Here is a 229,881-nt window from a genome sequence, read left to right as displayed (position 1 = left end):
GACCGAGACCGCCCAGGACGCCCTGGCGCTGTCCCAGCACAGCCGCAACCTGCTGCTGGTCGAGCGCAAGATCAACGATGACGCCCTGATTCGTCAGCGCGCGCGCATCCGTCCGATCGCCAGCCCGGAAGGTGCCTGCTGCGTCGAACGCCTGATGGAGCCCTACCCATCGATGCTGGAACGGCAACTGGCGCGGATGCACGAGACCCGCGCCAAGCTGTAAGCCAGCCGCCCAACAAAAAGCCCGCAGCAATGCGGGCTTTTTTGTGGCTGCGGCACAGTCGTCGCGAGCAAGCCAGTCGCCCCTCTGTAGGAGCGAGCTTGCTCGCGATACTCCATCAAGGGCGCACCATTACCTCAGGCTCAACCTGCCCCCCCAGAAACGACAAAGCCCGCTGATCAGCGGGCTTTGTCCTGGAACCGCAACACTCAGAAGCGGAACACTTCCATATCCGTGCGGATAGGCGTGGCCATTGGAATCTTCGGCTGCTTCTCCTGCTCGGCCGGCTTTGCCGCCGGCGCAGGCGCCGCCTTGCGGGGTACCTCGGCTACCGTAGGCTGGTTGGCCAGCGGCTTGAGGGCACCCGAGAGCTGCTCGGCCAGGCGTTGCAGCAATACGCCCTGGGCCTGGACCTGGGACGCGGTGGTACCGGCATGCTGCTCCTGCAGATGAACGATACGGTTGTCGCGAACCTGCCCACGGCGATCGATCAGGCGCCATTGCGCATCGAGAACCGCCGGTTGCGAGGCGCCCGAATCCAGGCGAGTGATCGACAGCAGCACCTGCACATCCGGAGTGAAACCGGTGCTCGCCGGCGCCAGCACTACACGCTGGCTGTCCAGCTGGCCGGCGACCTGACGCAACAGCAACTGATCGATATCGGAAGACAGGCTGCCGGCCCAGCGACCGTCGGTCGAAGCCTGCAGGCTGCCGTCGTTCTGACGTTGCAGCAAGGTTTCACGTTGCAGGTAGTCGGCAACCAGTACCGGCCCCAGCAATACGGCCATGCCGGCGCTTTGTGCCGGTTGAGCTGGACTTCCGCTGTCCAGCTGATACAGCGACACCGGCTGGTGTACGCTGCAACCCGCTAGGCCAAGAACGCCAGCGAGCAAGAAAACAAGAGGAAGGCGCAGAGCAGTCATCATCCCATCCAGGTGGCGGCCACAAGGCTAGCCACAGTGTAAATACTCAAAATAACCCTGAATAACGCTCAGCCACGCCGGCGCTTGAAAGCGCATATCATCCGTGAATATGCGCCATGACTCCAGTGTTGTAGCGCCGATCTACCGGTTAAATCGCAGATCGGACGCTCTAACCCGCATCAATTGAGAGTTTCTACCAACAACGCATCCACTCGCTGGAAGCCCCGTGGCAGTTTGTTCCCCCGGCGACCGCGCTCGCCCTTGTAATGTTCGAGGTCATCGGCCTTGAGCGACAGGGTACGTTTTCCGGCCTGCAGCACCAGTGTCGCGCCTTCCGGCAGTACCGCGATATCGGTCACGTACTCCTCGCGGCTGGCCACTCGCTCACCCGGAATCCCGATGATCTTGTTGCCCTTGCCTTTGCCCAGCTGCGGCAGGTCGCTGATCTTGAACACCAGCAAACGCCCCTCGGTGGTCACCGAAGCCAGCCAGTTCTGTTCACGATCGCTCACCGGCCGCGGCAACAGCACCTTGGCGTTGTTCGGCAGGCTCAACAACGCCTTGCCGGCCTTGTTCTTGGCTTGCAGATCCTCGCCCTTGACCACGAAGCCGTAACCCGCGTCGGAGGCGATCACATACAGCGCCTCGTCGTCCGGCAGCAGTACGCATTCGAAACTGGCCCCAGGCGGCGGCGTCAGGCGCCCGGTCAGCGGCTCGCCCTGGCCACGGGCCGATGGCAGCGTATGCGCCGCCACCGAATAACTGCGCCCGGTGGAGTCGATAAACACCGCGAACTGGTTGGAGCGCCCGATGGCCGAGGTCTTGAAGCCGTCGCCGGCCTTGTAGGACAGCCCCGTGGCGTCGATATCATGCCCTTTGGCGCAGCGTACCCAACCTTTTTCCGACAGAACGATGGTGACCGGCTCGGTCGGCATCAGCTCGTTTTCCGACAGGGCCTTGGCCTCGGCGCGCTCGACGATCGGCGAACGACGGTCGTCGCCGTAGGTTTCGGCGTCCTGCAGCAATTCGGTGCGCACCAGCTTCTTCAGCTTGGCTTCGCTGTTGAGCAAGGCTTGCAGCTTGGCCTGCTCCTTGAGCAGCTCGTCCTGCTCGGCGCGCAGCTTCATCTCTTCCAGCCGCGCCAACTGACGCAGGCGGGTATCGAGGATGTAGTCGGCCTGCACTTCGCTCAGGGCGAAACGCTCGATCAACTTGGCTCGCGGCTGGTCCTCGGTACGAATGATGTGGATCACTTCATCCAGGTTGAGGTAGGCGATCAGCAAGCCGTCCAACAGGTGCAGGCGGCGCTCGACCTTGTCCAGGCGGAACTGCAGGCGGCGGCGCACCGTCAGTACGCGGAACTCCAGCCACTCCACCAGCAGGGCCCGCAGGTTCTTCAACTGCGGCTTGCCGTCCAGGCCGATGATGTTGACGTTGACCCGGTAGCTGGATTCCAGCTCGGTGGTGGCGAACAGATGCTGCATCAGCTCGTCGGGATCGACCCGGTTGGAGCGCGGAATGATCACGATCCGGCATGGGTGCTCGTGGTCCGACTCGTCGCGCAGGTCGGCAACCATCGGCAGCTTCTTGGCCTGCATCTGCGCGGCGATCTGTTCCAGCACCTTGGCGCCGGACACCTGGTGCGGCAGCGCGGTGACGATGATGTCGCCATCCTCGATGCGATAGACGGCACGCATGCGCACCGAACCGCGACCGGTTTCGTAGATTTTCAGCAGGTCGGCGCGCGGCGTGATGATTTCCGCTTCGGTCGGATAGTCCGGGCCCTGAATGTGCTCGCAAAGCTGTTCGACCGTGGCCTTGGGCTCATCCAGCAGGCGCACGCAGGCCGTGGCGACTTCGCGCAGGTTGTGCGGCGGCACGTCAGTGGCCATGCCCACGGCGATACCGGTGGTGCCATTGAGCAGGATGTTCGGCAAACGTGCCGGCAAAACCAGGGGTTCCTGCAGGGTACCGTCGAAGTTCGGCCCCCAGTCCGCAGTGCCCTGGCCCAGCTCGCTGAGCAGCACTTCGGAGTAACGCGACAGGCGCGCTTCGGTGTAACGCATGGCGGCGAAGGACTTGGGATCGTCCGGCGCACCCCAGTTACCCTGGCCGTCCACCAGCGTGTAGCGATAGCTGAAAGGCTGCGCCATCAGCACCATGGCTTCGTAGCAGGCCGAGTCGCCGTGGGGGTGGAACTTACCCAGCACGTCACCGACCGTACGGGCGGACTTCTTGTGCTTGGAATCGGCATCCAGCCCCAGCTCACTCATGGCGTAGACGATACGCCGCTGTACCGGTTTCAGGCCGTCGCCGATATGCGGCAAAGCACGGTCCATGATCACGTACATGGAGTAGTTGAGGTAGGCATTTTCGGTGAAGTCAGCCAGCGATCGGCGTTCTACGCCATCCAGGCTGAGATCCAGGGAGTCGCTCATGCGGGCCTCATCAGTTCGTTGTCTGGCGCAGCAGCAAAGTGCCGCCGCGCTGGGTAAATTCAAGTTTTTTCAAAGCGCTCATGCCCAGCAACACCTGCTCGCCACCCAGGCCCGGCGCCACCAGCGCACGGACATCGCGCAGGACGATATCGCCCAGTTGCAGGCGGTCGAGGCGGGTTCGATAACCCTCGCTACGACCGTTGGCGGTACTCAGGGTCACCGGTGCGCCCTTCTCCAGGCCAAGACGCTCGGCCAGCCCGGACGGGATCGACACATCGGTCGCTCCGGTATCGAGCATGAAATTCACCGGCTGGCCGTTGATCTGGCCGCTGGCGACGAAATGCCCCTGGCCGTTGCCGACCAGTTTCACTTCGATGTAACCCTCATGTTGTTGCGAAGTGACGACAGCATTGGGGTTCTCCTGACGCTGTTCCCACTCGCCAAAAAACCGTGTCGCCAGGAACAGCCCGGCGCCCCAGGCCAGCACCAGCAGCACGCGCCCGGCACGTTTGCCCGGAGGCTGCCGGCTCACGGCTTGGCACTCCAACCGCCCTCGGGCGCGGCGAAGCGCCAGACGATCGGGCGTTTTTCACCGTCGGCACGGGCTCCGGTGTTGTTATCCACACCGATCCAGGCGCCGTCGGCATCCACCACCAGGGCCTCGGTCAGGCCATAGGCCTGTGGATAACGCCGGTTTTCCTGCAACGCCTCGGCGGCAAACGACCAGCAACGCTCGAGCTTGGCCGTCGACGCATCACGACGACAGACCTGGAACGCATTGCGCTCGAGGGTGAACAACTTGCCCTCGAACAGCGACAGGTCGGCGAAATCCCGGGACACCGCCTTGGCCTTGGGCATCTGCGGCGGCTGCATTTCCAGCCCGGCCTCGCTGAGCAGCACACAGCCACCGTCGCAGTCCCAGACACTCTGCTGGCGCTTGATCAACAACAGCCCGCGGCGCTCGCGCTCGGCGGCCAGCCAGATCCGGTCGCCGGCCGGGTTGACCGCCAGGCCTTCGAACAAGGCATTGAAGTGCAGCAACATACCGCTGGCCCGCGCCTCGCGCACCATGATCGGCGAAATCTTCAGCCAGGCGGCGGACCCCGTCGACGGCAGCTGCAACACTGCCGCATGGGACTCGCTGACCACATACTTGTTGCCGGCGCTGTCGCAGGTAATGCCCTCGAAGTCCAGTTCGCCGCCGCGCACGAACGACGCGACCCAGGTGCGCGAGCTCAAGCCCCAGGGCAAACCGCTGTCCGGCACCGGCGGCACGTCGATGCGCACGGTTTCGGCCTGCCAGACGCGGTCGCTGGTATCGAGCCGATAGATCTGGTCATCGTCGCGGTCGGAGACCGTCCACAGCTCCTTGCCGCACAATGCCAGCCCCGACAGGTTGCCGCCACGCATGCCGTCCACCGGATGCTCGGCCAGCAGCCTCAACTCGGGCAAGGGGTCGGCCATCGCCGAGGTTGCCAATAGCAGTAATGCCAGGGCAAAGCCTCTGCGCATCAGGCCAGAACCTCGGCCAGGTTACCCTTGGACTCCAGCCAGCTTTTGCGATCGCCGGCGCGTTTCTTCGCCAGCAGCATGTCCATCATTTCCGAGGTCGCGGCGAAGTCTTCACCCAGGGTCAACTGCACCAGGCGCCGGGTGTTCGGGTCCATGGTGGTTTCGCGCAGTTGCGGCGGGTTCATTTCACCCAGGCCCTTGAATCGGGTGACCTGCGGCTTGCCACGCTTCTTCTCGGCCACCAGGCGATCGAGGATGCCATCGCGCTCGGCTTCGTCGAGGGCGTAATAGATCTCCTTGCCCAGGTCGATGCGGTACAGCGGCGGCATCGCCACGTAGACGTGACCGGCATCCACCAGCGGGCGGAAATGCTGGACGAACAGCGCGCAGAGCAGCGTCGCGATGTGCAAGCCGTCGGAGTCGGCGTCGGCGAGGATGCAGATCTTGCCGTAGCGCAGTTGGCTCATGTCCTCGGCGCCCGGGTCGACCCCGATGGCCACGGCGATGTTGTGCACTTCCTGGCTGGCCAGGACTTCGCTGCCGTCGACTTCCCAGGTGTTGAGGATCTTGCCGCGCAGCGGCAGGATCGCCTGGAATTCCTTGTCCCGCGCCTGTTTGGCCGAACCACCGGCAGAATCACCTTCCACCAGGAACAGCTCGGAACGCATCGGGTCCTGGCCGGCGCAATCCGCCAGCTTGCCTGGCAATGCCGGGCCCTGGGTGATGCGCTTGCGCTCGACCTTCTTGCTGGCCTTGAGGCGACGGCCGGCGTTGCTGATGGCCAGCTCCGCCAGTTGCATGCCCAGCTCAGGGTTGGCGTTGAGCCACAGGCTGAACGCGTCCTTGACCACGCCCGAAACGAAGGCGGCCGCCTCGCGGGACGACAGGCGTTCCTTGGTCTGGCCGGAGAACTGCGCGTCCTGCATCTTCATCGACAGAACGAAGGCGATGCGCTCCCAGACATCTTCCGGGGCCAGCTTCAGGCCACGCGGCAGCAGGTTGCGGAATTCGCAGAACTCGCGCATGGCGTCCAGCAGGCCCTGGCGCAAACCGTTGACGTGAGTACCGCCCTGGGCGGTCGGGATCAGGTTGACGTAGCTTTCCTGCACACTGTCGCCGCCTTCCGGCAACCACAGCAGGGCCCAGTCCACCGCTTCCTTGTTACCGGCCAGGCTGCCGCAGAAAGGTTCGGCCGGCAGGCGTTCGAATTCGCTGACCGCGTCCACCAGATAGGAGCGCAGGCCGTCTTCGTAATGCCACTCGACCTTCTCGCCGGTGCCTTTGTCTTCGAAGCTGACCAGCAGCCCCGGGCACAATACGGCCTTGGCCTTGAGCACATGCTTGAGGCGGCTGACGGAGAATTTCGGCGAATCGAAGTATTTCGGATCCGGGGCGAAATACACGCTGGTCCCGGTATTGCGCTTGCCGACGCTGCCGACCACTTCCAGTTCGGTGGCCTTGAAGCCGTCGGCGAAGGTCATCTGGTATTCGTTGCCATCACGCTTGACCCGCACCCGCACCTGGGTCGACAAGGCGTTGACCACGGAAATACCCACTCCGTGCAGACCGCCGGAGAACTGGTAGTTCTTGTTGGAGAACTTGCCGCCCGCATGGAGCTTGGTGAGGATCAGTTCGACGCCGGACACGCCCTCTTCGGGGTGAATGTCCACTGGCATGCCGCGACCGTCATCGGACACTTCCAGGGAATGGTCGGCATGCAGGATGACCTGGATCGACTTCGCGTGCCCCGCCAGGGCTTCGTCGACACTGTTGTCGATGACTTCCTGGGCGAGGTGGTTCGGCCGGGTGGTATCGGTGTACATGCCCGGGCGTTTGCGCACCGGGTCGAGGCCCGAGAGGACTTCGATGGCGTCTGCGTTATAAGAGCTAGCGCTGGGAGTGGCCATGGGGTCTCGTCGTTAGTCGTTCAATGAAATAGAAGCGAGGGTTCACAGCGAGGTGAAATCGATCGCCTGGTACTGATCTGGGCCGATGCCGGCAAAATTCAACAACGCCGGCAATTGTCCGGCAAAACCCTGGAAACTATGGTCGCCGCCGGCCTGGATGCGCAAGGCACAGGCTCGGTAATACAGCTGGGCGCTGCGATAGTCCAGCGTCTCGTCACCTGTCTGCAGCCAGACCTGGAACCGCTGCGGGTCCTGGGGCGCCGGCACTTCCAGCTCGGCCAGGGCCGTCACGTGGTCGTGGGTCAATTCCCAGGTTTCCCCGGTATAGAGGTTGGTCTGCGTGCCCAGAAAGCCGTCGAACATCCGGTGCGGACTGACCGCGGGGTTGATCAGCAGGGCTTTCAGGCCGTGACGCTCGGCAAGGTGAGTCGCATAGTAGCCGCCGAGAGAGCTGCCGACCAGCAGCGGCCGTCCGAGTTCGGCAATCGCCTGCTCCAACTGGCCAATGGCCTCGCGTGGATGATGATGCAAGGCCGGCACCCGCAGCTGTTCACCGCGGCCGATCGCCTCCATGACAGCGATCAGCTGGCTGGCTTTCTTCGACGCCGGCGCGCTGTTGAAGCCGTGGATATACAGGATCGAACCGGACATGCGCACTCCCTTTGCATCGTGCAAAAAGGCGCAGTTTACAGGGTGTATCGCCGCTTGACTTGTGTTCAGGTGTATCCCTTTGTCCTGCCGCCGCCAACTGCGGTTCCGGGCCGGAATCAGTAGCCGTCGCTGCCGTAATCGACCTCAAAATCGAAGCCGGTGACCCGCTCGACACCGGTTTCCAGGCGCCCGTCGGGCAGCAGGCGCAGCCAGCGATAACCCGGCGCGGTCTCGCCGACCTTGAAATCCTCGCTGCCCGGTTCGAACTGGATGCAGGTCGAGGGCGACGCCAGCAGGCGCAAAGGCCCCTGCTGACGGTCGATTTCCTGATGCACATGGCCCCAGAGCACCGCGCGCGCCTGCGGAAAACGCTCCAGCACGGCGAACAACGCGTGCGGATTGCGCAGCCCGATGGGCTCCATCCAGGCGCACCCGATGGAGACCGGATGATGGTGCAGGCATATCAGGTGATGGCGTTCGGGGGCTTCGCTCAGGGCACTGGCGAGCAGTTGCAATTGATCGTCCTGCAAATAGCCCGGCACCGAACCGGGTACGGCCGAGTCGAGCAGGGTGATCCGCCAGTTGCCGATGTCCACCACCGGCGCCAGCAACGAACTCTGGGCCGCCTGCGCCATGATGTGCGGCTCGTCGTGGTTGCCGGGAATCCAGCGCGCCGGCGCCGGAATCCGCCGGGTCATGTCACGAAACAGCTGATAGGACTGCAGCGTACCGTCCTGGGACAAGTCGCCCGTCGCCAGCATCAGGTCGATCCGCGGTTGCTGTTCCAGCACCAGGTCGATCACCCGCTGCAGGCTGTCGCGGGTATTCATGCCCAACAGCGTACCGTCCGCTTCGGCGAACAGATGGCTGTCGGACAACTGCACCAGCAACACGGAATCGTCGGTGGTCAGAGTGGATACGCTCGGCAAGGCGGCCTCCCAGGGCGTGTCACGGGAAGTGAAGAATGGGGGCAATTATGCTGGGGGAAGTTCAAAAGAGGAAACCGGCGAACCGGACGCAGTTCACATCTACCGCACGGCCTCGAACTCATGACCGCAAGCCAGGCAGTGGCTCAGCCATTCACCGAGAAATACATTGAGCTGGGCCTTCTCGTCCGGCTGGTGCATGAAGGCATTCGGATACGGATAAATGCCACGAAAGCGCCGAGCGTGCTCGGCACTGATGACCTCGGCCATGCGCGCGTCGTGGTAGACCTGGACCTCCAGCTGCGGCACCGGCAGCCAGGGCAGGCTGTGCTCCTGACGCACCTGCAGGGTGGTGGTGTAGGGACAAGCCAGCAGCACTTCCAGCGCCAGCACGCCCAGCATCTGGTCGCCCTGGGTCACCGCGATCCGCCGCGCCACCGGCTGGTTGCGCATGTCGGGCAGCAGGCGCATCAGCCGGGCATAGTTCGCCTCGCAGGACGCTTGCAGCCCCACGAGATCGACCCGATAGCGATCGCGCACTTTGTTTACGACCATAACCCCCTCACTTCAACGCGGTTCAAAGCCAGCCATTGCAAGGCAATAATGCTCGCCGCGTTGGAAATCCGCCCATCCCTTACCGCCTGCAGTGCGTCTTCGAAAGCCCAGACCGACACACGGATATCCTCCGCCTCTTCCTCCAATCCGTGCAGGCCACCGGCACCGCTGCTGTCGCAGCGCCCCAGGTACAGATGCACGAACTCGGTGCTGCCCCCCGGCGACGGGAAATACTGGATCATCGGCCACAGCGCGGAGAATGTCAGTCCAGCTTCCTCCTGCGCCTCGCGGTGAGCAACTTCTTCCGGCTGCTCGTCCTTGTCGATCAGACCGGCGACCAGCTCGATCAACCAGGGAGTCGCGGTTTTTCCCATGGCGCCGACGCGAAACTGCTCGATCAACACCACTTCATCGCGTTGCGGATCGTACGGCAGCACGCAGACAGCATCATGACGGACAAAGATTTCACGACTGATCTCGCGCCCCATGCCACCGGCAAACAGTTCGTGGCGCAGGTGCACACGGTCGAGCTGATAAAAACCCTGGAAGCATTTCTCGCGCCGAACGATATCGACAGTGGTCGGCGTGGTGTTGGCAAAGTCCGTCATAGCAATCCTCGTATCCTGCTGTCCGATTCGAAGCTCCCCCTCGATATCGCGCCATCCTAACGCGCTGCTGACCGATGATGCAGCCCCTTTGCCATCAGCGGGATAGACGGCAAGGGGGCAAACCTAATCTAATTGCCTCTATTGAGCTTAGTGGCGAACTGATTGCCCCGCAGGCAGTCGAAGCCGGTAACTTTTGCCTACCTCTGGTTTATCAAGGACGCACATGTCGCTTCTTAAAATCGTCTCCGTGGCTTGCCTGGCCCTGACCCTGGGCGCCTGCCAAAGCCTGTTCCAACCCAGCTATCAAAAGCCCCTGCAAAGCACCAGCGACAAGTCGGAACAGATCAAGCCCGGCTGCAGCAATCAGGATTGCCCGCTGGTGAACATCGACACCGTGCACTTCGCCGACGAGCCGCAGCTGGATGCGCTGATTGAAAAGCGCCTGCTGCAGATGACCCGCACCACCGCGGACCAGGCCGTGCCAGCGACGCTGAGTGCCTATCGGGAGAAGTTCCTGCGCGAGGCCGACAGCCGCAACAGCATGTACCTGCAAGCCAAGGTACGCGAACAGCATGACGGCCTGGTGATCATCGAACTGGCCAGCTACCTGGACACCGGCGGCGCCCACGGCACGCCCGGTCGCGGCTTCATCAACTACTCCCGCGAGCTGCACAAGGAGCTGACCCTGTCCGACATGCTGCGCCCGGGCCAGGAAGCTGCGTTCTGGAAAGCTGCCCAGGTGGCCCATAACAGCTGGCTGATCAGCACCAAGCTGGACCAGGAGCCGGAGTTCATCAAGAGCTGGCCGTTCCAGAAAACCCCGAACGTGGCACTGACCTACGGCGGCGTGATCCTCAAGTACAACGTGTCGGTGATCGCGCCTTACGCGCTGGGCCACATCGAACTGAAGATCCCTTACAACCGCCTGAACGGCATTCTCAAACCCGAGCTGTTTCCTGGCCGTAACTGAAGGCTCGTCCCAGCAGCCCTTGCAGCAGCCCTGCCAACACCAGTGACGGCAGGGTTGCGCCAACGTCCGGATAGAAGTTGGCCAGCAGGTGATAGGTGCTGACCCCGCCCAGCCAGGCCAGCAACGCCGGCCAGCGCAAGCCCACGGACGGCACCTGGGCACTGCGCTTGCGCAGGATGAAGTGATCCACCAGCACCACGCCGAACAGCGGCGCGAACACCGAGCCGATCAGCAGCAGGAAGTTCTGATACTGAGCCAATGGCGCCAGGCAGGCGATCAGGGTACAGAGCACACCAATGGCCAAAGCCAGGTGCTCGACTTTCAGACGCAGCAGAATGCCGCTGGAAACCGCGGCCGAATGGATATCGGCAAAGGCGTTTTCCGACTCGTCCAGAAAGATCAGCAACAGCGGAATCCCCAGGCCCGCGCCAGCCAGGGCCAACAACAGAGCATTGACTTCACCATTCGGCGCAAAGGCCAGGGTGTAGGCCACGCCCAGGCTCATCAACCACAAATTGCCGATAAAGAAGCCCAGAGCCGTACCGCCAAAGACATTGCGCGCACGCTTGCCGAACCTTGAGTAGTCGGCGATCAGCGGCAGCCACGACAGCGGCATGGCGATCGCGATATCGAAGCCCACGCCGAGCGGCATGGAGCCGTCGCCGGCCTGGGCCCAGAGCGCGGCAAGATCGGCCTTGGCGAACAGGTTCCAGGTCAGCCACAGGCAGGCCGCCAACAGCAGCCAGATGCCCCACCTGCGCAGGATCTTGCGCACGAAGGTCAGCGGCCCGCTGACCGCGAGCAAAGTCGCCAGCGCGCCGAAAAACAGGGTCCAGAGCAAAGAGCTGGCCAGCAGGCTGCCCTCGCTGAACGCACGAGTACCCAATAGGCTGGCGGCATCGCGCATCACGATGATCTCGAACGAGCCCCAGCCCACCAGTTGCAACAGGTTGAGCAACGCCGGCAGGCTCGCGCCGTACGTACCGAGGCTGAGCTTGAGCGCCGCCATGGACGACAGGCCAGTATCGCTGCCGATCACCCCGACCGCCGCAAGCAGCAAGACACCGACCGCCGTACCGAGAAAGATCGCCAGCAAGGCACCGGACAGGCCCAGGCCTGGCGCCAGCAGCGCGCCGGTCTGCAACACCATCAGGCCGATGCCGAGGGAAAACCACAGGGAAAACAGATCGCGCGCGCCGAATACGCGCCTGTCGGCGGGGACCGCGGTGTCTGGTGAATAAGTGTTCAAGACGGTTATCTCGGGATGGGAAAAGGGCGCGTTAGCTGCAAGCCTCAAGCTGCAAGAAAAAGCAGGACCACTTTTGCCTTTAACTTGCAACTTGCTACTTGTCGCTTAAACCTTCTTGTACAGCTGGCTGCCTTCCTGCTTGAAGCGCTCGGCCTGCTCCGCCAGTCCCTTGGCGACATCCATGTCCACCGCTTCGATGCGCTGGTTGGCCGCGTACTCACGGACCTCCTGGGTGATTTTCATCGAGCAGAACTTCGGCCCGCACATGGAGCAGAAGTGCGCGACCTTGGCCGAATCCTTGGGCAGGGTCTCGTCGTGGTAGGCGCGCGCGGTGTCCGGGTCGAGGCCGAGGTTGAACTGGTCTTCCCAACGGAATTCGAAACGCGCCTTGGACAGCGCGTTGTCACGGATCTGCGCGCCCGGGTGGCCTTTTGCGAGATCCGCAGCATGGGCGGCGATCTTGTAGGTGATGATCCCGGTCTTCACGTCATCCTTGTTCGGCAGGCCCAGGTGTTCCTTCGGCGTCACGTAGCAGAGCATGGCGCAGCCGAACCAGCCGATCATCGCCGCGCCGATACCGGAGGTGATGTGGTCGTAGCCCGGGGCGATGTCGGTGGTCAGCGGACCGAGGGTGTAGAACGGCGCCTCGTCGCAGCACTCCAGCTGCTTGTCCATGTTCTCTTTGATCAGTTGCATCGGCACGTGGCCGGGGCCTTCGATCATGCACTGCACGTCATGCTTCCAGGCGATCTTGGTCAGTTCGCCGAGGGTTTCCAGCTCGCCGAACTGCGCTTCGTCGTTGGCGTCGGCGATCGAACCCGGACGCAGGCCGTCGCCCAGCGAGAAGCTGACGTCGTAGGCCTTCATGATTTCGCAGATTTCGTCGAAATGGGTGTAGAGGAAGTTTTCCTTGTGATGTGCCAGGCACCACTTGGCCATGATCGAACCGCCACGGGAGACGATGCCGGTCACGCGCTTGGCGGTCAGCGGCACATAGCGCAACAGCACACCGGCGTGGATGGTGAAGTAGTCGACGCCCTGCTCCGCCTGCTCGATCAGGGTGTCGCGGAACAGCTCCCAGGTCAGGTCTTCGGCCACGCCGTTGACCTTCTCCAGCGCCTGGTAGATCGGCACGGTACCGATCGGCACTGGCGAGTTACGGATGATCCACTCGCGGGTTTCATGGATGTGCTTGCCAGTGGACAGGTCCATGACGGTGTCCGAACCCCAGCGGATGCCCCAGGTCAGTTTCGCCACTTCTTCTTCGATGGACGAACCCAGGGCGCTGTTGCCGATGTTGCCGTTGATCTTCACCAGGAAGTTGCGGCCGATGATCATCGGTTCCAGTTCGACGTGGTTGATGTTGGCCGGAATGATCGCGCGACCGCGAGCGATTTCCTCACGGACGAACTCGGGGGTGATTTCTTTCGGGATGCTGGCGCCGAAGCTGTGGCCGACGTGCTGCTGATCGAGCAGGCCCGCGGCGCGAGCCTCTTGCAGCTTCATGTTTTCGCGGATGGCGACGTATTCCATCTCGGCGGTGATGATGCCCTTGCGCGCGTAGTGCATCTGGCTGACGTTGGCCCCGGCCTTGGCCCGGCGCGGGTTATTGACGTGAGCGAAGCGCAGCTTGGTCAGCTCGGGATCGGCGAGGCGCTCCTGGCCGAAGTTGGAGCTCAGGCCCGGCAGGCGCTCGGTGTCGCCACGGTCGTCGATCCAGGCCGAGCGCACATCGCCCAGGCCTTTGCGCACGTCGATCACCACGTTGGGGTCGGTGTACGGGCCGGAAGTGTCATAGACGGTGACTGGCGCGTTGATCTCGCCACCGAAGTCGGTCGGGGTCACGTCGAGGCTGATTTCGCGCATCGGCACGCGAATGTCCGGGCGCGAACCCTGGACATAGATTTTTTGCGAGCGGGTAAAGGGCTGAACCGACTGCTCATCGACCTTGGCCGATTCGCTAAGGTGGGTAGCGTTTTTTAATTTTGTAGTCATCACGGGCTCTCCAGACAGCATCCAGGCAGTGGATTTTTGTCGGAGCGAACCTGTAACGGACGGACGCAACCATGGCTGGAGCCAGAGGCGAAAACCAGCTGGTGCAGTGCTTGGTGCTCGAGGGGTGTTCGATTGTCGAACAACATCCCGGACGAAGCACAAGAGGACTCGCCGGGTGACGAGAAATCTTGTTCCCTACGCAGGCGCTAACCTGATCAGGTTCAACGGGATCCGGATTATCCGATCTCAGCCTCATAGCAAGGCACCCCGACAAGAACCCGGCCAGTCTAGACAAAGCCGGTGCAGAACGCCAACCCCACGGCAAACAGCATGATGAATGGCGTAAATGCAGGATTGTTGCCCTTCGCAGGCGCATCTACACTCGCTCAGGTTGCGTCGAACCTTGACGCTGCACAGGCCGAGACTTAGCCTTGGCGCCAGAATTATCCTCGTAATATCAACTCTAGGGATCGCCGAATGCTGCGCAAACTCTCACTGGCCATCGCCGTGTCTTGTGCGTCCAATGGAATGGCCTGGGCAGCAGAAGCGCCCCTGACCACCAAAACCGACCTGGTCAGCGTCTACCAGGAGGCGGTGGATAACAACGCCGACCTCGCCGCCGCCCGCGCCGATTACGACGCACGCAAGGAAGTGGTGCCACAGGCGCGCGCCGGTTTGCTGCCCAACCTCTCGGCCGGTGCCGACCTGAACAACACCCGGACCAAGTTCGACGAACCGTCGATGACCGCCACCCGCAGCGGCACCGTGTACCAGGCGACCCTGGCCCAGCCGATTTTCCGCGCCGACCGCTGGTTCCAGCTGCAAGCGGCCAAGGACGTCAACGAACAAGCCGCGCTGGAACTCTCGGCCACCGAGCAGAACCTGATCCTGCAAAGCGCCGAGAGCTACTTCTCGGTCCTGCGCGCCCAGGACAACCTGGCCTCGACCAAGGCCGAAGAGGCCGCCTTCAAGCGTCAGCTCGACCAGTCCAACGAACGCTTCGACGTCGGCCTGTCGGACAAGACCGACGTCCTGCAATCCCAGGCCAGCTACGACACCGCGCGGGCCAACCGGATCCTCGCCCAGCGCCAGGTGGATGACGCCTTCGAAGCCCTGATCACCCTGACCAACCGTCAGTACAACGCGATCCAGGGCATCGTCCACAGCCTGCCGGTGCTGGCGCCGGCCCCGAATGACGCCAAGGCCTGGGTCGATACCGCGGCCAAGCAGAACCTCAACCTGCTGGCCAGCAACTACGCAGTCAGCGCCGCCGAGGAAACCCTCAAGCAGCGCAAGGCCGGCCACGCCCCGACCCTCGACGCGGTGGCGCAATACAAGAAAGGCGACAACGACGCCCTTGGCTTCAGCAACCCGGCCCCACTGGGCCAGCGTTACGGCAGTGACGTCGAACAACGCAGCATCGGCCTGCAACTGAGCATTCCGATCTACAGCGGCGGCCTGACCAGTTCCCAGGTCCGCGAGTCCTACTCGCGCCTGACCCAGAGCGAGCAGCGCCGTGAAGCCCTGCGGCGCCAGGTGGTGGAAAACACCCGCAACCTGCACCGCGCGGTGAACACCGATGTCGAGCAGGTCCAGGCCCGGCGCCAGTCGATCATCTCCAACCAGAGCGCCGTGGAAGCCACGGAAATCGGCTACCAGGTCGGCACGCGCAATATCGTCGACGTGCTCGACGCCCAGCGCCAGCTGTACACCTCGGTGCGCAACTACAATAACAGCCGCTACGACTACATCCTCGACAACCTGCGCCTCAAGCAAGCCGCCGGCACCCTCAACCCGGGCGATCTGCAGGACCTGTCGCGCTACCTGAAAGCCGACTACAACCCGGACCGCGACTTCCTCCCGCCGGACCTGGCCAAGGCCGCGGCGGAACAGCTCAAGGCCCGGCCGGGGCAGTAACCTGTAGCCGCTGCCGCAGGCTGCGATCGACCGGAACGGTCGTAAAAAAGGCCACCGCCATTCAACGGAATCGCGGTGGCCTTTTTGCCTGTCCTTCGGACAGGATCGCAGCCTGCGGCAGCGGCTACAGCAAGCGATCCAACCCGTCGAGCAGGCGCTGCAGGGCGCCCTGATTGCTGCGCATCACCCGCAGTCCGGCATCGGCCATCTTCTGCGCATCCCGAGGCAACTCGAACAGGCGCTGCACCGCCACCGCCAGGCCATGGGCATCGTCCACTTCCTGCAGGGCGCCCGCCTCGCGCAGCATTGTCGCGATCTCCAGGAAGTTGAACAGGTGTGGCCCGCTCAGCACCGGCTTGGCCAGGGCCGCCGGTTCCAGCAGGTTGTGCCCGCCATTGGGCACCAGGCTGCCACCGACAAAAGCGCTGTCCGCCAGGGCATAGAGAAACAGCAGCTCGCCCATGGTGTCGCCCAGCAGCACCGAGGTGCTGGCGGTGACCGGCTCGGCGCTCGAGCGGCGAATGGTCTCAAAGCCCTGCTGCCGGCACAGCTCGAACACCGGATTGAAGCGCTCCGGATGACGCGGCACCAGGATCAGCAAGGCATCCGGGTGGCTGGCCAGCAGTTGGCGATGGGCATCCAGCACCACGGCGTCTTCGCCTTCATGGGTACTGGCGGCGATCCACACCGGACGCTCGCCGGCTTGCCATTGCTCGCGCAGCTCGCTGGCGCGCACCAGCAGTTGTGGGTCGATGCTCAGGTCGAACTTGATCGAGCCCGTCACCTCGACTGTTTCCGGGCGCGCGCCCAACTGGCGAAAACGCTCGGCCTCGGCCTCGGTCTGCACCGCGAACAGGCTCATTTCAGCGAGCATCGGTGCGGTCAGCCTGGCAAAGCGCCCATAACCCCGGGCCGAGCGCTCCGACAACCGCCCATTGGCCAGCGCCACCGGAATCCCGCGCTTGGCGCACTGGTGAATGTGGTTGGGCCACAGCTCGGTTTCCATGATCACCGCCAGCTTCGGCCGGACCCGATCGAGAAAACGCGCGGCGGCGCAAGGCAAGTCGTAAGGCAGGTAGCAGTGCTGGATGCGCGGCTCGTTGGCGAACAGCGCCTGGATGCGTTCCGAGCCGGTGGGGGTCATGCAGGTGACCGTGATCGGCAGCTGTGGATAACGCGCCAGCAAGGCACGGATCATCGGCGCGGCGGCGATGCTCTCGCCCACCGACACCGCGTGCACCCAGATCCCGCCGGGCTGCATCGCCGGCAGTCCCCAGGAAAAACGTTCGCCAATCCGCCTGGCATAGGCCGGCGCCTTGCGCGCCCGCAGCCACAGACGAATCGCCACCAATGGCAGCCCCAGGTAAAACAGCGCGGTGTAGAGAGTTCTATTCATGGCGGCGGAGTTTATCGGCTTTTTCAGCCAATCGCCCGCAAGTGCACGGCAAAACGCTCCGCCAGCCAATGCGCCGCCGGCCCCAGGGGTTCATCGCGGCGCCAGACCAGTTCCACCACCAGCGCCGGCGGGGTCCACTCGCTGGCCAACTCGACCATCTGGTTCTGATAGGCCGGGTACTGCACCACATGCCGCGGCAGCCAGGCCCAGCCCAGGCCGCGCATCAGCAGCTCGGCCATCGCGTAGAAGCTGTCGGCGCGCCAGACTTGCGGGCTGACCTGCTCGCCACTGGGGTAAGTGCTCAACTGCGGAGAAATCAACAACTGTCGATGCCGCCCCAGTTGCTGGCGATCCACCTGTTTCTCACCGGCCAACGGGTGCCCGACCGCGCACACCGTGACCATCTCGACGCTGCCCAGGGCCCGTCGCTCAAGGGCCTCGGACATCTGTTCATGGTGAAACAGCAAACCGAGGTCGGCCCGACGCTCCAGCAGCTTGCGCGCCACATCACCCTGGGCGCTGCTGGCCAGTTGGACCTCAAGACTGGGGAAACGCTCGGACAACGCTTCAAGGCTATCGAGCACCGGCTGGAAAGGCATCGCCTCGTCCAGGGCCAGCCGCAAGCGCGCCTCCTCACCCCGCATCAACGCCAGCGCCCGCCCGTTCAAGCGCTCGCATTGGCGCAGCACTTCCCGCGCCTCTGCAAGCAAGGCACCACCCGCCTCGGTGAGTTTCGGTTGGCGACCGCTGCTGCGCTCGAACAAGAGCACGCCGAGATCGGCCTCGAGCAGCGCAATCGCGCTGCTGACCGCCGATTGCGCCTTGTGCTGGTCACGGGCCACCGCGGAAAACGAACGTTGCTCGGCGACGCTGACGAACAGCCGCATCTGCTCCAGATTCCACTGCACATTCATAGAGCAACCCATCTTCAAAACAGATAGGTAATGACTTTACCCCATCTGCACAATCTCTAGAATGCCGACCTCATCAAGCAAGCCCAAACACGAGGACTCTCCCATGAACGCTTACACCTACCTGGTCATCGCCATCTGCGCCGAAGTGATCGCCACTGTTTCGATGAAAGCGGTCAAAGGCCTGAGCACTCCACTGCCGCTGCTGTTGATCATCGTCGGTTACGGCGTGGCCTTCTGGATGCTGACCCTGGTGGTGCGCACCGTGCCGGTGGGCGTGGCTTACGCGGTCTGGGCCGGCATGGGCATTGTCATGGTCAGCGTGGCCGCGCTGTTCCTCTACGGGCAGAAGCTGGATATCCCGGCAATGCTCGGCATGGCCCTGATCGTCCTGGGCGTGGTGGTGATCCAGCTGTTTTCCAAGACCGCCGGGCACTGATCCATGACCGCTGCCGCAGGCCCTTCAAGAGCGCGAGCGCTTCGCGCTCGATCGCAGCCTTCGGCAGCGGCTACACAAAGCGCTTCGCCAAGCGCGCCCCCGCCAGTTTGATCGCCAACAAAGCCTGAGCGGCTCGAGCCTGTATACTGCGCGCCTAGTCTTGAACACCGAGGTCGCTGCATGCCATCCGTTATTTCCACCGACGTGCTGATTGTCGGCGCCGGAGTCGCCGGTCTCTGGCTAAACGCCCGCCTGCGTCGCCAGGGCTTTTCCACCGTGCTGGTGGAGAGCGCCAGTCTCGGCGGCGGACAAAGCGTCAAGTCTCAGGGAATCATTCACGGCGGCGCCAAATATGCCCTGCACGGCGCCCTGACCGGCGCCTCGGAAGCCATCGCCGACATGCCGCGCCGCTGGCGCGAGGCCCTGGCCGGCAACGGCGAGCTGGACCTGTCCGGTGTGCGCCTGCTGTCCGAGGCCCATTACCTGTGGTCCCCCGGCACCCTGGCCGGCAACCTCACCAGCTTTTTCGCCAGCAAGGCTGTGCGGGGCCGTGTCGATCAGGTCAAGGGCGACCAGTTACCGCCGGCCCTGCAGGACCGTCGCTTCAAGGGCAAGGTGTATCGCCTGGCCGAGCTGGTGGTGGACGTGCCGAGCCTGATCGGGCGCCTGGCCGAACTGGGCGGCGATAGCCTGCTGGCCGGGCAGAAGATCGAACCCCTGCTGGAAAACGGACAATTGCTGGGCCTGCGGGTCGATGAGCGGGAAATCCGCGCGCAACGCATCGTGCTCAGCGCCGGCGCCGGCAATGCCGAGTTGCTGAGCAGCCTCGGCCTGAGCCAGCCGGCCATGCAACGCCGGCCGTTGCACATGGTGATCGTCAAGGGCCCGAGCCTGAAACCGCTGTACGCCCACTGCCTGGGCGGCGGGCCAAAACCGCGGATCACCGTGACCACCCACCCGGCAGCCGACGGCCAATGGGTCTGGTACCTCGGCGGCGACATCGCCGAAGCCGAAGGCGTGGCGCGCGAGCCGGCGGCGCAGATCGCGGCCGCCCAGAAAGAACTCGGCAACCTGTTGCCATGGGTCGATCTCAGCCAGGCGCAATGGGCCACCCTGCGGGTGGACCGCGCCGAGCCCGCGCAGTCGGGCCTGACCCGTCCGGACAATGCCTTTCTCGCCGAACAGGACCGCCTGCTGGTCGGCTGGCCGACCAAGCTGGCCCTGGCCCCGGACTTCGCCGACCGGGTGTTCGCCGCCCTCGAGCGCGATGGTATCAAGCCGGGCCCCGCGACTCCGTTGCCGACGCTGCCGAAACCCGCCATCGCCCAACCGGCCTGGGAGCAACTGCTGCCATGAGCCAAGCGACCCTGCACGACCTGCATCGCCCCTTCGGCACCACCGGGCTGCTGGTCTCCCCACTGGGCCTGGGCACCGTGAAGCTCGGGCGCGACCAAGGGGTGAAGTACCCCAACGGCTTCCAGATTCCGGATGACGCCGAAGCCCGCATGCTGCTCAAGCTGACCCGCGACCTGGGTATCAACCTGATCGACACCGCGCCGGCCTATGGCCGCAGCGAGGAGCGCCTGGGCCCGCTGCTGCGCGGGCAACGCCAGGACTGGGTGATTGTCAGCAAGGTGGGCGAAGAGTTCGAGAACGGCCTGTCGCGCCATGATTTCAGCGCCGCGCATACCCGCTTGTCGGTGGAACGCAGCCTGCAGCGCCTGGAAACCGACTTCATCGACCTGGTGCTGGTGCATTCCGACGGCAATGACCTGCACATCCTCGAGCAGTGCGAGGTCTACCAGACGCTGGCCGAGCTCAAGCAGGAAGGCAAGATCCGTGGCTTCGGCTTCTCCGGGAAAACCGTCGAGGGTGGCCTCAAGGCCCTGGAACAAGGCGACTGTGCCATGGTCACCTACAATCTGAACGAACAGAACGAGCGAGCCGTCATCGATTACGCCGCAGCCCACGGCAAGGGCATTCTGGTGAAAAAAGCCCTGGCCAGCGGCCATGTGTGCCTGAGCCCCGGTGTCGACCCGGTACGCGCCAGCTTCGAACTGCTGTTCGATCAACCGGGCGTCGCCAGTGCTATTGTCGGGACCATCAATCCGTTGCACCTGGCCCATAATGTCGCCACTGTCGCGCAGGTGTTGCGCAAGAACTGATGCCGCCCACGCGGCCGACCCCGACGCAAGAAGGAGCCGACATGCCGCGTACGCTCATAAGAAAGAACCCCAGCAACTTCAAGACCCTGCCGCTGTTCGTCGAAGCGACGCCCGAGGGCCTCAGCTACCAGAGCGTCGGCATGCCGCTGAACTTTGCCCAGACCCTGCAGCGCCGACGCCCGGTCGCGGTGGCCGACGCCGAGCGCTTCGCCCTGGAGCTGGCCAACCTCGGCGTCTCGGTACGCCTGACCCTGCATTGGCAGAACCGCGACTATTGGGTGCTGGTGCGCCAGCGCCGGCAGGATCGCGGCGACGTGGTGCTCAAGCTGATTTCCGGCTACGTCCCGGCCCATGAGCTGAACCTGCCGCTGCATACCGCCATCCAGGAAATCGCCGAAGAATGCCTGCTGGAAACCCCGGAAGGCTGGCTCGGCGGGCGCTTCAACGACACCTGGCTGCCCGCCCCCTACTCGACCGCCCTGCATTATCGCGAGGCCCTGCCCTTTCGCCTGACGCCGCTATCAGGCGCGGCACGCCCGGTACGCTGCGCCAACCTGCAGTTGCTGGAGCGGCCGCGGGCCTATGTGCACCTGCCCACCGCTTCACTGCAGCTGATCTATGACCTGCGCCTGGACGTGCCGAAAGAGGCCAAGTCCCTGAGCCTGTTCCATGTCGACGAACGCCTGGAAGGCGACCAACTGGTGGCGCGCCTGGATCGCAAGCGCCCGGACCTGTACCTGATGCCACTCAAGGACGGTCAGCCCTGCGCCGAGCTCTATACGTTGAAGAAGGATCAGTTGCACCCGGCGAGCACCCGCGGCCTGTATCTGGCCGAAAGCTTCGCCCGGCAGCAAGGCTGGCTGGTGCGTGACGAGCGGATTCGCTGGAAGGACTGGCTGAAGCAGCAGGGATTGAACGCGCCGGAGAAGGACTCCAAACTCCAGCATCTTACCGGCAAGGCGCGGCAGATATTGCGCAAGATGGTACCGACCAAGACCAGCCGGCAACGTTGAGCGCCTCACCGCCCACTCCAGCTTTCGCGGGAGCGGGCGGGTTGGCGGCAAGCCTTACTCGGTCTTGCGGATCTTCTCGACTATGGCCGTGGTGGAACTGTTCTCCACCAGGCCCAGCACCTTCACCGTACCGCCATAAGCCTTGACGATATCGGCGCCGACCACCTGGTCGACCGAGTAATCCCCGCCTTTGACCAACACGTCCGGCTTGACCTGGGCCAGCAGGTTTTCCGGCGTACCCTCGGGGAAACTGATGACCCAATCCACCGCGCCCAGGCCGGCCAGTACCGCCATGCGCCGGTCGACACTGTTGATCGGACGGCCCGGCCCTTTCAGGCGGCTGACCGAGGCATCGTCGTTGATCGCCACGATCAGGCGATCGCCTTGCGCCCGCGCCTGCTCGAGGTAGGTCACATGGCCGGCGTGGAGGATGTCGAAACAGCCGTTGGTGAAGACGATCTTCTCTTTGTGCGCACGCGCATCGTCGATCGCCAGCAGCAGCTGGTCGAGGCTCAGCACACCGCGCTCGGAACCTTCTTCACGCTGGATCGCGCGACGCAACTCCGGTGCGCTGATGGCCGCGGTACCCAGCTTGCCGACCACGATGCCGGCGGCCAGGTTGGCCAGGGCCACCGCGTGCGGCAGCTCTTCACCCGCCGCGATTGCCGCCGCCAGGGTGGAAATCACCGTATCGCCGGCACCGGTGACGTCGAACACTTCACGGGCCCGGGCCGGCAAGTGCAGCGCCGGGTGATCGGGACGCAGCAGGGTCATGCCGTGCTCGCCACGGGTCACCAGCAAGGCACCCAGCTCCAGGTCGTGCATCAGCTTCGCGCCTTTGCTGACCAGGTCATGCTCGTCGACGCAACCGCCGACTATGGTTTCGAACTCGCTGAGGTTCGGGGTGATCAGGCTGGCGCCGCGGTAAATCGAAAAGTCCTTGCCTTTCGGGTCCGCCAGCACCGGGATGCCACGGGCACGCGCGGCCTGGATCAGCGCCTGATGATTCCTCAGGGCTCCCTTGCCGTAATCGGACAACACCAACACCTTGATGCCGTCCAGCAACCGGTCGACTTCAGCGCCCAACGCCAGGGCGTCAGTGGCGAAAGGTTCTTCGAAATCGATACGCAGCAGTTGCTGGTGCCGACTCATGACCCGCAGCTTGACGATGGTCGGCTGGTGGGCAATGCGTTGGAACAAGGCGCGTACGCCCGCCCCCTCAAGACTGTTGGAGAGACTGTCGGCAGCCTCGTCGTCGCCGGTGACGCCAACCAGCGAGGCCGGTGCGCCGAGCGCGGCAATGTTCAAGGCAACGTTCGCGGCACCGCCCGGGCGGTCCTCGATTTGCTCGACCTTGACTACCGGTACCGGCGCCTCAGGGGAAATCCGTGAGGTACCACCATGCCAGTAACGGTCGAGCATGACATCGCCGACCACCAAGACAGGGGCTTGATCGAATCGCGGCATGGACAACTTCATGGAGCAACCCACATACAAAATGAACAGGGGCGCGATATTAACACAGGGTGAACGCTGCCTAGTTCTACCGCTGCACGAGTATTCGCGATCGACCCAAACTGTTCATTTATTGAGCAAAAGCGCCATGAGCCGGTCTGTCGCGCAGGCCAATCCAACCGTTTCGGTATCGATCTCGCAGCCAGGATCCAATGGCGCTTCATAGGGGCTGTCGAGCCCGGTGAAGTCCCGGATACGCCCTTCGCTCGCCGCCTGATAGAGACCTCGATTCAGTCGACGATTGAGGCTGGAACCATAACAAGCACGAGATGCTAAATTACTTAGGCTTGGTCAAGACGGTAAGGGGCGGGATACAAAGACCGCCGGCGCATTGCACGCCGGGGCCGTTCCAGGGTGGGCAGTGCCCACCCTGGCGTTGGCTCAGGCAATGCCTTCGGAAGCAGGCTCGTCCAGGCCCATGGCATGCAGCCGCGAGTAGTAGCCGTTCTGCGCCAGCAGGTCGACATGAGTACCGCGCTCGACGATCCGCCCCTGATCCATGACCAGAATCAGGTCGGCCTTCTCGATGGTCGACAGGCGGTGTGCGATCACCAGGGTGGTACGCCCCTTCATCACCTTGTCCAGGGCCGCCTGGATATGCCGCTCGGACTCGGTATCCAGGGCCGAGGTGGCTTCGTCGAGAATCAGCAACGGCGCATTCTTCAACAGGGCCCGGGCAATCGCCAGACGCTGGCGCTGACCGCCGGAGAGCAGCACGCCGTTCTCGCCGACCTGGGTGTCCAGGCCTTCGGGCAACTGCGAAATGAAGTCCATGGCATAGGCATCCGTCGCCGCCTTCTCGATGTCTTCCCGCGGCGCCCCGGCCAGGTCGCCATAGGCAATGTTGGCGGCCACGCTGTCGTTGAACAGGGTCACATGCTGGGTCACCTGGGCCACATGCCGGCGCAGGTTGCGCAGGCGGTAATCCTCGATCTCCACGTCATCGAGGAGAATCTGCCCCGTTTCGTGGTGATAGAAGCGCGGAATCAGGCTGGCCAGGGTCGACTTGCCGCTGCCGGAACGGCCGACCAGCGCGATCATCTGCCCGGGAGCCGCGCAGAAGCTGATGTCCTTCAGCACTTCCCGGTCGGTGCCCGGATAGGTGAAGCTCAGGTTGCGCACGTCCAGGCGACCCTCGATGCGCTCACGCTCGATCTGCCCCCGATCGACTTCAGGCTCGACGTCCAGCTGTTCGAAGATGCTTTCCGCGCCCGCCACGCCTTTCTGGATGGTCGAACTGACTTCCGAGAGCTGGCGAATCGGCTTGGGCAGCAGGCCCGCCGCGGTGATGTAGGCCACCAGGTCGCCCGCGGTGGCATCGCCACGCAGGAACAGAACCAGGAACATCAGCACGGCCATGGCGGAGTAGATCACCAACTGCAGCATCGGCGTGTAGACCGCGCCGGTCTTGGTCATGCGCAGCTGTTTGTCGGTGTTGCTCTGGCTGGCGTCGACGAAACGCTGCTGCTCGTAGCTTTCGCCACCGAAGCTGCGAACCACGCGATAGCCTTGAATGGTCTCGGAGGCCACATGGGTCACATCGCCCATCGCCACCTGGATCTTCTTGCTCTGCTTGCGGAATTTCTTGCTGGTGCTGCCAACCATGATCGCAATCAACGGCAGGATCGCCAGCATCACCAGGGTCAGCTTCCAGTTCATCCACAACAGGTAGACGAACAGGAACACTACCGTCAGGCCTTCGCGAATCACCACCTTGATGGCGTCGGTGGCGGCACCGGTGACCATGGTGACGTTGAAGGTGATGCGGGAAATCAGATGCCCGGAGTTATGGGTATCGAAATAGCGGTTCGGCAGGACCAGCAGCTTGTTGAACAGCTCGACCCGCAGGTCATGCACCAGCCCCAGGGAAACCTTCGCCAGGTAGTAGTTGCCGAGGAAAGAGCCGAGCCCCTGCCACGCCGCGATCAGGATGATCAGCAGCGGTACCGCCATCAATAGCTGCAAGTCGCGCAGATAGGGAACGTTGGGGAAGAGCACCGCTTCGGGATTGCTCAAGCCGTCGACGAAATATTTGAGAATGCCCGCCAGCATCGGCTGGGTGGATGCAAATATCACGAAGCCCACGATACTCAGCAGGAAAATGCCTATGTAGGGTTTTACATACCCCAACAGCCGAAAATAGATTTTCAGGCTGGAATCCTGTTCCGCTTTGAGCGGTGCATCACTCATCGTCGAGCTCACTGTTTAGGAGGAACGCGGGATTTTATCACAGCCTGTGTGACCGCCCCGTGCCCAGACCAAAACAGTGGCCAGACCGATTGGCAGCCAACTGATGAACCATTCGGCGCGAGGGGTTCCGGTCAGGCTCGCAGCATCGAACTGCATGGCCAGGAAAGAGAACAGCCAGATCCCGATGACGCCCCGGCCATAAAGCGTTTCACGGGCGCGCCAGGCTTCGCGCAGGACGGCAAACCAGGCCACGACCCAGAGCAATAGCCCGGGGATACCCAGTTCAATGGCAATGTGGGTGAACAGGTTGTGGGCATGGTCGAATGTCAAACCGTCGACCAGCACGTCATAACTCGAGCCCAGGCCGAGGCCTGTCCATGGATGTTCGGCGATCATCTGCAGACTGGCCATCAGAATCTGCGGGCGGAAGGAAACGCCACGTGCCATGACCAAAGGTTCGAGAAACCAGAACGCCAGCATCGCCAGCAACAATGCCGCGGCCGCGAACATACGGCTGAGTCGGTCGCGGCACCAGATCGGCATCGCCAACACGGTCAGGAACAGAGCCAGGGCAGCACCGCGGCTCTGGCATAACACGACGAACGCGCCGAGCAGCGCCAACGCTACCAGCCATACCGTTTGAAGAGAACGAGTGCGCGGCATCCAATGCAGCAACCAGATAGCAGTGAGGCCAATGACATAACCGCCCAGGATCGGATGGCCCAACTCACCCAGCCCTTCCAGGCGTCCCCACCAGACATTTCCATGAATCCAGTAGAACTGGATAATGGACAGTAAAGCCGTCACCGCGAGCCCTATGCCGCCCCACTGCATGACAGTAATCACCCGCTCCGGGCGGGCATTGGCGAAAATCGGGAAGAACAGCAGGAACACCGCGATGTACAGCAAGCGCTTGGCCTCGCGTGACGGGTCCGCCGCTTGCGTCCATGTCAGGCTGATCAGCCCCCATATCGCCAGCCCCAGCAATGCCAGGCCAAGCCAGCGCTGGGCACGCCACCACTCGATCAGGCGCTCACGCGCGGACCAGGCCAGAATCATTGCCGGCAACCACAGGAAGGCCACCAGCCCCTGTTGGTAGAGCTTGTTGGTGGGCGCCAGTGCGATGGCCAGCAAAAACCATAGCAACCCGATTGTCATCCATACTTGCGCCCAACGTGTGGCCTGCATCTATTCGCTCCTAAATGGTTCACCAGCCAAACCGGCATGGTTAAAACAACAACTTTTCGGCATCATTGCCCGCCACTGTGCCCGCCACTTCGACAAGGCTTCCTACGATGCAATGCTCCCGGCTTCCCCAAGCCACTTTGAATCAGATGATTGAAGGCGCCAGGATTCTGGAGGCCGACAGTTACGGCCCGAAAGTCTACCTGTTGCAGGATGGGAATATTCTGAAACTGTTCCGGCGCAAGCGTCTTTTTTCATCCGCCCTGTTTCGGCCCTATTCGAAGCGTTTCATCGACAACGCCGCACGTCTGGAACAACTCGGCGTTCCCACGCTACAGGTTCTGGACTTCTACCGCCTGGAACAACCCGGCATGACCGCGGTGCTTTACCAACCGCTGCCAGGCGAAACCCTGCGCCAGGTCGCCAGCAAGGAAGGCTTCGACTGGCAGCAGACCTTGCCGGCCCTGGTCGAGTTGATTCGTAGCCTGCACACCTCGGGGATCTACTTTCGCTCGCTGCACCTGGGCAACATCGTCATCACCCCGGATAACCGCTTCGGCCTGATCGACGTGGCCGACATGCGCTTCTTCCGCGGGCCATTGCCGCGCCATTTGATCAAACGCAACCTGCAACACTTCGCCCGCTATATTGCCCGGGAGAAGCTGAATGGGAGCTTTCCGCTGCAAGCATTGGAACAGGCGCTACTTTCGGCATGACAGCAGGGTAGTGGCCGCCTGGCTGAAGCGCTGCCAGGCCAGATCGGGGGCCAGAGCAGCGTACTGATCCGCCGCGATGCCCCGGGTGGGCAGGCCGAGGGCCTGAAGAATGGCGTCTTGCCAGGCGTCGATGTCATTCACCGGCGCATAACGCCCGGTTTCAGCCAACTGCTCACGAAAGACGGGCAAATCGCTGGTCAGCACCGGTACACCGGACATCACCGCTTCCTGCAGGATCAACCCCAGGCCCTCGTCCAGCGACGGGATGGCCACCCAGTCGAATGCCTTGTAAAGCATCGCCGCATGCTTCAGATGCCCAGGCAGCGAAACCTTGTCTTGCAGGCCCAGCCGGTTGATACGGGCCTCGAGCGCTGCGCGATTCGAACCCTCGCCGATAATCACCAGACGCATCTCCGGCCGGCTCGCCAGGGCTTTGGCGAAGGCCTCCAGCAGGCAAGCAAAACCCTTATCGTCCACCAGACGCCCGACCGCGCCGAATACCGGAGCATCGTCCGCGGGCAGGCCGAGGGTTGCCCGGGCCTCGGCACGCGGTAGCAGCCTTGCGTTGAAGTCATGCGGATTGAACGCGCTGCGCAAGGCCGTCACCGGCATCTGCAAATCGTCTTCGAGGGATGAAGCCAGGGTCTGCGAAACAGCCGCGAGAGTCAGCTGCGAGGCGGGGAACTGGCGGAACAGCTGTTGATCCTTGCGGTGCAAGCGCGTGGTGCCGTGGATCACCACCACCGCACGCATGTGCGGCAATGACTTGAGGACCGGCAACAAGGTACGCGCCACTCCCAGGCCATCGAGCAACAGCACCTGGGCATCGCTTTCCCGCAACGCCTTGCGAAAACTGGCCCGCAACCAGGGTTTGAGCAAGCGCCAGAAATGCTTGCCCTTCAGTCGCGACGACGACAGATTCCACTCCCGACACTCGCCCACGTCGGCAACACATCCGGTGGACGACCCTTGCAACAACCAGGTCTTGACCACAGTGCCTGGCTCGGACTGAGAGAGGATCTGCTGATGAACCTTGTGGACGGAGGCAAATGCACTGCCGCCTGCCCACATGACGTTGAGAATGCTCATTGGGCACACAGCCCTTTCGCGGTATTCGGGAAAGTGAAACCGGTACAACTAATTGATAAACCAGCCAATACCGACTCCAAGCAATAGGACTAAAACAAGCTTGATTTGCTCGCGACGACTGCGCCGAGCCTTACGCTGCCGCTCGGCGGCAGTCTCCACATGCAGACCGAAACCTGTATGCAACACCGCATCGCCTTCCAGGCTGACAGCCGTCAGGTTCAGCTCAGCATAGCGCTTGGACAGCGCTTTCTCGCCGCCGTGCCCGGCGAAAGGCGCGCACAGCCGATATTGCGCCATCCGGCGCAGGCCCGGGTTCAGGGAAAAGCTCTGCCACTCGGGTTTGTCGGAGATCAGCGGATAACAGGGCACACCGCCGATCAACTCGCGAGCCCCCAAGTGGATGTAAGGGCTATGGACTCGCAGGTCGTGGGCATAACTGCGCAACCAGACCTGCAGAATGTCCTGGCGTTGCTCGAGAATCACTTTCGAATCCTCGACAAAACCCGGGCGGTAGAACTCCCAGTCGTCTTCGCAATGGAAGATGTAGGGGGTCTTGACCTGCTCGTAGGCCAGGTCGATCGACGCCAACTGCCCGAGCTTCGGCCGGTTGACGAAGAAGGTACAGTGATCTTTCCAATGGGCGGGCACAGCTGTGCGCACCCGTTCGTCGCCAGCATCTTCGGTGATGAAGACTTCGCGGATCGGCGCACTGTTGAAGCGATCGAAACTCTCCAGCGTGAGCTTGAGCAGGTCCAGGCGACCGCAACTGGTGACCACCAACGTGACGTCACTCTCTTGACTAAACTGCACTTGATTCTCACCTACGACAAAGTGCGATCACTATTAAGGGCTCGGTGACCGCTGTCAAACACCCAGTTTCGAGCGTACGCGCTCGATAAAGCTCAAGGGTGCACGAGGCCGCAATGCGGGCTGGAGTTCCTCGACGATACGCTGACCGATACGGGCGAAGCTGAACCGAGAGACCGCCAGATCGCGTCCGTTGCGCGCGATGCTCTGCGCCAGGGCCGGGTCGGCGCGCAACATGGCGAGCTTTTCCTGCAATTGCGGGATGCTCCGATAAAAGACCACGTTGTGCAGGTCCTGCAAACCCAGCGCGCGGTTTTCCGCCTCACCCTGGTCGAATGCCAGCAACACACAGCCGCAGGCCATGGCCTCGAAATTCTTGATCATGTATTCGCCCATGCCGACGTCGGCACTGACGAAAAAGCGGATACGGTTGAGCGTGTCGCAATACTCTTCGCCCGATTTGGTCCGCGTCACCACCAAGGGTTCGACCTGGCCGAGCTCATCGAGCAGCGCCTTGCGCCCGCTGTAGGCCACGCTGTTGGTGCTGCCGACGAATGCCAGTTCGATATCCCGCTCGCGCCCCTGATCCTGCAGCAGGGTCTGGTCGTAGCCTTTGGGCACGAATACCGCGTCGAAACCTTCCTCGCGCAGGCGCTCGCTGACCATGAACCCCGAACTGATCACCCGTGCCCACGGCAGGCGGCGGTAGTGCGCGCTGAACTTGCCGGTGTACTTGCAGGGGATGTAGTTCTGGTAGGCGTCGTGCTCGAGGATCACCAGGTTGGGAATGCTGCGGATGAAGCTCGCCTGGCGGATTTCCTGCTTGAAACGCAGGAAGAACACGATACGGTCGTAGCGCGATACATCCACCTCACGGCGGAAATAGCCACGCAGGTTGCGCTGCTCGTCGCTGCTCAACCACCGCAGGTCGCATTCGCAATGGGCGGCAACGCCTTCGTACAGGCGGTCCAGAATGGCCCGCTGTTCTTTCTGCACCAGAAATAGAACCTTCATCATCTTCCTTGCAGCCGTGAGCAACCCGACAAAAGAGCGAAACTACCCTGGCCGACAGGCAAAAGGGTGTCATGCAATATCAATTTACAAACGCCAGAACAGCTCATGCCGGCGTACCGCCTTGCGGAAAAACTCGTTCTCGCCATAAAGCGAACCGGCGCGACCGGCCAATACACGCTGCAAGGCCCGACGCAGACGGCGCTTGAACGGCGCTCGCGGCTGCAGGTCGTGCATCATGCCCAGGGCCATCGCCTTGTCCCGTTGCTGCTCGATCGATAGCTGCAAGCTGCAGGGCCTGAGCACCTGGGCCGGGTCGAACACCGGCGGCAGGGCAATGCCCGCCCCTGAATCGCCCATCGGCCAGCGGTCGTTGTCATGCAAATGGTTGGCATAACCGAGCAAGGTGGTCGGCTGCCACTCCAGCCCCTGCAACGCTTCCAGTACCGCCTGCTGGGCGCAGATGTGGTCCGGGTGCGGATCGAGGGTCGGATGCGGCAGCACGATCACCTCGGGGCGGGCCTTGAGCAGCAGCGCCCGCAGGTCGGCCAAGAGATTGTTCCAGGTCGGCGCGCCATCGGCATCCGCCGGCAGCGGGAACGGGTTGAACTGGCGGAACAGGCGGATATCCGACAGTTCGGCCTCGCGGGACGCCACAGGCCGGTTCGGCGCCGCCTGCATGGCCGGCAGTTGCAGGCAGAAATACCCCAGCTGCACACAACGTTCCTCGGCGACCCCGGCCCAACGCGGCACCGCAATGCTGTCCCAGGCCCGCAGACGCCCCTTGACCCGCGCCGCATCCGCAGCGTTCATGCCCATCTGCCGGTAATGCTCGGCTTCGATCTCGCCCGCGGTCAACGTGACGATCCAGGCTTCGTCAGCCTGGCTGTACAGGCCGAAGGCAGCCAGTTCGGCATCGTCGGCGTGGGGGGCGATGACCATCACCCGCTGGTGGCGATAGTCCGGCTCGCGGAACACCGACAACAGCGGTTCGTCATGCACCCGACAGAAACGTCCGCGCAATTGCAGCTCGCCGCTGGCCAGAGGTCGTGCCAGCCCACTGAGATTGAGATAACGCAGGCCGTTCACGCCACGCTCGAACGTCTGCCGATCCTGCCCCGCCAAGGAAACGCAAGGATCGAAAAAGCGCCCCAGCCAACTGCTGCTGACCTTTACCGCGAGGATCAGGGTTTCGTCCCCCGCCAGGTCGATCGCCTGGTCCAGCACCAAGCGCTGCTTGTCCAGGTGGACCTTGGGCTGCTCGGTGCCGAACGGAAAGCTGTACTGATAATCGTCCCGGGGCGAATAAAACAGATGATCGGCGAACCAGGCCTCATGGGCCACCCAGGCCAGCACCGCGAGCAGCAGCGGCAGCCACCAGGCCACCAGCACACCGATAGCCACCAGTACCAGCAGGCCGATCAGCAGGCCCAGGCGCTTCTGCCGGCGATGGCGTTTGAGCAACTGTTGCTTGCGACTCGGCGGCTGATTCATACCGTGAACACCGGAACCGGATTGCACCAACGATCCTTGTACTCGCGATCGGCGCGACCGAAGGAGAAACGCAGCGGCTTGTCGATGGCCCGCGCCTGTTCCCAGGCACTTTGCGTGTTGAGGAAACTCAACACGCTGCCAGGGCTGAACTCGCGGGTTTCAGGATCGACGCCACCGTTGATGTATTCGACGCTGATCCACTCCGGCGCTTCAACTCGATACACCAGCTGAATGGCGATTGGCGCATCGTTGAGGAAAATCACCGAACCGATCAGCAACTCGCGCAGCAACTCGATGACGTCGGCCATGCGCTCGGCACCGGTGGCCGGGAACCCCCAGCGCCGCTGGAACAGATCGCAGTAGATGGCCGCCAGCTCCTGGCTGGAGAACTCGCTGACCGGGCGCACCACGCCGCCCGCCTCTTCCAGCAGGCGCAGTTCGCGGCGCTGGTTGTAGCGAAACTTCTTCGACAGCTCTTCAGGCGTGCGAGCCATGGCCAATTGCTCGGCCTGGGGCTTGAGGGTGCTGAACCGGCCCTGGTTCAAGGCCGACAGATAACGACCGCGATGACGCAGCGGGGCCTGGGTCTCAGGCGCCGCCGGCAGGATCAGCTCGGCGTTGCCCAGGTCGAACAGGCCTTTCTTGCCACGGCGCTTGAGCACGTCCTTGGACAGCGCCAGGTCGCGCCCCCAGGTCGGGATCGCCGCTCGCAGTTCGCCGGCCTGTTCCCAGGCCAGGTAGCGGACCGGGATGCCCGCCAGGTTCGCCAGGCGCTCCACCACCAGCGGATGGGTGGCGACGCTGCCGCCAAAACGCTGCCAGGCGGCGGCATAAGTCGAGGCGTCGACGACCGACCAGCCACGCTCGCGCCAGCCTTGGAATCGATTGAGCATCAGGGCCTCGCGGTCAGATCGGTAACTTGCGGCAGACGCCAGAAGGCGTCGCGTACAGCACGGTCGGAGAAGCGCTCGCGCAGGCGCTCGAACATCAGCTCGGCGCACAGCAAGCGCTGGTTCTCATCCATCCCGGCCAGGTGTTGCAGGCCTTGGGCCATATGCTCGGCATCGCCCAGCGGGAACAGGATGCCGACGCCTTCGACCACTTCCTTGGCACCGCCACAGGCCGTCGCCAGCAAAGGCACGCCAGCGGCCATGGCCTCCAGCAGCACCATGCCGAATGGCTCGTGGTCTGAACTCAGGGCAAAGGCATCGAAAGCACGGAAATAACGCCGGGCTTCCGGGACCTGGCCGAGGAACAGCACGCGGTCGGCAATGCCCAGCTCGCGGGAAAGGTCCTTGAGGCTCTGCTCCAGGCGCCCGCTGCCGAGAATCGCCAGCTGGCTTTCCCGAGGCAGCCCCGGCAATGCCGTGGCAAACCCGCGCAGCAGGGTGGCCTGGTCCTTGTCCGGGTGCAGACGCCCAACATTGCCGACGATCCAGGCCGAAGACGACAGCCCCAGCTCCTGGCGCGCTTCGGCCTTGGACAACTGGGTAGCCTGCAAGGCTTCGACGTCGATCCGGTTGTACAGCGTCTGGATCCGCGCCGCCGGCCATTGTGGCAGGCAACTGCGCATGTCATCGCGCACCGCGTCGGACACGCCGAGCAAGCTCAGGCGCTTGCGGAACAGGTTGGCGAACAGGCGGCGACTGCCGCGCTGGTAATCGCCAAACGCGTGATGCACGCCGATCACCGGCAACGCGGTGCCCAGCAACGCGATGTAGATCGGCTTGAAACGGTGGGCGATGCAGAAGCTGAAGTTGCGCGACGCGGCGATCTTGCGCAGGTCGCGTATCGCCCCCAGCTTCAGGCCACGAATGGCCTTGGAGCTGTATTCCATGAACAGCACTTCGTCGCTGGCACAGGCATCGGCCACCTCGGCATCGGCAACCCCGGTGAGGAACACCGTGGTCACGCGATAGCCGCTGCCCGCGAACAGGCTGGCGTATTGCCGGGCACAGTCCAGAAACGGCCCGTCATAGCCGTGGCAGAACTGCAGGACGTGGCGCTCAGCCGAGCGTGTCATAAGGATCCACGCCGTCTTTGACTACCAGGATGTCTTCCATGATCAGGTACTGCAGATCGGAGCCGAAGAACATGTTCAGGGCGTCGGTCGGCGAGCAGATCATCGGCTCGCCACGGCGGTTGAGCGAGGTGTTCAGCGACACGCCGTTGCCGGTCAGGACTTCCAGGGCCTTCATCATGTCGTAGTAGCGCGGGTTGTATTCGCGCTTGAGCACCTGGGCCCGGGAAGTGCCGTCTTCATGGACTACTTCCGGCACACGGGTCTTCCACTCCTCCGCCACTTCGAAGGTGAAGGTCATGAATGGCGCCGGGTGATCAACCTTGATCATCTGCGGACCGACGGTGTCGAGCATCGACGGGCAGAAAGGCCTCCAGCGCTCGCGGAACTTGATCTGCTCGTTGATGCGGTCGGCCACGCCGGTAGCGCTCGGGCAACCGATGATCGAACGACCGCCCAGGGCGCGCGGACCGAACTCCATGCGGCCCTGGAACCAGGCCACCGGGTTGCCGTCGACCATGATCTTGGCGATACGCTCGGGGGTGTTGTCGATCTGGCGCCAGGCCGGCTTGTTCGGGTGGCGGGCACAGGCGGCGATCACGTCTTCGTTGCTGTAGGACGGGCCGAGATAGACGTGTTCCATCTTCTCCACCGGCACGCCGCGAGCGTGGGAAACATAGGCCGCGGCACCGACCGCGGTACCGGCATCGCCGGACGCCGGCTGCACGAACAACTCTTTGACTTCCGGACGGGCGATGATCTTCTGGTTCAGCTTGACGTTCAGCGCACAGCCGCCGGCGAAGGCCAGCTTGCCGGTTTCCTTGAGGATGTCGCCCAGGTAATGGTCGATCATCTGCAGCGCCAGCTTCTCGAACAGCGCCTGCATGCTGGCCGCGTAGTGGATGTACGGCTCGTCGGCGATGTCGCCTTCGCGCTTCGGACCCAGCCACTCGATCAGTTTCGGCGAGAAGTAGAAACCCTTGCCCTTCTCTTTATAACGGCGCAGACCGATGACGTTGGCGTAATCGGTGTTGATCACCAGTTCGCCGTTTTCAAAGCTGGCCAGGCGGGAGAAGTCGTACTTGCTGGCATCGCCGTACGGCGCCATGCCCATGACCTTGAACTCGCCGTCGAGCATTTCGAAGCCGAGGAACTCGGTGATCGCGCCATACAGGCCGCCCAGGGAGTCCGGGTCGTAGAATTCCTTGATCTTGTGGATCTTGCCGTTTTCGCCATAGCCGAAGAAAGTCGTGGCGTACTCGCCCTTGCCGTCGATCCCGAGGATCGCGGTTTTCTCCTTGAAGCCGGAGCAGTGGTAGGCGCTGGAAGCGTGGGCCAGGTGGTGCTCGACCGGCTCGATCTTGATCTTCTTCGGATCGAAGCCCAGTTGCTCGAGGCACCAGACGATCTTGTTGCGATAACGCTTGTAGCGACGGTTGCCCATCAGGATCGCGTCGAGGGCGCGGTCCGGGGCGTACCAGTAACGCTTGGCGTAGTGCCAGCGAGCCTTGCCGAACAGGCTGATCGGGGCGAACGGAATCGCCACCACGTCAACGTCGGAAGGCTTGATGCCGGCCTGTTCCAGACAGAACTTCGCCGATTCGTAGGGCATGCGGTTCTTTGCATGTTTATCGCGTACGAAGCGCTCTTCTTCAGCCGCCGCCACCAGCTTGCCGTCGATGTACAGCGCTGCGGAAGGATCATGGCTAAGGGCGCCGGACAGGCCAAGAATCGTCAATGCCACAGGGGTCTAGCCTCGTTTAGTCTGCATGCGGGCGCGATGCGCCTTGAAAATGATGTGTGCTCGCAAGGGGCGAGAAACAACGAAAGGGCGGGATTATAACGTAAAAGAAGGGGCAAGCCTCTAGCGACAAGCGCCAAGGCTGAAGCGCCTCACTCCCTGTAGCCGCTGCCGCAGGCTGCGATAAGGCCCGCAGGGCCTTCCGAGGACCTCAAAAGCAGCGCCTCCTGCGGAGTCGATCGCAGCCTGTGGCAGCGGCTACAAGTCGCAGGTCAGCCCATGGACGATTCGGCGGTTTTAGGCAGGCGCTGGTCGATGACCTGATACAGCGCGCTGCTTTCTGGCCAGTTACGCATGAAGCGCGCACGGTCGCGGGCGTAGGCCGGGGCGAAGCTGCCGAGGCTGTGGTGCTGGCACATCGAGTCCAGGTCGATCAGCGCCCAGCGGTCCTCTTGCCAGAACAGGTTGTGCCCCTTGAAGTCGCCATGGCTGATGCGTTCGCGGATCAACTCGGCAAACAGCCGGTCCAGCGCCTGCAACTCCGCTTCCGGAGCCGCGCCGCTGTCGATATAGGGCGCGAAGCGTTCGATGATGTCCGGCCCCGCCAGGTATTCGGTCACCAGATAGGCCCGGCTGCGCAGCCAGAGAAAACGCTTCTCCAGCAAAGCCAGCGGCTTGGGCGTGGCAATGCCGAGGAACGCCAGGCGATTGCCCTCCTGCCATGAATGCCAAGCCCGGCTGGGACGCCAGAAGCGCTTGAGCCAATGGGCAAAACCCTTGATGTTGTAGCGCTTGACCACCAGGGTGCGGCCCGCCACTTCGACCCGGCCGACGCTGGCGGCGCCACCGGTCTTGTACAGGTGCCCCCGGTCCAGCAGCGCGTCGGCCTGTTCCAGCACCGGCTGCATCGCCGCTTCTTCCTCGCGCCGAATTGCCCGCAAGGCGAAGGGCCCGCGCAGCACGCTGAACAGGGTGCACTCGCGACCGACCTTGTTGAGGAAATCCTTCAAGCGCCAGCTGCGCACCTTGTCCACCTGCTTCTGCAAGGCTTCCAGCGGCAAGGCATGCTCGGCATTGTTCAGCAGGTAATGCACCAGCAGCTCTTCGGTGAAGGGCTCCAGGCTCTTGGGCAACTGGGCGAAAAACACCCCGAGGTTTTCCAGGACTTTCTGCCGGGACAGCGGTTTGCCCGCCTGCTCCACGCAGATCCCGGCGCCGTCGATCAGGTACAGCTTGCCCTGATGACGCAGCAGGTTGTCCAGATGCAGGTCTTCCTGCCACAGGCCCTTGCCATGCAGTTCGGCAATGGCGGCCAGGGCCTCGGCGAGTACCGCCTGCTGCTCATCGGCCAACGCCGGCAACGATTCCACCTGTTTCCAGGCATCGCCCAGGCTCTCGGAGCCTTCCAGGAACTCGAACAGCAGCCAGCCGCCCTCGCCTTCCTTCAGGCCGTCTGCCAGCAGCAACGGCGTGGTCATGCCCTGCTCTTCAAGCAAGCGCACGCCTTGCAGTTCGCGCTGGAAATGCCGCGCCGCCTTGGCCCCCACCAGTAACTTGGCCAGCACCGGACGCCCGCGCCATACACCGGCGCCGACGTAACGCTGCCCCGTTAGCACCCGCAGCAGGCTGAGCAACTGCAGCGTGGCCGGTCCGGCAGCGTCGGCCAGTTCCAGGCTCAACGGCAGGCTTGGCGCGCGGCCGGCCCGTTCAAGTTCGGACAGACGCATCAACGAGTCTCCTTGTGGCTGCGGCGCGCACTCAGGCGATTCAGCCAGGCATCGACCAGCGAGCTGTCCCGCGGCTGATCCAGATAGGTCGCGAGCAAGGCGCGCACATCGCCCTCACTCCAGACCGGGGCACGACGCAACAGCGGCTCCAGGTCCTTGACCCGGTCACGCTGGCCGAACAACAGCGGACGGGTCTTTTCCAGGTCGATCAATTGCGCCTGGTAACCGTCGCCGGTGGCCCGCAGGAAAATATGCTTGGGATAAAAGCAGCCGTGCACCTGGCGCACCGCGTGCAACTGACGCGCCAGCAGGCCACAGGCCCGCAGGATCGCCGCGTGCTGGTCCGGGCTGAGCTGCGCCCACTGCTGCAGCAGCGAGTCCAGGTCGTTCCAGCCATCCAGCGCCCGGGTCAGCAGGATCGCCCTGGTTTCGCCAGCCACCTTGCGCTCGCCAAAGAAGGCCGCCTGCAGCGCTGGAATGCCCAACTGCTGGTAGCGGCTGATATTGCGAAACTCGCGGGCGAAACTCGGCTCGCCGAACGGCCGGTGCAGGGTCCGCGTCAGGTAGTTGCTCTGGCGCTTGAGGTAGTAGCCGTGGCCTTCCAGGTCGAGGCGATACACGCTGCTCCAGCCCCCGCCATCGGTGTTGGGTTCGTCCACCGCTTCAAGTTGCTTGGCCCACAACGCGTCGAAGCTGTCGAGGCCGTGGCGCTCCAGCAACGCACGGTCCTGAGCCGCCAGGAAATCGGTCATTCGCGTCCCTCGAAAAATCTCAGCACGTGCCGGATACGGCACTTGTCCGCGGCATTCAGCCGGGTGCGCTGGCGGTACTGCAAATAGAAGCGCAGGCGCTGGGTGGCGGATAAATGATACTTGGCCACCTTGTCCAGGCACGCCAGGTCCTTGGTGATCCGGTACTTGAGCCAGAAACCGCGCCAGAAATCGCCATTGGGACAATCGATCAGATACAGCCGGACCTCATCGTCGATCAGCAGGTTGCGCCACTTCAAGTCGTTATGGGTAAAGCGATGCTCATGCATGATCCGCGTGTAGCGCGCCAGCTGCTGGCTGACCCGGTCCACCCAGGCCCGATCGGCCAGCAGCGGGTCGTTGCGCTCGGCCAGGACCGACAGGTCTTCGGTGCGTGGCAGCTCGCGGGTGATCATCGCCCCACGGTCGTACGCCAGGCCACGGCGCTCCAGGCCCCAGGCCACCACCTCGGCAGTGGGAATGCCCCATTTGGCGAAACGCTTGAGGTTCTGCCACTCGGACTTGACCCGCGGCTTGCCCAGATAGCGCCGCAGGTTCTTGCCGGCACCGGTGTAGCGCTTGACGTAATAGTTGATGCCGTTGCGTTCGACCCGGATGACCTCCGACAGCGGGTCGCGGGTCAGGTGTTCGCCCTCGAGGGCAAATACCGCATCCAGACTGCCGAAGTCCTGCGCCAGCTCCCGATACCCAGGTTCAAGGTTCCAACCCGCCATCAGAGCGCATCTCCGTATCGCTGCTTGCGTGCGTAGAGCTTGCTGGCCTTGCCCTCCAGCCAGGCCAGCAGAGGCGCTTCGTCGCTCAGGATCTGGCGCAACGGCTGCTGGAAATAGCCCTTGAGGAAGCGCAGCTTGTCGCGCCGGGTCAGGCCGATATCCAGTGCCGAGAAATACAGCGCCGCCAGGTCCTTGTCGCGCCAGCGCCGGGTGATGGCCGGACGGGTCTGGGCGCGGTGCAGGTCGATCACCGAGAGCTTGAAATCATCGGGTGTCACCGGCTTGTCGGTGTGCAGCAGGAAGTGGCAGATGTAGCAGTCGCGATGGTTGACCCCGGCGCGGTGCATCATGCCGGTCATGCGCGCCACTTCGGCGATCAGCGCGCGCTTGAGCCTGGGCTGCGGCGGCTGCTTGACCCAGTCGATGCTGAAGTCTTCGAGGCTGATGGTCGGCGCCAGCTCCTCGGTGACGATGAACGAATGCTGGTTGGCCGGGTTGCTGCCGCGCTCGCCATAGGCGACGGCGGTCATGGTCGGCACGCCGGCTTCCTGCAGGCGCTGGATGGCCTGCCATTCCTGGCCCGCGCCGAGCACCGGCAGCTTGGCGGTGAGCAGGTTCTTGAAGATCTCGCCCCAACCGATACCGCGGTGAATCTTTACGAAGAACCCTTCGCCAGCCACCTCGGTACGCAAGGTACGGCGGGCTTCCAGTTCACGGTAGACCTGGCCGTCCAGACGCTCGACTTCGGCGAACGCATCGCGTCCGGCCCAAAGGGTCTTGAACGGTTCGGCAAGAATCAACTTCATCAGTGTTGCTCCGCCAGAATCACATCCGCAGCGTGCTGCGGCATGCTATAGAGGTCGGCCGTCTCGGCGAACGCCAGGCCGTTACGGCTCCAGGTCGCGCGTGCAGCGTCGTCGGTCAACATGGTGTTCAGGTATTGATTGAGCTGTCCCTGCTCCAGTGGCTCATCCAGTACCAGGCCGCTGTCGGCCTCGGCGATGTAATGGGCATAACCGCAGACCGCGCTGACCAGCACCGGCAAGCCGGCCACCAGCGCTTCCAGCAACACGGTGCCGGTGTTTTCGTTGTACGCCGGGTGGATCAACAGGTCGGCGCCCAACAGGAAACGCGGGATATCACTGCGCCCCTTGAGGAACTGCACATGCTCGCCCAGGCCCAATGCCGCGCTCTGCAATTGGAATACTTTGGGGTCGTCCTGACCAATTACAAATAGCCGGGTGCGTTTCTTCAGCTCCGGCGGCAAGGCGGCCACGGCCTTGAGGCTGCGATCCACGCCCTTGGTCTTGAACCCGGAGCCGATCTGCACCAGCAGCAAATCATCGTCTTTCAGGGCGAACTCGCGACGGAATTCGGCGCGGATCTCGGCCGCGTTGGCCGGCGCGCGACGGTCCTGGGCGATGCCTGGCGGCAGCAGGTGGAAACGCTCCACCGGGGTGTCGTAATGCTTGATGAACAGCGGCTGCTGGACCTCGGAAATCATCAGCACTTCGGTCTTGGCGTCCCGGGCGAACACCGCCCGCTCGTATTCGGCGAAGTGCCGGTAGCGACCCCAACGGCGGTACAGCGAATGGCGCAGGTTCTGCGCCTTGTCTTCGAAGCAGCCGTCGGCGGCGTAGTACACGTCCAGGCCGGGCATCTTGTTGAAGCCGATCAGGCGGTCCACCGGACGCTTGGCCAGGTCGGCCTCCATCCAGGCGCTGAGCTTCTCGTTACGACGATGGTTGAAGAACGCCTTGACCGGCGCCACCAGCACCTCGAAACCCGGCGGCACATCGCCTTCCCAGATCAGCGTATAGACGCGAATCTGGTGCCCGCGTTTCTGGCACTCCAGGGCGATGCGCATGAAGTCCCGTTGCAGGCCGCCGAACGGGAAGTATTTATAAAGGACAAAAGCCAATTGCATCAGCGCAGCTCCTCAGCCAGTAACAACCTGCTCAGCCGGCTGGCGACACGCTCAGGATTCAGACGCGTGAAGCACAGCGGCCACTCGCGTTTCAGGTCGAACCGCCACTGATCTTCAGCCGTCGGTTGATAGGTGCATTTTTTCTGCAGGCACGGCGCGCAAGGGAAGTCGCTGGCCATATGGATCTGCGCCTTGCCATAGGCACCGGTCAGGCCCGGGTTGGTCGGGCCAAACAGGGAAATGGTCGGCACATCCAGCGCCGCCGCGAGATGGCCAAGCCCGGTATCCACCGCGACGCAGGCCTGGGCTTGCGCCAGCACCTTGGCGACGCCCGCTAGGTTCAGCTTCGGCAGCACCGTGGCGTTGCTCAGGCCCTTGGCAATACGCTCGGCCCGGGCCTTCTCCGCCGGGTTGCCCCACGGCAGCCTGACCTCGACGCCCAGCTGGCCCATACGTTCGGCCAGCTCGCGCCAGTAGGCTTCCGGCCAGTGCTTGGTGTCCCAGGTGGTGCCGTGCAGGAACACCACGAACGGCTTGGGCCGCGGCAACTCCACCAATTTCTCGACGTTCAGGCCGTAATCGCCCAGGCCCTGGGGCAAGTCATACCCCAGCGCCACGGCGAACAGCTGGCGCACACGCTCCACGGCATGCTGGCCACGGGCGACGGCCAGGCGTCGCGAGTAGAAACGCGCCGCCAAGGGCTCGCGTGCCGACTGCTTGTCCAGGCCGGCCACCGGCGCCTTGACGTAGCGCGTCAGCCAGGCGCTTTTCAGCAAGCCCTGGGCGTCGATCACCAGATCGTACTTGGTGGCACGCACGCTTTGCTTGAAGCGCCGCCACTCACCACTCTTGATGGTCTGCCAGATGTTCTTGCGCCAGCGGCGAATCGCCACCGGGATCACTTTATCCACAGCCGGGTGCCAGGTCGGGATTTCCGCGAACCCCTCTTCCACCACCCAGTCGAACTTGATCCCCGGGATCGCCCGCGCCGCATCGGTCAGCGCCGGCAGCGCATGAATCACGTCGCCCAGGGAAGAGGTCTTGATCAACAGTACCCGCACTTACCGAACCTCGACCGCGGTGCCTTGCAACCGCTGCAAGGCCTGGTCCACCGAGTCGGGCAACAGCTGGCGCAGGCAGTTGTAATGGCCAAAGCGACAGGTGCGATCGAAGCATGGGCTGCACTCGATGCCCAGGCGCACGACTTCGACCTGGTCGGCCAAGGGCGGGGTGAAACCCGGAGACGTCGAGCCGTACACCGCCACCAGCGGGCGATTCAGCGCCGCCGCCACGTGCATCAACCCGGAGTCGTTGGACACCACGGAATCGGCGCAGGACAACAGGTCGATGGCCTCGGCCAGGGAGGTGCCGCCGCAGAGGTTGACCGACTCTTCGCGCAGCCCAGGAATCAGTCGGGCGCGAATGTCTTCGCCGACCACGTGATCGTTCTTCGAACCGAACAGCCAGACCTGCCAGCCCTCGCGGATCTTCAGCTCGGCGACTTTGGCGTAATGCTCGGACGGCCAGCGCTTGGCTTCGCCGAACTCAGCTCCCGGACACAGCGCCAGCACCGGACGATCCAGGGTCAGGCCGAACTTGGCCAGCGCCGCTTCGCGGCTGGCCGGATCAATCTGCAGGTCGGGACGCGGATACGGCTTGGGCAGTTCGGCGCCCGGCTCGTAAGCCAGGGCCATGAAGCGCTCGATCATCAGCGGATAACGTTCTTTGTCCAGCGTGCGCACGTCGTTGAGCAGGCCGTAGCGGAACTCGCCACGCCAGCCGGTGCGTTGCGCGATGCCGGCAAAAAACGGCACCAGCGCCGACTTCAACGAGTTGGGCAGCAGGATGGCCTGGTCGTACTGGCCGACCAGGGATTTGCCGATGCGCCGGCGAGTCGCCAGTTCCAGCACGCCGTGGCCGAGCGGGAAGCTCAAGGCCCGCCGCACTTGCGGCATGCGCTCCAGGATCGGCCGGCTCCACTCGGGGGCCAGCACGTCGATCTCGCACTGAGGATGGCGTTGTTTCAGGCACTGGAAGAGTGTCTGCGCCATCACCATGTCACCGACCCAACTGGGCCCAACGATCAGAATATTCATGTGGTTTCCAAAAACGAACCGGGGAGGCTTACGCCTCCCCGCCTCGAGAATCCAGCCCTGCGGCATTCACCGCCGGCTCATTGTGGACGAGCCGCAACCTGGCTCGCCGGATACATTTGTGGCAACGCAGCGCACGCTGCCTAGCTTAGCCCCAGCTCGCGCCAAATCCGCAATACCTCCCGTCGCTCGCTGGCGAACTGGTCGCCGGCGATGACCCCGGCCTCGTTCTGCAAGGCCTGGCGGTGAGCCGCGGAGCGGTAGGCCTTATAGACCTCGCGCAACAGACTGGCGTCGGTCGCGGGCATCAGCCCGACTTCCTCCAGACCTTCCAGAATGCGGATATTGTCGGTGTAGCGCAGCAATGACGGGTGCTCTTGCGACCACGCCAGGGCCGCGTATTGCACCATAAATTCGATGTCGACGATACCTCCGGCGTCCTGCTTGAGGTCGAACGGCGCCGTGGCCTCGAAGGCATTTGCCGCGGTTCCGGCGGCCGTCGCCCTGGTCCCCAGGTTGTCGCGCATCTTGGCCCGCATCTCACTGACCTCTTGCTGCAACTTGGGCAGGTCACGGGCGCGACCCAGCACCGCCGCCCGCACTTTCTCGAAGGCCTGGCCGACATCCTGGCTACCTACCAATACCCGGGCGCGCACCAGTGCCTGATGCTCCCAGGTCCAGGCTTCGTTCTCCTGATAACGGGCGAAAGCCCCCAGCGAACTCACCAGCAAGCCCGACGCCCCGGATGGCCGCAGGCGCATGTCCACTTCGTACAGCTGGCCGGAGTTGGTCTGGGTGGTCAGCAGGTGAATGATCCGCTGGCCCAGGCGGGTGAAGAACTGCGCGCCGTCGATCGGTTTCGGGCCATCGGTTTCCGCCTGCGGATCGCCGTCATGGATGAACACCAGGTCCAGGTCGGAACCATGCCCGAGTTCCAGGCCGCCGACTTTCCCATAACCGACAATAATGAAGCCGGGATCGCACAAGGTGCCATCGGTGCGCTGCGGAGCGCCGTATTTGGCCACCGTCTGGCGCCAGGCCAGGGCCAGCACCTGTTCGAGGATCGCCTCGGCCAGCCAGGTCAGGTAATCGCTGACCTTCATCAACGGCAGGCTGCCGGCGATTTCCGAGGCTGCCACCCGCAGGCGGTGGGCCAGCTTGAAGTGACGCAGCGCCTCCATCTGCTGTTCCAGATCGTCCTCGGGGATGCGCGTCAGGCGCTCGCGCAACTCGGCGGCCAGCTCCGGCGCCAATGGTGGCTTGAACAGCCGGCCTTCGTTGAGCAATTCATCGAGCAGCAGCGGGAAGCGGGTGATCTGTTCGGCGATCCACGGGCTGGCGGCACACAGGGTCAGCAGGCGGCGCAAGGCCCCGGGGTTCTCGGTGAGCAGCACCAGGTAGGCCGAACGCCGCGCCACCGCCTCGACCAGCGGCAACACCCGCTCCAGCACCAGGTCCGGATCGGCATGCTCCACCGCCTGGGCCAGCAGGCGGGGAATAAAGGCGTCGAGACGCTCGCGCCCCAAACGCTGCATGGCTCGCAATTGCGGGCTGCCACGCAGGCCGGCCAGCGCCCTGAGCGCCTTGGGCGCGTCATTGAAACCGCCTTCCTGCAACTGCCGGCAGGCAGCTTCCTCGTCCTGGGCTTCTTCCCACAGCGGCAGCCATTCACCGCCGACCACCACTTCGCATTCGCTGCCTTCGTCTTCATCCGGGTCGGCGATCACCTGACGGAAGTGCCATTCCACCCGACCGCGCCAGTACATCAGGCGCTCATGGAACGCCGCCCAGTCGGCAAAACCCAGCATGAAGGCAATACGCGCCTGGTCCCGTGGATTGTCCGGCAGCATCTGCGTCTGTCGGTCGGCGATCGCCTGGATCGCGTGCTCGGTGTAACGCAGGAATTCGTAACCTTCACGTAGCTCGGCGATCACCGCGGGCGGCAGGTAACCCTGCCCCTCCAGGGTGGTCAGCACCTTTAATAGAGGACGCTGCTGCAGGCTCAGGTCGCGCCCGCCGTGGATCAGCTGGAAAGCCTGGGCGATGAACTCGACTTCACGAATCCCGCCGGAGCCCAGCTTGATATTGTCGGCCATGCCCTTGCGCCGCACTTCCTGCTGGATCAGCTGCTTCATGGTGCGCAGCGCTTCGATCGCCGAGAAGTCCAGGTAACGCCGATAGACAAAAGGCCGCAGCATGTCGAGCAACTGCGCGCCGGCGACCTGGTCACCCGCCACCACCCGCGCCTTGATCATCGCGTAGCGCTCCCAGTCGCGGCCCTGATCCTGGTAGTACTGCTCCAGCGCATTGAAGCTCAGCACCAGGGCGCCCGCCGAACCGTAGGGCCGCAGGCGCATGTCGACGCGGAACACGAAACCGTCGACGGTCATCGGGTCCAGCGCCTTGATCAGGCGCTGCCCCAGGCGGATGAAAAACTCCTGGTTATCCAGCGCACGCTTCACGCCCACGGTCTCCCCGCCTTCGGGGTAGGCGAAGATCAGGTCGATGTCGGACGACAGGTTCAGTTCGACGGCGCCCAGCTTGCCCATGCCAAGGATGACCATCTGCTGCGGCTCGCCGCTGCGCCGGCCGGTAGGAGTACCGAACTGCTCGCAGTGGCGCTGGTACAACCATTGATAGGCCTGGTCGATGCAGGCGTCGGCCATGTCCGACAGGTCGCGACAGGTCTGCACCAGATCCGCCTGGCGTGTCAGGTCGCGCCAGATGATCCGCACCTGATGACGATTGCGCTGACGCCGCAGCACCCGCCCCAGTTCGTCTTCGCTGGTGGCCTGCTGCACCGCTGCGGCGATCTGCGCGCACAGCTCGCCCGGGCTGAAGCTGCGGTCGAGCTCGCCGCCGCGCACCAGCTCCAGCAACATCAAAGGGTCACGAAGGCTCTGTTCAATGAAAAAGTCGCTGGCGGCGCTCACCCGGGCGAACTCGGCCCAGCGCTCGGGGGGCCAGGCGGCGAGCCCGTGATCGTCGTCCAGGGTCGCCACGGCACTACGGAACGACTGCTCCGCACGGCTGACAAAAGGCAGGAGAGTCGCTGGGAGTTCGGCAAGCGCGGGCAGGCTCATGGGCTATCCTTGATCGGCGTAGAAAGGGGCGGTCGGGGCAAATTCTGCGGGCGCGGCCCTTGAAGGACTGTCGAACAAAAGTTAGAAATAGCTGAATTTTTTATTATTTTGGCAGCCAGCATCAAATTCTTACCCATTGGTGTTGGAAATCGACCAACAGTAACGATTATTCTCACAACGCAGCAGGAGGCCACAAGCCAATCTTCTGTAGTTTTACTACTCGTCTATACATTCGAAAGGCTGAAATGGCCGACGATTTGTAGTAAAACTACACGCCGCCGTATCAACCTCCGGCAATCCAAGAATTTTATCGTCTGCCCACAAGGCCAGTCGCAAACTCAGGCAACCGATTCTGGAAGCCTTTCCGCCCTGGAGCAAGCCATGCAAGACCTCGATCCCGTCGAAACCCAGGAATGGCTGGACGCCCTGGAATCGGTTCTCGACAAAGAAGGCGAAGACCGTGCTCACTACCTGATGACCCGTATGGGCGAACTCGCGACCCGCAGCGGCTCGCAACTGCCCTACGCCATCACCACGCCGTACCGCAACACGATTCCCGTCACCCACGAAGCACGCATGCCTGGCGACCTGTTCATGGAACGCCGCATTCGCTCGCTGGTACGTTGGAACGCGTTGGCCATGGTCATGCGTACGAACCTGAAAGATTCTGACCTGGGCGGTCACATCTCCAGCTTCGCCTCCAGTGCGACGCTGTATGACATCGGCTTCAACTACTTCTTCCAGGCACCAACCGAAGAACATGGCGGCGACCTGATCTACTTCCAGGGCCACGCCTCCCCTGGCGTCTACGCTCGCGCTTTCATGGAAGGCCGCATCAGCGAAGACCAGATGAACAACTTCCGTCAGGAAGTGGACGGCAACGGGCTGTCCTCCTACCCGCACCCATGGCTGATGCCTGACTTCTGGCAGTTCCCGACCGTCTCCATGGGTCTGGGTCCGATCCAGGCGATCTACCAGGCGCGCTTCATGAAGTACCTGGAAGCCCGCGGCTTCATCCAGCCAGGCAAGCAGAAAGTCTGGTGCTTCATGGGCGACGGCGAGTGCGACGAACCGGAATCCCTGGGCGCGATCTCCCTGGCCGGCCGCGAGAAGCTGGACAACCTGATCTTCGTCATCAACTGCAACCTGCAGCGCCTCGACGGCCCGGTTCGCGGCAACGGCAAGATCATCCAGGAACTCGAAGGCGTGTTCCGTGGCGCCCAGTGGAATGTGAACAAGGTCATCTGGGGCCGTTTCTGGGACCCACTGCTGGCCAAGGACACCGACGGCATCCTGCAACGCCGCATGGACGAAGTCATCGACGGCGAGTACCAGAACTACAAGGCCAAAGACGGCGCCTTCGTGCGTGAGCACTTCTTCAACACGCCAGAACTCAAGGCGATGGTCGAAGACCTGTCCGACGACGAAATCTGGAAACTCAACCGTGGCGGCCACGACCCGTACAAGGTCTATGCGGCCTACCACCAGGCGGTCAACCACAAAGAGCAACCGACCGTCATCCTGGCCAAGACCATCAAGGGCTATGGCACCGGCGCCGGCGAAGCGAAGAACACCGCGCACAACACCAAGAAAGTCGATGTCGATAGCCTGAAGTTGTTCCGCGACCGCTTCGACATTCCGGTCAAGGACGAAGAGATCGAAAACCTGCCGTTCTTCAAGCCGGAAGAAGGCAGTGCCGAAGCCCGCTACCTGAGCGAGCGTCGTGCCGCGCTGGGCGGTTTCGTGCCTCAGCGTCGCGCCAAGAGCTTCAACATCCCGACCCCGCCACTGGATACCCTCAAGGCCATCCTCGACGGTTCGGGCGACCGCGAAATCTCCACCACCATGGCCTTCGTGCGGATCCTCGCGCAGCTGGTCAAGGACAAGGAAATCGGCCAGCGCATCGTGCCGATCATCCCCGACGAAGCCCGTACCTTCGGTATGGAAGGCATGTTCCGTCAGTTGGGCATCTACTCGTCCGTCGGCCAGCTCTACGAGCCAGTCGATAAAGACCAGGTGATGTTCTACCGCGAAGACAAGAAGGGCCAGATCCTCGAGGAAGGCATCAACGAAGCGGGCGCCATGAGCTCCTTCATCGCAGCCGGTACCTCGTACTCCAGCCACAACCAGCCGATGCTGCCGTTCTACATCTTCTATTCGATGTTCGGCTTCCAGCGTATCGGCGACCTGGCCTGGGCCGCTGGCGACAGCCGTACCCGTGGCTTCCTGATCGGCGGTACCGCCGGCCGTACCACCCTCAACGGTGAAGGCCTGCAGCACGAAGACGGTCACAGCCACATGCTGGCGGGCACCATCCCGAACTGCCGCACCTTCGATCCGACCTATGGCTACGAGCTGGCGGTGATCATCCAGGACGGCATGAAGAAGATGACCGAAGAGCAACAGGACGTCTTCTACTACATCACCGTGATGAACGAGTCCTACCAGCAGCCCGCCATGCCGGCCGGTGTAGAGGAAGGCATCATCAAGGGCATGTACCTGCTCGAGGAAGACACCCGCGAAGCGGCGCACCACGTACAGCTGATGGGCTCCGGCACCATCCTGCGCGAAGTCCGTGAAGCGGCGAAGATCCTGCGTGAAGAATTCAACGTGGGCGCGGACGTCTGGAGCGTGACCAGCTTCAACGAACTGCGTCGCGATGGCCTGGCAGTCGAGCGCAGCAACCGTCTGCATCCGGGCCAGAAGCCTAAGCTGAGCTATGTCGAAGAGTGCCTGAGCGGCCGCAAGGGCCCGGTCATCGCCTCTACCGACTACATGAAGCTGTTCGCCGAACAGATTCGTCAGTGGGTCCCGTCCAAGGAATTCAAAGTCCTGGGCACCGACGGTTTCGGCCGCAGTGACAGCCGCAAGAAGCTGCGTCACTTCTTCGAAGTCGACCGTCATTTCGTGGTGTTGGCAGCCCTGGAAGCCTTGGCTGACCGTGGTGACATCGAACCTAAGGTCGTGGCCGAGGCCATCACCAAGTTCGGCATCAACCCGGAAAAACGCAACCCACTGGACTGCTGAGGAGATTTTTTGTGAGCGAACTCATTCGCGTACCTGACATCGGCAGCGGTGAAGGTGAAGTAATCGAACTGTTTGTGAAGGTCGGCGACCGTATCGAAGCCGACCAGAGCATCCTGACGCTGGAATCGGACAAGGCGAGCATGGAAGTGCCGGCGCCCAAAGCCGGCGTCATCAAGAGCCTGAAAGTGAAGCTGGGCGATCGCCTGAAAGAAGGCGACGAGCTGCTGGAACTGGAAGTCGAGGGTGCCGCGCAAGCGGCTCCTGCGCCTGCCGCTGCACCGGCTGCCAAAGCCGAGGCCAAACCGGCTGCCGCTCCTGCTGCCGCGCCAGCTGCTCCTGCTGCCGCTTCGGTTCAGCAAGTGCACGTGCCGGACATCGGTTCGTCGGGCAAGGCCCAGATCATCGAGATCCAGGTCAAGGTCGGCGACAAGGTCGAGGCTGATCAATCGTTGATCACCCTGGAATCCGACAAGGCGAGCATGGAGATCCCATCGCCTGCCGCTGGCGTGGTCAAGGCCATCAGCGTCAAGCTCAACGACGAAGTCGGCACCGGCGACCTGATCCTGGATCTGGAAGTGGCAGGTGCTGCGGCCCCTGTTGCGGCCGCTCCGGCCCAGGCGGCTGCTCCGGCACCTGCCGCTGCGCCTGCTCCTGCGGCGGCTCCGGCTGCCCCAGTGGCCGACAGCGTCCAGGACATCCACGTCCCTGACATCGGTTCGGCCGGCAAGGCCAAGATCATCGAAGTGCTGGTCAAGGCTGGCGACAGCGTTGAAGCCGACCAGTCGCTGATCACCCTCGAGTCCGACAAGGCCAGCATGGAAATCCCATCGCCAGCCGCCGGCATCGTGGAAAGCGTTGCGATCAAGCTGGACGACGAAGTCGGTACCGGCGACCTGATCCTCAAGCTGAAAGTCAAAGGCGCGGCACCTGCTGCCGCGGCTGCGCCAAGCGCTCCGGCACCTGCCGCTGCTGCTCCGGCTGCCGCTGCACCTGCTGCCGCCCCGGCCGCTGCACCTGCCAAACCTGGCGCTAAAGTTCACGCAGGTCCTGCGGTGCGCCAACTGGCCCGTGAGTTCGGCGTCGAGCTGAGCGCTGTTGGCGCCAGCGGTCCGCACGGTCGCATCCTCAAGGAAGACGTGCAGGTTTACGTCAAAGCGATGATGCAAAAGGCCAAGGAAGCGCCGGCTGCTGGCGGCGCAACCGGTGGCGCGGGCATCCCGCCGATTCCGGTGGTGGACTTCAGCCGCTTCGGCGAGATCGAAGAAGTGCCGATGACCCGCCTGATGCAGGCTGGCGCATCGAACCTGCATCGCAGCTGGCTGAACGTGCCCCACGTCACCCAGTTCGACTCGGCCGATATCACCGAGCTGGAAGCCTTCCGGATCGCCCAGAAAGCCGTTGCAGAGAAGGCCGGCGTCAAGCTGACCATCCTGCCGCTGCTGCTGAAATCCTGCGCGCACCTGCTCAAGGAACTGCCGGACTTCAACAGTTCGCTGGCGCCTAGCGGCAAAGCGATCATCCGCAAGAAGTACGTGAACATCGGCTTCGCGGTCGACACCCCGGATGGCCTGCTGGTACCGGTGATCAAGAACGTCGATCAGAAGAGCCTGCTGCAACTGGCTGCCGAAGCCGCTTCCCTGGCTGAAAAGGCCCGGACCAAGAAGCTCTCGGCGGACGACATGCAGGGTGCCTGCTTCACCATCTCCAGCCTCGGTCACATTGGCGGCACCGGCTTCACGCCAATCGTCAACGCACCGGAAGTGGCGATCCTCGGCGTTTCCAAGGCAACCATCCAGCCAGTCTGGGACGGCAAAGCCTTCCAGCCGAAGCTGATGCTGCCGCTGTCGCTGTCCTACGATCACCGCGTGATCAACGGCGCCGCTGCTGCACGCTTCACCAAGCGTCTGAGCGATCTGCTGGCGGATATCCGCACCATCCTGCTGTAAGACTCGGCCGGCTTCCCTGTCATGGGGAAGCCGGCCGTTGCACCCTTTTCGAGCGCCACGCTCGCACCTCAACCCCGTCGATTTGGCGGGGCTTTTTTTGCCGAAAAATCGCCGTAACCAGCCGCCAAAGCCCGCTAAAACACCAGGAAAGATTAGCGTTCAGAAATCTTCCGTTCTGCCGATAGATTCTTATAGCACTTAGCCTTCATCTCACTTGTCAGTCAGTGCCGCATGATGCAACCTTGCCGCAGGCAACAGTAAAGAGGGCGCGAGCCCGGCGCGATCAGCATTTACCAAGCGAGTTTCCCCATGAAAAGCCAACCCGATGCCGCCAGCCGTATGGTGGCCGAGGTAGTGACGCAGTTGCCCGTGCCCTCGCGGCTCGGCATGCTGCGTTTCGAACGGCTGAATGAAGCGAGCTGGGCCCTGCTGTTTCTCGATCCAAACTGTGAACGCCAATTCGGCCTGCCCGCCGTCGAGCTTTGCGCCCTGGTCGGCTCGCCCTATGCCAGCCTGATGGAGCCGGAAGCCCGCTATCAGTTGCACGATGCGATCCAGCAGCAACTGACCCACAGCCCGCATTACCTGATTCGCTACACCCTGCACACCGCCAAGGGCTCACTCAGCCTGCTGGAACTCGGCGAAGCCTACAAACAGCACAATCGACACCTGCTGCGTGGCTATTTCCTGGTGGTCGACGGCCTGCTCGACAACGATCAGCCGCTCTCCGCGCCCGACCTGGAAACCCAGAACAGTCGCCTGCAAATCGCCCTGGAACTCAACCAGCGGGCCCAGCTGGAACAACTCCAGCACCTCGAACGGGTGCGCGCCCAGCAGGACCTGATCCTGCTCCTGGCCCGCCAGCGCTACAGCGCCAACAACTCCCTGCTGGAAGCCGCCGAGCTGATTACCCGCAGCGCCTGCGACATCTACGAAATCGACTGTGCCAGCATCTGGAACCTGGAAGGCCAGTTGCTGGTGCCCATCTGCGCCTATCACCGCGACCTGCAGGAATACATCCTGCCGGAGGCGATCGACGTCAGCGACTTCCCCGACTACCTCGAAGCCCTGCACACCAGCCGGGCCATCGATGCGCACAATGCCATGCGCGACCCGCGCACCCGGGAAATGGCCGAAAGCCTGCGCCCGCGCAACATCAACGCCATGCTCGACGCCAGCATCCGCATCGACGGCCAGGTGGTCGGCGTGCTGTGCCTGGAACAAGTGGGCAACACCCGCGCCTGGCAATCCGATGAAATCGCCTTTGCCGGCGAACTGGCCGACCAGTTCGCCCAGGTCATCAATAACCACAACCGCCGTACCGCCACCAGCGCCCTGCACCTGTTCCAGCGCGCGGTCGAGCAAAGCGCCAATGCCTTTCTGCTGGTCAACTGCGACGGCGTGGTGGAGTACGTCAACCCGAGCTTCACGGCGATCACCCAGTACAGCACCGAGGAAGTCCACGGCCATCGGCTAGCGGAACTGCCGGCGCTGGAGAACCTCAGCGAACTGCTGTTCGACGCGCCCTCCAGCCTGGCCAAGAGCAACAGCTGGCAGGGCGAGTTCAAGAGCCGGCGCAAGAACCTGGAGCCGTACTGGGGCCAGCTGTCGATCTCCAAGGTCTATGGCGACAACCGCGAACTGACCCACTACATCGGCATCTACGAAGACATCACCCAGACCAAGCTCGCCCAGCAACGCATCGAGCGCCTGGCTTACACCGACAACCTGACCAACCTGGGCAACCGCCCCGCGTTCATCCGCAACCTCGACGAACGCTTCGCCCGCGACAGCGACAGCCCCATCAGCCTGCTGCTGGTGGACATCGACAACTTCAAGCGGATCAACGACAGCCTCGGCCACCAGACCGGCGACAAGCTGCTGATCAGCCTGGCCCGGCGCCTGCGCAACAGCCTGAGCCCGAGCGGCAGCCTGGCGCGTTTCGCCAGTAACGAGTTCGCCGTGCTGCTGGACGACACCGACCTGGAGGCAGGCCAACAGATCGCCAGCCAGTTGCTGATGACCCTCGACAAGCCGATGTTCGTCGACAACCAACTCATCAGCGTCACCGGCTCCGTGGGCCTGGCCTGCGCACCGCTGCACGGCCGCGACCCGCAGACCCTGATGCGCAACGCCGGCCTGGCGCTGCACAAGGCCAAGGCCAACGGCAAACATCAGGTGCAGGTGTTTACCGAAGCCCTGAACGCCGAAGCCAGCTACAAGCTGTTCGTGGAAAACAACCTGCGCCGCGCCCTGACCCAGAACGAGCTGGACGTGTTCTACCAGCCCAAGCTGTGCCTGCGCAGCGGACGCCTGCTGGGCCTGGAGGCGCTGCTGCGCTGGAACCATCCGGAAAAGGGCATGATCCGCCCGGACCAGTTCATCAGCGTCGCCGAAGAGACCGGCCTGATCATCCCGATCGGCAAATGGATCGCGCGCCAGGCCTGTCGCATGAGCAAGCAGCTCACCGCCGCCGGCCTGGGCAATCTGCAGGTGGCGATCAACCTGTCGCCCAAGCAGTTTTCCGACCCGGACCTGGTGGCCTCCATCGCCAGCATCCTCAAGGAAGAACAACTGCCCGCCTCGCTGCTGGAGCTTGAGCTGACGGAGGGCCTGCTGCTGGAAGCCACCGAAGACACCCACCAGCAACTCGACCAGCTGAAAAAGCTCGGCCTGACCCTGGCCATGGACGACTTCGGCACCGGCTATTCGTCGCTGAGCTACTTGAAGAAATTCCCGATCGACATCATCAAGATCGATCGCAGCTTCATCCATGAAATCCCCGCCAACCAGGACGACATGGAAATCACCTCGGCGGTGATCGCCATGGCCCACAACCTGAAAATCCAGGTGGTGGCCGAGGGCATCGAAACCGCGGAGCAGCTGTCCTTCCTGCGTCGCCACCGCTGCGATGTCGGCCAGGGCTACCTGTTCGACCGGCCGATCCCCGGCTCGGAGCTGATCGACAAGCTCAAACGTTATCCGCGCGGCCCAATCGCCTGACAGCGCTGTAACACTCGGGCAAACTGCGTGTCTGGTTAATTACTCAATCCCACCCTGACTGAGAGGACTGATCATGGTTCTGCGCTCGGAAATTCTGGTGAACAAAAACGTGCTACCTACCAAAGAACAAGCCCTGCCTGGCCGCGAAACCCCGATGACCGTGCCAGCCGAACACTTCGTCAACGGCAACCCGCTGCTGGGCCCGTTCCCGGGCAACGTGGAATTCGCCATCTTCGGCCTGGGTTGCTTCTGGGGCGCGGAACGCAAGTTCTGGCAGCGCGAGGGCGTGTTCAGCACGTCGGTGGGCTACGCCGGCGGCTTTACCCCGAACCCGACCTACGAAGAAGTCTGCTCGGGCCTGACCGGCCATAGCGAAGTGGTGCTGGTGGTCTACGAGCCGGAGAAAGTCAGCTACCAGGAACTGCTGGCGATGTTCTGGGAACTGCACAACCCGACCCAGGGCATGCGTCAGGGCAACGACATCGGCACCCAGTACCGCTCGGTGATCTATGCCACCAACCCGACCCAGCTGGAGCAGGCCAAGGCCAGCGAAAAAGTGTTCCAGGCCGAGCTGACCAAGGCCGGGCTGGGCGCCATCACCACGGAAATCGAAGAAGCCCCGACCTTCTACTACGCCGAGGCCTACCACCAGCAGTACCTGGCGAAGAATCCGGAAGGCTACTGCGGGATCGGCGGCACTGGCGTGACCTGCCCGATCTGACCCGTAGCCGCTGCCGAGGCACGAGGCTGCGATGCGGTCCGCAGGAGCGCCCTCTGGGGCCGCTTCGCTGCCCATCGCAGCCTCGTGCCTCGGCAGCGGCTACACCTCACATTATTCGGCGATCAGCCAATCCATCTGCCAGCCGCCCTGGGTCTGGCCCAGTTTCTGCGCCAGCCACGGCAGCAGCTCGCGCAACTCCTCTTCCAGCCCCCACGGTGGGTTGGCAATCGCCAGGCCCGAGCCGTTCAGGCTGTTGGGCGTATCCAGGGGATGCACCAGCAGTTCCACACGCAGCAGCTTCGGCGCGCCGGTACCGGCCAGGTCCTGGTAGAAGCGGCGCAGCGCCCGCTGATCCTTGACCGGGTACCAGATGGCCGCCACGGTCTGGCGCATCCGGCCGATGGCTTCTTTCAGCGACGCGGCGCAACGCTGCATCTCGTCGAGCTGCTCGAACGGCGGGTCGATCAGCATCACCGCGCGCTTCTCGGCCACCGGCAGCAGCGCTCGCGCCACATGCCAGCCCTCGCCCAGGTGGACCGCCACCCGGCGATCGCCCTTCATGTTTTCCTTGAGCAGCAACCCGTCTTCCGGATGCTTCTCGTTGAGCAGCACCCGGTCCTGGGAACGGGTCAGGCGCCGCGCCAGCTCGGGCGAGCCCGGGTAATAACGCAGTTCGCCATCGGGGTTCATCTTGTGCAGCACCGCCATGTAGTCGGCGGTCAGCGCTGGCAGGTCCTGCTCGCCCCACAGGCGCGCGATGCCTTCCAGGTACTCGCCGGTGCGGTTGGCCTGATCGCCCTGGAGGTCGTACAGGCCGATGCCGGCATGACTGTCGAGGTAGGCGAACGGCTGCTCCTTGCGCGACATCAGGGCGATGAGGCGGGTCAGGGTCAGGTGTTTGAAGACGTCGGCGTGGTTGCCGGCGTGGAAGGCGTGACGATAGTTCATGGTTGCTCCTGCGCAGGGGGCGAAGTTTACCCTGTGCCACGGCCGGCGTCAGGTCGTGTCGGGAGCTTCCACGGCGCAGTCACGCCCATAAAAAAGCCCGCATCCCAGGGAATGCGGGCTTTTCGAATCACTGCTGGGTTAGCGCCTCAACGGCTCCCGATCAGTGGTTGAGCTTGTAGTCTTTCTCGGCCGCCTCGAAACGCTGGACCATGCCGGCGCTCGGCGCGCTCATCTTGCTCACCAGCAGGATGGCCAGGCTGGCGAAGATGAAGCCCGGGATGATTTCGTACAGGCCCAGCACATTGAAGTGCTTCCACAGGATCACGGTCACGGCGCCGACGATGATGCCGGCCAGCGCGCCGTCGCGAGTCATGCCTTTCCACAGTACCGAGATCAGCACCACAGGACCGAAGGCCGCGCCGAAACCGGCCCAGGCGTAGCTGACCAGGCCCAATACGCGGTTTTCCGGGTTGGCGGCCATGGCGATGGCGACCAGGGCAACCAGCAGCACCATGGCGCGACCGACCCACACCAGCTCCAGCTGGGAAGCATGTTTACGCAGGAAGGCTTTGTAGAAGTCTTCGGTCAGGGCACTGGAGCACACCAGCAACTGGCAGCTCAGGGTGCTCATCACCGCCGCCAGGATGGCCGACAGCAGCACACCGGCGATCCATGGGTTGAACAGCAGCTTGGCCAGCTCGATGAACACACGCTCGTGGTTCTCGGTCACGGGACCGGCCACTTCCGGGTGCGCCGAGAAGTAGGCGATACCGAAGAAACCCACGGCCACGGTGCCGCCCAGGCACAGGATCATCCAGGTCATGGAGATGCGACGGGCGTTGGCGATCGACTTGACCGAATCCGCGGCCATGAAGCGTGCCAGGATGTGCGGCTGGCCGAAGTAGCCCAGGCCCCAGCCCATCAGCGAGATAATGCCGATGAAGGTGGTGTTTTTCAGCATGTCGAAGTTGCTTGGGTCCTGGGCTTCGATCGCCAGGAAGGTGGTGTCGACGCCACCGGTGGCCAGCAGCACGATGATCGGCGTCAGCAGCAGGGCGAAGATCATCAGGGTGGCTTGTACGGTGTCGGTCCAGCTCACTGCCAGGAAACCACCAACAAAGGTGTAGGCGATGGTCGCCGCGGCACCGGCCCACAGGGCGGTCTCGTAAGGCATGCCGAAGGTGCTTTCGAACAGACGGGCACCGGCGACGATGCCGGAAGCGCAGTAAATGGTGAAGAACACCAGGATCACGATCGCGGAGATGATCCGCAGCAGCCCGCTCTTGTCCTCGAAGCGGCTGGAGAAATAGTCCGGCAGCGTCAATGCATCGCCGTTGTGTTCGGTTTGTACTCGCAGACGACCGGCGACGAACAGCCAGTTCAGGTAGGCACCGACGATCAGGCCGATGGCGATCCAGCTCTCGGACAGGCCGGACATGTAGATGGCGCCCGGCAGGCCCATCAGCAACCAGCCGCTCATGTCGGAAGCACCGGCGGAAAGCGCGGTCACCACGCTACCCAGGCTGCGGCCACCGAGGATGTAGTCAGAAAGGTTGTTGGTAGAGCGATAGGCCATGAAGCCGATCAGCACCATAGCTGCGATGTAGATCACGAACGTGATCAAGGTTGGATTGCTTGCACTCATTGAGTTACGCCCTGGCTTTGTTTTTATGTAGCGGCGGTCAGCACCACCGCTCTCAAACGACTACGTTTGAGAGACGACTGGGTACTCCGCGCATTTATGACTGATGTTTCCCCAGGAAAGCCATCAGCCGATGAACCGGTCGCGAGGGCCGGTTGCACCTTGGGCGCGAATGCTATTCAACAACTCAAAGAAGGTGCAACCTGTTTCGCGAGAATAAGTTGCACCCAAGCGATTTTTCCGGCGAACGCCGCGTTTTTGCTCCTTTTTGGAGCAAAAACCCATCGCGACAGAATTAAAAGCACCAAGCAGAAGCGCCGCCCAGGGACCGGAAATTAATTCCTGATGAGCTGCCAATTATTCTGATAAAAAACAGGTTGCACCCGGTTGCACCTCTCTCGGCTCACGGCTAATCTTGCCGCCAGCTGATGCCACGCAACCGTGGTAAACATGAGGATAAAAATATGGCTACCACCACCCTTGGGGTCAAACTCGACGACCCGACCCGCGAACGCCTGAAGGCTGCCGCGACCTCGATCGATCGCACGCCGCACTGGCTGATCAAGCAGGCAATTTTCAATTACCTGGAAAAACTCGAGGGTGGTGCAACCCTGACCGAGCTGAGCGGTTCGACCCGCACCGACGGCGATGACGCTGGCGAAGTGCAGACCGACCACGCCCACCAGTGTTTCCTCGAATTCGCCGAAAGCATCCTGCCGCAATCGGTGCTGCGCGCTTCGATCACCGCTGCTTATCGCCGTCCGGAACCGGAAGTGGTGCCGATGCTGCTGGAGCAGGCGCGCCTGCCGGCCACCATGGCCGAAGCCACCAACAAGCTGGCCGCGACCATCGCCGAAAAACTGCGCAACCAGAAGAGCGCCGGCGGCCGTGCCGGTATCGTCCAGGGCCTGCTGCAGGAATTCTCCCTGTCGTCCCAGGAAGGCGTGGCCCTGATGTGCCTGGCCGAAGCCCTGCTGCGCATCCCCGACAAAGGCACCCGTGACGCGCTGATCCGCGACAAGATCAGCACCGGCAACTGGCAGCCGCACCTGGGCAACAGCCCGTCGCTGTTCGTCAACGCCGCCACCTGGGGCCTGCTGCTGACCGGCAAACTGGTCGCCACCCATAACGAAGCCGGCCTGACCTCGTCCCTGAGCCGCATCATCGGCAAGAGCGGCGAGCCGATGATCCGCAAGGGCGTCGACATGGCCATGCGCCTGATGGGCGAGCAGTTCGTCACCGGCGAAACCATCGCCGAGGCCCTGGCCAACGCGAGCAAGTTCGAAGCCAAGGGCTTCCGTTACTCCTACGACATGCTCGGCGAAGCGGCACTGACCGAGCACGACGCGCAGAAATACCTGGCGTCCTACGAGCAAGCCATCCATTCGATCGGCAAGGCGTCCCACGGTCGTGGCATCTATGAAGGCCCGGGCATCTCGATCAAGCTCTCGGCCCTGCACCCGCGCTACAGCCGCGCCCAGTACGAGCGCGTGATGGACGAGCTGTACCCGCGCCTGCTGTCGCTGACCCTGCTGGCCAAGCAATACGACATCGGCCTGAACATCGACGCCGAAGAAGCCGACCGCCTGGAGCTGTCGCTGGATCTGCTCGAGCGCCTGTGCTTCGAACCGCAGCTGACCGGCTGGAACGGCATCGGCTTCGTGATCCAGGCCTACCAGAAGCGCTGCCCGTATGTGATCGACTACGTGATTGACCTGGCGCGCCGCAGCCGTCACCGCCTGATGATCCGCCTGGTGAAAGGCGCCTATTGGGACAGCGAGATCAAGCGCGCCCAGGTCGAAGGCCTGGAAGGCTATCCGGTCTACACCCGCAAGGTGTACACCGACGTGTCCTATATCGCCTGCGCCCGCAAGCTGCTGTCGGTACCGGAAGTCATCTACCCGCAGTTCGCCACCCACAACGCCCACACCCTGTCGGCCATCTACCACATCGCCGGTCAGAACTATTACCCGGGCCAGTACGAGTTCCAGTGCCTGCACGGCATGGGCGAACCGCTGTACGAACAGGTGGTAGGCAAGGTTGCCGATGGCAAGCTGAACCGTCCGTGCCGCGTGTACGCCCCGGTCGGCACCCATGAAACCCTGCTGGCCTACCTGGTCCGCCGCCTGCTGGAAAACGGCGCCAACACCTCGTTCGTCAACCGCATCGCCGACCAGTCGATCTCCATCCAGGAGCTGGTGGCCGACCCGGTCAGCCAGATCGAGCAGATGGCGACCCTGGAAGGCGGTTTCGGCCTGCCGCATCCGCGCATTCCATTGCCGCGCGACCTGTACGGCAGCGAGCGCGCCAACTCCGCCGGCATCGACATGGCCAACGAACACCGCCTGGCGTCGTTGTCCTGCGCCCTGCTGGCCACCGCCCACAACCACTGGAAAGCCGCGCCGATGCTCGGTTACGCCTCCAGCAACGAAACCCCGGCGCCGGTCTTGAACCCGTCCGATCACCGCGATGTGGTCGGCCACGTACAGGAAGCCACGGTCGAAGACGTCGACAACGCCATCCAGTGCGCGCTGAACGCCGCGCCGATCTGGCAGGCCACGCCGCCGGCCGAGCGCGCCGCGATCCTTGAACGCGCCGCCGACCTGATGGAAGGCGAGATCCAGCCGCTGATGGGCCTGCTGGCCCGCGAAGCCGGCAAGACCTTCGCCAACGCCATCGCCGAAGTGCGCGAAGCCGTGGACTTCCTGCGCTACTACGCGGTGCAGGCGCGCAACGATTTCAGCAACGACGCGCACCGCCCACTGGGCCCGGTGGTCTGCATCAGCCCGTGGAACTTCCCGCTGGCGATCTTCAGCGGCCAGGTCGCCGCCGCCCTGGCCGCCGGCAACCCGGTACTGGCCAAGCCTGCTGAGCAAACCCCGTTGGTTGCCGCGCAAGCCGTGCGCATCCTGTTGGAAGCCGGCATTCCGGAAGGCGTGCTGCAACTGCTGCCGGGCCGTGGCGAAACCGTCGGTGCCCGCCTGGTCGGCGACGATCGGGTCAAGGGCGTGATGTTTACCGGTTCCACCGAAGTCGCGCGCCTGCTGCAACGCAACGTCGCCGGCCGCCTGGACGCCCAGGGCCGGCCGATCCCGCTGATCGCCGAAACCGGTGGCCAGAACGCGATGATCGTCGACTCCTCGGCCCTGACCGAACAAGTGGTGATCGACGTCGTCTCCTCGGCCTTCGACAGCGCCGGCCAGCGTTGCTCGGCCCTGCGCGTGCTGTGCCTGCAGGAAGACTCCGCCGACCGCGTGATCGAAATGCTCAAGGGCGCCATGGCGGAAAGTCGCCTGGGTAACCCGGAGCGCCTGTCCGTGGACATCGGCCCGGTGATCGACGCCGAAGCCAAGGCCGGCATCGAGAAACACATCCAGGCCATGCGCGACAAAGGCCGCAGCGTGTATCAGGTGGCGATCGCCGATGGCGAAGAGGTCAAGCGCGGCACTTTCGTGATGCCGACCCTGATCGAGCTGGAAAGCTTCGACGAACTGCAACGGGAGATCTTCGGCCCGGTGCTGCACGTGGTGCGCTACAAGCGCAAGGACATCGACCAGTTGATCGCGCAGATCAACGCTTCCGGCTACGGCCTGACCCTGGGCGTGCACACCCGCATCGACGAGACCATCGCCAAGGTGATCGACAACGTCAACGCCGGTAACGTCTACGTCAACCGCAACATCGTCGGTGCCGTGGTCGGCGTGCAGCCATTCGGCGGCGAAGGCCTGTCGGGCACCGGCCCGAAAGCCGGCGGCCCGCTGTACCTGTACCGCCTGCTGTCGACCCGTCCGACCGACGCCATCGAGCAGTCGTTCGCCCGTGGCGACGCCCTGAATGCGCCGGACGTGCGCCTGCGTGATGCCATGAGCAAGCCGCTGAACGCCCTGCAAGCCTGGGCCGACAGCAACAAGCTGGCGGACCTCAGCGCCCTGTGCGTACAGTTCGCGGCGCAGTCGCAGAGCGGTGTCACCCGTGTGCTGGCGGGCCCGACCGGCGAACGCAACAGCTATGCCATCCTGCCGCGCGAACACGTGCTGTGCCTGGCGGAAGTCGAAGGCGACCTGCTGACTCAACTGGCTGCGGTCCTGGCCGTGGGTGGTTCGGCGGTCTGGCCGGAAGGCGAACCGGGCAAGGCGCTCTACGCCCGCCTGCCTGCGGAGGTGCAAGCGCGCATCCAGCGCGTGGCCGACTGGACCAAGGACGACGTGGTGTTCGATGCGGTCCTGCATCACGGCGACTCCGACCAGCTGCGCGCGGTCTGCCAGCAAGTGGCCAAGCGTGCCGGCGCCATCGTCGGGGTTCACGGCCTGTCGCAAGGCGAAACCTCGATTGCCCTGGAACGCCTGGTGATCGAGCGCGCCTTGAGCGTCAACACCGCGGCGGCCGGCGGTAACGCCAGCCTGATGACCATCGGCTGAGGCCGATAGTCAGCGGCATGAAAAAGGGCGCCCTCACCGGCGCCCTTTTTTTGCCCGATGCAATCCCTGTAGCCGCTGCCGCAGGCTGCGATCGGCCGGAACGGCCGTAGTGATTTCATTGCCGCCGAAGTCCCTGCGGGACTTATCGCAGCCTTCGGCAGCGGCTACAGGGGCTGTGCCTGTTTGGCATCTTTATCACCCGCATCAATCTTGCTGTTCAGCGTTTATTCACCCGCCTAGACTCGGCGCATTCCCTATAAAGCAGGTAGGCCGCCATGTCCGAGACGTTGCTCAGTTCCCGCAATCTGGCTTTCGAGCTGTATGAAGTCCTCGATGCCGAGGGCCTGACCCAGCGCGAGCGATTCGCCGAGCACAACCGGGAAACCTTCGACGCCGCCCTCGGCACCGCGCGCAGCATCGCCGAGAAATTCTTTGCCCCGCACAACCGCAAGGGCGACGAAAACGAGCCACGTTATGAAGACGGCAAGGCGATCCTGATTCCGGAAGTCAAACCCGCGGTCGATGCCTTTCTCGAAGCTGGCTTCCTCAACGCCTCGCGCAGCTTCGAGGCCGGTGGCATGCAGTTGCCGACGCTGTTGTCCCAAGCCTGCTTCGCACACTTTCAGGCGGCCAACGCGGCTTCCACGTCCTACCCCTTCCTGACCATGGGCGCGGCCAACCTGATCGAAAGCTTCGGCACCGACGAGCAAAAGCAACGCTTCCTGCAGCCGATGATCGATGGGCGCTTCTTCGGCACCATGGCCCTGACCGAACCCCACGCCGGCTCGTCGCTGGCGGACATCCGCACCCGCGCCGAACCGGCGGCGGACGGCACCTACCGGCTCAAGGGCAACAAGATCTTCATCTCCGGCGGCGATCACCCGCTGTCGGAAAACATCGTGCACATGGTGCTGGCCAAGCTGCCGGACGCACCGGCCGGGGTGAAAGGCATCTCGCTGTTCATCGTGCCCAAGTTCCTGGTCAACGACGACGGCAGCCTGGGCCCGCGCAACGACGTGCTGCTGGCCGGGCTGTTCCACAAGATGGGCTGGCGCGGCACCACCTCCACAGCACTGAACTTCGGCGATAACGGGGAGTGTGTCGGCTATCTGGTGGGCAAGCCGCACCACGGCCTGAGCTACATGTTCCAGATGATGAACGAGGCGCGGATCGGCGTCGGCATGGGCGCGGTGATGCTTGGCTACGCCGGCTACCTGTACTCCCTGGAATACGCCCGCGAACGGCCGCAAGGTCGCCTGCCGGACAGCAAGGACCCGACTACCGCGCCGGTGTCGATCGTCCAGCACGCCGACGTCAAGCGCATGCTGCTGACTCAGAAGGCCTATGTCGAAGGCGCTTTCGACCTCGGCCTGTACGCCGCGCGACTGTTCGACGACACCACCACCCTGGCCAGCGAAGACCAGCGCAAGCAGGCCCACGAACTGCTGGACCTGCTGACGCCCATCGTCAAATCCTGGCCCTCGGAGTTTTGCCTGAAGGCCAACGAACTGGCGATCCAGATCCTCGGCGGCCACGGCTACACCCGTGAATACCCGGTGGAACAGTACTACCGCGACAACCGCCTGAACCCGATCCATGAAGGCACCCACGGCATCCAGTCACTGGACCTCCTGGGGCGCAAGCTGGCGCAGAACGGCGGCGCGGGCCTCAAGCAGCTGATCCGCCTGATCGCCGACACCAGCGAGCGGGCCCAGGCCCACGACGCCCTGACGGCGCTGCGCCAACCGCTGGAAAAACTGGTGGCGCGCCTGCAAAGCGTGACCCTGGGCCTGCTCAGCGACCTCGCCCAGGGCAAGGTCAACAGCAGCCTGGCCAACTCGGCGCTGTACCTGAAAGCCTTCGGTCATGCGGTGATCGGCTGGCGCTGGCTGGAACAGGCGATTCGCGCGCAGGAAGGCCTGGCCAGGGGCAACCCGGTGGATGTGGGTTTCTACAAGGGCAAGCTGCAGGCGGCGCGTTACTTCCTGACCTGGGAGGTGCCGGCCTGTCATCACGAGCTGGCCTTGCTGGAGGCGCGGGACGATACCTGCCTGGGCATGCAGGACGAGTGGTTCTGAAGCGCTAAAAGCATCGCGAGCAATCGAGCGCCGCCCGGCTGCTCGCGAAAACAATCAGTCCGACACAACCGCAACGGCGTTGCAGGTTGTGGGTAAACCCATCAGTTCTGGCTGATGGTCTTGGAGATCACTTCGACCGTGGCGCTGACTTGCTCTTGGTAACGGTCGAGCTCCTGCTGATGACGCTTTTGCATCTCGAGCTGCTGGGAGCACAGGTTCATCGCCGCCAGCACCAGCAAGCGGTCACCGATCAGCGTCGGGTATTTCTTCTTGGTCTCGGCCAGGGTGGCCTTCAACATCAACGCGGCATCCAGCAGGGTCTGCTCTTCCCCGGCCGGCGCCTTGATCGAGTAGTCCTCGCCGAGAATCGAGACGACTTTTACCCCGTCGGCACCCTGCCTCATGCGCTGACAGGACCGGCGCTGACGCGCTCGACCAGGGCCTGGATGCGGGCCGCGGTGGCGCCTTGCTTCTCTTCCTGTTCCATCAGGCTCAGTTGCAGGCTTTCGTTCTCATCCTTGGCCTGGGCCAGTTCTGCCTTGAGGGTTTCGTTCGTGCCCGACAGTTCCTGGTTCTGTTGCACCAGGTCACTGACAAGCTGTTCCAATTGGCTTAGGGATGCTTCCAACATTTTGATTTTCCGAGCATTTTTCAAAGGGCGCGTACGATAAAGAAAAGTCACCCTGGATGCCAGATTTTCCCGGCGCAACGCCTTGATTTGCCTGGCGGGTGACCTTGCCTGCGAACTTTAAAGACTGTCATTCCCCCATCTGGTTCCTGACACTTCGTCGCCCATCAGATCTTTCTGAAACTCTCGCTCCTGCTTCAAGAATCCATTTTTCCGCGCGATAGGTCTGGGGAGCCCTATCAACCACCGCGGCATGGATTGCGCATTCTCGAGGTAGATCCCCATGTCTCTTCGCAACATGAACATTGCACCGAGGGCATTTCTCGGCTTTGCATTCATCGGCTGCCTGATGCTGTTCCTGGGCATCTTCGCCCTGAACCAGATGAGCAAGATTCGCGCGGCGACCGTCACCATTTCCACCGACAACATGCCCAGCATCCAGAGCATCGATGAGTTCACCCAGCAGATGCTGCGCCTGCAAGTGCTGTCCTATCGCCTGGTGATCAACCGCGGTCCCGAGGTGCAGGCCAAGACCCGCGAGTCGCTCGAACTCGGCAACCAGCAGATCGAAAAAATCCGCACCACCTATGAAAAGCTGGTCAGCAGCCCGGAGGAAAGCGAGGCCTACGACCACTACCTCAAGCTGCTGGCCGAATACCGCAAGCTCGAAGAGCGCATCAAAGAGCTGTCGCGCAACAACCAGCTGGGTGAGTTGCAAGAGATGCTGAATAACGAGTTGATGAAGAACTCGCAGCAGATCAACAAGGTTCTGAACCTGCTGGTACAGATCAACAGCCAGCGCTCCAGGGACGCCAACGAGCAGGCCGCCGAGGAATACGCTTCGGCATTCAACCTGGTAGTCGCCTTGCTGATCCTGTCCACCACCCTGACCGTGGTGTTTGCCTGGTTGCTGACCCGCAGCATTACCCAACCCATCGCCAGTGCCTTGCATGCCGCGGAACACATCGCCGAAGGCGACCTCACCCAAAGCATCCGGGTCAACGGGCGCGACGAACCCGGACGCCTGCTGCAGGCCATGGCGAGCATGCAGGAAAAACTGCGCCAGACCCTGTTGCATATTTCCGGCTCCGCCAGCCAGTTGGCTTCCGCCGCGGAAGAGCTGAACAGCGTCACCGACGAAAGTGCCCGCGGCCTGACCCAGCAGAACAACGAAATCGAACAGGCCGCCACCGCCGTGAACGAGATGACCTGCGCCGTCGAGGAAGTCGCGCGCAACGCCGTGAGCACCGCCGAGGCCTCGAACGACGCAACCCAGTCGGCCAGCGAAGGCCGCAACCTGGTGCGCGAGACCGTCAGCGCCATAGAGCTGATGAGCAGCGAAGTGCAGAGTTCGGCCAACAGGATCAGCGAACTGGCCGAGGAGTCGCGCGACATCGGCAAGGTGCTGGACGTGATCCGCGGCCTGGCCGACCAGACCAACCTGCTGGCCTTGAACGCCGCGATAGAAGCCGCCCGGGCCGGCGATGCCGGACGCGGGTTCGCCGTGGTCGCCGATGAAGTGCGTGCCCTGGCCCACCGTACCCAGCAGTCCACCAGCGAAATCGAACGCATGATCGGCAGCATCCAGAGCGGCACCGAGCATGCCGTCGAGTCGATGCGCACCAGCACCGAGCGCGCCGACTCGACCCTGAGCATCGCCCGCGGTGCCGGCGGTGCCCTGGACACCATCAACACCGCGGTCAACGAAATCAACGAGCGCAACCTGGTCATCGCCAGCGCCGCCGAGGAGCAGGCCCTGGTGGCCCGCGAAGTGGACCGCAACCTGGTGAACATCCGCGACCTGTCGGTGCAATCGGCCACCGGCGCCAACCAGACCAGCGATGCCAGCCACGAGCTGTCACGCCTGGCCGTGGACCTGAACGGCATGGTGGCGCGGTTCACCCTGTAATAAGCCGCCAATAGCGCTGATCGCCACCTGCGCCAGCCACTACGGAACGCCATGAAGTCCGTCGGTGGCCGGCGCCAGGCGACGCTTTTCCGCCGCCTGTAAACAAGCGCAAAAGCTTTTTGACAGCATCGCATTTCAACAGGTTAGAATCGCTGGCACGCAGACTGCATGGTCAGTTTGTGCCCGCCTTTCTGCTTCTGGAGTACTGCCTTTGAATGCGACGACCATCAACAGCCTGTTCTTGATCGGCGCGTTGCTGGTAGGTGCGAGCATTCTGGTGAGTTCCCTTTCGTCCCGCCTCGGTATCCCGATCCTGGTGATCATCCTGGCCGTGGGCATGGCCGCCGGCGTCGACGGTGGCGGCATCATCTTCAACAACTATCCGACGGCTTACCTGGTGGGTAACCTCGCACTCGCGGTGATCCTCCTCGACGGCGGCCTGCGCACCCGGGTCTCGAGCTTTCGCGTGGCCTTGTGGCCCGCCTTGTCGCTGGCCACCGTCGGCGTGATGATCACCACCGGCCTGACCGGCATGGCGGCCGCCTGGCTGTTCGACCTGAACCTGATCCAGGGCCTGCTGATCGGCGCCATCGTCGGCTCCACCGACGCCGCGGCGGTGTTCTCGCTGCTGGGCGGCAAGGGCCTGAACGAACGGGTCACCGCCAGCCTGGAGATCGAGTCGGGCAGTAACGATCCGATGGCGGTGTTTCTCACCGTGACCCTGATCGACATGCTCGCCAGCGGCCAGACCGGCCTGCACTGGAGCCTGCTGGGGCATCTGCTGCGCGAGTTCGGCATCGGCGGCCTGATCGGCCTGAGCGGCGGCTGGCTGATGCTGCAACTGGTGAACCGCATCAACCTGGCCACCGGCCTGTACCCGATCCTGGTGATCGCCGGCGGCCTGGTGGTCTTCGCCCTGACCAACGCCCTGCACGGCAGCGGGTTCCTCGCGGTGTACCTGTGCGGCCTGGTGATCGGCAACCGCCCGGTGCGCAGCCGCCACGGCATCCTGCATATGCTCGACGGCATGGCCTGGCTGTCGCAGATCGGTATGTTCCTGGTGCTGGGCCTGCTGGTCACGCCCCACGACCTGCTGCCCATCGCCCTGCCGGCGCTGGGCCTGGCGCTGTGGATGATCCTGTTCGCCCGCCCGCTGTCGGTGATGGTCGGCCTGTTGCCGTTCAAGGCCTTCCACGGCCGCGAGAAAGCCTTTATTTCCTGGGTCGGCCTGCGCGGCGCGGTACCGATCATTCTCGCGGTGTTCCCGTTGATGGCCGGGCTGCCCGAAGCCCAGCTGTACTTCAACCTGGCCTTCTTTATCGTGCTGGTGTCCCTGTTGGTGCAAGGCACCAGCCTGCCGTGGGTCGCCAAGCTGCTGAAAGTCACGGTGCCACCGGAGCCGGCGCCGATCTCCCGCGCCGCCCTGGAGGTGCATGTCACCAGCGAATGGGAGCTGTTCGTCTACCGCCTCGGCGCGGAAAAATGGTGCATCGGCGCGGCGTTGCGCGAGCTGAAAATGCCCGAAGGCACCCGTATCGCTGCCCTGTTTCGTCACCAGCAACTGCTCCATCCGTCGGGTAGTACGGTGCTGGAAGCCGACGATTTGCTCTGCGTCATCGGCCATGAACACAACCTGCCGGCCCTTGGAAAACTCTTCAGCCAGGCGCCGCAACGGGGCCTCGATCTGCGCTTCTTCGGCGACTTCGTTCTCGAAGGCGACGCCCAGCTGGGCGCGGTTTCGGCGCTGTACGGACTCAAGCTCGAAGGGCTCGATCCGGACATGCCACTGAGCCGCTTCATCACCCAGAAAGTGGGGGGTGCTCCAGTGGTCGGCGACCAGGTGGAATGGAACAACACCATCTGGACGGTTGCCGTGATGGAGGGGAACAAGATCAGCAAAGTGGGCGTCAGATTCCCCGAAGGAAGTCGCCCGGGCCCCGGACTCTTCCTCTAAACTGCCTAACTTCTCATCCAGCTTGACCGGTCTCTATGCCAACCCTGCGTACCCTTTTCGCCATTGCCCTGCTGGGCCTGAGCCTTTCTGTCGGCCCACTGCAAGCGGCCGAGCCGCCCAGTGCCGAGTCCGTCCAGCAGAGCCTGGATAAAATCGCCGAGCGCAAATTGCCGGAGGCCGATCAAAAGGCCCTGCAAGCGGTGCTGCAACAGACGCTGACCCAGCTGTCGAACAAGCAGGATTACGAGCAGCGCCTGAACGACCTCAAGCAGCAGCTGAGCAATGCACCGCGCCAGACCAGCGAAAACCAGCGCGAGCTGACCCGCCTGAAAGCCACCAAGGTGGTGCCGGTGGCCCAGCGCTACGCCAACCTGCCGGTGTCGCAGCTCGAACAACTGCTGACCGAACGCACCACCCAGCAGGGTGACATGCAGAAAGCCCTGGCCGAGGCCAACAGCCTGGCCATTACCGCGCAGACCCGCCCCGAACGCGCCCAGGCCGAGATCAGCAGCAGCCAGACCCGCACCCAGCAGATCAATACGATCCTCAAGAACGGCAAGGACTCCGGCAAGCCGATCAATGCCGACCAGCGCAATCAGCTCAATGCCGAACTGGCGGCGATCAACGCGCTGATCCCGTTGCGCCGCCAGGAGCTGGCCGGCAACAGCCAGCTGCAGGACCTGGGCAACAGCCAGCATGACCTGCTGATGGAAAAGACCGCGCGCCTGGAGCAGGAAATCCAGGACCTGCAGACCCTGATCAACCAGAAGCGCCTGGCCCAGTCCCAGGAAACCGTCACCCAGCAATCGATCGAAGCGCAAAAGGCCGGCAGCAGCAGCCTCCTGGCCACCGAAAGCGCGGCCAACCTGAAGCTCTCCGACTATCTGCTCAAAAGCACCGACCGCCTCAATGAGCTGACCCAGCAGAACCTGCAGACCAAGCAGCAACTCGACAGCGTGACCCAGAGCGATGCCGCGCTGGACGAGCAGATCAGCGTGCTCAAGGGCAGCCTGCTGCTGTCGAAGATCCTCTATAAACAGAAGCAGGCGCTGCCGCACCTGCGGCTCGACCGCGACCTGGCGGACCAGATCGCCGACATCCGCCTGTATCAGTTCGAGGTCAACCAGCAACGCGAGCTGATCAGCAGCCCCAGCGGCTATGTCGATAACCTGCTGGCCACCCAGCCGTCCGAGCAAATCACCCCGCAGCTGCGCAAAACCCTGCTGGACCTGGCCGTCACCCGTGCCGACCTGCTGGAACGCCTGAGCCGCGAGCTGAGCGCCCTGCTCAACGAATCCATCACCCTGCAGCTCAATCAGAAGCAACTGCTGAGCACCTCGCAAAGCCTGCGCGCGACCCTCGACGAACAGATGTTCTGGATTCCCAGCAACAAGCCGCTGGATGCCGAATGGCTGCAAACCATACCGCTGCGCCTGGAAAAACAGGTCACCACCCTGCCCTGGTCGTCCAGCCTCAGCGAGCTGGCCGACGGCCTGGCGCAACGGCCGCTGCTGTTCCTGCCATTGCTGCTCCTGATCGCGGCCCTGCTGTGGCGGCGCAAGAACCTGTACCTGCGCCTGACCAAGGTTCACAAGGACATCGGTCACTTCAAGCGCGACAGCCAATGGCACACGCCACAGGCGATCCTGGTCAACATCCTGTTGGCGATGCCGGTCGCCCTCGGCCTGGCGCTGTGCGGCCTGGCCTTGCAGATCGACGCCCGCGGACAGAACGCCAACCTCGGCGCGGCGCTGTTGCAGATGGCCCAGGCCTGGCTGGTGTTCTATACCGCCTACCGGATCCTCGCCCCCGGCGGCGTGGCGGAACTGCACTTTCGCTGGGAAAAGCCCCAGGTCGAGTTCCTCCAGGGCTGGATCCGCCGCCTCGGGCTGGTGGTCATGGCCCTGGTGGCCGTGGTCGCCGTGGCCGAACATCAACCGGCGGCGCTGGCCGATGACGTGCTCGGCATCGCCGTGGTCCTGACCTGCTACGCCCTGATGGCCTGGCTGCTCAGCCGCCTGCTGCTGAGCAGCCCGACGCACCAGAACGCCTCGCTGTTCCGCAAGGCGGTGGCGGTGCTCTTCACCGCGCTGCCGATCGCCTTGTTCATCGCCGTGTGCTTCGGCTACTACTACACCGCGCTGAAGCTCAGCGACCGCCTGATCAATACCCTGTACCTGCTGATGTTCTGGCTGGTGATCGAAGCCACTTTCGTCCGCGGACTGAGCGTCGCCGCCCGGCGCCTGGCCTACCAGCGGGCCCTGGCCAAACGCCAGGCCGCCAAGGAAAGCGGCGACGGCGAAGCGGTGGTCGAAGAGCCGACCCTGGACATCGAGAAGGTCAACGAACAGTCCCTGCGCCTGATCCGCCTGGCCCTGCTCGGTGGTTTCATGGCCGGGCTGTACTGGGTCTGGTCGGACCTGATCAGCGTGTTCTCCTACCTGGACAACATCACCCTCTACGAATACACCAGCGGCACCGGCGCCAACATGAGCATGGTGCCCATCAGCATCGGCGACATGCTCGGCGCGCTGATCATCGTCGGCATCACCTTCGCCCTGGCGCGTAACCTGCCGGGGCTGCTGGAGGTGCTGGTGCTGTCCAGGCTGAACCTGGCCCAGGGCAGCGCCTACGCGACCACCACGCTGCTGTCCTATGTGATTGCCGGCGTCGGCTTCGTCTCGACCCTGTCGACCCTCGGCGTCAGCTGGGACAAGTTGCAGTGGCTGGTGGCTGCGCTGTCGGTGGGCCTGGGCTTCGGCATGCAGGCGATCTTCGCCAACTTCATTTCCGGCATCATCATCCTGTTCGAGCGGCCGGTGCGCATCGGCGACACCATCACCATCGGCAACCTGTCGGGCACGGTGAGCAAGATCCGCATCCGCGCCACCACCATCACCGACTTCGATCGCAAGGACATCATCGTCCCGAACCAGACCTTCATCACCGGGCAACTGATCAACTGGTCGCTGACCGACACCGTCACCCGGGTGACCCTCAAGCTCGGCGTCGACTATGGCTCGGACCTGGACCTGGTCAAGGAACTGCTGCTCAAGGCGGCCCGCGATAACCCGCGGGTACTGAAAGAACCCGAGCCCCATGTGTACTTCCTCAACTTCGGCGAAAGCACCCTGGACCACGAATTGCGCATGCACGTGCGCGAGCTGGGGGACCGCAACCCGGTGCTCGACGAGGTCAACCGCTTCATCAACCGCGAGTTCAAGAAGCAGCACATCAACATCTCGTTCCGCCAGATGGAGGTCTACCTGAAGAACCTCCATGGCCAGGAATACAAGATGGTGCCCATCGAGCCGGAGACCAAGACCATTGTCCCGCTGCCCGACGGCAAACCGCTGCAGGAACCGCCCCCCAGCAGGCTCGACTAAGGACGCTATCCCTAGCAGAATGCTCGGACATTCTGCTGGAGATGGCCGTTGAAAGCCCTCGACGAACTGACCTTCGACAATCGCTTCGCCCGCCTGGGCGATGCGTTCTCAACCCATGTACTGCCCGAGCCGATCGACCGCCCACGCCTGGTGGTGGCCAGCCCGGCGGCCATGGCGCTGCTGGACCTGGACCCCGAGGTCGCGCAAAGCCCGGTATTCGCCGAACTGTTCGGCGGGCACAAGCTGTGGGCTGAAGCCGAGCCCCGGGCGATGGTTTATTCCGGGCATCAGTTCGGCTCCTACAACCCTCAGTTGGGCGATGGTCGCGGCTTGCTGCTGGGCGAGGTGTACAACGCCGCCGGCGAGCACTGGGACCTGCACCTCAAGGGTGCCGGCCAGACCCCCTACTCGCGCATGGGCGATGGCCGCGCCGTACTGCGTTCGTCGATCCGCGAATTCCTGGCTTCCGAAGCGCTGCACGCCCTGGGTATTCCAACCACCCGGGCGCTGTGCGTGATCGGCTCCGACACCCCGGTCTGGCGCGAGAAACAGGAGCGCGCGGCGATGCTGCTGCGCATGTCGCCCAGCCATGTCCGCTTCGGCCACTTCGAATACTTCTATTACACAAAACGCCCCGAGCAGCAGAAACAGCTGGGCGAGCACGTGCTGGCCATGCACTTTCCCGCGTGCCTGGAGCAGCCGGAACCTTACCTGGCGATGTTCCGCGAAGTGGTCGAGCGCAATGCCGAACTGATCGCCAAATGGCAGGCCTACGGTTTCTGCCACGGGGTGATGAACACCGACAACATGTCGATCCTCGGCGTGACCTTCGACTTCGGGCCGTTCGCCTTCCTCGACGATTTCGATGCGCATTTCATCTGCAACCATTCCGATGACCAGGGGCGCTACTCGTTCAGCAACCAGGTGCCGATCGGCCAGTGGAACCTCAGCGCCCTGGCCCAGGCGCTGACGCCTTTCATCAGTGTCGAGGCCCTGCGGGAAACCCTCGGCCTGTTCCTGCCATTGTTCCAGGCCCATTACCTGGACCTGATGCGCCGCCGCCTCGGCCTGACCAACGCCGAAGACGAGGATCAGAAGCTGGTGGAACGGCTGCTGCAACTGATGCAGGGCAGCGGCGTGGACTACAGCCTGTTCTTCCGCCACCTGGGGGATGAGTCGGCGGAACTGGCCGTGGCCCGGCTGCGCGACGACTTCGTCGACCGCCAGGGCTTCGATGCCTGGGCCGATCTGTACAAGGCCCGGGTCGCCCGTGATCCGGTCCAGGGTCAGGAGTTGCGCCGGGAACGCATGCACGCCGTCAACCCGCTGTACATCCTGCGCAATTACCTGGCACAGAAGGCTATCGACGCCGCCGAACAAGGGGATTACTCCGAGGTGCGCCGCCTGCACGCGGTACTGAGCAAGCCGTTCGAACAACAGGCCGGCATGGACAGCTACGCCGAACGACCGCCCGAATGGGGCAAGCACCTGGAAATCAGTTGCTCGTCCTGACCCTCAGATAAAGACCTCGGCCGAAACACCGAAGCGCTCGGCCAGCCAGCGGATCTGCCGCAGGTTGAGCTGGCGCTTGCCGCTCAATACTTCCGAAACCACCGACTGTGCACCCACGCCTGGCAGATCGCTCTGGGTCAGGCCGTGTTCGTGCATCAGGGAGCGCAAGACGTCAACACCACTGGCTATCGGCATCGGTCGATGCTCTTCGTCGTAGGCTTCGATCCAGTCGCCGATGATGTCCACCAGCGAAGTCACTGGATGGTTCTCGTCCTCTCCCATGAGATCCAGCAGTTCATCCAGCGCCGCGACCAATGCATCGTAATCGGCTTCGGTCTTGGGTTTACGCAACACAGGCGCCACGAAATGCCAATGATCCGCCGCCTGCTTCACCAGAACGTTCATCTGGTTTCCTCCTTCCACCTGCCTTTGTCGTATTCGTGATGGTCCAGCACGTGCCTGATATAGAGACGTCGTACTTCATAACGCACCACGGCGATGATTCGTAACTTGTTGCCACCAATATCGAAGACGTGAAACGCCCCCACTTTGTCGGTGGCCGGAAATACCGCCTTGATGGCTGCAAAATCGGCCGGATTGAGGCTTTTGGCTTTTCTGTACCAGGTTTCCAGCGCATTGGCCGATTGTGGCCAGCGGCTCTTGGCCTCCCAGATTCGCTTGGCGGTGATGATATGCATGCAATGTCCCTATCGCATATTGCTATAGACGGTAGTGTCGGAAGCGCGCCATAGCAAGTTGCTATGCGCCTGAACAGACCAACGGCATAAACCCGCGGCTCCGTTTCAGCCTAGATTCGCCAGCCGCCACGCAGCTCAAAGATGTATGAAGGAATGCAACAGACCCGCCCCTCGCTTGATAAACCCCGCGCCAGACTCCAGATAACGCCCATCGCCCACTCTCCTGGAGCCCCCCCTCATGTCCGATCCACTACTGATCCCCTGCCCCCACTGCAACGGCCTCAACCGCATCCCCGCCGAGCGCCTGGGCGATCAGCCCAAATGCGGACGCTGCAAAGGCCAGGTATTGCTGAACCAGCCTTTCGAGCTGAAACAAGGCGACTACGCCAGCCAGATCAAGGGCGACCTGCCGTTGCTGGTGGATGTCTGGGCGGATTGGTGCGGGCCGTGCAAATCCTTCGCGCCGGTGTTCGAGCAGGCGGCGGCGCAATTGGCAGGCAAGTGCCGGCTGGCCAAGCTCAATAGCGAGGCCAACCAGCAATTGTCGGCGCAGTTGGGAATTCGCTCGATTCCGAGCCTGATTCTGTTCAAGAACGGACGGGAAGTGGCACGCCAGAGTGGCGCCTTCCCGTTACCGCAACTGATGAGCTGGCTGCGCAGCCAGGGCATCTGACCGCTATTTCAAAAGTGCCTTGAACCCTAGGTGGAAGGTCAGGCGCTTTCCAGCAGGTTGTGCAGGTCGACGAACTGCTGGGTCAGTTTGTGCCGGGGGTCGAGGTGGATCAGCGGCAGGCTGGCCTGGTGGGATTCGCGCATGCGCACCGAACTGGCCAGGTACACCGGCAATACCGGCAGGCCCTCAGCGATCAGTTCATCGAGCATTTGCTGGGGCAGGCTGGCGCGGGCCTGGAACTGGTTGACCACAATGCCTTCGACCTGCAAATCCTCATTATGGTCGTCCCTGAGTTCTTCGATTTCCGCCAGCAGGCCGTACAGCGCCTGGCGGGAAAAGCTGTCGCAGTCGAAGGGAATCAATACGCGATCGGCGGCAATCAGCGCCGAAACCGCATAGAAGTTCAAGGCCGGCGGGGTGTCCAGGTAGATCCGGTCGTAGTCCTCGGCCAACTCGTCCAGCAGTTTACGCAGCTTGTTGATCTTGTGCTTCGCCTCAAGCTTGGGCTGCAGATCCGCCAGCTCGGCGGTGGCCGTCACCACATGCAGGTTGTCGAACGGCGTTTCGTAGATATCGACCTGGTTCTTCTTCGAGAACGGTCCGGAAGACAGGGTCTGCTTGAAGAAGTCGGCGATCCCCATGGGGATGTCATCGCCGGTCAGGCCGGTGAGGTATTGAGTGGAGTTGGCCTGGGCATCCAGGTCCACCAGCAGTGTGCGATACCCCTCGCTGGCACTTACGGCCGCCAGATTGCAGGCAATGCTCGACTTGCCGACTCCCCCTTTCTGATTGAACACCACGCGCCGCATGTCAGAACCTCCCTGCCTCAAAGATCACCGAGTGTAGTAGCCAGTACCGCTGCTTCGCTACCTCGCTGACGACAGAGCGCCAAGCCCGTTGCAATGACCGGAATCGGCCTAGACTTTCTGAAAGTCTGCGTGCGCCCACCCGGTGCCGCTCAATAATGGCTAAATGACACTTTTCTCCTGTCGAATGGGTCATTTTCACTGAGTGAAACATAACCAATGTTTGCTACCAGCCAGTCACACCGGGATAATGCGCGCCACTCGGCTGTAGCTCCGTGCCAGGTGAGTCTGCGATCTAAGCGCCTGACCACGTCAAGTAAGCCCGCAGGGGCGGGATGAATTTTCAAGTGATCAACTTCAACATCGCCCAATGGCGCGCGTGGGCCCCTGGGCTCGAAAGCGTGGACGATTGGCAGGCTTGGAGCCGACAGCCGGTCGTGCTCCAGAGCAGTGATGCGGCCCCGGACGTGTCGTTTCTACCGGCCATGCAGCGCCGGCGCCTCAGCCGTCTGGCGCGCATGGCCTTTAGCGTGGGCTGGCCGCTGGCCGAAGGCCTGGAACAGCTACCGTTGGTCTTTATTTCCCGGCATGGCGAAACGCCGCGCACCTTCGACATCCTCAGCGACCTGGCGGCCGACCAGCCGTTGTCCCCGACCCAGTTCAGCCTCTCGGTGCACAACGCGGTGATCGGCCTGTGGTCGATCATGCGTGGCGAAACCAGCGAAATGACCGCCCTCGCCGCTGCCGGCGACGGCCTCGAACACGGCATGCTAGAGGCCGCGGCGCTGCTTGGGGAAGGCGCCCCGGCGGTGCTGCTGGTGGTCACCGAAGAGCAGCCGCCCGCCGCCTATGCCACCTGGATCGACGACGTGCCCTTCCCCTATGCGGTCGGCCTGTTGCTGACCCCCGGCCAGCAGTGGCAACTGACGCTCGGTACCGCCACCGAGGGAGCGCCGCGCGCCGAGTGGCCCCATGCCCTGAATCTCTTGCGTACCCTGCTCGGCGAGCAAACCTTTTGCCAACATGCCTGGAAGAACCGTGTATGGAACTGGCAACGCAACCTGTAAATACAAAGCCCCGCGACGCCTACTACTGGCGCCTGGTCGCCACCGCGGCAAGCTTCGCCTTGTTCGGCCTGGGCGGCCTGTGCCTGCGCCTGGTGATTTTCCCGCTGCTCGCCTGCCTGCCCGGCGACGCCGAAGCACATCGCCAGCGCGCGCGTCGCACCATCGGCCGGCTGTTCTGGCTGTTCATCCGTTTCATGGCCCGCAGCGGCGTGCTGACCTATGAAGTCGAAGGCGCACAAAAGCTCGGCCGCCCCGGACAAATGATCATTGCCAACCACCCATCGCTGATCGACGTGGTCTTTCTCATCGGCCTGGTGCGCAACGCCAACTGCGTGGTCAAGCAGAGCCTGTGGCAGAACCCGTTCACTCGCGGCCCGATACGCGAAGCCGAATACATCAGCAACGACGGCAGCATGGACATGCTCGACGCCGCCGGCGAAGCCCTGCGCAACGGCCAGACCCTGGTGATTTTCCCCGAGGGCACCCGCACCCCGCCGGGCCAGGCGCCGGCCTTTCATCGGGGGGGCGCGGCAATCGCCTTGCGGGGTGCGAGAATCATCACCCCGGTGATCATCAAGGTCAGCCCGACCACCCTGACCAAGGCCGAACCCTGGTATCGCATCCCGATGCGCCGCGTGCACTTCAGTTTTCGCGTCGGAGCCGATATAGACCCGTATGCCTTTGCCGCCCAGGGCCCCGCGCCGCAGGCCTCGCGCAAGCTCAACGATTATTTGCATCACTACTTCATTAAGGAGCTCGCCGAAGATGAGCGATCTGCACCAGGAAATTAAAATGCTGATCATCGATGCCCTGGGCCTCGAAGACATCAGCGTGCAAGACATCGGCAACGAGCAGACGCTCTTCGGTGAAGGCCTGGGCCTGGACTCGGTCGACGCCCTGGAGCTGGGCCTGGCGATCCAGAAACGCTACGGCATCAAGATCGACGCCGACGCCAAGGACACCCGCAATCACTTCACCAACGTGGCGAGCCTTGCGGCATTCGTCACTGCAAAACAGGCAGCTTGAGACCGGACCATGCAAACTCGTGACGACATCTTCAACACCCTGCGTGATGCCCTGGTGGAACTCTTCGAACTGGAACCGGAACGCGTAAGCCTGGAATCCAATCTGTATCAGGACCTGGAAATCGACAGCATCGACGCCGTCGACCTGATCGATCACATCAAGCGCAAGACCGGCAAGAAAATCGCCGCCGAGGAATTCAAGTCGGTGCGTACCGTCAATGACGTGGTCGAGGCGGTATACCGTCTGGTCCAGCCGGCCGCATGAGCCGGCTGATCGGCCTTGGCCTGCTGCTGGCAGGCCTGTTGTATCCCTTCGCGGTGTATTTCGGCATGGAGCATTTCGCTCCCTGGCAGTTCGGCCTGTTGCTCGGCAGCCTGTGGCTGGCCCGGGCGCTGACCGGCGAACGGCGTCCCGGCAGCCTGTGGATGGCGGGCGCCGCCCTGGCCTTCTGCCTGCTGCTGGCGCTGTTCGATAACCCGTTGTTACTGCGCTGGTACCCGGTGCTGATCAGCGGCTTCATGCTCACGCTGTTCGGCCTGAGCCTGAAATACGGCCCGCCGGTGGCTGAACGCCTGGCTCGCCTCAGCGAGCCTGCGCTGCCGGAAAAGGCGATTCGCTATACCCGCCAGGTGACTGTCGCCTGGAGTGTGTTTTTCCTCTGTAACGGATTGCTCGCCGCGGCCCTGACCCTATGGGCGCCGCTGAGCTGGTGGACGTTGTACAACGGCCTGATCTCCTACGGGTTGATGGGTTTGCTGTTTGCCATTGAATGGCTGTTACGACAACGCGTACGAGGCCGCGCATGAATTGGATAAAACTTGAGCAGTTGCTGCTCAAGTCGTTGCCGGAACGGGCCGTCACGCTCGAGCCGACACTCGATCACAGCCACCTGCGGCACCAGGCCCTGAGCCTGGCCGCGGGCTTGCAGGCCAGGGGCGTACAGCGCCTGGCCCTGCATCTGGAAGATGCCGCCGAACTGGCCATCGCCCTGCTCGGTGCCTGGCGCGCCGGGGTCAGCGTACTGCTGCCCGCCGACCTGCAACCGCAGACCCGGCAACGCTGGGCGACCCAGGTCGATCTGTGGCTGACCGACCAGCCGGGCGATGCCCACTTGGTCGACTTCGACCAAGTGCCATTGCCCGCCGCCGAACTCGATCTCGACGGCTGCCGCCTGAGCCTGTGCACCTCCGGCTCCAGCGGCGAACCCAAGCGCATCGATAAATCCCTGCGCCAGCTGGCCAACGAAGTCGAGGCCCTGGAGCAACTGTGGGGCAAGGGATTGGGCCAGGCCTGCATCATCGGCAGCGTCGCCACCCAACATATCTACGGCCTGCTGTTCCGTGTGCTCTGGCCGCTCTGCGCCGGGCGCACCTTCGTCCGTCGGCAGTTGCCGTTCCCGGAAGACCTGCAGCGCGCCAGCCGCGAACACCCGGCCTTTGCCTGGGTCGCCAGCCCGGCCTTGCTCAAGCGCATGGGCGACAACCTCGACTGGCCGGCCCTGAGCCCGGTGCGCCGGGTGTTTTCCTCCGGCGGCGCGCTGCCTGCCGACGCCGCGCAAGGCCTGCACCAGCGTCTTGGACAATGGCCAACGGAGATCCTCGGCAGCTCGGAAACCGGCGGCATCGCCTGGCGCCAGGGCGACAGCCTGTGGCAAGCCTTCGCCGGGGTCGAACTGAGCCAGGACAGCGACGGCGCCCTGCTGATCGCCTCGCCCTACCTGCCGACCGGGCATATCGAACACACCGCCGATGCCGCGCGCATCGCCACAGATGGGCGTTTCGAGCTGCTCGGGCGCCTGGACCGGATCGTCAAGCTGGAAGAAAAACGCATTTCCCTGCCGATGCTGGAACAGGCCCTGGCCGAGCATGCCTGGGTCGCCGAAGCGCGCCTTGGGGTGGTCCGGGAAAACCGCGCTTCCCTCGGCGCGCTGCTGGTCCTCAGCGAACAAGGCCTGCACGCCTTGCGCAATCAGGGTCGCAGGGCCCTCACCCAAGCGCTGCGCCAGCACCTGAGCCAGCATTGCGAGGCCCTGGCGCTACCGCGCCGCTGGCGCCTGCTGCGCCAGTTGCCCCTGAACAGCCAGGGCAAGCTGCCCCAGGCCGATGTCGAAGCCCTGCTGCTGGCCCCGCGCCCACGGGCGCCGGAAGTGCTGGAACAGCTCGAAGCCGACGGCGAATGGAGCCTGCAACTGGCGATCCCGCCGGACCTGGCCTACTTCAGTGGCCACTTCCCCCAGACCCCGGTGCTGCCGGGCGTGGTCCAGGTGGACTGGGCATTGGCGCTGGGCCAGCAGTTGCTCGATCTGCCGGGGCGCTTTGCCGGCATGGAAGTGCTGAAGTTCCAGCAGTTGGTGCGCCCCGGCGACCAGGTGCAATTGCACCTGCGTTTCGATCATGAGCGCGGCAAACTCTACTTCGCCTATCGCAATGACACCGCCGCCTGCTCCAGCGGCCGCATCCTGCTGGAGAACGCCTGTGGATAAGTTATGGGCGCCAGGCGAGCGCAGCCCCCAGCGGCTTTGTGTAGCCGCTGCCGAAGGCTGCGATCGGCCGCGCAGCGGACGCCCGGGAGGCAACTTCCATGCATAACCCTTGCGCCGTCATCCCGGTCTACAACCATGAAGCCGCCGTGCCGGCGGTGGTCGAGGCCCTGCTCGCCAGCGGCCTGCCCTGTGTGCTGGTGGACGACGCCAGCAGCCCGGCCTGCGCCGCCGTGCTGGAACAGCTGGCCGAGCGCGAACAGGTATTCCTGGTCAAGCTCGCGGTCAACCAGGGCAAGGGCGGCGCAGTCATGGCCGGGCTGCACGAAGCCTCGCGCCTGGGTTTCAGCCACGCCCTGCAAGTGGACGCCGACGGCCAGCACGACCTGCGCGATGTGGATAACTTTATCGCCACCTCCCGCACCCACCCCGAAGCACTGGTCTGCGGTTATCCACAGTACGACGCCAGCGTGCCCAAGGGCCGTTTTTATGCGCGCTACCTGACCCACGTCTGGGTCTGGATCAATACCCTGTCGTTGCAGATCCCCGACTCCATGTGCGGCTTCCGGGTCTACCCCCTGCCGCCTGTCCTGGCGCTGATCGACTCGGTGAAGATCGGCCGGCGCATGGATTTCGATACCGATATCCTGGTGCGCCTGGCCTGGCGCAACCAGCCGATGCGCTGGTTGCCGACCCAGGTCCGTTACCCGGCGGATGGCCTTTCGCACTTTCGCCTGTTCCACGACAACCTCCTGATTTCCAGCATGCACGCCCGGCTGTTCTTCGGCATGTTGCTGCGCGCGCCGCTGATCCTCTGGCGACGGTGGCGCACATGAGTGTGGAGACCGACAAGAAGCACTGGGCCGACCGTGAGGAACGCGGCAGCTTCCTGCTGATGAAATTCACCGCATTCGCCGCCAAGATGCTTGGCCGACGCCTGCTCAGTCCACTGCTGTACGGCATCGTCCTGTATTTCTTCCTGTTCGGCCGTACCGCGCGCAACAGTGCCTGGCAATACCAGCAACGGCTGGCTGACTGGAGCAACCGCGCCGAATTGCGCCCGAGTTACTGGCGCGTGTTCCACCAGTTCATGGCGTTCGCCGATTCGCTGCTCGACAAGCTCGACGTGTGGAACGGCAAGATCCGTATCGAGCAGATCGAGATCATCGACCCGGCATTGCTGCGCGATCAGTTGCGCGGCAGTCGCGGGCAACTGCTGGTCGGCGCGCACCTGGGCAACCTTGAGGTGTGCCGGGCGCTGGCCGAGATCGGCGAAAAGGTCACCATGAACGTACTGGTGCACACCAAGCACGCCGAGCAATTCAACCGCTTGCTGGGTGAAGCCGGAGCGACCAATCTGCGCCTGATTCAGGTCAGTGAACTGGACCCGGTGATCATGCTGCAACTGCACGAACGCCTGGAGCGCGGCGAATGGCTGGCGATTGCCGGCGACCGCGTGCCGTTGCACGGTGGGCGCAGCGTCACCGTGGACTTTCTCGGCCACCCGGCAGCGTTTCCGCAAGGCCCATGGTTGCTGGCCGGTTTGCTCAAGTGCCCGGTCAATCTGCTGATGTGCCTGAAACAACCGGACGGCCACTATCGCCTGACCCTCGAACCGTTCGCCGACAGCGTGACGTGGACGCGCCGCGAGCGCGAGCAGGTCATTCATCAGTGGGCCACCCGCTATGCGCAGCGCCTGAGTCACCATTGCCTCGAAGCCCCGCACCAATGGTTCAACTTTTACCCTTTCTGGAAGACCGATGACGACGCATCCGCTTGAGCCGGTAACCTTCGGCGAACTCCCTTTGCGCATCGAAGACGTGCTGGCCCTGGCCAACCGTCAGGCGCCGACCCGACTGCAAGGCGACAGCGCATTCCGCCAGCGCATCGCCAAGGGCGCGCAATTCCTCGATTCGCTGCTGGACAAGGAAGGCGTGATCTACGGCGTGACCACCGGCTACGGCGACTCCTGCGTGGTCGCGGTGCCGCTGCAGCACGTCGAGGCGCTGCCCCGTCATCTGTACACCTTCCACGGCTGTGGCCTGGGCAAGCTGCTGGACGCGCAAGCCACCCGCGCGGTACTGGCGGCGCGCTTGCAGTCGCTGTGCCATGGCGTGTCCGGGGTGCGCGTGGAACTGCTGGAGCGCCTGCAGGCGTTCCTCGAACACGACATCCTGCCGCTGATCCCCGAAGAGGGTTCGGTGGGCGCCAGCGGCGACCTGACGCCGTTGTCCTACGTGGCCGCGACCCTGTCCGGCGAGCGTGAGGTGATATTCCGCGGTGAGCGCCGGACCTCGGCCGAGGTACACCGCGAGCTGGGCTGGGAGCCGCTAATACTGCGGCCGAAAGAAGCCCTGGCACTGATGAACGGCACCGCAGTGATGACCGGCCTGGCCTGCCTGGCCTTCGCCCGCGCCGACTACCTGCTGCAACTGGCCACGCGCATCACCGCACTGAACGTGGTCGCCTTGCAGGGCAACCCGGAGCACTTCGACGAGCGCCTGTTCGCCGCCAAGCCGCACCCGGGGCAGATGCAAGTCGCCGCCTGGTTGCGCCAGGACCTGGCCATCGACGCGCCGACCGCGCCGTTGCACCGCCTGCAGGACCGCTACTCGCTGCGTTGCGCGCCCCATGTGCTGGGCGTGCTGGCCGACAGCCTGGGCTGGCTGCGCGGCTTCATCGAGACCGAGCTGAACAGCGCCAACGACAACCCGATCATCGACGCCGAAGCCGAACGCGTGCTGCACGGCGGGCACTTCTACGGCGGGCATATCGCCTTCGCCATGGACAGCCTGAAGAACCTGGTGGCCAACGTCGCCGATCTGCTGGACCGTCAGCTCGCGCTGCTGGTGGACGAGCGCTACAACCATGGCCTGCCGAGCAACCTGTCCGGCGCCCCGGCGGACCGCGCCATGATCAACCACGGCTTCAAGGCGGTGCAGATCGGCACCAGCGCATGGACCGCCGAAGCGCTGAAAAACACCATGCCGGCCAGCGTGTTCTCGCGCTCCACCGAATGCCACAACCAGGACAAGGTGAGCATGGGCACCATCGCTGCCCGCGATGCAATCCGTGTGCTGGAACTGACCGAACAGGTCGCCGCCGCTACCCTGCTGGCCGCCAACCAAGGCGTCTGGCTGCGCGGCCGGGCCGACGACGCGCGGCCGTTGCCGCCGGCCCTGGCGGCCATGCACCAAGAGCTGGCCAAGGACTTCCCACCGGTGATCGAGGACCGCGCCCTGGAAGGCGAACTGCGCCTGTGCCTGCAACGCATTGCCGAGCAACACTGGAGGCTGCATGCGTAGTCGGGGCGTGCTGCACGCGGACACCGAGATCCAGGTGCCGTTTTTCGACGTCGACACCATGCATGTGGTCTGGCACGGGCATTACGTGAAGTACCTGGAAGTGGCGCGCTGCGCCCTGCTCGACAAGCTCGGCCACAACTACCAGCAGATGCGCGATTCCGGCTATGCCTGGCCGGTGATCGACCTGCAACTGCGTTATGTACGCGGCGCGGTGTTCGGCCAGAAGCTCAAGGTCCGCGCCAGCCTGGTGGAGTGGGAAAACCGCCTGAAGATCAACTACCTGATCAGCGACCTGGAAACCGGCGAACGCCTGACCCGCGCCAGCTCGGTGCAGGTGGCGGTGGAGATCGCCAGCCGCGAGATGCAACTGGCCTCGCCCAAGGTGTTCACCGATGCCGTGGAAAGGATGCTGCCATGAGAACCCTTTGTAGCCGCTGGCGCAGCCTGCGATCGGGTGCGCAGCACCCGCACACCCTGAGTACCGAAACGCCATGCCCGCTGCATAGTCGATCGCAGCCAGGCGGCCGCGGCTACAGGCTGTTGGGTTTGTTGTTGGCGCTCGGCTTCAGCTCGCTGGCCAATGCCTTCGACCTGCAACAGCTCAGCGACCAGTTGGCCAAGCCCGAGGTGATCCACGGCAGCTTCGTCCAGGAGAAACACCTGCGCGCCCTGCCCCAGCCGCTGACCAGCAAGGGCAGCTTCGTCCTGGCGAAAAACCATGGCCTGCTGTGGCTGCTGAAAACACCGCTGCAACAGGACTACCGCATCACCGGCCAAGGCATCGCCCGCCGGGAGGGCAGCGGCTGGCAAATGTTGCCGAACAAGAGCGCCGGGGCCGAACAGAACCGCCTGTTCCTCGCCGTGCTGCAAGGCGACAGCAGCGGCCTGCAACGGGACTTCGAGCTAGCCCTGGCCGGCGACGCCAAGGCCTGGAAACTGACCCTGACCCCACGTTCGCTGCTGCTCAAGCAGGTGTTCAACCAGATCAACATCGACGGTGGCGAACTGGTGCAGCGCATCGAGCTGCTGGAAACCCAGGGCGACAGCACCGTGCTGAAGATGCACGACAGCATCAGCAACCAGCCCTTGAGCGACGCGGAGCAACATGACTTTGCCGAGTGAACGCTGGTGGCCGCGGCTGTTCCTGCTCTTGCTGGTGGCCGTGCTGGCCCTGGCCGGCTGGCAATGGCGTCATGGCGCGCCGCTGTCGGCCAACCTCATGGAGCTGGTGCCGGGCACCGACCCCGATGCCCTGGAGCTCAAGGCCGAGCAACGCATGCAGGAACCGCTGAACCGCGAAATGCTGGTGCTGGTGGGCCACACCGAGCGCCAGCAGGCCATCGCCATGGCCCAGCGCCTGGGTGAGCAATGGCAGGCCAGCGGGCTGTTCGAGAAGGTTCAGTGGAACCTGCAGGCCGACCTGCCGGCGCTGCGCACGCAATTGCTGCAAGGGCGCCTGGCGATGCTTGGCGCCGCCGACCGCCAGCAGTTGATCTTGCACCCCGACACCTTTATCCAGCAGCGCGTCCAGGCGCTGTTCGACCCCTTCAACAGTTTCAGCCTGGTCCCGAGCCAGGACGACTGGCTGGGCCTGACCGGACGCATCCAGAACAGCCAGCCGCAACGTGGCGCGGTGCAACTGGACATCGGCAGCGGCACCCTGATCGCCGATGCCGACGGCAAGAGCTGGGTGCTGCTGCGGGCGCGCACCACCGGCAACGCCTTCGACATGCAACTGCCGCTGCAAGTGGCGGCCCTGCTCCAGCACAGCCGCGAACAGGCCGCCGAGGCCGACGTCCAGCTGCTGGCCGCCAGCGGCCTGCTCTACGCCGCCAACGGCCAGCAACAGGCCTCCCGCGAGATCACCTGGGTCGGCGGCGGCGCCACCGTCGGTATCCTCCTGCTGCTGTTGCTGGCTTTCCGGCGCTGGCGGGTGTTGTTGGCGTTCGTGCCGGTGCTGGTGGGCATGCTGTTTGGCGCGGTGGCCTGCGTCGCCCTCTTCGGCCATATGCACGTGATGACCCTGGTGCTGGGTTCGAGCCTGATCGGCGTTGCCGTCGACTACCCGCTGCACTACCTGTCCAAGAGCTGGAACCTGCGCCCCTGGCACAGCTGGCCGGCGCTGCGCCTGACCCTACCGGGGCTGACCCTGAGCCTGGCCACCAGTTGCATCGGCTACCTGGCATTGGCCTGGACGCCGTTCCCGGCCCTGACCCAGATTGCCGTGTTCTCCGCCGCCGGGTTGCTGGGTGCTTATCTGAGCGCGGTCTGCCTGCTGCCGGCGCTGCTGCGCGGCGTCGAATTGCAACCGGCGCAATGGCCGCTGCGGGTAGCCGAATGGCTACTGAATCTGCGCACCCAGTTGCTCAAGCGCGTGTCCAGCCCCTGGTTGCTGGCGCTGGTGATCGCCTTCTGCGCCGGCGGCCTGTGGCAGCTGGAGAGCAAAAACGATATCCGCCAGTGGATCGGCGCGCCGCCACAACTGCTCAACGAAGCCCAGGCCATCGCGCGGATCACCGGCTACCAGCCCACCAGCCAGTTCTTCCTGGTGCGCGGCGCCGATCAGCCACAGCTGCTCGAACGCCTCGGCGCCCTGAGCGAGCGCCTGGAGCAACTGGTCAACCTGGAGAAACTCCAGGGCTATCTGTCGCTCAACCAGCTGGTGAGCCTGCCCAGCGAGCAACAGCGCCTGCGCCAGGCCCTGGACGAGCTGCCGCGGCACTGGCAGCCGTTGCTGGATCTCGGGGTCCCGGTCACGGCCCTGAACGCGGAACTCGCGCACTTGCGCGCGCTGCCCAGCGAAGACATCGACAGCGCCCTGCAAGGCCCGCTGGCCGAGCCTTACCGCACCCTGTGGCTGGGCCCCACCGATAACGGCGTGGCGGCGATGGTCAGCCTGCAGGGGCTGAACAACCCACAGTTGCTGCGGATACAGGCGCAGGATCTGCCGGGGGTGCAACTGGTGGACCGCCTGGGCGACCTGAACCAAGTGTTCGCCGCCACCCAGGTCAGCGCCGCCGAGCTCAAGCTCGCTTCCTGCGTGCTGATCGTTGTGCTGCTGATCCTGCCGTTCGGCCTCAGTGGCGCCCTGCGCCTCGTCGCCCTGCCGCTGCTGGCAGCCCTGTGCAGCCTCTCCAGCCTGGGCTGGCTGGGGCAACCGCTGACCCTGTTCAGCCTGTTCGGCCTGTTGCTGGTGACCGCCATCAGCGTCGACTACGCCATCCTCATGCGTGAACAGGTCGGCGGGGCCGCCGTGAGCCTGCTCGGCACCTTACTTGCAGCGCTGACCACCTGGCTGTCGTTCGGCCTGCTGGCGATTTCCAGCACCCCGGCGGTCAGCAACTTCGGCTTGTCGGTGAGCCTGGGCCTGGCCTTCAGTTTTATCCTGGCGCCCTGGGCCGGTCGCCAGCACCATCGCCAGCCCGTTACGGAGCCCGTCCTGTGATGACCGCCCTGTTCTGGCTCATGGTGCTGCTGCTGTTCGCGCTCGCCACCCGTATCGGCAGCCGTTTAGGCCTGATCCCGATCGTCAGCCAGTTGCTGCTGGCGACCTTCGGCCTGCCGCTGCTGATGCTGTTCTGGATCGAACCGCACTGGCAGCTGAGTGGCGCCCAACTGGTCTCGCCGACCTGGCTGAAGAACCTGTACGGCTTGAGTTTCGCCCTGCTACTGGGGCATATCCTCAGCGACGTAATCGACCTGCGCCTGGACCGCCAGAGCCTGAAGATCGCCCTGCCGAGCTTCGCCATCCCCTTCGCCTGCGGCCTGGCCACGGCGGTCTGGCTGTTGCCGGCGCAACCCTGGCTGAGCTCCCTGGCGGTGGGCCTGCTGTTCGCCATTACCGCGATTCCGGTGCTGTACCTGTACCTGCGGCACATCGACTACCCGCCGCTGGCCACGCGGCGCCTGGTACAGACCGCGATCCTCATCGACCTCAGTTGCTGGACCCTGTTCGGCGTTGCCCAGGGCAGCCTGCACCTGAGCAGCCTGCTGCTACCACTGGCCGCAGCCTGCCTGCCGCTGCTCCTGCGCGGCCTCGGCCTGCGCCAGCCGCTGCTGCACAGCCTGGGTTTCTTCGGTCTGCTGGTGGTGGCCGAGCACTACAAGCTCAACGCGCTGATTTTCGGCATCGGCTACCTGCTGTGCATGGCCGCCCTCAAGGTGCCTCTGATGCTGCCGTTAAAGGCAGCCTGGATGAGCCGTTTGCAGACCTTTATCGCCATCCCGCTGATCCTTACGTTCGGCATCGTGCAGATCAACGTGCACAGCGCCATGGACAGCCTCGGCTGGGTGCAGCTGGGGGCCTTGCTGCTGTTGCCGATTGCCAGCAAGCTGCTCGGCAACTGGCTCGGCCTGGGCTGGGCCGGCGCCTCCTTCAAGGGCGCCAGCCGCTGGCGGGAAAGCCTGCTGCTGAACATTCGCGGGCTGAGCGAGATCGTCTTTCTCAACCTGCTGCTGCAACAACAGCTGATCAGCCCGGCGCTGTACTTCGCGCTGATGCTCATGGGCCTGATCGCCACCCTGATGCCGGCCCTGGCCGGGCTGCACCGAACACCTTTGGTCCCTTTGAACCCGAACATCGCCGAACCGGCAAGGAGCCCCAGTGCCAACAGTTGAAATGGAACGCCGCCAGATTGTGGTGATCGGCGCTGGCCCATCGGGCGCCATTGCCGCCGCGCTGCTCAAGGGCAAAGGCCACGACGTGCTGATCGTCGAGCGCCAGCATTTCCCACGGTTTTCGATCGGTGAAAGCCTGCTGTCCCACTGCCTGGATTTCGTCGAAGAGGCCGGCATGCTCGAGGCGGTCAACGCCGCGGGCTTCCAGCGCAAGAACGGCGCCGCGTTCGCCTGGGGCGAGCGCTACAGCGCCTTCGACTTCGGCGACACCTTCAGCGAGGGCAAGCCCACCACCTTTCAGGTGCAACGCGCCGACTTCGACAAGCTGCTGGCCGATCAGGCCGCCCTGCAAGGCGTTGAAGTGCGTTATGGCGAGGCCATCGTCAGCGCCGACTTCAACCTGGCCAGGCCGCAGCTGCAGGTGCTGCGCGAAGACGGCAGCGAGTACCGCGTGGAAGCGGACTTCGTCCTCGACGCCAGCGGCTACGGCCGCGTGCTGCCACGCCTGCTGGACCTGGAGGCGCCCTCGAACTTCCCGGTCCGCCAGGCGGTGTTCACCCATATTGAAGACCGTATCGACAGCCCGGCCTTTGAGCGGGAAAAAATCCTCATCACCACTCACCCCAGCAAACGCGACGTGTGGTTCTGGACCATCCCGTTCAGCAACGGCCGCTGCTCGGTCGGCGTGGTGGCGGCCAAGGAGCATTTCGACGGCCGTGGCGACGACCTGGACCAGTGCCTGCGCGGTTTCATCGAGGAAACCCCGAGCCTGGCCAAGGTCCTGCACAACGCCGTCTGGGATACCCCCGCGCGGGCCATCGGCGGCTACTCGGCCAACGTCAAGACCCTGCACGGCCCGGGCTTCGCGCTGCTGGGCAACGCCGCGGAATTCCTCGACCCGGTGTTCTCCTCCGGCGTGACCATCGCCATGCGTTCGGCGAGCATGGCCGCCGCCGTGCTGCATCGGCAGTTGCAGGGCGAAAGCGTGGATTGGGAAAGCGAATTCGCCATCCCCCTCAAGCGCGGCGTCGACACCTTCCGCTGCTACGTCGAAGGCTGGTACGCCGGCACCTTCCAGGACGTGATCTACCACCCGGGCAGCTCGCCGGAGATTCGCCGGATGATCAGTTCGATCCTCGCCGGTTATGCCTGGGACGAACGCAACCCGTTCGTCAGCGAACCCAAGCGCCGCCTGCGCATGCTCTCGGAAATCTGCGCCATGGAGGCTCCATGAACGACGCCCAGCCGCAGTACCTGAGCGCCAGCTACGTCGAGGAAACCCGCTTCGGCTTCTGGTTCCTGCGCAGCCATACCTGGCAGCACCATGTGCTGCGGGTGGCGATCAACGACCTGCGCCGCCTGTTCGACAACCAGCCGCCGAGCAACCCGGTGCTGCTGGATGCCGGCTGCGGCCAGGGCAAGTCGTTCCAGTACCTGCGCCAGGTGTTCGCCCCGCGGCGCCTGATCGGTCTGGACGCCGACCCGCACAGCCTCAGGCTCAGCGGCGAAGAGGCAACGCGCCAGGGCCTGCAGGTCGAACTGATCGGCAGCGACTGCGCGACCCTGGACGTGGCCGATGCCAGCGTCGACCTGCTGTTCTGCCACCAGACCTTTCACCACCTGGTGGAACAGGAGAAAGCCCTGGCCGAGTTCTATCGCGTGCTCAAGCCGGGCGGTTACCTGCTGTTCGCCGAATCCACCGAGGCCTACATCGACACCTGGGTGATCCGCTGGCTGTTCCGCCATCCGATGCACGTGCAGAAAAGCGCGGCGCAGTACCTGGAAATGATCCGCCGACAGGGTTTCGAATTCACCCCACGCAATGTGTCTTATCCCTATCTGTGGTGGAGCCGCGCCAAGGATTTCGGGCTGCTCGAACGTTTCGGCCTGCGCCGCCCGAAACCCTTTGGCCAACGGGAAGAAACCCTGGTCAATGTGGTTGCCCGCAAACCCCTGCACGAAGGTGCCGCTGGATGATCCGTGCCCTGCTCGTCGGCTGCCTGCTGTTGCTGAGCGCCTGCGCCAGCCAGCCGCCGCTGCCCGAGAAAACCCCGAGCCTGGCCCTGCCGCTGCAACTGCACGTCGAGCGGCAACAGGCCGGGCAGCGCCAGGACTGGCTGCTGGTGATCCAGGCCGAAGGGCCGGGCATCCGCTGGTCGCTGATTGACCCGCTGGGCATTCCCCTGGCGCGCCAGCAACTGATCGACGGTCGCTGGCAGGCCGACGGCCTGTTGCCGCCGAACCCGGAGGCCCGCGAACTGTTCGCCGCATTGCTGTTCGCCCTGACGCCCGCGGGCGAACTGCGAGATAATTATCCAGCCGCCCGGCAGCACGGCGCGCAGCGTGACCTCGCCCCGCACTGGCAGGTCCGCTATCGCCAGGCTCTGGACTTCCGTCTGGAGTTGCCTCGTGGCTTGCACTACCACATCAGCCCGCTGACCGCCGAGAACGCCTCATGACGGCCTACCTGAATGCCCTCGGGGTGATCTGTGCCCTTGGGCGCGACAAGCAGCAAGTGGCCCGCAGCCTGTTTGCCGGCGACTGCTCCGGCATGCGCGCCGAAGCCGGCTGGGTGCCGGAGCGCAGCGTGCCCGTGGCCGCCGTCCAGAGGCCGCTGGCGAGCCTGCCGCCGCCGCTGAGGCAACAGGGCAGCCGCAACAACCAGCTGCTGCTGGAGGCCGCCCTGCAGATCCGTGACGACATCGACCGGGCCATCGCCCGCTACGGCCACAGCCGCATCGGCATCGTCCTCGGCACCAGCACCTCGGGCATCGACGAAGCCAGCCGCGGCATCGCCCATTACCTGCGCGACCGGCACTTCCCGGCCGATTACGACTACCGGCAGCAGGAACTCGGCGCGCCAGCGAATTTTCTCGCCGACTGGCTCGACCTCAGTGGCCCGGCCTATGTGATTTCCACTGCCTGCACTTCCAGCGCCCGCGCCCTGATGAGCGCCCGCCGCCTGCTCGACCTGGGCCTGTGCGACGCGGTGCTGTGCGGCGGCGTCGACAGCCTGTGCAAGCTGACCCTCAACGGTTTCTCGGCCCTGGAGGCGGTGTCCGCGCAGCGCTGCAATCCGTTCTCGGTCAACCGCGACGGCATCAATATCGGCGAAGCCGCCGTGCTGTTCCTGATGAGCAAGGAAACCCTCGACGCGCAACCGATCGCCTTGCTCGGCGGCGGCGCCAGCTCCGACGCGCACCATATTTCCGCCCCCGAACCCAGTGGCCGCGGCGCCCTGCAAGCGATGCAGAAGGCCTTGCACAACGCCGGCCTGCACGCCGCACAGATCGGCTACCTGAACCTGCACGGCACGGCCACCCAGCACAACGACGCCATGGAAAGCCTGGCGGTCGACCAGTTGTTCCCGGCCGGCGTGCCTTGCTCGTCGACCAAACCCATGAGCGGCCATACCCTGGGCGCCGCCGGAGCCCTGGAAGCGGCGTTCTGCTGGCTGAGCCTGTCCAGCGACAACGCCGCGCACGCCCTGCCGCCCCATATCTGGGACGCCCAGGCCGACCCGCAACTGCCGCCGCTGCATTGGGTCACCGCCACCACACGTCTGGAGCAGAACGCTCCGCGCTGCCTGATGAGCAACTCCTTTGCCTTCGGCGGCAACAACGTCAGCCTGATTATCGGAGACGCCCCATGATTGACTGGCCGCTCGCCGAACTGCTGCCCCACGCGGGCGACATGATCCTGATCGATCAGGTCCTGGGGTTCGATGAAGAGCAGATCCGCACCCGCCTCACCGTCAAGCCCGATGGCCTGTTCAACCGTGCCGACGGCAGCCTGCCAGCCTGGGTCGGCATCGAACTGATGGCCCAGAGCGTCGCCGCCTACGCCGGTTGCCATGCGCGCCAGAAAGGCCAGGCCGTCGAGCTGGGGTTCCTGCTCGGCACGCGCAAGTTCGAATGCAATGTGGAACACTTCCCCGCCGGCAGCGAACTGCAGATTCACGCCTTGCGCTCCCTGCAGGACGACAACGGCATGGGCCTATTCGAATGCCACCTGAGTGCCCCCGGCATCCAGGCCAGCGCCCGCCTCAACGTGTTCTGTCCGCCACAGGCGGACAGCTACCTGAACGAATCCCCCGCTTTATCAACAGGAGTCCAGCCATGACTGAATCCATATTGGTCACCGGCTCCAGCCGCGGTATCGGCCGTGCCATCGCCCTGCGCCTGGCCCAGGCCGGCTATGACCTGATCCTGCATTGCCGCAGTGGCCGCAGCGAAGCCGAGGCCGTGCAGGCCGAAGTCGAGGCCCTGGGGCGCCAGGCGCGCATCCTGCAATTCGATGTGACCGACCGCGCCAGCTGCAAGGCCGTTCTCGAAGCCGACGTGGAAGCCCATGGCGCCTACTACGGCGTGGTGCTCAACGCCGGCCTGACCCGCGACGGCGCGTTCCCGGCCCTGAGCGAAGACGACTGGGACACCGTACTGCGTACCAACCTCGACGGTTTCTATAACGTGCTGCACCCGCTGATCATGCCGATGATCCGACGCCGCGCGGCCGGGCGCATCGTCTGCATCGCCTCGGTGTCCGGGCAGGTCGGCAACCGTGGCCAGGTCAACTACAGCGCTTCCAAGGCTGGCCTGATCGGCGCGGCCAAGGCCCTGGCCATCGAGCTGGGCAAACGCAAGATCACCGTCAACTGCGTGGCGCCAGGCTTGATCGACACCGCCATGCTCGACGAGAACGTGCCGGTGGACGAGCTGCTGAAGATGATCCCGGCCCAGCGCATGGGCACCCCGGAGGAAGTCGCCGGCGCGGTGAACTTCCTGATGTCCGCCGAGGCCGCCTACATCACCCGCCAGGTACTGGCGGTCAACGGAGGCCTGGTCTGATGAAACGTGTGGTCGTCACCGGCATGGCCGGCATCACTTCGCTGGGCAGCGACTGGGACACCATCGTCGCCAACTTCGGCGCCAACCGCAGCGGCATTCGCCGGATGGACGAATGGGATCGCTTCAGCGAGCTCAATACCCGCCTGGCCGGCCCCGTGGACGACTTCAAGGTACCGGCGCACTGGACCCGCAAGCAGCTGCGCAGCATGGGCCGGGTGTCGCGGCTCGCGGTGGGGGCCGCCGAGCAAGCCCTGGCCGATGCCGGCCTGCTGGGCGACGAGTCGATCAAGGATGGGCGCATGGGCGTGGCCTGTGGCTCGTCCACCGGCAGCACCGACGAGATCAAGGCGTTCGGCAACATGTTGCTGAACTCGGTGGCCGAAGGCCTCAACGCCAACTCCTACGTGCGCATGATGCCGCACACCACCGCGGCCAATATCAGCATCTTCTTCGGCCTCACGGGCCGGCTGATCCCGACGTCCAGCGCCTGCACCAGCGGCAGCCAGGGCATCGGCTACGCCTATGAGGCGATCAAGTTCGGCCGCCTGCCGCTGATGCTCGCCGGCGGCGCCGAAGAGCTGTGCCCAACCGAAGCCATGGTGTTCGACGCGCTCTACGCCACCAGCCTGAAAAACGATGCCCCGCATACCAGCCCGCGGCCCTACGACAGCGACCGCGACGGTCTGGTGATCGGCGAGGGCGGCGGCATGCTGGTGCTCGAAGAGCTGGAGCACGCCCTGGCCCGTGGCGCGCATATCCATGCCGAAATCGTCGGCTTCGGCAGCAACGCCGATGGCCAGCACACCACCCGTCCGGAGCAGGCCACCATGCGCCGGGCCATGGAGCTGGCCCTGGAAGACGCCAGCCTTGAGCCTTCGGCCATCGGTTACGTCAACGGCCACGGCACCGCTACAGAACAGGGCGACATTGCCGAAACACTGGCCACCAGCAGCCTGTTCGGCAGCCGGATGCCCATCAGTTCGCAGAAGAGTTTCCTCGGCCATACCCTGGGAGCCTGTGGCGCGCTGGAGTCCTGGTTCAGCATCGAGATGCTCAACCGCGACCTCTACGTGCACACCCTCAACCTCGACACGGTGGACCCGCGTTGCGGCGAGCTGGATTACCTGCGCGGCGAATTCCGGCAGATGAGTTGCGAGTACGTGATGAACAACAACTTTGCCTTTGGCGGCGTCAACACCTCGCTGATTTTCCGCCGCTGACCTCAATGACGTTACCCCCCGGAGAAAATGGAATGTCTTCCCTGCTTCGCGCATGCCTGATCGTGCTGGCCCTGCTGACCTGTGTCTCGTGCACCAGCAAGCGCATGTACACCCCGGACCGGGTCCTGCCCGCCACCCTCAAGGCCGACCACGAGGAAATGAAACAGGCGATCCTGAAAAACCTGGTCGCCCGCAAGTGGACCGTGCAGCGCATCAGCCCGGAGCTGATCCAGGCCGAGATCACCGTGCGCGAGCAGTACCACGTGGAAATCGACATCCAGTACACACCGACCCACTACAAGATCCTCTACCGCGACAGCCGTGGCATGAACTACGCGGACGGCAAGATCCACAAGAACTACATCCGCTGGGTGCGCCTGCTGGACAAGGGCATCCTGCGCGAGCTGAAGGACAACCAGAACGAGCGGACCGCGCAACAGCTGTCCAGCTCGGCCCAGGCGATTGCCGCGCCTAATTGAGCGCCAGCCGCCGCCCCCCTTTCTATGTCAAGGAGACCACCATGCAACTGAAGACCCTGGCCGCTGCCGCCACCCTGCTGCTCTGCACCCTGCCCGGCGTCAGCCAGGCCCGTGATACCGCGCTGTACCTGCCGTTCGACAAGGTCGTCGCCGAAGCCATCAGCACCGGCAAGATCGACGGCAGCGTGAAGTTCTACCTGGCCGGCAACAAGCCAGCCGGCAAGGTCACGGTGGTCAGCGTCGGCGCGGTCACCAACAAGAAGACCAACGCCTTCAACAAGAGCGACGAAGTGGCCTGCGAATGGGTCCTGCAATCGGCGCTGATCACCCTGCACCAGGCAGCCAAGAAAGTCGGCGCCAATGCCGTGACCGACATCGCCAGCTTCTACAAGAGCAACGAGCGCAAGGACGCGAAAACCTACGAATGCCACGCGGGCGCCCTGATGGCAGGCGTCGCGCTGCGCGGCGATCTGGCGAAGGTGGAGTAAGGCGCCAACAGGTTTCCATCCCCCCGAAAACGACAAAGGGCGCCTTTCGGCGCCCTTTCACAAACAGGCTGGCTTGTCATCGCGCTCTGCCTGTCTGGCTCTGCGATGGCTGGTTACCCAGGATCCTCAGAGTCTCACAAGTCCCTTTCGGGTACGCGCGCAGTGTCGCTCGAAGCCTGCCGCCCGGCAACCGTGGCCATTGGCCTTATTCCTGGGAAAGGTTGACCTTAGATCCCCAAAGCCTTGCGCACAGCGGCTTTGATGGCGGCGAACTCTTCGTCTGTAAGTTGCAAGACTTCGTAAATTCGCCGGCCATGGCGGTCTTTGCGCCTGATCCGATCGAGTCGCGGCAAGCCGACCGTGGCAAGCATGTCGCATTTCGCCCAGCAGACGCACGGTCGCCCCTGCAGGCGGTTGGCAAGTTGCAGATGGTGCCCCAACACCACGTCAGGCGCGGTGGTGCTCAAGGGAACGACCGTCACCAGATGCCGGTTGCTCCTGTGCCTGCGTATGACCACAACAGGCCTGACCTTGACCATCTCGGGGACTTCATAACCTCTGAAGTCACAGATCAGGACACTGCCCTCCCTGGGCTGATAGTGAAGTGACATCCGTGACACTCGCGCAAAGAACCCGAGTCTGCGCAATGGGCCGGCGGATGAGCAAACCCGATCCGTTACCCGAGATGTCCACCTTCGGAACCCCGCGGAATACTACCCAGCAGGTTACAACTCGGCCTTGCGGGTCAGCAGCTCGACAAAGGCCTTGGCCATTGGCGAACGCTGGTCGGCACGCTGCGCCAGCCACACCGCCGAGACCGCCTCGGGGTCGAGCAGCGGTCGATAGACCACGCCGTCGATGCGCATGCGCTGGTAGGACGCCGGCAACACCGAGACACCCAGCCCCGCCGCCACCAGGCCGATGATGGTCATGGCCTCGCCCGCTTCCTGGGCAAAGTGCGGGGTGAAGCCGACATCCCGGGCCAGGGTCAGCAACTGCGCATACAGGCCGCTGCCGTAGCTGCGCGGGAAGAACACGAAGGGCTCGTGGGCCAGGGCCGACAGCGCCAGGCCGGCTTCGCTGCCGGCCACCAGCGGGTGCTTGGAGCCCAGCACCGCCACCAGCGGTTCGCGCAGCAACTCCACCACGCTCAGGGAATCCGGCAGCGGCAACGGCCGCATGATCCCGACTTGGATCGACTCGTCCAGCAGCGCCTCGGCCACCTGGGTGCTGCTCATCTCGCGCAGCTTCAGGCGCACGTCGGGAAAACGCTGGCGAAAGGCGAAGATCGCCTGGGGAATGCTCGAGTTGAAAGGCGCCGACGAGGTGAAGCCGATTTTCAGCTCGCCCAGTTCCCCACGTTGCGCCCGACGGGCCACATCCGCGGCCTTGTCGACCTGGGCCAGCACCTGTCGTGCCTCATCGAGGAACAGCCTGCCGGCCTCGCTGAGCTCGACCCGGCGATTGGTACGCTCGAACAAACGCGCGCCGACCTCCTGCTCCAGCACCTGGATCTGCTGGCTCAAGGGCGGCTGGGAGATGCCCAGGACCTGGGCGGCGCGGCCGAAATGCAGCTCTTCGGCCACCGCGATGAAGTAACGCAGGTGACGCAATTCCATGATCGCCTCATTAGGTCGTAAAACATATCAATCAGGTCGAACAATATATTGGAAAGAAACATTAGCCAGCTATATGCTTTTTTCCATTGCCTGACCGGCCGCGCTCTCCCCGAGGTCCCCCGTGAAAACCGCTGTCGCTCCACTCGCCCACGAACTCCCTCTCACCGCCCTCGATGGGGTGGTCGCGCAACTGAACGAGGTCTACATCGAAAAGGGCACGCCGATGTTCATGCGCACGGTGCTGGCGCTGTTCTCCGGCGGTTTCGCCACCTTCGCCCTGCTCTACTGCGTACAACCGATGATGCCGCTGCTGTCCCGGGAATTTTCCATCAACGCCGCGCAGAGCAGCCTGATCCTCTCGGTCGCTACCGGCCTGCTGGCTGTCGGTCTGCTGGTCACCGGGCCGATTTCCGACCGCATCGGCCGCAAGCCGGTGATGGTGGCCGCCCTCTTCGCCGCCGCGCTGTGCACCATTGCCAGCGCCCTGGTGCCGAGCTGGCACGGGGTGCTGCTGATGCGCGCGCTGGTAGGGCTGTCCCTGAGCGGCCTGGCGGCGGTGGCGATGACTTACCTGAGCGAAGAGATCCATCCGCAGCACATCGGCCTGGCCATGGGCCTGTACATCGGTGGCAACGCCATTGGCGGCATGAGCGGTCGCCTGATCACCGGGGTGCTGATCGACTTCGTCAGCTGGCACACGGCGATGCTGGTGATCGGTGGCCTGGCGCTGATCGCAGCGGCGGTGTTCTGGAGAATCCTCCCCGAATCGCGCAACTTCCGCGCCCGCTCGCTGCACCCGCGCAGCCTGCTGGACGGCTTCGTCATGCACTTTCGCGACGCCGGCCTGCCGCTGCTGTTCCTCGAAGCCTTCGTGCTGATGGGCGCGTTCGTCACGCTGTTCAACTACATCGGCTATCGCCTGCTGGCCGCGCCGTATCACATGGATCAGGCCTTCGTCGGCCTGCTGTCGGTGGTGTACCTGTCGGGGATCTACAGCTCGGCGAAAATCGGCGCCCTGGCCGACCGCCTGGGGCGACGCAAAATGCTCTGGGCCACCATTTCGCTGATGCTCGCCGGCCTCGCCCTGACCATGCTCAGCCCGTTGTCGGTGGTGATCATCGGCATGCTGATCTTCACGTTCGGCTTCTTCGGCGCCCACTCGGTCGCCAGCAGCTGGATCGGCCGGCGCGCCCTCAAGGCCAAGGGCCAGGCTTCATCGCTGTACCTGTTCAGCTATTACGCCGGGTCGAGCATCGCCGGGACGGCGGGCGGGGTGTTCTGGCACATGGCCGGGTGGAATGGCATCGGCCTGTTTATCAGCGCCCTGCTGGTGGTGGCGCTACTGGTGGCCTTGAAGCTGGCCAAGCTGCCGCCGCTGACCACTCAGTAGTCGCTGAACGAACATGCCGGCGACCAACCCCCGCGATTCATGTGCGGGGTCCGGTCGCCGGCATGGGCGATAGCTAAAGGCTGTGGATCGGATTACCTGACGATCTCCACCAGGTCGACGTCGATCTCGCGCTTCATCAGCCCCTTCTCGACCTCGCCGGTCAGCCTGACCTGGGTCTTCTCGTTGAATGCCACCGGCGGCAGGTCTTCGTCGTCGATCTCGACGGTGATGGTGCCGCTGGCATCCTTGAATTCGTACTTGTCGTCGTTGTTCAGCTTCTTGACCACATGGCCCTGCAATACCACCGGCGTATCGTCCGCGGCATCGTTTGCCGCCGCGACGCTGGTGACGGCCTGGGCGCCAGGACCGGTGTAGCCGACGGCCAGGGCGGCGGTGCTGAACAGCGGAGCGAGCAACAGAACGAGGTAACGGGTTTTCATGGCAGTGATCCAATGTGGGTTTCGATAGCGCCAGATTAACCAGTCAGGCTGAATTGAAACTTAATCGCCAGGCCGTTTCCCGGGCGCAAAAAAAAGCCCGGCAAAAGCCGGGCCTGGTTATCGGGTCGCGATCACTGGTGATACTGCGCCGACAGTTCGTGCACCGCGCGCAGGAAGGCGCCGGCATGTTCTGGGTCGACTTCCGGGGTGATGCCGTGGCCGAGGTTGAACACATGGCCGCTGCCCTTGCCGTAGCTGGCGAGGATACGCCCGACTTCGGCACGGATCGCTTCCGGCTTGGCATAGAGCACGGTCGGGTCCATGTTGCCTTGCAGGGCGACTTTGTTGCCGACCCGCCGGCGCGCTTCGCCGAGGTCGCAGGTCCAGTCCAGGCCCAAGGCGTCGGCACCGGCGTCGGAGATGCTTTCCAGCCACAGGCCGCCGTTCTTGGTGAACAGGATCACCGGCACCTTGCGCCCTTCGTGCTCGCGGATCAGGCCGCTGACGATCTTGCGCATGTAGGCCAGGGAGAATTCCTGATAAGCCGCCGCCGACAGGTTGCCGCCCCAGGTGTCGAAGATCTGCACCGCTTGCGCGCCGGCCTTGATCTGGCCGTTGAGGTAGCTGACGACCGACTGCGCCAGCTTGTCCAGCAGCAGGTGCATGGCTTGCGGGTTGTCGTAGAGCATCGCCTTGGTCTTGCGGAAGTCCTTCGACGAGCCGCCTTCGACCATGTAGGTGGCCAGGGTCCAGGGGCTGCCGGAGAAGCCGATCAGCGGCACGCGGCCGTTGAGCTCGCGGCGGATGGTACTGACCGCGTCCATCACGTAACCCAGGTCCTTGTGTGGGTCCGGGATCGGCAGGGCCTCGATATCGGCCAGGGTGCTGACGACCTTCTTGAAACGCGGGCCTTCGCCGGTTTCGAAGTACAGGCCCTGGCCCATGGCGTCGGGGATGGTCAGGATGTCGGAGAAGAGGATGGCCGCATCCAGTTGTGGATAACGGTCCAGCGGTTGCAGCGTGACTTCGCAGGCGAACTCCGGGTTCATGCACAGGCTCATGAAGTCACCGGCGTTGGCACGGCTGGCGCGGTATTCAGGCAGGTAGCGCCCAGCCTGACGCATCATCCACACCGGGGTGACGTCTACGGGTTGCTTGAGCAGGGCACGAAGGAAACGGTCGTTCTTCAGGGCAGTCATGTCGGCATCCGGAAAAAAAGTGCGGGCATTTTCTCAGAGCGCGACGCAAAAGGCACGGCGAGAGCCGTGCCTTTTATCTATCGGGTCAATTTGTCGCGCCACAAGTGCCGCTTCTGTAGCCGCTGCCGAAGGCTGCGATCGATCTGGGCGGCATTCCGACAACGCGGGCGCAGGATCGTGAGATCGCTGAAGGCCTGCGGCCTTATCGCAGCCTGCGGCAGCGGCTACAGGGGCTGTATCAGACGCCCAAGTAATCCAGGATCCCTTCGGCGGCGTTGCGGCCTTCGAAGATCGCCGTCACCACCAGGTCGGAACCGCGCACCATGTCGCCACCGGCGAAGATCTTCGGGTTGCTGGTCTGGTGCTTGTACTGGCCCTGTTCCGGCGCCACGACACGGCCCTGGCTGTCGGTCTGGATGCTGAACTGCTCGAACCACGGCGCCGGGCTCGGGCGGAAACCGAAGGCGATGACCACGGCGTCGGCCGGGATGATCTCTTCGGAACCCGGGATCGGCTCGGGGCTGCGACGGCCACGGGCATCCGGCTCGCCGAGACGGGTCTCGACCACCTTCACGCCTTCGACCTTGTCTTCGCCGACGATGGCGATCGGCTGGCGGTTGTAGAGGAACTTCACGCCTTCTTCCTTGGCGTTCTTCACCTCTTTGCGCGAGCCGGGCATGTTCGCTTCGTCACGACGATAGGCACAGGTCACCGCCTTGGCGCCCTGGCGGATCGACGTGCGGTTGCAGTCCATCGCCGTGTCGCCGCCACCGAGGACCACGACCTTCTTGCCCTTCATGTCGACGAAGTCTTCCGGCGACTTTTCAAAGCCCAGGTTGCGGTTGACGTTGGCGATCAGGAAGTCCAGCGCGTCGTGCACGCCCGGCAGGTCCTCACCGGCAAAGCCGCCCTTCATGTAGGTGTAGGTGCCCATGCCCATGAATACCGCATCGTATTCTTCGAGCAGTTGCTCCATGGTCACGTCCTTGCCCACCTCAGTGTTGAGGCGGAACTCGATGCCCATACCGCTGAAGACTTCGCGACGATTGCTCAGCACGGTCTTTTCCAGCTTGAACTCGGGGATGCCGAAGGTCAGCAGGCCACCGATTTCCGGGTTCTTGTCGAACACCACCGGGGTCACGCCACCGCGTACCAGCACGTCGGCACAGCCCAGGCCCGCCGGGCCCGCGCCGATCACCGCGACCCGCTTGCCGGTCGGCTTGACCTTGGACATGTCCGGACGCCAGCCCATGGCGAAGGCGGTGTCGGTGATGTACTTCTCCACCGAACCGATGGTCACCGCGCCGAAGCCGTCGTTGAGGGTGCAAGCACCCTCGCACAGGCGGTCCTGCGGGCACACCCGGCCGCAGACTTCCGGCAGGGTGTTGGTCTGGTGCGACAGCTCGGCGGCGGCGAGGATGTTGCCCTCGGCCACCAGCTTGAGCCAGTTGGGAATGAAGTTGTGCACCGGGCACTTCCATTCGCAGTACGGGTTACCGCAACCCAGGCAGCGGTGGGCCTGGTCGGCCGACTGCTGGGGTTTGAAGGGCTCGTAGATCTCCACGAACTCTTTCTTGCGTTGACGCAACAGTTTCTTCTTCGGATCCTTGCGCCCGACCTCGATGAACTGGAAGTCATTATTCAGACGTTCAGCCATAGTTAAAACCTCATCAAACTCTTCAGGCGCATATCACTGCGGGTTGGCACGGGTGCTGGAAAGCAACGATTTCAAGCTGGCAGCCTTCGGCTTGACCAACCAGAAGCGACGCAGGTAGTCATCGAGGTTCTCGGCCAGGTTACGGCCCCACTCGCTACCGGTTTCCTCGACGTATTCGTCCAGCACGCGCTGCAGGTGGCTGCGATAGGCTTCCATCGCTTCGCCGCTGATCCGCTGGATTTCCACCAGCTCGTGGTTGACCCGGTCAACGAAGGTGTTGTCCTGGTCGAGCACGTAGGCGAAACCGCCGGTCATGCCTGAGCCGAAGTTGTAACCGGTCTTGCCCAGCACGCAGACGAAACCACCGGTCATGTATTCGCAGCAGTGATCGCCAGTGCCTTCCACCACGGTGTGGGCACCGGAGTTGCGCACGGCGAAACGCTCGCCCGCGGTGCCGGCGGCGAACAGCTTGCCGCCGGTAGCGCCGTACAGGCAGGTGTTGCCGATAATCGCGCTGTCCTGAGTCTTGTAGGCGCTGCCTTTGGGCGGAACGATCACCAGCTTGCCGCCGGTCATGCCCTTGCCGACGTAGTCGTTGGCGTCGCCTTCGAGGTACAGGTTCAGGCCGCCGGCGTTCCACACCCCGAAGCTCTGACCGGCAGTGCCCTTGAAGCGGAAGGTGATCGGCGCCTTGGCCATGCCCTGGTTACCGTGGACCTTGGCGATTTCGCCGGAGATCCGCGCACCGATGGAACGGTCGCAGTTGCAGATGTCGAGTGCGAACTCGGCACCGCTGAGGTCGTTGATCGCAGGCTTGGCCATGGCGACCATTTTCTCGGCCAGCAGGCCCTGGTCGAACGGCGGGTTGCGATCGACCTGGCAGAACTGCGGCTTGTCCGCTGGGATATGGTCGCTGCCCAGCAGCGGGGTCAGGTCCAGGTGATGCTGCTTGGCGGTCTGGCCTTCGAGGATTTCCAAGAGATCGGTGCGACCGATCAGCTCTTCCAACGAACGCACGCCCAGCTTGGCCAGCCACTCACGGGTTTCCTCGGCGACGTAGGTGAAGAAATTCACCACCATCTCGACGGTACCGATGTAGTGGTCCTTGCGCAGCTTCTCGTTTTGCGTGGCGACGCCGGTGGCGCAGTTGTTCAGGTGGCAGATACGCAGGTATTTGCAACCCAGGGCGATCATCGGCGCGGTGCCGAAGCCGAAGCTTTCGGCGCCGAGGATCGCCGCCTTGATCACGTCGAGGCCGGTTTTCAGGCCGCCGTCGGTCTGCACCCGGACCTTGCCGCGCAAGTCGTTGCCGCGCAGGGTCTGGTGGGTTTCCGCCAGGCCCAGTTCCCACGGCGCACCGGCATACTTGATCGAGGTCAGCGGCGAGGCGCCGGTGCCACCGTCGTAGCCGGAGATGGTGATCAGGTCGGCGTAGGCCTTGGCCACGCCAGCGGCAATGGTGCCGACGCCGGCTTCCGCCACCAGCTTCACCGAAACCAGCGCCTGCGGGTTGACCTGCTTCAAGTCGAAGATCAACTGCGACAAGTCTTCGATGGAATAGATGTCGTGGTGCGGCGGTGGCGAAATCAGGGTCACGCCAGGTACCGCGTAACGCAGCTTGGCGATCAGGCCGTTGACCTTGCCGCCAGGCAGCTGGCCGCCTTCGCCGGGCTTGGCGCCCTGGGCCACCTTGATCTGCAGCACTTCGGCATTGACCAGGTATTCCGGGGTCACGCCGAAACGGCCGGTGGCCACCTGCTTGATCTTCGAGCTCTTGATGGTGCCGTAGCGCGCCGGGTCTTCGCCGCCCTCACCCGAGTTGGAACGCGCGCCCAGGCGGTTCATCGCTTCGGCCAGGGCTTCGTGGGCCTCCGGCGACAGCGCGCCCAGGGAGATGCCGGCGGAGTCGAAACGCTTGAGGATCGATTCCAGCGGCTCGACTTCGCTGATGTCCATCGGCGTGTCCAGGGTCTTCACCTTGAACAGGTCGCGGATCATCGACACCGGGCGGTTGTCCACCAGCGCGGTGTATTCCTTGAACTTGGCGTAGTCGCCCTGCTGCACGGCGGCTTGCAGGGTGTTGACCACGTCCGGGTTGTAGGCGTGGTATTCGCCACCATGGACGAACTTCAGCAGGCCGCCTTGCTGGATCGGCTTGCGCGGGCTCCAGGCTTCGGCAGCCAGGGCTTTCTGCTCGGCTTCGATGTCGACGAAACGCGCGCCCTTGATGCGGCTCGGCACGCCACGGAAGCTCAGGTCGCAGACTTCCTCGGACAGGCCGATGGCCTCGAACAGCTGCGCACCGCGGTAGGACGCGATGGTCGAGATACCCATCTTCGACAGGATCTTCAGCAGGCCCTTGGTGATGCCCTTGCGGTAGTTCTTGAACACCTCGTAGAGGTCGCCCAGCACTTCACCGGTACGGATCAGGTCGCCCAGCACTTCGTAGGCCAGGAACGGATAGACCGCCGAGGCGCCGAAACCGATCAGCACCGCGAAATGGTGCGGATCGCGCGCGGTGGCGGTTTCCACCAGGATGTTGGAATCGCAGCGCAGGCCTTTTTCGGTCAGACGGTGGTGTACCGCGCCGGTTGCCAGCGAAGCGTGGATCGGCAGTTTGCCCGGGGCGATATGACGGTCGCTCAGAACGATCTGGGTACGACCGGCACGCACGGCTTCTTCGGCCTGATCGGCGACGTTGCGGATCGCCGCTTCCAGGCCGAGGCTTTCCTCGTAGTTCAGGTCGATGACCTGACGCTCGAAGCCCGGGCGGTCGAGGTTCATCAGCGAGCGCCACTTGGCGGGCGAGATCACCGGCGAGCTGAGAATCACACGGGAAGCGTGCTCAGGCGATTCCTGGAAGATGTTGCGCTCGGCACCGAGGCAGATCTCCAGGGACATGACGATGGCTTCGCGCAGCGGGTCGATCGGCGGGTTGGTGACCTGGGCGAACTGCTGGCGGAAGTAGTCGTACGGCGTGCGCACACGCTGGGACAGCACGGCCATCGGCGTGTCGTCGCCCATGGAGCCGACCGCCTCATAGCCTTGCTCGCCCAAGGGACGCAGCACCTGGTCACGCTCCTCGAAGGTGACCTGATACATCTTCATGTACTGCTTGAGCTGGTCGACGTCGTAGAACGCCGAACCGTGGTCGTTGTCTTCCATGGTCGCCTGGATGCGCAGGGCATTCTTGCGCAGCCATTGCTTGTACGGATGACGGGACTTCAGGCGGTTGTCGATGGCGTCGGTGTCGAGGATCTGCCCGGTTTCGGTGTCCACGGCGAAGATCTGGCCCGGGCCGACACGGCCCTTGGCGATCACGTCTTCGGGCTGGTAGTTCCAGACGCCGATTTCCGAAGCCAGGGTGATGAAACCGTTCTTGGTGGTGACCCAGCGCGCCGGGCGCAGGCCGTTACGGTCGAGCAGGCAGACGGCGTAGCGGCCGTCGGTCATGACCACGCCCGCGGGGCCGTCCCACGGTTCCATGTGCATGGAGTTGTATTCGTAGAACGCACGCAGGTCGGCGTCCATGGTCTCGACGTTCTGCCACGCTGGCGGAATGATCATCCGCACGCCACGGAACAGGTCGATGCCGCCGGTGACCATCAGCTCCAGCATGTTGTCCATGCTCGAGGAGTCGGAACCCACGCGGTTGACCAGCGGGCCGAGTTCTTCCAGATCCATCAGGTCGTTGGTGAACTTGGTGCGCCGGGCCTGGGCCCAGTTGCGGTTGCCGGTGATGGTGTTGATCTCGCCGTTGTGGGCGAGGAAGCGGAACGGCTGCGCCAGCGGCCATTTCGGCAGGGTGTTGGTGGAGAAGCGCTGGTGGAACACGCAGATCGCGGTTTGCAGGCGCGGGTCACCCAGGTCCGGATAGAAGGCGGCGAGGTCCGCCGGCATCATCAGGCCTTTATAAATGATGGTCTTGTGGGAAAAGCTGCAGATGTAGTGGTCGGTATCGGCGGCGTTGGCCACCGACGAACGACGACGGGCACTGAACAGCTTGACCGCCATATCCTGGTCGCTCAGGCCTTCGCCGCCGATGTAGACCTGTTCGATCTGCGGCAGGCGCTCCAGGGCCAGGCGGCCGAGAACGCTGGTATCGATCGGCACTTTGCGCCAGCCGATCAGTTGCAGGCCTTCGGCCAGGATCTCGCGGTTCATGTTCTCGCGAGCGGCTTCGGCCTTGGCCGGATCCTGGTTGAAGAAGACCATGCCCACGGCATATTGCTTGGGCAATTCGACACTGAAGGTTTCCTGGGCAATAGCTCGCAGGAACGCGTCAGGTTTCTGAATCAGCAGACCGCAACCGTCGCCGGTCTTGCCGTCCGCGTTGATCCCACCGCGGTGGGTCATGCAGGTCAGGGCCTCGATGGCCGTTTGCAAAAGGGTATGACTGGGTTCGCCCTGCATATGGGCTATCAGGCCGAAACCGCAGTTATCCTTGAATTCATCTGGTTGGTACAGACCTGCTTTCATAGACACTTTCTCACCAGGCTGCCTCTTATCGAGACAAATTTCTTTTCAATTCAACCAGTTACCATCCACGCCGAACGTACGCCGGCTTTGCGGGGGCAAAAGGGAGGTCATTGTACACACCGACACAGACGCTCACAAATTTTGCGACGAAATGTCGCAAATCTATGTCGCATTTATGAAAGGTTTAAAGCGATATGCTGTGCTAGTCAAAACTTTTTTAGTTCGGACCGCGACGACTCAAAAGCTACTGTGACGCAGACACCACAAAGCACGCGGCCTTGAAGGCAGCATGCGCATGCGGATTTTTTTGAGGTGCTGGGAGAGGCGGCCTGGGTAAGGCCGCCGAATCTTCAGCGAGTTGCTGCCAGTTCCTGTTGGACGCTGGCGACAGTGCGAGGCCAAGGTTTACCAGCCTGAACCTTCGCTGGCAAGGCCTTGATAGCGGTAACGGCTGCATCACGGCTGCTGAAGCTGCCGTAAGTGATCACATACAGCGGTTTGCCGTTGAGGACTTTCTTGAAATAACGGTACTGAGCGCCCTGCTCCTTGACGAAGCTCTGCGCCGCGGCTTCAGAACTGGTGCCCAGGATCTGCACGACGTAGTTGCCTGGCGCCTGACCGGCGTACCAGCTACCGCCGGTGGCGGCCTTGGCTACGGTGACAGGTTTCTCGGCTGGCTTGGCGGCCGGTGCAGCCGGCTTGCTGACTGGAGCAGGCGCAGGCTTGACCACCGGAGCCGGCTTCGCGGCAGCGACCTGGGTCGGTGCCGGGGTCGGACGGGCTTCAGGCGTCGGCGCCGGACCGGCCGGCACGCCGGCTGGTGGTGCGATAGTGGTCACGGTCGGCGGCGTGGCGCTGGAGCCTTCCACCGGCACGCCATCGTCACCCTCGGTGATCCCGCCGGCGGCTTCGGCCAGAGGACCGCGCATCACCGGTTGCGACTGGCCGACCAATGGCAGTGGCATTGGCTGGGAAGAACCGGCGAACTCGACAGCCGGGCTGCCATTGCTGTTCGGTTGTGGCGTCTGGCCCAGCGGCAGCTGCGCCTGTTCGTTGGCTGGCGCACCAGCAGTACTTGGTGCCTTGCTGCGACCCGGCATCAGCCAGGCAGCAGCAACGGCCACCACTACAACTGCGGATATCGCCAATACGTGTTTCTTCGGCATGTTGAACCCCATACTTGGACGCTTGACCGCTGAGCGGCTGGCAATCATGGCTTCGATCATTGCATCCCGGGCGACCTGGTTGATGTTGCCAGGCCAGCCATCGGAGCCTTCGTGAATATCACTGATCTGATCCGCGGAGAAAAGTTCGATACCCCGTCCTGCGCCTTCGAGACGCTGCGCCAGGTATTCGCGGGTTTCCTCTTCGGTGTAAGGCTGCAGTTCGATGACATGGAAGCGCTCTTCTTCCGCGCTCAGCTGCTCCAGGCCGGCAATCAGAGACGACTCGCCGAACAGGAACACATGCGGGCGACCTTCCGGTGCGCCGGCGGCGAGCGCCAGCAGTGCCTCGAGCGCCGACTCGTCGAGCTGCTCGGCGTCATCCACCAGCAGATAGACTTCCTGGCCGGTCAGGGCCAGTTGCACCACTTGCGCCAGGATCGGGCCGATTTCGGCCTGCTCGACGTTCAGCGCCTGGGCCACCTGCCGCAGCACGCCCGCCGCGTCGCCGGCACCACGGGCGGAAACCACCACGCTCTGTACCGACTGCTTGTTGGTGCTGGCTACCAGGGCCTGACGCAGCAGCGTCTTGCCGCTGCCTTGCGGGCCGGTCACGACCAGCAGCAGTTGGCTGTAGCGCGCCAGGTGATGCAGCTGCCCCAGCACCGGCTTGCGCTGGGCGGGGAAAAACTTGAAGCCAGGCACCCGTGGAGCGAAAGGGTCATGGCTCAATTGATAGTGGCCGAGGAAAGCCTCGTCGGCATGCAAACTAGTCATGGGGATCTTATTAACCTTTAAGCTGAGCCAGGGCGCGGTAATCCGCTCCCAGCGTGGCCTGTAAAACCTCTTTCGGATAATCGTCGGTCACTACGGCTTCGCCCATGCGGCGCAACAGCACCAGACGCAAACGACCATCGATCACTTTCTTGTCAATTGCCATGTGTTCGAGAAAATCCGCTTCGGTCATTTCCTCGGGCGGAATGACCGGCAAGCCTGCGCGCTGGAACAGGCGAATGCCACGGTCACGCTCCTCGGCGGTGATCCAGCCAAGACGTGCGGACATCTCCAGTGCCATTACGGTGCCAGCGGCGACCGCTTCACCATGCAGCCAGACACCATAGCCCATGTGGGTTTCGATGGCGTGGCCGAAGGTATGCCCCAGGTTCAGCGTGGCGCGCACGCCGGACTCACGCTCGTCGGCGCCCACTACGGCCGCCTTGGCCGCGCAGGAGCGTTCGATGGCATAGGTCAGCGCCTGCTGGTCCAGGGCTCGCAAGCGGTCGACGTTGTCTTCGAGCCAGGTAAGGAACGGCTCGTCGCAGATCAGACCGTATTTGATGACTTCCGCCAGGCCGGCCGACAACTCGCGAGCCGGCAGGGTATTGAGCGAGGCGGTATCGATCAGCACCACGTTCGGCTGATAGAAGGCGCCGACCATATTCTTGCCCAGCGGATGGTTGATACCGGTCTTGCCCCCCACCGACGAGTCGACCTGGGACAGCAAGGTGGTAGGAATCTGGATAAAATCGACGCCACGCTGGTAGCAGGCGGCGGCAAAGCCGGCCATGTCGCCGATCACCCCGCCGCCGAGGGCGATGATCGTGGTGCGGCGATCGTGGCGTGCAGTCAGCAGGCCATCGAAAATAAGCTGCAGGGTTTCCCAGTTCTTGAACGCTTCGCCGTCGGGAAGAACCACCGAGATCACCGAGAACTGGGCGAGGCTGCGCTTCAGACGCTCAAGGTACAGCGGCGCTACGGTTTCATTGGACACGATCGCCACTTGTCGCCCGGCGATGTGCGGAGCCAGCAACTCGGGCCGGTCCAACAAACCTTCGCCAATATGAATCGGGTAGCTGCGCTCGCCTAGATCGACCTTAAGTGTCTGCATGTGTCCCCACAGTGAAGATGGAAGCTGGTGTCCTGCCTTGCATTAACGACTGGCATCGCCTGGCTTTATGACGCCGCGCAATAGACATGCGCCACAACCGCGAGCGATCATGGCAAGGCGCCGAGGATAGCGCATTTCACGCTGCGCATTAACGGGGAGGCAGTTGCTGCAGGCGGTCCAGTATGTCCAGAACCACCATGCGCGGTGGCCGTTCATCGGTTTCAACCACCAGGTCGGCGATTTCCCGATAAAGCGGATCGCGAATCGCCAACAGATCCCGCAGGGTCTTCGCCGGATCGGCCGTGCGCAGCAGCGGTCGATTGCGATCCCGTGCGGTGCGACCGACCTGCTGCTCCACCGAAGCATGCAGATAGACCACACGCCCCCCGGCATGCAGCGCCAGACGGTTGGCTTCGCGCATCACCGCGCCGCCGCCGGTCGCCAGGACCACGCCATCGGCGGAGCACAGCTCGGCGATCATGGCCTGTTCCCGATCACGAAAGCCCGGCTCACCTTCTTTATCGAAGATCCACGGGATATTGGCACCCGTGCGCAACTCAATTTCCTTATCGGAATCTTTGAATGGCAGGCGCAGCTCTTTGGCCAGCAAGCGACCAATGGTGCTTTTTCCAGCCCCCATTGGCCCAACAAGAATCAAATTTCGCACAGAATCAACGACTCACAGCAATCGCCTGGTTGTTCATGATACGCGGAGTGAGAAATACCAGCAGCTCGGATTTTTTCTCCGACACCACGTCACGCCGGAAAAGGCGGCCAAGATACGGCACATCGCCGAGAAATGGCACCTTATCTACAACCTTGCTTTGCGTATTGGAGAAAACTCCACCGATGACGATGGTCTCTCCATCGTTGATCAGGACCTTGGCGTTGACCTCGTTCTTCTTGATCGGCGGCACGTCCTGGACTTTGTTCAGGTAGTCCGGCTCGTCCTTGGTGACCTTGACCTCCATGATGATGCGGTTATCCGGGGTGATTTGTGGCGTCACCTCCAGGGACAGCGAGGCCTCCTTGAACGACACCGAGGTCGCCCCGCTGGAGGCGGCTTCCTGATAGGGGATTTCCGTGCCCTTGAGGATCTTCGCCGTCTCCTTGTCGGACGTGACGACCTTGGGCTGGGAGACGATTTCCCCGTTACCGGTCTTTTCCATGGCTGTCAGCTCAAGGTCCAGCAACACATTGTCGGTGATGAAGGCGATACCCAGGCCGGAGGTATTGGCGGTAGTGCCCAGGTCGACGAACGGTGAGTTGCTGCTGGTACTGCCCGGCGTGCCTATGGTGGAGGAACCATTGGTGCCGTTGCTGACCCCCGAGGCATTCCAGTTGCCCTGGTTCTGGATCGAACCGCCCCAGCGCACGCCCAGGCTTTTGTCGTAATCGACGTTGGCCTCGACGATCCGCGCCTCGATCATCACCTGGCGCACCGGGATATCCAGCTGGCTGACGATCCGCCGCAGCTCGTCCAGGCGCTCCCGGGTCTGGTAGGCGATGATGTTGTTGGTCCGCTCATCGACAGTGATCGACCCGCGTTCGTCGGACTTGTCCTCGGCGCGGGTGACCGACTGGAACAACTTGGCGATCTCCGCGGCCTTGGCGTAGTTGACCTGCAGCAGTTCGCGCCGCAATGGTTCCAGATCGGCGATCTGCTTCTGCGATTCCAGTTCCTGGCGTTCGCGGGCAGCGATTTCATCGGCCGGCGCCACCAGCAACACATTGCCCACCTTGCGCTTGTCCAGGCCCTTGGTCTTGAGCACCAGATCGAGGGCCTGGTCCCACGGCACATTCTGCAGGCGCAAGGTAATGCCGCCCTGCACCGTATCGCTGGCCACCAGGTTGAGGTTGGTGAAGTCGGCGATCAGTTGCAGCACCGAGCGGACCTCGATGTCCTGGAAGTTCAGCGAGAGCTTTTCGCCGTTGTAGGCCGAGCGCTCGGCGTTGCGTTTCTGCAGGTCGCCCGAGGTCATCGGCCTGACGCTCACCGTGAGTTTGTTGTCCGTCTGGTAGGTCGAGTAATCGAAAGTGCCACCGGGCTCGATGGTGACGATGGCCTTGCCGGACTCCGCCCGGGCGCTGACGAACTGCACGGGGGTGGCGAAATCCTTGACGTCCAGCCTGACCCGCAGGGGCTCGGGCAGGCGGGCCTTGGCGAAGGTGAGGACGAGCTTGCCGTCGCGCTCCTGTATGTCCGGGCTCATTCCCGAATCGGAGAGGTCGATCAGTACATTCCCCTCGCCCTGCTCGCCGCGCTGGAAATCCACGCTGCGAATCGACCGCCCCACGGAAGCCACGGCCTTGGCCCGCCCCGACGCGACAGCCGGCTGCCCCGGCGCACTCAGCGCCGCCGTCGTCCCCTGGCCGATCACCACAAACAGCTGATTGCCAGCGACCCGAGTGCTGTAGGGCGCCAGCGCGACCAGATTGACGACGACCCGGGTACGCGGCCCCGATTCGACCACCGTCACGCTGCGCGCATTGCCATTGCCCAGGTCACGGCTCTTGTCTGCCAGTTGACTGACAACACCGGGCAGATCGAGAGCGATCCGTGCCGGCTGGTCAGTGGTATAGCCGCGCGGCTCGGGCACCGGTCCATCGAAGGTCAGCTTCAACTCCAGGCGATCCCCCGGCAGTGCCGTGACATCCAGGGCCTTGAGGCTGGCCGCCATGGCCATCGGTGAAAGCAACGCCATCCATAGCGCAATACCGAAGGCTGAAAAGATCCTGTTCATGATGCGAGTTCCACTATGAGTGTTCTTTTAATGGAAGGGTCCGTGGTCGCTCCAGCCACGCTCCCGCTCCATCGGGAACGATCTCGACCACGTCGACCTGTGAATCGCTGATCGCGACAATCCGCCCGTCGTTACGCCCCAGGTAATCGCCGACCTTCAGCCGATGCACGCCACCGGCGCCACGCAACAGCGCAAAGAAGCCGGACGCATTGGAAAGGGTGCCCACCATCTCGAACTGTTCGATGCTGAAGCCCTCGAGATACTGCTTGCTACGGTTCGGATCCGGCTTGACCGCAGGCGAGCCTGCCCGACGTGCCGCCAGGTCCACCCTGATCGCAGGCTGGAACGGGCTGCGCAAGGGTGCGGCGTTATAGGTGAACGTTGGGTAAGACCCGAATGCCGGCATTGGTTCAATCTCGCCGGGCGACTGCAAGCGCGCCTCGTTCATGTAGGCATCCAGATCATTGAAGTCGTCATCGTTGCCACAGCCAGCCAGCCCGACACATGCCAGCACCAGCAACAAGCCGTGAACGCGCTTCATGAGCGTGGCCCCTTGTAGCGGTAAGTCCTGGCCAGAATATTCATGCGCAGCTTCGAACCGACCTGCGGCGTGACCGGTTTGATCTCGAAATCATGCAGGGTGACGATTCGCGGCAAACCGGCCACGCCGCTGACGAAAGTCGCCAGTGCGTGATAGCCGCCGGTAACCCTGATCTGGATTGGCAATTCGACGTAAAACGGCTGGACCACCTCCGGCAACAGCTTGATCTCTTCGAACTCCAGCCCGCTGCCAAGCCCGGTGCGGCTGATGTCTTCAAGCAGGCCCGGCACCTCGGTATCGCTGGGCAACTGGCGCAGCATGAGGTCAAAGGCGGTTTCCATGGCCTTCATCTGTTCGGTGTAAGGCCCGAGGTTGGCCACCAGGCGCGCCTTGCTGGCGAACTGCTGTTTCAGCACGGCCTCGTCCGCCCGGCGCTGGTCGAGTTGCAGCAACAGGTCCTTGAGGTACAGGTTGTAGCCGAGGGCCAGTACCAGCAGCATGAGCAGCGCCACGACCACGCCTTTGACCAGCGCCGGCCATGCCCCCATATTGCTCATTTCCAGCTCGCCAAGATCGATCCGGCGCATCTGCGCCCACCCGCCGGACAGGTTCATTGCCCTTCCTCGCCCAGGGCGGGCCGGGTCTGATGGACGGTCAGCTGAAACACATTGACCTGATCGGCGTTGTCCGCCCCGGCGGCCTTGACCTCTGTCAGGCTCGGCGCATCGAACCAGTCCGAGGCGTCCAGGTTGCGCATCAGGTCCGAAACACGATGGTTCGATTCGGCCGCCCCGGTGATGGAAAGAGTCTGCCCGCTCATCCTGACATCGGTGAAATACATCCCGTCCGGCAGGGTGCGGACCAATTGGTCGAACACCCGCGCACTGGTGGAGCGATTGCCTTGCAGGTCCTGGATGATCTTCATCCGTTCCACCAGTTGCTCGCGATGCAGCTTCAGCTCACCGATCTTGGCGATCCGCTGATCGAGCAAGGTGATTTGAGCGCCTACGTGATTGTTGCGCGCCAGTTGCCTGTCGATCGCCCGGTCGATAATCCTGTCGCCCGCGAACAACACACCCAGGGCCACCGCCGCAGCCGCCGCCACGGCCAGGAAAAAGTGGCGACGCCGCTGTTCGCGCCGCGCCTCGCGCCAGGGAAGAAGATTGATCCGCGCCATCAGTCGAAACTCCGCAAGGCCAGCCCGCAGGCGATCATCAAGGACGGGGCCTCGCTGGCCAGGATTGCGGCGTCGACCCTGGCGCCGATGCTCATGCCAACGAAGGGGTTGGCGATCAGCGCAGGCAAGCCCAGGCGCTGCTCGATCAACGGGACAAGCCCCGGAACCGAGGCGCTGCCACCCGCCAACAGGATGGAATCGACCTGGTGTTGCGGAGCGGAGGCCTGGAAAAACTGCAACGAGCGCGAAACCTGTTGCACGACCGCCTCCTGAAAGGGTTGCAGCACCTCACTGCCGTAATCGTCCGGCAGGCCGCCCTGCTTTTTTGCCTGGCCGGCCTCTTCTTTCGACAGCCCGTAGCGGCGCTGGATGTGTTCGGTCAGTTGGTGTCCGCCGAACAACTGCTCACGGGAATAGACGATCTGCCCTTCATGCACGACGCTCAGGGTGGTCAGGGTGGCGCCGATATCGACCAGCGCCACGGTCCGGGCAGTCGGCGAGCCGGCCGCCAGGGCGAACGAACGCTCCAGCGCGCAGACTTCCAGGTCCACCACCCGCGCAGTCAGGCCCGCAAGTTCGAGCGCCGCCTCGCGAACTTCGATGTGCTCCTTGCGGCAGGCCGCCAACAGCACATCGACGCGTTCGGGATTGCGAGCCGAATAGCCGAGGACGTCGAAATCGATGGCGGCCTCGTCCAGCGGATAGGGAATGTACTGCTCGGCGTCGACCTTGAGCTGGCTTTCCCGATCGTCGTCGGACAGCCCAGCCTCCATCTCGATGACCTTGCTGATCACCGCCGAGCCGGCCATCGCCAGCGCCGCGTGCTTCGCGCCCGGCTGGGCCCTGGCCAGCAGGCGAGACAGGGCATGCCCGACCCCTTCAGGCTCGACGATGTTTTTTTCGACCACGGCGTTGGCCGGCAACGGCTCCACGCCATAGGCCTCGACCCGAAAACGGCCACCGACACGGCTCAATTCAAGAAGCTTGACCGAGGTGGAGCTGATATCGATCCCCAGAAGGGAACTCGCCTTTTTACTGAAGAGTCCTAGCACTACCAATTCCCTATGACTATCCGTGACTTACGGACTCTGGAATGTCCATTGCGTTCAATCACCACGTCTTGACAGACGGGCAAATGACGCCCTCGGCGGAAAAATGCTTATAATGCCCAGCGATTTTTCCGCGATTTATCTGCTGCGTGAGCCGATTCCTGACTGTGAATACCTGACGCCCAATTCATTCCTTTCTCTGGAAATCCAAAAGCCTTGATTCGTCTGCTGAAGTTTTTCGGGTGGTCCATCGTCGCTGTGTTCTGCGGGCTGCTCCTCGCTCTCTCCGGCGCGTTTCTCTATCTTAGTCCTGGGTTACCGTCGGTAGAGGCGCTCAGAAGTATCCAGTTGCAGATTCCCCTGCGGGTGTACAGCAGCGACGGCAAGTTGATTGCAGAATTCGGCGAAATGCGCCGCACTCCAATCCGTTTCGCCGACATTCCCCCCAACTTCATTAATGCGTTACTAAGTGCTGAAGACGACAATTTCGCCAACCACTACGGCGTCGATCCCAGCAGCCTGATGCGTGCCGCGACCCAACTGGTCAAGAGCGGGCACATCCAGTCCGGCGGCAGCACCATCACCATGCAGGTGGCGAAGAACTTCTTCCTGAGCAGCGAACGCAGCTTCTCGCGCAAGACCACCGAGATCCTCCTGGCCCTGCAAATCGAGCGCCAACTGACCAAGGACGAGATCCTCGAGCTGTACGTCAACAAGATCTACCTGGGTAACCGCGCCTACGGCATCGAGGCCGCGGCCCAGGTGTATTACGGCAAGTCGATTCGCGATGTCAGCCTGGCGCAGATGGCGATGATCGCCGGCCTGCCCAAGGCACCGTCGCGCTTCAACCCGCTGGCCAACCCGGCGCGCAGTAAAGAGCGTCGCGACTGGATCCTCGGGCGCATGTACAAGCTCGGCAAGATCAGCGAGGCGGACTACACCGCGGCGATCAACGAGCCGCTGAACGCCAGCTATCACGTGCCGACGCCGGAAGTGAACGCACCGTACATCGCCGAAATGGCTCGCGCCGAGATGGTCGGGCGTTACGGCAGCGATGCCTATACCGAAGGTTTCCGCGTCACCACCACGGTGCCGAGCGACCTGCAGGAACTGGCCAACACCGCCGTCCATGAAGGCCTGATCACCTACGACCAGCGCCATGGCTATCGCGGCCCCGAGTCGCGCCTGCCCGGCAAGACCCACGCCGCCTGGGCCCAGGAACTGACCAAGCAACGCAGCATCAGCGGCCTGGAACCGGCGATCGTCACCCAGGTCGACAAGAACGGCCTGCAGGTACTGACCCGCACCGGCGAAGAGCACGTAGGTTGGGACAGCATGAAATGGGCGCGCCCGTTCCTGAACACCAACAGCATGGGCGCCGCTCCCAAGCAGCCGAGCGATGTCGCCCAGGTCGGCGACCTGATTCGCGTGCAGCGCCAGGCAGACAACTCGCTCAAGTTCCGCCAGATCCCGGTCGTTCAAGGCGCGCTGGTGTCCCTCGATCCGCAAAACGGCGCCATTCGCTCGCTGGTGGGTGGCTTCGCCTTCGAGCAGAGCAACTACAACCGGGCGCTGCAGGCCAAGCGCCAACCCGGTTCCAGCTTCAAGCCGTTCGTCTATAGCGCCGCGCTGGACAATGGCTACACCGCCGCCAGCCTGGTGAACGACGCGCCGATCGTGTTCGTCGACGAGTACCTGGACAAGGTCTGGCGTCCGAAAAACGACACCAACACCTTCCTCGGCCCGATCCGCATGCGCGAGGCGCTGTACAAGTCGCGCAACCTGGTTTCGATCCGCCTCCTGCAGAGCCTGGGCGTGGACCGCACCATCGACTACATCAGCAAGTTCGGCTTCAACAAACAGGACCTGCCGCGCAACCTGTCGCTGGCCCTGGGCACCGCGACCCTGACCCCGATGGAAATCGCCACTGGCTGGAGCGTGTTCGCCAACGGCGGCTACAAGGTCACGCCGTACATCATCGACAAGATCGAAAGCCGCAACGGCGAAACCCTGTTCACCGCCAACCCGCCGAGCGTACCGGCTGGCAACACGGCCAGCAGCGGGATCGCGGCACCGGCGCAGCAGGGCTTCACGGTGGACAACGTCCCTGGCGAAACCCCGGGCCAGGCCCCTGTACAGGCACCTGCGGTGGCCGAACGCATCATCGATGGCCGCACCACCTACATCCTCAACAGCATGCTGGAAGACGTGATCAAACTCGGCACCGGGCGACGCGCCCTGGCCCTGGGCCGCACCGACCTGGCCGGCAAGACCGGGACCACCAACGAATCCAAGGACGCCTGGTTCTCCGGCTACAACGCCGACTACGTGACCACGGTCTGGACCGGTTTCGACCAGCCGGAAAGCCTGGGACGCCGCGAGTACGGCGGCACCGTGGCCCTGCCGATCTGGATGAACTACATGGGCGCCGCCCTCAAGGACAAGCCGGCCCATACCCAGGCCGAGCCGGAAGGCATTCTCAGCCTGCGGGTCGACCCGGTCAGCGGCCGCGCCGCGACACCGGGCACGCCGAACGCCTACTTCGAACTGTTCAAGAGCGAAGACACCCCACCTTCAGTCAACGAACTGGGCAATGGCTACGCTCCTGGCAGCCCGCTGCCGGCGGACGAGTCGGCACCGATCGATCTGTTCTAGAGAGCAGTCGCAAGCTGCAAGCTTCAAGCGGCAAGAAAGAGCAGAGCGGCGCCGCCTTTCTCTTGCAGCTTGAGGCTTGAAACTTCCCCATAAAAAAACCCGGCTCGAAGGCCGGGTTTTTTTATGGGCTGCTATTAGCCGTTGAACACGTCATCCACGCTTTTGAGCGGGTAGTTCTTCGGATACGGCAGGGTCGCCACGCCGGTCTCGATCGCGGCCTTGGCCACAGCATCGGAGATCACGGTGATCAGACGGGCATCCATCGGCTTCGGAATGATGTACTCACGACCGAATTCCAGCTTGATGCCGCCGTAGGCGTCGCACACTTCCTGAGGCACCGGCAGCTTGGCCAGTTCGCGCAGGGCGTTGGCCGCGGCCACTTTCATTTCTTCGTTGATGCGCTTGGCGCGAACGTCCAGGGCACCACGGAAGATGAACGGGAAGCCCAGCACGTTGTTGACCTGGTTCGGGTAGTCCGAACGACCGGTGGCCATGATCACGTCGTTGCGGGTGGCGTGCGCCAGTTCCGGGGCGATTTCCGGATCTGGGTTCGAGCAGGCGAACACGATCGGGTTGGCAGCCATGGAGCTCAGGCCTTCGGCGCTCAGCAGGTTCGGGCCGGACAGGCCAACGAACACGTCGGCACCTTTGAGGGCGTCAGCCAGGGTGCGCTTGTCGGTCGTGTGGGCGAAGACCGCCTTGTACTGGTTCAAGTCGTCGCGCTCGGAGTGGATCACGCCGGTACGGTCGACCATGAAGATGTTTTCGATCTGGGCGCCCATGCTCACCAGCAGCTTCATGCAGGAGATGGCGGCGGCACCGGCGCCCAGGCAGACGATCTTCGCGTCCGACAGGGTTTTGCCAGCGATTTCCAGGGCGTTGATCATGCCGGCCGCGGTCACGATAGCGGTGCCGTGCTGGTCATCGTGGAATACCGGAATGTCGCACTGCTCGATCAGGGCGCGCTCGATCTCGAAGCACTCTGGCGCCTTGATGTCTTCCAGGTTGATGCCACCGAAAGTGATGGAGATGCGCTTGACGGTGTCGATGAAGGCTTGCGGGCTTTCGGAGTCGACTTCGATGTCGAATACGTCGATGCCGGCGAAGCGCTTGAACAGCACGCCCTTGCCCTCCATCACCGGCTTGGAGGCCAGCGGGCCGAGGTTACCCAGGCCGAGAATCGCGGTGCCATCGGAAATGACTGCAACCAGGTTGCCCTTGCCGGTGTATTTGTAGGCCAGCTCAGGATCGCGGGCGATTTCGCGTACTGGTTCGGCTACGCCGGGGCTGTAGGCCAGCGACAGGTCGCGGGCGGTAGCGGTGGCCTTGGTGAGCTCGACACTCAGTTTCCCTGGACGGGGATGGGCGTGATATTCGAGAGCGGCAGTTTTCAAATCAGACATGTGGGCATTCCGCTTTTTACTGTTGGACAGACGGACCGCCGAGGATACGCGTGTCGCAAAGTCCCTACAAGACTGACCAGTCACCCCTGTCAAGGCCCGCAGGCTACGACTTTGGGCCAAGAGCCACGGAACACAAGGGATAGACTGTTCACAATCGAAATAAAAAATGTCTACAATTTTTTATTTATAGAACCAGCTGGAACATTCCGGGATGGGTCAACGGCAACATCCAGCGCGCCTGACCCGATTTCAAACCACCCCTTCGTGAACGATCGAGCACCCAGCCGCGCGCCTCGATCTGCCGCCCCGGCAGGCGATCCAACTGCACGCCATCGAATTGGCCAAGCAGATTGGGCGCAATGCGCAATACAACCGAATCCTGCAATTCGATCCAGACACCACCCCGATTGCGTTGCACCTTGCTCACCCGACCACTGAGCAGCGCAAATCCGGAGGCCTTTATCTGATCCGCTTTCAGTACAGACGATTGCCGCCACAGCCCCAGCCGGGCCTGCCGGGCGCTACGCTCGGCGGCTTGCTGGCAGCTGAACAAATCGACGTTCGGCGCGACCGCCACCTGGTAGCCCAGGCCTTCGGCAAGCAATTGCGCCTCAAGGTTGGCGCCATCGGCACCATAGACATGGGCCAGGGTCCGCCCATAGTGATCCCTGCTTTCCCGACCGGGAAGCAGGCCGACCCGACCGTTGCTGGCCTTCACCAACGCCTGCAGGCGCTGGCGGGCGGCAACCGCGAAGGGCTCGTCGGTGCGGCCCTTCTTACCCAGTTCCGGCGCATTGAGGCCGATCATGCGCACGCTGCGGCCATCGACGAGACGCAAGGTGTCTCCATCGACCACCCGCTGGACCTGCACAGAGGCCAGCCCGACCGGCGCCGGGCAGAACGCCTGGGCGCTGGAGAGCCAAATCGCGGACACAAAAAAGGCGCCCGCAAGGGACGCCTTTTTCATCAGCGAGGAGAAGCTGAAACAGCTTTCCAGACCGATCAGCCTTAGGCCTTTTTCGCGCCAAAAGCGCCGAAACGGTCGGCGAACTTCTGAACGCGGCCGCCGGTATCCAGAGTCTTCTGCTTACCGGTGTAGAACGGGTGGCATTCGTTGCAAACGTCGATCGCCAGCGGCTTAGCGAAGGTCGAACGAGTTTCGAACTTGTTGCCGCAGCTGCAGGTTACGGCAACTGCTGGGTATTCTGGATGGATATCGGCTTTCATGGTGTCTTCCTCAGGCTAGCGTGCCGCCACCCAACACTATTGTTGAATACCGCACGTAATTAGGCCGCGGATTCTACCAGACCTTTGCGATCACGCAAGCTGTCCCTTGCACCGACCGTCTGCTAGGCTCCGGGCCTTCTTCACCGCCCGTTCAATGAGATTTCCCCGCGTGCCCGACGCCATTTTGCGCCTCGCCCTGCCCTCCCCCCTGCGCCGCCTGTTCGATTACCGGGCCCCTGCCGGCGTACTGCGCACCCAGCTGCATCCGGGCATGCGCCTGCGAGTGCCGTTCGGTCGCCGGGAAATGATCGGCATCCTGGTCGAGGTCACTGACAGCAGCGAAGTCCCGGTCGAGAAACTCAAGCCGGCACTGGCCCTGCTGGACACCACCCCGCCGCTGCCGCCCGCGCTGTTCAAGCTGTGCCTTTGGACCGCGCAGTACTACCAACACAGCCTCGGCGACACCCTGAGCTGGGCGCTGCCGGTCCTGCTGCGCCAGGGCGAGCCGGCCGAGGCTCGGCAGGAACGCTTCTGGTCGGTCAGCCCCGGCGCCAGTCTCGACGACCCACGCATCGCCCGCGCCCCACGCCAGCGCGAAGCCCTGGCGACCCTGGCCCAGCACCCTCACGGCGTCGCCCACCAATTGCTGAGCAAGCTGATGCTGAGCAAGCTGATGCTGAGCAAAGACAGCCTGGACCTGTTGCTGGCCAAGGAGCTGGTGCAGGTGGAAGTCCGTCGGCACGCCCCGGGCGAACGCCATGAACATTGGCTGGCCCAGCCGGAACTGCCGCTCAACAGCGAACAGCGCGCCGCCTATGAGGCCATCCGCTCCGGCTTCGACAGCTATCATGCCTTCCTGCTGGCCGGGGTCACCGGCAGCGGCAAGACCGAAGTCTATCTGCAGCTGATCCGCGAAACCCTGGAAGCCGGCAAGCAGGCGCTGGTGCTGATCCCGGAAATCAACCTCGGCCCGCAGACCCTGGCGCGCTTCGAACAACGTTTCAACGCCCGCATCGCCCTGCTGCACTCGGCGGTCAACGACCGCGAGCGCCTGGATGCCTGGCTGGCGGCCCGCGACGGCGAGGCCGACATTATTATCGGCACCCGCTCGGCACTGTTCACGCCGATGAAGAACCCCGGGCTGATCATCATCGATGAAGAACACGACGGTTCCTATAAACAGCAGGAAGGCCTGCGCTACCACGCCCGCGACCTGGCCCTGGTCCGCGCCCGCCAGGAAAACATCCCTATCGTGCTGGGCTCCGCCACCCCGTCGATGGAAAGCCTGCACAACGCCTACACCGGCCGTTATGGCCTGTTGCGGCTGAACGAGCGGGCCGGCGGCGCCAAGCAGCCGCGCTTCCTGCGCCTGGATGTGAAGAGCCGGCCGCTGGACAGCGGCATTTCCGGCCCCATGCAACAAGCCATCGGCCAGACCCTGGCGGCAGGCCAGCAGGTGCTGGTGTTCCTCAATCGCCGTGGTTTCGCGCCGACCCTGCTGTGCCACGACTGCGGCTGGATGTCCGAGTGCGAACGCTGCGACGCGCGGATGACTGTGCACCAGCGCTACGGCGAGCTGCGCTGCCACCACTGCGGTCACTCCGAGCGCGTGCCGCGGCATTGCCCGAAATGCGGCAAGGTCGACTTGCGCCCGGTCGGTGCCGGCACCGAGCGCGCCGAGGAGCGGCTGGCGATCCTGTTCCCGGACTACCCGGTGCTGCGGGTCGATCGCGACAGCACTTCGCGCAAGGACGCGATGAACCAGTTGTTCGCCACCATCCAGAAGGGCCAGCCCTGCATCCTCGTGGGCACCCAGATGCTCGCCAAGGGGCACCACTTCCCGCGGGTGACCCTGGTCTCGATCCTCGATGCCGACGGCGGCCTGTTCTCCGGCGACTTCCGCGCCAGCGAACGCATGGCGCAGCTGATCGTCCAGGTCGCCGGACGGGCCGGGCGGGCCGAAGAGCCGGGCAAGGTGATCATCCAGACCCACCTGGCCGACCATCCGCTGCTGGTGCAGCTGACCGAGCAGGGTTACTTCGCCTTTGCCGAACAGGCCTTGAGCGAACGTCGCGCCGCCGGCCTGCCGCCGTTCGCCCATCTGGCGCTGCTGCGCGCCGAGGCGCACAAGCCGGGACAGGCCGAAGGCTTCCTCGACGAAGCCTGCAGCGAGGCCGAGCGCTTGCTGGCCGAGATGAACCTGGGCGGTATCGAATTGCTGGGGCCGGTACCGGCGCCCATGGAGCGCCGCGCCGGGCGTTATCGCGCGCAACTGCTGTTACAGGCCAATGCCCGGGCGCCGCTGCACAAGCTGTTGAGTCACTGGCTGCTGGTGCTGGAACAGATGCCCAGCGGGCGCCAGGTACGCTGGTCGCTGGATGTTGACCCTGTAGACCTGTATTGATAGAAGAACGGCCATCTCAGGCAAGTGCACCTCTGTAAGCGAGGCTTGCCTGCGATGTGGCCCGAATAGCCACCGCATATCCACAAGCGGCCCGCTATAGTTGGCAAGCCCGTCTTCGCAACGGATAATGTCCAGTTTTTCCACCTGCGCATCGAAGCGCCGCCGCGCCAGCGGTTGAAAGAGAAGACCATGAAAGACACCATTCGCCAGCTCATCCAGCAAGCCATCACCCAACTCGTCACCGAAGGTGTGTTGCCAGAAGGCCTGACGCCGGCGATCCAGGTAGAAAACTCCCGCGACAAGACCCACGGCGACTTCGCCAGCAACATCGCCATGATGCTGGCCAAGCCGGCCGGCATGAAACCACGCGACCTGGCGGAAAAAATCATCGCCGCCCTGCCCGCCGACGAACAGGTCAGCAAGGCCGAGATCGCCGGCCCCGGCTTCATCAACTTCTTCCAGAACACCCAGGCCCTGGCCACCCGCCTGGATGCCGCCCTCGCCGACGCCCACCTCGGCGTGCGCAAGGCCGGCGCGTTGCAACGCACCGTGGTCGACCTGTCGGCACCGAACCTGGCCAAAGAGATGCACGTCGGCCACCTGCGCTCAACCATCATTGGCGACGGCGTGGCGCGGGTCCTGGAGTTTCTCGGCGATACCGTGATCCGCCAGAACCATGTGGGCGACTGGGGTACCCAGTTCGGCATGCTGATGGCCTACCTGCAGGAAAACCCGATCAACAGCGACGAGCTGTCGGACCTGGAAAACTTCTACCGCGCCGCCAAGCAGCGCTTCGACGAATCCGAAGAGTTCGCCGACCGTGCCCGCGGCCTGGTGGTCAAGCTGCAGGCCGGTGACGCGGACTGCCTGGAACTGTGGACCAAGTTCAAGGACATCTCCCTGTCCCACTGCCAGAAGATCTACGAACTGCTGAACGTCAAACTGACCATGGCCGACGTGATGGGCGAGAGCGCCTACAACGACGACCTGATCAACGTGGTCAACGACCTCAAGGCCAAGGGCATGCTGGTCGAGAGCAACGGCGCCCAGTGCGTGTTCCTCGACGAGTTCAAGAATGCCGAAGGCGAGCCGCTACCGGTGATCATCGTCAAGGCCGACGGCGGCTACCTGTACGCCACCACCGACCTGGCCGCCGTGCGCTACCGCAGCGGCAAGCTCAAGGCCGACCGCGCGCTGTACTTCGTCGACCAGCGCCAGGCCCTGCACTTCCAGCAAGTGTTCGCGGTGGCCCGCAAGGCCGGCTTCGTGACCCACCCGATGGACATGGAGCACATGGGCTTCGGCACCATGAACGGCGCCGACGGCCGTCCGTTCAAGACCCGCGACGGCGGCACCGTGAAGCTGATCGACCTGCTGACCGAAGCCGAAGAGCGCGCCTACAGCCTGGTCAAGGAAAAGAACCCGGAGCTGGCCGAGGCCGATCTGCGCAACATCGCCAAGGTGGTGGGCATCGACTCGGTGAAATACGCCGACCTGTCCAAGCACCGCACCAGCGACTACAGCTTCAACTTCGACCTGATGCTGAACTTCGAAGGCAACACCGCGCCTTACCTGCTGTATGCCTACACCCGTGCCGCCGGTGTGTTCCGCAAGCTGGGCAAGGACTTCAGCGAAGTGCAGGGGCAGATCACCCTCGAAGCCGCCCAGGAGCTGGAGCTGGCGGCCAAGCTGGCGCAGTTCGGCGAAGTGCTGAACAACGTGGCCGACAAGGGTACGCCGCACATCCTGTGCACTTACCTGTACGACGTGGCCGGGCTGTTCTCCAGCTTCTACGAGAACTGCCCGATCCTCAGTGCCGAATCGCCGACGCAGATGCAGAGTCGCTTGCGCCTCACCGAGCTGACCCGTCGTACCCTCAAGCAAGGTCTGGAGTTGCTGGGCCTGAAAGTTCTGGAGCAAATGTAAGTTGGCTGCCAAGAAAAAACCTGCACCCAAGCGTGGCGCCAGCCGTTACCAAGCTCCTGCGAAGCAACCGATCCCGGGTTGGTTGTGGATGGCCATCGGCCTGGCCGTGGGCGCCTTCATCGTGTTCCTGATGAAGCTGGAGCCGGGCAAGGGCGGTGACAGCGTCAAGCGCGAGCGGCTGGAGCAACAGAAAACCACCAAGATCGCCGAGGCCAACAAGACCCCGCCGAGCCCGCAGCAACCGGTGAAGCCCAAGTACGACTTCTACACCCTGCTGCCGGAATCGGAAGTGATAGTGCCGCCGGAAGCCGTGCCGGAAAAAACCCTGCCGACGCCGCAGACCGCGCCGGTGGTTCCGACCACGCCGGTGACCCCGGCGGAAGCGGCGAAGATCGACACCGCGCGGGCCCAGGCGGCCCTGGCCGGCATCACCCCGCCGCCCGCACCACCAGTGGCACAGGTGGCGAAGGCCGCGCCAGTGACCAGGTTCTTCCTGCAGGCCGGTTCGTTCCGCAAGCAGACCGATGCCGACAAGGTCCGCGCGCAGATCATCCTGCTGGGGCAATCGGTGTCCGTCGAGTCCGGCACCGTCAAGGACGAGACCTGGTACCGCGTACTGGTCGGCCCGTTCAGCAACCGCGAACAGCTGACCACCGCGCAGAAGCAACTGGCCGGCGCCGGCTTCAGCAACCTGCTGTTACAACAGCGCCAGAGCCGCTAAGACGGCCGATCGCGAGCAAGTCCGTTCCGCATCCCCAGCAGGAGCGGACTTGCCCGCGATGGCGCCCTCCCCGGCTCCCACCCTCCCGCCAAGAAATACCGCTCGTCCCACAACCCCCAGCGCAGTTGAAAAACCCCGCGTCACCCCCATATGAGTTCCCATCAGGGCATTTTCGCCCCGCAGCGTGGAGACTCTCCCCTTGACCACCATCGTTTCAGTCCGCCGCCACGGCAAAGTCGTCATGGGCGGCGACGGCCAGGTTTCCCTCGGCAATACCGTGATGAAAGGCAACGCGAAAAAGGTTCGCCGCCTGTATCACGGCCAGGTCATCGCCGGCTTTGCCGGGGCCACCGCTGACGCCTTCACCCTGTTCGAACGCTTCGAAGGCCAGCTTGAGAAGCATCAGGGGCATCTGGTACGCGCCGCCGTCGAACTGGCCAAGGAATGGCGTACCGATCGCTCCCTCAGCCGCCTCGAAGCCATGCTCGCGGTCGCCAACAAGGACGCCTCCTTGATCATCACCGGCAACGGTGACGTGGTCGAGCCGGAAGACGGCCTGATCGCCATGGGCTCCGGCGGCGCCTACGCCCAGGCCGCGGCCAGCGCCCTGCTGAAGAAAACCGACCTGTCGGCCCGCGAAATCGTCGAAACCGCCTTGGGCATCGCCGGCGACATCTGCGTATTCACCAACCACACCCAGACCATTGAGGAGCAGGATCTCGCGGAATAAGCCTGTTTCGGCCATCGCGCCACGGCATTCATTCTTGCTTGAGGACCGCCAATTACTATGCCCATGACTCCCCGCGAAATCGTCCACGAACTCAACCGCCATATCATCGGCCAGGACGATGCCAAGCGCGCCGTCGCCATCGCGCTGCGTAACCGCTGGCGCCGCATGCAGCTGCCTGAAGAGCTGCGTGTCGAAGTGACCCCGAAGAACATCCTGATGATCGGCCCGACCGGCGTCGGCAAGACCGAGATCGCCCGGCGCCTGGCCAAGCTGGCCAACGCTCCGTTCATCAAGGTCGAAGCGACCAAGTTCACCGAAGTCGGTTATGTCGGCCGCGACGTTGAATCGATCATCCGCGACCTGGCCGATGCCGCGATCAAACTGTTCCGCGAACAGGAAATGACCCGCGTGCGCCACCGCGCCGAAGACGCCGCCGAAGAACGCATCCTCGATGCCCTGCTGCCGCCGGCGCGCATGGGCTTCAGCAACGAGGACGCTGCCCCGGCCCAGGACTCCAACACCCGCCAGCTGTTCCGCAAGCGCTTGCGCGAAGGCCAGCTGGATGACAAGGAAATCGAGATCGAAGTGGCTGAAGTCAGCGGCGTCGACATTTCCGCACCACCGGGCATGGAAGAGATGACCAACCAGCTGCAGAGCCTCTTCGCCAACATGGGCAAGGGCCAGCGCAAGAACCGCAAGCTCAAGATCAAGGACGCGCTCAAGCTGATCCGCGACGAAGAAGCCAGCCGCCTGGTCAACGATGAAGAACTCAAGGCCAAGGCCCTGGAAGCGGTCGAACAGCACGGCATCGTATTCATCGACGAAATCGACAAGGTTGCCAAGCGCGGTAACTCCGGTGGCGTCGACGTCTCTCGCGAAGGCGTCCAGCGCGACCTGCTGCCGCTGATCGAGGGCTGCACCGTCAACACCAAGCTGGGCATGGTCAAGACCGACCACATCCTGTTCATCGCTTCCGGCGCGTTCCACCTGAGCAAGCCAAGCGACCTGGTGCCCGAGCTGCAAGGCCGCCTGCCGATCCGTGTCGAGCTCAAGGCGCTGTCACCGGAAGACTTCGAGCGGATTCTCAGCGAGCCTCACGCCTCCCTGACCGAGCAATACCGCGAGCTGCTGAAAACCGAAGGCTTGGTCATCGAGTTCCAGGCGGACGGTATCAAGCGCCTGGCGGAGATCGCCTGGCAGGTCAACGAGAAGACCGAGAACATCGGTGCCCGTCGCCTGCACACCCTGCTCGAGCGCTTGCTCGAAGAGGTGTCGTTCAGCGCCGGCGACCTGGCCAGCGCCCACAACGAAGAGCCGATCCGCATCGACGCCGCCTACGTCAACAGCCACCTGGGCGAATTGGCGCAGAACGAAGACCTGTCCCGTTATATCCTGTAGCGAGCACGTTCCCGCGGCAGCGAGCAAGCTCGCTGCCGCGGGGATTCCTTGTACAGACGGACCGCAGGCTGCCCCATGACCACTCGACTTCCCACCGCCATCAACCTGCACAAAGCCTCGAAAACCCTGACGCTGACCTACGCGCCAGATGAGGTCTATCACCTGCCCGCCGAATTCCTGCGGGTGCACTCCCCCTCCGCCGAGGTCCAGGGCCACGGCAAACCCATCCTGCAATTTGGCAAGATCGGCGTCGGCCTGACCAAGGTCGAACCGGCCGGTCAGTACGCACTGAAATTGACCTTCGATGACGGACATGACAGCGGCCTGTTCACTTGGGACTACCTGTACCAGTTGGCGGTGCGTCAGGACGATCTGTGGAAGGATTATCTTGCCGAACTTCAAGCAGCCGGAAAGTCCCGCGATCCAAATGAGTCTATCGTCAAGCTGATGCTCTAGATCAGACCTCTGAAGCTTTAGAGGGCATTTTCTAGATTCATCTGTTTGAATGCTGGGCTGCATGGCCAACGATTGGCCTGCTTGCGAAAAAAATTAAACTCGGGTAACCAATGGAGCTGGCAAGTTCCCTGCAGTGTTCTCTGAACAAAAAAGCAGTAATGCAGAATCAACGGTCACCCGAGCAGTAGTACCTGGCATCTTTGCTGTGTGACTACACAGCAGGTCCGGTACTCGTCTCAGGACAATGGAGCGTCGTAGATGAGTAACAAGAATAACGATGACCTGAAACGCCAAGCCTCGGAAAACACTCTGGGCCTGAATCCTGTCATCGGTTTACGTCGGAAAGATCTGCTTACCTCTGCTCGTATGGTGCTGACCCAGGCCATCAGACAACCGCTGCACAGCGCCAAACATGTGGCCCATTTCGGCGTCGAATTGAAGAACGTGATGTTCGGAAAATCGACGCTGCAGCCGGAGAGCGATGACCGTCGCTTCAACGATCCGGCCTGGAGCCAGAACCCACTGTACAAGCGTTATCTGCAAACCTACCTGGCGTGGCGCAAGGAGCTTCACGACTGGATCGGCCAGAGCAACCTCTCCGAACAGGACATCAGTCGCGGCCACTTCGTCATCAACCTGATGACCGAAGCCATGGCGCCGACCAACACCGCCGCCAACCCCGCGGCAGTCAAACGTTTCTTCGAAACCGGCGGTAAAAGCCTGCTCGATGGCCTCTCCCATCTGGCCAAGGACCTGGTGCACAACGGCGGCATGCCGAGCCAGGTCAACATGGACGCCTTCGAGATCGGCAAGAACCTGGGCACCAGTGAAGGCGCAGTGGTGTTTCGCAACGACGTGTTGGAACTGATCCAGTACCGCCCGGTGACCGAACAGGTGCACGAGCGCCCGCTGCTGGTGGTCCCGCCACAGATCAACAAGTTCTATATCTTCGACCTCAGCCCGGACAAGAGCCTGGCGCGCTTCTGCCTGCGCAATGGCGTGCAGACCTTTATCGTCAGTTGGCGCAACCCGACCAAGGCGCAGCGCGAGTGGGGCCTGTCGACCTACATCGAAGCGCTGAAAGAAGCGGTCGATGTGGTCACCGCCATTACCGGCAGCAAGGACGTGAACATGCTCGGTGCCTGCTCCGGCGGCATCACCTGCACCGCGCTGCTGGGGCACTACGCAGCCTTGGGCGAGAAGAAGGTCAATGCCCTGACCCTGCTGGTCAGCGTGCTCGATACCACCCTCGATACCCAGGTGGCGCTGTTCGTCGACGAGCAGACCCTGGAGGCCGCCAAGCGTCACTCCTATCAGGCCGGCGTGCTGGAAGGCCGCGACATGGCCAAGGTCTTCGCCTGGATGCGGCCCAACGACTTGATCTGGAACTACTGGGTGAACAACTACCTGCTGGGCAACGAGCCGCCGGTGTTCGACATCCTGTTCTGGAACAACGACACCACCCGGTTGCCCGCGGCCTTCCACGGCGACCTGATCGAAATGTTCAAAAACAATCCGCTGATCCGCCCCAATGCACTGGAAGTGTGCGGCACGCCGATCGACCTGAAGCAGGTCACCACCGACATCTTCTCCCTGGCTGGCACCAACGACCACATCACCCCGTGGAAGTCCTGCTATAAGTCGGCCCAGCTGTTCGGCGGTAAGGTCGAATTCGTCCTCTCCAGCAGCGGGCATATCCAGAGCATCCTGAATCCGCCGGGCAACCCCAAGTCGCGCTACATGACCAGCGAAGAGATGCCGCCCAGCGCCGACGCCTGGCAGGAAAACTCGACCAAGCACACCGACTCCTGGTGGCTGCACTGGCAGGCTTGGCAGGCGGAGCGTTCGGGCAAACTGAAAAAGACGCCGAGCATTCTCGGCAACAAGGCGTATCCAGCGGCCGAGGCGGCGCCGGGTACTTATGTCCATGAACGTTAACCGATAGCAAGCCTGTAGGATCGAGCCGCTTGCGAGCATGCTGCTGCGCAAGCGACTCTCTCCTACAGGCAACGATTCCACCAACAGGGCCAAGGCATGCCTCAACCGTTCATCTTTCGCACCGTCGACCTGGATGGCCAGACCATCCGTACCGCGGTACGCCCAGGCAAGCCTCACTTGACACCCTTGCTGATCTTCAATGGTATCGGCGCCAACCTGGAGCTGGTGTTTCCATTCGTCCAGGCTCTGGACCCGGACCTGGAAGTCATCGCCTTCGACGTACCGGGCGTGGGTGGCTCCTCGACGCCGAGCTGCCCCTATCGTTTTCCCGGCCTGGCCAAGTTGACCGCGCGCATGCTCGATTACCTCGACTATGGGCAGGTCAATGTGGTCGGGGTGTCCTGGGGCGGGGCGCTGGCCCAGCAGTTCGCCTACGACTACCCCGAACGCTGCAAGAAACTGGTGCTGGCCGCCACCGCCGCAGGCGCCTTCATGGTGCCGGGCAAACCCAAGGTGCTGTGGATGATGGCCAGCCCACGGCGCTACATCCAGCCCTCCCATGTGATCCGCATCGCCCCCCTGATCTACGGCGGCTCGTTCCGCCGTGATCCCAACCTCGCCGCCGAACATGCCAGCAAGGTCCGCTCGGCAGGCAAACTGGGCTACTACTGGCAATTGTTCGCCGGCCTCGGCTGGACCAGCATCCACTGGCTGCACAAGATCCACCAGCCGACCCTGATACTGGCCGGCGACGACGACCCGCTGATCCCGCTGATCAACATGCGCATGCTGGCGTGGCGCATTCCCAATGCCCAGCTACACATCATCGACGACGGGCACCTGTTCCTGATTACCCGGGCCGAAGCCGTGGCGCCGATCATCATGAAATTCCTCGAGGAGGAACGCCAACGGGCAGTGATGCACCCGCATCCGATGCCGTTCAGCGGTACGTAGCAAAAAGCGTCTGCCGACAGGATCGTCGCGCGCGCAGGATGGTTCAGGACCGACTATGGTGTTTGTCTTGGTGTGCTTGTTGATGGCTTGACGAAGGAGTGTTGAAGCATGCGAGACAAACCAACGGCGGGCTCGTTGCCCACGCCCGCCACCTACATCACTGCCCAGAGTGCCATCACCGGCCTGCGTGGCCGTGACTTGTTGTCGACTCTGCGCAGCGTGGCCACTTACGGCCTGCGTAACCCGGTGCACAGCGCGCGCCATGCCTTGGCGCTAGGTGGCCAATTGGGCCGTGTACTGCTGGGCGAAACACTGCACAAACCCAACCCTCAGGACAACCGCTTCTCCGATCCGACCTGGAGCCTGAACCCGTTTTACCGACGCGGCCTGCAGGCCTATCTCAGCTGGCAGAAACAGATCAAAAGCTGGATCGACGACAGCGGCATGAGCGCGGACGACCGGGCCCGCGCGCACTTTGCCTTCAACTTGCTCAACGATGCGGTGGCACCGTCCAACACCCTGCTCAATCCGCTGGCGATCAAGGAAATCTTCAACTCCGGCGGCAACAGCGTGATCCGCGGCATCAGTCATCTGGTCGACGACCTGCTGCATAACAATGGCCTGCCCAGCCAGGTCACCAAACAGGCCTTCGAAGTCGGCAGGAGCCTGGCCACCACTCCCGGTTCGGTGGTGTTTCGCAACGAGCTGCTGGAACTGATCCAGTACAAGCCGATGAGCGAAAAACAGTACGCCCGGCCCCTGCTGATAGTGCCGCCGCAGATCAACAAGTTCTATATCTTCGACCTCAGCCCCACCAACAGCTTCGCGCAGTTCGCCCTGAAAAACGGCCTGCAGACCTTCATCATCAGCTGGCGCAACCCCGATGTCCGGCATCGCGAATGGGGCCTGTCGAGCTATGTCGAGGCCGTGGAGGAAGCCATGAATGCCTGCCGGGCGATCACTGGCAGTCGTGACGTGAACCTGATGGGTGCCTGTGCCGGCGGCCTGACCATTGCCGCCCTGCAAGGCCACCTGCAGGCCAAGCGACAACTGCGTCGGGTCTCCAGCTCCACCTACCTGGTCAGCCTGCTGGATAGCCAGCTGGATAGCCCGGCGACCCTGTTCGCCGACGAACAGACCCTGGAGGCAGCCAAGCGCCGCTCCTATCAACGCGGCGTGCTTGACGGTCGCGACATGGCCAAGGTGTTCGCCTGGATGCGGCCCAACGACCTGATCTGGAATTACTGGGTCAACAACTACCTGCTGGGCAAGGAGCCGCCGGCGTTCGACATCCTCTACTGGAACAACGACAACACCCGGCTGCCGGCTGCCTTTCATGGCGATCTGCTGGATTTCTTCAAGCACAACCCGATGAGTCATCCCGGGGGCCTGGAAGTATGCGGCACGCCAATCGACCTGCAAAAGGTCACGGTCGACAGCTTCAGCGTCGCCGGCATCAACGACCACATCACCCCTTGGGATGCGGTGTATCGCTCAACCCTGCTGCTGGGCGGCGACAAGCGCTTCGTGCTGTCCAACAGCGGGCATGTGCAGAGCATCCTCAACCCGCCGAGCAACCCCAAGGCCAACTACGTCGAAAACGGCAAGCTCAGCAGCGATCCGCGGGCCTGGTACTACGACGCCAAGCACGTCGACGGCAGTTGGTGGACGCAATGGCTGGAGTGGATCCAGCAGCGTTCCGGCGCCCAGCGCGAAACCCTGATGACCCTGGGTAACCAGAATTACCCACCGATGGAGGCGGCGCCTGGCACCTACGTGCGCGTCCGCTGAACTTCCCCGCGCCGCGGCCCCAGGGTCGCGGCCTGACAGAACAACCAAGAAGACTGGATGAAAACCCGCGACCGGATACTCGAATGCGCTCTGCAACTGTTCAATCACAAGGGCGAACCCAATGTCTCGACCATGGAAGTTGCCAACGAAATGGGGATCAGCCCCGGCAACCTCTACTACCACTTTCACGGCAAGGAGCCGCTGGTCCTCGGGTTGTTCGAGCGCTTTCAGAATGAGCTGGCGCCCCTGCTCGATCCACCCGCCGATGTGCACCTGGCTCCCGAAGACTACTGGCTGTTCCTGCACCTGATCGTCGAGCGCCTGGCGCACTACCGCTTCCTGTTCCAGGACCTGTCCAACCTGGCCGGACGCCTGCCGAAGCTGGCCAAGGGAATTCGCAACCTGCTCAACGCCCTGAAGCGCACCCTGGCCTCGCTGCTGGCCAGGCTCAAGGCTTCGGGCCAATTGGTCAGCGATACCCAGGCACTGGGGCAACTGGTGGAACAGATCACCATGACCCTGCTGTTCTCGCTGGACTATCAGCGCATTCTCGATCGCGAGGGCGAGGTACGGGTGGTGGTCTACCAGATCATGATGCTGGTGGCGCCGCACTTGCTGCCACCGGCGAAACTGGCCACCGAGCAGATGGCCCTGCGCTACCTCGACGAGCACGATTGACCGGCGCCGCAAGAGCCCCACGAACAAAAACGCCCGACCTTTGCAGGCCGGGCGTTTTTGTATGCCCCGAAAAACTCAGGACTGACTGGTTGGCGTCGCCGGTGCTGGCGCGGCAGTCGGGGTGACGGCAGGGGTTGGCGCCACTGCGGAATTCGCAGGGCTGACCGGTGCTGCCGGCTTGGCGGCAACCGCAGGCTTCGGTGCAGCGGCCTTGGGTGCTGCCGGTTTCTTCACTGCTGGTTTCTTCGCTGCCGGTTTTGCGGCGGGCTTGGCCGCTGGCTTGGCGGCAGGTTTTGCAGCCGGCTTGGCCGCCGCAGTTTTGGCTGCCGGTTTCGCGGCAGGCTTGGCTGCTGCCTTGGTCGGAGCCTTGGCTGCCGGCTTGGCCGCCGGTTTGGCCGCTGCAGTCTTGGCCGCGATCGGAGCCACCTTGGCGCCTGTGAGTTTCTCGATCTGTTTGGTCAGGGTGTCGACCTTGCTGTGCAGCGCCTTGACTTCATTGCGGCTAGGCACGCCCAGACGCGAAATGGCACTGTTCAAGCGTTTGTCGAATGCACCTTCCAGCTCGTCCCACTTGCCCAGCGCGCGGTCCTTGACGCCACTGATGCGCGATTTTGCCGAGCTCGCGGAGTCCTTGGCGGCGTCGACTTTCTTGCCGACAGCGCTTTTGGTGAGCTTCTCGGCTTTCTCGCCATCCTTGACCAGCGACTCGAAAAGCTTGCTGCCGTCAGTGTCGATTTTCGAGTACACGCCTAAACCAGCAAGCCAGATTTTACGGGAGTAGTCTTCGACCTTCCCGATCCACGAGCTGCCTTCTTTTTCAGTATTCTTTTTACCAGCCATCCCGTTCTCCTTAATGTTTACGCGCGACACGTTCGAGCAATGCCGTCAGCTCATCGAGCTTAGCAGAGAGTGTCTCAACGTCATGTTTAGACGGAATGCCGATGCGATTCAAGGCACTTGCGACGCGCGTGTCAAAAGCCCTCTCGACTTTATCCAGCTGCACTTCGACTTTGCCTCTGAGACTGGTGACATCCCCCTTCACGCTATCAATCTGACTGTTGGCGGCCTCAAGTTGTTCAGTCACAACTTTTTTGCCTTTCTTTTCAATAGTTTGACCGGCTTTGACAAGCTCTTGAAAGTACTCGCTGCCCTCCTGGCCAACCTTGGTGTAGGCACCCAGGCCTGCCAGCCAGATCTTGCGGGCATAGGATTTGACTTCACTCAGAGTGGTTGATGCGGTATCAACTTTTTTCTTCAGAATTACTTTGGCCATAGTGCACCTCACGCGCAGAAGGTTTGAGGAACTGCCCGCAGTAAAGTGGGCTCAGGCACAAAGTAGTGAGAAAAATTAGAATCGGCACCCTAACCAATGTCATAAAAGGCTGGACGGTTATTGGAAAAACCAGCTCGCCAGCGATGCTTTTCCAGGCGCCATGACAACACCCGAAATCGCCGGCAAGCCGACTTCCGCGAAAGCGCCTCAGACCAGGGCTTTATCCAGCGCCTTTTCGATTTCCGACTTGATCATGCCGCTCATGGCGGACATCAACAGGCCCAGTTCGACATCGACCCTGATCGAATCGTCGCCCACCTGCACCGCACCTTTGACCCCCGAACGCTTGAGGTTCAGGGTATCGCCCGACCACTGCGGCTCCAGGCCATACTGATCGGCCAGTTTCTGCGCCAACTGGTCAGCCTTTTCGCGGGCTGCCTCCTTACCCAGGCCGTGGGCACGCTCAACACTTATACGGGCCATTGAATGACTCCTGATTTATCGGGACTTGCCTTGAGCGTCTTGAGCTGCGCTGCGTCAAAACGCCCCGGCGCTTCACTATCTTACATTCAGCCTTGCCAAGACAAAGACCGCCACCGGGATTAGAATGTCCCGCATTCTCTTTTGGTGACAGCGATATGACTGATCAGCGCAAAGGCAGCGATGCCGAACCCACCACTCACTTCGGCTTCAAAAACGTTCCGGAAAGCCAGAAGGCGGAAAAAGTCGCTGAGGTGTTCCACTCGGTAGCCGCCAAGTACGACCTGATGAACGACGTACTGTCCGGTGGCATGCATCGCCTGTGGAAACGCTTCACGATCGAATTGTCCGGCGTTCGCCCCGGCAATCGCGTGCTGGACATCGCCGGCGGCACCGGTGACCTGACCCGCAAGTTTTCCCATCTGGTGGGCCCTACCGGCCAGGTGGTGCTGGCCGACATCAACGCCTCCATGCTCAAGGTCGGTCGCGACCGCCTGCTCGACAAGGGCGTGGCCGGCAACATCGAGTTCGTTCAGGCCGACGCGGAAAAACTGCCATTCCCGGACAACCATTTCGACGTCGTGACCATCGCCTTCGGCCTGCGCAACGTGACCCACAAGGAAGATGCCCTGCGCTCGATGCTGCGGGTACTCAAGCCCGGTGGCCGCCTGCTGGTGCTGGAATTCTCCAAGCCGACCAACGCCCTGATGTCCAAGGTCTACGACGCCTACTCGTTCGCCTTCATGCCACTGGCCGGCAAGCTGATCACCAACGACTCGGAAAGCTATCGTTACCTGGCCGAATCGATCCGCATGCACCCGAATCAGGAAACCCTGAAGTCGATGATGATCGAGGCCGGTTTCGATCGCGTGACCTACCACAACATGACCGCGGGCATCGTCGCCCTGCACCGCGGCATCAAACCCTGATGTTGTTCAGCGGCCTGCTCGCCAGCGTCGAACACGGCCTCAACCGTGTACTGCGTCTCGACAGCACGGCTTTGCCACGCTTGCAGCCTTTGAACGGCAAGGTCATCGCCGTCGATTGCCGCAGCCCGAGCGTGCAATTGTTCGTCATTCCCGGCGACGAGGGCCTGACCCTCGCCGCGCATTGGGCCGCCGACGCCGACTGCACCCTGCGGGCGCCGGCCTCGAACCTGGTGCGCCTGGCCCTGAGCCAGGACAAGACCGCGGTGCTGCACGGTCCCGAGGTCGAGCTGGAAGGCGACAGCGGCGTGCTGCTGGAACTGGCGGCCGTCCTCCAGGACCTGGAGCTGGACTGGGAATACGAACTCTCGCGCTGGCTCGGCCCGGTGGCCACCCAGCTGTTCAGCGGCCATATCCGTAGCCGCGCGCGCTGGTACCGCCAGGGTTTCGCCAGCCTGAACCAGAACCTTGCCGAATACCTGGCCGAAGAGTCGCGCACCCTGGTGGGCCAGCGCGAAGCCGAGGCCCGTTTCAGCGAACTGGACCGGGTCAAGCTCGACCTGGAACGTCTCGAGGCGCGCTTCGAGCGCCTTTCCCGATCCCTTGACCCAAGCGATAACGCATGAAGCTGCTTGCCGTCCGCCGTTTGTTGCGCATCCAGCGCGTCGTGATTCGCTACCGCCTCGATGACCTGCTGTTCGCCCTGCCACTGCCCTGGTTCCTCCTGGCGCTGCGCTACGCCTTGCCCTGGCGCTGGTTCCCGCGCAAGCCACTGGAGCTGAGCCGCGGCGCGCGCCTGCGCCTGGCCTTGCAGGACCTGGGACCGATCTTCATCAAGTTCGGGCAGATTCTCTCGACCCGCCGCGACCTGCTGCCCGAAGACATCGCCGACGAGCTGATGCTGCTGCAGGACCGCGTACCGCCCTTCGACTCGAAGAAGTCGGTGGCGCTGATCGAGGAGCAATTGGGCAAGAAAATCAGCGAGGTGTTCAGCCGCTTCGATATCGAGCCCCTGGCCTCCGCCTCGGTGGCGCAAGTCCATGCCGCCCAGCTCAAGAGCGGCGAAGAAGTGGTGGTCAAGGTCATCCGCCCGGGCCTCAAGCCGGTCATCGCGCAGGATCTGGCCTGGCTGTTCATCCTCGCCCGCGCCGCCGAGAAGGTCTCGGCCGACGCCCGCCTGCTGCACCCGGTGGACGTGGTCAGCGATTACGAGAAGACCATCTACGACGAACTCGACCTGTTGCGCGAAGCGGCCAACGCCAGCCAGCTCAAGCGTAACTTCGAAGGCTCGCCACTGCTCTACGTGCCGCAGGTCTACTGGGACTGGTGCCGGCCGAAAGTGCTGGTCATGGAACGCATCTACGGGATCCAGGTAACCGACCTGGCCACGCTCGCCGACCAGCGCACCGACATGAAAATGCTCGCCGAGCGCGGCGTGGAGATCTTCTTCACCCAGGTGTTCCGCGACAGTTTCTTCCACGCCGACATGCACCCGGGCAACATCTTCGTCAGCACCGTGCAGCCCTGGAGCCCGCAGTACATTGCCATCGACTGCGGCATCGTCGGCAGCCTGACCCCGGAAGACCAGGACTACCTGGCCCGCAACCTGTTCGCGTTCTTCAAGCGCGATTACCGGCGCGTGGCGCAGTTGCACATCGATTCGGGCTGGGTGCCGGCAGAAACCAAACTCAACGAATTCGAAGCGGCGATCCGTACCGTGTGCGAGCCGATCTTCGAAAAACCGTTAAAGGATATTTCCTTCGGCCAGGTGCTGATGCGCCTGTTCCAGACCGCTCGCCGCTTCAACATGGAAGTGCAGCCGCAGTTGGTGCTGCTGCAAAAGACCCTGCTGAACATCGAAGGCCTGGGCCGCCAGCTGTACCCGGAGCTGGACCTGTGGAACACCGCCCAGCCGTTCCTCGAACGCTGGATGCGCGAGCGCGTCAGCCCCAAAGCCTTGCTGGGCAACCTGCACAGCCAGGTCGAGCAACTGCCGCACCTGGCCAACATGACCCGCGACCTGCTCGAGCGCATGTCCCAGCCCCATGCCCAGGACCCTTCTCCTCCCTGGAAACGGCGCAAGGACGACTGGTTCCTGCGTCTTCTCGGCGCGGCGCACCTGGGCGGTGGGGCGATCCTCGCGGCCGGCGGACCGCTGAACGGGCTGGGTCACTGGCCGGCTGGAATCATGATTGCCGTGGGCTTGTATCTGGTCGTGCGCCGATAGCCAGCCGGGCTAGCGGCTGGCACACTGTTTCCCATCGCCGAGGCTCGACGAGCGCGTCGAGCCCTGTTGTCGGAGTCGAAGATGAAAGATTGGCTGGACGAGATCAAATGGGACGCTGACGGCCTGGTGCCAGCCATCGCCCAGGATCACAAGACCGGGCGCGTGCTGATGATGGCCTGGATGAACCGCGAGGCGCTGAGCCTGACCGCTGCCGAAAACCGTGCCATCTACTGGTCACGTTCGCGTGGCAAGCTATGGCGCAAGGGAGAAGAGTCCGGGCATGTGCAAAAGCTCCATGAAATGCGCCTGGACTGCGATGCCGACGTCATCATCCTGATGGTCGAACAGATCGGCGACATTGCCTGCCATACAGGCCGCCAGAGCTGCTTCTACCGCGTTTATGAAAACGGCGACTGGAAAACGGTCGATCCGGTACTCAAAGACCCGCACGCGATCTATCAAGCAGGACACTGAACATGAGCGATACCCTGACCCGTCTGGCCCAGGTGCTGGAAGAGCGCAAAGGCGCCGCCGCCGACACTTCCTATGTCGCCAGCCTGTACCACAAGGGCCTGAACAAGATTCTGGAAAAAGTCGGCGAGGAATCGGTGGAAACCATCATCGCCGCCAAGGACGCCGCCCACAGCGGCGACTGCAGCGATGTGATCTACGAAACCGCCGACCTGTGGTTCCACACCATGGTCATGCTCGCCCAGCTGGGGCAGCATCCGCAGGCCGTTCTCGATGAACTGGACCGGCGCTTCGGTTTGTCCGGACACGCCGAGAAAGCCTCGCGTCCGTCCGCCTGAACATCATTTAGAGAGGAAACGCAGCATGGGCATTTTTGACTGGAAACACTGGATCGTCATCCTGGTTGTCGTGGTGCTGGTGTTCGGCACCAAGAAACTGAAAAACCTCGGCACCGACGTCGGCGAATCGATCAAGGGCTTTCGCAAGGCCATGAACGACGACGAAAAACCCGCCGAGCCCGGCGTGCCACCGACCGCCCAGCCTGCTCCGCCGGTCCAGCCGCAAAGCGCTCCGTTGAACCAGCCGCACACCATCGACGTGCAGGCGCAAAAAGTCGAAGAGCCGACCCGCAAAGACTCGTGAGCACTGACTAATGTTTGGTATCAGCTTCTCTGAACTGCTGCTCGTCGGCCTGGTGGCCCTGCTGGTGCTCGGCCCCGAGCGTCTGCCGGGTGCCGCGCGCACGGCAGGCCTGTGGATCGGCCGCTTGAAGCGCAGCTTCAATGCGATCAAGCAGGAAGTTGAACGGGAAATCGGTGCCGATGAAATTCGTCGGCAACTGCACAACGAACACATTCTGTCGCTGGAACAGGAAGCGCGGAAGATCCTCAATCCGATCCAGCAACAGCCGACACCGGTCGAGCCCGTGGCCGAGCAAAGCATTCATGCGCCTGCCGCGGCGCCTGAAGCACCAGCCAGCGCGACCACGGCGAGCCCTACTGCCGCAACTGCACCGGCCGAACCGGCTGCGCCCGTGACAACGCCTGTCACGCCAGCCCCCCACGACCCTACTTTGCCGCCGCGAGCCCCATGAGCGATATTCCGGAAAACGACCAACATATGCCGCTGGTGTCGCACCTCACCGAGTTGCGCACCCGGTTGCTGCGCTGCGTGGCGGCGATCTTCCTGATCTTCGGCGGGCTGTTCGCCTTCACCCAGCAGATCTACACCATCGTCTCCACGCCGCTGCGCCAGTACCTGCCGGCGGGCGCAACGATGATCGCCACCGACGTGGCGTCGCCGTTCCTGACCCCGCTCAAGCTGACGATGATGGTCTCGCTGTTCCTGGCGATCCCGGTGATCCTGCACCAGATCTGGGGTTTCATCGCCCCCGGCCTGTACAAGCACGAAAAGCGCATCGCCGTACCGCTGCTGGTCTCCAGCATCCTGTTGTTCTACATCGGCATGGCCTTCGCCTACTTCCTGGTGTTCCCGCTGATCTTCAAGTTCTTCGCCGCGGCCACCCCGGCCGGCGTGGAAATGATGACCGACATCACCAGCTACCTCGATTTCGTCATGACCCTGTTCTTCGCCTTCGGCGTGGCGTTCGAGATCCCGGTGGCGGTGGTGCTGCTGGTGTGGATCGGCGTGGTCAACGTCGCCTACCTGAAGAAGATCCGCCCGTACGTGATCATCGGCTGCTTCGTGGTCGGCATGATCCTGACCCCGCCGGACATCTTCTCCCAGACCTTGCTGGCAGTACCGATGTGGCTGCTGTTCGAGATCGGCATCCTGTTCGGCAGCCTGATCAGCAAGCGCGGCGACCATCCGGACGACCAGCCGGCTGAAGATCACAATGACCAGCCGCCAGCGACCCAAGCGTGAACCTGCTGCTTCTTGAAGAGGCCGACTTCATCGCGGCCGACCGGGTGATCCTGCGCGATCGCCGCCTGACCCACATGCAGGAAGTCCATCGTGCCGCGGTGGGCGACAGCCTGCGGGTCGGCCGTATCGGCGGCCTGATGGGCTCGGCCGAACTGCTGCGCCTGGAGCCCGGGGAAGCCGAACTGCGAGTCAGCCTCGACCAGCCGCCGCCGACCAAGCTGCCCCTGACCCTGGTGCTGGCCCTGCCCCGTCCGAAAATGCTCCGCCGGGTGCTGCAAACCGTCGCCGCCATGGGTGTGCCCCGGTTGGTGCTGGTGAACAGCTATCGGGTCGAGAAAAGCTTCTGGCAAACGCCTTTCCTCGAACCCGAGGCGATTCGCGAGCAACTGATTCTTGGCCTGGAACAGGCCCGCGACAGCGTGCTGCCGGAAGTGATCATCGAAAAACGTTTCAAACCTTTCGTCGAAGACCGTCTGCCAGCACTGGTCGAAGGCACCCTCGGCCTGGTCGGCCATCCCGGCCAGTACCCGGCCTGCCCTCGCGGCCTGGATGAGCCGGTGACCCTGGCCATCGGCCCGGAAGGCGGCTGGATCCCTTACGAAATCGACCTGCTGGGCAAGTCCGGCCTGCAACCGGTGCAGCTCGGCGAGCGCATCCTGCGGGTCGAAACCGCCGTCACCGCCCTGCTCGCCCGCCTGTTCTGATTAGCCCCCCACTCCCGTAGGAGTGAGGCTTGCCGCGATAGCGATGTGCCTGACACGGCGCCATCGCGGGCAAGCCTCGCTCTGCTTCAGATTTATCTGATCAAGCCGATAACCTTGGTACAAAACCTATTAATCGCCCAAGGGAGTTCGCGGCATGTACCGTTGGTTAGCCCAGAGTCTGGGAAATGTGAGCGTCAACCTCAAACTCGGCGTTGGCTTCGGCCTGGTGCTGCTACTGACCCTGCTGATCACCGCGACCGGCTGGCTGGGCCTGGGCAATGTGATCGAGCGCGGCGACAAGCTGGGCTACATCTCCACCCTCAACGAGCTGACCAAGGACCTGCGCATCGCGCGCCTGGACTATGAAATGCGCCGTGGCGAGCAGGGACCGGGGGCCGTCAGCGAGCTGCTGAACAAGCTCGACGAAGGCTTGCAACGCGCACGCAAGATGCTGGAAATGCCTGAAAGCATCGCCATGATCGACCAACAGATCGCCGCCGTCAGCGAGTACAAGCTGGCCTTCGCCGACATGACCCGCGCCACCGCCAGCCGTGAAGCCGCCCGCGCCAAACTGGGCGCCACCGCCGATAACGCCGTGGCCCGGGTGGCCGAAGTGGAGAAATCCATGCTGCAGGGCGACAGCGTGGCGCAATTCAATAGCGTCATCGACCTGAGCAAACTGATCCAGCAGGCGCGTTTCCAGGTCCGCGGCTACACCTACAGCGGCAAGGCCGAGGCCGAACAGCCGGCGCTGGACGCCATCGACAACGCCCTGGACAACCTCGCCAGCCTGCCGGCCAAGCTGCCGGAACAGCACCTGGCCAACCTGCAACAGGCCACCGACGCCCTGAAAGGCTATCGCTCGGCGGTCAGCGACTTCCGCGACTCCCAGGTGGCCAGCGCCGCCGCCCTCAAACGCATGGCGGCCCAGGGCGATCGCCTGATGGAAATCAGCAAGCAGCTAACTATTACGCAAACCGCAGTACGCGACAGCGACGCCGCCCAGGCCAGAAGCACCCTGGCCATCGTCACCGCGCTGGCCCTGCTGTTCGGCCTGGTCGCCGCCTGGAGCATCACCCGGCAGATCGTCATCCCGCTGCGCCAGACCCTCAAGGTGGTCGAGCGTGTCGCTTCGGGCGATCTCAGCGAGAACCTGCAGGTCGAGCGGCGCGATGAGCTCGGCCAGCTGCAACGGGCCATGCAACGCATGACCCTGAGCCTGCGCGAGCTGATCGGCGGCATCAGCGATGGCGTCACCCAGATTGCCAGCGCCGCCGAGCAGCTGTCGGCGGTGACCGAACAGACCAGCGCCGGGGTCAACAGCCAGAAAGTCGAGACCGACCAGGTCGCCACCGCCATGAATGAAATGGCCGCCACGGTCCAGGAAGTCGCGCGCAACGCCGAAGAAGCCTCGGAAGCGGCGGTCGCTGCCGATCAGCAGGCCCGCGAAGGCGACAAGGTGGTCGGCGAGGCTATCGCGCAGATCGAGCGCCTGGCCGCCGAGGTCGGCAACTCCACCGCCGCCATGGGCCACTTGAAGCAGGAAAGCGACAAGATCGGCAGCGTGCTCGACGTGATCAAGTCGGTCGCCCAGCAGACCAACCTGCTGGCCCTCAACGCCGCCATCGAAGCCGCCCGCGCGGGCGAAGCCGGTCGCGGTTTCGCCGTGGTCGCCGACGAGGTACGCAGCCTGGCGCAGCGCACCCAGAAGTCCACCGAGGAGATCGAGGAGCTGATCGTCGGCCTGCAGAACGGCACCCAGGAAGTGGCCAACATCATGGACAACAGCCGCAGCCTGACCGACAGCAGCGTCGAACTGACCCGCCGTGCCGGTGGCTCGCTGGAAAACATCACCCGCACCGTCTCGGCGATCCAGGCGATGAACCAGCAGATCGCCGCCGCGGCCGAACAGCAGAGCGCGGTGGCCGAGGAAATCAACAGAAGCGTGCTGAACGTGCGCGACGTGTCCGAGCAGACCTCGGCAGCCAGTGAAGAGACAGCGGCCTCCAGCGTCGAGCTGGCGCGCCTGGGGACCCATCTGCAGACCCTGGTCGGGCGCTTCCGGGTCTGAGCCAGGGCAGCGGCGATCCCTGTAGCCGCTGCCGAGCCCGCGAGGCTGTGATCGCCCCGGAGGGGTGCAGCGATCTCAAGGCCGTCAGATGTTCGGCCTGAGGCCGGGAACCAAGGTCCTGCGGACCTTATCGCAGCCTTCGGCAGCGGCTACAGGGCGTATTGCCAAGCAGGGTATCGGGGTGGGTTACAGGACCTGACGCAAAAACGCCTGGGCCCGCGGGTCTTGGGGCGCATCGAAGAACGCCGCTGGCGAGGCGTCTTCCAGCAGTTTGCCGTGATCGAAAAACAGCACCCGATCCGCCACTTCCCGGGCGAAGCCCATTTCGTGGGTCACGCAGACCATGGTCATGCCTTCCAGGGCCAAGGTCTTCATCACGTCCAGCACTTCGCCGACCATTTCCGGGTCCAGCGCCGAAGTCGGCTCGTCGAACAGCATGACCTTGGGTTCCATGGCCAGCGCCCGGGCGATGGCCACGCGCTGCTGCTGGCCACCGGAAAGGCGCGAGGGGAATTCGTTGGCCTTCTGCGCGATACCGACCTTCTCCAGCAACGCCAGGGCCTTGGCCTCGCGCTCCTGCTTGCCGCGCTTGCGCACCACCTTCTGCGCCAGGCAGAGGTTTTCCAGCACGGTCATGTGCGGGAACAGGTTGAAGTGCTGGAACACCATGCCAACTTCGCGGCGATAGGCATTCACATCGGTCTTCGGGTCGGCCAGTTGCAGGCCGTCAATGCTCACCGAACCGGAATCGAACTGCTCCAGGCCGTTGAGGCAACGCAGGAAGGTCGACTTGCCGGAACCGGACGGACCGATCACCACCAGCACTTCGCCCTTGGCCACGCGGGTGGTGACGTTATCCACCGCGCGGACCACCTGGCCCCGGGTGTCGAAGACTTTTACCAGATCGCGAACTTCAATCACTTTGCGCGAGCCTCCGCTCAAGCCGGCTGGCCATCTTCGACAGCGGCAGGTTGATCAACAGGTACAGGGCCGCCACGCAGAACAGGATCTCGAACGGCGAGAACGAGGTGGTAATGACTTCACGTCCGCTCTTGAGCAGCTCGGTGATGGCGATCACCGACACCAGCGAGGTGTCCTTCACCAGGCTGATGAACTGCCCGGCCAGCGGCGGCAGCACGCGCTTGAAGGCCTGTGGCAGCACCACATGGCGCATCGACTGGCTGGCGTTCAGGCCCAGGGAACGGGCCGCTTCATTCTGGCCGCGGGCGATCGACTGCACGCCGGCGCGGACGATTTCCGCCACATAGGCACCGGTGAACAGCGACAGCGCGGCGATCCCGGCGAACTCGCGGGACAGGTTCAGCACCGTGCCGATGAAGAAATAGAAAATGAAGATCTGCACCAGCAGCGGCGTACCGCGCACCAGTTCGACGTAAATGGTCGACAGGTCGCGCAGGGTCGGGTTGTTCGACAGCCGGCAAAGCCCGGTCGCCAGGCCGATGAACAAGCCCAGCACCCCGGACACCACCGACAGCCACAAGGTGGTCCACAGGCCCAGCAGCAGCGGTCCGGCCGCCCAGTGACGGGTCACGCCGATCACATCGCCTTCGGCCACATCGTCGCCACGGGCGACTTGCAGGCTGTTCTCGTCGACCGTCAGCTGTTGCTCGTCGCCCGCGTCGTTGCGCAGCGTGACTTCGGCCTTGCCGCCTTTGCGCACCAGCTCGCTGACGGTGGAGATGTCCACCGCCCGCTGCGATTCCTCGGCCTGGTAGGCGAAGTACTGTGGTAAGCGGTTCCAGCGCCACTCGTAGGACATCAGCGAGGTGGCGTAGTACAACGCGCCGGCCAGGCCGATCAGAACCAACACGGTCAGTACGTGCCAGGGCCATTGGGCTTTTTTATGTTTGATCACTTTGCAGGTTCCAGCCGTTTGCAGCGGGGAGGTTCGGTGTTGCCGATCAGGACGCCACCGCGAGCCGACTCGCCCCTACAGGGATTGCGTAAATCCGTAGGAGCGAGGCTTGCCCGCGAATGGGGCGACTCGGTCTGTCTGACCGAGTGTTATTCCATGTCCTTGAGCCACTCGGTGCTCTTGAACCACTTGTCATGGATACGATCGTAGGTGCCGTCTTCGTGGATCTGGTGCAGGAAGTTGTTGATGAAGTTGAGGCTGTCGTAGTCACCCTTCTTCAGGCCGAAGGCCAGAGGCTCGTAGGTGAACGGCTTGTCGAGGAACGTAAGCTTGCCGTTGCCGACCTTGCTCAGCGCCACCACGTTGTACGGGGCGTCGTAGATGAAGGCGTCGGCCTTGCCGTTGACCACGTCGAGCACGGCTTCCTGCTCGTTGTCGTAGCCGTGGTACTTGGCCTTGGCGATCAGCTTCCTGGCGACCATTTCGCCGGTGGTGCCCAGCTTGGAGGTGATGCGGTAGTCGGCGCTGTTCAGGTCTTTATAGGACTTGATGGTGCCTTCCAGCTCCTTGCGGATCAGCAGGGTCTGGCCGACCACGATGAAGGGTTCGCTGAAGTTCAGGCGCAGGTTGCGCTCCTGAGTCAGGGTCATGCCGCTGCCAATCATGTCGAACTTGTCGGTCAGCAGGGCCGGGATGATCCCGTCGTAGCCGGTGGAAACCAGCTCCAGCTTGACGCCCATGGCCTTGGTCATGGCCTTGAGGATGTCGACCTCGAAACCGATGATCTCGCCGCGCTTGTTGGTCATCTCGAACGGCATGTAGGTCGGGTCCATGCCGACTTTCAGCGTGCCGCGCTTGACCGCATCATCGATGGCGCCAGCCTGGGCTGCATTGACCGCCACCATTGCCGTGACGCCGAGCAGCAGCATCGAAAGATACTTCTTCATCTTCAAGTCCCCTGAACCCATTTTATTGTGAGGCCAACCCGCGGCCGGTTTTCCCTTGGAAAACCGGCGGATACGGGCACCATGGGCCCGCTCGCGGCAATTCGGGGTGCGATGCTAACTCACCCGCCTATTTGCACAAGGGCTTGACCAGGATTTGTTGTTACAGAGGGGACGACAAAAGCAGATGCCACAAACAACAACGCCCTTGAGAGTGCTCTCAAGGGCGTTGTCATCAGGCCGGTTGGGCGATTGCCGTTGGCGGTCGCAACGGCAACAACGGTGCATGAGGATCTTCATCCATCGATTGCCGCCAGGCGCTCAGCCAGTCGGCGTGGCCTTCGCTCCAGACCTGCTCGTGCAACCGGGCCAGGGCCACCGGATCGCTCAGCAGCGCCAGGCGTTCGCCGTTGTTCAGCGCCGCCGGCCCGACTTTCAGGGCATGGCGGACACGTTCGATACGCAGCCACTCGATCGGCTCGGCCTGGCCGTGCCGGGACGTCGCCAGGGCACAGGCCAGGGCGTTCTGCTGCGGATCGACCACTGCCCGGATGAAACCGTCATTCAGCGCATGCCAACGGTTTTCATGGGTGTACTGATCGGTGGACAGCAGTTCCTGGGGCGGTGCGTATTCCTCGGGGATCAGGAACAGGCTTTCGTCACGGGACTTCAGGCCCAGGCCGACGCGGCTGGAAATCACCGACACCGGGATCGACAGCATCAGCGAACCGACGATCGGCACCAGCCACCAGAGGAAGCTCGGGTTCAGCCAGATCACCAGCAGCGCCCAGCAGAAGCCCAGCAGGGTCTGCGGACCATGGCGGCGCACCGCTTCGCTCCACGGCGTGGAGTCGTCGTCACGTTGTGGCGAGTTCCAGGTCGCGGCCCAGCCCAGGAACGCGGCCAGCACGAAACGGGTGTGGAAGATCATCCGTACCGGCGCCAGCAGCATGGAGAACAGCATCTCCAGCAGCATCGACAGGGTCACCTTGAACTTGCCGCCGAACTCTTTCGCGCCCTTGGCCCAGATCAGGATGATGCTCAACAGCTTCGGCAGGAACAGCAGCACGATCGTGGTCGAGAACAGCGCGATCGCCTTGTCTGGATGCCATTGCGGCCACAGCGGATACAGCTGGCGCGGCTCCAGGAAGTACTGCGGCTCCATCAGCGTATTGACCGCCAGCAGCGCCGTCGACAGCACCAGGAAGAAGAACCACAACGGCGCCGACAGGTAGGACATCACCCCGGTGAGGAACACCGCACGGTGCACCGGGTGCATGCCCTTGACCAGGAACAGGCGGAAGTTCATCAGGTTGCCGTGGCACCAGCGCCGGTCGCGCTTGAGCTCGTCCAGCAGGTTCGGCGGCAGCTCTTCATAGCTGCCCGGCAGATCATAGGCAATCCACACGCCCCAGCCGGCGCGACGCATCAGCGCTGCTTCGACGAAGTCGTGGGACAGGATCGCACCGGCGAAGGCACCTTTACCGGGCAACGGCGCCAGGGCGCAGTGCTCGATGAACGGCTTCATGCGGATGATCGCGTTATGGCCCCAGTAGTGGGATTCGCCCAGCTGCCAGAAGTGCAGGCCGGCGGTGAACAGCGGGCCGTAGACGCGGGTGGCGAACTGCTGCATGCGCGCATACAGGGTGTCCATGCCCGAGGCTTTCGGCGCGGTCTGGATGATCCCGGCGTCCGGCGTGGCTTCCATCAAGCGCACCAGGCTGGTCAGGCATTCGCCGCTCATCACGCTGTCGGCGTCGAGCACCACCATGTACTTGTAGTCGCCGCCCCAACGGCGGCAGAAGTCGTCGAGGTTACCGCTCTTGCGCTTCACCCGACGGCGACGGCGGCGATAGAAGATCTTGCCGAAACCCTTGGTTTCGCGGCAGACGTCCAGCCAGGCCTGTTGCTCGGCCACGCAGATATCGGTCTCGTTACTGTCGCTGAGCACGAAGAAGTCGAAACGGTCCAGGTCGCCGGTGGCCGCGACCGACTCGAAGGTCGCCCGCAGGCCGGCGAATACCCGCGGCACGTCTTCGTTGCAGATCGGCATGACCAGCGCGGTACGGGCATCCTTGGGGATCGGCTCGTTGCCGGCGCTTTTGCCGGAAATGCGGTATTTGTCATGCCCGGTGAGCAGCTCGAGGAAGCCCATCAGCGCGGTCCAGAAACCGGCCGAGACCCAGCAGAACAGGATGCCGAACATGATCAGGATGCTGGTCTGCAGGGCATACGGCAGTACCTGGGTGGCGGTCTGCATCAATGGCTGATGCATGACTTCTTCCAGGTCGACGAACGCCCAGCCCTGGTACGGCATGATGCCTTTCATGTACCAGCCGGCGACGATGGTCTGGCCAAGCATCAGCAGCAACAGGATGTAGCGACGGATCGAACCGACGGTACGCCAGCGGGCGGCCGGCAGCACGTTCTGATCTTTCGGTGGCTGCGGCGGATTGGTCCGACCGGTCAGGCGTCGCCAGCCACGCACCAGGATATTGGTGCGCCATGGCTCGGGAACGACCTTGGTCCGACGGATCGGCGGCGTGGCCTTGAGGCACACGCGACCGCTGGCGTCGAGCGCCAGCATCTCGGCATCGATCAGTTCCTCGGCGGAACCCAGGGTCAGCCGGCGGCCCACCGAGGCCTGGGCGGCATCGGAGGGCGCGTCGAACGTCGACGACGACAGGCGTTCGTGCAGTTCACTGAAGGACTTGCAGCCCGCGAGTTCCGCGCGCTGCTCATCGGTCATTGGCAGGTGCGCCAGATACTCGGCAAGAGTCTCTGGCTGTACTTGAGCGTTACTCATCGGCAGGCAACTGATAGCTCCAGGTCTCGGTCAGGACTTGCTCGGTCGGGACAGATTCCGGTGTGGCTGGGGCCGCCTCGGCAGCAGCAGGCTGCTTGGCGTCTTTGTGGTTCTTGGCGTCCTTGGCCGGCTTGGCTTCGGCTTGCTTGGCATCCGCCTCTTTCTTCTCCTGCTGCTTGGCGGCGACTTTGTCGGCCTTGGCAATGGAGGCGCTGGAGGCTGGCGACACGGCCTTGGCCGGCTCGACAGGGGTGGCGTTCTTGACCAGGGCCGCGCGCATCTCGGTGGATTTGCTCGAGTCCTTGATCTTCATCCGCAGGGTCAGGCGCCAGCCCTTGGTTTCAGGGTTGTAGCGCACGCTGTTTTCCACCAGCTCGGCGTTGTCGCCGACGCTGACCTGGCTGCGCACCTCGGCGTCTTCCGGCAATGCCGCCAGGGATGGACCTTCGAAGTCCACCAGGTAAGCCACGCTGCCGTCCGGTTGGCGGATCAGGTTGGATTGCTTGACGTCACCGGTGGAACGCAGGGTCTGCTCGACCCAGGAGCTGTCCGGCGAATGCAGGGAGGCTTCGTCCATGGTCCAGTGCAGGCGATAGGCGAAATCGAACGGCTGGCCTGGCTCAGGCTGCTTTTCCGGGCTCCAGAACGCCACGATGTTGTCGTTGGTTTCGTCCGCGGTCGGGATCTCTACCAGGTCGACGGTGCCTTTGCCCCAGTCGCCCTTCGGCTCGATCCAGGCGCTTGGGCGCTTGTCGTAGCGGTCGTCGAGGTCTTCGTAGTGGCTGAAGTCGCGGCCACGCTGCAGCAGACCGAAACCACGCGGGTTTTCCACCGAGAAGTTGCTCACGGCCAGGTGTTTCGGGTTGTTCAGCGGACGCCAGATCCACTCGCCGTTGCCGGCATGGATCGACAGGCCGCTGGAATCGTGCAGCTCGCGGCGGTAGTTGAGGACTTTCGACGGCTGGTTGGCGCCGAACAGGAACATGCTGGTCAGCGGGGCAATGCCCAGCTTGCCGACCTTGTCACGCAGGAACATCCGGGCCTTGACGTCGACGATGGTGTCGCTGCCTGGACGCAGGGTCAGGCGATAGGCGCCGGTGGCGCGCGGCGAGTCCAGCAGGGCGAAGATCACCAGGTGCTTGTCGGTCGGCTTGGGCTGCTGGATCCAGAATTCGGTAAAGCGCGGGAATTCCTCACCGGACGGCAGCGCGGTGTCGATGGCCAGGCCACGGGCCGACAGACCATAGACGTGCCCCTTGCCGACGACGCGGAAGTAGCTCGCGCCGAGCATGGTCATGATTTCGTCCTGCTTGTCCGCCTTGTTGATCGGGTACAGCACGCGAAAGCCCGCATAACCGAGCTGCTCGGTGGCCTTGGGGTCGAACTTGAGGTCGCCGAAGTCGAAGCGAGTCGAGTCGTATTTGATCTCTTCGACGGTGTTCGCCGTGATTTCGTTGATTTTCACCGGCGTGTCGAAATGCATGCCCTGATGATAGAAGGACAGCTTGAATGGGGTTTTCTGCTTGGCCCACTCGGCCTTTTCAGGCAGGAAGCGGATTTTTTGATAGTCCGCGAACTTCATCTCACGAAATTCGTTCGGCAGGTTACTGCGCGGAGCCTCGTACTTCTGCCCGGCCAGATCCTTAGCCTTGGCCGATACATCATCCAGATTGAATGCCCAGAGTTGGCCGGCGCTAAGCAGGCAAAGCAGTGCAGAGCCCGTCACCAGTGCGTTTCGTAACCGTTTGGCAGACAATTTTGGTGCATTACAGGGACTAACAATCACGAGCAACCCTCGCCGAAAACAGATCAAAAAACCAACGGCCAGCTATCTATATGCCAGGTTGGCGAGCATTGTTCCGACTCCGATGGGGCTAAATGATTCCCCAAACGGTCCCGAACAAGTCTCTACCTAAGTCAAAAACGGACCAACGAACGCTGATCCCCGTAGCGCGCGATTATCTAGTAGCCCGCGTTACAACGCATCAGGGGCGACCAAGTATTTATCGCGAAAAACGCCTATTTTCGGCCGGTTCCGGCCGAAAAAGATGTTTCAAGCACTTTCAGGTCTGTAACAGGAAGGTTACCGGGCCATCATTGACCAGATGGACCTGCATATCCGCCCCGAAGCGCCCTGATGCTACTTTGCCATGCAACTGTTGCGCCTTGCATAGCAGATAATCAAAAAGTTCTTCACCGAGGGCCGGCGGCGCCGCCGTGGAAAAACTCGGGCGCAGGCCGTTCTTGGTATCCGCGGCCAGGGTGAACTGCGAGACCAGCAGCAAACCGCCGTCCACATCGGCCAGGGACAGGTTCATCTTGCCCTCGGCATCACTGAATACCCGATAGTTAAGCAGCTTGTGCAGCAGTTTGTCGGCACTGGCCCGAGTGTCCTCGGGCTCCACCGCCACCAGCACCAGCAAACCCTGGTCCACCGCCCCGACGATTTCCCCCGCCACCTCGACCCGCGCGCCGCGCACGCGCTGCAACAGCCCCTTCATGCTTCTTCGGGCGGCAGGTCGAGCAGGCGCCGGGCCATCTGATCAGCGGCACGCACCAGCGCATCGGTGATGCCCGGTTCGGACGCAGCGTGACCGGCATCGCGGATCACCTGCAGCTCGCTGTTCGGCCAGGCCTGATGCAATTCCCAGGCATTGTCCAGCGGGCAGATCACGTCGTAGCGACCATGCACGATCACGCCCGGCAAGTGGGCGATCTTGCCCATGTCGCGAATCAGCTGGTTCGGCTCGAGGAACGCATGGTTGGTGAAGTAGTGGCATTCGATCCGGGCAATCGACAGCGCGCGCTGCGGCTCGGAGAAACGATCGACTACCAGCGGGTTCGGCCGCAGGGTCGCGGTCCGCCCTTCCCAGATCGACCAGGCCTTGGCCGCATGCATCTGGGCGATCTGGTCGTTACCGACGAGACGCTTGTGGAAGGCGCTGAGCAGGTCGTCGCGCTCGTCCAGCGGGATAGGCGCCACGTAGTCCTGCCAGTAATCGGGGAACAGACGGCTGGCGCCGGCCTGGTAGAACCACTCGATTTCCTGCGGACGGCACAGAAAGATCCCCCGCAGAATCAGACCATGAACACGCTCAGGATGGGTTTGCGCATAAGCCAGGGCCAGGGTCGAACCCCAGGAGCCGCCGAACACCACCCATTTTTCGATGCCCAGGTGCAGGCGGATCCGCTCGAGGTCGGCGACCAGGTCCCAGGTGGTGTTGTTTTCCAGGCTGGCGTGCGGGGTGGAGCGCCCGCAACCGCGCTGGTCGAAGGTGATGATGCGGTACAGGTTCGGATCGAAGTAACGGCGACTCTGGGCATCGCACCCGGCTCCCGGGCCACCGTGGATGAACACCACCGGCAAACCTTCCGGGGATCCGCTCTCATCGACATACAGTACATGGGGTTCGTCGACAGCCAGATCGTGCCGGGCATAGGGTTTGATCTGCGGGTACAAAGTCTGCATTGCGCGCTCCGTAAGGGGTCGAGGTCATCCCTGGGGGGACTTCAATTATTCTGCCGTCCGGCATCATAAACCCGAATTACGCAATGAGCATGTCCTTGGAGACATTAGGGTTGTTTGCGCGTTTTGCGTTGTCGTCGAAGGACTTGCCGCGGACAGACTCGCTCCTGTAGCCGCTGCCGCAGGCTGCGATCGCTCCCGAAGGGGGCGCAAGGTCTGAAGGACGTCGAAGGCCTTCGGCCTTATCGCAGCCTGCGGCAGCGGCTACAGGGCTTCCTGTCGGCTTCAGCGCCCGTAACGCTTCTGCCCCCAGGCCAGCAGCCCTTGCAGCAGCTGCTTGAGCACCACCTGGGTCGGCGCCGCCAGATCGTCGCGGTAGCGGAACGGCTCGAACTCTTCCATGTAGGTGCTCTGCGCCAGCTCCAGCTGCACCGCATGGATGTTCTCGGTCGGGTTGCCGTAGTGCCGGGTGATATGGCCGCCCTTGAAACGACCGTTGAGCACATGGCTGTAGTCGGCATGGCGGGCGCAGATCGCTTCCAGCTGGCTGGCCAGTTCGGCATCGCAGCTGGCGCCATTGAAGGTGCCCAGGTTGAAGTCCGGCAGCTTGCCTTCGAACAGATGCGGGATCAGCGAGCGGATCGAGTGCGCATCGAACAGCAAGGCATAGCCGAACTCGGCCTTCAACCGCGCCAGCTCCTGCTGCAAAGTGCCGTGATAAGGCGTCCAGACCTTCTCCAGGTAAGTCGCCCGCTCCTGCTTCGACGGCTCCAGCCCCTCACGGAACAGCGGCACGCCATCGAACAGCGTGGCCGGGTACAACCCGGTGGTGGCGCCGACATATAGAGGCTTGTCGTCGGATGGGCGATTGAGGTCGATGACGAAACGCGAATACTCGGCCGCCAGGGTGCTGGCGCCCAGTTCCTCGGCGAACGCGTAGAGCCGGGGAATGTGCCAGTCGGTATCCGGCAGGCTTTGCGCCTCGGGGATCAGCCCGGCCTCGACCGCGGGCGTCAGGCGCAGGCCGGCGTGGGGCATGCTGATCAGCAACGGCACCCGACCTTGTTTGAAGTTCAGAACCTTATCCACAACCCTTCTCCTATAAGTCCACTTCAACGCCGTGGCGCACGACGCGTTTTTCCAGGTCGCCGCCCAGCCAGTAGGCCAGGTCGGCGGGACGATCGATCTGCCAGGCGACGAAGTCCGCCACCTTGCCGGCCTCCAGCGAACCGTGGGTCTGCTCCATGCCCAGCGCGGTGGCCGCATGCAGGGTCACGCCGGCCAGGGCTTCTTCCGGGGTCATGCGGAAACAGGTGCAGGCCATGTTCAGCATCAGGCGCAGGGACAGCGCCGGCGAAGTGCCGGGGTTGAGGTCGCTGGCCACGGCGATCTTCACCCCGTGCTTGCGCAGCGCCTCCATCGGTGGCAACTGGGTTTCGCGCAGGAAATAGAACGCGCCCGGCAACAGCACGGCGACGGTGCCAGACTCAGCCATGGCAATGGCGTCTTCCTCGGTCATGAACTCCAGGTGGTCGGCCGACAGCGCGTGATAACGCGCCGCCAGGCTGGAGCCATGCAACGACGACAGCTGCTCGGCGTGCAGTTTCACCGGCAGGCCAAGCTTGTGCGCGGCGATGAACACCCGCTCCACCTGCTCCGGCGAGAACGCCAGGTATTCGCAGAACGCGTCCACCGCGTCCACCAGGCCCTCGGCCGCCAGGGCCGGGAGCATTTCGTTGCAGATGTGCTCGATATAGTCGTCCGCACGCTCGGCGTATTCCGGCGGCAAGGCGTGGGCCGCCAGGCAGGTGCTGCGCACACTGACCGGCAGCTCGGCGCCCAGGCGCCGGATCACCCGCAGGATCTTGCGTTCGCTGGCCAGGTCCAGGCCGTAGCCGGACTTGATCTCGACGCTGGTCACGCCGTCGCGCAGCAGGCTTTTCAAGCGCTTGCGGGCGCTGTCGAACAATTCGTCCTCGCTCGCCGCGCGGGTGGCCCGCACGGTGCTGGCGATACCGCCACCGGCGGCGGCGATTTCGGCGTAGCTCACCCCTTGCAGGCGTTGCTCGAATTCGCCGCTGCGGTTGCCGCCGAATACCGTGTGAGTGTGGCAGTCGATCAGGCCCGGGGTGACCCAGGCCCCCGCCAGGTCATGCAGCTCGGCATAGTTACCAGCCGGGACCTGATCGCGCGGGCCGATCCACTCTATGAGCGCTCCTGACGTCACGATGGCGGCATCCTCGATGATCGAGTAAGCACCTTGCGCCATGCTTGCGACGTGACAGTGTTGCCAGAGAGTTTTCATCCTGGGGCTCCATTAGGTTATCGATGAGAAAAAGAAGGATCGCGATTGACCAGCGCGGCCTGCCCGGCAGCGGGCTTGACCCAGATCAGGTACGCCAGCACCAGCAGAGCGATCCAGACCACGCCGACGATCAGCGCCGCCTGGGTGTCCGGGAAGTAGCCCAGCACACCGAAGATAAACAGCATGAAGGCAATCGCCGCCATCGGTGCATAAGGCCAGAACGGAACCGGGAACTTCAACTGCGCCACCTGCTCAGCCGTCATGGAGCGACGCATGGCCACCTGGGTGAAGAGAATCATCAGCCAGACCCAGACCGTGGCAAAGGTTGCGATCGAAGCGATCAACAGGAAAACGTTCTCCGGAATCAGGTAGTTCAGCAATACCCCCAGCAGCAAGGCAATGCTCATGACCACCACGGTCATCCACGGCACGCCGTAACGCGACAGCTGGGCGAAGCCCTTCGGCGCATGCCCTTGCTGGGCCAGGCCGTACATCATGCGACCGGCACCGAAGATATCGCTGTTGATGGCCGACACCGCCGCCGAGATCACCACGATATTGAGGATGGTCGCCGCCGAGCCGATGCCCAGGTTGGCGAAAATCTGCACGAACGGGCTGCCCTGGTTGCCGATCTGCTGCCAAGGGAAGATGGCCATCAAGACGAACAGGGTCAGTACGTAGAACAGCAGGATGCGCAGCGGCACCGCGTTGATCGCCTTGGGCAGCACCCGATCCGGGTCCTTGGCTTCACCCGCCGTGACACCAATGATTTCGATGCCACCGAAGGCAAACATCACCACGGCAAAGGAGGCGATCAGGCCACCGACACCGTTAGGCATGAAACCGCCGTGCTCCCAGAGGTTGCCGATGCCGGTGACCGCCGAAGCCGATGAACTGCCGATACCGAACAGCATGATGCCGAAACCGCCAAGAATCATGGCGACGATGGCGCCGACCTTGAGCAGCGACAGCCAGAATTCCATCTCGCCAAATACTTTGACGTTACACAGGTTCAACCCGCCGATCAGCGAAACGATACCGAGTACCCAGATCCAGCGCGGCACATCCGGGTACCAGAACCCCATATAGATGCCGAAGGCCGTGACATCGGCCAAGCCGACGATGACCATCTCGAAGGCATAGGTCCAGCCCAGCAGGAAACCCGCCATCGGCCCCAGGTAGGTGCTGGCGTAGTGACCGAACGAGCCGGACACCGGGTTGTGCACGGCCATCTCGCCCAGCGCGCGCATCACCATGAACACCGTGGCGCCACCGATCAGGTAGGCCAGGAGGACCGCGGGACCGGCCATCTGGATGGCCGAAGCGGAACCATAGAACAGCCCGGTGCCGATCGCCGACCCCAGCGCCATGAAGCGAATATGTCGGGCGGACAGCCCGCGTTTCAATCCTTGAGCTTGCTGTTGCATTTCTCGTTCCTAATTATTTTTATCGGAGAAAACCGGAACCACCTGTAGCCGCTGCCGAGGTACGAGGCCGCGAAGCGGTCGGCAGGACCGCCCTCGGGGGCTGCTGCGCAGCCCATCGCAGCTTCGTACCTCAGCAGCGGCTACGGGCATGGTCGTTACAGGCTCGGCAGCAACTTGGCCGGCAGCAGCTCGTTCAGGCAACGGGATGCCAGCAGTTCGCTCGCGGCATTGATGTCCGGGGCGAAGAAGCGGTCCTTCTCGTAGAACGGCACTTTGCTACGCAGGGTGGCACGGGCCTTTTCCAGCTTGGTCGAGGTCTTCAGGCCGTCACGCAGGTCCAGGCCCTGGCAGGCCGCCAGCCATTCCACGGCGAGGATGCCACGGGTGTTTTCAGCCATTTCCCACAGGCGCTTGCCAGCGGCGGGCGCCATGGACACATGGTCTTCCTGGTTGGCGGAAGTCGGCAGGCTGTCCACCGAGTGCGGATGGGCCAGCGCCTTGTTTTCGCTGGCCAGGGCCGCGGCGGTCACCTGGGCGATCATGAAGCCGGAGTTGACCCCGCCATTGGCCACCAGGAACGGCGGCAGCTGGGACATGTGCTTGTCCATCATCAGCGAGATGCGGCGTTCGCTCAGGGAACCGACTTCGGCGATGGCCAGGGCCATGTTGTCGGCGGCCATGGCCACCGGCTCGGCGTGGAAGTTGCCGCCGGAGATCACATCGCCCTCGGCGGCGAACACCAGCGGGTTATCCGACACGGCGTTGGCTTCGACCACCAGCACCTCGGCGGCCTGGCGGAACTGGGTCAGGCAGGCGCCCATGACCTGTGGCTGGCAGCGCAGGGAATACGGGTCCTGCACCTTGTCGCAGTTCTGGTGCGACTTGGAGACTTCGCTGCTGTCGCCCAGCAGGTCGCGGTAAGCCGCGGCGGCATCGATCTGGCCTTTCTGGCCACGGGCGGCATGAATCCGCGCATCGAACGGCGAACGCGAGCCCAGCACCGCCTCGACGGTCAGGCCGCCGCAGGCCAGGGCGCCGGCGAACAGGTCTTCGCCTTCGAACAGGCCACGCAGGGCAAACGCGGTGGAAACCTGGGTGCCGTTGAGCAGCGCCAGGCCTTCCTTGGCCGCCAGGGTCAGCGGCTTGAGGCCGGCCACGCTCAGGGCTTCGGTGGCGTCCAGCCATTGGCCTTTATAACGGGCCTTGCCTTCACCCAGCAGCACCAGGGACATATGCGCCAGCGGCGCGAGGTCGCCGGAAGCGCCCACCGAACCCTTGAGCGGGATATGCGGGTAGACCTCGGCGTTGACCAGGGCGATCAGCGCGTCGATCACCTGGCGGCGGATACCGGAGAAACCACGGCTCAGGCTGTTGACCTTGAGCACCATGATCAGGCGCACCAGGGCGTCGCTGATCGGCTCGCCGACACCGGCGGCATGGGACAACACCAGGGAGCGCTGGAGGTTTTCCAGGTCTTCGCTGGCGATACGGGTCGACGCCAGCAGGCCGAAACCGGTGTTGATGCCGTAGGCGGTGCGGTTCTCGGCGAGGATCTGCTCGACACAGGCGACGCTGGCGTCGATCTGTGCCGAGGCGCTGTTATCGAGGCTGAGGGTTACCGGCTGTTGGTAGACGGCACGCAATTGGGCCAGGGTCAGTTGGCCGGGAATCAGATTTAGCGCAGTCACATTCATGCTCCTTTTGAGAGTTTGTTATTAACTACCAGTCGCTCCGGAAGCTTCCGTTGTCCGTCGCAGCCCGCCGTTTGTGAGCGAGTGGCGCCTTGGCACGCTGGTTTTTCGTGGAAACCGTTGTCTTGGAAAGTCCTGTACTTGCAGGGCGCGCTTCAGCGCACGCCCGGTAAAACCTCCTGCAGCAAGGCCGGAGCCTTGAGCAGCGCCGCCGCGCTGGCGATGTCCGGGGCCAGCCAGCGGTCCTGGTCATAGGCCGGAACTCGCTGGCGCAGCAGCTTCCAGGCCGCATCGGTACCGGCACCGAAACGCTGCTCCTTGAGAAATTCGAAGGCCTGGGCCGCCAGCAGGTATTCGATGGCGAGGATCTGGGTGCAGTTTTCCAGCGCGCGGGAAAGCTTCAGCGCGGCGTTGGTGCCCAGGCTCAGGTGGTCTTCCTGCAGGCCGGAGGTGACGTAGTTGTCGAGCACCGCCGGTTGCGCCAGCTGGCGGTTTTCCGCGCACAGCGAGGCAGCGACGTACTGGACGATCATCATCCCGGAGTTGACCCCGGGGTTGCTCACCAGGAACGCCGGCAAACCGCTGACATGGGGGTTGATCAGGCGGTCCAGGCGGCGCTCGGCGATCGAGCCGATCTCGGCCATGGCGATCGCCAGCAGGTCCGCCGCCAGTGCCACCGACTGGCCGTGGGGGTTGGCCTGGGACATCACCCGGTAATTGTCCGCAGTGCCCAGCACCATCGGGTTATCGGTAACCGAGTTGAGTTCGGTTTCGACCTGCTGCGTCGCGTGCGCCAATTGATCGCGGGCGGCGCCGTGAACCTGCGGGATGGAACGGATGCTCAGGGCATCCTGGGTGCGGATGCCTTTGCTGGCGGCAATCACTTCGCTGCCGTCGAGCAAGGCGCGCAGGTTGATGCCGACCTGCTGCATGCCCGGGTGCGGCTTGAGCGCAATGATCTCGGCGTCGAACGCGGCGATCTGCCCGCGCTGGGCCTCGAAGCTCATGGCGCCGATCACGTCGGCCCATTGCAGCAGGCGCGTGGCATCGGCCAGGGCCAGGCAGCTCAGGCCGGTCATGCACGGAGTACCGTTGACCAGGCACAGACCGTCCTTGGCTCCCAGTTGCACCGGCTTCAGGCCTTCCGCCGCCAGCGCCTGCTCGGCCGACACGATCTGCCCGCGGTAGCTGACCTGGCCGACACCGAGCAAGGCGATGCTGATATGGGCCATGTGGGTCAGGTAACCCACCGACCCCTGGGACGGTACCTGCGGGGTGATACCGCGATTGAGCAGGGCCAGCAGCGCCTCGACCACCCGGCGATGCAGGCCGGACTTGCCGTGGCTGTAGTTGACGACAGCCGCGCAGATGATCGCCCGGGTCTGCTCGTCGGCCAGCGGCGCGCCCACGCCACAGGCATGGCTGAGCAGGGTGTTGCGCGACAACTGGCTGAGCTGTTCGTCCTGCAGCGAAACGTTGCACAGCGCGCCAAGGCCGGTGTTGATGCCATAGGCGCGTTCGCCGCTGACGACGATGCGCTGGACGATGGCCTGGGCATTCTCGATGCGCGCCCAGGCCTGGGCCGACAGCTCGAGCTGTGCGCCATGCCGGGCCACGGCGACCACATCCTGCCAACGCAACGGGGCGTCGGCGATAACGATTTTTTCAGCCTGCGACATGCCAGGACCCTCGAATACTTTATTGAGACCGCTTCGCGATAAAAACCTACAGCCCACCCACTCCCAAGCCTTTAAACCACCGCCGCGCGTCGCTGCACGAAACGGTCGACATACTCGTCCGCCGGCGAATGCAGGATCTCTTTCGGCGTGCCGACCTGGATCAGCCGGCCATCCTTGAGGATCGCGATGCGGTTGCCGATGCGCACGGCCTCGTCGAGGTCGTGGGTAATGAAGACGATGGTCTTGTGCAGGGTCTTTTGCAGCTCCAGCAGTTGGTCCTGCATCTCGGCGCGGATCAGCGGGTCGAGGGCGCTGAAGGCCTCGTCCATCAGGATGATGTCGGTGTCCGCCGCCAGGGCGCGGGCCAGGCCGACGCGCTGGCGCATGCCGCCGGACAGCTGGTGCGGGTACTTGTTCTCGTAGCCCTTGAGGCCCACGGTGTTGATCCAGTGCAGCGCGCGCTCGGTGCAGACTTCCTTGCTCTCGCCCCGCACCTTGAGGCCATAGGCGGTGTTTTCCAGCACGGTCTTGTGCGGCAGCAGGCCGAAGCTCTGGAACACCATGCTGATCTTGTGCCGGCGAAATTCGCGCAGGGCTTCCATGTCGTATTGCAGGATGTCCACGCCATCCACCAGGATCGCGCCGCTGGTCGGATCGATCAGGCGGTTGAAGTGGCGCACCAACGTCGACTTGCCGGAGCCGGACAGGCCCATGATCACGAAGATCTCGCCAGTGCCGATGCTCAGCGACAGGTCGTTGACCCCGACCACGCAGCCGGTCTCGGCCAGCACCTGGTCCTTGGTCTTGTTCTGGCGAATCATGTTCAGCGCGTCGGCCGAACGGTTGCCGAAAATCTTGAAGACGTTCTTGACTTCGATCTTGCTCACGATTGCGTCGTTCATTTGCTCACCTCATGGCGTGGACGACCATAGGCTTGGGTAATACGGTCGATGACCACGGCCAGAATCACGATCGCCAGGCCGGCTTCCAGGCCACGGCCGACGTTGAGGGTCTGGATGCCCACCAGCACGTCTTCGCCCAGGCCACGGGCACCGATCATCGAGGCGATCACCACCATCGACAGGGCCATCATGGTGGTCTGGTTGATCCCGGCCATGATGCTCGGCAGGGCCAGCGGCAGTTGCACGCCGAACAGTTGCTGCCAGCGGTTGGCGCCGAAGGCGTTGATCGCCTCCATGACTTCGCCGTCGACCTGGCGAATGCCCAGGTCGGTCAGGCGGATCAGCGGCGGCGCGGCGTAGATCACGGTGGCGAAGATCGCCGGCACCTTGCCCAGGCCGAACAGCATCAGCACCGGGATCAGGTACACGAAGCTCGGCATGGTCTGCATGATGTCCAAGAGCGGCATCAGCACCGAACGCAGGCGATTACTGCGCGCCGAGAGGATCCCCAGGGGAATGCCGATCAGCACCGAAATGAAGGTCGCCACCAGCATCAGCGCCAGGGTCTGCATCAGCTTGTCCCACAGGCCGACCGCGCCCACCAGGAACAGCAGGCCGACGATCACCGCGGTGGTCACCAGCTTGCGGGTCGAATGCCAGGCGATGCCGCCGACGATCGCCAGCATCAGCCACCAGGGCGCCAGGCGCAGCAGGCCTTCGAGGTTGACGATGGCCCACAGCAGGGTGTCGGAGATGTGGCGGAACACATCGCCGTAGTTGGTCACCAGCGAATCGACCCAACTGTTGACCCAGTCGGCGATGGAAAACGTGAAGCTTTCAGGAAACATAGAGAGACTCTCGATCAAGTGGGTTGCGGCAAGGCTCCCGGCTGCGCTTCAGGCAGCCGGGAAGGCTCTACCTACAAGGCCGCGTCGATTTTCTTGGCTGCGTCGTCGCTCACCCATGCGTGCCAGACTTCAGGATGTTCCTTGAGGAAAATTTTCGCCAGCTTCGGCGATTCGATACGTTCCTTCGCCATCCGGCCCAGGTTCTGGTTGAGCAGGTCGATCGGCAGGTTGACCTTTTCCAGCACGGCCACCAGCTCGGGCGCTTCCTCGTGGAAGGTCTTGGACAGGCCGACCTTGATGGTCACGCTCTTGTCCACGCCCGGTTTTTCTTCCAGCTTCACCAGGTCGACCTGGCCCATCAGTGGGGTTGGCGACCAGTAGTAGAACAGGATCGGCTCGCCACGCTTGTAGCTCGACAGCACCGCGGCATCCAGCGCCGGGCCGGTGCCTGGGCGGAAGTTGGTGTAGCTGCTTTCCAGGCCGTAGCTTTTCAGCATCTCGCTGTTGTCCAGCTCGCAGGTCCAGCCGGCCGGGCAGTTATAGAAACGGCCTTTGCTCGGCTCCTCCGGGTCCTTGAATACGCTGGCGTACTTGCCCAGGTCGGCGATGTTCTTCAGGTCCGGGGCCTTGGCTTCCAGCTTGCGCTTGGCATCGCCTTCGATCACGTAGCGCGGCACGTACCAGCCTTCGATGGCGCCCACCACCGGGGCGCCGACGCCGACCACCTTGCCGGCCTTCTCGGCCTTGTTCCAGACCTCGCTGCGACCGACCCATTCCTCGGCGAAAACCTGGATGTCATTGCTGCTCAGGGCGTTCTCCATGGTGATGGAGTTGCCTGGCAGGCTGTCGGTCTTGCAGCCGTAGCCTTTTTCCAGGACCACTTGCAGCACGTCGGTCAGCAACATGCCGCTTTCCCAGTTCAGGCCGGCGAATTTCACCGGTTTGCCAGACTCGCACCAGCCGGCCGCCTGGGTAGCGCCGGCGCTGGCCAGCAGGCCCATGGAAAGCAAAGTGGTCAGCAGGGTCTTATTCATTTTCATTGTGTGACGCTCCCAATCATTGAAATGGATTACGGCAGTTAAGAGGCATCCAGCCCGTCCACGTCCAATCAGGTCTAGACCGCGGTAGCGCGGCCTGCCCCACTCAGCTTTTGTTCTGTGATCGAGTCCTGCTCTACCGGCAGGATCAGGCGATCGGGTACGGCGCCATGCCATTTCTTCGCGCAGACGTAATACAGCGCCGCGGGAACCACCAGGCCGACGATCCAGGAGATATCCACGCCACCCAGGGCCTCCACCAGCGGGCCGGTGTAGAACTTGGTGGCGATGAACGGCAGCTGCACCAGCACACCGATCACATAGACGCTGATACCGAGGATGTTCCAGCGGCCATAGCGACCGTTCGGATCGGCCAGCGCCGGCACGTCATAGTGCTCGCGGGTGATGCAGTAGTAGTCCACCAGGTTGACCGCGCTCCACGGGGTGAAGAAGGCCAGCAGGAAGAGGATGAAAGACTTGAACGCACCGAGGAACGAGTGCTGGCCGAGCAAGGCGATCAGGGTCGCGGTACCGACGATGACCAGCACGAACACCAGGCGTTGCAAGCGCGTCACTTCCAGGTGGCCACGAAAGCCACTGATGATGGTGGCGATGCACATGAAGCTGCCGTAGGAGTTCAGCGTCGAGATGGTGATCTTGCCGAAGGCGATGCTGAAGTACAGCAGCGCGGCAGTGGCACCGCTGCCGCCCAGGCCGACGATGTAGGCCACTTCGTGGCCGGCGAACTGCCCGTCGGCCATGGCCGCGGCGAACACGCCGAGCATCATCGCCACCTGCGCGCCGATCACCGAACCCGCGCCAGCGGCGAGGAAGGTTTTCACCGAAGAGGTCTTGCTCGGCAGGTAGCGCGAATAGTCGGCCACGTAGGGGCCGAAGGCGATCTGCCAGGACGCGGCGAGCGACACCGCGAGCAGGAAGCTGCTCCAGCTGAAGTGGCGGATTTCCAGGAGTGTGCCAATGTCGGTCTGACTCATCAGGCGACTGAACAGATAAACGAAAGCGATCACGCCAATGACGCTGGCGGCGCGCCCGATGAAATGGATCACCCGGTAGCCGAGCACCGTGACCAGCACGATGACGCTGGCGAAGATCAGGATGCCGACACTGTCGCTGACGCCGAACAGCTGGCCCAGCGCCTGGCCGGAAAGCACCGTGCCGGTGGCGGTGAAGCCCAGGTACATCAGGCAGACCAGGACGATCGGAATGGCCGCGCCATAGACGCCGAACTGAACCCGACTGGAGATCATCTGCGGCAGGCCGAGCTTGGGCCCTTGCGCCGCGTGCAACGCCATCACACCGCCGCCCAGCAGTTGCCCGATGAGCAGGCCGATCAGCGACCAGAACACATCACCGCCCAGCACCACCGCCAGAGCGCCAGTGACAATGGCCGTGATCTGCAGGTTAGCCCCCAACCACAGGGTGAACTGGCTGTAGAGCTTGCCGTGGCGTTCAGCCTCGGGGATGTAGTTGATCGAGCGCCGTTCGATCAGGGGTTTGGAGCTATCGCTGGCCGTGGACATCGTTATTGTTCTCCCGGGAGATTCTTGTCATGTCAAAGCACTGCTACATGGACCGAGCCGCCGCACTGCAGCGTGCGACGGCTTCTTCCCTAATCCTGGCGGCAATCCGCCGGGAGCTTACTTGCCAGTGATCATCGGCAGGTTCAGACCCTGTTCCTTGGCGCAGTCGATGGCGATCTGGTAACCGGCATCGGCGTGACGCATGACACCGGTACCCGGGTCGTTATGCAGCACACGGGCGATACGCTCGGCCGCTTCGTCGGTACCGTCGCAGACGATCACCATCCCGGAGTGCTGGGAGAAGCCCATGCCGACGCCGCCGCCGTGGTGCAGGGAAACCCAGGTCGCGCCGCTGGCGGTGTTCAGCAGGGCGTTGAGCAGTGGCCAGTCGGACACGGCGTCGGAGCCGTCCTGCATCGATTCGGTTTCGCGGTTCGGGCTGGATACCGAACCGGAGTCCAGGTGGTCGCGACCGATGACGATCGGCGCCGACAGCTCGCCGCTACGCACCATTTCGTTGAACGCCAGGCCGAGCTTGGCGCGCAGGCCCAGGCCAACCCAGCAGATACGCGCCGGCAGGCCCTGGAAGCTGATGCGCTCGCGCGCCATGTCCAGCCAGTTGTGCAGGTGAGCGTCGTCCGGGATCAGTTCCTTGACCTTGGCGTCGGTCTTGTAGATGTCCTGCGGGTCGCCCGACAGCGCGGCCCAGCGGAACGGACCGATGCCGCGGCAGAACAGCGGACGGATATAGGCCGGTACGAAGCCTGGGAAGTCGAAGGCGTTCTCGACGCCTTCTTCCTGGGCCATCTGACGGATGTTGTTGCCGTAGTCGAAGGTCGGGATGCCCTGCTTCTGGAAGTCGAGCATGGCCTTGACGTGCACGGCCATCGATTGTTTGGCTGCCTTGACCACCGCCGCCGGCTCGGTCTTGGCGCGCTCGCGGTACTGCTCCCAGGTCCAGCCGGCCGGCAGGTAGCCGTTGAGCGGGTCGTGGGCGCTGGTCTGGTCGGTGACCATGTCCGGACGCACGCCGCGACGGACCATTTCCGGAAGGATTTCAGCCGCGTTGCCGCACAGGGCGATGGAGATCGCCTTACCTTCGGCGGTGTACTTGGCGATACGCGCCAGGGCGTCGTCCAGGTCTTTGGCCTGCTCGTCGACATAGCGGGTCTTCAAACGGAAATCGATGCTGGTTTGCTGGCATTCGATATTCAGCGAGCAGGCACCGGCCAGGGTCGCGGCCAGAGGCTGGGCGCCGCCCATGCCGCCGAGGCCGGCGGTCAGGACCCAGCGGCCCTTGAGGTCATCGTTGTAGTGCTGGCGACCGGCCTCGACGAAGGTTTCGTAGGTGCCCTGGACGATGCCCTGGCTGCCGATGTAGATCCAGCTGCCGGCGGTCATCTGGCCATACATGGCCAGGCCCTTGGCATCCAGTTCGTTGAAGTGCTCCCAGGTCGCCCAGTGCGGTACCAGGTTGGAGTTGGCGATCAGCACGCGCGGGGCGTTGCTGTGGGTCTTGAACACGCCGACCGGCTTGCCGGATTGCACCAGCAGGGTCTCGTCGTCATTCAGGTTGGTCAGGCTCTCGACGATCTTGTCGTAGCACTCCCAGTTGCGCGCGGCGCGGCCGATGCCACCGTAGACCACCAGTTCTTTCGGGTTCTCGGCGACCTCCGGATCGAGGTTGTTCATCAGCATGCGCAGCGGTGCTTCTGTCAGCCAGCTCTTGGCGGTCAGCTTGTTGCCGCGGGCAGCGCGAATTTCGACGTTCCGGTATTTCGTAGGTTTATTCTCAGTCACGAAAAAACTCCTCAGCGATCAATCCAAACCAACCCAGGCAGTGGGCGAGCGTGCCTGCGCGCAGGGCGCTGCGCAGCAAGCGAATCAGGGGACGCTGCGAAGAGTCTTCAGTGACTCATACGCATACGTCTTTACTTGTACATACAAGCATATGCAATCGATCGGCCAACTCGTTGAATAAGCCTTCAAGAAAATCTCTGGAAATGCTGGAGAGGCCCTTGGATCAAGGGTTTCAGCGTCGATTATTTTTTCGCGGGGGATATGGCGAGAGGAGTGAGAGCTGTTACTTCGCCAGGGCTTTGCGCCACGCTGGGGCGTTCGGTAACAAATTGGTGCGCGAGGGAAACAACATCAGGAAGGGAGAGAAACAAGCCTTGTGTAGCCGCTGCCGAAGGCTGCGATCGGCTCCGAAGGAGACGCGCTCTTTGCAGGCCTCGAAAGGCTCTTCGAGCCTCATCGCAGTTGCGGCAGCGGCTACAGGTCAGATGGCTGTCAGTTCGATCACGCAGCAAGCGCCGCTGACGCTGACTTCCCGCAGGCCGGGGTTATCCAGCAGTTGCAGGCAGTCATGGCGCTCAAGCAACGCGGCGATACCGCCACCCAGGTCGGCGCGCATTTCCTCGGCAACGCTGAATACCAGCACCGTGCCGGCCTGGGTGAAGAAGCGCTGGCCACCCGACAGCCATTGCAGGCGAGCGCTGTAGCGGTCCGGCGCGTAGATCAGGTTGAAGTCGCGAATCGGCCCGTCGATCAGGGTGCACGCGACCTGGCTGGCGCCACTGAAGGCAAAGGGGTCCAGCGGTAACAGTGCGCGGGTGTCCTCGCCATCCACCGTCAGGGTCATGCCCGCGCCTTGCAGCACGGTGATGATCCGCTGGTAGCCGGCGAAGCTGGAGAAGCCGCCGGATTCGCCGATATCGGCGATCGACAGCCGCCAGCCGAAACCTTCCAGGCCGACGCCGGCGTCCCGGGTAATCTCTTCGGTGCTGCCGCCACCGTTCTTCCATGGCATGCGCGGGTAGTTGGCCGCGCGCAAAACATTCAACTGAGTCATTGATGCCCCTTACTTATGAAACCGCCCTTCCAGGCTGTGACGAGACCCCGGGTGGATCAGGCGCGCGGCGGTCACCGGCTGACGGCCGGACCAGGTCCGGCGGCGAATCAGCAGGCACGGCTCGCCGCGCTCGATCTGCAGCAACTTGCATTCTTCCGGCTCGGCCAGAATCGCCTCGACCACGTGCTCGCCCTCGGTCAGCGGCGCGACCTGGTTCAGGTAGGCGTAGGGGGTCTGCAGGGTGAAATCCTGCTTGAGGTAATCCGGCGCTACCAGCGCGTTGACGAAACGGTCCTCGATCTGCACCGGGATATCGTTTTCGAAATGCACGATCAGCGAATGGAAGACCCTCTGCCCTTCGCGCATTTCCAGGGCCACGGCGCGCTCGGAACCGGCCGCCTCTTCACCCAGGGTGATGACCTTGCACGTGTGGCGATGACCGCGCGAGGCGATCTCGTCGGCAATGTTGTGCACCTCGAACAGCGCCGACTGGCTTTTCGGTTCGGCGACGAAAGTCCCCACGCCCTGCATGCGCACCAGCAGGCCTTCGGCGGTCATCTCGCGCAGTGCGCGGTTGATGGTCATGCGGCTGAAACCCAGCTGGCTGACCAGCTCGCTTTCCGAGGGCACACGGTAATGCGGCGGCCAGTTTCCACTCTCGATTTGCTGGGTGATCATCTGCTTGACGCGGGCGTACAGGGGCGCCGGACTATCGCCCAGATGGGCGGCCAGCGGGGAGTTGGCGGGCGGAGTCGGCACGGGAAATCCTTGTTGGCTGAAGAAAGAGGCTAGCTTGCCGGAGTTTACCGAGCAGGCAAACGTCTGTATATGTATATACAAATAACACACGACGGGGTGCTTGAACCATGTCCGCCTTCTTTGCCGAACGCGCACTGCTGCCTAACGGATGGGCCAACAACGTACGTCTCGAGGTCAGCGCCGACGGCCTGTTGACCCACATCCAGGCCGATGCCAGCGCAGAAGGCGCCGAGCGGCTACAGGGCCCGCTGCTGCCGGGCATGCCCAACCTGCACTCCCATGCGTTCCAGCGGGCGATGGCCGGGCTGGCGGAAGTGGCCGGCAACCCCAACGACAGCTTCTGGACCTGGCGCGACCTGATGTATCGCCTGGTGGGCAAGATCAGCCCGGGCCAGCTGGGCATCATCGCCCGTCAGCTGTACATCGAAATGCTCAAGGCCGGTTACACCTCGGTCGCCGAATTCCATTACGTGCATCACGACACCAACGGCCAGCCCTACGCCGACCCGGCCGAGCTGTCCCTGCGTATCAGCCAGGCCGCCAGCGCCGCCGGCATCGGCCTGACCCTGCTGCCAGTGCTGTACAGCCACTCCGGTTTCGGCGGCCAGGCGCCCAACGAAGGCCAGCGCCGCTTCATCAACAGCACGGAAAACTACCTCAAGCTGCAAAGCCGCCTGCAACCGCTGCTGGCCCGGCAACCGGCCCAACAGCTGGGGCTGTGCTTCCACTCGTTGCGCGCGGTCACCCCGCAGCAGATCAGCGAGGTGCTGGCCGCCAGCGACAAGCAGTGCCCGGTGCATATCCACATTGCCGAACAGCAGAAGGAAGTCGACGACTGCCTGACCTGGAGCGGGCGTCGGCCGCTGCAATGGCTGTATGAAAACACCGAGGTCGATCAGCGCTGGTGCCTGGTCCATGCCACCCACGCGAATGCCGAAGAAGTCAGCCTCATGGCGCAGAGCCGGGCGATTGCCGGCCTGTGCCTGACCACCGAAGCCAACCTCGGCGACGGGATTTTCCCGGCGGTGGATTTCCTCGCCCAGGGCGGCCGCATGGGCATCGGTTCCGACAGCCATGTGTCGCTGAGCGTGGTGGAAGAATTGCGCTGGGCGGAATACGGCCAGCGCCTGCGCGATCAACGCCGCAACCGCCTGTATCGCAGCGACCAGCCGATGGTTGGCCGGACTCTGTACGACGCCGCGCTGGACGGCGGCGCCCAGGCCCTGGGGCAACCGATCGGCGCCCTGGAAGTGGGCAAGCGCGCCGACTGGCTGGTGCTCGACGGCAACGATCCTTACCTGGCCACCGCCGAGGGCGACGGCATCCTCAACCGCTGGCTGTTCGCCGGCGGCGATCGCCAGGTGCGCGATGTGCTGGTCAACGGTCAGTGGGTAGTGCGCGACGGACGTCACGCAGGCGAGGAAGAAAGTAATCGGGCCTTTACCCAGGTGCTGCGCGACCTGCTCGGCTGAAGCCCGTCACCGCGGGAGCCAGCACGCTGGCTCCCGCATGGATTCACTTCGAGGTCTTGGCCATCGCCTTGTCCGACACGCGCCAGATCAGGCGGGTGGTGTCATAACCCTGCTGGCGCGCCCTGCTCAGCAGGTCCTCGCGAACCGCCTCGCTGACATTCGGCCGACGCGACAACAGCCACAGGTATCGACGATCCGGGTTGCCGACAATGGCGGTCTTGTAGTCGTCGCTCACATACAGCACCCAGTAGTCGCCCTTGGCCAGGCCCGGTATCAACCGGGAAAACCAGGTATCGAACTCGACCCACAGCTTGTCGGTTTTGTCCGGCGCCTGCGGCGTCGCGGTGCCCCGCACCTCTTCCCATTGCCAATTGGAGGTCAGGCAGCGGTTGAGTACCGCCATATTGCCTTCGGGCAACAGGGTGTAGCGGGCTTCGGATTGCGCGCAATTGCGCTGGAAATACATCGGCAAACGCGCCAGCTCGTACCAGGTCCCTTGGTAACGCTTGAGATCGACGTGATTAGCGGTCTTGGGCGCCAGTGAATCATCCCGGGAAGTGGCGCAACCGGCCAACAACAGACCGGCCAGAAGAGTGACTAGCAAACGCATCATTATTTTTCTCCCGTGGGCACGTGGCCCCGGTTTTTTTTACTTCAGGCCTTGCCCGGAAAACATCAGCACTTTGTCACCGGCGTACTGCACGCTGATAAAGCTGTTCTTGTCACCCCAGGTGCAGCTGGACATGCCCAGCGCGCCGGAACAATCGGTTGGTTTGCCCAGCAGTTTTTCAACTTCGGCCTTGGGCATGCCGGCCGACAGCTTGGAATAGTTTTCCTGATTGATCTTGCCGCATGCAGCCAACAGCACGCAGAACGACAACAGAGCGAGAGAACGCAGGGACATGGTGAAACTCCTGGGCGGACGGGGGGATGGCATGCTGCCAACCAGAAGCTTAGAAGAGAAAAGCCCCATCTGGTTCCCCAGCCAGACGCCTATTTATTGTGACGCAGCGCCCAGCATTTCCTCCCGAATCAACCACTTTGCGGGGGCAAAACGCATTTCGTCGGGCAGGCGTCGGCGCACTTCATCTTTCATGATGGCCAGTCGACATAAACGCAGCGCAAAAGCTGCCGCTATGGCAAATTGACACCCCCTCGCTGACCACCCTTTCGCGGTAGCTCACTTAATGACCAGAAACATGAAATTCAGCCATAAGATCCTGCTTGCCGCCGCTCTTGTGGTCGCCGTTGCGTTCGCCTGTTTTATCCTGTTCAACGACTATCGACAGCGCGAGGCCCTGCGCAGCAGCAACGAGTCCTCCATGCAGGAACTCGGCAGCCTGACCAGCAGCAACATCCAGACCTGGCTGGAAAGCCGTATCCAGTTGCTGCACACCCTGGCTCAGCAAATCGCCGTGGACGGCAGCGGCGCCGATGGCCTGAAACGCAGCGTCGGCCTCCCCGCCTACGCCAGCAACTTCCAGCTCAGCTACTTCGGCGGCCAGGACGGCGCGATGTTCTCGGTCCCGGCGGGTAACCGCGCCCCCGACTACGACCCGCGCGCCCGTGGCTGGTACAAGGCGGCCAACTCGGCCCAGCAGACCATCGTCACCGAACCCTACATCGCCGCTTCGTCCGGCAAGCTGGTGATCACCGTCGCCACCCCGGTCCAGCACCAGGGCAGCTTCATCGGCGTCGCCGGCGCCGATATCGACCTGTCCAACGTCAGCGCCATCATCAACTCGCTGAATTTCGGCGGCCATGGCCAGGCGTTCATCGTCAGCGCCGGCGGCAAGATCCTGATCCACCCGGACAGCAAGCTGGTGCTCAAGAACCTCAGCGACGCCTACCCCAATGGCGCCCCGCAGGTCGGCCCGGGCCTGAAGGAAGTCGAGCTGGACGGCAAGACCCAGCTCATCTCCTTCACCCGCGTCAACGGCGTGCCGGCGGCGGACTGGTACGTGGCACTGGTGCTGGACAAGGACACCGCGTTCTCGATGCTCAGCGAGTTCCGCACCTCGGCGATCATCGCCATGCTGATTGCCGTAGTGATCATCATCAGCCTGCTGGGCATGCTGATCCGCGTGCTGATGCAGCCGCTGCACCTGATGGGCCGCGCCATGCACGACATCGCCGAGGGCGAAGGCGACCTGACCAAGCGCCTGACCATCCATGGCCACGACGAGTTCGGCACCCTGGGCGTGTCGTTCAACCGTTTCGTCGAACGGGTTCACGGTTCGATCCGCGAAGTCGCCTCGGCCACCGGCCAGGTCAACGAAGTCGCCTTGCGGGTGGTCAGTGCCTCGAACTCGTCGATGTTCAACTCCGGCCAGCAGGCCTCACGCACCAGCAGCGTCGCCGCGGCGATCAACCAGCTCGGCGCCGCCGCCCAGGAAATCGCCCAGAACGCCGCGCTGGCGTCGCAGCACTCCAGCGATGCGCGCAACCTGGCCAGCGAAGGCCAGGCCGTGGTCGACCAGACCATCGCCGCCATGCAGCAACTGTCGGCGAAGATCAGCGACTCCTGCGGCCATATCGAAACCCTGAACAGCAACACGGTGAACATCGGCCAGATCCTCGAAGTCATCACCAGCATCTCCCAGCAGACCAACCTGCTGGCCCTCAATGCCGCCATCGAAGCCGCCCGCGCCGGTGAGGCCGGCCGTGGTTTCGCGGTGGTCGCCGATGAGGTGCGCAACCTCGCCCACCGCACCCAGGACTCGGCGCAGCAAGTGCAGAAGATGATCGAGGAACTGCAGGTCGGCGCCCGCCAGGCGGTGGACACCATGACCGAAAGCCAGCGCGAGAGCGCAAGCAGCGTCGGCATCGCCAACCAGGCCGGCCAGCGCCTGGGCAGCGTGACCCAGCGCATCGGCGAGATCGACGGCATGAACCAGTCCGTGGCCACCGCCACCGAGGAGCAGACCGCCGTGGTGGAGTCGATCAACGTCGACATCACCGAGATCAACACCCTCAACCAGGAAGGCGTGGAAAACCTGCAGGCGACCCTGCGCGCCTGCGCCGACCTGGAGCAGCAAGCGGCGCGGTTGCAGCAGTTGGTGGGCAGTTTCCGGATTTAACGATCAGCAACACTCAACTCGTCTGGCGCGACGCACATAGGACTGAATAAAGACTAAACTCAGTCCTGCTTCCCCAGACGAGATGCTCCCATGAAGCTTTCTTCTCAGATCAAACCGATCAGTTACCTGAAAAGCCACACCGCCGAGATCGTCAAAACCATCACCGAAAGCCGTGAGCCCATGGTCATTACCCAGAACGGCGAGGCAAAACTGGTGGTCATGGATGTGAAAAGCTTCGAGCAGCAGGAAGAAACCATGGCGCTGCTGAAGATCCTCGCCCTCGGTAATCGTGAGATCGATGAAGGCCAATTCCGCGATGCGCAGGACGTGTTTGCCGACCTGGACCGGGCCGACCAGCAGTGACATTCAAGGTAGTGCTTCTGCATTCGGCGGAAACCGACCTCATCGAGTTACGTACCTACCTCACCCAGCGGTTCTCCACCGCTACCTGGCACAACAGCTACAGCAGCCTGAAACAGGCCATTCGCCAACTGGCCGCCCTGCCCTACGCCGGGGCGATTCCCGCAGAACTCGAACAACTGCATGTCGGCCACTACCGACAGATACTCTCGGGGATGAATCGAATCATCTATGAAGTACGAGACGCTACCGTCTACATCCATGTCATCGCCGATACCCGCCAAGACCTGCAAACCATGCTGATGAAACGGCTGCTGCGAGTCAGGCGCTAAGTATTCATGGGTCTTGAAGACCTATCGCGGGCAATCGAGCGTCAACCGGCCGCTCCTACAGAAGAACCCAAGCATCCGTAGGAGCGAGGCTTGCCCGCGATAGCGATTACAGAACGCAGAAGAACTAGAAGCTGGAACCCGGCTCGCGCAGGAATGCCAGTTCCTCCGGCGTCGATTCACGCCCGAGAATCTGGTTGCGATGGGGGAAGCGCCCGAAGCGGGCGATGATTTTCTGATGCCGTTCGGCGTAGTCCAGCAGATCGGCGAACACCGGTTGGTCAGCCAGCGGCTGCTCGTCGTGCAAGGCGGCGAACCTGGAGATCGCTTCGTTCTGCACCGCCAGGTTTTCGCAATGCTCGAACACCAGATAGATGAAGCTGCGCTGCATCGGCGCCAGCTGGCGGTCGAAATCCGCGGCAATACCCTGGGCCACCAGCGCCTGGGCGCGCAGATCGCCGGCAAAGCTCTTGGGGGTTTCGCGATACAGCATGCGCGGTAGCTGGTCGAGCAGCAGCACCAGGGCCAGCCAGCCTTGCGGGCGTTGCGCCCACTCGGTCAATCCGCCGGCCAAGGCCTGTTCCACCAGATCCCCGAAACGCTCGCGCGCCTCGAGGTCCTGGCTGTCGCGCTTGCCAAACCACAGCCTGCCCTTTTCAGCCTTGATGTCCGCGGGTTTCTCGGACGAACCGAACCACCAGTCGAGCAAAGGCTGCCAGGGCGCGGCCATGGGTTATTCCTTGTGGTAGGCGGTGACGCGGGCGACTTCTTCCTTCGAGCCGAGGAACACCGCTACGCGCTGGTGCAGGCCTTCAGGCTGGATGTCGAGAATGCGCTGGTGACCGTCGGTGGAAGCGCCGCCCGCCTGTTCCACCAGGAACGACATCGGGTTGGCTTCGTACATCAGGCGCAGCTTGCCCGGCTTGGATGGCTCGCGGCTGTCGCGTGGGTACATGAACAGGCCACCGCGGGTCAGGATGCGGTGCACGTCGGCGACCATCGCGGCCACCCAGCGCATGTTGTAGTTCTTGTTCAGCGGGCCTTCTTCGCCTGCCAGCAACTCGCTCACGTAACGCTGCACCGGCGCTTCCCAGTGACGCTGGTTGGACATGTTGATGGCGAATTCCTGGGTGGTTTCAGGAATGGTGATGTCTTCGTGGGTCAGCACGAAGCTGCCCATTTCGCGATCCAGGGTGAAGCCCTTGACGCCGTCGCCCAGGGTCAGCACCAGCATGGTCTGCGGGCCGTAGATGGCGTAACCGGCGGCAACCTGCTGGGTGCCTGGCTGCAGGAAGGCCTTTTCATTGAGCGGTTCGTTCTGGCTCAGGTATTCGTTCGGGCAACGCGATACCGAGAAAATCGTGCCGACCGGGGCATTGATGTCGATGTTCGACGAGCCGTCCAGCGGGTCGAATACCAGCAGGTACGCGCCCTTCGGGTATTTGCCCGGGATCTGGTAGGCATTGTCCATTTCCTCGGACGCCATGCCGGCCAGGTGACCGCCCCATTCGTTGGCTTCGAGCAGGATCTCGTTGGAGAGCACGTCGAGCTTCTTCTGCACTTCGCCTTGGACGTTTTCAGTGCCCATGCTGCCCAGGACACCGCCCAGGGCGCCTTTGGACACGGCATGGCTGATCTCCTTGCAGGCACGCGCCACCACTTCGATCAGGAAGCGCAGATCGGCAGGAGTGTTGTTGCTGCGGGTCTGCTCAATCAAATAGCGACTCAGGGTAACGCGGGACATGGACGGCTCCGGAGGAATGGGGGGCTAAAAACCCGCGCAGTTTAACGCGAGTCGGGGTGCATTTCCTCCTATGAGACGAGATCCGCCACAGAGAGTTCATGCATGGGGTTGAGCGTAGCCCGAAATCCGATCCGTAGACGTTGGCGCAGGCTGCGCTAGCCTGCGCCCTTTCGACACTACGGGGAGCGTCGAGCGACCTATTCCAGAGCCTTCCAGATCTCCGTGGCGTACTCGCGAATGGTCCGGTCCGAAGAGAACCAGCCCATGCGCGCGCTGTTGAGCACCGCCGAACGCCACCATTGATTGCTGTCGCGCCAGCGCTCTTCGACATGCAGCTGGGCATTCCAGTAGGAGTCGAAATCGGCGCACACGTGGAAGCGGTCATAGTCGACCAGCGAATCGATCAGCCCGGTGTAGCGGGCCGGATCGTCCGGCGAAAATACCCCGCCACGAATCGCCTGCAGCACATCGTTGAGACGATGGGAGGCGGCGATGTCCGTCACCGCGCTGAATTCGCCATTGCGTTTACGTGCCTCCACCTGCTGGGCGCTGAGGCCGAAGATGAACATGTGCTCGGCGCCGACCCGCTCGCACATCTCGACGTTAGCGCCGTCCAGGGTGCCGATGGTCAGCGCGCCATTGAGGCCGAACTTCATGTTGCTGGTGCCCGAGGCCTCGAAGCCGGCGGTGGAGATCTGCTCCGACAGGTCCGCCGCCGGGATGATGCTTTCGGCCAGGCTGACGTTGTAGTTGGGCAGGAACACTACCTTGAGCAGGCCGCGCACGGTCGGGTCGTTGTTCACCGTACGGGCGATGTCATTGCTCAGTTTGATGATCAGTTTGGCCTGGTGGTAACTGGCCGCGGCCTTGCCGGCGAAGATCTTCACCCGCGGCACCCAGTCGATTTCCGGCTCGGCGCGGATCGCCTGGTACAGCGCCACCGTGTGCATCAGGTTGAGCAGTTGGCGCTTGTACTCATGGATCCGTTTGACCTGCACGTCGAACAGCGCCGCCGGATTGACCGCGATGCCCAGGCGCTCATGGATGATCGCCGCCAGCGCGCGCTTGCTGTGCAGGCGCTGTTCGGCGAACTGCTTGCGAAAGGCCGACTTCTCGGCGAAGGGTTCGAGCTTGAGCAACAGCTCCTCGGGGTTGTCCAGCAGCTCCGGGCCGACGGCTTCGACCAGCATCGCCGTCAGCTTGGGGTTGGCCTGGTACAGCCAGCGGCGGAAGGTGATGCCGTTGGTCTTGTTGTTGATCCGCTCCGGGTACAGCTTGTGCAGCTCGGAAAACACCGTGCTGCGCATCAGCTGGGTGTGCAGGCCGGACACGCCGTTGACGCTGTGGGAACCGAGAAACGCCAGGTTGCCCATGCGCACCCGGCGGCCGTTGTCTTCTTCGATCAGCGACACCGCGCGCAGCACGTCGAAGTCGTGGATGCCCTTGGCCCGCAGCGAATCGATGTGCTGGGCGTTGATCAGGTAAATGATCTGCATGTGCCGCGGCAGCATGCGTTCCATCAGGCCCACCGGCCAGGTTTCCAGGGCTTCGGGCAGCAGCGTGTGGTTGGTGTAGGCCAGGGTCTCGACGGTGATCTGCCAGGCCGCTTCCCAGGCGATGCCATGCAGGTCCACCAGCTGGCGCATCAGTTCGGCCACGGCGATCGACGGGTGCGTATCGTTGAGCTGGATCGCCGCATGCTCGCCGAGACTGAGCACCGAATCGTGCATGTTCTTGTGCCGGCGCAGCAGGTCCTGCAAGGACGCGGAGACGAAGAAGTACTCCTGGCGCAGGCGCAGTTCCTGCCCGGCTTCAGTGCTGTCCGCCGGGTAGAGCACCCGGGAAATGCTTTCGGCCCGGGCCACCTCGGCCACCGCGCCCAGGTGGTCGCCGGCGTTGAAGCGTTCCAGGTGCAGGTCTTCCATGGCCCGGGCGCGCCACAGGCGCAAGGTGTTGACGCTGGCGCCACGCCAGCCGACCACCGGGGTGTCGTAGGCCACCGCGCGCACGGTTTCCGCCGGCCACCATACCTGCCGGGTATGGCCGGCCTCGTCGGTGACGGTCTCGACGCTGCCGCCGAAGCCGATCGAATAGATCACTTCGGGGCGCTCGAACTCCCAGGGGTTGCCGAAGTCCAGCCAGTGCTCGGTCTGCTCCTGCTGCCAGCCATCGACGATGGCCTGGCGGAACAGACCGTGTTCATAACGAATGCCGTAGCCGTGGCCGGCGATGCCCAGGGTCGACATGCTTTCCATGAAGCACGCCGCCAGCCGGCCGAGGCCACCGTTGCCCAGCGCCGCATCCGGCTCCAGCAGACGGATGCGTTCCATATCGACGCCCAGCTCGTTCAGCGCATCGCGCGCCACGTCCAGCAGCCCGAGGTTGCTCAGGCTGTCGTAGAGCAGGCGGCCGATGAGGAATTCCAGGGACAGGTAATAAACGCGCTTCTGGCCTTTGCGGTAGATCTGCCGCGTGTGGTCCATCCAGTGCTCGACCATGTGATCGCGCGCCGCCAGGGCGATGGCTTCGAACCAGTCATGGTCGAAGGCGTGGTCCGGGTCTTTGCCCACCGCGTAGGTGAGTTTGGTCAGGACGGCATCGCGAAAAGCGGCCACCTCAGCGTCACGAACTTGCAGTTCCTGAGTCATGAATACGACCTCGAGCGAGATAGACAGTGAGCATGGAATTGTCTGAGCCTAGTCGATCTGACAGGAGCCAAAGACTCTGGTTCGGTGCGTCTTGCGATTGCCCGAGCAGAGGCGGCGTCTCCCGCGGCAGCTGGCAAAAATGATGCAGATGCCGTGCCGACCCTCGCACTCCCCTTGGGCAGGCGTAAATTCCGTTAAATGGTTGTTCAAAAATCCACCAGTACCGGTATGATCGCGCGCCCTGATACACACGCTGGAAACAAGCCTGATGAAGTCCAACCTGATCGCCGCCGCGGAAATCGACCGACTCGATACCTGGGCCAAGTATTCCGCGCCCATGTGCGGCTCCTGCATGTCCAGCTGCTGCACCCTGCCGGTGGAGGTCAAGATCAAGGATCTGATCCGCATCGGCATCGTCGACGAATTCGAGCGCGGCGAGCCGGCGAAGAACATCGCCAAGCGCCTGCAGAAGGAAGGCATCGTCGAGCGCTACAACCAGAAGTCCGAAATCTTCACCCTGCAGCGCATGAGCAACAACGACTGCCTGTATCTGGATCGTAAGAGCCGCCTGTGCACCATTTATGACAAGCGCCCGGACACCTGCCGCAACCACCCGAAGATCGGCCCGCGCCCGGGCTATTGCGCGTACAAGCCCAAGCCGGTGGAACGCCCGACCAACACCAGCAGCCGGACCCTGGAACGTTTCTGAACCCCGGCCTGCACCTGCAACCCCGTTCCCTGCGTAACCGTGCCGCCCTGTAGCCGCTGCCGAGCCTTGGCGAGGCTGCGAACAGCTGCAAAGCAGCCGCAGTACGGGCCACCGCAGAGTTTCAGATACACCGTTTTACCACCGCTACGCGGCCGATCGCAGCCTCGCAGGCTCGGCAGCGGCTACAGGACCCGAGCTTTTTCACAGATCAAAAAAAACGCCCCCGGCCTTTCGACCGGGGGCGTTTTTATTCAGCCGGAACTAACTAGATCAGTTCTTGGCTTTCTTGGCAGCGCGGGTACGCTCGCCTTCGTCCAGGATCTTCTTGCGAAGACGGATGGACTTAGGAGTCACTTCACACAGCTCGTCATCCTGGATGAATTCCAGAGCCTGTTCCAGGGTGAAACGAACCGGCGGAACCAGGGCGATGGTTTCGTCCTTGCCCGAAGCACGCATGTTGTCGAGCTTCTTGCCTTTGGTTGGGTTCACACCCAGGTCGTTGTCACGGCTGTTCAGACCAACGATCTGACCGTTGTAGATTTCCTGGCCGTGCTCGACGAACAGCTTGCCGCGCGCCTGCAGGGTTTCCAGGGAGTAGGTCAGGGCCTTGCCGGTCTCGACCGAAACCAGTACGCCGTTCTGACGACCGGACATGTGGCCGGACTTCATCGGAGCGTAGCGATCGAAGATCGAGGTCAGGATGCCTGCACCGTTGGTCAGGGTCAGGAACTGGTTACGGAAACCGATCAGACCACGGGCTGGAATGTTGTATTCCAGGCGTACACGGCCCTTGCCATCCGGAACCATGTTGCTCAGGTCGCCCTTACGCAGACCCATTTCTTCCATGACCTTGCCCTGGGATTCTTCAGGGATGTCGATGGTGACGTTTTCGAACGGTTCCTGCTTCACGCCGTCGACTTCACGGATGATCACTTCAGGACGGCCAACGCCCATTTCGAAACCTTCGCGACGCATGGTTTCGATCAGTACCGACAGGTGCAGCTCACCACGGCCGGAAACCTTGAACTTGTCGGCCGAGTCGCCTTCTTCAACGCGCAGTGCAACGTTGTACAGCAGCTCTTTGTCCAGACGTTCCTTGATGTTACGGCTGGTCACGAACTTGCCTTCTTTACCGCAGAATGGCGAGTCGTTGACCTGGAAGGTCATGGAAACGGTCGGCTCGTCGACGGTCAGCGGCTTCATCGCTTCGACAGCGGTTGGATCGCACAGGGTGTCGGAGATGAACAGCTCGTCGAAACCGCTGATGCAGACGATGTCGCCGGCAGCCGCTTCTTCAACGTCCACACGGTGCAGACCGTGGTGACCCATCAGCTTCAGGATACGGCCGTTGCGCTTCTTGCCGTCGACGTCGATAGCGACAACCGGGGTGTTCGGCTTGACGCGACCGCGAGCGATACGACCAACGCCGATCACACCCAGGAAGCTGTTGTAGTCCAGAGCGGAGATCTGCATCTGGAACGGACCGTCACGGTCAACGGCCGGAGCCGGAACGTTGTCGACGATCGACTGGTACAGCGGGGTCATGTCTTCGGCCATGTCGGTGTGGTCCAGACCGGCAATACCGTTCAGGGCCGAGGCGTAGACGACTTTGAAGTCCAGCTGTTCTTCGGTGGCGCCCAGGTTGTCGAACAGATCGAAGATCTGGTCCAGAACCCAGTCAGGACGCGCGCCTGGACGGTCGACCTTGTTGATGACCACGATCGGACGCAGGCCGGCTTCGAACGCCTTCTTGGTCACGAAACGGGTTTGCGGCATAGGGCCGTCTTGAGCGTCGACCAGCAGCAGAACGGAGTCGACCATCGACATTACGCGTTCAACTTCGCCGCCGAAGTCGGCGTGGCCCGGGGTGTCCACGATGTTGATGTGGTAGCCGTTCCAGTTGATGGCGGTGTTTTTCGCCAGGATGGTAATACCGCGCTCTTTTTCCTGGTCGTTGGAGTCCATCACGCGCTCGTCGTTGAGCTCGTTGCGCTCCAGGGTGCCGGATTGACGCAGGAGTTTGTCTACCAGGGTGGTTTTACCGTGGTCAACGTGAGCAATGATGGCGATGTTGCGTAGATTTTCGATCACTTGTGTATCTCGATCAGAGGATTCGGTGTGCTGACAACTGCTGGCAGCGATTAACAATAGAGTCCGGCAAGGCCGTTACAGCTTGACGGTGGCGTCGGGGGGCCGGTGACGCAAGCCACAGGCAAACAGCCCCGGGCACTTAGCTCGGTCTATAAACGCGCACATTGGCATGTCCCTCACTGAGCAGATGGTGAGCATGCAGGCGACTCATGACGCCTTTGTCGCAATACAGCAGGTACTGGCGAGTAGGGTCCAGTTCCTTGAAGCGTGCATTCAATGCATAGAACGGCAGCGCTTTTATCTCGATGCCAGAAAGTGTCAGCGGGTCGTCTTCCTGAGCATCCGGATGACGGATGTCGATCACGATCTGGCCCGCCAGCGCCTCGCTGACTTCTTCGATCTGCAAATCCTGGCCCAGTTCGTCGATCACCCGATCGATCGGCACCAGTTTGGCCCGCTCGATCGCACGCTCGAGCACCGCCATGTCGAATTCTTTCTCTTCATGCTCCACGCGATGGCGCTTGGCGTGGGTCTTGGGGTTCACCGAGATGACCCCGCAGTACTCCGGCATGTGCTTGGCGAAATCGGCGGTGCCGATTTCGTTGGCCAGGTCGATGATGTCCTGCTTGTGGCTGGCGATCAGCGGGCGCAGCACCAGCTTGTCGGTCACGCAGTCGATGACTGAGAGGTTCGGCAGGGTCTGGCTCGACACCTGGGAAATCGCCTCGCCGGTGACCAGCGCGTCGATGTGCAGGCGGTCGGCGATGCTCGACGCGGCACGCAACATCATACGCTTCAAAATGACGCCCATATGACTGTTGTCGACTTTGCCGAGGATTTCGCCGAGCACTTCCTCGAACGGCACGCTGACAAACAGCACGCGCTGGGAGCTGCCGTACTTCTTCCAGATATAGTGCGCGACTTCCATCACGCCCAATTCGTGGGCACGCCCGCCCAGGTTGAAGAAGCAGAAGTGGCTCATCAGGCCGCGACGCATGATCTGGTAGGCCGCCACCGTGGAATCGAAACCGCCGGACATCAAAACCAGGGTCTGTTCCAGGGCGCCCAGCGGGTAGCCGCCGATGCTGTTGTGCTGGCTGTGAATCACGAACAACCGTTGGTCGCGAATTTCCATCCGCACTTCGATTTCCGGCTCTTTCAGGGAAATCCCGGCGGCGCCGCACTGCCGACGCAGCTGGCTGCCAACGTATTTCTCCACGTCCATGGAGCTGAATTCATGCTTGCCGGCACGCTTGCAACGCACGGCGAAAACTTTCCCCGCCAGCGCCTCGCCAAAGTGCTGCTTGCACTTGGCGACGATGTCGTCGAAGTCGCCCAACGGGTACTCATCGACCTGCAGGAAATGCGCGATGCCCGGCATGCAACTCAGGCGCTCGGTCATCTCCTTCAAGGCTTTCGGCTCGCTGACGGCGGTTTCCAGCTCGAGGTTGTCCCACACACCATTGACCACCACAGCCGGGTCCAGATCGCGGAGCACGGCACGGATGTTCTTGGCCAGCTGACGGATGAAACGCGTCCGTACCGGGCGGCTCTTGATGGTGATTTCCGGGAAAACTTTAACGATTAGTTTCATGAAAACAGCGCGCGCTGGGCCAGCCGAAAAAGGGGGGCGCGGATTATAGCGGAAATTGCTCAAGGTTTAACCAATTAATGTGCACTCGGTTTTTCGCGCACCAAAACGGGTCACCACCAGATAAAAACGCAACATTGCGGTGCGCCTATTTGCCAATCTGGCCCAAATAACGCCCGGAATGCGTGAGTTTGGGGCATAAAACCCAACTCAGGGCACTGGCATGCAATTTGCTCCCTTGTGAGGCAGGTTGCCATGGCAGAGTATCTGCGCCGGCATCACCCACATTCTAAGGGCACACCAACACTCGCCCGAAGCCACCCGGAGGACACTATGTCGAAGTCGGTTCAACTCATCAAAGATCATGACGTCAAATGGATTGATCTGCGCTTCACTGACACCAAAGGCACTCAGCACCACGTGACCATGCCGGCCCGTGATGCGCTGGATGACGATTTCTTCGAAATCGGCAAAATGTTCGACGGTTCCTCCATCGCTGGCTGGAAAGGCATCGAAGCCTCCGACATGATCCTGATGCCAGTTGACGAAACCGCCGTCCTGGACCCGTTCACCGAAGAGCCGACCCTGATCCTGGTCTGCGACATCATCGAACCTTCGACCATGCAGGGCTACGATCGCGACCCACGCGCCATCGCCAAGCGTGCCGAGGAATACCTGAAGTCCACTGGTATCGGCGACACCGTATTCGTAGGTCCTGAGCCTGAGTTCTTCATCTTCGACGAAGTGAAGTTCAAGTCCGACATCTCCGGCTCCATGTTCAAGATCTTCTCCGAGCAAGGCTCGTGGATGTCCGACCAGGACGTGGAAGGCGGCAACAAAGGCCACCGTCCGGGCGTCAAAGGCGGCTACTTCCCGGTTCCTCCGTTCGACCACGACCACGAAATCCGTACCTCCATGTGTAACGCCATGGAAGAAATGGGCCTGGTCATCGAAGTTCACCACCACGAAGTGGCGACTGCCGGCCAGAACGAAATCGGCGTGAAGTTCAACACCCTGGTCAACAAGGGCGACGAAGTTCAGACCCTGAAGTACTGCGTGCACAACGTGGCCGATGCCTACGGCCGCACCGCGACCTTCATGCCTAAGCCTCTGTACGGCGACAACGGCTCGGGTATGCACGTGCACATGTCCATCTCCAAAGATGGCAAGAACACCTTCGCTGGCGAAGGTTATGCCGGCCTGTCCGACACCGCCCTGTACTTCATCGGCGGCATCATCAAGCACGGTAAGGCCCTGAACGGTTTCACCAACCCTTCGACCAACTCCTACAAGCGTCTGGTCCCAGGCTTCGAAGCGCCGGTCATGCTGGCCTACTCGGCCCGCAACCGTTCCGCTTCGATCCGTATCCCTTACGTGTCGAGCCCTAAAGCCCGCCGTATCGAAGCACGCTTCCCGGATCCGGCTGCCAACCCATACCTGGCCTTCGCTGCCCTGCTGATGGCCGGCCTGGACGGTATCCAGAACAAGATCCACCCTGGCGACGCGGCCGACAAAAACCTGTACGACCTGCCGCCTGAAGAGGCGAAAGAGATCCCACAAGTTTGCGGCAGCCTGAAAGAAGCCCTGGAAGAGCTGGACAAAGGTCGTGCGTTCCTGACCAAAGGCGGCGTTTTCAGCGACGACTTCATCGACGCTTACATCGCCCTGAAAAGCGAAGAAGAAATCAAGGTCCGTACCTTCGTACACCCACTGGAATACGAGCTGTACTACAGCTGCTGATCCGGTAGCGCCGCCCCACGCGGCGTGACATGCTACGTAACAAGAAAAAAGGCCTCCCTCGGGAGGCCTTTTTATTGCCCGCCCATCGCCCCGGAGCATTCCCCCGGGCTATTCATCCATGGATAATCCGCGCCTCTCGCGCCCTCTGTCAGGCGCCTCGACGAAGGGATTCGTATGCAGTGGACTCGTTCTCTCGGCCTGATCGCCTGCCTGGCGTTCGGCAGCACCCAGGCCGCTCCTTTCTATGCTGATAAATCCCTGGCCCACCCGCTGATCACCGGCCTGGCGGAAAGCTCGGCGACCCTGGCCTTTATCAAGCAGGGTGGCAGCGTCAAAGGTTATTACTCGGTCGACCCGGACGAGAGCCAGCCGCAGCTGCTGGACGACTTCGGCGATGCCAGCATCGAGTCGGTGTTCAACATCGCCCTGGATAATGAGTCCCTGACCCGCCTGGTGCTGTTCAAACAGCGTGGCCAATACCGCCTGCATGCCTATCGCTATGACGAAAACGACCGCCTCTATCGGCGCCTGGAGAAACTGCAGCCCGCCCTGGAGCGCATCGCCAAAGACCGCAAGAAGCTCGATGCCCCGACGGTGAAACAGGCCCTGCGCCAGCTGACGCCACTGAACTACAGCGTCTTCTACGAAGACTCGGGTTTCGACGAGTTCAACCAGATCGACCATTCGGCCGGCATCCTGGTGGGTTACTTCGACCAGAACGGGCAGCCCATCACCGCCAATCCGCCCGGAACTGAGCAGTACAGCTACAAAAAGACCTTCGCCGAAAAGGACGGACGTTTTCTCACCGCCACCTACTGGCGTGGCGAAGCACCTGCGCCGGAGGGCGAGCCCCTGCTATACAGCTACCGGGCCAGCCGCATTGCCTGGGAAACCGAACCGCAGCGCTTCACTGGCAGCGAGGACGGGCCTTCCGTGGCCTACTCCAATTCCGGCGCCGTTGCCGCCCAAGGGGCTTACGCCAAGGGCCGACGCACTGGCGAGTGGGGTATTGCCGGACCGCACAACATCTGGTCCCAGGGTCGTTATATCGATGGCAAACGCCAGGGCCAGTGGAGCCTGGCCAATGAGAGCGAAGGCTACTTCATGACCGGCGAATATCGTGACGACCTGCGCGAAGGCCGCTGGGCCATCAACCTGGCGGAGTCCGAAATACCTGAGAACGGTGGTTTTGTCACTTACGCCCGGGACCTGCGCAATGGCCCCAGCGAAGTGCGTGAAGGCGGCGTGGTGGTCGAACGCGGCGACTACCTCGACGACCTGCGCCAGGGCCCCTGGCTAACCAGGGAAGGCACCGGCAATTTCGACCAGGGCTTGCGTAGCGGCCCATGGCAACTCAAGGCCGCCGAAGGCCATACCCACAGCGTCGGGTTTGTCGCCGACACAATGGAAGGCGAACTGCGCGATACCGACGCCAAGGGGGTATTGCGGGTGATCGAGCACTATCGCGGCGGCATTCTCTGGGGCACCCAGGAGGGCTACAACGACGCCGGCCAACTGATGTACTCCTACAACTACGAGAACGGCCAGCGCGAGGGCCGTTCGCTGATCTACAGCGCCGATGGCAAGGTGCTGCTGTCGGACATGAGTTATCACAATGGCAACAAGCAAGGGCCCTACCTGACCTTCCTCGCCGACGGTTCGCCCGCCACGGTCGGTCGCGTCGAAGGCAGCGATTTCATCGGCCTGATGACCCAGCTGGACGAGCATGGGCAGATATTCTCCGCCACACCCCGCTGCCGCTTCGAAAGCTACAGGAGCGAAGTGCAGAACTGCGGCATGGCCCGTGAGTTCAGGCAAGGCCGGATCACCAGTGAGCGCGACTACCTGTTCGGCGAGTTGCAGGAATATCGCGAATACGATGCCCAGACCGGGCGCAAGACCCGTGAGCGCGTCATAGGCGCGGACGACAAGGTCAGCGAAATCACCTACTACGACAACGGCCAGATCGATTGCCAGGTGAACAAGGTCGGTTTCGAGTGGATGACCGTCAACCAACAGCGGCTCAAGAACCATGGCCAGGCCAAACTGGCCGGCGAACAGCTGTGCTATCACCGCAACGGCGCGATCAAGAGCCGCGAGCTGATCGACAACGGCTTGAGCGCCTGCCGGATCGTCTATGACGAAAGCAGCAAGCGACTGTCTTCCAGCCCGACCGATTGCGGGACACCCGCGACCGTCGCGACCGGCCAATGACCTACCGGGTGCCCGGCGCTTGCCAGGCACTGCGGTTTTGCGTGCATCATGGCCGCCGACTTGTCCCCAAGAAGCCGAGACCGCCCATGACTTCGCGATTCTGCCTTGCCCTGTTGCCCCTGTTGCTGGCCGGCAATGCCTGCGCCGCCCCTGCCACCCTCGGCCCGCTGTTGGCCAGCATCGAAGAACGCCTGGCCATCGCCGACCAGGTGGCCCTGAGCAAATGGGACAGCCACAAACCGGTGGAAGACCGCCCGCGCGAGCGCGAGGTGATTGCCGGCGCGGTGGCCCAGGCGCCGGCCTACAAACTCGATGGCGCGGCGGTGGAACAGTTCTTCGCCGCACAGATCGAGGCCAACAAGCTGGTGCAGTACGCCCACCTGTCCGAATGGACCTTGCAAGGCCAGGCACCGGACGCCCCGCGCCCGGACCTGGTGGGGCAGATCCGCCCGCAACTTGACCAGTTACAAAAACGCCTGCTGCAGCAACTGGCGGATTTCAGCCCCCACCGCAATGATCCACAGTGCCCACAATGGCTGGCCCAGGCCACCCACGAAGGTGATCGGGCACCACTGCGCCAACTGGCGCTGGTCCGCGCCACCGCCGAGCTTTGTGTATTCAAAGGTTAAAGCGGCGAACCTGGGCCCGGTCCGCGGCTCTATGCTGGAGGCACTTCCATCATTGAAGTCGCCGACCCAAGCCCCCAGGAAAGCCGCCATGCGTGTGCACTGCCTTTATCTGCTGTTGCTGGCCGCCCTGCCGGCCGCCGCGCAGATCTACCGCTACACCGATGCCCACGGCAACACCGCCTACAGCGACCAGCCGCCGGCCGGCGCGCCCGGTCAGGCCGTCGAGTTGGCGCCGCTGAACCGCATCGAGGCGCCCAGGCCGCTCACACCGCCCGGCGTCGAACCAACACAAACGCCACCCACCCGCGCACCGGCCTACACCACCCTGGAGCTGAGCGGCGTACCGAACGGCGGCGTGATCCGCGCCAACAACGGCACCTTCAATATCGAGGTCCGTCTGCACCCGTCCCTGCACAACAAGCATCGCCTGCGCCTGCTGCTGGACGACCAACCCTATGGCCAACCCGGCAACCTGCCGAACCTGCAACTGGTGAACATCGACCGCGGCGAGCACCGCCTGGCGGTGCAGGTGCTCGATGGCACGCGGGTGATCCAGCAAAGCCCGACACTGACCTTCACCCTGCAACGGGTTCATCGACCCTGAGGTGTTGTCGCGCCTGAATCTGCGAATACAGGCGCCGCTCATGCTCGAGCAGCCAGCGTTTGCGCCACAGCCCGCCGCCATAACCGGTGAGCGAACCGTCGGAACCTATCACCCGGTGACAGGCAATCACGATGGCGATCTGGTTGGCACCATTGGCCCGGGCCACGGCCCGCACGGCGGAGGCCGAGCCGATACCACTAGCCACCTCGGCATAACTGCGGGTAACGCCTGGAGGTATCGCCCTGAGGGCCTGCCAGACCGTGCGGTTAAAGGCCGAAGCATTCAGCGCCAGCGGCGTGGCAAAGCTCGCCGACTCCCCGGCGAAAAATCGCCGCAATTCGCTTTCGATCTGGTCGATGGGGGCAAAACGCCCGAAACCGATGGTCGAGCCGGTGTGCTCTTGCAAGCGCTTCAGCTCAGTGGCCAGGGCCGGACGGTCGAAGAACTCCAGCAGATGCAGGGCCTGCGCATCGGCCACCGCCAGCATCACGCCGATCGGGGTTTGTAGCCAGTCGGCTTTGAGCAGTTCGCGACCGCGCAGGTTCGACGGTGGCTGGCCGAGCAACCGGGTGAAGGCACTGCGAAAGCCGCTGTCGGAATCGAAACTGGCGCTGATCTGCGCATCGATCACGCTGGCGCCACCCGCCAGTTGCTGCATGCCCTCGCCGATCCGCCGCAGCCGGGCCATTTCCAGGAAGGTCACGCCGAAGTGGCGCTTGAAGGCCCGGCGCACCGTGGAAGGGTCGAAGCCGAGCTCGATCAGGTCGCCTTCATACCAGCGTTTGTCGGCATTGTTTTCCAGCAAGGCCAGCAGCTGTTTGACCAGAGGTTCCTGGGCGCCTGTCTGCTCCAGCGGGCGGCAGCGCAGGCAGGCGCGAAAACCAGCCTCGACGCAGGCCTTGATCGAACTGAAGAACACCGAGTTTTCGCGCTTGGGCTTGCGCGCCGCGCAGGTCAGCCGACAGAACACGCCCGTGCTCTTGACCCCGACGAAAGCGAACCCGTCATAGGCCGGGTCGCGCTCGAGCAAGGCGCGGTACAGGGTGTCGTCATCGGGCAGTTGGAACAGCAAGGGGGCGTTGTCCATGGCCGTCTCCAGCACCAGAGGGAAATGTCTGTGCACTGTAGAGCAGCGCCGCAACGGATGCCGCCGCAAATCAGGCGTTGATTCGCCAGCGAGCCCCTAAGCCCCACGCCACGCTAAAAAGCATGGCCAAAGGACCTGCCGTCATTCCGCATCGATAATCCAGGCCAAGGCAGGTTGCAGATTCTGGCCTGCGGGTAGCCGGCTATTCTCTAGCGCAGCCCGGAACGAATCGCACTATATTGGTGCACCAAACTGCCCCCGCATCTATCCACAGCCCATTTTGGTTCGAAAGTACCCAGCGCAGCCGGCAAAACGCTGCGAAACAGAACTTTAAACGTCCGTTTCAGGGCTCGAGCGCTTCTTTTCGGAGCCTTGGTTTGGTTTTTGCATTTTCTCGATACCAGCGCCTTATTCGCGCGTGCAATCCTGGGCCTGCCCGGGATTGCCTTGTTTCAAAAGAGGTCAACATTTACCCATGACCATCAGCGATCAACTGCACCGCTTGCTACTCGACAACCTGACCACCGCGACCATCCTGCTCAACGCCGACCTGCGCCTTGAGTACATGAACCCGGCGGCAGAGATGTTGTTGGCCATCAGTGGCCAGCGCAGCCATGGGCAATTCATCAGCGAACTGTTCACCGAGTCGGCCGAAGCCCTGAGCTCCCTGCGCCAGGCGGTGGAACAGGCGCACCCGTTCACCAAGCGCGAAGCCATGCTCACCGCGCTGACCGGCCAGACCCTGACCGTGGACTACGCGGTGACGCCGATCCTGAGCAATGGCGACACCCTGCTGTTGCTCGAAGTCCACCCCCGTGACCGCCTGCTGCGGATCACCAAGGAAGAGGCCCAGCTGTCCAAGCAGGAAACCAGCAAGATGCTGGTGCGCGGCCTGGCCCACGAGATCAAGAACCCCCTCGGCGGGATTCGCGGCGCCGCCCAGTTGCTGGCCCGCGAACTACCGGACGAGAACCTCAAGGACTACACCAACGTCATCATCGAAGAGGCCGACCGCCTGCGGAACCTGGTGGACCGCATGCTCGGCTCCAACAAGCTGCCGTCGCTGGCGATGTGCAACGTGCACGAAGTGCTGGAGCGCGTGAGCAGCCTGGTGGAAGCCGAAAGCCAGGGCTGCATCACCCTGGTGCGCGACTACGACCCGAGCATTCCCGATGTGCTGATCGACCGCGAGCAGATGATCCAGGCGGTGCTGAACATCGTGCGCAACGCGATGCAGGCCATCAGCAGCCAGAACGAGCTGCGCCTGGGCCGCATCAGCCTGCGCACCCGCACCATGCGCCAGTTCACCATCGGCCACGTGCGCCACCGCCTGGTGACCAAGATCGAGATCATCGACAACGGCCCGGGGATCCCCGCGGAGCTCCAGGAAACCATCTTCTTCCCCATGGTCAGCGGCCGTCCGGACGGTACCGGGCTGGGCCTGGCCATTACCCAGAACATCATCAGCCAGCACCAGGGCCTGATCGAGTGTGACAGCCATCCCGGCCACACCACGTTCTCGATCTTTCTGCCACTGGAACAAGGAGCCCCATCGACATGAGCCGTAGTGAAACCGTGTGGATCGTCGATGACGACCGTTCTATCCGTTGGGTTCTGGAGAAAGCCTTGCAACAGGAAGGCATGACCACCCAGAGCTTCGATAGCGCCGATGGTGTGATGAGTCGCCTGGCCCGCCAGCAACCGGACGTGATCATCTCCGACATCCGCATGCCCGGCGCCAGTGGCCTGGACCTGCTGGCGCGGATCCGCGAGCAGCACCCGCGCCTGCCGGTGATCATCATGACCGCGCACTCCGACCTGGACAGCGCTGTCGCCTCCTATCAGGGCGGCGCCTTCGAGTACCTGCCCAAGCCGTTCGATGTCGACGAAGCGGTGTCCCTGGTCAAGCGCGCCAACCAGCACGCCCAGGAGCAGCAGGGCCTGGAAGTGATCCCGGCGCTGGCCCGCACCCCGGAAATCATCGGTGAAGCACCGGCGATGCAGGAGGTGTTCCGCGCCATCGGTCGCCTCAGCCACTCCAACATCACCGTGCTGATCAACGGTGAGTCCGGTACCGGTAAAGAGCTGGTGGCCCACGCCCTGCACCGCCACAGCCCGCGGGCGGCTTCGCCGTTCATCGCCCTGAACATGGCGGCGATCCCCAAGGACCTGATGGAATCCGAGCTGTTCGGCCATGAAAAGGGCGCCTTCACCGGCGCGGCCAACCTGCGGCGCGGGCGCTTCGAACAGGCCGACGGCGGCACGCTGTTCCTCGACGAGATCGGCGACATGCCGGCCGACACCCAGACCCGCCTGCTGCGGGTGCTGGCCGATGGCGAGTTCTACCGGGTCGGCGGGCATACGCCGGTCAAGGTCGATGTGCGCATCATCGCCGCGACCCACCAGAACCTGGAAACCCTGGTGCACGCCGGCAAGTTCCGCGAGGATCTGTTCCACCGCCTGAACGTGATCCGCATCCATATCCCGCGCCTGTCGGACCGTCGCGAAGATATTCCGACCCTGGCCAAGCACTTCCTCAGCCGCGCCGCCCAGGAGCTGGCCGTCGAGCCCAAGCTGCTGAAAAGCGAGACCGAGGAATACCTGAAGAACCTGCCGTGGCCCGGCAACGTGCGCCAGTTGGAGAACACCTGCCGCTGGATCACCGTGATGGCTTCGGGTCGCGAGGTGCATATCAGCGACCTGCCGCCGGAGCTGCTGAGCCTGCCGCAGGATTCGGCGCCGGTGACCAACTGGGAGCAGGCCCTGCGCCAGTGGGCCGACCAGGCTCTGGCACGCGGCCAGTCGAGCCTGCTGGACAGCGCGGTGCCGAGCTTCGAGCGGATCATGATCGAGACCGCCCTCAAGCACACCGCCGGTCGCCGCCGCGACGCCGCCGTGCTGCTGGGCTGGGGCCGCAATACCCTGACACGCAAGATCAAGGAGTTGGGGATGAAGGTCGACGGCGGGGATGACGACGACAGCGACGAGGGCTGAGCCGCGTAATCCCCTGTAACCGCTGCCGCAGGCTGCGATAAGGCCGAAGGCCTTCAGCGATCTTGAGGTCCTGCGCGCCCTTCGGTCGCGAGCGCAGCCTTCGGCAGCGGCTACAGAGCAAGACATTCGTGTTGTGCCGAATGACAGATCCAATCGCGGGCAAGCCTCGCTCCTACAGATGCGATCGTGGGAGCGGGGCTTGCCCGCGATGCTTTTTGTGCACCGCAATGGTGAGCCTGCACTGCCGGAATGCGTGGCTGGGCAAGAAATTTCATCGTGTTTGGCCTGGATATTTCTCGCCAGAACAAATCCAAAAAACGACGAAAGCCCAGTAAATCGGGGCTTTTAGCTTTTCCTGCAAAATGGCTTAACCGGTTAAGCCAGAATTGGCACGCCCCCTGCAAAGACAAGATCATGAGTGCAGTCACTCACCCGTTTTGGGGACCTTGGTACAGGCAGGCCGAGAATCCCCTTCTTTACACCCGGAACCCATACCGCTCGCGGCGACGGGTTCCACCCGGTTTGGGGAACCCTGGTACAGGCAGGCCAGGGATTCCCTCTTTAACACCCGGGCTCATCACGCTCACAGCGACGAGCCCCACCCGTTTCGGGAACCTTGGTACAGGCAGGCCGGGGACTCCCTCTTTACATCGGGCCCAGCGCAATCAGCGCGGCCCTCACGCTTTTGGGAACCTTGGTACAGGCAGGCCGGGGCTTCCCCTCTTTACACCGGGCCCGGCGCAATCAGCGCCCCGCCCTCACGCTTTTGGGGACCTTGGTACAGGCAGGCCGGGAATCCCCTCTTTTATTCCTCGCGCAGCTGGATCTCCAGGCGCCAGCGCCCGTCGACCTCGCTGCCCGACCATTCGGCGTGCAGCGCTCTTGCTGCGACCACGTTCAGCAGCAACCCTTCCTCAGCCGCCCGCACCCGCCAGTTGGCATCCTTGTCGTTGATCTTCAACTGGCCCTTTTGCGCTCGCCCCTCGGCCTCGAACAACAGCGCCACGGCCCCGTCGATGTGCTCGCCATGAACCTTGGGCTCGTTGTTGAACCACACCACCAGGGCATTGGGCTGGACCTGCACCTCCTGCAACTCGGTGGGGTCCGGGGTGGTGAGGCGACCAATCATCAACCCGACCATCACGCCAAAGATCGCCAGCGAGCCGAATACCCGCAGCATTAGCTTCGGCCGGACGTCCGCTTCAGGCGTAGAATGCGGCCTGTCTTTTTCTTCGGAGCCGTGCATGTTTCACGTCATCCTTTTTCAACCAGAAATTCCGCCGAATACCGGCAATGTAATCAGGCTGTGCGCCAATAGCGGCTGCCACCTGCATTTGATCGAGCCGCTGGGTTTCGAAATGGACGACAAGCGCCTGCGCCGGGCCGGCCTCGACTACCACGAGTACGCCACCCTACAGCGCCATGCCGACCTCGCCAGCTGTCTTGAAAGCCTAGGCCATCCGCGCCTGTTCGCCTTCACCACCAAGGGCTCGCGACCTTTCCACGACGCCAGCTTCGCCGAGGGCGATGCCTTCCTGTTCGGCCCGGAAAGCCGTGGCCTGCCCGCCGAGGTACTGGACGCCCTGCCCGCCGAGCAACGCCTGCGCCTGCCCATGCGCGAAGGCTGCCGCAGCCTGAACCTGTCCAACACCGTGGCGGTGGCTGTCTACGAAGCCTGGCGCCAGCTGGGCTTCAAATAAGCCCCACCTCTGCACGACTCCTTGTAGCCGCCGCCGCAGGCTGCGATAAGGCTGAAGGCCTTCAGCGTGCTCAAGACCTGGCGCCCCCCTTCGGAGGCGATCGCAGCCTTCGGCAGCGGCTACAGGTTTGGCGCCGGCTATCGGCGTCAACCTCGAAACCTTGGGCCCGAACATGAAAAAAGCGCCTGAAACGGCGCTTTTTTCATGGAACCCGGCAGCTTATTGAACGGTGCCTTCACCGGCCGTCTGCAGGCGTTGCAGCTCTTGCGCGTACAGCGCGTCGAAGTTCACCGGAGCCAGCATCAGGGCCGGGAACGAACCGCGGGTCACCAGGCTGTCCAGCGCTTCGCGAGCGTACGGGAACAGGATGTTCGGGCAGAACGCGCCCAGGGTGTGGCTCATCGAAGCGTCGTCCAGATTCTTGATCAGGAAGATACCGGCCTGTTGCACTTCGGCGATGAACGCCACTTCGTCGCCGTTCTTCACGGTGACCGACAGGGTCAGCACGACTTCGTGGAAACCCTCTTCCAGCGCCTTCTGACGGGTGTTCAGGTCCAGGCCGACGCTCGGCTCCCACTGCTGGCGGAAGATCGCCGGGCTTTTCGGAGCTTCGAAAGACAGGTCACGCACATAGATACGCTGCAGCGAGAATTGCGGTGCGGATTCGTCTTCGGTCGCAGCGGTGTTCTGTTGGTCAGTCATCTCAGATCCTTCTTGATCTCGGGGTCATGTAGGGTTTGCTGAACTTGGGTGGTCAGTCAGGCCGCGAGCAGCGCGTCGAGCTTGCCGGCGCGCTCCAGGGCGAACAGATCGTCACAACCGCCCACATGGGTGCTGCCGATCCAGATCTGCGGCACGGACGTGCGCCCGGCCTTCTGGGCCATTTCGGCGCGAACCTGCGGCTTGCCGTCGACCTTGATCTCTTCGAAGGCTACGCCTTTGTTCTCGAGCAGGTACTTGGCCCGCGAGCAGTAGGGGCAGTAATCGCTGGAATAGACGACGACAGTAGCCATATCACTTCACCAGCGGCAGGTTGTCGGCTTTCCAGCTGCCAACGCCGCCGGACAGCTTGGCGGCGGTGAAGCCGGACTTCATCAGCTCGCGAGCGTGGGTGCCGGCGTGCTGACCCAGGGCGTCGACCAAAATGATGGTCTTGGCCTTGTGCTTTTCCAGCTCGCCCACACGGGCGGCCAGTTTGTCTTGAGGGATGTTCAACGCGCCGACGATATGGCCCGCGGCGAAGTCCTTGGTCGGACGAATATCGATCACCACGCCCTGCTCGCTGTTCACCAGCGCGGTCAGTTCACGGGTGCTGAGGCTGCGGCCGCCGCGGCTCAGCTCGTGAGCGATCAACAGAGCCAGCAAGATGACGAAGGCGCCGACGAGCAAGTAGTGTTCAGTGGCGAATTGAATCAGGTGAGCAACCATCAAGGAGGTTCCAGGGCGTTAAAATGTCGGCCAGTATACACAGCCCTCCGGGTCGGCCAAACCCCGCCCGGCGGTGACGCCACCGGAACTTCGCTTTAAACTGCCACTCCCTTTTTTCAACATTCTCCCAATCCAGCCACGAGTGGAATCTATGACTACCACGCCTAAACCTTTGGTCCTGATGATTCTGGATGGCTTCGGTCACAGCGAGAGCCACGAATCCAACGCTATCTATGCAGCCAAGAAGCCGGTCCTCGACCGCCTGTGCGCCAGCGTGCCGAACGGCCTGATCTCGGGTTCGGGCATGGATGTCGGCCTGCCGGACGGCCAGATGGGCAACTCCGAAGTCGGTCACATGAACCTCGGCGCCGGCCGCGTGGTGTACCAGGATTTCACCCGTGTCACCAAGGCCATCCGCGATGGCGAATTCTTCGAGAATCCGACCATTTGCGCCACCGTGGATAAAGCCGTGGCCGCCGGCAAGGCCGTGCACATCCTCGGCCTGCTGTCCGATGGCGGCGTGCACAGCCACCAGGACCATCTGGTGGCGATGGCCGAACTGGCCTTCAAACGTGGCGCCGAGAAGATCTACCTGCACGCCTTCCTCGACGGCCGCGACACCCCGCCGAAAAGCGCCACCTCGTCGATCGAACTGCTGGATGAAACCTTCAAGACCCTGGGCAAGGGCCGCATCGCCAGCCTGATCGGCCGTTACTTCGCCATGGACCGCGACAACCGCTGGGACCGCGTGGCCCAGGCTTACAACCTGATCGTCGACGGCAAGGGCGAATTCAACGCCGCCACCGCCCAGGAAGGCCTGCAGGCCGCCTACGAGCGTGGCGAGAGCGACGAATTCGTCAAGGCCACCACCCTCGGCGAGCCGGTGAAAGTCGAGGACGGCGACGCCGTGGTGTTCATGAACTTCCGTGCCGACCGCGCCCGCGAGCTGAGCCGGGTGTTCGTCGAGGACGGTTTCAAGGAATTCGAGCGCGCCCGCCAGCCGAAACTGGCCGGTTTCGTCATGCTGACCCAATACGCGGCAAGCATTCCGGCCCCTTCGGCCTTTGCCCCGGGCAGCCTGGAAAACGTGCTGGGCGATTACCTGGCGAAAAACGGCAAGACCCAGCTGCGCATCGCCGAAACCGAAAAATACGCCCACGTGACCTTCTTCTTCTCCGGCGGCCGCGAAGAGCCGTTCCCGGGCGAAGAACGCATCCTGATCCCGTCGCCGAAAGTCGCCACCTACGACCTGCAGCCGGAGATGAGCGCACCGGAAGTCACCGACCGGATCGTCGACGCCATCGAAAACCAGCGCTACGACGTGATCGTGGTCAACTACGCCAACGGCGACATGGTCGGCCACAGCGGCGTGTTCGACGCCGCGGTCAAGGCCGTCGAGTGCCTGGACCTGTGCGTCGGCCGCATCGTCGATGCCCTGGAAAAGGTCGGCGGCGAAGCCCTGATCACCGCCGACCACGGCAACGTCGAGCAGATGTCCGACGCCTCCACCGGCCAGGCCCACACCGCCCACACCAGCGAGCCGGTGCCGTTCATCTATGTAGGCAAGCGCGACCTGAAAGTCCGTGAAGGCGGAGTCCTGGCCGACGTGGCGCCGACCATGCTGAAACTGCTGGGCCTGCCGCAGCCCGCGGAAATGACTGGCACTTCGATACTGGTCTGATATCAAAAAGACCAAATAATGGGCCGCAAACGGCTTTTTATGACGAACGCCTCAAAGCAGTTGGCTTTGAGGCGTTTTTTTTGCAGCGAGGGGCGGGCATACTAGGCCGTCCCTTTCCCTGGTGTCGCCCGCCTCTATGCTTCGCGCCCTGATTACCCTTGCTCTGATCTGCCTGCTCCAACCGGCCTTCGCCGACGAGCGCGCGCAAACCCAACAGCAGTTGGACGCCACGCGTCAGGATATTGCCGAGCTGAAAAAGCTGCTGGGCAAGCTGCAGGAAGAAAAATCCGGCGTGCAGAAAGACCTGCGCGGCACCGAAACCGAGATGGGCAAGCTGGAAAAGCAGGTCGATGCCCTGCAAAAAGAACTGAAGAAAAGCGAATCCGAGCTGCAGCGACTCGATGAGGAGAAAAAAAAACTCCAGAGCGCGCGCATTGAACAGCAACGACTGATCGCCATCCAGGCCCGCGCGGCCTACCAGAACGGCCGCCAGGAGTACCTCAAGCTGCTGCTCAACCAGCAGAACCCGGAAAAATTCGCCCGCACCCTGACTTATTACGACTACCTGAGCCAGGCCCGCCTGGAGCAGCTGAAGAATTTCAACGAGACCCTGCGCCAGCTGGCCAATGTCGAAAAGGAAATCTCCCTGCAACAAGCCCAGCTGCTGGTGCAGAAAAGCAGCCTCGACACCCAGCGTGAAGAGCTCGACAAGGTCCGCAAGGAACGCCAGGTGGCCCTGGCCAAACTCAATGACGACGTGAAGGCCCGTGGCGACAAGCTCAAGGCCCGCGAACAGGACCAGGCCGATCTGGGCAAGGTCCTGAAAACCATCGAGGAAACCCTGGCCCGCCAGGCCCGTGAGGCAGAGGAAGCGCGACAGAAAGCGCTGATCGCCCAGCAGGAAGCCGAAAAAAAGCGTTTGCGTGAGGCCCAGGCCAGTGCCGACGAGAGCCCGAGCAAGCCGCCCCGAGCGACACCCGGCCCCTTGGTTTCCAGCGCAGGCGCCTCCTATGGAGGCCCTTTTGCTTCATCCCGGGGAAAACTTCCATGGCCGGTTGATGGTCGACTGCTAGCGCGCTTCGGCGAAAGCCGCGGCGACGATGCCCGGACCAAGTGGGACGGGGTGATGATCAGCGCCTCGGCCGGCAGCCAGGTGCATGCCGTCCATGGCGGCCGTGTAGTGTTCGCCGACTGGTTGCGCGGCGCCGGCCTGCTGGTGATCCTCGACCATGGCAACGGCTACTTGAGCCTCTACGGACACAACCAGACGCTGCTTAAAGAAGCGGGCGATATCGTCAAGGCCGGCGAGTCCATCTCCACTGTCGGTAGCAGTGGTGGACAGGGCGCGCCGGCACTGTACTTCGCTATTCGCCAGCAGGGTCGCCCAAGCGACCCGGCACAATGGTGCCGCGCGCAAGGATAAGCGCGCCATCTCATTCAGGAGTTCGTTCGACATGCTGCATTTGTCCCGCCTCACCTCGTTGGCCCTGACGATCGCTCTGGTGATCGGTGCGCCCCTGGCGTTCGCCGCCGAAACCGCTCAGTCGGCAGCCGCCACGACCACCAAGGCGCCATTGCCGCTCGAAGAGCTGCGCACCTTCGCCGAGGTCATGGACCGGATCAAGGCCGCCTATGTCGAACCTGTCGATGACAAGACCCTGCTGGAAAACGCCATCAAGGGCATGCTCAGCAACCTCGACCCGCACTCGGCCTACCTCGGCCCTGAAGACTTCGCCGAGCTGCAGGAAAGCACCAGCGGCGAGTTCGGTGGCCTGGGCATCGAAGTCGGCGCCGAGGACGGCATCATCAAGGTGGTGTCGCCGATCGACGACACCCCGGCGTCCAAGGCCGGCATCCAGGCTGGCGACCTGATCGTCAAGATCAACGGCCAGCCGACCCGCGGCCAGAGCATGACCGAAGCCGTGGACAAGATGCGCGGCAAGATCGGCCAGAAGATCACCCTGACCCTGGTACGCGACGGCGGTGCGCCGTTCGACGTGACCCTGGCCCGCGCCACCATCCAGGTGAAGAGCGTGAAGAGCCAGCTGCTGGAGTCGGGCTACGGCTATATCCGCATCACCCAGTTCCAGGTCAAGACCGGCGAGGAAGTCTCCAAGGCCCTGGCCAAGCTGCGCAAGGACAACGGCAAGAAGCTCAACGGCATCATCCTCGATTTGCGCAACAACCCGGGCGGCGTGCTGCAATCGGCGGTGGAAGTGGTCGACCACTTCATCACCAAGGGCCTGATCGTCTACACCAAGGGCCGCATCGCCAACTCCGAGCTGCGCTTCTCCGCCACCGGCAAGGACGAAAGCGAAGCGGTGCCGATGGTGGTGCTGATCAACGGTGGCAGCGCCTCGGCTTCGGAGATCGTCGCCGGCGCCCTGCAGGACCAGAAACGCGCGGTGCTGATGGGCACCACCAGCTTCGGCAAGGGCTCGGTGCAAACCGTGCTGCCGCTGAACAACGACCGCGCGCTGAAGATCACCACCGCGCTGTACTTCACGCCGAACGGCCGTTCGATCCAGGCCCAGGGCATCGTGCCGGACATCGAGGTGCGCCGCGCCAAGATCACCAACGAAGCGCAGGACAACGAGTACTTCAAGGAAGCCGACCTGCAAGGTCACCTGGGCAATGGCAACGGTGGCGCCGACAAGCCGACCGCTTCCGGCAGCAAGCCCAAGCCGATGCCGCAGGACGACGACTACCAGCTGGCCCAGGCCCTCAGCCTGCTCAAGGGCCTGAGCATCACTCGCAGCAAGTGATGGAAGCCATCGCGAGCAAGCCCGCCGCCTCCTCTGCAGGAGCGAAGCTTGCTCGCGATAGTCTCATCATGACCGCCACACCCCGCCAAGGCCTTACCCGAACCTTATGCTTCAAATCCCCATGATCAACCAACGCCAACCCCACTCAAGGTTGCCGTGGAGGCTCATGATCGGGCTTCTGTGCCTCCTCGCCTTCACCTCGACCCAGGCCGCCGAGCCCGCCCCGCGCAAGGCCTACCTGAGCCTGATCATCGACGACCTCGGGCAGAACCTGCCCCGCGATCGCCGCGTACTCGCCCTGCCCGGCCCGGTGACCACGGCGATCATGCCCGACACGCCCCACGCCGCCGAGTTCGCCCGCGAAGCCCATCGCGCCGGCAAGATCGTCATCCTGCACATGCCCATGGACCCGGCCACCGGGCCCTTCGCCTGGCACCCCGAGCTGCCTATCGAAGAGCTGGAAAAGCGCCTCAACGCCGCCTTCAAGGCTGTGCCCTACACCAGCGGCATCAACAACCACATGGGCAGCCGCATGACCTCCCAGCCCCAGGCCATGGCCTGGCTGATGGGCGAATTGCAGCGCCGCCACAAGTTCTTTGTCGACAGCCGCACCAGCGCCAAGACCGTGGCCGCCGCCGAGGCGCAGAAGATCGGCCTGGCCAGCGTGTCCCGCGATGTATTTCTCGACGACGAACGCACCGAAGCGGCGATTGGCACCCAGCTGCAGACCGCGATCAACCTGGCGCGCAAGCAGGGTTCGGCGGTGGTGATCGGCCATCCCTACCCGCAGACCCTGGCGGTGCTCGAACGCGAACTGCCCAGGCTCAAGGCCCAGGGCATCGACTGGATCGATATCAAGTTGATGATTAGCGTGCGCAGCAACAAGGCGATGGCCGGGCACGGCAAGGATGGGGTTTACCGCTGACACCAACATGCCCTGTAGCCGCTGCCGCAGGCTGCGATTGGGCGCGCAGCGGCCGCTAATGCGGCCAGCACATAATCCTGGGTGGCATGACATATCGTTGGCGACGGCTGCGCCGTCGATCGCAGCCTGCGGCAGCGGCTACAGGGGAGCAATCAGAGATAGCGCCCCATGATCTCTTCCACCACGCCTTCCTCGCGCAGTTGATCCAGCGCGGCCTGCAGCCGGGAGACGGTCTCGTCCGGGACATCTTTGTTCAGCGCCAGGTACAGCTGGGCGCTGTGGAAGCGCAGCACGGTCTTGAGCCCGGTCACGCCTTCCTGCCTGGCCAGATAGCGCCCGGCGGGATCGCCAGTGGCCCATAGGTCGATCTGGCCGCCGACCAGCTTCCTGGCGTTGTCCTGGTCCCTCAGCACCACCAGCGGCTTGAGTCCTTGCTTGGCCAGGGTCTCGGCAATGGCGTCGCCCTTGTAGGCGCCAATCCGGTATTTGCGTGCCTGCTCCAGGGATTGCAGGGCGATCTTGCTATCGCCCCGGGCCAGCATGATCCAGTCATCCGGGCCGATGGGGCCGACCCATTTGAACAGCGGCTCCCGGTCCGGCAGCCGCGCCATGACAAACACGCCATACCCCGGCTGCTCCAGGGCGAGCTTGTAGATGCGCTCCCAGGGAAAACGCAGGGTCAGGCTGTAATTGATCCCGGCACGCTTGAACATTTCGCGGACGATATCCACGGCGATGCCGTTGATATTCTCGCCCTGGGCGAAGTTCTTGCCGTTCTTGGCCATGTTGTAGGGGGGGAAGTTTTCCGTCAGCAGCACCAGGGAGGTGCCTGGCGTTTGCGCTGCGCGAGCGCCTGCGGCGAAGAGGACCGAAGCGCTGGCAAGAACAAGAAGAAGACGTTTGAACATGACGGGCTACCGGAATCCATGGCGTGCCCAAGAGTGCCGCGAGCCCGCCATGCTGTCCAGTGGCTACCGCACGACGATGCCGCGGTGCGCCATATAAGCCTTGGCTTCCGGAACCGTGTACTCGCCGAAGTGGAAGATACTCGCCGCCAGCACCGCGCTGGCGTGGCCTTCGAGGATGCCGTCAGCCAGGTGCTGCAGGTTGCCGACCCCGCCCGAGGCGATCACCGGAATGCCCAGCGCATCGCTGATGGCGCGGGTCACACCCAGGTCGAAGCCGTTCTTCATGCCGTCCTGGTCCATGCTGGTCAGCAGGATTTCGCCGGCACCCAGGCCTTCCATCTTCTTCGCCCACTCCACCGCGTCCAGCCCGGTAGGCTTGCGCCCGCCGTGGGTGAAGATTTCCCAGCGCGGGGTTTCGCCCGGCCCGGACACCTTCTTCGCATCGATGGCGACGACGATGCACTGCGAGCCGAAATGCTGCGCCGCTTCGCCGACGAACTCGGGGTTGAACACCGCCGCGGTGTTGATCGAGACCTTGTCCGCCCCGGCGTTGAGCAGGTTGCGGATGTCCTGCACGGTGCGCACGCCACCGCCCACGGTCAGCGGGATGAACACCTGGCTGGCCATGCGCTCGACGGTGTGCAGCGTAGTGTCGCGGCCATCGACGCTGGCGGTGATGTCGAGAAAGGTAATCTCGTCCGCGCCCTGCTCGTCGTAGCGACGGGCGATTTCCACCGGATCGCCGGCATCGCGGATGTTCTCGAACTTGACGCCCTTGACCACCCGGCCGTTGTCCACGTCCAGGCAAGGGATGATGCGTTTAGCCAGCGCCATGGTGAGTCCTCAGCCTTGGTACGAATCGCAGAAGGCTTGCGCCTCGGCGACGTCGAGGGTGCCTTCGTAGATCGCGCGGCCGGTGATGGCGCCGATGATCCCCGGAGCCTTGGCATCCAGCAGGGCCTTGATGTCGCCCAGGTTGTGGATACCGCCGGAGGCGATCACCGGGATCCTGGTGGCAGCGGCCAGGGCCGCGGTGAAGGGTACGTTGCAGCCCTGCATCATGCCGTCTTTGGCGATGTCGGTATAAACGATGGCGGACACGCCATCGGCTTCGAAGCGCTTGGCCAGGTCGATGACCTGTACGCTGCTGACCTCGGCCCAGCCGTCGGTGGCGACGAAACCGTCCTTGGCGTCCAGGCCGACGATCACTTTGCCCGGGAAGGCGCGGCAGGCTTGCGCAACGAACTCCGGCTCTTTCACCGCCTTGGTGCCGATGATCACGTAGCTCACGCCGGCCTTGACGTAATGCTCGATGGTTTCCAGCGAGCGGATGCCGCCACCGATCTGGATTGGCAGGTTCGGGTAGCGCTTGGCGATGGCGGTGACCACTTCGCCGTTGACCGGCTGGCCTTCGAAGGCGCCGTTCAGGTCGACCAGATGCAGACGGCGGCAGCCGCCCTCCACCCACTTGGCAGCCATGCTCACCGGGTCATCGGAGAACACCGTGGAATCTTCCATGCGGCCCTGGCGCAGACGTACACAGGCACCGTCTTTAAGATCGATAGCGGGGATAATCAGCATCTGGCAAAACCTTCAAATTCGATTGTTCAGCTTCACTCGGAAATCAGTTTTTCTCGAGCGCCCACAGGTCGCTTTCGATGCTTTCGAACCGCTCTTTGAGCTGGGCCTGCACATCGAAAATCGCCCTGTTGTAATAGTGCGGAGCAATTTCGCGGGTAAACAGTTCAAGAATCTCGGCCGCCTCGAACGAGCCCAGGTCGAGCTCGAAACGATCTGCCATGAAGCGCTGGATCTTGTGATTGGCCTCACTCTCCTGCTCGGGCGTGAGGGTCAGGATCGGCGCCTTGGTCTTCTTGACCGCCATTTACCAGCGACCGTCCCACGCCGCGAAGTTCTGCAGCAATTGCAGGCCATGGGTATGGCTTTTCTCCGGGTGGAACTGCACGGCGAAGCGCGAGCCCTCGGCCAGTGCCGCGGCGAAATCGACGCCGTAGTGGCCGCTACCGACCACCTGCCGCGCGTTGCCGGCGGCGATGTAGTAGCTGTGCACGAAGTAGAAGCGCGCCAGGTCCGGGATGTTGTGCCACAGCGGGTGGCTCACCGCCTGTTTCACTTCGTTCCAGCCCATGTGCGGGACTTTCAGGTGCTCGCCGTCCTCATGCAGGCCCTTGCCGAAGAACTTCACCTGACCGGGGAACAGGCCGATGCAGTCGACGCCGTCGTTCTCTTCGCTGCGGTCGAGCAAGGCTTGCATGCCCACGCAGATGCCGAGGAACGGACGGTCCTGGCTGACTTCACGCACCAGCGTGTCGAAGCCCAGGCGACGGATCTCCGCCATGCAGTCGCGAATCGCGCCGACGCCGGGGAATACCACCCGGTCGGCTTCGCGAATCACACTGGCATCGCTGGTGATCAGCACCTTGCCGGCGCCAACGTGCTCGAGGGCCTTGGCCACCGAGTGCAGGTTGCCCATGCCGTAATCGATAACCGCGACCGTCTGCATTACAGAACGCCCTTGGTCGAAGGCATCTGCCCGGCCATGCGGTCATCCAGCTCCACGGCCATGCGCAGCGCGCGGCCGAAAGCCTTGAACACGGTTTCGATCTGGTGGTGGGTGTTGTGCCCACGCAGGTTGTCGATGTGCAGGGTGACGTTGGCGTGGTTGACGAAGCCCTGGAAGAATTCCTGGAACAGGTCGACATCGAAGCCGCCCACGGTGGCGCGGGTATAAGGCACGTGCATCTGCAGGCCAGGGCGGCCTGAGAAGTCGATCACCACGCGCGACAGCGCTTCATCGAGCGGCACGTAGGCATGACCGTAGCGACGGATGCCCTTCTTGTCGCCGATGGCTTTGGTGAAGGCCTGGCCCAGGGTAATACCGACATCCTCCACGGTGTGGTGGTCGTCGATATGCAAGTCGCCTTTGCTTTCGATATCCAGGTCGATCAGCCCGTGACGGGCGATCTGGTCCAGCATGTGCTCAAGGAAGGGAACCCCGATATCGAATCGGGCCTTTCCGGTGCCATCCAGGTTGATCGAGGCTTTGATCTGGGTTTCCAGAGTGTCGCGCTCGACGGACGCCTTACGTTCGGCCATCACCAGCTCCGCAAAATCATTGGGCGAAAAAGGCGAACATTATAGGCCGGACGGCGGCTAAACAGGAACACGCAGGACAAGATCCTGACGGGCGCAACCCAATAAAGCCGGGGCTGTACCTGTCATGACAAGCAATATGCAACCTGTAGCCGCTGCCGCGGGCTGCGATCGGCCCGGGCCGCGTTCGGAGAACGGCCATGGCGATTCTGAAATCGCTGAAGGTCCTGCGGACCTTATCGCAGCCTTCGGCAGCGGCTACATCCTTGCCAGCGAAGCCTTAGTGGAACAACACCGCGGTCTTCTGCAGGGTGACCCACACGCCCCACGCCAGCGGAATACCCACTACCAGCCAGGCGGCAACCGCCAGCGGCACGCTGCCGGACGAGGCCTTCCACTCCAGCACGGTGGTGCTGTCCGCGCCCTTGTCATGGCCCAGCGCCTGTTCGGCGGCCAGCTCGGCGTCGCTCATGAAGTACTTGTCGGCCACCGGACGCACCAGCAGGTTGCACAGGAAACCCAGCACCAGCAGGCCGGCGAGGATGTACAGGGTGATGTCGTAGGCCGCGGCACGCTCGACGCCGATGCTCAGCTGATACTCACGCAGGTAGTTCACCAGCACCGGGCCAAGCACGCCCGCCGCCGCCCAGGCGGTCAGCAGGCGACCGTGGATCGCGCCCACCATCTGGGTGCCGAACAGGTCCGCCAGGTAGGCCGGAACCGTGGCGAAACCGCCGCCGTACATCGACAGGATGATGCAGAACGCCGCCACGAACAGCGCGACGTTGCCCAGGTGCCCGAGGTTCGGGATCAGCGCATACAGGGCAAAACCCAGGGCGAAGAACACGAAATAGGTGTTCTTGCGTCCCAGGTAGTCGGAGAACGACGCCCAGAAGAAACGACCACCGATATTGAACAGGCTCAGCAGGCCGGTGAAGCCGGCGGCGATCGCGGCGATCGACGCCAGTTGCGAGGCGTCCAGTTGACCGAAGGCCAGTTCATTGCCCAGCAGCTTGCCGGCGAAGACTTCCTGCAACAGCGGCGAAGCCATGCCGAGGATGCCGATACCCGCGGAAACGTTCAGGCACAGCACCAGCCATACCAGGCGGAACTGCGGGGTTTTCCAGGCCACGTTCACATGCACGTGACGGTGGGTGATCATCGCGTTCGCGGCTTTTTTCGCCGGCGGGGTCCAACCCTCGGGCTTCCAGCCGGTCGGCGGCACGCGGTACGACAGCGCGCCACCGATCATGAACACGAAGTAGATCGCCGCCATCACCAGGAAGCTCTGCCAGACGCCGACGCCGGTTGGCGAAGCGAAGTGGCTCATCAGTGCCGCCGCCAGTGGCGCACCGACCATCGCGCCACCGCCGAAGCCCATGATCGCCATGCCGGTGGCCATGCCGCGCTTGTCCGGGAACCATTTGATCAGGGTCGACACCGGCGAGATGTAGCCCAGGCCCAGGCCGATACCGCCGATCACGCCGGAGCCGAGCCACATCAGCCAGATCTGGTGGGTATAGATACCCAGCGCCGAAATCAGCAGGCCGCCGCACCAGCACAGCGCCGATACCACACCGGCCTTGCGCGGGCCGGCGTGTTCCAGCCAGCCGCCCCAGATCGCCGCGGAGCAGCCGAGGAAGATGAAGAACAGGGTGTAGATCCAGCCGAGCATCGAGATCGGCCAGTCGCACTGGGACGAAAAGACCTGAGCGATAAAGCCCATGTCCGGGGCGCAGGCCACCGGAGCGGTCACGCCCAGGGCCTTGGACAGCGGCAACCAGAACACCGAGAAGCCGTAGGCCATGCCGATGCACAGGTGGATGGCCAGAGCGGCCGGTGGAACCAGCCAACGGTTGAAACCGGGCTTGGCGATGATGCGTTCTTTGGACAAGAACGCCGGCTGGACGGCAATCGCGCCCGCCTCGGTGCTAGTGCTCATGAGTGTTTCCCCCAATTATTGGAATTATTCGCCGGCCACTCTTCACTCACGACCTTTGCACGCAGACGTGGTCGTTTTATCGAGTGAAGCTCCATAGAGTGCGACTTTTGGTCGCGGAAGGGCAGATGAACGGCGAAAGATTACCATTTGCTCGTGACAGAAAAAGCAAACTGCCATCACCTTTTCTGCGTCATCTGTACCGGAAGACGGCAATAGCGCGCTCCTACAGAAGCGCGCGGCCCAGCCGACGACGCTTGCCCCCTCGCCAGCCCATGCGCTGCTGTCGATAATGGCCAGCCATTCCTTCGCTCTGCACAGGATTCCCCATGCCCATCGTTGTCGAGTCGCTGAAAGAAATCAGCTATCAGGATCAGCAGGACCTGCAGAAGATCTACCGCGACGCCCCGCCCTGGCTGTTCGCGCCGCAGCGTGACGATATGGAACTGATCGAGGCCGCCCTGGGCGACGGCAGCCTGATCGCCGGGCGCTTCAACGACCGCCTGCTGGGCGCCGCCCGCCTGCAACGGCACCAAGGCGTCTGGCACCTGTCCCAAATGTGTGTGCGCAAGATCACCCGGCGTCGCGGCGTGGCCGAGCGACTGGTGAGCGAAGCCCGGACAATGGCTGCACGGCACGGCGCCACCTTGCGTCTGCTGGCCCCCGCCGGGCATCTCGAAGCCCAGGCCCTGGCGGCCAAGCTGCAGATACCGCTGGATGTGCTGCAAAGCGATCAGTGACCAGTGGCCAGGTCCGGGGCGTTATACTCCCCGGCTAAATTCGAATTCGACACTACAAGGACTCGCCCATGAAAGCGTTCGGCAAAATCCTGGGTCTGGTACTTCTCGGGCTGTTGCTGATCATCGTGGCTCTCGGCTTCGCCCTGACTCACCTGTTTGATCCCAACGACTACAAAGAAGAAATTCGCCAGATAGCCCGCGACAAGGCCCACATCGAGCTGACGCTCAATGGCGATATCGGCTGGAGCCTGTTCCCCTGGCTCGGCCTCGAACTGCATGAGGCCGGGGTCGCCACCCTGGCCAATCCGACCCAGCCGTTCGCCGATTTGCAGATGCTCGGTTTGTCGGTCCGCGTACTGCCGCTGCTGCGCCGCGAAGTGCAGATGAGCGATGTACGTGTCGAAGGCCTGAACCTGCGCCTGACCCGCAACAAGGATGGCCACGGCAACTGGGAAGACATCGGCAAGGTCGCCCCCGCCGACAAGCAAGCCGCAACCCCGGCCACCAGCACCGGCGAAACCACAACCACGACCCCGGCCACCACGGAAAAACCGGCGCAGCCGATCCGCCTGGATATCGACAGCCTGACCGTGAACAACGCCCGGGTGGAATACAACGACGAGCAGAGCGGCAAGCAGTTCACCGCCGAAAGCATCCAACTGAGCACCGGCCCGATCCACGAAGCGACCAATACCCCGGTCAAGCTCACCGCCTTCCTCGCCAGCACCCAGCCGGCCGTGCGCGTGCGCACCGAGTTGAAGGGCGAGCTGCGCTTCGACCGCGTCCTCAAGCGCTACCAGTTCGAAGACATGAAGCTGTCCGGCGAAGCCGCCGGCGATCCGCTGCAAGGCAAGACCCTGACCTTCGCCGCCCAGGGCCAGCTGCTGCTGGACAAGGCCGCCAACGTCGCCGAATGGAACAGCCTGAAGCTCTCGCTCAACCAGCTGCGCGCCATCGGCGAGCTCAAGGTCAACGACCTGGACAAGACCCCGCAGCTCAACGGCGGCATTTCCATCGCCCAGTTCGACCTGGCCAAGTTCGTCGACAGCATCGGCCAGACCCTGCCGGCCATGGCCGAAGGCAGCCTGAGCAAGGTCGAGCTGGTCAGCCGCCTGTCCGCCACGCCGAACAGCATCGCCCTGGAAAACATCAACCTGAAACTCGACGACAGCAGCTTCAGCGGCCGCCTGGCGGTCGAAGACCTGGCCAAGCAATCGCTGCGCGCCCAGCTCAAGGCCGACACCTTCGACGTCGACCGCTATCTGCCGCCGAAATCCGCCGAAGCCAACAGCGCCGCGGTCGCGCGCAAGGCCGAAGTACAGAGCAGCGAAGCCAGCGCCGTCGCCGGGGCCGGCAACTCGCCGCTGCCGGACGCGCCGACCAAGGGCGCCTGGAGCACCGAGCGCCTGCTGCCGGTGGAACGCCTGAGCAAGCTGGATGTGGACGCCGACCTGAGCTTCGGCCAGTTGACCCTGGACAAGCTGCCGATCCAGAACGCCACGCTCAAGGTCAACGGCCAGGGCGGCCTGCTGAAACTCGAAGGCCTGCGCGGTGAGCTGTACAACGGCAGCTTCGAAGCCAGCGGCAACCTCGACGTGCGCCAGCCAACACCGCAGTTGAGCCTGCAGACCAGGATCAACCGGGTACCGGTGGAACGCATCCTGGAAAGCCAGGGGCAGACCCCGCCGGTCAAGGGCCTGGTGACCCTAGACAGCAACCTGACCAGCAGCGGCAACAGCCAGAAAGCGCTGGTCGACGGCCTCAACGGCAACGCCAGCTTCGTGGTCAACAACGGCGTGCTGCTCAATGCCAACCTCGAACAGCAAATGTGCCAGGGCATCGCCACGCTGAACCGCAAGACCTTGAGCAGCGAGCCGCGGGGCAAGGACACACCCTTCCAGGAACTCAAGGGCAACCTGACCCTGCGCAACGGCGTGGCCAGCAACCCGGACCTGAAAGTGCGCATCCCGGGCATGAGCGTCAAAGGCAATGGCGACATCGACCTGCGCGTACTGGGCATGGATTACCGTGTCGGCATCGTCGTCGAAGGCGACAAGAGCGACATGCCGGACCCGGCCTGCCAGGTCGGCGAACGTTTTGTCGGCATCGAACTGCCGCTGCGCTGCCGCGGCCCGCTGGAACTGGGCGCCAAGGCCTGCCGCCTGGACCGCGACGGCCTCGGCCAGGTCGCGGCCAAACTGGCCGGCGATCGCCTCAGCGAAAAACTCGATGAGAAGCTGGGCGACAAGGTCAGCCCGGAACTGAAAAACGCACTCAAAGGGCTGTTCAAACGATGAGGGCCGAGCAGTTCGCACCGGCGGTACTGGACTGGTACGACCGCCATGGCCGCCATGACCTGCCCTGGCAGCAGGAGATCAACCCATACCGGGTATGGGTCTCGGAAATCATGTTGCAGCAGACCCAGGTCAGCACCGTGCTCAACTACTTCGACCGGTTCATGGCCTCGCTGCCGACGGTCCAGGCCCTGGCCGCCTCGCCGGAAGACGAAGTGCTGCACCTGTGGACCGGCCTGGGTTACTACACCCGCGCGCGCAACCTGCAAAAGACCGCGAAAATCGTGGTCGCCGAGTACGGCGGCGAGTTTCCCCGCGACGTGGAAAAACTCACCGGGCTGCCGGGCATCGGCCTGTCCACCGCCGGCGCCATCGCCAGCATCAGCATGGGCCTGCGCGCGCCGATCCTCGACGGTAACGTCAAGCGGGTGCTGGCGCGCTTTACCGCGCAGGAGGGCTACCCGGGCGAACCCAAGGTGGCCAAGCAGCTATGGGCCGCGGCCGAGCGCTTCACCCCGCAGACCCGGGTGAACCATTACACCCAGGCGATGATGGACCTGGGCGCCACCCTCTGCACCCGGAGCAAGCCCAGCTGCCTGCTGTGCCCCCTGGAAAGAGACTGCGAAGCGCACATGCTGGGCCTGGAAACCCGCTACCCGATTCCCAAGCCACGCAAGACGGTCCCGCAGAAACGCACGCTGATGCCGATGCTGGCCAACCACGAAGGCGCCATTCTGCTGTACCGCCGGCCCTCCAGCGGCCTGTGGGGCGGCTTGTGGAGCCTGCCGGAGCTGGACGATCTGGCGGATCTGGAACACCTGGCTTCGCAGCACTCGCTGGAGCTGGGCAAGCAACAGGAAATGCCCGGCCTGGTGCACACCTTCAGTCACTTCCAGCTGGCCATCGAGCCCTGGCTGGTGCAGGTCCAGGCATCCACCCATCACGTGGCCGAGGCCGACTGGCTCTGGTATAACCTCGCCACCCCGCCGCGCCTGGGCCTTGCCGCCCCGGTGAAAAAGCTGCTCAAACGCGCGGCCGACGTATTGAACGCAGGAGAGTTGCAATGACCCGCACCGTAATGTGCCGCAAGTACAAAGAACAATTGCCGGGCCTGGAGCGTCCTCCGTACCCAGGTGCCAAGGGCCAGGAGATTTTCGAGCACGTGTCCGCCAAGGCCTGGGCCGACTGGCAGAAACACCAGACCCTGCTGATCAACGAAAAACGCCTGAACATGATGAACGCCGAAGACCGCAAATACCTGCAGGGCGAGATGGACAAGTTCTTCTCCGGAGAGGAATACGCCAAGGCCGACGGCTATGTGCCGCCGTCCGAGTAATTGCGCTCAAATCGGGGCGGGAACGTAAGCGGCGGTAATAATTAAACTTTTTTTCAAAACTTGCTTGACGCCCCCCCGAAAAACCCGTTTAATGCGCCCCGTTGCCCAGATAGCTCAGTCGGTAGAGCAGGGGATTGAAAATCCCCGTGTCGGCGGTTCGATTCCGTCTCTGGGCACCACTAATACCGAAACCCCTGAATCGCGAGATTCAGGGGTTTTTTATTGCCTGCGATTTGATGTGCCTGTTTTAGCATCGCAACCTTCACTCAATAACTGTCATTCCAGTGCAGGTTGAGGTCGCGAACGCCCGCCACTTTCATATCCACCGTGTTGCGCTCGGTATGCCCGCCACGGCTGGCGATAACCTGGTACTTGCCGGTCGGCAGTTGCACAAGGACGATGGGGCCCACCTGATTCAGGCTCAGGACCGGTTGCCCTTGCGGATTCTGGATCGCCAGGTCGACATCCGAGGTGTATTTGTTTTCCGGGCCGACGGAAAAGGTCATGTGCAGGTTGTACCCCTTGGTCTGCAGGAGCGTCCGCGATTCGTCCAGGCCGATACCGCCGGACAGATAGGTAATGCCGTTCTGCTGTTGAGGTTCCAGCTGCACGCCCGCCGGGTCGATGGGCTCGTTGCTGGGGGTGGCGGACTGTACGCTGAACGGCGCGAGTGACAGGAACGCCGCGAGAACGCCTGTTACGACACACAAGTAAAAGGACTTCATGATGAGCACTCCCGGGTTCGTCTCGAACCACTGAATGGGAACGCCACCGCCAAGAGCCCAGCCCCAGAACGGCAGCGTCCGGGTCTCCCCTTTTCATCTTGAATGGCCCAGCTACGCCTCAGGCAAACGATGCTCGAATGAACAGCCCGTGAGCGTCATGCATCCGTGATCGCCCCAGGCCCTGATATTCAGTGTACGCCCCGATGCCAGGCCGTTTAGATCGATTCGGTGTGAGGCTTTTAACCAAAAGTACCTAGCAGCGGCGCCTGTCCCGACGGTTGCCAGGGCGCGGACAAGGCGGTTATTAATGCTTGCACCTAAAAAGAGCCGACACGCCTTTTCGCCCGCAAAGGAATACGCGCCGATGACCGTGCAATCCCCGCCCTCGCCCCTGCACCCGGCCAGCACCGCGGCCAGCAGCCCCGGCACGGCGTTCCGCGAGCCCGCCGCCGATGGCTTTATCCTGGGCGGTTTCACCTGGCGCCATGCCGAACCGGACCCCGCGCGTGCGGTGGTGATCATCAATGCCGCCACCTCCGTGCGTTGTCGGCACTATTCGCGGTTCGCCGATTATCTGTTCAGCCATGGCTTCGACGTCATCACCTATGACTACCGCGGCATCGGCGAGTCGCGGCCGGCCTCGATGCGCAAGCTGAAGGCGTCCTGGTCGGACTGGGGCAGCCTGGACTTCGAAGCCATGCTGCAACGCGCGCAGCGGGAATTCCCCGGCCAGCCCATCGACGTGGTCGGGCACAGCTTCGGCGGCTGCGCGGCGGGGCTGGGCGCATCCGGGCAGTTGATCCGCCGCGTGGTGACAGTGGGCGCGCAGTTCGCCTACTGGCGCGATTACGCCCCGGAAAGCCGCTGGCGCATGCTGGGCAAATGGCATGTCGTGATGCCGCTGCTGACGGCGATTTACGGCTACTTCCCCGGCAAGCGCCTGGGCTGGCTGGAGGACACCCCCGCCGGCGTGGTGCGCGACTGGGCCACGCCCACCGCGCACTATCAACGGCGGCCCAGCGGGCGCCACCTGGCGCACCGGGATCCGGCGCTGCCCTTCGCCCGGGTCAAGGCGCAGCTGCTGGCCATCAGCATCAGCGACGACCCTTACGGCACCGTGCCGGCCATCGAGCGCCTGCTGGGCTACTTCACCGCCAGCCAGTGCAGCCATTGGCGCATCGAACCTGCGGACATCGGCGAGCAGGAAGTCGGGCACTTCGCGTTTTTCCGCAGCCATTACCAGGACCGCCTGTGGCCGATCGCCCTGGCCTGGCTGCAACACGCCACATTGCCCAGCGACACCCCGGGACGCCTGATCAGCGGTAGCCGTTGAGCGTGCCAGGCAGCGCATTTACTGGCATCCTCTGCCGCCTGAAAGCCAGGCCGGACACTGTATCCATCCCTGGCCCCCTCTTTGCGCAAAAGGTACGACGCCCATGGCATCTGCGAACAAGCAACACAAAAGAGCCCAGCGGGCGAAAACCAAGGCCAAGCAGAACCGCACCCAGCGCAACGCCGCGCCAGTGGAACTGGACCCGAACGACGACCGCATCGACTTCGAATCGGTGGACCTGACCGAGCTGTTCAAGAAGATGATCGACGCCGAGAAGATCAGCCAGCAGGCGATGTGCGCGGCGTTCCTGGAAGACCCGCTGCTGGAGATCGTCTACGAGCAGGAAGGCGAGGAAGGCGCCATGGACTTCATCCTCGCCGCCCTGATCGAGTACCGCCAGTGGTCCACCGAGACCGACGAGGCCGGCGCCCTGGCCTGGATCGAAAGCCCGGAATTCCAGGCCGCCTACCTGGCTGCTTCGGAAGCGCTGATGCAGAAATAAGCTTCAACACGATCTGCAGGAGCGAGGCTTGCCCGCGAAAGCATCGGTACAGGCCATAAAAAAGGCCGCTGTCAGCACTGACAGCGGCCTTTTTCGTTACCGGGAAAAACTCAGGCGCGGCTCAATACACCGGCCGCTTGCTTCTCCAGCTTGCGCCGACGCGCAACCAGCAGGCCCGCCGCGATCACGACGATGCTCAGCAGGCCGGTGGCGACGATCTCCATGCGGTGCCCTTCCTGGAACAGCATGATGGTCAGCACCCCGACGATGAACACGATCACCGCGTAGGTCAGGCCCGGGAACAGCCACATGCGGAAGGCGATCTTCTCGCCGGCCGCTGTGCGTTTCTGGCGCATGCGCAGCTGCGATACCGCGATCACCAGGTACACCAGCAAGGCGATGGCGCCGGAACTGGCCAACAGGAATTCGAACACCGCGGCGGGTGCCACGTAGTTGGCGAATACCGCGAGGAAGGCGGCCGCGGTGGACAGGATCACCGCCCAGTAAGGCGTGCCGCTAGTGTTGGTGCGCTTGGCCGCGGCCGGGGCATCGCCACGCTTGCCCAGGGAGAACAGCATGCGCGAGGCAGTGTAGAGCGCCGAGTTCAGGCAGCTGGTCACCGCCACCAGCACCACCAGATCGACGATCAGCTTGGCGTTGGGGATGCCCATGCGGTCGAGCACGGTCTGGTAGGAACCGACCTGGGCCAGGCTCGGGTCATTCCATGGCACCAGGGCCACGACGATGAAGATCGATACCAGGTAGAACAGGCCGATCCGCCAGATCACCGAGTTGGTGGCCTTGCTGATCTGCTGGCCCGGGTTCTTCGATTCGGCGGCGGCGATGGTGACGATCTCGGTGCCCATGAACGAGAACATGGTGGTCAGCATCGCGGCGAGTACCGCGCCCATGCCGTTGGGCAAAAAGCCCTGGGTATCGAACAGGTGCGAAACTCCGCTGACATTGCTGGTCGGCAGCAGGCCGAAGATCGCCAGCAGGCCGAGCACCACGAAGCCGATGATCGCCACGACCTTGATCAGGGCGAACCAGAACTCGAACTCACCGTAGTTCTTCACGCTGAACAGGTTGGTCGCGGTCAACAGCAAGGTGATGACCAGGGTAAAGGCCCAGATCGCTATATCAGGGAACCAGGCATGCAGGATGGTCGCGGCGGCGTTGGCCTCCAGCGGAATCACCAGCACCCAGAACCACCAGTACAGCCAGCCGATGGTGAAACCGGCCCAGTGGCCGATGGCGCGGTCGGCATAAGTCGAGAAGGAGCCCGTGTCCGGCGAGGCGACGGCCATTTCGGCCAGCATGCGCATCACCAGCACCACCAGGGTGCCCGCGGCCGCATAGGCCAGCAGCACGGCAGGGCCGGCTTCGGCGATCGCGTGGCCGGAACCGACGAACAGCCCGGCGCCGATTACCCCGGCGATCGACAGCATGGTGACATGCCGCGGTTTGAGCCCCTGTTCGAGGTCATTGGAGGTCTGCGTACTGCTCATTGAAACTACCTTTGCGAAGAAAGCGAAAGCGTCCACCCGGCCTGGATATTCTTTCTCGTAAAAAGAATCCAACAGGGCGTTCTTTATTTCTTACGCAAGATTTGCGCCAAAATGTTACAGCCTCCCGGCGGGCGCGGGCTGCAAAGGTGACCGACGGATGAGCGCAAGTCCTTGAGATTAATGGCCTTGCGCCAGAACGTTACCGCACCACCCATTTGTAGAACGAAGCAGCGCACCAGAAACACACACAAAAAGTGTGCGACGCACAAATAGAGGGCGGATACGCAACCTTTGGCCGTTTTACCCTTCCAACACCTGGCCAAAGCTGGCACCATCGCGCCTTTTTTTACGCGACACCCGCTGGGAACAGGGTTCAAACGGGCGTTCGGTTGTTGACGGGGCGACAGTCTGCTGTGCCGATGCGACAACCTGTCACACGCCGTCTGCTTACACCCTGAAGCGCTGTTGGCTGTCATTCGAACGCTATGCTAGGTTGGCGCCTCGCCAGAAAAGCCGCTACCAGCAGGAGCGCAATGAACTCATGAGGACCGCACATGGCTGAGGCCACGCCCGCGCTTGAAATCCGCAACTTGCACAAACGGTACGGCTCGCTGGAGGTACTCAAGGGTGTCTCGCTGACCGCGCGCGACGGCGATGTGATCTCGATCCTGGGTTCCTCCGGTTCCGGCAAGTCCACCTTCCTGCGTTGCATCAACCTCCTGGAAAACCCGCACCAGGGCCAGATCCTGGTGGCCGGCGAAGAACTCAAGCTCAAGGCCGCCAAGAACGGCGAACTGGTTGCCGCCGACGGCAAGCAGATCAATCGCCTGCGCAGCGAAATCGGCTTCGTGTTCCAGAACTTCAACCTTTGGCCGCACATGAGCGTGCTCGACAACATCATCGAGGCGCCGCGCCGGGTGCTCGGCCAGAGCAAGGCCGAAGCCATCGAAGTGGCCGAAGCGCTGCTGGCCAAGGTCGGCATCGCCGACAAGCGCCACGCCTACCCGGCCCAGCTCTCCGGCGGCCAGCAGCAACGCGCCGCCATCGCCCGCACCCTGGCGATGCAGCCCAAAGTCATCCTGTTCGACGAGCCGACCTCGGCACTGGACCCGGAAATGGTCCAGGAAGTGCTCAACGTGATCCGCGCCCTGGCCGAAGAAGGCCGGACCATGCTGCTGGTCACCCACGAAATGGGCTTTGCCCGTCAGGTCTCCAGTGAAGTGGTGTTCCTGCACCAGGGCCTGGTGGAAGAGCAAGGATCGCCACAGCAGGTGTTCGAGAACCCGCTTTCGGCACGCTGCAAACAATTCATGTCCAGCAACCGCTAACGGAGCAACACGCATGCAGAGCTATAAGAAATTCCTCCTGGCCGCTGCCGCCACTCTGGTGTTCTCGGCCAATGCGATGGCCGCCGACAAACTGAAGATGGGCATCGAAGCGGCCTACCCGCCGTTCAACAACAAGGATGCCAGCGGCCAGGTCGTCGGTTTCGACAAAGACATCGGCGACGCCCTGTGCGCCAAGATGAAAGTCGAGTGCGAAGTGGTCACCTCCGACTGGGACGGCATCATCCCGGCCCTGAACGCGAAGAAGTTCGACTTCCTGATCTCCTCGATGTCGATCACCGACGAGCGCAAGCAGGCGGTGGACTTCACCGACCCGTACTACTCCAACAAGCTGCAGTTTATCGCGCCTAAAGACAAGACCGACTTCAAGACCGACAAGGCTTCCCTCAAGGGCAAGATCATCGGTGCGCAGCGCGCCACCCTGGCCGGCACCTGGCTGGAAGACAACCTGGGCGACGACATCACCATCAAGCTCTACGACACCCAGGAAAACGCCTTCCTCGACCTGACGTCCGGCCGCCTGGACGCGATCCTGGCCGACAAGTACGTCAACTACGAGTGGCTCAAAAGCGAAGCGGGCAAGCCTTACGAGTTCAAGGGCGACCCGGTTGAAGAAAGCGACAAGATCGGCATCGCCGTGCGCAAGAACGATCCGATCCGCGAGAAGCTCAACGCCGCCCTGAAGGAAATCGTGGCCGACGGCACCTACAAGAAGATCAACGACAAGTACTTCCCGTTCAGCATCTACTGATACTGACTGGCCTGCCCGGCGCCCTTCCCCGAGGGCGCCGGTCCTTAGCAAAGCCTGCCGCGACTTGAATAACCATCCATGAATATCGATCTCTACGGATTCGGCCCGGCGCTCGCCGCTGGCGCGCTGATGACCGTCAAGCTGGCTCTTTCGGCACTGTGCCTGGGGCTGGTGCTCGGCCTGCTCGGCGCCTTGGCCAAGACTTCCCCGTACAAGCCGCTGCAATGGCTTGGCGGCACCTATTCGACCCTGGTGCGCGGCGTTCCCGAACTGCTCTGGGTGCTGCTGATCTACTTCGGCACCGTCAACCTGATGCGCGCCCTGGGTGAGTTCTTCGGCAACCCGGAACTGGAACTCAATGCCTTCGCCGCCGGGGTCATCGCCCTCGGCCTGTGCTTCGGCGCCTATGCCACCGAAGTGTTCCGTGGCGCGATCCTCGCCATTCCCAAGGGCCATCGTGAGGCCGGCGTGGCTCTGGGCCTGTCGAAATGGCGGATCTTCACCAGGCTGATCATGCCGCAGATGTGGCGCATCGCCCTGCCGGGCCTGGGCAACCTGTTCATGATCCTGATGAAGGACACCGCGCTGGTGTCGGTGATCGGCCTGGAAGAAATCATGCGTCACTCGCAGATCGCCGTGACCGTGTCCAAGCAACCTTTCACCTTCTATATGGTGGCGGCCTTCATGTACCTGGGCCTGACCGTGCTGGCCATGACCGGCATGCACTTCCTGGAAAAACGCGCCGCTCGCGGCTTCGCGAGGAGCGCCCAATGAACTGGGAAGTGATCATCAAGTGGCTGCCCAAGCTGGCCCAGGGCGCCACGCTGACCCTGGAGCTGGTGGCCATCGCGGTCATCGCCGGCCTGCTGCTGGCCATTCCGCTGGGCATCGCCCGCTCGTCGCGCCTGTGGTACGTGCGCGCCCTGCCCTATGCCTACATTTTCTTCTTCCGCGGCACGCCGCTTCTGGTGCAACTGTTCCTGGTCTACTACGGCCTGGCGCAGTTCGACGCAGTGCGTAACAGCGCAATGTGGCCGTACCTGCGCGATCCGTTCTGGTGCGCCACCGCCACCATGACCCTGCACACCGCGGCCTATATCGCCGAGATCCTGCGCGGGGCGATCCAGGCCATCCCGCCGGGCGAGATCGAAGCGGCGCGGGCGCTGGGCATGTCCAAGCCCAAGGCGCTGTTCTACATCATCCTGCCCCGGGCGGCGCGCATCGGCCTGCCGGCCTACAGCAACGAAGTGATCCTGATGCTCAAGGCCAGCGCCCTGGCCAGCACCGTGACCCTGCTGGAACTGACTGGCATGGCCCGCACCATCATTGCCCGCACCTACCTGCCGGTGGAGATTTTCTTCGCCGCCGGGGTGTTCTACCTGCTGATGTCCTATGTGCTGGTGCAAGGCTTCAAGCTGCTGGAACGCTGGCTGCGCGTCGAGCAGTGCCAAGGCCGCTGAACCGTTCGCTCCTACCGGCGCCCCGCTAACCTGTAGGAGCGAGCCTTGCTCGCGATCGCCATCCCCAGACACCGCCGAGCCCAGCATGCCCTCCATCCTCCAAGGCCCCGAACTCCTCAGCCGCTTCCAGGCCCTGGACCGCTTCCTGCTGGACCATCAACCGCTCTGGCGCCCACGCCCCTTCACCGAGCCGCAGCTGCCCTGGGAAGCCCGACACCGCGAACTCGCCCAGTGGCTGCGCCAGCGCAGCCTGGACGATGCCGAGGCGAGCCATAACCACCCAGAACGGCTCGATGCTCCCGCACCCTTCCCCGATCTGGCGCGGACCGCCGCCGCGCTCGGCGCCGTGGCCGAGTTGCCGATGCACGAGGTGCCAGCCGCCCGCCAGCGCCTCAACGTCGATGTGCCCGGGCGCAAATGGCAGCAGATCGAAGCCTTCGCCGCCTGCCTGGAGTTCACCCGGGCACCCGGCCACTGGCTGGACTGGTGCTCGGGCAAGGGCCATCTCGGCCGTCGACTGCTGCAACCCGGGCAACGGCTGACCTGCCTGGAATACGACCCGGCGCTGGTCGCCAGCGGCCGGCAGTTGAGCGAACACCATCGGCTAGCGGCCAGCCACCTGCAGCAGGACGTACTCGCCGTCGACGCCGCTGCCCGACTGAGCGCCGAACACACCCCGGTGGCCCTGCACGCCTGTGGCGACCTGCATGTACGCCTGATGCAACTGGCCAGCGAACGCGGCTGCCGCCAGCTGGCTATCGCGCCCTGCTGCTATAACCGCATCAGCCATGCCGAGTACCAGCCGCTCTCCGGCCCGGCCAAGGGCTCGGCGCTGCAACTGTCCCTCGACGACCTGGGCCTGCCCCTGAGCGAGACCGTCACCGCCGGCGCCCGGGTGCGCCGCCAACGCGACAGCTCCATGGCCCGCCGCCTGGCCTTCGACCTGCTGCAACGCCGGCTGCGCGGGGTCGACGAATACCTGCCCAGCCCGTCGCTGCCCGCCAGTTGGCTGGACAAACCCTTCGCCGACTACTGCCGCGACCTGGCGGCCCTCAAGGACTTACCCACAGTCGGTTCGCAGGACTGGCCGGCGCTGGAAGCCGCCGGCTGGCAGCGCCTGGCCCAGGTCCGCAACCTGGAGCTGCTGCGCGGCCTGTTTCGCCGGCCCTTGGAGCTGTGGCTGGTGCTCGATCGCGGGCTGTTTTTGCAGGAACAGGGTTACCGCGTGCAACTGGGCCTGTTCTGCCCGGCACCACTCACCCCACGCAACCTGATGCTGCTGGCGGAACGTGGATAAGTTGGATCCATCATCCTATCCAGCCTGTGGATAACTCTGTTGATGAAATCCCGCCAAAGCCGCTGAAAGCGCCTGCTACAGCCTCAATACAGAGCTGGTCATTTTTTGTTCATAAAAATAAATCAGCGAAAAAACAGCCAGTTGCGGCGAGTTGAGAACGGATCCACAAAATCAGCGAAAACAGCCACGCGACAGCCATCGATTGTGCATAAGCGTCAATGCCAAAGGACATAACAGCCGAAAACCGGCACCACAGGCGCGGCAAATTGCGCCGGTCGGCGACGCTTGTTATACAGACGCAGGCGCTCGCGGGCGCCCAGAACCTTTGTGATTGACGGGAAAAGACAGTGACGTTCATTTCTTATGCACAAAATTTCGAAGACATCCGCCTGTGGCGCGCGCTCAAACACGTTGAAAACGGCTTCTACATCGACGTCGGCGCCAACCACCCCACTGCCGACTCGGTGACCCGCGCCTTCTACGATCGCGGCTGGCGCGGCATCAACGTCGAACCGGTGCCGAGCTATTACCACGCCCTGTGCCAGGAGCGGCCCAGGGACACCAACCTGCAATGCGCCGCCGGCGACAATGCCGAGGCCCTGACCTTCTACGGCATCGCCGACACCGGCCTGTCCACCCTCGACCCCGCCATCGCCCAGCAGCACAAGGACGCCGGCATGCCGGTGCAGACCCAGATCGTCAGCTCACGCACCCTGAGCGACATCTGCGAGGCCCACGTCGGCGGCCCCATCCACTTCCTCAAGATCGACGTCGAAGGCCACGAAGAAACCGTGCTGCGCAGCATGGACTTCAACCGCTGGCGGCCGTGGATCCTGCTGATCGAAACCCCGTGGAACCGCGACCAGGCCTGGGAAACCCTGGTCACCGGCGCGGGCTACCACCCGGTGGTGTTCGACGGCATCAACACCTTCTACCTGGCCGAAGAACACCTGAACCTCAAGGGCGCCTTCGACATCCCGCCGTGCAACCTCGACGAATTCCAGTTCAACCCCGGCCACCGCTTCGTCGCCCCCGCCACCGACCTGGAACAGGCCCTGATCGCCGAACGCCAACGCGCCGACCGCGCCGAAGCTGCACTCCACGCCCTGCGCAACAGCCGCTCGTGGCGCGCCCTCGAAAAACTCAAGAAAGTGCTGGTCCGCGGCTAGGGCCCGGCACAAAGCAAAAATAGTCAGATTTCAGGGGTTTACAGAACCCCGCCAATCGCTATAATCGTCGCCCACACGCCGGTATAGCTCAGTTGGTAGAGCAACTGACTTGTAATCAGTAGGTCCCGGGTTCGACTCCTGGTGCCGGCACCATACAAGGTTCCAGAGAAGGCTTTCAAAATCTCTGGAACCCCCGAAAAACCCGCCTTCTGGCGGGTTTTTTCGTTTTGGGGTTCTGCAAAAGCGATGATCCTGTCGCTGAATCGAGCTGTTCTGTGCTGTCAATAACGCGACTTTGGCAAAAGTTTTACGCTAGTGTTTCCCTGCGGGCAAAGACGGTTTTCCCGTGCATTGCCTTTAAAAACAGGTGCGAACGCTTATGACGAATGCCACGCCATCCATCAAACTCAGCACTCTTCGGCAAATAGCCCCCTACCTGAGCATGCGTGGGGTGTCGCCGCTGGAGTTCTTTCGGCGTTACGGCATTTCCCCTCATGTTTTTCAAAACCCTGATGCCTGGGTACCGCGAGCGGCCTGTTTTCATATAGCCAACGAAATGGCGGCTATCGCACAGGACCCCTTCGGCGGTGCCTGTGTGGGGCATCTGATCGAAGTACGTTCGCTCGGTGCCTGGGGCGAGTTGATATTGGGCTCGACCAACCTCGCTCAGGCTTGCGCAACGGCGGCGATCTATACCGACTTGCTGCATCAAGGAGGAGAAGTAGAAATCGTCACCGAAGGCCGTACGACGAAACTGATCCACCAATTTACCGGACAGCACGGGGCTGATCCGAAGCAAGTCATTCTCGGCACGCTTGCGCTGCTTAGAAAAGTACCTCTCATGTCCGGTGAGCCTGGCGCCATACGCGTGCATCTGCAAAACCCGAGGGAAAGAGGCGATGAGGCGCTTGAAGAATACCTGGGGCCGAATCTCGAAATGAACGCGCAGTACAACATGATCGAATTCGACCGTGAGCTGCTCGACACGCCCCTGCAACCTGTTCGGGATGACGCCTGGAAAGTCACCGAAGCCTTGAGGTCGACAGCGCAAGCAGCAGGCGTACTTATGGAGCGGATATCGGATCAGGATCAATCCAAACTTACCGCTATCTCAAGAAACATCGGACTGTCTTCTCGAACGCTGCAGCGTCGTCTCAAGTATTGCGGCATCGATTTCGAAGATCTACGCGACGAGACGCGTCGCAGCGAGGCACTTCAACTCATTGCCAGCGGTAAATACACCGCGACCGAAATTGCCTACATGGTGGGTTACAGCGATCAAGCGCACTTTACTCGAGCCTTCAAACGCTGGACCGGGAACTCACCGTCGCGCTACCGCTCGGCCTTGAAACATGATTATTAAAATTCAAGACAGCGTCTTCGCCTGACCACTTGCTCCCTCTCCCACCCGCCCCTTCGGCCCACTTCGGGCTAAGCCTTCCAATAGCCTCGAACTACCGGGATAGGGCTTGCCGTCCTGATCTGAGCAGCCATTTCTGTACGAGCGCCGCCGGCAAGCTGATCGGTAAGTAATGGCTTGGCCTTTTGGCATCAAATGGCAAGTTTCCATCGAGGCGTTCTTATACAGTTTTAAAAGGTAATGCCAACCCCAGCAAGCGCTGCAGCAAGCGATCCATGTACAAGAAAAGCCTGAAGCCGGGGAAGGGAATCACTTCTTATAAGATCAAGAGGTTTAAATGTCCTACTCATCCACGGCCTGCATCGTCGCCCTGACGCTGGCAACTTTTGCGAGTGCAAACGCGCAGTCATCCCCTGCCGCGGCGACGCTGGTGGGTGTCGATAATTTTGTCCGTGCCGAGTCCGACCTGTACATGGGCAAAACGGTGACGAGTGGAGGCTTTGGTCAGTTTGTTCATAACCGTGAACCGGTTCCTATCGACGCTCAGAATGTCGTCCGAATGAATCGGGACACCCTCTACTCATCAGCGGTGTTCGATCTCGATGCCGGTCCAGTCACGATCACATTGCCTGAGGCCGGTGAGCGGTTCATGTCGATGCAAATGGTCAACGAAGATCACTACGTACCCGCCGTCATTTACGGTGCCGGTCGCCATACGCTGACGAAAGAGGATATCGGCACACGCTATGTGTTTGTCGCTGTGCGCATTTTCTTCGATCCCACGGATCGCGCAGACCTTGAGCAGGTGCATGAGTTGCAGGACGCAATCCAGGTCAGCCAGGCCAAGCCAGGGGAATTCGTAGTACCGAAGTGGGATCAGGCGAGCCAGAAAAAGATGCGTGATGCCCTGGCTGTCCTGGGTTCGACAATCCCCAACTACAACCAGTCCTTTGGCCCTAAAGGTAGCGTCGATCCGATCCAGCACCTGATCGGAACCGCGACGGGGTGGGGCGGAAATCCGAGCAAGGACGCCATCTACCTCGGCGGTGTGATGCCGCAGAACGATGGGAAAACCGTTTACCGTCTCAAAGTTGGACAGGTTCCGGTCCGCAGTTTCTGGTCTGTGAGTGTTTACAACGCAGAGGGATACTTTCAGAAAAACCCATATGACACCTACTCGCTGAATAACCTCACCGCCAAGAAAAGCGATGATGGCTCGATTGTCATTCAGTTCGGTGGTTGTGACGCAAAGATCACTAATTGCCTGCCCGTTATGCCTGGTTGGAACTATACGGTCAGGCTTTATCAGCCGAGCAACGAAATACTAAATGGCCAATGGCGTTTCCCACAGCCGCAGCCCGTCGTTCTATAAGTTCAATCATTCAAATAACGACTGGTTATTTAGATCAATTGGCAGACACCTTAGTAGCGTTAAACGCACGGCTACCAAGTTTGATATGGCTTATTAAGTCAGGGATGGCTCTGAACTACAGAGTTCACACCAAAGGAACTAAACAATGACAAGCAAAGACCATTAAAATTCTTCTAGACACCCGCAGATGTTCATCATGGGTGCAGCCCTCGCATTGACGCTGGTGTTGCCTGCCCATGCAGCCATTGACGATTCAAACGGCGCTCCATCCGTGACGGTAGGCGGCGGAGTTGCCGTTGGCCCGTTGTACCAAGGCTCTTCACACTACGCCGCGTTCCCGTCGCTGAAACTGAAGGCGCTCTTACCTACCCAGGACTGGGGCACCTTTACCGCGGCCTTCCCGGACGGGCTGCGTTGGGACTTGCCGGGGCTGGCTCCTTTCGGAGTGGCCTTGTTGATCGGTTATGACCCGGGACGCAAGGAACGCATTCATACCCTGGACGGCCGTGATGACTACCTGCGGGGCATGGGCAACCTGGACAGCACCGCCCTGGTCGGGGCGGAAGCGTACTGGATCCTGCCGGCCGGCCGCCTGTTCGTGCGCGGCCTGCAATCGAGCCAGAACCGTCATTACGGTGGCGAAAGCCTGGGGCGCACGGCGTACCTGGAAGCCGGGGTCGCCACGGCATACCCACTGTCTTCGAGCTTGACCCTGGACTCGACGCTGTACGGCACCTGGAGCAATGAGAACGACATGATGGCGCGCTTCGGCGTCACGGCCCAGCAAGCCGCGCGCACCCGGTTCGATGAATACCGCCCGGGTGGCGGGATGCGCGACGTGACCTTGAAGCTGGGCCTCACCTGGCAATGGCAGCCACAGCTGGCACTGGAAGGCGGCATCAAGACCTACGCCCTGGTCGCCGACGCCCGCGACAGCCCGCTGACGGGTGAGAAGGTCGGTGCCGGTGCCTATCTGAACGCTCTATACCGGTTTTGATAAACCGGTAACACCGGCGCCATCCGATACAGATAAGGGAATGATCGATGAAAAAACTACCTAAGCAGTTGGGGATGACCGTGTCCCTGGCCGGCCTATTCGGCTCGGGACTGCTGCTCGCCGAAGATGCCGCCACCCAGGTCACGGACCCTCACTTCAAGCTGGCTCCAGGCTATCTGGACCCGGCTGACTTGCCAGTGCGCCTGGCGCTGCTCGGTGCCCCGCCCAAACCAGACTCCGCGGCGCTGGCGCGGGATGAGGAAGCACGGCGTGCGGCGCTGGCGCTGCGTGGCACCGTTCGGGAGAAACTCGCGGCAGCGGATGCGGCGCTGTCATTCCCCGGCCCGGCGAAAACATTCTCCTGCGCGCTGGGCACGCCGATCACCGAGAAAAGTACACCGCATCTTTACACCTTGATGCAGCGCACCCTGACCGATGCGGGCGGCTCCACCTACGCCGGGAAGAATGCCTACAACCGTACCCGTCCTTTCGTGGTGCATAACCAAAGCACGTGCCGCAAAGACATGGAGCCACTGCTGCGCACGGATGGTTCCTGGCCATCCGGCCACTCTGCCGCGGGCTGGGCCTGGAGCCTGGTATTGGCTGAAATCAATCCGGCACGCGCCACCGAATTGATGACCCGTGGCCTGTCATACGGCCAGAGCCGGGTCATCTGCGATGCGCACTGGCAGAGCGACGTGGATGCAGGCCGCATCATGGGGGCCGCCACGGTGGCGAGCCTGCATGGCAATCCGGCGTTCCTGGCGGACCTGGCGGCCGCGAAGGAGGAGGTCAAGGCTGCGCAAAAGGCGGGTCTGAAGCCTACAGAGGACTGTGCGGCCGAGGGCGTGGCGCTCTCGCTGACCCAGCACTGATCGGAGAAACACCATGATGCACAGTGACATCCCACGCTCGCCGTTGCGGTGTAAGCAGGCCCGCCTGGCGCTGCTGGTCAGCGCCTTGACGACCGCGGGCTCCAGTCTGCCGATGGTGGCCATGGCGGCAGACGCTGATGGCTGGCAGTTCAATGGCGGGCCTTACCTGTGGGGCGCCGGTATCCGTGGGCACGTGGGCCACCGCAGCACCGGGACCCAGTTTATAAAATCCGACTTCTCCGACATCGCGCGTAGCGTCGATATGTCGGTGATGCTGATGGGCGAGGCGCGGCGCGGGCCCTACAGCGTACTCGCCGACCTGATGTACATCGACACCGACACCCGCAACCGTCTACCAGCGGGCGCCCCGGCGTCCAAGCTTGAGGTGGAAAGCAAGACGGCCTCGGGATTCCTGGGGGGCGGATACCAGGTGTGGGGGGATGACGATCATCGGTTGGACGTCGCGGGCGGCGTGCGCGTCTGGTACAGCAGCACCGCCATCACCCTGCACGGCGGGCCCGCCGGCGGCCTGTCTGGGTCCGACAAGGCCACCTGGGCCGACGCCATGGCGGGGCTGCGTGGGCACTATGCCGTGAACGAGCGATTCTGGTTGTCGTCCTGGGGCATGGCGGGCGCCGGCCAGTCGCGGGAAGACTGGGACCTGGCCGCGCTGGCGGGCTGGGAGTTCCTGCCGGGCTTTTCGGTGGTGGCCGGTTACCGGGCCATGGGGGTGAATTATCGCCATGACGGTTTTGTCTACGACATTGTCCAGAAGGGGCCACTGTTGGGGATCAGTGGGCGATTCTGAGGCTTTCATGCCATTACGCTTTTCTCTGGTATCCATCCGCAGTATGTCAAAGGCCAACCTTCGGGTTGGCCTTTGTTGCTTTCCAAGATCAGTTTTTTCGAACATCCCGTTCGATATTTTCTCATATTCACAGAAGCCAATTAGATCGATCATGCGCCACGACTCACGCAGATGCGGGTGAAACAGTGGGATGGATAACTAACCTGATCGCCTCTTTAACAGGCCGTCAGTCAGCTCAAGACACACCTCAAGAGGAAGTACGCATGGCTAAGGTATTGGTTCTTTATCATTCGATGTACGGTCATATCGAAACAATGGCCCAGAGCGTGTCGGAGGGTGCCCGGAGCGTTCCCGGGGTTGAAGTCACCCTCAAACGCGTACCCGAGACCATGGACCCGGAAGCCTTCAAGGCTGCCCATGGCAAAGTGGATCAGAGCGCTGCGGTTGCCACGCCAGGTGAGCTGGGCGACTACGACGCAATCATCCTGGGTACTCCGACCCGCTTCGGCAATATGTCCGGCCAGATGCGCAATTTCCTCGACCAGACTGGCGGGTTGTGGGCCAAGGGCGGCCTGGTTGGCAAGCTCGCCAGTGTATTCACCTCGACAGGTACCGGCGGCGGCCAGGAGATGACCATTACCTCCACTTGGACCACCCTGGCTCACCACGGCATGATCATCGTGCCCATCGGTTACAGCTCGCCAGCCTTGTTCGATACGTCCAGTGTCGGCGGTGGCACGCCTTATGGCGCATCCACCATTGCCGGTGGTGACGGCTCGCGCCAGCCTGATGCCCGGGAACTGGAGATCGCCCGTCATCAAGGCCAGTACGTGGCCCAGCTGGCGGTCAAACTGAGCAAGTAGGCGCTCGATCTGTAATCGACAGATCCGGAGACAAAACCAAGCCCTCGCAGCCATGCGAGGGCTTGGTTGTTTCTGTCTACGCAACAAGCGACGTCCCCCTCCTCGTCTCTTGGTCATGACCATCAATGCGCGCAACTCGCAACCTCCGGTCGAGCCCAGCCCCATTGTCAGCACTCCCAGCGGCCATTCCCTCCTCAATTGATCGCCACTGAAAACGAACACTCGCCTGGCCGTACGTTTTCAGAACCATCCCCTCAAAGGCATCAGCCCTTGGTAAGTGTCAAAACGTGCCCAGCGGTGACAACTGTTCTCTTGCCGCTTTCAGGAATTGGAAAAACAGTGTTCATCTGAATAGGCGTATTAGAAGAGGGGAAATGGAGGAAAAGTAGGGTCAGACCATCTTATTTTCCTGAGGCATACACCATAGAGAGCCCGATTCAGAAATGTCTCATTTCTTGTGCAATTGCATCCAAACCAGAATGCCGGCTTCAGTCGATATCCGGGCTCACCAATAAAGCCACCGGTATATCTGCAGGCTTTCACACCTATGGGGAAATGGAATGCATCCCAGACCTAACATCACCCTGCATCCTTCTGCACGAGAAACGCTCTCTCGACACAGGTGCAGGGTGCCTTCTCTTGCAGTTGGACTGCTCCTTGCCTACCAACCCGGTACCGCCCTGGCGGACCTCTCCTTCGATGGGAAGAACCGCTTCATCATGACGGGCCAGCGAATGTCCGTAACCCTGGTCAACGACGGCAAGAAGGCCGCCCTGGCGCAAGTTTCGCTGGACTGGGGAGAGAAAGAGTCTGGGCGCAGCCAGACACTGCCCCTGGCGGTCTCCAAACCGTTGCTGAAAATTTCCAGCGGACAGAAAGCCACCGTGGAAATTTTCTACCAGGGAACAGGCCTGCCTACTGACCGCGAATCTTATCTTTTGTTGAGCGTCCTGGACGTGCCTCCGGCCGCCAAGACGCCTCACACCATGACAGTCGCTTTGCGGCACCACTTCAAGCTGCTCTATCGCCCACCGCTGAAGAACACCCTGGACGACGCCATGGCCGGATTGTCCTGGGAAACACAGAAAGCAACCGCAGGCAGGCTCATCGCCGACAACCCTTCCCCCTACTACCTGACCCTCAACGATATCGAAGCCACAGGCCCGAATGGCCAGCCCTGTGGCCAGCCGATCGAGCACCTGATGCTCCCGCCGTTCTCGACACAGCCCATCGACATACCGGCCTGCCAACCTGCCAGCCTGCGTTATCAGATCGTCAGTGACGCAGGCAACCTGCGCCCCTACGGGGCAACACTATCCGCCAACCAAAAAAGCCACGGCTCGGCTCAATTTTGAGGCCAATGGACGAGACATGATGAAAAAAATTTACCAACTGGTTTCCCTGGCCCTGCTACTGCTTCTTACTCAGAAGAGTTATGCCTTGGCCTGCAAAAAAGATGGCACCCTGGCCTCCGATGCGATCATGATCTTCACCAGCATTGCGGTGCCCAATACCCTGCCAAAGGATACCGTGCTCTGGCGCTCCGATAACTACAGCATCAGCATGACCTGCTGGCAGGACAACTACGGGTATGGCAAAGAATACGTTTACTTTTATTTAAGCCCTCGCGACCCAGGCCTCACTCAATTGGGACCCGACCTGGAGGTGGGTATCCACCTGAACGGAACCGACCTGCGCTGTACGCAATTGCCGGGATGCCGGATACAACTCCCCATCGTTTTCGAAGGCTGTTACGCGACCTCCGGTTGCAAGGACAAAGCTCAAACCTTCCCATTGAACTTCAACTTCTTTATCTCCAAAAAAAGCTCGCCCAGCCCAGGCAAGGAGGGAAGCCTGACAGGCGTCCCGGTTTATCCAGCGTTCCAGTTGGATGGAGCGGGCGGTATGAACAGCAACCCTGATAGCAACTTTGTCATGGTACTGGCTGGCTTGGACAGAATGCGCTATATCTCCTGCTCATCGGCCCTGTCTGTCTCCCCCAAGACCGTCGACTTTGGCAGTATCGCTGCCGCCTCGGCGCAAGCCGACAAGGTGATCAAGGAAGTCCCGTTCAGCATCACCGCCCTCAAGACCTGCAACAGCGTCTACGGGCTGAACGCACGGCTCACTCCGGTCGGCGCTACCGCGGCGGACGGCTACACCCTGGTGCCGAACAACAACAGCTCCGTGGGCATCAGCCTGCTCAAGCAACCGAGCCGCAGTGCCATACCCTTCAACAAAGAGTTCACCTTGGTGGAGAGCAGCCGTGACCAGATGGTGGTGAATAACTTCCTGGCTCAGTTGAAATGGCTAACCAGCAAGGCGATTCTCGGGCCATTCAACGCCACCGCGACGATCGATGTTTTTTATAAATAGCCCCTCCGACCTCTGACATTCGAGCGTTTGAAGAACTTAAGACAAGGGCGCCAATTGGCGTCCTTGTCTTTGCAGGGCGTGGCAGATCAAACGGCCGTCACTCACCCGATTACCCACGCAGATTCAGAATCCGAGCAGAAGGATTCACCCCCCTCAGATTGCCGTATATCCCCGCAGCCCCCGGCCGGCAAGGCGTTGCCGAGGGCGATGCTATACTTTTTTAGCGAGCGATCAGCGTGCGGTGTTATCCAGAGCGGCAGGAAAACGCTCTGGAATTTCAGATAACGACTGCAGAAAAAATGGGGGCCTCTGCGACGATGAAGTAGGAGGTGACTCATGAACCGGCATTTTTACATCAGCGATAATCTCGACGAGCTGGAAACCGTTGAAAGCGAGCTGGAAGCCAGCGGCATCAGTACCGAGCAGATTCATGTGCTCAGCGACCGGGATGCGGATGTGGAACAGCATCACCTGCATGATGTGAACTCACTCATGAAGCAGGATGTCGTTCACTCCGGTGAGATTGGCGCGGTCATTGGCCTACCGCTCGCGGCATTGGTACTGCTCGGTGCCTATCTGGCAGGTTGGACCGAGTCCGCGGCAGGCTGGGTGCCGTTCATCTTCCTGGCGATCGTGATCCTGGGCTTCTGTATCTGGGAAGGCGGCTTCTTTGGTATCCAGGTGCCCAATGCCCACTTCAGCAATTTGAAAAAGACGGTAAGGGACGGCGAGCACATTTTCTTCGTGGACGTCGAACCCGCTCAGGAGCCGATCCTGGATCAGGTCATCAGCCATCACCCGCAACTGCAGGTCGCCGGGACCGGCGCAGCAGCGCCTCACTGGATAGTGGCCTGGCTGCAGAAATGGCATCAGTTCAAGCGCACGATATAGGACGCCGCGGCGCTTGAACGCCGGAGGCGGAAGCCGGTCATTGCCCGAGGAAAATCCCCCGGGTAGAAAACACGTAGTCCGCCTCGGCGGCCATCAGGCCAACCAGTACCAGCAGGCACAACGGCGGGACGAGTATGGCGTAGACCATCGCCAGGCGCTCCCAGGCCATGTGCATGAAGATGGAAACGATCAGGCCGGCCTTCAACAACATGAGGACCAGGATTAGCGACCACCTGAAATAGCCCTGGAAGTGAAAGTAGTCGACCAGGTAGGACAGGGTACTGAGTACGAACAGCAGCCCCCAGATCTTCAGGTACAGGCTCAGTGGATGCTGTTGACCTTGTGCATGTGCCATCGCCGGTACTCCTCTGCGGGCTCACCATAAGTAGAAGAAAGCGAAGATAAATACCCACACCAGATCCACGAAGTGCCAGTACAACCCGGCGATCTCGACGATCTGATAGTTGCCGGAGCGCTCGTAGTCCCCGCGCAACACCTTGAAGGCGACGATGCACAGGTAGATGACGCCGACCGATACATGCAGCCCGTGGAAACCGGTAATCATGAAAAAACTGGCGCCGAATTGCGCCGCGCCCATGGGGTTCGACCAGGGGCGCACGCCTTCGGCGATGAGCTTGCTCCACTCGAACGCCTGCATGCTGACGAAGGTCGCACCGAAGGCCGCGGTCGCCAGCATCAGGGCCGCGCATTTGCCGCGCACACGGCGATAGGCGAAGTTCACGGCCATGGCCATGGTGCCGCTGCTGCTGATCAGCACGAAGGTCATGATGGCGATCAGGATCAGAGGGATTTCAACGCCGCCGATGGTCAAGGCGAACACTTCGCTGGGGTTCGGCCAGGGGACGGTGGCACTGATGCGCACCGACATGTAGCCGGTCAGGAAGCAGGTGAAGATGAAGGTATCGCTGAGCAGGAAGATCCACATCATCGCCTTGCCCCAGGGCACTCGCTTGAACACATCCTGATCCGAGGCCCAGTCGCTGGCGATGCTCTTCCACCCCGCTACCAGCGTATCGGGTGGGGGTGGGACGGGACTTTCCGGAGGGGTTGCTGAGGGCAATGCCATGGCTTCACCTCAGGCCGCAGAATGCGGCGATGGCTTGATAGGTTTCCGGCGTGCTGGTCAGCAGGAAGAAGAGGACGATCCACAGCCCCAGCAGGTAGTGCCAGTAGATGGCACAGAGCTCCACGCTGGGCGCCAGTCGCGACAGCGGAACGCGTCGCAGGAACCTGGCGCCGACTCTGCCCCAGGCCACCAGGCCTCCCAGCAGGTGCAGCCCGTGTACGCCGGTCAGCAGATAGAAAAAGCTGTTGGCCGGATTGGCGGAGACGAAATAGCCCCAGTCGACGAACTGCTTCCAGACCCAGAGTTGCCCCCCGAGAAAGGCGATCGCGAAAACACCGCCCAGGGCGAAGCCGAGGCTGGCCCCGTTCGACACACCCCGCCGGGCGGCCATTCGCGCCCACTGCAGGCTGATACTGCCCAGCACCAGCAGGAGCGTGTTCAGCCAGAGTTGCCGGGCACTGGCCAGCGGCGCCAACGGCTCGGTCAGC

Annotated in this window: 201 protein-coding genes, 2 tRNA genes, 1 pseudogene and 1 riboswitch (2 of these 205 only partly in view); of the genes and pseudogenes, 102 read left to right on the top strand and 102 right to left on the bottom strand. The window is 63.0% G+C overall.

Annotation, left to right across the window (positions count from 1 at the left end; genetic code table 11):
- Positions 1 to 223: the final stretch of an AhpA/YtjB family protein gene (locus tag CRO75_RS02080; protein ID WP_097134299.1), read on the top strand. It extends 1,322 nt beyond the left edge of the window; 223 of the gene's 1,545 nt are visible here — the last part of the coding sequence; its start codon lies off the left edge, out of view; its stop codon occupies positions 221 to 223.
- A gap of 206 nt (positions 224 to 429) precedes the next feature.
- Here CRO75_RS02080 and CRO75_RS02075 read toward each other — a convergent pair whose 3' ends face one another.
- The 9 genes from CRO75_RS02075 to CRO75_RS02035 form a co-directional block, all read right to left on the bottom strand.
- Complete coding sequence (locus CRO75_RS02075) at positions 430 to 1,143, bottom strand: ABC-type transport auxiliary lipoprotein family protein (RefSeq protein ID WP_007921414.1); 714 nt, start codon at positions 1,141 to 1,143, stop codon at positions 430 to 432.
- A gap of 179 nt (positions 1,144 to 1,322) precedes the next feature.
- On the bottom strand, positions 1,323 to 3,581 hold the full coding sequence (gene parC, locus CRO75_RS02070; protein ID WP_009041892.1) for a DNA topoisomerase IV subunit A: 2,259 nt from the start codon (positions 3,579 to 3,581) through the stop codon (positions 1,323 to 1,325).
- Between the two features lie 10 nt (positions 3,582 to 3,591).
- Positions 3,592 to 4,113, bottom strand: a complete 522-nt coding sequence (locus tag CRO75_RS02065) for a TIGR02281 family clan AA aspartic protease (RefSeq protein ID WP_097134298.1) — start codon at positions 4,111 to 4,113, stop codon at positions 3,592 to 3,594.
- On the bottom strand, positions 4,110 to 5,093 hold the full coding sequence (locus tag CRO75_RS02060) for an esterase-like activity of phytase family protein (protein ID WP_097134297.1): 984 nt from the start codon (positions 5,091 to 5,093) through the stop codon (positions 4,110 to 4,112). Before CRO75_RS02060 ends, CRO75_RS02065 begins: the two co-directional genes overlap by 4 nt.
- Positions 5,093 to 7,000: a DNA topoisomerase IV subunit B gene (parE, locus tag CRO75_RS02055; RefSeq protein WP_009041889.1), complete on the bottom strand. Its 1,908-nt coding sequence runs from the start codon at positions 6,998 to 7,000 to the stop codon at positions 5,093 to 5,095. The genes CRO75_RS02060 and parE overlap by 1 nt, the downstream gene beginning before the upstream one ends.
- Positions 7,001 to 7,042: 42 nt before the next feature.
- A complete protein-coding gene (locus CRO75_RS02050; protein ID WP_007921424.1) occupies positions 7,043 to 7,651 on the bottom strand; it encodes a YqiA/YcfP family alpha/beta fold hydrolase in 609 nt (202 codons plus the stop codon).
- Between the two features lie 116 nt (positions 7,652 to 7,767).
- Positions 7,768 to 8,580, bottom strand: a complete 813-nt coding sequence (gene cpdA, locus CRO75_RS02045; protein WP_097134296.1) for a 3',5'-cyclic-AMP phosphodiesterase — start codon at positions 8,578 to 8,580, stop codon at positions 7,768 to 7,770.
- A 99-nt stretch (positions 8,581 to 8,679) separates the two neighbouring features.
- The gene (locus CRO75_RS02040; RefSeq protein ID WP_007921426.1) at positions 8,680 to 9,132 is read right to left on the bottom strand and encodes a DUF1249 domain-containing protein; all 453 of its coding nucleotides are present in this window, start codon (positions 9,130 to 9,132) and stop codon (positions 8,680 to 8,682) included.
- The gene (locus CRO75_RS02035) at positions 9,123 to 9,740 is read right to left on the bottom strand and encodes an NUDIX domain-containing protein (protein WP_007921427.1); all 618 of its coding nucleotides are present in this window, start codon (positions 9,738 to 9,740) and stop codon (positions 9,123 to 9,125) included. Before CRO75_RS02035 ends, CRO75_RS02040 begins: the two co-directional genes overlap by 10 nt.
- Before the next feature lie 223 nt (positions 9,741 to 9,963).
- Between CRO75_RS02035 and CRO75_RS02030 the strand changes: the two genes are divergently transcribed.
- Positions 9,964 to 10,710: an RsiV family protein gene (locus CRO75_RS02030; RefSeq protein WP_097134295.1), complete on the top strand. Its 747-nt coding sequence runs from the start codon at positions 9,964 to 9,966 to the stop codon at positions 10,708 to 10,710.
- Here CRO75_RS02030 and cytX read toward each other — a convergent pair.
- Together cytX and thiC are read right to left on the bottom strand one after the other, a co-directional pair.
- On the bottom strand, positions 10,679 to 11,968 hold the full coding sequence (gene cytX / locus CRO75_RS02025) for a putative hydroxymethylpyrimidine transporter CytX (protein ID WP_097134316.1): 1,290 nt from the start codon (positions 11,966 to 11,968) through the stop codon (positions 10,679 to 10,681). The genes CRO75_RS02030 and cytX overlap by 32 nt on opposite strands.
- A gap of 96 nt (positions 11,969 to 12,064) precedes the next feature.
- Complete coding sequence (gene thiC / locus CRO75_RS02020) at positions 12,065 to 13,954, bottom strand: phosphomethylpyrimidine synthase ThiC (protein WP_097134294.1); 1,890 nt, start codon at positions 13,952 to 13,954, stop codon at positions 12,065 to 12,067.
- A 175-nt stretch (positions 13,955 to 14,129) separates the two neighbouring features.
- Positions 14,130 to 14,234: riboswitch (TPP riboswitch) on the bottom strand.
- A 197-nt stretch (positions 14,235 to 14,431) separates the two neighbouring features.
- Between thiC and CRO75_RS02015 the strand changes: the two genes are divergently transcribed.
- A complete protein-coding gene (locus CRO75_RS02015; protein ID WP_009041884.1) occupies positions 14,432 to 15,871 on the top strand; it encodes a TolC family outer membrane protein in 1,440 nt (479 codons plus the stop codon).
- Between the two features lie 124 nt (positions 15,872 to 15,995).
- Here the strand turns inward: CRO75_RS02015 and waaA are convergent, their stop codons facing one another.
- Both waaA and CRO75_RS02005 read right to left on the bottom strand, forming a co-directional pair.
- On the bottom strand, positions 15,996 to 17,267 hold the full coding sequence (waaA, locus tag CRO75_RS02010) for a lipid IV(A) 3-deoxy-D-manno-octulosonic acid transferase (protein WP_097134293.1): 1,272 nt from the start codon (positions 17,265 to 17,267) through the stop codon (positions 15,996 to 15,998).
- Positions 17,268 to 17,290: 23 nt separating this feature from the next.
- On the bottom strand, positions 17,291 to 18,175 hold the full coding sequence (locus tag CRO75_RS02005; RefSeq protein WP_177409715.1) for a LysR family transcriptional regulator: 885 nt from the start codon (positions 18,173 to 18,175) through the stop codon (positions 17,291 to 17,293).
- Positions 18,176 to 18,284: 109 nt separating this feature from the next.
- On the opposite strand from CRO75_RS02005, the gene CRO75_RS02000 reads away from it, so the two are divergent.
- The 4 genes from CRO75_RS02000 to CRO75_RS01985 all read left to right on the top strand — a co-directional run bounded on the left by CRO75_RS02000 (position 18,285) and on the right by CRO75_RS01985 (position 21,795).
- Complete coding sequence (locus CRO75_RS02000) at positions 18,285 to 18,617, top strand: multidrug efflux SMR transporter (RefSeq protein ID WP_097134291.1); 333 nt, start codon at positions 18,285 to 18,287, stop codon at positions 18,615 to 18,617.
- Between the two features lie 180 nt (positions 18,618 to 18,797).
- On the top strand, positions 18,798 to 19,973 hold the full coding sequence (locus CRO75_RS01995) for an FAD-dependent oxidoreductase (protein WP_009041881.1): 1,176 nt from the start codon (positions 18,798 to 18,800) through the stop codon (positions 19,971 to 19,973).
- Positions 19,970 to 20,782, top strand: a complete 813-nt coding sequence (locus CRO75_RS01990; protein WP_097134290.1) for an aldo/keto reductase — start codon at positions 19,970 to 19,972, stop codon at positions 20,780 to 20,782. The genes CRO75_RS01995 and CRO75_RS01990 overlap by 4 nt, the downstream gene beginning before the upstream one ends.
- A gap of 41 nt (positions 20,783 to 20,823) precedes the next feature.
- A complete protein-coding gene (locus CRO75_RS01985; RefSeq protein ID WP_097134289.1) occupies positions 20,824 to 21,795 on the top strand; it encodes a metal ABC transporter ATPase in 972 nt (323 codons plus the stop codon).
- 54 nt (positions 21,796 to 21,849) lie between these two features.
- On the opposite strand, the gene hldE is transcribed toward CRO75_RS01985, so the two are convergent.
- The 4 genes and pseudogenes from hldE to CRO75_RS01965 form a co-directional block, all read right to left on the bottom strand.
- Entirely contained in the window at positions 21,850 to 23,274 is a 1,425-nt protein-coding gene (gene hldE, locus CRO75_RS01980) for a bifunctional D-glycero-beta-D-manno-heptose-7-phosphate kinase/D-glycero-beta-D-manno-heptose 1-phosphate adenylyltransferase HldE (protein ID WP_097134288.1), read from the bottom strand.
- A gap of 102 nt (positions 23,275 to 23,376) precedes the next feature.
- A pseudogene (locus CRO75_RS01975) lies at positions 23,377 to 23,550 on the bottom strand (adenylyl-sulfate kinase); the annotation flags it as partial.
- A 141-nt stretch (positions 23,551 to 23,691) separates the two neighbouring features.
- Positions 23,692 to 25,500: a lipid A export permease/ATP-binding protein MsbA gene (gene msbA / locus CRO75_RS01970; RefSeq protein ID WP_007922170.1), complete on the bottom strand. Its 1,809-nt coding sequence runs from the start codon at positions 25,498 to 25,500 to the stop codon at positions 23,692 to 23,694.
- A gap of 15 nt (positions 25,501 to 25,515) precedes the next feature.
- Positions 25,516 to 26,688: an O-antigen ligase family protein gene (locus CRO75_RS01965; protein ID WP_097134287.1), complete on the bottom strand. Its 1,173-nt coding sequence runs from the start codon at positions 26,686 to 26,688 to the stop codon at positions 25,516 to 25,518.
- Between the two features lie 107 nt (positions 26,689 to 26,795).
- Here CRO75_RS01965 and CRO75_RS01960 point away from each other — a divergent pair, with 107 nt between their 5' ends.
- Entirely contained in the window at positions 26,796 to 27,401 is a 606-nt protein-coding gene (locus CRO75_RS01960; protein WP_085533594.1) for a toluene tolerance protein, read from the top strand.
- Here the strand turns inward: CRO75_RS01960 and CRO75_RS01955 are convergent.
- From CRO75_RS01955 to glnE, 15 genes are all read right to left on the bottom strand, one after another.
- Positions 27,387 to 28,490, bottom strand: a complete 1,104-nt coding sequence (locus CRO75_RS01955; protein ID WP_097134286.1) for a glycosyltransferase — start codon at positions 28,488 to 28,490, stop codon at positions 27,387 to 27,389. The two genes, CRO75_RS01960 and CRO75_RS01955, sit on opposite strands and share 15 nt — an antisense overlap.
- 48 nt (positions 28,491 to 28,538) lie before the next feature.
- Positions 28,539 to 29,300: a hypothetical protein gene (locus tag CRO75_RS01950; protein WP_097134285.1), complete on the bottom strand. Its 762-nt coding sequence runs from the start codon at positions 29,298 to 29,300 to the stop codon at positions 28,539 to 28,541.
- A gap of 54 nt (positions 29,301 to 29,354) precedes the next feature.
- Positions 29,355 to 30,311 carry a glycosyltransferase gene (locus tag CRO75_RS01945; protein ID WP_097134284.1) on the bottom strand — a complete coding sequence of 319 codons (957 nt, stop codon included), beginning with the start codon at positions 30,309 to 30,311 and terminating at the stop codon, positions 29,355 to 29,357.
- Positions 30,312 to 30,395: 84 nt separating this feature from the next.
- On the bottom strand, positions 30,396 to 31,802 hold the full coding sequence (locus CRO75_RS01940; protein WP_097134283.1) for a PIG-L family deacetylase: 1,407 nt from the start codon (positions 31,800 to 31,802) through the stop codon (positions 30,396 to 30,398).
- The gene (locus CRO75_RS01935; RefSeq protein ID WP_097134282.1) at positions 31,799 to 32,695 is read right to left on the bottom strand and encodes an antimicrobial resistance protein Mig-14; all 897 of its coding nucleotides are present in this window, start codon (positions 32,693 to 32,695) and stop codon (positions 31,799 to 31,801) included. Before CRO75_RS01935 ends, CRO75_RS01940 begins: the two co-directional genes overlap by 4 nt.
- Complete coding sequence (locus CRO75_RS01930) at positions 32,695 to 33,825, bottom strand: glycosyltransferase (RefSeq protein ID WP_097134281.1); 1,131 nt, start codon at positions 33,823 to 33,825, stop codon at positions 32,695 to 32,697. The genes CRO75_RS01935 and CRO75_RS01930 overlap by 1 nt, the downstream gene beginning before the upstream one ends.
- A complete protein-coding gene (locus CRO75_RS01925; RefSeq protein WP_009041869.1) occupies positions 33,809 to 35,566 on the bottom strand; it encodes a carbamoyltransferase in 1,758 nt (585 codons plus the stop codon). The genes CRO75_RS01930 and CRO75_RS01925 overlap by 17 nt, the downstream gene beginning before the upstream one ends.
- 269 nt (positions 35,567 to 35,835) lie before the next feature.
- A complete protein-coding gene (locus tag CRO75_RS01920; RefSeq protein ID WP_097134280.1) occupies positions 35,836 to 37,290 on the bottom strand; it encodes a lipopolysaccharide kinase InaA family protein in 1,455 nt (484 codons plus the stop codon).
- On the bottom strand, positions 37,290 to 38,042 hold the full coding sequence (locus CRO75_RS01915) for a lipopolysaccharide kinase InaA family protein (protein WP_085533584.1): 753 nt from the start codon (positions 38,040 to 38,042) through the stop codon (positions 37,290 to 37,292). The genes CRO75_RS01920 and CRO75_RS01915 overlap by 1 nt, the downstream gene beginning before the upstream one ends.
- Positions 38,039 to 38,773 (bottom strand): lipopolysaccharide kinase InaA family protein, encoded by a 735-nt coding sequence (locus CRO75_RS01910; RefSeq protein ID WP_007926795.1) that lies wholly within the window; start codon positions 38,771 to 38,773, stop codon positions 38,039 to 38,041. The genes CRO75_RS01915 and CRO75_RS01910 overlap by 4 nt, the downstream gene beginning before the upstream one ends.
- Positions 38,773 to 39,579, bottom strand: a complete 807-nt coding sequence (rfaP, locus tag CRO75_RS01905; protein ID WP_009041866.1) for a lipopolysaccharide core heptose(I) kinase RfaP — start codon at positions 39,577 to 39,579, stop codon at positions 38,773 to 38,775. Before rfaP ends, CRO75_RS01910 begins: the two co-directional genes overlap by 1 nt.
- Positions 39,579 to 40,700 (bottom strand): glycosyltransferase family 4 protein, encoded by a 1,122-nt coding sequence (locus CRO75_RS01900; RefSeq protein WP_009041865.1) that lies wholly within the window; start codon positions 40,698 to 40,700, stop codon positions 39,579 to 39,581. Before CRO75_RS01900 ends, rfaP begins: the two co-directional genes overlap by 1 nt.
- The gene (gene waaC / locus CRO75_RS01895; RefSeq protein ID WP_097134279.1) at positions 40,700 to 41,761 is read right to left on the bottom strand and encodes a lipopolysaccharide heptosyltransferase I; all 1,062 of its coding nucleotides are present in this window, start codon (positions 41,759 to 41,761) and stop codon (positions 40,700 to 40,702) included. The genes CRO75_RS01900 and waaC overlap by 1 nt, the downstream gene beginning before the upstream one ends.
- Positions 41,762 to 42,796, bottom strand: coding sequence for a lipopolysaccharide heptosyltransferase II (gene waaF / locus CRO75_RS01890; protein ID WP_007926799.1), 1,035 nt, complete (start codon positions 42,794 to 42,796; stop codon positions 41,762 to 41,764).
- 140 nt (positions 42,797 to 42,936) lie between these two features.
- The gene (glnE, locus tag CRO75_RS01885) at positions 42,937 to 45,876 is read right to left on the bottom strand and encodes a bifunctional [glutamate--ammonia ligase]-adenylyl-L-tyrosine phosphorylase/[glutamate--ammonia-ligase] adenylyltransferase (protein ID WP_097134278.1); all 2,940 of its coding nucleotides are present in this window, start codon (positions 45,874 to 45,876) and stop codon (positions 42,937 to 42,939) included.
- Positions 45,877 to 46,257: 381 nt separating this feature from the next.
- On the opposite strand from glnE, the gene aceE reads away from it, so the two are divergent.
- The 4 genes from aceE to msrA all read left to right on the top strand — a co-directional run bounded on the left by aceE (position 46,258) and on the right by msrA (position 54,573).
- Positions 46,258 to 48,903, top strand: a complete 2,646-nt coding sequence (gene aceE / locus CRO75_RS01880) for a pyruvate dehydrogenase (acetyl-transferring), homodimeric type (protein WP_009041862.1) — start codon at positions 46,258 to 46,260, stop codon at positions 48,901 to 48,903.
- 11 nt (positions 48,904 to 48,914) lie between these two features.
- A complete protein-coding gene (gene aceF, locus CRO75_RS01875; protein WP_097134277.1) occupies positions 48,915 to 50,849 on the top strand; it encodes a dihydrolipoyllysine-residue acetyltransferase in 1,935 nt (644 codons plus the stop codon).
- A gap of 309 nt (positions 50,850 to 51,158) precedes the next feature.
- The gene (locus CRO75_RS01870) at positions 51,159 to 53,852 is read left to right on the top strand and encodes a GGDEF and EAL domain-containing protein (protein WP_009041860.1); all 2,694 of its coding nucleotides are present in this window, start codon (positions 51,159 to 51,161) and stop codon (positions 53,850 to 53,852) included.
- Between the two features lie 73 nt (positions 53,853 to 53,925).
- Complete coding sequence (msrA, locus tag CRO75_RS01865) at positions 53,926 to 54,573, top strand: peptide-methionine (S)-S-oxide reductase MsrA (protein WP_007926804.1); 648 nt, start codon at positions 53,926 to 53,928, stop codon at positions 54,571 to 54,573.
- A 111-nt stretch (positions 54,574 to 54,684) separates the two neighbouring features.
- On the opposite strand, the gene rlmJ is transcribed toward msrA, so the two are convergent.
- Complete coding sequence (gene rlmJ, locus CRO75_RS01860; RefSeq protein WP_007926805.1) at positions 54,685 to 55,521, bottom strand: 23S rRNA (adenine(2030)-N(6))-methyltransferase RlmJ; 837 nt, start codon at positions 55,519 to 55,521, stop codon at positions 54,685 to 54,687.
- Between the two features lie 160 nt (positions 55,522 to 55,681).
- Positions 55,682 to 57,166, bottom strand: a complete 1,485-nt coding sequence (gene putP, locus CRO75_RS01855; RefSeq protein WP_009041859.1) for a sodium/proline symporter PutP — start codon at positions 57,164 to 57,166, stop codon at positions 55,682 to 55,684.
- 461 nt (positions 57,167 to 57,627) lie between these two features.
- Here putP and putA point away from each other — a divergent pair, with 461 nt between their 5' ends.
- Together putA and CRO75_RS01845 are read left to right on the top strand one after the other, a co-directional pair.
- A complete protein-coding gene (putA, locus tag CRO75_RS01850; protein WP_097134276.1) occupies positions 57,628 to 61,581 on the top strand; it encodes a trifunctional transcriptional regulator/proline dehydrogenase/L-glutamate gamma-semialdehyde dehydrogenase in 3,954 nt (1,317 codons plus the stop codon).
- Positions 61,582 to 61,856: 275 nt separating this feature from the next.
- Positions 61,857 to 63,659 carry an acyl-CoA dehydrogenase gene (locus CRO75_RS01845; protein WP_097134275.1) on the top strand — a complete coding sequence of 601 codons (1,803 nt, stop codon included), beginning with the start codon at positions 61,857 to 61,859 and terminating at the stop codon, positions 63,657 to 63,659.
- A gap of 101 nt (positions 63,660 to 63,760) precedes the next feature.
- On the opposite strand, the gene CRO75_RS01840 is transcribed toward CRO75_RS01845, so the two are convergent.
- Positions 63,761 to 64,063, bottom strand: coding sequence for a cell division protein ZapA (locus CRO75_RS01840; RefSeq protein WP_009041856.1), 303 nt, complete (start codon positions 64,061 to 64,063; stop codon positions 63,761 to 63,763).
- On the bottom strand, positions 64,060 to 64,290 hold the full coding sequence (locus CRO75_RS01835; RefSeq protein WP_007926810.1) for a hypothetical protein: 231 nt from the start codon (positions 64,288 to 64,290) through the stop codon (positions 64,060 to 64,062). Before CRO75_RS01835 ends, CRO75_RS01840 begins: the two co-directional genes overlap by 4 nt.
- Before the next feature lie 280 nt (positions 64,291 to 64,570).
- Between CRO75_RS01835 and CRO75_RS01830 the strand changes: the two genes are divergently transcribed.
- From CRO75_RS01830 to CRO75_RS01815, 4 genes are all read left to right on the top strand, one after another.
- A complete protein-coding gene (locus CRO75_RS01830) occupies positions 64,571 to 66,196 on the top strand; it encodes a methyl-accepting chemotaxis protein (RefSeq protein WP_097134274.1) in 1,626 nt (541 codons plus the stop codon).
- Between the two features lie 211 nt (positions 66,197 to 66,407).
- The gene (locus CRO75_RS01825) at positions 66,408 to 68,150 is read left to right on the top strand and encodes a potassium/proton antiporter (RefSeq protein ID WP_007926822.1); all 1,743 of its coding nucleotides are present in this window, start codon (positions 66,408 to 66,410) and stop codon (positions 68,148 to 68,150) included.
- 35 nt (positions 68,151 to 68,185) lie between these two features.
- The gene (mscK, locus tag CRO75_RS01820) at positions 68,186 to 71,536 is read left to right on the top strand and encodes a mechanosensitive channel MscK (protein WP_097134273.1); all 3,351 of its coding nucleotides are present in this window, start codon (positions 68,186 to 68,188) and stop codon (positions 71,534 to 71,536) included.
- Positions 71,537 to 71,584: 48 nt separating this feature from the next.
- Positions 71,585 to 73,048, top strand: coding sequence for a protein adenylyltransferase SelO (locus CRO75_RS01815; protein WP_097134272.1), 1,464 nt, complete (start codon positions 71,585 to 71,587; stop codon positions 73,046 to 73,048).
- 3 nt (positions 73,049 to 73,051) lie between these two features.
- Here the strand turns inward: CRO75_RS01815 and CRO75_RS01810 are convergent, their stop codons facing one another.
- Positions 73,052 to 73,453 carry a transcriptional regulator gene (locus tag CRO75_RS01810; RefSeq protein ID WP_097134271.1) on the bottom strand — a complete coding sequence of 134 codons (402 nt, stop codon included), beginning with the start codon at positions 73,451 to 73,453 and terminating at the stop codon, positions 73,052 to 73,054.
- Complete coding sequence (locus CRO75_RS01805; protein ID WP_097134270.1) at positions 73,450 to 73,746, bottom strand: type II toxin-antitoxin system HigB family toxin; 297 nt, start codon at positions 73,744 to 73,746, stop codon at positions 73,450 to 73,452. The genes CRO75_RS01810 and CRO75_RS01805 overlap by 4 nt, the downstream gene beginning before the upstream one ends.
- Before the next feature lie 238 nt (positions 73,747 to 73,984).
- Between CRO75_RS01805 and trxC the strand changes: the two genes are divergently transcribed.
- Positions 73,985 to 74,419: a thioredoxin TrxC gene (gene trxC / locus CRO75_RS01800; protein WP_097134269.1), complete on the top strand. Its 435-nt coding sequence runs from the start codon at positions 73,985 to 73,987 to the stop codon at positions 74,417 to 74,419.
- 38 nt (positions 74,420 to 74,457) lie between these two features.
- On the opposite strand, the gene CRO75_RS01795 is transcribed toward trxC, so the two are convergent.
- The gene (locus CRO75_RS01795; protein ID WP_009041850.1) at positions 74,458 to 75,228 is read right to left on the bottom strand and encodes a ParA family protein; all 771 of its coding nucleotides are present in this window, start codon (positions 75,226 to 75,228) and stop codon (positions 74,458 to 74,460) included.
- 332 nt (positions 75,229 to 75,560) lie between these two features.
- Here CRO75_RS01795 and CRO75_RS01790 point away from each other — a divergent pair, with 332 nt between their 5' ends.
- The 22 genes from CRO75_RS01790 to CRO75_RS01685 all read left to right on the top strand — a co-directional run bounded on the left by CRO75_RS01790 (position 75,561) and on the right by CRO75_RS01685 (position 94,753).
- On the top strand, positions 75,561 to 76,292 hold the full coding sequence (locus tag CRO75_RS01790) for a beta-ketoacyl synthase chain length factor (protein WP_097134268.1): 732 nt from the start codon (positions 75,561 to 75,563) through the stop codon (positions 76,290 to 76,292).
- Positions 76,268 to 77,083 carry a lysophospholipid acyltransferase family protein gene (locus CRO75_RS01785; protein ID WP_097134267.1) on the top strand — a complete coding sequence of 272 codons (816 nt, stop codon included), beginning with the start codon at positions 76,268 to 76,270 and terminating at the stop codon, positions 77,081 to 77,083. The genes CRO75_RS01790 and CRO75_RS01785 overlap by 25 nt, the downstream gene beginning before the upstream one ends.
- Entirely contained in the window at positions 77,058 to 77,318 is a 261-nt protein-coding gene (locus CRO75_RS01780; protein WP_007926834.1) for a phosphopantetheine-binding protein, read from the top strand. The genes CRO75_RS01785 and CRO75_RS01780 overlap by 26 nt, the downstream gene beginning before the upstream one ends.
- 9 nt (positions 77,319 to 77,327) lie before the next feature.
- Positions 77,328 to 77,582 carry an acyl carrier protein gene (locus CRO75_RS01775; RefSeq protein WP_007926835.1) on the top strand — a complete coding sequence of 85 codons (255 nt, stop codon included), beginning with the start codon at positions 77,328 to 77,330 and terminating at the stop codon, positions 77,580 to 77,582.
- Positions 77,579 to 78,124 (top strand): hypothetical protein, encoded by a 546-nt coding sequence (locus CRO75_RS01770; protein ID WP_097134266.1) that lies wholly within the window; start codon positions 77,579 to 77,581, stop codon positions 78,122 to 78,124. The genes CRO75_RS01775 and CRO75_RS01770 overlap by 4 nt, the downstream gene beginning before the upstream one ends.
- Positions 78,121 to 79,800 (top strand): acyl-CoA synthetase family protein, encoded by a 1,680-nt coding sequence (locus CRO75_RS01765; protein ID WP_097134265.1) that lies wholly within the window; start codon positions 78,121 to 78,123, stop codon positions 79,798 to 79,800. Before CRO75_RS01770 ends, CRO75_RS01765 begins: the two co-directional genes overlap by 4 nt.
- A gap of 98 nt (positions 79,801 to 79,898) precedes the next feature.
- Entirely contained in the window at positions 79,899 to 80,633 is a 735-nt protein-coding gene (locus CRO75_RS01760; RefSeq protein ID WP_097134264.1) for a glycosyltransferase family 2 protein, read from the top strand.
- Entirely contained in the window at positions 80,630 to 81,577 is a 948-nt protein-coding gene (locus tag CRO75_RS01755; protein ID WP_097134263.1) for a glycosyl transferase, read from the top strand. The genes CRO75_RS01760 and CRO75_RS01755 overlap by 4 nt, the downstream gene beginning before the upstream one ends.
- Complete coding sequence (locus CRO75_RS01750) at positions 81,558 to 83,102, top strand: aromatic amino acid ammonia-lyase (RefSeq protein ID WP_097134262.1); 1,545 nt, start codon at positions 81,558 to 81,560, stop codon at positions 83,100 to 83,102. Before CRO75_RS01755 ends, CRO75_RS01750 begins: the two co-directional genes overlap by 20 nt.
- Positions 83,095 to 83,520, top strand: coding sequence for an acyl-CoA thioesterase (locus tag CRO75_RS01745; protein WP_085533552.1), 426 nt, complete (start codon positions 83,095 to 83,097; stop codon positions 83,518 to 83,520). The genes CRO75_RS01750 and CRO75_RS01745 overlap by 8 nt, the downstream gene beginning before the upstream one ends.
- A 119-nt stretch (positions 83,521 to 83,639) precedes the next feature.
- Positions 83,640 to 84,224, top strand: coding sequence for an outer membrane lipoprotein carrier protein LolA (locus CRO75_RS01740; RefSeq protein ID WP_053259373.1), 585 nt, complete (start codon positions 83,640 to 83,642; stop codon positions 84,222 to 84,224).
- Positions 84,208 to 86,547: an MMPL family transporter gene (locus tag CRO75_RS01735; RefSeq protein WP_097134261.1), complete on the top strand. Its 2,340-nt coding sequence runs from the start codon at positions 84,208 to 84,210 to the stop codon at positions 86,545 to 86,547. The genes CRO75_RS01740 and CRO75_RS01735 overlap by 17 nt, the downstream gene beginning before the upstream one ends.
- Complete coding sequence (locus tag CRO75_RS01730) at positions 86,544 to 87,719, top strand: sodium:proton antiporter (RefSeq protein ID WP_097134260.1); 1,176 nt, start codon at positions 86,544 to 86,546, stop codon at positions 87,717 to 87,719. The genes CRO75_RS01735 and CRO75_RS01730 overlap by 4 nt, the downstream gene beginning before the upstream one ends.
- Positions 87,706 to 88,953 (top strand): NAD(P)/FAD-dependent oxidoreductase, encoded by a 1,248-nt coding sequence (locus CRO75_RS01725; RefSeq protein WP_097134259.1) that lies wholly within the window; start codon positions 87,706 to 87,708, stop codon positions 88,951 to 88,953. Before CRO75_RS01730 ends, CRO75_RS01725 begins: the two co-directional genes overlap by 14 nt.
- Positions 88,950 to 89,696, top strand: coding sequence for a class I SAM-dependent methyltransferase (locus CRO75_RS01720; protein WP_097134258.1), 747 nt, complete (start codon positions 88,950 to 88,952; stop codon positions 89,694 to 89,696). The genes CRO75_RS01725 and CRO75_RS01720 overlap by 4 nt, the downstream gene beginning before the upstream one ends.
- Positions 89,693 to 90,178, top strand: coding sequence for a DUF3261 domain-containing protein (locus CRO75_RS01715; protein ID WP_085533544.1), 486 nt, complete (start codon positions 89,693 to 89,695; stop codon positions 90,176 to 90,178). The genes CRO75_RS01720 and CRO75_RS01715 overlap by 4 nt, the downstream gene beginning before the upstream one ends.
- Entirely contained in the window at positions 90,175 to 91,371 is a 1,197-nt protein-coding gene (locus CRO75_RS01710) for a beta-ketoacyl-[acyl-carrier-protein] synthase family protein (protein WP_097134257.1), read from the top strand. Before CRO75_RS01715 ends, CRO75_RS01710 begins: the two co-directional genes overlap by 4 nt.
- On the top strand, positions 91,368 to 91,841 hold the full coding sequence (locus tag CRO75_RS01705) for a hotdog family protein (RefSeq protein ID WP_097134256.1): 474 nt from the start codon (positions 91,368 to 91,370) through the stop codon (positions 91,839 to 91,841). The genes CRO75_RS01710 and CRO75_RS01705 overlap by 4 nt, the downstream gene beginning before the upstream one ends.
- Positions 91,838 to 92,566 (top strand): 3-oxoacyl-ACP reductase FabG, encoded by a 729-nt coding sequence (fabG, locus tag CRO75_RS01700; RefSeq protein WP_097134255.1) that lies wholly within the window; start codon positions 91,838 to 91,840, stop codon positions 92,564 to 92,566. Before CRO75_RS01705 ends, fabG begins: the two co-directional genes overlap by 4 nt.
- Positions 92,566 to 93,786 carry a beta-ketoacyl-ACP synthase gene (locus tag CRO75_RS01695; protein WP_097134254.1) on the top strand — a complete coding sequence of 407 codons (1,221 nt, stop codon included), beginning with the start codon at positions 92,566 to 92,568 and terminating at the stop codon, positions 93,784 to 93,786. Before fabG ends, CRO75_RS01695 begins: the two co-directional genes overlap by 1 nt.
- Positions 93,787 to 93,818: 32 nt before the next feature.
- On the top strand, positions 93,819 to 94,265 hold the full coding sequence (locus CRO75_RS01690) for a hypothetical protein (RefSeq protein WP_009041832.1): 447 nt from the start codon (positions 93,819 to 93,821) through the stop codon (positions 94,263 to 94,265).
- A gap of 41 nt (positions 94,266 to 94,306) precedes the next feature.
- Complete coding sequence (locus tag CRO75_RS01685; RefSeq protein ID WP_097134253.1) at positions 94,307 to 94,753, top strand: excinuclease; 447 nt, start codon at positions 94,307 to 94,309, stop codon at positions 94,751 to 94,753.
- Positions 94,754 to 94,980: 227 nt separating this feature from the next.
- On the opposite strand, the gene CRO75_RS01680 is transcribed toward CRO75_RS01685, so the two are convergent.
- Positions 94,981 to 95,364 carry a type II toxin-antitoxin system PemK/MazF family toxin gene (locus CRO75_RS01680; RefSeq protein WP_097134252.1) on the bottom strand — a complete coding sequence of 128 codons (384 nt, stop codon included), beginning with the start codon at positions 95,362 to 95,364 and terminating at the stop codon, positions 94,981 to 94,983.
- Positions 95,365 to 95,478: 114 nt separating this feature from the next.
- Entirely contained in the window at positions 95,479 to 96,372 is an 894-nt protein-coding gene (locus CRO75_RS01675; RefSeq protein WP_097134251.1) for a LysR family transcriptional regulator, read from the bottom strand.
- A gap of 121 nt (positions 96,373 to 96,493) precedes the next feature.
- On the opposite strand from CRO75_RS01675, the gene CRO75_RS01670 reads away from it, so the two are divergent.
- Positions 96,494 to 97,762: an MFS transporter gene (locus CRO75_RS01670; RefSeq protein ID WP_097134250.1), complete on the top strand. Its 1,269-nt coding sequence runs from the start codon at positions 96,494 to 96,496 to the stop codon at positions 97,760 to 97,762.
- Positions 97,763 to 97,854: 92 nt separating this feature from the next.
- Here the strand turns inward: CRO75_RS01670 and CRO75_RS01665 are convergent, their stop codons facing one another.
- The 12 genes from CRO75_RS01665 to CRO75_RS01605 all read right to left on the bottom strand — a co-directional run bounded on the left by CRO75_RS01665 (position 97,855) and on the right by CRO75_RS01605 (position 114,102).
- Positions 97,855 to 98,202, bottom strand: coding sequence for a NirD/YgiW/YdeI family stress tolerance protein (locus CRO75_RS01665; protein WP_062823899.1), 348 nt, complete (start codon positions 98,200 to 98,202; stop codon positions 97,855 to 97,857).
- Positions 98,203 to 98,333: 131 nt separating this feature from the next.
- Positions 98,334 to 99,401, bottom strand: coding sequence for a uroporphyrinogen decarboxylase (hemE, locus tag CRO75_RS01660; RefSeq protein WP_097134249.1), 1,068 nt, complete (start codon positions 99,399 to 99,401; stop codon positions 98,334 to 98,336).
- Positions 99,402 to 99,639: 238 nt separating this feature from the next.
- Positions 99,640 to 101,058: an FAD-dependent oxidoreductase gene (locus CRO75_RS01655; RefSeq protein ID WP_009041828.1), complete on the bottom strand. Its 1,419-nt coding sequence runs from the start codon at positions 101,056 to 101,058 to the stop codon at positions 99,640 to 99,642.
- A gap of 33 nt (positions 101,059 to 101,091) precedes the next feature.
- On the bottom strand, positions 101,092 to 105,537 hold the full coding sequence (gene gltB / locus CRO75_RS01650; RefSeq protein WP_097134248.1) for a glutamate synthase large subunit: 4,446 nt from the start codon (positions 105,535 to 105,537) through the stop codon (positions 101,092 to 101,094).
- Between the two features lie 350 nt (positions 105,538 to 105,887).
- Positions 105,888 to 107,477 carry an AAA family ATPase gene (locus CRO75_RS01640; protein WP_097134247.1) on the bottom strand — a complete coding sequence of 530 codons (1,590 nt, stop codon included), beginning with the start codon at positions 107,475 to 107,477 and terminating at the stop codon, positions 105,888 to 105,890.
- 10 nt (positions 107,478 to 107,487) lie between these two features.
- Entirely contained in the window at positions 107,488 to 108,588 is a 1,101-nt protein-coding gene (gene aroB / locus CRO75_RS01635; RefSeq protein ID WP_016704447.1) for a 3-dehydroquinate synthase, read from the bottom strand.
- Between the two features lie 148 nt (positions 108,589 to 108,736).
- Positions 108,737 to 109,255 (bottom strand): shikimate kinase AroK, encoded by a 519-nt coding sequence (gene aroK, locus CRO75_RS01630; RefSeq protein ID WP_009041824.1) that lies wholly within the window; start codon positions 109,253 to 109,255, stop codon positions 108,737 to 108,739.
- A gap of 4 nt (positions 109,256 to 109,259) precedes the next feature.
- Complete coding sequence (locus CRO75_RS01625; protein WP_097134246.1) at positions 109,260 to 111,332, bottom strand: type IV pilus secretin PilQ; 2,073 nt, start codon at positions 111,330 to 111,332, stop codon at positions 109,260 to 109,262.
- 13 nt (positions 111,333 to 111,345) lie between these two features.
- Positions 111,346 to 111,873, bottom strand: a complete 528-nt coding sequence (locus CRO75_RS01620; RefSeq protein WP_097134245.1) for a pilus assembly protein PilP — start codon at positions 111,871 to 111,873, stop codon at positions 111,346 to 111,348.
- Complete coding sequence (gene pilO, locus CRO75_RS01615) at positions 111,870 to 112,487, bottom strand: type 4a pilus biogenesis protein PilO (protein ID WP_097134244.1); 618 nt, start codon at positions 112,485 to 112,487, stop codon at positions 111,870 to 111,872. Before pilO ends, CRO75_RS01620 begins: the two co-directional genes overlap by 4 nt.
- A complete protein-coding gene (locus tag CRO75_RS01610; RefSeq protein ID WP_097134243.1) occupies positions 112,484 to 113,050 on the bottom strand; it encodes a PilN domain-containing protein in 567 nt (188 codons plus the stop codon). The genes pilO and CRO75_RS01610 overlap by 4 nt, the downstream gene beginning before the upstream one ends.
- The gene (locus CRO75_RS01605; protein ID WP_097134242.1) at positions 113,050 to 114,102 is read right to left on the bottom strand and encodes a pilus assembly protein PilM; all 1,053 of its coding nucleotides are present in this window, start codon (positions 114,100 to 114,102) and stop codon (positions 113,050 to 113,052) included. The genes CRO75_RS01610 and CRO75_RS01605 overlap by 1 nt, the downstream gene beginning before the upstream one ends.
- 216 nt (positions 114,103 to 114,318) lie before the next feature.
- Between CRO75_RS01605 and CRO75_RS01600 the strand changes: the two genes are divergently transcribed.
- Positions 114,319 to 116,754: a penicillin-binding protein 1A gene (locus CRO75_RS01600; RefSeq protein ID WP_177409714.1), complete on the top strand. Its 2,436-nt coding sequence runs from the start codon at positions 114,319 to 114,321 to the stop codon at positions 116,752 to 116,754.
- A gap of 134 nt (positions 116,755 to 116,888) precedes the next feature.
- Here CRO75_RS01600 and CRO75_RS01595 read toward each other — a convergent pair whose 3' ends face one another.
- The 3 genes from CRO75_RS01595 to rpmE all read right to left on the bottom strand — a co-directional run bounded on the left by CRO75_RS01595 (position 116,889) and on the right by rpmE (position 119,384).
- On the bottom strand, positions 116,889 to 118,157 hold the full coding sequence (locus CRO75_RS01595) for a malic enzyme-like NAD(P)-binding protein (RefSeq protein ID WP_097134240.1): 1,269 nt from the start codon (positions 118,155 to 118,157) through the stop codon (positions 116,889 to 116,891).
- 184 nt (positions 118,158 to 118,341) lie between these two features.
- The gene (locus CRO75_RS01590; protein ID WP_097134239.1) at positions 118,342 to 119,124 is read right to left on the bottom strand and encodes a thermonuclease family protein; all 783 of its coding nucleotides are present in this window, start codon (positions 119,122 to 119,124) and stop codon (positions 118,342 to 118,344) included.
- A 41-nt stretch (positions 119,125 to 119,165) separates the two neighbouring features.
- Complete coding sequence (gene rpmE, locus CRO75_RS01585) at positions 119,166 to 119,384, bottom strand: 50S ribosomal protein L31 (RefSeq protein ID WP_007925855.1); 219 nt, start codon at positions 119,382 to 119,384, stop codon at positions 119,166 to 119,168.
- Between the two features lie 169 nt (positions 119,385 to 119,553).
- Between rpmE and CRO75_RS01580 the strand changes: the two genes are divergently transcribed.
- The 10 genes from CRO75_RS01580 to CRO75_RS01535 all read left to right on the top strand — a co-directional run bounded on the left by CRO75_RS01580 (position 119,554) and on the right by CRO75_RS01535 (position 132,380).
- Positions 119,554 to 121,788, top strand: a complete 2,235-nt coding sequence (locus CRO75_RS01580) for a primosomal protein N' (RefSeq protein ID WP_097134238.1) — start codon at positions 119,554 to 119,556, stop codon at positions 121,786 to 121,788.
- Between the two features lie 189 nt (positions 121,789 to 121,977).
- Positions 121,978 to 123,714 carry an arginine--tRNA ligase gene (gene argS / locus CRO75_RS01575; protein ID WP_092419006.1) on the top strand — a complete coding sequence of 579 codons (1,737 nt, stop codon included), beginning with the start codon at positions 121,978 to 121,980 and terminating at the stop codon, positions 123,712 to 123,714.
- Between the two features lies 1 nt (position 123,715).
- Positions 123,716 to 124,435 carry an SPOR domain-containing protein gene (locus CRO75_RS01570; RefSeq protein ID WP_007925864.1) on the top strand — a complete coding sequence of 240 codons (720 nt, stop codon included), beginning with the start codon at positions 123,716 to 123,718 and terminating at the stop codon, positions 124,433 to 124,435.
- A 199-nt stretch (positions 124,436 to 124,634) separates the two neighbouring features.
- Complete coding sequence (gene hslV, locus CRO75_RS01565) at positions 124,635 to 125,165, top strand: ATP-dependent protease subunit HslV (RefSeq protein WP_003186641.1); 531 nt, start codon at positions 124,635 to 124,637, stop codon at positions 125,163 to 125,165.
- A gap of 57 nt (positions 125,166 to 125,222) precedes the next feature.
- Positions 125,223 to 126,563 carry an ATP-dependent protease ATPase subunit HslU gene (gene hslU / locus CRO75_RS01560; protein ID WP_007925868.1) on the top strand — a complete coding sequence of 447 codons (1,341 nt, stop codon included), beginning with the start codon at positions 125,223 to 125,225 and terminating at the stop codon, positions 126,561 to 126,563.
- A 75-nt stretch (positions 126,564 to 126,638) separates the two neighbouring features.
- Positions 126,639 to 127,019, top strand: a complete 381-nt coding sequence (locus CRO75_RS01555) for a DUF971 domain-containing protein (RefSeq protein WP_009041814.1) — start codon at positions 126,639 to 126,641, stop codon at positions 127,017 to 127,019.
- 258 nt (positions 127,020 to 127,277) lie between these two features.
- Positions 127,278 to 128,957 (top strand): class II poly(R)-hydroxyalkanoic acid synthase, encoded by a 1,680-nt coding sequence (gene phaC / locus CRO75_RS01550; RefSeq protein WP_097134237.1) that lies wholly within the window; start codon positions 127,278 to 127,280, stop codon positions 128,955 to 128,957.
- Positions 128,958 to 129,053: 96 nt separating this feature from the next.
- Entirely contained in the window at positions 129,054 to 129,911 is an 858-nt protein-coding gene (gene phaZ / locus CRO75_RS01545; protein WP_097134236.1) for a poly(3-hydroxyalkanoate) depolymerase, read from the top strand.
- A gap of 108 nt (positions 129,912 to 130,019) precedes the next feature.
- On the top strand, positions 130,020 to 131,702 hold the full coding sequence (gene phaC / locus CRO75_RS01540) for a class II poly(R)-hydroxyalkanoic acid synthase (protein ID WP_097134235.1): 1,683 nt from the start codon (positions 130,020 to 130,022) through the stop codon (positions 131,700 to 131,702).
- Positions 131,703 to 131,759: 57 nt separating this feature from the next.
- On the top strand, positions 131,760 to 132,380 hold the full coding sequence (locus tag CRO75_RS01535; protein WP_009041811.1) for a TetR/AcrR family transcriptional regulator: 621 nt from the start codon (positions 131,760 to 131,762) through the stop codon (positions 132,378 to 132,380).
- A 75-nt stretch (positions 132,381 to 132,455) separates the two neighbouring features.
- Here the strand turns inward: CRO75_RS01535 and CRO75_RS01530 are convergent, their stop codons facing one another.
- From CRO75_RS01530 to CRO75_RS01520, 3 genes are all read right to left on the bottom strand, one after another.
- Positions 132,456 to 133,220, bottom strand: a complete 765-nt coding sequence (locus CRO75_RS01530; protein ID WP_097134234.1) for a phasin family protein — start codon at positions 133,218 to 133,220, stop codon at positions 132,456 to 132,458.
- Between the two features lie 10 nt (positions 133,221 to 133,230).
- Positions 133,231 to 133,653 (bottom strand): phasin family protein, encoded by a 423-nt coding sequence (locus CRO75_RS01525; protein ID WP_097134233.1) that lies wholly within the window; start codon positions 133,651 to 133,653, stop codon positions 133,231 to 133,233.
- Positions 133,654 to 133,860: 207 nt separating this feature from the next.
- The gene (locus CRO75_RS01520; RefSeq protein WP_007925878.1) at positions 133,861 to 134,136 is read right to left on the bottom strand and encodes a polyhydroxyalkanoic acid system family protein; all 276 of its coding nucleotides are present in this window, start codon (positions 134,134 to 134,136) and stop codon (positions 133,861 to 133,863) included.
- A 155-nt stretch (positions 134,137 to 134,291) separates the two neighbouring features.
- Here CRO75_RS01520 and ubiE point away from each other — a divergent pair, with 155 nt between their 5' ends.
- From ubiE to CRO75_RS01470, 10 genes are all read left to right on the top strand, one after another.
- Complete coding sequence (gene ubiE, locus CRO75_RS01515) at positions 134,292 to 135,062, top strand: bifunctional demethylmenaquinone methyltransferase/2-methoxy-6-polyprenyl-1,4-benzoquinol methylase UbiE (protein WP_009041808.1); 771 nt, start codon at positions 134,292 to 134,294, stop codon at positions 135,060 to 135,062.
- Positions 135,062 to 135,685, top strand: coding sequence for an SCP2 domain-containing protein (locus tag CRO75_RS01510; protein ID WP_097134232.1), 624 nt, complete (start codon positions 135,062 to 135,064; stop codon positions 135,683 to 135,685). Before ubiE ends, CRO75_RS01510 begins: the two co-directional genes overlap by 1 nt.
- A complete protein-coding gene (gene ubiB, locus CRO75_RS01505; protein WP_009041806.1) occupies positions 135,682 to 137,286 on the top strand; it encodes a ubiquinone biosynthesis regulatory protein kinase UbiB in 1,605 nt (534 codons plus the stop codon). The genes CRO75_RS01510 and ubiB overlap by 4 nt, the downstream gene beginning before the upstream one ends.
- An 81-nt stretch (positions 137,287 to 137,367) precedes the next feature.
- Complete coding sequence (hisI, locus tag CRO75_RS01500) at positions 137,368 to 137,760, top strand: phosphoribosyl-AMP cyclohydrolase (RefSeq protein WP_007925882.1); 393 nt, start codon at positions 137,368 to 137,370, stop codon at positions 137,758 to 137,760.
- Between the two features lie 2 nt (positions 137,761 to 137,762).
- Entirely contained in the window at positions 137,763 to 138,095 is a 333-nt protein-coding gene (locus tag CRO75_RS01495; RefSeq protein WP_007925883.1) for a phosphoribosyl-ATP diphosphatase, read from the top strand.
- 25 nt (positions 138,096 to 138,120) lie between these two features.
- Positions 138,121 to 138,399, top strand: coding sequence for a twin-arginine translocase TatA/TatE family subunit (locus CRO75_RS01490; protein ID WP_007925884.1), 279 nt, complete (start codon positions 138,121 to 138,123; stop codon positions 138,397 to 138,399).
- 10 nt (positions 138,400 to 138,409) lie between these two features.
- Entirely contained in the window at positions 138,410 to 138,850 is a 441-nt protein-coding gene (gene tatB / locus CRO75_RS01485; RefSeq protein WP_016704437.1) for a Sec-independent protein translocase protein TatB, read from the top strand.
- On the top strand, positions 138,847 to 139,641 hold the full coding sequence (gene tatC / locus CRO75_RS01480) for a twin-arginine translocase subunit TatC (protein ID WP_053259344.1): 795 nt from the start codon (positions 138,847 to 138,849) through the stop codon (positions 139,639 to 139,641). Before tatB ends, tatC begins: the two co-directional genes overlap by 4 nt.
- A complete protein-coding gene (locus CRO75_RS01475) occupies positions 139,638 to 140,345 on the top strand; it encodes a 16S rRNA (uracil(1498)-N(3))-methyltransferase (protein ID WP_097134231.1) in 708 nt (235 codons plus the stop codon). The genes tatC and CRO75_RS01475 overlap by 4 nt, the downstream gene beginning before the upstream one ends.
- Positions 140,346 to 140,499: 154 nt before the next feature.
- Positions 140,500 to 142,416, top strand: coding sequence for a methyl-accepting chemotaxis protein (locus CRO75_RS01470; protein ID WP_097134230.1), 1,917 nt, complete (start codon positions 140,500 to 140,502; stop codon positions 142,414 to 142,416).
- Between the two features lie 186 nt (positions 142,417 to 142,602).
- Here CRO75_RS01470 and CRO75_RS01465 read toward each other — a convergent pair whose 3' ends face one another.
- The 19 genes from CRO75_RS01465 to hutC form a co-directional block, all read right to left on the bottom strand.
- Positions 142,603 to 143,337 carry an amino acid ABC transporter ATP-binding protein gene (locus CRO75_RS01465; RefSeq protein ID WP_085533503.1) on the bottom strand — a complete coding sequence of 245 codons (735 nt, stop codon included), beginning with the start codon at positions 143,335 to 143,337 and terminating at the stop codon, positions 142,603 to 142,605.
- Entirely contained in the window at positions 143,330 to 144,292 is a 963-nt protein-coding gene (locus CRO75_RS01460; RefSeq protein WP_097134229.1) for an amino acid ABC transporter permease, read from the bottom strand. The genes CRO75_RS01465 and CRO75_RS01460 overlap by 8 nt, the downstream gene beginning before the upstream one ends.
- A 149-nt stretch (positions 144,293 to 144,441) precedes the next feature.
- A complete protein-coding gene (locus CRO75_RS01455) occupies positions 144,442 to 145,239 on the bottom strand; it encodes a transporter substrate-binding domain-containing protein (protein ID WP_009041799.1) in 798 nt (265 codons plus the stop codon).
- Between the two features lie 232 nt (positions 145,240 to 145,471).
- The gene (mdoH, locus tag CRO75_RS01450; protein ID WP_097134228.1) at positions 145,472 to 148,042 is read right to left on the bottom strand and encodes a glucans biosynthesis glucosyltransferase MdoH; all 2,571 of its coding nucleotides are present in this window, start codon (positions 148,040 to 148,042) and stop codon (positions 145,472 to 145,474) included.
- On the bottom strand, positions 148,035 to 149,828 hold the full coding sequence (locus tag CRO75_RS01445) for a glucan biosynthesis protein G (RefSeq protein WP_097134315.1): 1,794 nt from the start codon (positions 149,826 to 149,828) through the stop codon (positions 148,035 to 148,037). Before CRO75_RS01445 ends, mdoH begins: the two co-directional genes overlap by 8 nt.
- Before the next feature lie 277 nt (positions 149,829 to 150,105).
- Positions 150,106 to 150,543 (bottom strand): D-aminoacyl-tRNA deacylase, encoded by a 438-nt coding sequence (gene dtd / locus CRO75_RS01440; RefSeq protein ID WP_007925900.1) that lies wholly within the window; start codon positions 150,541 to 150,543, stop codon positions 150,106 to 150,108.
- Positions 150,540 to 151,511, bottom strand: a complete 972-nt coding sequence (gene pip / locus CRO75_RS01435; RefSeq protein ID WP_007925901.1) for a prolyl aminopeptidase — start codon at positions 151,509 to 151,511, stop codon at positions 150,540 to 150,542. Before pip ends, dtd begins: the two co-directional genes overlap by 4 nt.
- A gap of 282 nt (positions 151,512 to 151,793) precedes the next feature.
- Entirely contained in the window at positions 151,794 to 152,597 is an 804-nt protein-coding gene (gene hutG, locus CRO75_RS01430; RefSeq protein WP_097134227.1) for an N-formylglutamate deformylase, read from the bottom strand.
- Between the two features lie 10 nt (positions 152,598 to 152,607).
- A complete protein-coding gene (hutI, locus tag CRO75_RS01425) occupies positions 152,608 to 153,813 on the bottom strand; it encodes an imidazolonepropionase (protein ID WP_097134226.1) in 1,206 nt (401 codons plus the stop codon).
- A 17-nt stretch (positions 153,814 to 153,830) separates the two neighbouring features.
- A complete protein-coding gene (locus CRO75_RS01420) occupies positions 153,831 to 155,240 on the bottom strand; it encodes an amino acid permease (protein ID WP_097134225.1) in 1,410 nt (469 codons plus the stop codon).
- Positions 155,241 to 155,395: 155 nt separating this feature from the next.
- Entirely contained in the window at positions 155,396 to 156,934 is a 1,539-nt protein-coding gene (gene hutH / locus CRO75_RS01415) for a histidine ammonia-lyase (protein ID WP_097134224.1), read from the bottom strand.
- Positions 156,935 to 157,086: 152 nt separating this feature from the next.
- Positions 157,087 to 158,610 (bottom strand): histidine ammonia-lyase, encoded by a 1,524-nt coding sequence (gene hutH / locus CRO75_RS01410; protein ID WP_097134223.1) that lies wholly within the window; start codon positions 158,608 to 158,610, stop codon positions 157,087 to 157,089.
- Positions 158,611 to 158,681: 71 nt separating this feature from the next.
- Positions 158,682 to 159,512, bottom strand: coding sequence for a glycine betaine/L-proline ABC transporter ATP-binding protein (locus CRO75_RS01405; protein WP_007925912.1), 831 nt, complete (start codon positions 159,510 to 159,512; stop codon positions 158,682 to 158,684).
- Positions 159,509 to 160,360 carry a proline/glycine betaine ABC transporter permease gene (locus CRO75_RS01400; RefSeq protein ID WP_007925913.1) on the bottom strand — a complete coding sequence of 284 codons (852 nt, stop codon included), beginning with the start codon at positions 160,358 to 160,360 and terminating at the stop codon, positions 159,509 to 159,511. Before CRO75_RS01400 ends, CRO75_RS01405 begins: the two co-directional genes overlap by 4 nt.
- Positions 160,361 to 160,431: 71 nt before the next feature.
- A complete protein-coding gene (locus tag CRO75_RS01395; protein ID WP_007925914.1) occupies positions 160,432 to 161,400 on the bottom strand; it encodes an ABC transporter substrate-binding protein in 969 nt (322 codons plus the stop codon).
- Between the two features lie 74 nt (positions 161,401 to 161,474).
- Positions 161,475 to 162,938, bottom strand: coding sequence for a cytosine permease (locus CRO75_RS01390; RefSeq protein ID WP_097134222.1), 1,464 nt, complete (start codon positions 162,936 to 162,938; stop codon positions 161,475 to 161,477).
- 117 nt (positions 162,939 to 163,055) lie between these two features.
- Positions 163,056 to 164,738 carry a urocanate hydratase gene (gene hutU, locus CRO75_RS01385; RefSeq protein ID WP_007925917.1) on the bottom strand — a complete coding sequence of 561 codons (1,683 nt, stop codon included), beginning with the start codon at positions 164,736 to 164,738 and terminating at the stop codon, positions 163,056 to 163,058.
- A 481-nt stretch (positions 164,739 to 165,219) separates the two neighbouring features.
- Positions 165,220 to 165,792 carry a HutD family protein gene (locus tag CRO75_RS01380; protein WP_097134221.1) on the bottom strand — a complete coding sequence of 191 codons (573 nt, stop codon included), beginning with the start codon at positions 165,790 to 165,792 and terminating at the stop codon, positions 165,220 to 165,222.
- A gap of 9 nt (positions 165,793 to 165,801) precedes the next feature.
- Positions 165,802 to 166,470 carry a histidine utilization repressor gene (gene hutC / locus CRO75_RS01375; protein ID WP_238437480.1) on the bottom strand — a complete coding sequence of 223 codons (669 nt, stop codon included), beginning with the start codon at positions 166,468 to 166,470 and terminating at the stop codon, positions 165,802 to 165,804.
- A gap of 188 nt (positions 166,471 to 166,658) precedes the next feature.
- Here hutC and CRO75_RS01370 point away from each other — a divergent pair, with 188 nt between their 5' ends.
- Positions 166,659 to 168,023 (top strand): formimidoylglutamate deiminase, encoded by a 1,365-nt coding sequence (locus CRO75_RS01370; RefSeq protein ID WP_097134220.1) that lies wholly within the window; start codon positions 166,659 to 166,661, stop codon positions 168,021 to 168,023.
- Between the two features lie 43 nt (positions 168,024 to 168,066).
- Here the strand turns inward: CRO75_RS01370 and CRO75_RS01365 are convergent, their stop codons facing one another.
- Positions 168,067 to 168,636 (bottom strand): lipocalin family protein, encoded by a 570-nt coding sequence (locus tag CRO75_RS01365; protein WP_009041786.1) that lies wholly within the window; start codon positions 168,634 to 168,636, stop codon positions 168,067 to 168,069.
- Positions 168,637 to 168,672: 36 nt separating this feature from the next.
- On the bottom strand, positions 168,673 to 168,927 hold the full coding sequence (locus CRO75_RS01360) for a hypothetical protein (protein ID WP_007925924.1): 255 nt from the start codon (positions 168,925 to 168,927) through the stop codon (positions 168,673 to 168,675).
- Positions 168,928 to 169,210: 283 nt separating this feature from the next.
- Here CRO75_RS01360 and CRO75_RS01355 point away from each other — a divergent pair, with 283 nt between their 5' ends.
- From CRO75_RS01355 to CRO75_RS01345, 3 genes are all read left to right on the top strand, one after another.
- On the top strand, positions 169,211 to 171,103 hold the full coding sequence (locus CRO75_RS01355; RefSeq protein WP_204856401.1) for a methyl-accepting chemotaxis protein: 1,893 nt from the start codon (positions 169,211 to 169,213) through the stop codon (positions 171,101 to 171,103).
- A 90-nt stretch (positions 171,104 to 171,193) separates the two neighbouring features.
- Positions 171,194 to 171,466, top strand: coding sequence for a type II toxin-antitoxin system Phd/YefM family antitoxin (locus tag CRO75_RS01350; RefSeq protein WP_097134218.1), 273 nt, complete (start codon positions 171,194 to 171,196; stop codon positions 171,464 to 171,466).
- Positions 171,463 to 171,795, top strand: a complete 333-nt coding sequence (locus tag CRO75_RS01345; protein ID WP_097134217.1) for a type II toxin-antitoxin system RelE/ParE family toxin — start codon at positions 171,463 to 171,465, stop codon at positions 171,793 to 171,795. The genes CRO75_RS01350 and CRO75_RS01345 overlap by 4 nt, the downstream gene beginning before the upstream one ends.
- A 124-nt stretch (positions 171,796 to 171,919) precedes the next feature.
- Here the strand turns inward: CRO75_RS01345 and CRO75_RS01340 are convergent, their stop codons facing one another.
- From CRO75_RS01340 to CRO75_RS01330, 3 genes are all read right to left on the bottom strand, one after another.
- Positions 171,920 to 172,522 carry a DUF924 family protein gene (locus CRO75_RS01340; RefSeq protein WP_097134216.1) on the bottom strand — a complete coding sequence of 201 codons (603 nt, stop codon included), beginning with the start codon at positions 172,520 to 172,522 and terminating at the stop codon, positions 171,920 to 171,922.
- A 3-nt stretch (positions 172,523 to 172,525) separates the two neighbouring features.
- Positions 172,526 to 173,536 carry a class 1 fructose-bisphosphatase gene (locus CRO75_RS01335; RefSeq protein WP_009041781.1) on the bottom strand — a complete coding sequence of 337 codons (1,011 nt, stop codon included), beginning with the start codon at positions 173,534 to 173,536 and terminating at the stop codon, positions 172,526 to 172,528.
- A gap of 197 nt (positions 173,537 to 173,733) precedes the next feature.
- Positions 173,734 to 176,184 (bottom strand): glycogen/starch/alpha-glucan phosphorylase, encoded by a 2,451-nt coding sequence (locus tag CRO75_RS01330; RefSeq protein ID WP_097134215.1) that lies wholly within the window; start codon positions 176,182 to 176,184, stop codon positions 173,734 to 173,736.
- Positions 176,185 to 176,449: 265 nt separating this feature from the next.
- Here CRO75_RS01330 and CRO75_RS01325 point away from each other — a divergent pair, with 265 nt between their 5' ends.
- Positions 176,450 to 176,893 carry a YkgJ family cysteine cluster protein gene (locus CRO75_RS01325; RefSeq protein WP_023970087.1) on the top strand — a complete coding sequence of 148 codons (444 nt, stop codon included), beginning with the start codon at positions 176,450 to 176,452 and terminating at the stop codon, positions 176,891 to 176,893.
- Positions 176,894 to 177,163: 270 nt separating this feature from the next.
- On the opposite strand, the gene typA is transcribed toward CRO75_RS01325, so the two are convergent.
- Together typA and thiI are read right to left on the bottom strand one after the other, a co-directional pair.
- A complete protein-coding gene (typA, locus tag CRO75_RS01320; protein WP_009041779.1) occupies positions 177,164 to 178,984 on the bottom strand; it encodes a translational GTPase TypA in 1,821 nt (606 codons plus the stop codon).
- A 139-nt stretch (positions 178,985 to 179,123) separates the two neighbouring features.
- Entirely contained in the window at positions 179,124 to 180,578 is a 1,455-nt protein-coding gene (thiI, locus tag CRO75_RS01315) for a tRNA uracil 4-sulfurtransferase ThiI (RefSeq protein ID WP_062823930.1), read from the bottom strand.
- A 330-nt stretch (positions 180,579 to 180,908) separates the two neighbouring features.
- Between thiI and glnA the strand changes: the two genes are divergently transcribed.
- From glnA to CRO75_RS01290, 4 genes are all read left to right on the top strand, one after another.
- Entirely contained in the window at positions 180,909 to 182,315 is a 1,407-nt protein-coding gene (glnA, locus tag CRO75_RS01305) for a glutamate--ammonia ligase (RefSeq protein WP_007929953.1), read from the top strand.
- A 174-nt stretch (positions 182,316 to 182,489) separates the two neighbouring features.
- Entirely contained in the window at positions 182,490 to 184,529 is a 2,040-nt protein-coding gene (locus CRO75_RS01300; RefSeq protein ID WP_097134214.1) for a hypothetical protein, read from the top strand.
- 86 nt (positions 184,530 to 184,615) lie between these two features.
- Positions 184,616 to 185,158, top strand: coding sequence for a chorismate mutase (locus CRO75_RS01295; RefSeq protein ID WP_097134213.1), 543 nt, complete (start codon positions 184,616 to 184,618; stop codon positions 185,156 to 185,158).
- An 88-nt stretch (positions 185,159 to 185,246) separates the two neighbouring features.
- Positions 185,247 to 185,762: a DUF4124 domain-containing protein gene (locus tag CRO75_RS01290; RefSeq protein ID WP_097134212.1), complete on the top strand. Its 516-nt coding sequence runs from the start codon at positions 185,247 to 185,249 to the stop codon at positions 185,760 to 185,762.
- On the opposite strand, the gene CRO75_RS01285 is transcribed toward CRO75_RS01290, so the two are convergent.
- Positions 185,734 to 186,849 (bottom strand): trifunctional transcriptional activator/DNA repair protein Ada/methylated-DNA--[protein]-cysteine S-methyltransferase, encoded by a 1,116-nt coding sequence (locus CRO75_RS01285; protein WP_097134211.1) that lies wholly within the window; start codon positions 186,847 to 186,849, stop codon positions 185,734 to 185,736. The two genes, CRO75_RS01290 and CRO75_RS01285, sit on opposite strands and share 29 nt — an antisense overlap.
- 475 nt (positions 186,850 to 187,324) lie before the next feature.
- On the opposite strand from CRO75_RS01285, the gene glnL reads away from it, so the two are divergent.
- Together glnL and ntrC are read left to right on the top strand one after the other, a co-directional pair.
- Positions 187,325 to 188,410 carry a nitrogen regulation protein NR(II) gene (gene glnL / locus CRO75_RS01280; RefSeq protein WP_009041766.1) on the top strand — a complete coding sequence of 362 codons (1,086 nt, stop codon included), beginning with the start codon at positions 187,325 to 187,327 and terminating at the stop codon, positions 188,408 to 188,410.
- Positions 188,407 to 189,843, top strand: coding sequence for a nitrogen regulation protein NR(I) (gene ntrC / locus CRO75_RS01275; RefSeq protein WP_007929941.1), 1,437 nt, complete (start codon positions 188,407 to 188,409; stop codon positions 189,841 to 189,843). Before glnL ends, ntrC begins: the two co-directional genes overlap by 4 nt.
- A gap of 805 nt (positions 189,844 to 190,648) precedes the next feature.
- Here the strand turns inward: ntrC and CRO75_RS01270 are convergent.
- Positions 190,649 to 191,089: a hypothetical protein gene (locus tag CRO75_RS01270; RefSeq protein ID WP_009041765.1), complete on the bottom strand. Its 441-nt coding sequence runs from the start codon at positions 191,087 to 191,089 to the stop codon at positions 190,649 to 190,651.
- Between CRO75_RS01270 and trmL the strand changes: the two genes are divergently transcribed.
- Positions 191,088 to 191,543, top strand: a complete 456-nt coding sequence (gene trmL, locus CRO75_RS01265) for a tRNA (uridine(34)/cytosine(34)/5-carboxymethylaminomethyluridine(34)-2'-O)-methyltransferase TrmL (protein WP_007930832.1) — start codon at positions 191,088 to 191,090, stop codon at positions 191,541 to 191,543. The two genes, CRO75_RS01270 and trmL, sit on opposite strands and share 2 nt — an antisense overlap.
- A 219-nt stretch (positions 191,544 to 191,762) precedes the next feature.
- Here trmL and secB read toward each other — a convergent pair whose 3' ends face one another.
- Genes secB through CRO75_RS01250 form a run of 3 tightly spaced genes read right to left on the bottom strand, consistent with a single transcriptional unit; the run spans position 191,763 to position 192,971 of the window.
- The gene (gene secB / locus CRO75_RS01260; RefSeq protein ID WP_097134210.1) at positions 191,763 to 192,245 is read right to left on the bottom strand and encodes a protein-export chaperone SecB; all 483 of its coding nucleotides are present in this window, start codon (positions 192,243 to 192,245) and stop codon (positions 191,763 to 191,765) included.
- Between the two features lie 56 nt (positions 192,246 to 192,301).
- On the bottom strand, positions 192,302 to 192,556 hold the full coding sequence (grxC, locus tag CRO75_RS01255) for a glutaredoxin 3 (RefSeq protein ID WP_009041764.1): 255 nt from the start codon (positions 192,554 to 192,556) through the stop codon (positions 192,302 to 192,304).
- A gap of 1 nt (position 192,557) precedes the next feature.
- Positions 192,558 to 192,971: a rhodanese-like domain-containing protein gene (locus CRO75_RS01250; RefSeq protein WP_007930821.1), complete on the bottom strand. Its 414-nt coding sequence runs from the start codon at positions 192,969 to 192,971 to the stop codon at positions 192,558 to 192,560.
- Between the two features lie 151 nt (positions 192,972 to 193,122).
- Here CRO75_RS01250 and gpmI point away from each other — a divergent pair, with 151 nt between their 5' ends.
- From gpmI to CRO75_RS01230, 4 genes are all read left to right on the top strand, one after another.
- Positions 193,123 to 194,652, top strand: a complete 1,530-nt coding sequence (gene gpmI, locus CRO75_RS01245) for a 2,3-bisphosphoglycerate-independent phosphoglycerate mutase (RefSeq protein ID WP_097134209.1) — start codon at positions 193,123 to 193,125, stop codon at positions 194,650 to 194,652.
- A 136-nt stretch (positions 194,653 to 194,788) separates the two neighbouring features.
- A complete protein-coding gene (locus CRO75_RS01240; protein WP_053259311.1) occupies positions 194,789 to 196,075 on the top strand; it encodes a murein hydrolase activator EnvC in 1,287 nt (428 codons plus the stop codon).
- Positions 196,076 to 196,106: 31 nt separating this feature from the next.
- A complete protein-coding gene (locus CRO75_RS01235) occupies positions 196,107 to 197,417 on the top strand; it encodes a S41 family peptidase (protein WP_097134208.1) in 1,311 nt (436 codons plus the stop codon).
- Between the two features lie 166 nt (positions 197,418 to 197,583).
- Positions 197,584 to 198,342, top strand: a complete 759-nt coding sequence (locus tag CRO75_RS01230) for a divergent polysaccharide deacetylase family protein (RefSeq protein ID WP_097134207.1) — start codon at positions 197,584 to 197,586, stop codon at positions 198,340 to 198,342.
- 152 nt (positions 198,343 to 198,494) lie between these two features.
- Here CRO75_RS01230 and CRO75_RS01225 read toward each other — a convergent pair whose 3' ends face one another.
- The 7 genes from CRO75_RS01225 to CRO75_RS01195 form a co-directional block, all read right to left on the bottom strand.
- On the bottom strand, positions 198,495 to 199,250 hold the full coding sequence (locus tag CRO75_RS01225) for an ABC transporter substrate-binding protein (protein ID WP_097134206.1): 756 nt from the start codon (positions 199,248 to 199,250) through the stop codon (positions 198,495 to 198,497).
- A gap of 63 nt (positions 199,251 to 199,313) precedes the next feature.
- A complete protein-coding gene (hisF, locus tag CRO75_RS01220) occupies positions 199,314 to 200,084 on the bottom strand; it encodes an imidazole glycerol phosphate synthase subunit HisF (RefSeq protein WP_007921812.1) in 771 nt (256 codons plus the stop codon).
- Between the two features lie 9 nt (positions 200,085 to 200,093).
- Positions 200,094 to 200,831 carry a 1-(5-phosphoribosyl)-5-[(5-phosphoribosylamino)methylideneamino]imidazole-4-carboxamide isomerase gene (gene hisA / locus CRO75_RS01215; protein WP_009041758.1) on the bottom strand — a complete coding sequence of 246 codons (738 nt, stop codon included), beginning with the start codon at positions 200,829 to 200,831 and terminating at the stop codon, positions 200,094 to 200,096.
- Between the two features lie 43 nt (positions 200,832 to 200,874).
- Positions 200,875 to 201,135, bottom strand: coding sequence for a DUF2164 domain-containing protein (locus tag CRO75_RS01210; protein ID WP_087089689.1), 261 nt, complete (start codon positions 201,133 to 201,135; stop codon positions 200,875 to 200,877).
- Positions 201,136 to 201,774 carry an imidazole glycerol phosphate synthase subunit HisH gene (gene hisH, locus CRO75_RS01205; protein ID WP_097134205.1) on the bottom strand — a complete coding sequence of 213 codons (639 nt, stop codon included), beginning with the start codon at positions 201,772 to 201,774 and terminating at the stop codon, positions 201,136 to 201,138.
- Positions 201,774 to 202,367, bottom strand: a complete 594-nt coding sequence (gene hisB / locus CRO75_RS01200) for an imidazoleglycerol-phosphate dehydratase HisB (RefSeq protein ID WP_007921806.1) — start codon at positions 202,365 to 202,367, stop codon at positions 201,774 to 201,776. The genes hisH and hisB overlap by 1 nt, the downstream gene beginning before the upstream one ends.
- Positions 202,368 to 202,644: 277 nt before the next feature.
- Positions 202,645 to 204,306: an OFA family MFS transporter gene (locus CRO75_RS01195; protein WP_097134204.1), complete on the bottom strand. Its 1,662-nt coding sequence runs from the start codon at positions 204,304 to 204,306 to the stop codon at positions 202,645 to 202,647.
- A 326-nt stretch (positions 204,307 to 204,632) separates the two neighbouring features.
- Between CRO75_RS01195 and CRO75_RS01190 the strand changes: the two genes are divergently transcribed.
- From CRO75_RS01190 to CRO75_RS01170, 5 genes are all read left to right on the top strand, one after another.
- On the top strand, positions 204,633 to 205,043 hold the full coding sequence (locus CRO75_RS01190) for an acetyl-CoA sensor PanZ family protein (RefSeq protein ID WP_062823945.1): 411 nt from the start codon (positions 204,633 to 204,635) through the stop codon (positions 205,041 to 205,043).
- Positions 205,044 to 205,111: 68 nt separating this feature from the next.
- On the top strand, positions 205,112 to 207,340 hold the full coding sequence (locus CRO75_RS01185; RefSeq protein ID WP_097134203.1) for an AsmA family protein: 2,229 nt from the start codon (positions 205,112 to 205,114) through the stop codon (positions 207,338 to 207,340).
- The gene (gene mutY, locus CRO75_RS01180) at positions 207,337 to 208,404 is read left to right on the top strand and encodes an A/G-specific adenine glycosylase (protein ID WP_097134202.1); all 1,068 of its coding nucleotides are present in this window, start codon (positions 207,337 to 207,339) and stop codon (positions 208,402 to 208,404) included. The genes CRO75_RS01185 and mutY overlap by 4 nt, the downstream gene beginning before the upstream one ends.
- The gene (locus CRO75_RS01175; RefSeq protein WP_007921798.1) at positions 208,401 to 208,673 is read left to right on the top strand and encodes an oxidative damage protection protein; all 273 of its coding nucleotides are present in this window, start codon (positions 208,401 to 208,403) and stop codon (positions 208,671 to 208,673) included. The genes mutY and CRO75_RS01175 overlap by 4 nt, the downstream gene beginning before the upstream one ends.
- Before the next feature lie 103 nt (positions 208,674 to 208,776).
- Positions 208,777 to 208,852 (top strand) — tRNA-Phe (locus CRO75_RS01170).
- Positions 208,853 to 208,939: 87 nt separating this feature from the next.
- On the opposite strand, the gene CRO75_RS01165 is transcribed toward CRO75_RS01170, so the two are convergent.
- On the bottom strand, positions 208,940 to 209,398 hold the full coding sequence (locus CRO75_RS01165; protein WP_097134201.1) for a hypothetical protein: 459 nt from the start codon (positions 209,396 to 209,398) through the stop codon (positions 208,940 to 208,942).
- Positions 209,399 to 209,762: 364 nt separating this feature from the next.
- Between CRO75_RS01165 and CRO75_RS01160 the strand changes: the two genes are divergently transcribed.
- Both CRO75_RS01160 and CRO75_RS01155 read left to right on the top strand, forming a co-directional pair.
- Positions 209,763 to 210,731, top strand: a complete 969-nt coding sequence (locus tag CRO75_RS01160) for an alpha/beta fold hydrolase (RefSeq protein ID WP_097134200.1) — start codon at positions 209,763 to 209,765, stop codon at positions 210,729 to 210,731.
- Between the two features lie 103 nt (positions 210,732 to 210,834).
- Entirely contained in the window at positions 210,835 to 211,233 is a 399-nt protein-coding gene (locus CRO75_RS01155; protein WP_062823953.1) for a hypothetical protein, read from the top strand.
- Between the two features lie 110 nt (positions 211,234 to 211,343).
- On the opposite strand, the gene gabP is transcribed toward CRO75_RS01155, so the two are convergent.
- Positions 211,344 to 212,741, bottom strand: coding sequence for a GABA permease (gabP, locus tag CRO75_RS01150; RefSeq protein WP_097134199.1), 1,398 nt, complete (start codon positions 212,739 to 212,741; stop codon positions 211,344 to 211,346).
- Between the two features lie 554 nt (positions 212,742 to 213,295).
- Between gabP and CRO75_RS01145 the strand changes: the two genes are divergently transcribed.
- The 16 genes from CRO75_RS01145 (at position 213,296) to CRO75_RS01070 (ending at position 228,306) form a co-directional block, all read left to right on the top strand.
- The gene (locus CRO75_RS01145) at positions 213,296 to 214,069 is read left to right on the top strand and encodes an ABC transporter ATP-binding protein (RefSeq protein WP_007922616.1); all 774 of its coding nucleotides are present in this window, start codon (positions 213,296 to 213,298) and stop codon (positions 214,067 to 214,069) included.
- A gap of 13 nt (positions 214,070 to 214,082) precedes the next feature.
- Positions 214,083 to 214,838: an ABC transporter substrate-binding protein gene (locus tag CRO75_RS01140; RefSeq protein WP_062823955.1), complete on the top strand. Its 756-nt coding sequence runs from the start codon at positions 214,083 to 214,085 to the stop codon at positions 214,836 to 214,838.
- A gap of 78 nt (positions 214,839 to 214,916) precedes the next feature.
- The gene (locus tag CRO75_RS01135) at positions 214,917 to 215,612 is read left to right on the top strand and encodes an ABC transporter permease (protein WP_007922609.1); all 696 of its coding nucleotides are present in this window, start codon (positions 214,917 to 214,919) and stop codon (positions 215,610 to 215,612) included.
- Positions 215,609 to 216,298 carry an ABC transporter permease gene (locus CRO75_RS01130; RefSeq protein WP_007922607.1) on the top strand — a complete coding sequence of 230 codons (690 nt, stop codon included), beginning with the start codon at positions 215,609 to 215,611 and terminating at the stop codon, positions 216,296 to 216,298. Before CRO75_RS01135 ends, CRO75_RS01130 begins: the two co-directional genes overlap by 4 nt.
- 85 nt (positions 216,299 to 216,383) lie before the next feature.
- Positions 216,384 to 217,595, top strand: a complete 1,212-nt coding sequence (locus CRO75_RS01125; RefSeq protein ID WP_097134198.1) for a methyltransferase — start codon at positions 216,384 to 216,386, stop codon at positions 217,593 to 217,595.
- A gap of 347 nt (positions 217,596 to 217,942) precedes the next feature.
- Entirely contained in the window at positions 217,943 to 218,764 is an 822-nt protein-coding gene (locus tag CRO75_RS01120) for an FkbM family methyltransferase (protein WP_097134197.1), read from the top strand.
- Between the two features lie 77 nt (positions 218,765 to 218,841).
- A tRNA-Thr gene (locus CRO75_RS01115) sits at positions 218,842 to 218,917 on the top strand.
- A 226-nt stretch (positions 218,918 to 219,143) separates the two neighbouring features.
- On the top strand, positions 219,144 to 220,127 hold the full coding sequence (locus CRO75_RS01110) for an AraC family transcriptional regulator (RefSeq protein ID WP_062823960.1): 984 nt from the start codon (positions 219,144 to 219,146) through the stop codon (positions 220,125 to 220,127).
- Between the two features lie 334 nt (positions 220,128 to 220,461).
- Positions 220,462 to 221,496 carry a DUF1254 domain-containing protein gene (locus tag CRO75_RS01105; RefSeq protein ID WP_085533441.1) on the top strand — a complete coding sequence of 345 codons (1,035 nt, stop codon included), beginning with the start codon at positions 220,462 to 220,464 and terminating at the stop codon, positions 221,494 to 221,496.
- A 187-nt stretch (positions 221,497 to 221,683) separates the two neighbouring features.
- Positions 221,684 to 222,493 carry a MipA/OmpV family protein gene (locus tag CRO75_RS01100; RefSeq protein ID WP_097134196.1) on the top strand — a complete coding sequence of 270 codons (810 nt, stop codon included), beginning with the start codon at positions 221,684 to 221,686 and terminating at the stop codon, positions 222,491 to 222,493.
- A 47-nt stretch (positions 222,494 to 222,540) separates the two neighbouring features.
- Positions 222,541 to 223,368, top strand: a complete 828-nt coding sequence (locus CRO75_RS01095; protein WP_097134195.1) for a phosphatase PAP2 family protein — start codon at positions 222,541 to 222,543, stop codon at positions 223,366 to 223,368.
- A gap of 13 nt (positions 223,369 to 223,381) precedes the next feature.
- Complete coding sequence (locus tag CRO75_RS01090) at positions 223,382 to 224,176, top strand: hypothetical protein (protein WP_097134194.1); 795 nt, start codon at positions 223,382 to 223,384, stop codon at positions 224,174 to 224,176.
- Between the two features lie 263 nt (positions 224,177 to 224,439).
- Positions 224,440 to 225,039 (top strand): NAD(P)H:quinone oxidoreductase, encoded by a 600-nt coding sequence (gene wrbA, locus CRO75_RS01085; protein WP_085533433.1) that lies wholly within the window; start codon positions 224,440 to 224,442, stop codon positions 225,037 to 225,039.
- Positions 225,040 to 225,758: 719 nt separating this feature from the next.
- Positions 225,759 to 226,394 carry a molecular chaperone gene (locus CRO75_RS01080; protein WP_239990552.1) on the top strand — a complete coding sequence of 212 codons (636 nt, stop codon included), beginning with the start codon at positions 225,759 to 225,761 and terminating at the stop codon, positions 226,392 to 226,394.
- Positions 226,395 to 226,413: 19 nt separating this feature from the next.
- Positions 226,414 to 227,415: a fimbrial protein gene (locus CRO75_RS01075; protein ID WP_097134192.1), complete on the top strand. Its 1,002-nt coding sequence runs from the start codon at positions 226,414 to 226,416 to the stop codon at positions 227,413 to 227,415.
- Between the two features lie 336 nt (positions 227,416 to 227,751).
- Entirely contained in the window at positions 227,752 to 228,306 is a 555-nt protein-coding gene (locus tag CRO75_RS01070; RefSeq protein ID WP_097134191.1) for a hypothetical protein, read from the top strand.
- A gap of 37 nt (positions 228,307 to 228,343) precedes the next feature.
- On the opposite strand, the gene CRO75_RS01065 is transcribed toward CRO75_RS01070, so the two are convergent.
- The 3 genes in view from CRO75_RS01065 to CRO75_RS01055 are tightly spaced (at most 21 nt apart) and all read right to left on the bottom strand, a layout consistent with a single transcriptional unit that may run on beyond the window.
- Positions 228,344 to 228,661 (bottom strand): cytochrome C oxidase subunit IV family protein, encoded by a 318-nt coding sequence (locus CRO75_RS01065; protein ID WP_007922565.1) that lies wholly within the window; start codon positions 228,659 to 228,661, stop codon positions 228,344 to 228,346.
- Between the two features lie 21 nt (positions 228,662 to 228,682).
- Positions 228,683 to 229,393 carry a heme-copper oxidase subunit III family protein gene (locus tag CRO75_RS01060; RefSeq protein ID WP_097134190.1) on the bottom strand — a complete coding sequence of 237 codons (711 nt, stop codon included), beginning with the start codon at positions 229,391 to 229,393 and terminating at the stop codon, positions 228,683 to 228,685.
- Between the two features lie 4 nt (positions 229,394 to 229,397).
- Positions 229,398 to 229,881 carry the 3' portion of a cytochrome c oxidase subunit 3 gene (locus CRO75_RS01055; RefSeq protein WP_097134189.1) on the bottom strand. It continues 209 nt past the right edge of the window, so 484 of the gene's 693 nt are visible here — the last part of the coding sequence; the start codon falls outside the window, past its right edge — the gene reads right to left on this strand; it ends in the stop codon at positions 229,398 to 229,400.

It is taken from the genome of Pseudomonas sp. LAMO17WK12:I10, assembly GCF_900215185.1.
Classification (GTDB): domain Bacteria; phylum Pseudomonadota; class Gammaproteobacteria; order Pseudomonadales; family Pseudomonadaceae; genus Aquipseudomonas; species Aquipseudomonas chlororaphis.
Note: the sequence above shows the minus strand (reverse complement) of the source record. Positions and strands in the feature narration are given on the sequence as shown.

What these genes read in the sequence shown, in the direction of transcription:
- CRO75_RS02075 (WP_007921414.1), bottom strand. Translation starts at nt 1,143, where the DNA reads ATGACTGCTCTGCGCCTTCCTCTTGTTTTCTTGCTCGCTGGCGTTCTT.
- parC (WP_009041892.1), bottom strand. Translation starts at nt 3,581, where the DNA reads ATGAGCGACTCCCTGGATCTCAGCCTGGATGGCGTAGAACGCCGATCG.
- CRO75_RS02060 (WP_097134297.1), bottom strand. Translation starts at nt 5,093, where the DNA reads ATGCGCAGAGGCTTTGCCCTGGCATTACTGCTATTGGCAACCTCGGCG.
- parE (WP_009041889.1), bottom strand. Translation starts at nt 7,000, where the DNA reads ATGGCCACTCCCAGCGCTAGCTCTTATAACGCAGACGCCATCGAAGTC.
- CRO75_RS02050 (WP_007921424.1), bottom strand. Translation starts at nt 7,651, where the DNA reads ATGTCCGGTTCGATCCTGTATATCCACGGCTTCAACAGCGCGCCGGCG.
- CRO75_RS02040 (WP_007921426.1), bottom strand. Translation starts at nt 9,132, where the DNA reads ATGGTCGTAAACAAAGTGCGCGATCGCTATCGGGTCGATCTCGTGGGG.
- CRO75_RS02035 (WP_007921427.1), bottom strand. Translation starts at nt 9,740, where the DNA reads ATGACGGACTTTGCCAACACCACGCCGACCACTGTCGATATCGTTCGG.
- CRO75_RS02030 (WP_097134295.1), top strand. Translation starts at nt 9,964, where the DNA reads ATGTCGCTTCTTAAAATCGTCTCCGTGGCTTGCCTGGCCCTGACCCTG.
- thiC (WP_097134294.1), bottom strand. Translation starts at nt 13,954, where the DNA reads ATGACTACAAAATTAAAAAACGCTACCCACCTTAGCGAATCGGCCAAG.
- CRO75_RS02015 (WP_009041884.1), top strand. Translation starts at nt 14,432, where the DNA reads ATGCTGCGCAAACTCTCACTGGCCATCGCCGTGTCTTGTGCGTCCAAT.
- waaA (WP_097134293.1), bottom strand. Translation starts at nt 17,267, where the DNA reads ATGAATAGAACTCTCTACACCGCGCTGTTTTACCTGGGGCTGCCATTG.
- CRO75_RS02000 (WP_097134291.1), top strand. Translation starts at nt 18,285, where the DNA reads ATGAACGCTTACACCTACCTGGTCATCGCCATCTGCGCCGAAGTGATC.
- CRO75_RS01995 (WP_009041881.1), top strand. Translation starts at nt 18,798, where the DNA reads ATGCCATCCGTTATTTCCACCGACGTGCTGATTGTCGGCGCCGGAGTC.
- CRO75_RS01990 (WP_097134290.1), top strand. Translation starts at nt 19,970, where the DNA reads ATGAGCCAAGCGACCCTGCACGACCTGCATCGCCCCTTCGGCACCACC.
- CRO75_RS01985 (WP_097134289.1), top strand. Translation starts at nt 20,824, where the DNA reads ATGCCGCGTACGCTCATAAGAAAGAACCCCAGCAACTTCAAGACCCTG.
- hldE (WP_097134288.1), bottom strand. Translation starts at nt 23,274, where the DNA reads ATGAAGTTGTCCATGCCGCGATTCGATCAAGCCCCTGTCTTGGTGGTC.
- msbA (WP_007922170.1), bottom strand. Translation starts at nt 25,500, where the DNA reads ATGAGTGATGCACCGCTCAAAGCGGAACAGGATTCCAGCCTGAAAATC.
- CRO75_RS01965 (WP_097134287.1), bottom strand. Translation starts at nt 26,688, where the DNA reads ATGCAGGCCACACGTTGGGCGCAAGTATGGATGACAATCGGGTTGCTA.
- CRO75_RS01960 (WP_085533594.1), top strand. Translation starts at nt 26,796, where the DNA reads ATGCAATGCTCCCGGCTTCCCCAAGCCACTTTGAATCAGATGATTGAA.
- CRO75_RS01955 (WP_097134286.1), bottom strand. Translation starts at nt 28,490, where the DNA reads ATGAGCATTCTCAACGTCATGTGGGCAGGCGGCAGTGCATTTGCCTCC.
- CRO75_RS01945 (WP_097134284.1), bottom strand. Translation starts at nt 30,311, where the DNA reads ATGAAGGTTCTATTTCTGGTGCAGAAAGAACAGCGGGCCATTCTGGAC.
- CRO75_RS01940 (WP_097134283.1), bottom strand. Translation starts at nt 31,802, where the DNA reads ATGAATCAGCCGCCGAGTCGCAAGCAACAGTTGCTCAAACGCCATCGC.
- CRO75_RS01935 (WP_097134282.1), bottom strand. Translation starts at nt 32,695, where the DNA reads ATGCTCAATCGATTCCAAGGCTGGCGCGAGCGTGGCTGGTCGGTCGTC.
- CRO75_RS01930 (WP_097134281.1), bottom strand. Translation starts at nt 33,825, where the DNA reads ATGACACGCTCGGCTGAGCGCCACGTCCTGCAGTTCTGCCACGGCTAT.
- CRO75_RS01920 (WP_097134280.1), bottom strand. Translation starts at nt 37,290, where the DNA reads ATGCGTCTGTCCGAACTTGAACGGGCCGGCCGCGCGCCAAGCCTGCCG.
- CRO75_RS01915 (WP_085533584.1), bottom strand. Translation starts at nt 38,042, where the DNA reads ATGACCGATTTCCTGGCGGCTCAGGACCGTGCGTTGCTGGAGCGCCAC.
- CRO75_RS01910 (WP_007926795.1), bottom strand. Translation starts at nt 38,773, where the DNA reads ATGGCGGGTTGGAACCTTGAACCTGGGTATCGGGAGCTGGCGCAGGAC.
- rfaP (WP_009041866.1), bottom strand. Translation starts at nt 39,579, where the DNA reads ATGAAGTTGATTCTTGCCGAACCGTTCAAGACCCTTTGGGCCGGACGC.
- CRO75_RS01900 (WP_009041865.1), bottom strand. Translation starts at nt 40,700, where the DNA reads ATGCAATTGGCTTTTGTCCTTTATAAATACTTCCCGTTCGGCGGCCTG.
- waaF (WP_007926799.1), bottom strand. Translation starts at nt 42,796, where the DNA reads ATGAATATTCTGATCGTTGGGCCCAGTTGGGTCGGTGACATGGTGATG.
- glnE (WP_097134278.1), bottom strand. Translation starts at nt 45,876, where the DNA reads ATGAGCCTGCCCGCGCTTGCCGAACTCCCAGCGACTCTCCTGCCTTTT.
- aceE (WP_009041862.1), top strand. Translation starts at nt 46,258, where the DNA reads ATGCAAGACCTCGATCCCGTCGAAACCCAGGAATGGCTGGACGCCCTG.
- CRO75_RS01870 (WP_009041860.1), top strand. Translation starts at nt 51,159, where the DNA reads ATGAAAAGCCAACCCGATGCCGCCAGCCGTATGGTGGCCGAGGTAGTG.
- msrA (WP_007926804.1), top strand. Translation starts at nt 53,926, where the DNA reads ATGGTTCTGCGCTCGGAAATTCTGGTGAACAAAAACGTGCTACCTACC.
- rlmJ (WP_007926805.1), bottom strand. Translation starts at nt 55,521, where the DNA reads ATGAACTATCGTCACGCCTTCCACGCCGGCAACCACGCCGACGTCTTC.
- putP (WP_009041859.1), bottom strand. Translation starts at nt 57,166, where the DNA reads ATGAGTGCAAGCAATCCAACCTTGATCACGTTCGTGATCTACATCGCA.
- putA (WP_097134276.1), top strand. Translation starts at nt 57,628, where the DNA reads ATGGCTACCACCACCCTTGGGGTCAAACTCGACGACCCGACCCGCGAA.
- CRO75_RS01845 (WP_097134275.1), top strand. Translation starts at nt 61,857, where the DNA reads ATGTCCGAGACGTTGCTCAGTTCCCGCAATCTGGCTTTCGAGCTGTAT.
- CRO75_RS01840 (WP_009041856.1), bottom strand. Translation starts at nt 64,063, where the DNA reads ATGAGGCAGGGTGCCGACGGGGTAAAAGTCGTCTCGATTCTCGGCGAG.
- CRO75_RS01835 (WP_007926810.1), bottom strand. Translation starts at nt 64,290, where the DNA reads ATGTTGGAAGCATCCCTAAGCCAATTGGAACAGCTTGTCAGTGACCTG.
- CRO75_RS01830 (WP_097134274.1), top strand. Translation starts at nt 64,571, where the DNA reads ATGTCTCTTCGCAACATGAACATTGCACCGAGGGCATTTCTCGGCTTT.
- mscK (WP_097134273.1), top strand. Translation starts at nt 68,186, where the DNA reads ATGCCAACCCTGCGTACCCTTTTCGCCATTGCCCTGCTGGGCCTGAGC.
- CRO75_RS01810 (WP_097134271.1), bottom strand. Translation starts at nt 73,453, where the DNA reads ATGAACGTTCTGGTGAAGCAGGCGGCGGATCATTGGCATTTCGTGGCG.
- CRO75_RS01805 (WP_097134270.1), bottom strand. Translation starts at nt 73,746, where the DNA reads ATGCATATCATCACCGCCAAGCGAATCTGGGAGGCCAAGAGCCGCTGG.
- trxC (WP_097134269.1), top strand. Translation starts at nt 73,985, where the DNA reads ATGTCCGATCCACTACTGATCCCCTGCCCCCACTGCAACGGCCTCAAC.
- CRO75_RS01795 (WP_009041850.1), bottom strand. Translation starts at nt 75,228, where the DNA reads ATGCGGCGCGTGGTGTTCAATCAGAAAGGGGGAGTCGGCAAGTCGAGC.
- CRO75_RS01790 (WP_097134268.1), top strand. Translation starts at nt 75,561, where the DNA reads ATGAATTTTCAAGTGATCAACTTCAACATCGCCCAATGGCGCGCGTGG.
- CRO75_RS01785 (WP_097134267.1), top strand. Translation starts at nt 76,268, where the DNA reads ATGGAACTGGCAACGCAACCTGTAAATACAAAGCCCCGCGACGCCTAC.
- CRO75_RS01780 (WP_007926834.1), top strand. Translation starts at nt 77,058, where the DNA reads ATGAGCGATCTGCACCAGGAAATTAAAATGCTGATCATCGATGCCCTG.
- CRO75_RS01775 (WP_007926835.1), top strand. Translation starts at nt 77,328, where the DNA reads ATGCAAACTCGTGACGACATCTTCAACACCCTGCGTGATGCCCTGGTG.
- CRO75_RS01770 (WP_097134266.1), top strand. Translation starts at nt 77,579, where the DNA reads ATGAGCCGGCTGATCGGCCTTGGCCTGCTGCTGGCAGGCCTGTTGTAT.
- CRO75_RS01765 (WP_097134265.1), top strand. Translation starts at nt 78,121, where the DNA reads ATGAATTGGATAAAACTTGAGCAGTTGCTGCTCAAGTCGTTGCCGGAA.
- CRO75_RS01760 (WP_097134264.1), top strand. Translation starts at nt 79,899, where the DNA reads ATGCATAACCCTTGCGCCGTCATCCCGGTCTACAACCATGAAGCCGCC.
- CRO75_RS01755 (WP_097134263.1), top strand. Translation starts at nt 80,630, where the DNA reads ATGAGTGTGGAGACCGACAAGAAGCACTGGGCCGACCGTGAGGAACGC.
- CRO75_RS01750 (WP_097134262.1), top strand. Translation starts at nt 81,558, where the DNA reads ATGACGACGCATCCGCTTGAGCCGGTAACCTTCGGCGAACTCCCTTTG.
- CRO75_RS01745 (WP_085533552.1), top strand. Translation starts at nt 83,095, where the DNA reads ATGCGTAGTCGGGGCGTGCTGCACGCGGACACCGAGATCCAGGTGCCG.
- CRO75_RS01735 (WP_097134261.1), top strand. Translation starts at nt 84,208, where the DNA reads ATGACTTTGCCGAGTGAACGCTGGTGGCCGCGGCTGTTCCTGCTCTTG.
- CRO75_RS01720 (WP_097134258.1), top strand. Translation starts at nt 88,950, where the DNA reads ATGAACGACGCCCAGCCGCAGTACCTGAGCGCCAGCTACGTCGAGGAA.
- CRO75_RS01715 (WP_085533544.1), top strand. Translation starts at nt 89,693, where the DNA reads ATGATCCGTGCCCTGCTCGTCGGCTGCCTGCTGTTGCTGAGCGCCTGC.
- CRO75_RS01710 (WP_097134257.1), top strand. Translation starts at nt 90,175, where the DNA reads ATGACGGCCTACCTGAATGCCCTCGGGGTGATCTGTGCCCTTGGGCGC.
- CRO75_RS01705 (WP_097134256.1), top strand. Translation starts at nt 91,368, where the DNA reads ATGATTGACTGGCCGCTCGCCGAACTGCTGCCCCACGCGGGCGACATG.
- fabG (WP_097134255.1), top strand. Translation starts at nt 91,838, where the DNA reads ATGACTGAATCCATATTGGTCACCGGCTCCAGCCGCGGTATCGGCCGT.
- CRO75_RS01695 (WP_097134254.1), top strand. Translation starts at nt 92,566, where the DNA reads ATGAAACGTGTGGTCGTCACCGGCATGGCCGGCATCACTTCGCTGGGC.
- CRO75_RS01690 (WP_009041832.1), top strand. Translation starts at nt 93,819, where the DNA reads ATGTCTTCCCTGCTTCGCGCATGCCTGATCGTGCTGGCCCTGCTGACC.
- CRO75_RS01685 (WP_097134253.1), top strand. Translation starts at nt 94,307, where the DNA reads ATGCAACTGAAGACCCTGGCCGCTGCCGCCACCCTGCTGCTCTGCACC.
- CRO75_RS01680 (WP_097134252.1), bottom strand. Translation starts at nt 95,364, where the DNA reads ATGTCACTTCACTATCAGCCCAGGGAGGGCAGTGTCCTGATCTGTGAC.
- CRO75_RS01675 (WP_097134251.1), bottom strand. Translation starts at nt 96,372, where the DNA reads ATGGAATTGCGTCACCTGCGTTACTTCATCGCGGTGGCCGAAGAGCTG.
- CRO75_RS01665 (WP_062823899.1), bottom strand. Translation starts at nt 98,202, where the DNA reads ATGAAAACCCGTTACCTCGTTCTGTTGCTCGCTCCGCTGTTCAGCACC.
- hemE (WP_097134249.1), bottom strand. Translation starts at nt 99,401, where the DNA reads ATGACTGCCCTGAAGAACGACCGTTTCCTTCGTGCCCTGCTCAAGCAA.
- CRO75_RS01655 (WP_009041828.1), bottom strand. Translation starts at nt 101,058, where the DNA reads ATGGCTGAACGTCTGAATAATGACTTCCAGTTCATCGAGGTCGGGCGC.
- gltB (WP_097134248.1), bottom strand. Translation starts at nt 105,537, where the DNA reads ATGAAAGCAGGTCTGTACCAACCAGATGAATTCAAGGATAACTGCGGT.
- CRO75_RS01640 (WP_097134247.1), bottom strand. Translation starts at nt 107,477, where the DNA reads ATGACTAGTTTGCATGCCGACGAGGCTTTCCTCGGCCACTATCAATTG.
- aroB (WP_016704447.1), bottom strand. Translation starts at nt 108,588, where the DNA reads ATGCAGACACTTAAGGTCGATCTAGGCGAGCGCAGCTACCCGATTCAT.
- CRO75_RS01625 (WP_097134246.1), bottom strand. Translation starts at nt 111,332, where the DNA reads ATGAACAGGATCTTTTCAGCCTTCGGTATTGCGCTATGGATGGCGTTG.
- CRO75_RS01620 (WP_097134245.1), bottom strand. Translation starts at nt 111,873, where the DNA reads ATGAAGCGCGTTCACGGCTTGTTGCTGGTGCTGGCATGTGTCGGGCTG.
- pilO (WP_097134244.1), bottom strand. Translation starts at nt 112,487, where the DNA reads ATGAACCTGTCCGGCGGGTGGGCGCAGATGCGCCGGATCGATCTTGGC.
- CRO75_RS01610 (WP_097134243.1), bottom strand. Translation starts at nt 113,050, where the DNA reads ATGGCGCGGATCAATCTTCTTCCCTGGCGCGAGGCGCGGCGCGAACAG.
- CRO75_RS01595 (WP_097134240.1), bottom strand. Translation starts at nt 118,157, where the DNA reads ATGTCTGATTTGAAAACTGCCGCTCTCGAATATCACGCCCATCCCCGT.
- CRO75_RS01590 (WP_097134239.1), bottom strand. Translation starts at nt 119,124, where the DNA reads ATGAAAAAGGCGTCCCTTGCGGGCGCCTTTTTTGTGTCCGCGATTTGG.
- rpmE (WP_007925855.1), bottom strand. Translation starts at nt 119,384, where the DNA reads ATGAAAGCCGATATCCATCCAGAATACCCAGCAGTTGCCGTAACCTGC.
- argS (WP_092419006.1), top strand. Translation starts at nt 121,978, where the DNA reads ATGAAAGACACCATTCGCCAGCTCATCCAGCAAGCCATCACCCAACTC.
- hslU (WP_007925868.1), top strand. Translation starts at nt 125,223, where the DNA reads ATGCCCATGACTCCCCGCGAAATCGTCCACGAACTCAACCGCCATATC.
- CRO75_RS01555 (WP_009041814.1), top strand. Translation starts at nt 126,639, where the DNA reads ATGACCACTCGACTTCCCACCGCCATCAACCTGCACAAAGCCTCGAAA.
- phaC (WP_097134237.1), top strand. Translation starts at nt 127,278, where the DNA reads ATGAGTAACAAGAATAACGATGACCTGAAACGCCAAGCCTCGGAAAAC.
- phaZ (WP_097134236.1), top strand. Translation starts at nt 129,054, where the DNA reads ATGCCTCAACCGTTCATCTTTCGCACCGTCGACCTGGATGGCCAGACC.
- phaC (WP_097134235.1), top strand. Translation starts at nt 130,020, where the DNA reads ATGCGAGACAAACCAACGGCGGGCTCGTTGCCCACGCCCGCCACCTAC.
- CRO75_RS01535 (WP_009041811.1), top strand. Translation starts at nt 131,760, where the DNA reads ATGAAAACCCGCGACCGGATACTCGAATGCGCTCTGCAACTGTTCAAT.
- CRO75_RS01530 (WP_097134234.1), bottom strand. Translation starts at nt 133,220, where the DNA reads ATGGCTGGTAAAAAGAATACTGAAAAAGAAGGCAGCTCGTGGATCGGG.
- CRO75_RS01525 (WP_097134233.1), bottom strand. Translation starts at nt 133,653, where the DNA reads ATGGCCAAAGTAATTCTGAAGAAAAAAGTTGATACCGCATCAACCACT.
- CRO75_RS01520 (WP_007925878.1), bottom strand. Translation starts at nt 134,136, where the DNA reads ATGGCCCGTATAAGTGTTGAGCGTGCCCACGGCCTGGGTAAGGAGGCA.
- ubiE (WP_009041808.1), top strand. Translation starts at nt 134,292, where the DNA reads ATGACTGATCAGCGCAAAGGCAGCGATGCCGAACCCACCACTCACTTC.
- CRO75_RS01510 (WP_097134232.1), top strand. Translation starts at nt 135,062, where the DNA reads ATGTTGTTCAGCGGCCTGCTCGCCAGCGTCGAACACGGCCTCAACCGT.
- ubiB (WP_009041806.1), top strand. Translation starts at nt 135,682, where the DNA reads ATGAAGCTGCTTGCCGTCCGCCGTTTGTTGCGCATCCAGCGCGTCGTG.
- hisI (WP_007925882.1), top strand. Translation starts at nt 137,368, where the DNA reads ATGAAAGATTGGCTGGACGAGATCAAATGGGACGCTGACGGCCTGGTG.
- CRO75_RS01495 (WP_007925883.1), top strand. Translation starts at nt 137,763, where the DNA reads ATGAGCGATACCCTGACCCGTCTGGCCCAGGTGCTGGAAGAGCGCAAA.
- CRO75_RS01490 (WP_007925884.1), top strand. Translation starts at nt 138,121, where the DNA reads ATGGGCATTTTTGACTGGAAACACTGGATCGTCATCCTGGTTGTCGTG.
- tatB (WP_016704437.1), top strand. Translation starts at nt 138,410, where the DNA reads ATGTTTGGTATCAGCTTCTCTGAACTGCTGCTCGTCGGCCTGGTGGCC.
- tatC (WP_053259344.1), top strand. Translation starts at nt 138,847, where the DNA reads ATGAGCGATATTCCGGAAAACGACCAACATATGCCGCTGGTGTCGCAC.
- CRO75_RS01470 (WP_097134230.1), top strand. Translation starts at nt 140,500, where the DNA reads ATGTACCGTTGGTTAGCCCAGAGTCTGGGAAATGTGAGCGTCAACCTC.
- CRO75_RS01455 (WP_009041799.1), bottom strand. Translation starts at nt 145,239, where the DNA reads ATGAAGAAGTATCTTTCGATGCTGCTGCTCGGCGTCACGGCAATGGTG.
- mdoH (WP_097134228.1), bottom strand. Translation starts at nt 148,042, where the DNA reads ATGAGTAACGCTCAAGTACAGCCAGAGACTCTTGCCGAGTATCTGGCG.
- dtd (WP_007925900.1), bottom strand. Translation starts at nt 150,543, where the DNA reads ATGAAGGGGCTGTTGCAGCGCGTGCGCGGCGCGCGGGTCGAGGTGGCG.
- pip (WP_007925901.1), bottom strand. Translation starts at nt 151,511, where the DNA reads ATGCAGACTTTGTACCCGCAGATCAAACCCTATGCCCGGCACGATCTG.
- hutI (WP_097134226.1), bottom strand. Translation starts at nt 153,813, where the DNA reads ATGAAAACTCTCTGGCAACACTGTCACGTCGCAAGCATGGCGCAAGGT.
- CRO75_RS01420 (WP_097134225.1), bottom strand. Translation starts at nt 155,240, where the DNA reads ATGCAACAGCAAGCTCAAGGATTGAAACGCGGGCTGTCCGCCCGACAT.
- hutH (WP_097134224.1), bottom strand. Translation starts at nt 156,934, where the DNA reads ATGAATGTGACTGCGCTAAATCTGATTCCCGGCCAACTGACCCTGGCC.
- hutH (WP_097134223.1), bottom strand. Translation starts at nt 158,610, where the DNA reads ATGTCGCAGGCTGAAAAAATCGTTATCGCCGACGCCCCGTTGCGTTGG.
- CRO75_RS01405 (WP_007925912.1), bottom strand. Translation starts at nt 159,512, where the DNA reads ATGAACGACGCAATCGTGAGCAAGATCGAAGTCAAGAACGTCTTCAAG.
- CRO75_RS01400 (WP_007925913.1), bottom strand. Translation starts at nt 160,360, where the DNA reads ATGTTTCCTGAAAGCTTCACGTTTTCCATCGCCGACTGGGTCAACAGT.
- CRO75_RS01395 (WP_007925914.1), bottom strand. Translation starts at nt 161,400, where the DNA reads ATGAAAATGAATAAGACCCTGCTGACCACTTTGCTTTCCATGGGCCTG.
- CRO75_RS01390 (WP_097134222.1), bottom strand. Translation starts at nt 162,938, where the DNA reads ATGTCCACGGCCAGCGATAGCTCCAAACCCCTGATCGAACGGCGCTCG.
- CRO75_RS01380 (WP_097134221.1), bottom strand. Translation starts at nt 165,792, where the DNA reads ATGACTCAGTTGAATGTTTTGCGCGCGGCCAACTACCCGCGCATGCCA.
- hutC (WP_238437480.1), bottom strand. Translation starts at nt 166,470, where the DNA reads ATGATCACCCAGCAAATCGAGAGTGGAAACTGGCCGCCGCATTACCGT.
- CRO75_RS01370 (WP_097134220.1), top strand. Translation starts at nt 166,659, where the DNA reads ATGTCCGCCTTCTTTGCCGAACGCGCACTGCTGCCTAACGGATGGGCC.
- CRO75_RS01365 (WP_009041786.1), bottom strand. Translation starts at nt 168,636, where the DNA reads ATGATGCGTTTGCTAGTCACTCTTCTGGCCGGTCTGTTGTTGGCCGGT.
- CRO75_RS01360 (WP_007925924.1), bottom strand. Translation starts at nt 168,927, where the DNA reads ATGTCCCTGCGTTCTCTCGCTCTGTTGTCGTTCTGCGTGCTGTTGGCT.
- CRO75_RS01355 (WP_204856401.1), top strand. Translation starts at nt 169,211, where the DNA reads ATGACCAGAAACATGAAATTCAGCCATAAGATCCTGCTTGCCGCCGCT.
- CRO75_RS01350 (WP_097134218.1), top strand. Translation starts at nt 171,194, where the DNA reads ATGAAGCTTTCTTCTCAGATCAAACCGATCAGTTACCTGAAAAGCCAC.
- CRO75_RS01340 (WP_097134216.1), bottom strand. Translation starts at nt 172,522, where the DNA reads ATGGCCGCGCCCTGGCAGCCTTTGCTCGACTGGTGGTTCGGTTCGTCC.
- CRO75_RS01335 (WP_009041781.1), bottom strand. Translation starts at nt 173,536, where the DNA reads ATGTCCCGCGTTACCCTGAGTCGCTATTTGATTGAGCAGACCCGCAGC.
- CRO75_RS01330 (WP_097134215.1), bottom strand. Translation starts at nt 176,184, where the DNA reads ATGACTCAGGAACTGCAAGTTCGTGACGCTGAGGTGGCCGCTTTTCGC.
- thiI (WP_062823930.1), bottom strand. Translation starts at nt 180,578, where the DNA reads ATGAAACTAATCGTTAAAGTTTTCCCGGAAATCACCATCAAGAGCCGC.
- glnA (WP_007929953.1), top strand. Translation starts at nt 180,909, where the DNA reads ATGTCGAAGTCGGTTCAACTCATCAAAGATCATGACGTCAAATGGATT.
- CRO75_RS01300 (WP_097134214.1), top strand. Translation starts at nt 182,490, where the DNA reads ATGCAGTGGACTCGTTCTCTCGGCCTGATCGCCTGCCTGGCGTTCGGC.
- CRO75_RS01295 (WP_097134213.1), top strand. Translation starts at nt 184,616, where the DNA reads ATGACTTCGCGATTCTGCCTTGCCCTGTTGCCCCTGTTGCTGGCCGGC.
- CRO75_RS01290 (WP_097134212.1), top strand. Translation starts at nt 185,247, where the DNA reads ATGCGTGTGCACTGCCTTTATCTGCTGTTGCTGGCCGCCCTGCCGGCC.
- CRO75_RS01285 (WP_097134211.1), bottom strand. Translation starts at nt 186,849, where the DNA reads ATGGACAACGCCCCCTTGCTGTTCCAACTGCCCGATGACGACACCCTG.
- glnL (WP_009041766.1), top strand. Translation starts at nt 187,325, where the DNA reads ATGACCATCAGCGATCAACTGCACCGCTTGCTACTCGACAACCTGACC.
- ntrC (WP_007929941.1), top strand. Translation starts at nt 188,407, where the DNA reads ATGAGCCGTAGTGAAACCGTGTGGATCGTCGATGACGACCGTTCTATC.
- trmL (WP_007930832.1), top strand. Translation starts at nt 191,088, where the DNA reads ATGTTTCACGTCATCCTTTTTCAACCAGAAATTCCGCCGAATACCGGC.
- CRO75_RS01270 (WP_009041765.1), bottom strand. Translation starts at nt 191,089, where the DNA reads ATGCACGGCTCCGAAGAAAAAGACAGGCCGCATTCTACGCCTGAAGCG.
- secB (WP_097134210.1), bottom strand. Translation starts at nt 192,245, where the DNA reads ATGACTGACCAACAGAACACCGCTGCGACCGAAGACGAATCCGCACCG.
- grxC (WP_009041764.1), bottom strand. Translation starts at nt 192,556, where the DNA reads ATGGCTACTGTCGTCGTCTATTCCAGCGATTACTGCCCCTACTGCTCG.
- CRO75_RS01250 (WP_007930821.1), bottom strand. Translation starts at nt 192,971, where the DNA reads ATGGTTGCTCACCTGATTCAATTCGCCACTGAACACTACTTGCTCGTC.
- gpmI (WP_097134209.1), top strand. Translation starts at nt 193,123, where the DNA reads ATGACTACCACGCCTAAACCTTTGGTCCTGATGATTCTGGATGGCTTC.
- CRO75_RS01240 (WP_053259311.1), top strand. Translation starts at nt 194,789, where the DNA reads ATGCTTCGCGCCCTGATTACCCTTGCTCTGATCTGCCTGCTCCAACCG.
- CRO75_RS01235 (WP_097134208.1), top strand. Translation starts at nt 196,107, where the DNA reads ATGCTGCATTTGTCCCGCCTCACCTCGTTGGCCCTGACGATCGCTCTG.
- CRO75_RS01230 (WP_097134207.1), top strand. Translation starts at nt 197,584, where the DNA reads ATGATCGGGCTTCTGTGCCTCCTCGCCTTCACCTCGACCCAGGCCGCC.
- CRO75_RS01225 (WP_097134206.1), bottom strand. Translation starts at nt 199,250, where the DNA reads ATGTTCAAACGTCTTCTTCTTGTTCTTGCCAGCGCTTCGGTCCTCTTC.
- hisF (WP_007921812.1), bottom strand. Translation starts at nt 200,084, where the DNA reads ATGGCGCTGGCTAAACGCATCATCCCTTGCCTGGACGTGGACAACGGC.
- hisA (WP_009041758.1), bottom strand. Translation starts at nt 200,831, where the DNA reads ATGCTGATTATCCCCGCTATCGATCTTAAAGACGGTGCCTGTGTACGT.
- CRO75_RS01210 (WP_087089689.1), bottom strand. Translation starts at nt 201,135, where the DNA reads ATGGCGGTCAAGAAGACCAAGGCGCCGATCCTGACCCTCACGCCCGAG.
- hisH (WP_097134205.1), bottom strand. Translation starts at nt 201,774, where the DNA reads ATGCAGACGGTCGCGGTTATCGATTACGGCATGGGCAACCTGCACTCG.
- hisB (WP_007921806.1), bottom strand. Translation starts at nt 202,367, where the DNA reads ATGGCCGAACGTAAGGCGTCCGTCGAGCGCGACACTCTGGAAACCCAG.
- CRO75_RS01195 (WP_097134204.1), bottom strand. Translation starts at nt 204,306, where the DNA reads ATGAGCACTAGCACCGAGGCGGGCGCGATTGCCGTCCAGCCGGCGTTC.
- CRO75_RS01190 (WP_062823945.1), top strand. Translation starts at nt 204,633, where the DNA reads ATGCCCATCGTTGTCGAGTCGCTGAAAGAAATCAGCTATCAGGATCAG.
- CRO75_RS01185 (WP_097134203.1), top strand. Translation starts at nt 205,112, where the DNA reads ATGAAAGCGTTCGGCAAAATCCTGGGTCTGGTACTTCTCGGGCTGTTG.
- mutY (WP_097134202.1), top strand. Translation starts at nt 207,337, where the DNA reads ATGAGGGCCGAGCAGTTCGCACCGGCGGTACTGGACTGGTACGACCGC.
- CRO75_RS01175 (WP_007921798.1), top strand. Translation starts at nt 208,401, where the DNA reads ATGACCCGCACCGTAATGTGCCGCAAGTACAAAGAACAATTGCCGGGC.
- CRO75_RS01165 (WP_097134201.1), bottom strand. Translation starts at nt 209,398, where the DNA reads ATGAAGTCCTTTTACTTGTGTGTCGTAACAGGCGTTCTCGCGGCGTTC.
- CRO75_RS01160 (WP_097134200.1), top strand. Translation starts at nt 209,763, where the DNA reads ATGACCGTGCAATCCCCGCCCTCGCCCCTGCACCCGGCCAGCACCGCG.
- CRO75_RS01155 (WP_062823953.1), top strand. Translation starts at nt 210,835, where the DNA reads ATGGCATCTGCGAACAAGCAACACAAAAGAGCCCAGCGGGCGAAAACC.
- gabP (WP_097134199.1), bottom strand. Translation starts at nt 212,741, where the DNA reads ATGAGCAGTACGCAGACCTCCAATGACCTCGAACAGGGGCTCAAACCG.
- CRO75_RS01145 (WP_007922616.1), top strand. Translation starts at nt 213,296, where the DNA reads ATGGCTGAGGCCACGCCCGCGCTTGAAATCCGCAACTTGCACAAACGG.
- CRO75_RS01140 (WP_062823955.1), top strand. Translation starts at nt 214,083, where the DNA reads ATGCAGAGCTATAAGAAATTCCTCCTGGCCGCTGCCGCCACTCTGGTG.
- CRO75_RS01135 (WP_007922609.1), top strand. Translation starts at nt 214,917, where the DNA reads ATGAATATCGATCTCTACGGATTCGGCCCGGCGCTCGCCGCTGGCGCG.
- CRO75_RS01130 (WP_007922607.1), top strand. Translation starts at nt 215,609, where the DNA reads ATGAACTGGGAAGTGATCATCAAGTGGCTGCCCAAGCTGGCCCAGGGC.
- CRO75_RS01125 (WP_097134198.1), top strand. Translation starts at nt 216,384, where the DNA reads ATGCCCTCCATCCTCCAAGGCCCCGAACTCCTCAGCCGCTTCCAGGCC.
- CRO75_RS01110 (WP_062823960.1), top strand. Translation starts at nt 219,144, where the DNA reads ATGACGAATGCCACGCCATCCATCAAACTCAGCACTCTTCGGCAAATA.
- CRO75_RS01105 (WP_085533441.1), top strand. Translation starts at nt 220,462, where the DNA reads ATGTCCTACTCATCCACGGCCTGCATCGTCGCCCTGACGCTGGCAACT.
- CRO75_RS01100 (WP_097134196.1), top strand. Translation starts at nt 221,684, where the DNA reads ATGTTCATCATGGGTGCAGCCCTCGCATTGACGCTGGTGTTGCCTGCC.
- CRO75_RS01095 (WP_097134195.1), top strand. Translation starts at nt 222,541, where the DNA reads ATGAAAAAACTACCTAAGCAGTTGGGGATGACCGTGTCCCTGGCCGGC.
- CRO75_RS01090 (WP_097134194.1), top strand. Translation starts at nt 223,382, where the DNA reads ATGATGCACAGTGACATCCCACGCTCGCCGTTGCGGTGTAAGCAGGCC.
- wrbA (WP_085533433.1), top strand. Translation starts at nt 224,440, where the DNA reads ATGGCTAAGGTATTGGTTCTTTATCATTCGATGTACGGTCATATCGAA.
- CRO75_RS01080 (WP_239990552.1), top strand. Translation starts at nt 225,759, where the DNA reads ATGACGGGCCAGCGAATGTCCGTAACCCTGGTCAACGACGGCAAGAAG.
- CRO75_RS01075 (WP_097134192.1), top strand. Translation starts at nt 226,414, where the DNA reads ATGAAAAAAATTTACCAACTGGTTTCCCTGGCCCTGCTACTGCTTCTT.
- CRO75_RS01070 (WP_097134191.1), top strand. Translation starts at nt 227,752, where the DNA reads ATGAACCGGCATTTTTACATCAGCGATAATCTCGACGAGCTGGAAACC.
- CRO75_RS01065 (WP_007922565.1), bottom strand. Translation starts at nt 228,661, where the DNA reads ATGGCACATGCACAAGGTCAACAGCATCCACTGAGCCTGTACCTGAAG.
- CRO75_RS01060 (WP_097134190.1), bottom strand. Translation starts at nt 229,393, where the DNA reads ATGGCATTGCCCTCAGCAACCCCTCCGGAAAGTCCCGTCCCACCCCCA.